The organism is Dactylosporangium sp. CA-139066, assembly GCF_050936175.1.
GTDB lineage: Bacteria > Actinomycetota > Actinomycetes > Mycobacteriales > Micromonosporaceae > Dactylosporangium.
Genome location: NZ_JBNJNH010000001.1, coordinates 8,062,798 through 8,287,041, shown reverse-complemented (window position 1 = coordinate 8,287,041; position 224,244 = coordinate 8,062,798). Strand labels below are relative to the sequence as shown.

Sequence of the window (224,244 nt, the reverse complement as noted above, 5' to 3'; positions counted from 1 at the left end):
GACGACATCACCGCGGCCGACCGGGACGTCGACGCGCAGATCGCGGCGTACCGGGCGACGATCCACGACATCCGCCAGCGCCAGCTGCTCGACCGGTTCACGATCTGGTGGGGCGCCTTCCGCAACATCCGCGACCACCGGCTGCTGCCGCTCATCGCGGCCGCGGACAACGCCGGGTTCCAGCAGGCGTACCTCGGCGACGGCGAGACCGTCGGGCGCAACGCGATGGACGCGCTGCAGAACCTGCTCAGCTACGAGCAGACCAGCGGCCAGCGCGGGGCGGAGCAGGCCGCGAGCGCCTACCGCACGGCGCGGATCGCGATGATCATCGCCCTGGTCGCCGGGCTGATCGCCGCGATGATCCTGAGCCGGTACCTCACCGGCCTGATCGTCCGGCCCATCCGCCGCGTGCAGGCGGTCCTGAACGCGGTGGCCGCCGGGGACCTGACGGTGGAGGCCGACGTGGCCCAGCGCGACGAGGTCGGCGAGATGGCCCGGGCGCTCGGCGCCGCCACGGCGAGTACCAGGGAAGCGGTCCGTTCTCTGGGAGACAACTCGGCGACGCTGGCGGCGGCGGCCGAGGAGCTCACGGCGATCAGCCGCCAGATCGACACCAGCGCCACCGAGGCCAACACCCGGGCCGGTGATGTGGCCCGGACCGCGGGCGCGGTCAGCGAGCACGTCGCCGCGGTGGCCGGCGGCGCCTCGGAGATGGGCGACGCGATCGAGGAGATCTCCCGCAGCACCGCCCACGCGGCCACCGTCACCGCGTCGGCGGTCTCGATCGCCGCCCAGACGAACGAGACCATCGGCAAGCTCGGCGCCTCCTCCAGCGAGATCGGCGACGTCGTCAAGGTGATCACGTCGATCGCCGGCCAGACGAACCTGCTCGCGCTGAACGCCACCATCGAGGCCGCCCGCGCCGGCGACTTCGGCAAGGGCTTCGCCGTCGTCGCCCAGGAGGTCAAGGACCTCGCCCGGGAGACGGCCAAGGCCACCGAGGACATCGGCCGGCGCGTGCTCGCCATCCAGGCCGACACCGAGGACGCCGTCTCCGCGATGGGCCAGATCGGGGAGGTCATCGCGCAGATGAGCGAGTACCAGAACTCGATCGCCGCCGCGGTCGAGGAGCAGGCGGCCACCGCCCGCTCGATGAGTCACAGCGTCGGCGAGGCCTCCAACGGCTCCACCGCGATCGCCGGCACCATCGCCGGCGTGGCCGACGCCACCAACGCCACGAACCAGGGCGTGTCCAGCACCGGCGAGGCGGTCGACCAGCTCGCCCGGATGGCCTCCGAGATGCGGGTCCTGGTCACCCGCTTCAAGTACTGAGGATGTCGCGATGCGCAAGGCTCTGGCCGTACTGCTGATGACGACCCTGCTGGCCGGCTGCACGCAGTCGCTGCAGTCCCCGTCCGACAACGGGCCGGCCGCCCGCGTGGCGCTGCTGCTGCCCGAGCGCAAGGCCAGCCGCTACGAGGCCGGCGACCAGCCGTACTTCGCCCAGAAGCTCTCCGAGCTCTGCCCCGGCTGCACGGTGGACTACCGCAACGCCGAGCAGAGCGCGGACACCCAGCTGCAGCAGGCCAAGGACGCCCTGGACCAGGGCGCGAAGGTCCTGGTGCTGACCCCGGTCGACAGCGTGGCGGCCGGCCGGATCGTCACGGAGGCCAAGTCCCGCAACGTCCCGGTCATCTCGTACGACCGCCTGGTCCTGAAGACCCCGGTCGACTACTACATCTCCTTCGACAACGCGAAGGTCGGCTCGCTGCAGGCCGCCGCGCTGCTGCAGGCCCTCGGCCCGAAGGCGGCGCAGGGCGAGATCCTGTGGATCAACGGCTCCCCGACCGACAACAACGCCACGCTGTTCAAGCAGGGCGCCCACGCCGGCCTCGACGGCAAGGTGCGGGTGGCCGCCGAGTCCGACACCGTCGAGTGGAACCCGGACAACGCCAAGGCCTGGACGGCCCGCGTCCTGCCGACGCTCAAGGGCCGCAACATCGTCGGGGTGTACGCGGCCAACGACGGCACGGCGGGCGCCGCGATCGCCGCGATGAAGGCGGCGGGCCTGCCGCCGGTCCCGGTGACGGGCCAGGACGCGGAGACGGCCGCGCTGCAGCGGATCCTGGTCGGCGACCAGTACATGACGGTGTACAAGGCGATCCGCTCCGAAGCCGAGACCGCCGCCATCCTGGCCGACGACCTGGTCCGCGGCAAGCACCCGGCGCAGACCGCCACGGTGGACAACGGCGCCGGTCAGATCCCGTCGATCCTGCTCGACCCGGTGACGGTCACGAAGGACACGATCGCCGCCACGGTGGTGAAGGACGGCTTCGTGACGCCGAGCGCGCTGTGCGCGGGCGCCTACGCCGACGCCTGCCGGGCCGCCGGCATCGCCTGACCCGCCCTGACCCGCGCATTGGGACTTCCGCCCGGCAACGGCCACGATCGGGTGGGCGTCCGGCCCGATCAAGCGACCGGTTCCGCCTCCGGCCGGGGCGCCGCGGGCAGCGCCGGGCCGGCGGGCGTTGCATGATGGGCGCATGACGGCGTGGCGGGACGTGGAGCAGGCGGAGCCGGAGTTCGCGGCGCGGGTGCGTGCCCTCTTTGACGCCCACCGGCACAAGACGATCGCAACCCTGCGCGCCGACGGCGGCCCGCGCATCTCCGGCATCGAGGCGGTCTTCGAGGGCGGCGAGCTCGTCTTCGGCTCGATGCCCGGCGCGCGCAAGGGTGCCGACCTGCGCCGGGACCCCCGCTTCGCGCTGCACAGCGCCACCGTCGACCCGATCGAGGGCGCCGAGGCGTCGTGGCCGGGCGAGGCGAAGATCTCGGGGACGGCGAGCGTCGCACCCGGCGAGGCGGCCGAGGGCGAGCGCTTCCGCGCCGACGTCCTCGAGGTGGTCCACACCCACCTCAACCCGGAGGCCACGCTCCTCGTCGTCGAGTGGTGGACCCCGGCCGCCGGCCTGCGCCGCGTCGAGCGCGAGTAGGCGGCGGGGTCACCGCGCGGCGACGAGGCGAGCATCGCCGAGCTGGTCCCCACGCAGCGCTACGACATGCGTATCGTGCGGGCCATGGCCGACACCGCGCCCGACGACGCGCAGCTGCCCGCGCGCGTGCTGCCGCACGCCGAGCGGATGACCCTCGACGGCCTCACGCACGAGGGTCCGGAGGACGACGGCAAGCCGCTCGTGGTCGCCCGGGTGCTCCGCGACTTCTGCACGGCGGCGTAGGCCGTGCACGTCGAGGCGGCGGTCGACGGCCTGGCGGAGAACCCGGCCCTGCCGGCCGGACTGGTGTGGCGGCTGATCCCGTACCGGCGCGGGCGGCGCCGTGTGGCCGCGCGGGCCGACCTCACCGGCGAGATGATCGACGCGATCATCGGCTCCGGCGACCACTGGCTGGTGCACGCCCTCGCGCTGAGCCCGCACCTGCCGGAGCCGGTGCAGCTGCGCCTGGCGGCGAGCCCGGACGGCGCCGTGCGGTGCGCGCTGGCCGGCCGGTCCGCGAGCCCGGACGTGCTCGCCGTCCTCGTCGACGACCGGGACAGGAGGGTGCGCGAGGCCGTGGCCGAGAACAGCCACTGCCCGGCGAACCTGCGCGCCCGGCTGGCCCGCGATCCCGACGCCGGGATCCGGGCCACGCTCGGCCGCTGGTGGGTCGGGGCACCCGAGGCGGTCCGGCGGGTGCTGCTCACCGACCCGGTCGACACGGTCCGCGAGTTCGCCTGCTCGACGTACTTCGCCCGCAGACCCCATCCGGTCCCGCCGGCCGATCTGGTGCCACAGCTCGTCGACGACCCGGTGACCCGGGCCGGTGCGGTGCGGCACGCGATCCTCACGCCCGAGCTCGCCGAGCGCCTGGCCGCCGATGCCGGCTACGAGGTGCGCGCGGAGCTGGCCCGGCATCCCGGCCTGCCCGCCGCCGTGCGGGACCGGCTCGCCGAGGACCGCAGCGCCACCGTGCGCGTCGCGATCTTCGGCCGCGCCGACACCCCGGAGCCGACCCGGCGGCGCATCCACGACGACGTGATGTCCGCGGAGTACGACATGCTCGAGGCGGAGACCGAAGAGGCGTTCGCCGACTGCTTCGCCCCCGGCGAGCTCGAGGACATGCACCTCGCGTGGGTCGCCGCCGATCCGCTGCCGCACCTCGGCTCGCCGTACGTCGCCTTCCGCGCCTCGGCCGGCCGCAGCCCGGGCCTGCCGCCCGAGGCCGTGGCGCGCCTGCTCGCCGACGAGAACAACCGGGTGCGGCTGGCCGCCGCCCGCACCGCGCCCCACCTCGTCGACCCGGCCACCGCCGAGCGCATCGACCGCGAGTTCCGCCCGCGCAGGCACACCCGGTGGCGGCCGGCCGACGTGCTGCCGCTGCCGCCCGAGGTCCTGCGCCGGCTGGCCACCGACCCCGCCGCCCGGATGCGGCGGCTCGCGCCGCGGGACCCCGGCCTGCCGGCCGAGCTCGCCGAGCGCCTCGCCGCCGACGAGAGCGCGGCCGTGCGCGGCGCCGTTGCCCAGCACCCGAACCTGCCCGTGCCCGCGCTGGCCGCCCTGCTCGACGACCGGGACGAGGGCGTGGTGCGCCGGGCCGCCGCCGCGCCGCGCGTGCCCGTCGCGCAGATGGAGCGGATCGTGGCCGCGGCCGGTCTTTGCACGGCCGGCTGCCGCGGCGGCGGGACCTGCAGCGCGGACACGAAGGCCAGCGACACCGACTCGGCCGGCTCGTAGCGGGCCTCCGGGCCGAGCGGCCCCAGCCCGTCGAGGCCGATGCTGATGCTCACCTATCGCCGGGCCTACGATGGGCGGTCATGGGTTACGGGGTGATGGCGTACCCGGTCGACATCGAGGCCCTCCGGGAGGTCTGCGGCGGCGGTGACGACCGGCGGCGCCGCGCGATCTGCGGGCGCTTCCGCCAGCAGATCGCGCGGTTCAACGACGACTTCGAGCTGTCCAACGAGCGCGGCGCCGGCAACCTGTTCGCCGCGATCGGGCACATCGTCATGGGCCAGGACATGCCGCTGCCGGGGTACCTCTACGGGTACGGGTTCAAGTACATCGTCGAGTTCCACGGCCGCTTCCTGGACAACTCGCCGTTCTACCCGTGCCCGTCGGCGTACCTCGACGCGCACGTCGACCCGACGATCAAGGCCACCGGCGCGACGCTGAGCATGTTCGAGCTCATCTCGGGCGGCGCGCCGGTGCCCCTGCCGCCCCCGGACGACTTCCCCGGCATCGGCCACTGGCCGGCCGCGGACGTGGCGGCCAACGTCGAGCCGCTGGGCGCCGGCACGACGGACGAGGTCCGCACGGTCGCCGCCTGGGCCCGCCAGGCCGCCGCCGCGGGCCACGGCATCGTCGGCTTCTACCACTGACGCAACGGGCCGGCCGGCCGCGATCAGGCCGGCCGGGCCCGCTGCTGCAGCGCCGTGAGGGCCTTGTCGGCGTGCACCGACATGCGGATCTCGGCCTTGATGACCGCGATGATCCGCCGGTCGGTGTCGATGACGAACGTCATCCGGCGCGGCAGCCCGAACGACCGGTTGACGCCGAACATCTCGCGCACCTTGCCGTCGGCGTCGGACAGCAGCGGGTAGCCGAGCGAGTGCTTCGCCGAGAACTCGGCCTGCCGCTCGATCGCGTCGCCGCTGACCCCGACCGGCTGCCCGCCGGCCGCGCGCAGCTCCGCCGTCATGTCCCGGAAGTGGCAGGCCTCCATGGTGCACCCGGGGCTGAGCGCCGCCGGGTAGAAGAACAGCACCACCGGGCCGCCCTCGAGCAGGCCGCTGAGCGACCGCTCGGTGCCCTCGTCGTCGGCCAGCACGAAGTCCTCAACGATGTCGCCGACATCCACGGCCGTCTCCTTCGCTCCCCGGTGCGCCGCCCGGGGTGAAGACTACGCGCCGCGGCCCGCGCCGCCGCCCCGCCCGCGGGCGGCTGTCCGCCATCGCCGCGGGCAACCCCGGCGGCGTCAGGAGCGGGCCGTGCCCAGGGCGGTCTGGATGGCCTTGACCAGGACGGCGACGACCAGGGCGACCGACGGGCGGATCGAGGACTCCTCCATGCTCACCGAGCCCGTGAAGCCGGCCGTGTCGCTGATCTGCTGCAGGCGCTGGTGGGCCGCCGCGACGTCCGCGCCCGCCAGGCCCAGGACCGGCTCCATGCGCACCGCGGCGACCAGCGTGGCCAGGGCGGCCGTGCGCTCGTCGGGGGCGTCGGTGCCGATGAGGGCGGCGCTCAGGCGCTCGCGGACCTCGCCCTCGACCGTCGGGTCGATGGTGGGGTACCGGTGCAGGTGGATGAAGCCGTCCATGGTGGTCTCGTCGACGTCGCAGATCACGTTGCGCGCGCACAGGTCGGCCAGGACGCGGTCGCGCAGGCCGTGGCGCAGGCGCTGGATCCAGGAGTCCGGCGTGTGCGGCGTGTCCGCGGCGACCCGGGACAGCACCTCGTCGGCGATCGGCTCGCCGATCGGCGCCGGGTTGGTGGCCATGATGGTGCCGCCGACGTACACGAGCCGGCCCGCGAGGGCCAGCTCGACGAGGACGGCGGCGGCCATGCCCAGATCGAGACCGATGGTGGAGCCGGTGGCGCGACCCGACTCGTCATCGTAGGCCAGCAGGAGCAGCTCCTCGGCCAGCGCAACGGAACCCATGGCCACGAACGTTAGCGCCTGATGGCCGGATCCCGTACCCCCGAGCAGCCACACCTGGGGGCCGCACCGCTACCAGCGGTAGGTGTCCGGCCCGGTGAGCGTCCGCTCGCGGGTCGTCGGCTCCTCGTCGTACGGGCGGCTCGGCGTTTCGTCGTACTGACGGTTGGCCGTCTCGTCGTACGGGCGGTAGGGCGTGAGACCGAGGCCCTCCGTGCCGAGAGGGCGGTCGGCGTCGAGCGGCTCGCCGGCCGCGGGCTCGTCGGCGCCGGGCCGCGGCCAGGCGCGCCAGCGCTGCCCGCTCGCCGCGGCGACCAGCAGCAGCACGCCGAGCACGGCGGCGGTGCCGGAGCGCAGCGGCGCCGAGAGGTTGAGCAGGTGGCCGGCCACGTACAGGTCGTCGGGCAGGACCCGCACCACCCGTCCCGGTGCGACGAGCAACAGGACATAGCTCAGGGTGTACAGCACCCCGATCGCGACGGCGCCGAGCGGTGACACCCGCAGGGTGGCGAGCAGGCCCAGCAGCAGCCCGGCCGCGCCCAGCAGCAGCAGGGGGCGGACGAAGCTGCCGGCGTGCAGGGTGGAGGACGCCGTGTGGCCGAAGGCGCCGTCCGAGCGGACCTCGCCGAGGGCCAGCAGGACCCAGGCGAGCGGGGCGACGAAGACCGCGACGATGAGGGTTCGAATGTGCCGCATGCCCGGCAACCTACTGACGTCACCCGCGGGTACCTAGCGATCTATACAACTCCTAAGAAAGCCGGCCGAACCTTCGCGCCGCGATGCGGTCGAGCGCGGTGCGCCCGGGCGTGACGAGCATGAGCTCGGCGAGCGACCGGCCGATCGTGACGTTGCGCCCGGCCCGGCGGGCCGCCCGGCCCGCGTCGAGCCGGGCCCGGACCAGCCGCCGGACTTCGGGCCGCACGGCGGGCTCGCGGTAGGCGGCGGTGACGAGCGCGAAGAGCGCGGCGTCGCTGACCCAGTCCTCGACGCCGAAGGCGAGGTCGACGAGCACCTCGCGGCGGGTCGAGGTGGCCCACGGCTCGTGCTCGGCGTGGCGCAGCAGGCCCAGGCACACCCACGGCTGCATGAGCCGGTACCAGTACGTCGGCCTCGACCTCGCCAGGTTCTGCCACCGCGGCGTCGCGGGCGGCTCGGGCAGGTGGCCGAGCAGCCCGAGCAGGTCGCCAAGTGAGAGGGCGCCGAGCGGGGCGGCCTGGAGGTACCCGGAAAGCATCGACGGCCACGTCTCCTCCGCGACCTCGTGCAGCACGCGGACGGCCGCCTCCGGCGGCGCGGGCGCCACGGGGACGGGCCACTCGCCGTCGTAGCGCCAGACCGCGTACCGGCCGCGGCGCAACGGCCGGCGCAGGTCGGGCTCGGGAAACGCGGCGATCTCCAGCTCGAACGGGCCGAGCAGGCGGCGGGCGGCGATCATCGCGGTGGCCGGCTCGGCCTGGGACAGCCGGCTGCGTGAGACGTGCACGGCCTCGCCCTTCGCCCGCCGCGAGGCGACCCGGTCGGCCGCCCCCGTGATCGCCTCGGCCGGCATCGGCACCCAGTTCAGCCACGGCCGCGCGGTGCCGGCCAGCGCGAACACGATCTCCGTCATGCCGCAGGGGTGCGGGTCGTCGGCGATGGCGACGAGGTCGGCCACGGAGCCCCGGGCCCGGAAGCGGATCGCCCGCCGGGCCGCGTCCCCGTGCGGGAACCGCGGATCGGCGGCCAGGCGGCGCAGGTCGGCGTCCGCGTCCTCGGTGATCATGGCGGGCACGATACATCCGGCCGCGTGATGATCGGTGACGTCGTCCGAACGGACGGTCCGGCGTGGTGGATGGTTGTGCAAGGCTCGGGTGAACACCGTTGACGCGCCGTTGCCGGCGGTCGCACACTGCGTAGGCAATCGATGTCCCGCGATGGCTTCGGGAATGAGGCTGCGTGTTCGAGCCGACCGTTACGTTGCACGGCGACGTCGAACGAGGAACCGTCGAGGTCGCCGTCGCCGGACCGTGGACCGCCCGCGTGCGCATCGACATCGCCGCCGCGGTGCGCAAGGGCCTCGCCGAGCAGCCGCGGGCGCTGCTGCTGGACCTGACCGCGGTCGTGGACCCGGACCCGGCGCTGCTCGGCGCGGTGCTGCTGGCCGAGCGGCGCAGCGGCGCGGCCGTGCCGCCCGTGCCGATCCTCGTCGCCGCCGCGGACCGGGTGCGCGAGCAGCTGGAGACGTCCGGGGTGGCGCTGCGCCTGCCGGTGTACGGCAGCCCGGCCGCGGCCCGCGCCGACCTCGAGCGCCGCTCCCCGCCGCTCGGCCGGGTGTCGCTGCGGCTGCAGCCCTGCATCCTCTCCCCGTCGGAGGCGCGCTCGTTCGTCGGCGACACCGTCCTGGCCTGGGACCTGGCCCCGTTGCTGCGCCCGGCCCGGCTGATCGTGTCGGAGCTCGCGACCAACGCGTTCGAGCACGCCGGCACCCCGTTCACGGTAACGGCGTCGCGCCGCGGCACGCTCCTCCATCTGGCGGTCGAGGACGGCGACCCGGCGCTGCCGGCCATCGTCGAGGCGCACAGCCGCTCCAGCGCGCCGCTGGAGATCCGCGGCAGCGGCCTGCGGATCGTCGACGGCACCGCGACCGCCTGGGGCGCCACGGCAACCGCCGGCGGCAAGGTCGTGTGGGCCACGCTGCGCACGGAGCGTCAAGGATCGAGGTGAGGGTCATGGAGCCGCGGGAGGCGTCCGCCGTGCTGCCCGCGAAGCTCGCCCGGCCCGACGTGGTGCCCCGTGCGCTGGCCCGCCCCGGCCTCGAGGACAGCCTGTGGAGCCTCACCGACCTGCCGGTCACGCTCGTCACCGGCCCGGCCGGCTCCGGCAAGACCCAGCTCGTGGCCGCGTGGGCCGGCGAGGCCGGCGACGGCGACCCGGTCGCCTGGCTCAGCCTCGACCGCGACGACGGCCGGCGGCCCGGGCGGCTGTGGCGGCACATCATCGCCGCGCTGCGCGGGGCCGGCGCGGTCCTGCCGCCGGGCCTGGTCGCCCGGGACCCGGACCACCGCACGGCGATGGAGCTCGCCGCGGCCCTCGCCCGCTGGGACCGCTCGCTGCTGCTGATCCTCGACAACGCCGGCTGGCTCGGCCGGGAGCAGTACGCCGAGATCGACTACCTCGTCCACCACGCCGAATGCCTGCGCCTGCTGCTCGTCGGCCGCCGCCGCCCCCGGTTCCCGCTGCACCGCTACCGCCTCACCGGCGAGCTCGGCGAGCTGCCCGACGACGCGCTGCTGCTCGGCGCCGACGAGACCCGCGCGCTGTTCGGGCGGCACGGCGTGGAGCTCACCGAGGACCAGTTCGACGCCGTTCGGGGCCAGACCCGCGGCTGGATCGCCGGGGTGCGGCTGTGCGCGATGGCGATGGAGGGCCATCCGGGCGCCGGGGTGCCGAACCTGATCGAGCACCCGCACGTCGCCGAGTACTTCACCGGCGAGATCGTCGACGCGCTCACCGAGCCGCAGCGGGCCCTCCTGGCCGGCGTCGCGCTGCTGGACACGTTCACGCCGCAGCTGGCCGCGACGGCCGGCGGGCGCGCACCCGGCCCCGACGTCCTGGACGAGCTCGCCGAGGCCGGCGCGTTCCTCGAGCGGATCGGCGCGGAGGGGCCGGCGGGGCCGCAGTACCGCCTCCATCCCCTCTTCGCGGCGATGCTGCGCGACCGCCTGGTGCCGCCGCCCCCGCAGGCCCGCGCAATGCGGCTGCGGGCCGCGCGCTACCTCGCCGACTCCGGCGACCTGCCCGGCGCGGTCGGGCAGGCGGCCGCGGCCGGGGCCTGGGACCAGGCCGCCCGGTTCGTCGTCGAGGACCTCGCGGCCGGCGAGATCATCATCGACGGCCCGCCCGGCCGGCTCGCCGCACTCCTGTCCGGCGCCCCCGCCGAGCCGGGCACGCCCGAGGGCATCGTCGTGGCCGCCGCCGTGGCGCTGGCCCGCCGCGACCCCGCCGCCGCCGAGCGGATGATGGCCCTCGCGAGCACCGGACCGGCCCCGCTGAGCCTGGCCGCGTTCGCCGACGTGGAGCACCCGGTCGCCCTCGCGCTGTGCGCGTGCCTGGTGCAGCAGACGATCGCGTACTTCGCCGGCGACGCGGAGCGCCTCGCCGCCGCGTCCGACGCCGGCGCCCGGCTGCTCGAGCGGGTCGACCGGCAGCGCCGCGCGGCCCGCCCGGAGCTTCGGGTGTACGTGACGGCCGGCCGGGCGACCGCCCGGCTGTGCACCGGCCGGCTGGCCGAGGCCGCCGAGCTGTTCGCCGAGGCCGCCCTCGCCGCGACGGGGCACCGGTGCGAGACCATGGTGGTGTACTGCGCCGAGCACCTCGCCTTCGCCGAGGCCCACCGCGGCCGGCTGCGCATCGCCTACGGCGCCGCCCGGCGGGCGCTCACCCTCGCCGACACCGCCGGCGGCGACCCGCCGCACCACCTCGCCGACGCGACCCTCGCGCTGGTGGCCGCCGAGTGGTACGACGTCCACGCCGCCTGGCGGTACCTGCGCTCGGCCGAGGAGGGCCTCGACGCGCTGGTCGGCCGGCCGCAGCGCGACGCCTACGCCGACACTCTCGCCCTCGTGCGGTCCCGCCTGCTGCGCGCCCGCGGCGAGCTGCCCGCCGCGCTGTCGGCGGTGCGCCGCGCCGGGCGGCACCCGCGCCCGTGGATCCGCCAGCAGCTGGCCCTGACCGAGCTGCGCCTGCTCATCGCGATGGGCCGCCACCAGGAGGTCCACGACGCCCTCGACCACCTCGACCCGGCCCACCCGGAGGTCGAGCTGCTGGCCGGCGTCGCCCAGCTCGCCGACGGCGACGCGGAGCGCGCGATCGACTGCGCCGACCGGGTCCTGGCCCGCTTCGACCTGCCCGTCGGCGTCGTCGTCGACGCCTGGCTGCTGCTCGCCGCCGGGGTGGCCCGCCAGGGCGAGGACGAGCGGGCCGCGGAGGCGCTGCGCACCGCCGTGGAGTTCATGGCCGAGGAGGGCGGGATCCGCGCGGTGTACGAGTCGGACGTCATCCTGCGCCGCCTGCTGCGCGAGCAGGACGTGCCGCTGCGGGTGGTGCTGCCCCCGCCGGAGCGCAACGAGCCGGCCCCCGTCCTCAGCGCCCGGGAGGCGGAGGTCCTGCGGCACCTGGCCGCGCTGACGCCCACCGCCGAGATCGCCGCCGACCTGCGGGTCGCGGTCAGCGTGGTCCGCAGCGAGATCCGCGCCGTCCTGCACAAGCTGCGGGCCGACCGCCGCTCGGAGGCCGTGCGCCGCGCCCGCGACCTCGGCCTGCTGTAACCGCCGGCCGCGGCCGCGGCGAGGTCTTTCGCGTCGCCGGCGTCGGTCTTGAGCTGGTGGTGTGGCCGCCTCGCCGCGGCCGTGGCGAGGTCTTTCGCGTCGCCGGCTTCGGTCTTGAGCTGGTGGTGTGGCCGCCGCGCCGCGGCCGCGGCGAGGTCTTTCGCGTCGCCGGCCTCCGTCTTGAGGCCGGTGGCGTGGCCGCCGCGCCGGTGTCCACGCGCAGCCCGAGCGGCCTGCCCTCGGGCGGTCCGGCAACCCGCTGCTCGCCGGGGCCAACGGCATTGGCGACGCGCATGTGATCGGTTGTCACCGCCGTAAAGGTGCACGATCGATCGTGACCCGCTAAATGATAATAAGTCCGAAAAATTCTGTCGCGGAGCGGCGGGATTTTTCGTATGGGCCACCGTGGCGATCGATCAATGAAGTGCTCGTTGCGATATTGTGTGACGCACACTATCGTATGACGCATGCCCGACGACGAACTCATCTCGGCCCATCTGCAGGAGCTGCGGCGAGGGACGGTCGTGCTGGCCTGCCTGCTCATCCTCGAGCGGCCGGACTACGGCTACGCGCTGCTCGACCGGCTCGAGCGCGGCGGGTTCGCCGTCGACGCCAACACGCTCTACCCGCTCCTGCGGCGCCTCGAGAAGCAGGGGCTGCTCACCAGCGACTGGAACACCGAGGAGTCCCGGCCGCGCAAGTTCTACCGGACAAGCGACGCGGGCCACGCCCTCGCCGATGCCCTGCGCCGCGACTGGCGCCAGCTCGACGCCTCGTTCAAGACCCTCGACGCCCACGCCATCGACTCCGAGTGAAGGCCGACGTGAAGGACTCCCCGGCAATGACGCTCACCCTGACCGATCGCTACGTCGACGCCACCCTGCGGCGCCTGCCCGGCCGGCAGCGCCCCGACATCGAGCAGGAGCTGCGCACCTCGATCGCCGACGCCATCGAGGACCGTGTCGAGGCCGGCGCCGCGCCCGGCGACGCCGAGCGCGCCGTGCTCACCGACCTCGGCGACCCCGCCCGGCTCGCCGCCGGCTACGCCGACCGGCCGCTGCACCTCGTCGGCCCCGCGATGTACCTCGACTACACCCGCCTGCTCACCACCCTGCTGGCCACCGTCGTGCCCGCCGTGGCCGGCTATGTCGGGCTCATGCGGGCCCTGTCCGGCGACGCCTCGGCCGCCGGCATCGCCGCCGCCACGGCCGGCGCGGCGATCACGACCGCGGTGCACGTCGCGTTCTGGACCACGCTCGCCTTCGTCCTGCTCGACCGGCTCCGGGGCGGCCGCGCTCGGCCCGCCCGCCCGTGGAGCCCCGAGTCGCTGCCGGAGCAGCCCGGCCGCCGCGCCCGCCACGCCGAGCTGGTGACCGAGACCCTGCTGCTGATCCTGATCTCGACGTTCATCCTGCTCTCGCCGTTCGTCAGCCCGCTGGCCGCCGGCGGCGACCCGATCCCGCTGTTCACGCCGTGGCTGTGGGACACCGGCCTGGTGTACCTCTTCATCACCCTCGCCGCCGCCAACCTCGCGGTGTCGTTCGCGAAGTACTACGTGCGCTGGAGCGTCGGCCGCGCCCTGGCCGGCGCCCTCGTCCAGGTCGCGGGCGCGCTGACGCTCGTCTGGCTCGCGGCCACCGACCACATCCTCAACCCGGCGTTCGCCGCCGCGGCCGGCTGGGACGCCGGGACCGTCCACTGGATCCGCATCGGCCTCGTTATCACCGGCTCGCTCACGCTCGTGAGCACGGTCCTCGAGGCCGTCACCCTCTCCCACCGGCGCTGACCGTCCAGAAGGGACAAACCCGCCATGAAAGCCATCGTCCAGGACCGCTACGGCCCGCCCGAGCTGCTGCGCTACGCCGACGTCGAGCACCCGGTGGCCGCGGGCGGCGAGGTCCTCGTGCGCGTCCGGGCCGCCGCCCTGAACCACGGCGACCGCGTCGACCTGCGCGGCACCCCGTCCATCGCCCGCCTCGTGCTCGGCGTGCGCCGCCCCCGCGTGCCGATCCTCGGCCGGGCCGTCGCCGGCACCGTCGAGGCGGTCGGCGCCGGCGTCACCGCCTGGCGGCCGGGCGACGAGGTGTTCGGCGAGACCGGCAAGCGCGGCTTCGCCGAGTACGTCACCGTCCCCGCCGGAGACCTCGCGGCCAAGCCCGCCGCCCTCACCTTCGAGCAGGCGGCCACCCTCCCGGTCGCGGCCACCACCGCGCTGCAGGCGCTGCGCCTGGCCGGTGCCGAGGGCGGCCCGGCCAGGCGCGTGCTCGTCAACGGCGCTTCGGGGGGCGTGGGCACCTTTGCGGTACAGCTGGCGCATGGGTTCGGGCATGCGGTCACGGCCGTGTGCAGCGCCCGCAACGCCGAGCGCGCGGCGGCGCTGGGCGCGACCCGGGTCGTGGTCTACGCGCGCGAGGACGTGACCGGCCTCGCGGAGCGCTTCGACGTCATCGTCGACCTCGCCGGCGGCCACCGGCTGTCCGCGATGCGCCGCCTGCTGGCGGCCGACGGCGTGTACATCGCCTCGACCGGCAACGGCGGCCCGGTCCTCGGCCCGGTCCCGCGGCTGCTCGCCGTCGCCGCGTCGTCCCCGCTGCGCGGCGGCCGCCTGCGGGTGCTGACCGCCCGCCGCAGCGCGAAGGACCTGGCGGAGCTGGCCGCGCTCGTCGAGGCCGGCCGGCTCACCCCGTTCGTGGAGCGGACCCGCCCGCTGAGCGAGACCGCGGACGCGCTGCGGATGCTGGAGACCGAGCACGCCCGCGGCAAGACGGTGCTGACCGTCGCCTGAGCCGCCTCAGAGGGGGTTGCCGCAGACCTTCCAGGTGCCGCCCTCCTTGAGCAGCGGAAACACGTGGCCGCTGGTGGAGCCGGTGTCCAGCCACAGGTTCACGCTCACCCTGGCCGTGACGCGGCCCATCTGGTTCATGACGGACGTGCCGGCCAGCTCGTGACGCTTGATGACCGGCTGTTTGCCCACGAACTGGGTGAAGGCGTCCGCGGTGAACTGACCCTTGGTCGCGTCGCACAGCATCCCGTAGGCCGCGTCGAGCTTGCTCTGCTCGAGATCGGTGACGAAGACGTCCGTGGTGTCCTGGGCCTGTTGGATGTCCTTTCCGCTGTTGCGGAACAGGAAGTAGCCGCCGACGACGGCGACGATGCAGCACAGCACAAGCAGCGAGCCGACGACGATCAGCACCGTGCGCAGGGTGTTGCTCTTCGGCGGTTGCGGGACCTGATATTGGTACGCCACGACGATCACGGTAGGACCCCGCGGCGAGCCCCGTTGTCCCGACGCATCGACCCCCGTGATCGTTTCCACGAGCTTCCACGCCCGGGTGCGCGGTGACCAGCGCAAAGGACCGCCGGCGCCCGGCCCGGCGTTGACACCCGTCACCGCGCCCCTCGACGCTGGGGCCCTTCCGGTTCCGGCCCGCCACCCGGGACCGCCAACTCCATATCCGAAGGAGACTCCGAAGTGAGTACCCGCCTGGCGGCCGCCGTCCTGGCCGTCGTGACCACGCTCGCGGGCGCCGCAGTGGCGACGGCCCTCGCGAGGTCCAGCACCGCCGAGGCGGCCGTCACGGCCGCGGTCGAGGACGAGGGCGCCGACTGCCCGGTCCCGGCCCTGCCCGACGCCGGTTCCCTGCCCGCCAACGCCAAGCTGCCGGACCCGTTCAAGCGGATCGACGGCTCCCGGATCACCGCGAAGTCCGACTGGCGCTGCCGGCGCGAGGAGGTCAAGCGGCTGGCCGAGAAGTTCGTGTACGGCGAGAAGCCCGGCAAGCCCCAGACCGTCACCGGCACCGTCTCGCGCACCGCGATCACGGTCAACGCGTCGGACAACGGCCGCAGCGCCGGCTTCTCGGCGACCGTCGACCTGCCCAGCGGCACCGGCCCGTTCCCGGCCGTCGTCGTCCTCGGCGGCTTCGGCGCCGACACCGCCTCGATCAAGGCCGCCGGCGCCGCCGTCATCAACTACGACCCGTACACCGTGGGCAAGGAGGGCACGCCCCGCAACAACAAGCAGGGCGCGTTCTACAGCATCTACGGCGCGCAGAGCAGCACCGGCCTGCTCGCCGCATGGGCGTGGGGCGTGAGCCGCATCATCGACGTCATCGCCCAGTCCGGCGGCGGCATCCTGCGCGCCGACGCGATGGGCGTCACCGGCTGCTCCCGCTTCGGCAAGGGCGCGTTCGTCGTCGGCGCGTTCGACCAGCGCATCGCGCTGACCATGCCGATCGAGTCCGGCAGCGCCGGGGTGCCCATCTTCCGCGGCATCCCGGGGGAGGGGGCGCAGAGCCTCAGCAGCGCCTACGGCGAGCAGCCGTGGCTCGGCGACGCGTTCGGCTCGTTCACCTCCAGCCCGGCCCGGCTGCCGGTCGACACCCACGAGATGGTCGCGATGGTGGCCCCGCGCGGGCTGTTCATCATGGACAACCCGCACATCGTCAACCTGGGCCCGAAGTCCGCGAGCGTCGCCGCGCTCGGCGGCGCCGAGGTGTACAAGGCGCTCGGCGCGGGCGACAACATCACGTACTGGTCGGACGTCCAGGACGGCACCCACTGCGCCAACCGCCCGGAGTGGCGCACCCCGCTGCAGCAGAACATCCGCAGGTTCCTGCTCGGCACCGGCAACGACCCCGGCGCGTTCCGCGTGTCGGGCAAGGCCTCGGGCAACCTCGCCGAGTGGCGCGACTGGACGACCCCGGCCCTGACCGACGGCGGCGGCTCGCCCCCGCCGTCCTCGGCCCCGCCGTCCACGCCTCCGGTGTCGTCCCCGCCGGTGTCCTCGCCGCCGCCGTCGAGCTCCGCGCCGCCGGTTCCGGGCGGGTGTACGGCCACTGTCTCCCTCAACCAGTGGACGGGCGGCTTCGTGGCCACGATCCGCGTGACCGCCGGCTCGTCGCCGATCACCGCGTGGACGGTCGCCGCGACGCTGCCCTCCGGCGCCGTCATCACCAACGCCTGGAACGCCAACCGCAGCGGCAACAGCGGCGCGGTGCAGTTCACCAACGTGGCGTACAACGGCGCCGTCGCCGCCGGGCAGTACACGGAGTTCGGCTTCCAGGCCACCGGCACCGGCACCGGCCTGGCACCCACGTGCACGTCCCGCTGATCCGGGTCAGCCGGGTCCGAGCACGTCCGCGACGGTGACGGGTTCGCCGGAGCGGTACAGCCGGACCCGGTCCAGGTTCCCCTACAACGCCGCGGCGTAGCCGGTCGCGTGCCCGGCGGCCCGCCGCGCGTCGGACGCCGCCGTGTCGGCCCGCCCGCCGCGGCGCTCGTGGTAGCGCGCCAGCGGCCCGCCGATCAGCCACAGCCCGCGCGCGTCGTCGGCCTTGCCCCGGCGCCGCTCGGACTCGGCGAGCATCCGCCGCTCCCGCTCGGCCAGGTCGTCGGCGGGCCAGAATGCCGGGAGCTGATCCGCCGGTACCGCCACGACCACCACGTCCGGCTTGGCCACCCCGGCGGCGGGCGGCCGCCGGGCCATGGCCGTGCGTATGAGGCCGTTCCGGCCTACAGCCGGGCGGCCACCGCGGCGCGCAGCTCGGGCAGGCGGTCGTGCAGCAGGCCCGGGCACTGCGTGCTGTTGAAGTCCTTGTGCCCGTAGATCTCCGTGGCCGGGATGGCGTACTGCTGGCAGGTGAAGGCGCAGAACGCCACCAGGCTGTTCCACAGGGCGGCGGGCGGCTGCTCGGTGAGGTACGTGCCCTCGTTCTCGATGCCGATCGCCTGGTCGTTCTGCCCGACGCAGTGCGCGCCCTGCACCATGGTCTGCCCGTGCAGCAGCGCGTAGAGGCTGCCGTTGCGCCCCTCGGTCAGCCAGCCGCCGCGGCTGTTGGTGAAGTGCTGTCCACTGTCGACCCAGCCGTTGGTGTCCATGTGCAGGTTCTGGATGTCGCGCGAGTTCTGGAACGCGTGCGCCTGCGAGTAGTCGGTCGAGTTGGCCATCGCCGTGTGGTGCACGATGATCTTGTTCGGCCGGTGCTGGTCGATGGTGAGCGCCCCGGACGGCGGCCGGGCGCCCCAGGCGCCGCAGCTGGCGATCGAGACCTGCTCGACGGCGGCGAGAGCGGGGGCGGACCCGCTGAGCGCGGCCGCCGCGCCGCCGAGCAGAACGGCGCCGCGCAGCACGCCGCGCCGGCTGAGACGGGCCATGGAAGCCTCCTGTTGCTGATTTACATCAACGGACGGATGTCGGCAACTTCCTTCAGCGGCGCACACTACACCTGGTCAACAAGCGGTGTCCATTGACTGTTCTCGCTGAGCTGGAATCTTGAAGGTTGCCTTAAACTTCGACGGACGCCTATTGAAAGTTTTCCACGACCATGAGCTAATCGGCGAAGCTCTTTGCCGAATCGGCGAGAGTCTCGTCCCCCCACAAAGGAGATGCACCGTGTCCACACGACGACTCGGCGCACTGGCGGCGCTGTCGGCGGCGGTCACCCTGGTGGCCGCGCTCCTCACCGGCAGCCCGGCCTCGGCGGCCACCGTGACCTACGGCCAGGACGTGTCCGGTTACCAGGGCAACGTCAACTGGTCGGCCCAGTGGAACGCCGGCTCGCGGTTCGCCTACATCAAGGCGACCGAGGGCACGTACTACACCAACCCCTACTTCGCCCAGCAGTACAACGGCTCCTACAACATCGGGATGATCCGCGGCTCGTACCACTTCGCGATCCCCAACGGCGGGGGCGGCGCGGCCCAGGCCGACTACTTCGTGGCCCACGGCGGCGGCTGGTCGAAGGACGGCAAGACCCTGCCGGGCGCCCTGGACATCGAGTACAACCCGTACGGCGCGACCTGCTACGGCCTGTCCCAGTCCGCGATGGTGAGCTGGATCCGCGCGTTCCTCAACCAGTACCAGGCCCGCACTGGCCGCTGGGCCGTCATCTACACCACCACCGACTGGTGGGTGACCTGCACCGGCAACTACTCCGGCTTCTGGGCCAACAGTCCACTGTGGATCGCCCGCTACAGCAGCGCCCCCGGCACCCTCCCGGCCGGCGCCCCGACCTGGTCGTTCTGGCAGTACTCCAGCAGCGGCCCCTTCGCCGGCGACTCCAACCAGTGGAACGGCGCCCTGGACCGCCTGAAGGTCCTGGCCTGCAACGGCGCCTGCTGACCCGCCCGCCCGCGCCTCACCCCGGCCCCACCGCCCGGGGTGAGGCGCCCGCGGCCGTTTCGACCCCCATGTTCGCGGGCACTCCACGGGAGACCGCAAGGCGTCGATGCCGCGGGTAGCACGGGAGGTCAACATGAGTTTCGAGGACAAGGTCGAGCACAAGGCCGAAGAGGTCGCGGGTGAGGCCAAGGAGCGCTACGGCCGGGCCACCGACAACGAGCGCCTGGAGGCCGAGGGCCAGGCCGACCAGGACGCCGCCAACGTCAAGCAGGCCGGGGACAAGCTCAAGGACGCCGCCCACGACGTGAAGGACGCCCTGAGCTGACCCACCGCGGCCGCCACCACGGCGAGGGCGAGCGCCGCCGGCGGCGCTCGCCCTCGCCGTGGTGGCGGCCGTCCACACTGGACTCCCGGCACCGGCCGCGATCCTGCGTAGTCTCGATTGGGTTCACGCCGGCGATTCCCGGGTAGACGAACCGCATGGCGGACATCGACTCCCGTACCTCCCGCGCCTACGCCCGCAATGCCCCCGACGAGCGGCCCCTGCGCGGGTACGCCACCGTGCTCGGCGTCTTCGCGGCGGCCGTCGCAGCGGTGGCCGGCGTGGCGCGCCTCACCGGCCGGCAGCTGCCGGTCCGCCCCGCGGCCGGCGACCTGGCGCTGCTCGCCGTGGCCACGCACAAGCTCTCCCGGCTGCTGACCAAGGACGCGATCACGAGCCCGATCCGGGCCCCGTTCACGCAGTTCGAGGAGCCGGCCGGCGAGGCCGAGCTCAACGAGAGCCCGCGCGGCCACGGCGCCCGCCACGCGATGGGGGAGCTGCTGACCTGCCCGTTCTGCACCGGCGTGTGGGTCGCGACCGGCCTGGGCGCGGGGCTGGTGTTCGCGCCGCGCATCACGCGCTTCGGCATGGGCGTGGCCGCGGCCGTGGCCGGCTCCGATTTCCTGCACCTGGCGTACGACGCGGCCAAGAAAACGGTGTCATAACCATATGCCGCCCGCCACGGTATAAATCCGGACATGTCGCGGCGCGCAGCGCCCGACATGTCAGGGACCCGGGCCCTTGACACGGTGAAGCTAACGGCATTAGCTTTTTAGCTATGACGATGAGCTTTGAGCACGAGAACGGCACGATCGCCTACGACGACACGCGCGGCGAAGGGGCGCTGGTGCTGTGCCTGCCCGGCCTGGGCGTGACCCGGCAGACCTACGCGGCGTTCGTCCCGCAGCTGGTCGCGGCCGGCTACCGGGTCGTCACCATGGACCTGCGCGGCGAGGGCGACAGCGACGCCGTCTGGGCCGACTACTCGCCCGAGGCGATCGCCCGCGACGCCATCGCGCTGCTGCGCCACCTCGGCGCCGGGCCGGCCGTGCTGTTCACCAACTCCTACACCGGCGCCAGCGCGATCTGGGCCGCCGCCGAGGCGCCCGAGCTGTTCGCCGCGATCGTGCTGTCCGACCCGTTCGCGCGGGTCATGCCGAAGCCCAACCCGGTCATGCGGGCCGCGGTGTGGGCGGTGCAGACGTTCCGGCCGCTCTGGGTGACGTACTGGGCGTCGCTGTACAAGTCGGGCAAGGCCGACCCGGCCGAGCGGGCCGCGCTGTCGGCGAACCTCGCCGAGCCGGGCCGGATGGACGCGCTGCGGGCGATGATGGCCGCCGACGTGTCGGTGTGTGAGGCGCGCAGCGGCGAGGTGCGCACGCCCGCGCTGGTGCTCATGGGGGCCGAGGACCCCGACTTCCCGGACCCGGCCGCGGAGGCGCGCCTGATCGCCGGGCGCATCGGCGGCACCGTCGCGATGATCGAGGGCGCCGGGCACTACCCGCACTCGGAACTGCCGGCCGAGACGGCCGCGGCGGTCCTCGCCTTCCTGCGCGAGACCGAGCCCGCCCGTGCCTAGGGCGGGGCTGACGCCGGCCGCCGTCGTCGACGCCGCGCTGCGGGTCCTGGACGACGGCGGGCCGGCGGCGCTCACCCTGGCCGCCGTCGCGGCGCAGTGCGGTGTGGCGACGCCGTCGCTGTACAAGCACGTGGCCGGCCTGCCCGAGCTGCGCGCCCTGCTGGCCGTCCGGCTGCTCGACGAGCTCACCACCGCCACGACGGCGGCCATGCTGGGCCGCAGCGGCGACGACGCCCTGGAGGCCCTCATGATCGCCTACCACGCCTACGCGACCGAACACCCGCACCGCTACGCGCTGATCCCGCAGCGGCCCGACCCGGACGAGGCGGTGTCGGCCGCCGCGGGGCGCCTGATCGCCGTCATCTTCGCCGTCTTCAAGGCCTACGACCTCGACGACGACCAGGTCGTGCACGCCACCCGCGTCCTGCGCGCCGCGATGCACGGCTTCGCGACGCTGCAGGTCGAGGGCAGCTTCCAGATGGCGCAGGACATCGCCACGACGCACCGGGTCCTCATCGAGACGATGAAGGCTATTCGTGTGGCAGCAGGTACCGCCAGTTGACCTGCACCCGCCGGTTGTCCGGCAGCCGGAACACGGGCCACTGCGCCTGATCCGGGTGCGGCATGGCGCGGATGACGGCCCGGGCCGCCCGGTCGCGCAGGTCCAGCTGCACCACGTACGAGTCCTTGCGGAACTGCGGCACCGGCACCCCGGCCGGCCACGCGGGCACCGGCGCCGACGTCGGCTGGGCGGCGTCGATGAGGTTCGCGATCAGCCGCACGGCGTCCGGCCGCCACGGCGACCCGCCGCGGTTCACCCGGTCCCGCAGCTGCGCGAGGTGGTCCAGCAGCGCGTACGCCGGCGTCGGGTACACGTGGTCGCGCCGCGTCTCCTCCAGCCCCTCGAACGACAGGCTGAACTTCCGCCCGTTCGTGCGCGCGGTGAACACCGTCGACGGGACGTCCGCGATGATCGGCGCGCCCGGGCGGCGGCGCCCATTCGCCGGGTCGCGCAGCACCGTCGTGGCGTGGTTGCGCAGCGACCGCAGCTCGCCCTGGCCGATGCGCAGGCGCCGGGCCGCGTCGGCGATGAGCACCCCGTCGTCGTACGCCACCAGCTTCGGCGCCCGCAGCATGGTCCAGCCGGCCGGCACGAACCCGCCGACGAGCTCCCACGTCAGCATCGGGCGCGGCGGGCGGCCCGCCTCCGGGTCGTCGGCGGCGATCGCGGCGGCGGCGCCCCCGACCGCGGCGGTGACACCGACGGCGCCGGCCGCCACCAGCAGGCTTCTGCGGTTCATGATCTCGAAGCTCCCGTCCGTCCGGGCCTCGTGCCCGGCCTTCCGGAGTTCAACGACAAATCGGTCATAAGGTCACAAGCCTCGCAGTGGTACCGCGGGCCGCCAGCGGATACAAATACCAGGACGACCGTCCGAAGGAGGCAGTGCGATGACCGACCACTGGCACGCTCCGCTGCGCCGCATCAGGGGCGGCGAGCTCACCGGCGACACCGGCCAGACCTCCGGCATGACCCGCCTCGAGGCCATCTCCGGCAAGACCGTCGGCGCCGAGCGGCTGTGGATGGGCCGCACCCACGTCGCTCCCGCGACCGGCTCCGGCGACCACCACCACGGCGACACCGAGACCGCCATCTACGTCGTCTCCGGCCATCCGGTGTTCGTCTTCGCCGAGGGCGAGCGCGAGGTGCGCCTGGAGACCGAGCCGGGCGACTACGTCTTCGTCCCGCCGTACACCCCGCACCGCGAGGAGAACCCCGGCGCCGAGGAGGCCGTGGTCGTCATCGCGCGCAGCAGCCAGGAGGCGGTCGTCGTCAACCTGCCGAGCCTCTGGGCGCCCGTCGACGGAGCCTGACGCCCCGGGCGTGGATGCGGATATGTGCGACGGAAACCTGCCGAGCCTGTGGGCGCCCGTCACCGAGGCCTGACACCCGGGCGTGGATGCGGATATGTCCGCCGCTGCGCGACGGACATATCCGATATTTCGGTTATGCGCGTTGAGGTGGCGGGTGGCGACCGGACGCCTGGTCGCCACCCGCCTCTTTCGGGGTTGGGTGTCGGTCCCGGACCCGTCGGCGTCGGGCCGGGCACTGTGCCCCATCCGCGCCCGGCCTTCGGCGGCGGCCGGGCGCGGACGTCTCAGCCGTTGTAGACGCGGAACTCCGAGACCTGGCCGGCCGGCCAGCCCGTGTTGGCGGTGAAGGTGAGGCGCAGGAAGCGGACCGTCGCCGCGGCCGGGAACGTGATGGTCGCGGTGTTGCCGGTGGCGGGATTGAAGGTGTACCCGGCCGAGCCCACGATCGTCGTGAACGACCCGCCGTCGGTGCTGCCGCTCACCGAGAGCGTCTGCGTGCGGGTCGCCCAGGAGGACTGCGGCGGCAGCGTGAGGACGATGCGGCGGGTGGCCATCGCGGAGCCGAGGTCGACCTGCAGCCACTGCGGCCACGCGTTGTTGGCGCTCTCCCAGTAGGTGCCGGTGTTGCCGTCGACGGCGTTGCCGCTGCCGTACACCTGCGTGTGGCTGCTCTCCGACGTCGGGCGGCCGGCGGCCAGGTTGGTGTTGTTGTTCGGCGGGGCCGAGGTCGTCGCGGTGACCGCGTTCGAGGCGCCGGAGGCGTTGCCGGCCGCGTCGAAGGCGGCGACCGTGAAGGTGTACGCGGTCGAGGCCGTCAGGCCGGTGGCGGTGAAGGCCAGCGTCGTGGTGGTACCGATAACCGTGCTTGTGGATCCTGAGACCCGCGAAACGCGGTAGCCCGCGACGCCGACGTTGTCCGTCGAGGCGTTCCACGCCAGGGCGACCGTCGTGTCCGTGGTGCCGGTGACGCGCAGGTTGCCGGGGACCGAGGGCGCGGTCTGGTCGGGCCCGGTCGGGAACGGGACCGTGAACCTCGTCTCGGTCAGCGCGACCTGCCCCTTGAGCATCCGGCCGCCGTCGTTGGTGAGGCGCAGGTAGTAGTCCGACGAGCAGGGCGTGCCGTCCTCGTCGAGGGCCCGCATGCCGGAGTTGGCCGGCTGCCAGGCGGCGCTCTCGGCGGTCTTGGCGATCTGGTTGCCCTCGTTAAACTCGTCGAACATCGAGATGTACACGCTCTGCACGCCGGCGCGGGTGTGGTTGTAGAACTGCCGCCACATGAGCTCGCCGTGGCGGCGGTGCCCGGCGGCGAGGTCGCCCGGGATGACGCACGGCTGGTAGTCGATGCCGCGGGAGTTGCAGTCGGCGAGGTCGGGCAGGACGCGGTTGGTGTAGAACCAGTCGGCGCCGGCGTTGTCGCTGATCCGGCCGACCATCCACGGCGAGATCATGTTGAAGGCGTGGTACACGTCGATGTACCCGGCCCGCGAGTCGTCCGTGCCGAGGCGCCAGTGGGTGGGCACGCCGCCGATGACGTAGCAGCCCTGCCCCTTGAACCAGTTGATGACGTCGAGGCAGGCCGCGGCCGAGAACGGGCGGCCCGGGTCGTTGAACCCGAAGCCCCAGATGCACACGACGGGCTTGCCGTTCTGCCGCGCGTACGCGGGCGAGGCCGTGTGGGCGGACATCTTGTTCGTCCAGTCGGTCTTGGTCTCCGACTGCATGTTCGTCCAGTTGGTGACGTCGTACATGATGTAGAACTTCCGCCCGAACGCCTCGGCGGACTGGCGCACCTTCTGCGCCATCGCGTCGCGGGTGGCCCCCTCGCCGCCGTTGGGGTTGAACCGCTGCAGCGCGGCGGTGTCGCAGCCGTTCTGCTGCATCCAGCGGAAGTGCGTGTCGACGGTCTGCTGGTCGTACGAGGAGAACAGGTTCGCCGGCTGGCCGTTGCCGAGGTTGGCGAAGTTGGTGCGGTACCCCTTCGTGAAATCGCGCATGTCGGGCCAGCAGGTGATCGAGCACGCGCCCGGCGCCGGGGCCTGGGACCAGTTCGGGCTGTAGTGCCACCATCCGTTGATGGGCGCGCCGTCGCCGATGCAGGCGAACCAGCCCTGGTAGCCGACGGTGACCTTGCCGACCACGTCGCCGGGCGGACTGGCGGCGAAGGCGGTGCCGGCGCCGGTCGCACCGAGCGGCAGCGCGCCGGCGGCGGCTCCGGCGAGCGAGGTGGCGATGACGGAGCGGCGGGAAACTCCCATGTGGACTCCTCGGGGTGTACGCCCCGTGCCCCGCCGGCGGGTTGGCGGCCCTGGTCCGGCGGCTTTCGGGGCATGCGGTTTTAGCGGGCCGGGCGGGACCCGCTGAACCGGCACTTGAGCAGCCCACGCGTTGCGGCACGCGCGGTTGGCGGCGCTGACCTTATGTCGGCTTCTGGCGTGGAATCCTGCCAGCATCCGCGCTCCCAGCGCAATACTTCGATGCTTGACTCGCAAGTTCTCGACGAACTTCTGTCGCAATGGCTGTGTGGATGTGCGGCTGTGCTTCCTGAGCCGGGGGAGCTCCGCTCCACCCGGACCCCCTCAAAACCTGCAGCGTCGTCTCCTGGCGGCAAGAGCGCGGGCTGTGCGGTGTCACGCGTGCGGTGCGTGCACGGGAAGCTTCGGCTCTGCCGGCGGCGGTTCCGGTGTGGTTTCCCCTGCGACGGCTGGTGCGCGGAGGTCTCGACACCTTCTGGCGCCTTGGCTGCGGCGTGGCACTCGCCGCAGCGCCGCCTCTCGTGGGCGGCCGCACGGCTCCCACTCGCACTGCCCGCCGCCTCTGGGCGCGCCGTTTGTCCGAATTAACCGCATAAATGGTGATAAATCATCTCTTATCGCGCCGGCGACCTCGGCGTCGCCGGGGGAACGCGCCCGCCCCGTACGCGGGCCCGATGGCCAGGGCGAGCAGCTCATGCGACGACGGCGAAGCCGGATTTTGACGAACGCCAGCGCCCCCGGCGGGGTTGAGATCACCGGCCCGCGTCGCGCCGCACGCGGGCCCGATGGCCAGGGCGAGCAGCTCATGCGACGACGGCGAAGCCGGATCTTGACGAACGCCAGCGCCCCCGGCGGGGTTGAGATCACCGGCCCGCGTCGCGCGGTTCGGGGGCCCGCGGCGAGGCCCGCCCGTGTAGGTGCAGCCAGCGACGCGCGCGATCCGTCCATGTTGGGCCGGCCGGCCGCATCCGTTGCGCCTTCGCCCACCGCCGTTCGTCGCGGCCGCAAAGCCGCTCCCGGGCGCTGACCGGCGGCCCACGGCGCTAGCGACGAACGTGCCCGCGTCGACGGCATCCACCGCAGCGGCCGAATCCAGTCCGAGCCCGGAACAGGCGGTCGTAGAACGTACGCCCGCGCGCGAGACAGGGCCGGCTCCGAAGCACCGCACCAAACCGGCGACACAAGCGAAAAGCCCGGAGCGGAACGCGCATCGACCGTCGCCCTTCCGCTGTCAACGACGCTACAGGACGCCGCCAAATCCGAGCGGAAACCGGCTACGCAGCGTCGGAGAGCGCTACGACGCGTGGTCGGTCCAGCGTATGACGGCCTCCGTGCGGGTGCGGACCTGCAGCTTCGCGAAGACGTGGTTCAAGTGGTTCTTCACCGTCTTCTCCGTCAGGCGCAGGCGGTGGGCGATCGACGCGTTCGTCAGGCCCTCGCACAGCAGCGTGACCACGTCCTCCTCGCGCTCCGTCAGGCCGAAGCCGTGCCGGGCGCGCCGACGGCGTTCGTGGACGTCGAGGCGGGCCCGCTCGCGGGCGGCCTGGTCGCGCGCCAGCGAGGCCGCGACCGATGCCGCCACGGGGGAGAGCCAGCCGCGGCCGCCGGCCACCTCGCGGACCGCGCGCAGCAGCTCCGGCGGGTCGAACTCGCCGTGGACGAGGTAGCCGCGCGCGCCCTGGTGCAGCATGCCGGCGATCAGCCGGGGGTCGTCGTCGGACGTCAGCACGAGGACGGCCGTGTGCTGGGCGATCGCGTTGAGGACCGACAGGCCGTCGGCGATCGGCATGCGGTGGTCCAGCAGCGTCACGTCGGGGCGCAGGCGGCGGGCCGACTGCAGGGCCTCGCGGCCGTTCGCGGCCTCGCCCAGGACGTGCACGGCCGGGGACGACGACAGGATGCCGAGCAGGGCCGAGCGGACGATCGGGTTGTCGTCCACGACGAGGACGCCGATGCTCATCGGGTCGGCACCAGGTCGAGGGCCCACGCGACGCGGGCCGTCACCGTCGTGCCGGCGCCGGGGATCGAGTCGATGGACAGCGCGCCGCCGGCCGTGCGGGCGCGCTCCGTCATGCCGACGATGCCGAAGTGGCCCGCCGACTGCAGGCCGTGCAGCTCGCGCGGCATCGCGAAGCCGACGCCGTCGTCGGCGACCGCGAGCAGAGCGCCGTCGCGGGTGGGGGCGAGGCGGACGTAGACGCGCGCGGCGTGGGCGTGGCGGGCCACGTTGGCCAGGGCCTCGCGGAGGATCCGGTTCAGCTCGTGGCACACGTACACCGGCGGGTCGAGCGGGGCGAGGGCCGTGCGGACCGGGATGCCGGTCGCGGCGCTCCAGGCCGCGCAGACCTCGGCGACCCCCGAGGCGAAGTCACGGTCGGCGACGTCCAGGCGCATCTCCTCGAGCAGCTCGCGGGCCTGCCGGGCCGCCGCCGTGGCGCCGGCCGCGACCGTGCCGGCCAGGTGCTCGGCCAGGGCGGGCTGGCGGCGCAGCGACGAGGGCAGCGCCAGGGCGGCCAGCGACACGCCGCGCAGGGTCTTGGAGACCGAGTCGTGCAGCTCGCGGGCCAGGCGGGCGCGCTCCGAGGCCGCGGCCGAGCGCTGGGCCGACGCGACCAGGCGGGCCGAGAGCTCGAGCTGGCGGGTGAGGGCCGTGCAGGCCACGGCCGCGCCCACGCCGGCCAGCGCGCCGGCCATCGGGAACGCCACGACGAACGCGGTGAGCTCCGGGGGCGGGTCGGTGCGGTGCAGGACCTCGGCGATCACCGTGTACCCGATCGCGGCCTGCGCCGCCCACACCGGCAGCGCGCGCAGGCCCAGCAGGACGCCGCCGAGCGCGCCGGCGCCGGCGGCGTAGCAGAAGTACGCGATGCTGCCGCGGCTCACGGCGAGTACCGCAAACAGGACCAGGAAGTCGGCGACCACCGCGACCACCGGCCGGCCGACCACGTGGGGCCACCGGGCGAGCACGCCGAGCTGGGCGGCGGTGGCCACGGCGATCAGGGCGAGGACGGCGACGACCCGCGCGGGGTCGTCGACGAGCAGCAGGCCGGCCGCGGCGGCGGCCATCGCGGCGACGGCGCGGCCGATCAGGACCGCCCGGGTCAGCGCCGCCGCGGCGACATCGCGGTCGGGACCGTTCACCGGGCAGAGGCTACTGCGCGCGCAACGCTGGCAAGGAGCGCTTAACCAGAACTTGAAGAAAACTCAAGCGATGGCGATCTCGTCGAGGTCCGGGGCGGGGGAGTCGTCGTTGTACAACCGCAGGCTCACCTGGCCGGCCGGGAGGTCGGCGGTGAAGTCGAAGGAGCGCGGGGTGGACCAGTCGGGTCCGTTGACGGGCCAGATGCGGGCGGCCGCGCCGTTGACGCTGACCTTCAGCGAGCGCGGACCGTCGACCTCGTACCACACCGTCACCTTGCGCGTTCCGGCCACCGGCAGCGCGAAGCGGACCTCGAGCGCGCACTCCGGGCAGAGGTAGCGCACCCGGTGGCCGCCGCGGCACGTCGCGCACGCCACCACCGACGCGCCGCCCGTCAGCCGGTTGGCCGGATCTTCGGCCTGCACCGAAAGAGCAGAGAACTGCGCGGGGACGGTGGCACTGCGAAAAGGGGCCCCCGAGGCCGCCGGCGCCGAGGGCGGGGTGGGAGCCGCCCGGCGCGGGGCGATCAGGGGCGGCACCACCACGGTGGCGGCGGCCATGCCGGCGGCGGCGAGCAGAAGTCCGATCCACTGCCGCCGCCGGCTCCGTTCAGTCACCGGCCGACAATAGCGTTACGGCAGGACGTAGTCGTTGTTCAGCACGTACGGTGCGGGCTGCTGGTCGTCGCGGCCGTCGTGGCCCTGCGCGTCGCACTGCCGGGCCGCCACGATGCAGCCGTTGATCATCGCGGTCAGGGTCCGGTCGTCCCACGCGTTGATGAAGTCGTAGTGGAACGTCGGGCCGGCGCCGCTTGCGAAGTGCACCTTCGACATGTCGCCGTTGACCGGCCACGCCATCTTGAACTCGAGCTTCGGCACGGCGACCGGGTGGTCGTCCGGGCACACCATGCCCGACGCCGAGTGGGAGTCGATGGGGTACGCCATGTGGCTCTGGTGATCCGGCGAGTCCAGGTGCAGCCCGTCCCAGCAACTGGGTGCCTGGTACCGGATGTTGAGCTTGACGCTGCGGTCGCTGGGGCAGGTCAGCGGGATGTTCTTGTTCTCGTAGCTGTCACCGCACTCGAAGCCCTTCTCCGTCGCCGCGAGGAACTTGTCGGCGTCGGTGTTCTTCGCGTTGCCCACGACGAACCGCAGGCCCTTCGGGAACGGCCGCACGCTGCGGTAGTCGGTCACGCCGGTCTTGTAGTAGATGACCTGCGGGCCCTCCGGGTTGACCGCGACGTCGCCGTTGAACAGCGTCGGCATCCAGTACGCCGACAGGTCCCCCTTGGCCTTGCACGTCGTGGCGCCCTTGGTCAGCGAGTCGACGGTGGTGGCGGCGTTCGTGGTCGTGTTGCCCATGAACGTGTGCAGGTGCGACGCGCCGGCCAGGCCCGGGAAGACGATCGGGTCGTCGCCGAGGTTGGTGCGGCTGACCGAGCAGTTGGCCTGGAACTCGTGGAACCCGCCCTTGTTCGGCGGCACCTCGTGCGAGGGCTTGACGTTGGTGACCGGGTTCGGCGCCATGATGTACCCCGCACTACCGCTCGGAGCCGGCGCCGCACTCGTGGACGTGGACGTGGGGGCGGGCCCGACGGTCGCGGTCGCGGGGGCCGAGGACTTGCCGAAGACCTGGAACTCCCACAGCGAGTAGCCGTAGCCGGTGGACCGGGCGGTGCCGTAGAGGCGCACGTAGCGGGCGGTGCCGCTCACCGTCAGCGTCTGGCGGCCGCCGGTGCCGGTCGTGGTGCTGTACACCGTGTTCCACGTGGCGGCGTCGAGCGACGTCTGGATCTGGAACGCCGTGCCGTAGGCCCGCTCCCAGTTGAGCACCACGCGGTCCAGCGCGGTGGGCGAGCCGAGGTCGACCTGCAGCCACTGCGGGTCGCTGAAGCCGCTCGACCAGCGGGTGCCGGCGTCGCCGTCGACCGCGGCGGAGGCGGGGAAGGCGCGCCCCTCGCTCGAGGAGGCGGTCGCCGGCTTGCCCTGGGACAGCGGCTTCTCGTCGGCGCCGGCCGGGCGCAGCAGCGGGCCGGTGGCGAACCAGCCGAGGAAGCCGGCGAGCGCCACCGCGATGCCGGCCAGCACGAACAGCCGCGAGCGCGGCCGGCGTCGAAGGGACAGGGTCATCGAGAGTCTCCCGTGGGTTGTGCGCCGCGTCGCGACGTCGGGGATGGCGTGCGAGCACGCCACCGGCGACGCTAACGACGCGGGCCGCCCCGGGCCTGGGCCCAAAGACCCAGAACAGGACCCAGCGGTGGTACTACTAGGACGCCGACGCCGACGGCGAAGCCGACCCGGACGCGGAGGCGGAGGGCGAGGCCGACGCCGACGGCGGCACGGCCGGCGCCGCGTACGGCACCGCGCTGCCCTTGACGTAGTCCTCGAAGGACACGTCCCAGTCGGTCCAGCCGTTGCCCCACTTCACGTGTTCCTCGGTGTTGCGGATGATGACCGGGTCGCCGATGAGCGTCTGGTGCCACAGCCACTCGGCGTTGGCGGGCGAGAGGTTGGTGCAGCCGTGCGAGACGTTGCGCTTGCCCTGGTCGCCCACGGACCACGGCGCCGAGTGCAGGTACTCGCCGTCCCAGGTGAGCCGCTGCGGCCAGTACACCTTGAGCCGATACCCCTCCTTGCTGTCCGACGGCACGCCGAACGTGGACGAGTCGAACCACTCCCACTCGTTCTTGATCATGATGACCATCTGGCCGCTGGCCGAGGGGTTGCCGGGCCGGCCGTTGCTCACCGGGCAGGTGCGCACGACCTGGCCGTCCTGCGTGACGGTCATCTGGTGCGTCTTGTTCTCGACCTCCATCACGAACTTGCGCCCGACGGTGGCGCTCGTGGTGAGGTCGCGCTCGGCGTACCACTTCCCGCCGATCGGCAGGCCGCCGATGGGCGCCTTCAGCGTGAGCTTGGTGCCCGCCTGCCAGTACTCCTTGGGCCGGAAGTGCAGCTCCTTGGCGTTGAACCAGTTCCAGGCGCCCTCCTGCGGCGGGTCGCTGACCACGCTGAGGCGCCGCTGCAGGGCGGCCCGCTGGTCCTTGGCGACGTCCACGCCGAAGTTGATGATGAACGGCATCGCGACCCCGACGGTCTGGCCGTCGTTGACGACGCCGGTCACCTTGGCCAGGCTGCCCGGCTTCTTCATCGTCGTGAACGCCGCCGTGGCGGTCGTGGTCTTGCCGTCGGCGCCGGTGACGGTGACGCGGGCCTCGTAGCCGGTGGCGTACTTCAGCTGCTTCGCCGGCATCCAGTTGCCCTCGGTCGAGTGCGGCACCCCGGCGATCTGCTCGCCGCCGGCGTCGACGAACACCACGTCGGTCTTCGTGGCGTTACCGACGGTGACCGCGATCTCCATCGAGGCGGGCACGTTGCCGGCGCCGTTGGCCGGCGCGGTGATCTGCACGGTCGCCGCCGGCACCGGCGAGGCGCTCGGCGATGCCGCCCCGGACGATGCGCCCGGCTTCCCGGCCTCGTCCTGGTCGGGCTGGCAGGCGGCGACCGCGGCGACGCTCGCCGCCATGAGCAGCGACCGGCGGCTGGCGCGGCCGAAGGACAGGATGGGCCGAGCGTCACGATGCATGGCGATCGCCTTTGACCTGAGGGATGGAAGACCCGGAAGTGTACTAGACAGTGTCACGTTGTACTGCCCCGGCACTGAGCGCGACCAGCAGCGCGAGGGCGGCCGGGATGGCCAGCGCGACCGGCAGCGGCACCGCCCGGGTGGCCGCCCCGATGAGCACCGGGCCGGCCAGGAAGCCGGCGTAGCCCATGCTCACCGCTACGGACAGTGCGCGCGCCGGGCGGGCCGGGTTGCGCGCGGTCGCCGCCGAGAACACCTGCGGGGCCACGCACGACAGACCGGCGCCGAGACACGCGAACCCGGCCACGCCGGCGTAGCGGGCGTTGAGCAGCAGCGCGGCGCCCAGGCCGGCGGCGGCCAGCAGCCCGCCGAGGCGCACGAGCCGGACCGGCCCGAGCCGCGCGGTGAGCCGGTCGCCGACGACCCGGCCGGCGGTCATCGCGATCGCGAACGCGGCGTAGCCCGCGGCGGCGAAGCCCGCGGTGCCGCCGAGGTTGTCGCGGAGGTACACCGCGCTCCAGTCGGCGGCGGCCCCCTCGCCCACCAGGGCGCAGAAGGCGAGCCCGCCCAGCACCAGCACCCCGTCGAGGCGGGCGCCGCGGGCGTCGGCGGCCTCGCCGGCGTCCTCGGACGGCGGCTCCGGCGCGAGCCACAGCAGCGCCCAGACCGCCATCGCGGTCGTCAGCGCGGCGACGACGAGGAACGTGCCGGGCACACCGAGCCCGAACTGCGCGCACAGCCCGCCCAGCGCCGCGCCGGCGAAGCCGCCGATGCTGTACACCGCGTGGAACGACGAGATGATGGGCCGCCCGTACGCCCGCTGGACCCCCAGCGCGTTGGCGTTCATGGCGACGTTGAGCACGCCGTGGCTGAACCCGAACACCAGCAGCGCGACGGTGAGCAGCTGCAGCGTCGGGGCGTAGGCGGCCGGCAGCAGCAGGGCGCCCTCGACCAGCGCAGTGGGCGCGGCGACCCGGACGCTGCCGAAGCGGTCGACGAGCCGCCCCGCCGTCATCTGCCCGGCGATCGCCCCGGCGGCCAGCCCGAGCAGCGCGACGCTGAGCCGGAAGTCGTCGACGCCGAGGTTGTGCTTGACCGCCGGCACGCGGGCCGTCCACGCCCCGAGCGCGGCGCCGAAGAGCAGGAACAGCAGGCACCCCGCGAACCGCGCACGCCGGAGGTCAAGTGGCACACCGCACCGTACCCCCGGCGGTGCCCGCCCGTCAGGCCCGCAATCCGCCGGCGGGCCCGTCAGTCGCCGCTGGTCGCCGGCCGGAAGAAGTTGACGAGGTTGCCGTCGGGGTCGCGCACCAGCAGCGACCGGTTCCCCCACGGCATCGTCGCCGGCTCCTGCACGACATCGTCGAGCCGGTCGCGCAGCCGCTCGTACAGCGCGTCCACGTCGTCGACGAGAAACTCGACGATGACGCTGCGGTTCTCCCCGGCCCGGGCCGCCTCCGGCCGCACGGTCCGCGTGCTGCCGATCGCGACGGTACCGGCGCCGGTCCTGAGCTGGGCGAAGTCCTCGGTCGCCCACTCGGCGGCGATCCCGGTCGCCCGCTCGTAGAAGGCGACGAGCCGGGCCACGTCGTGGCTGATGATGCGAATCGAAACGAAATCCATGCCGGGCACGCTAGAAGAAATACGGGACAGAACCGGTCCAGTATTCTGATGCCTGTGGCGCGCCCCACGGCCCAGGTCCTGACGCTGCTGGAACTGCTGCAGTCCGGCGGCGTCCGCACCATGTCCGAGCTCGCCGACCGCCTCGGCGTCGACCCCCGCACCGTGCGCCGCTACGTCGGCCACCTCATCGACCTGGACGTCCCGGTCGAGTCCGTCCGCGGCCGCTACGGCGGTTACCGGCTCGCCCCCGGCTACCGCCTGCCCCCGCTGATGCTCAGCGACGACGAGGCCCTGGCGGTCCTGCTGGGCCTGGTCACCGGCCGCCGCGCGGGCCCGTCCACGGCGACGGAGACGGCCACGGCGAAGATCCGCCGCGTGCTCCCCGCCCACCTGGCCCAACGCCTCGACGCCCTGCTCGAGTCGCTGGCGTTCACCACCGAACCCGGCGAGTCCCCGCCCCCGCCCCCGCCGACCGCGGTCCTGCTCACCGTCGCCGACGCCGTGCGCTACCACCGCCCGGTCCACGTCCGGTACACCGCCGCCGACGGCCGGCGCAGCGAGCGCACCTTGCACCCGTACGGCATCGTCGCCCACCGCGGCCGCTGGTACGTCACCAGCACCGCTCCCGACCGCACGTTCCGCCTGGACCGCATCGAGGATGCCCGCACGCTCCCCGGCTCGTTCGAGCCACCGGCCGGCGCCGACCCGGCGGAGCGCGTCCTGACGGGCCTGGCCACCGCGCCGCATCGTCATGAGGTGGTACTGCGGATCCAGGCCACGCCCTCCCACGTCCGCACCCGTTTCCCCGCCGGCCTCGCCCTCGTCACGGCCTCGGCGGACGACCCCTCGTGGCTGCGCGTCGAACTGCGCGCGGAACACCTCGACTGGCTCCCGCCGCTGCTGGCGTCCCTGGACCGCCCGTTCGTCATCGAACGCCCGGCCGCGCTGCGCGAGCTGGTCGCCGCCCTGGCCGAGCGCCTGTCCGCCGCCGCCCGGCGCCCGGCGTAGTCGTCGACGTCGGTGGCCGCGGGGCGCTATGTCGGTCCCGGCGAACTGAACCCGGCCCGGTAGGCGGCCGCCTCCACACGGGCGGCGGCCGCGTCCAGCCGGGCGGCCAGCTCCGGGTCCGCGGCCCGCAGCGCGCGCAGGTCCGGCCGCGTCTCGGCGAGCTGCGCCCACAGCACCGAGCGGGCCTGGTCGCCGGCGACGACCGCGCCCGCCGGGTCGCCCGCGGCGATCGCGCCCGCGGCCGCGTCGCCGGCCAGCCCGGCGAACAGGCCGAGCAGCCGCTCGCCGCCGGCGCGGCCGATGCCCCGCCAGGCCAGCAGCGGCAGCAGCCGGGCCGCCGTCGCGTACCCGGCCGCCGCGGACGGCCACACCCCCGCCGTGGCGGCGATGCCGGCCCATTGCCGGGCGGCCTGGATCCGGTCCCCGACCGGCGCCGTTGGCTCGTGGGCTGCCTGCCGCAGCAGTTCGACGCCCCACCCCAGATCCCCGGGGTGACGCCCGGGCTCCCTGAGATACCGGACGATGCATACCCGGGCGAGCGAGATCAGCGCGGCGGCGCGCGCCGGATGCCCCTGCGGCGTCCCGGCGACCCCGGCCCGCCCGGCCTCGACGGCGCGGGCCAGGTCTTCGGCGCTCCCGTCGCGCTGATACCGCAGCAGCAGCGCGTCGCACAGGCGCGTCCGCGGCGCCGTCCGCGCCCCGGCGGCGGGCGGGTCCGTGTCCTGCAGGGCGTCCAGCGCATCATCCAGGTCTGACGGCGGCCCGCCGTGCGCCAGGCGGGTCAGCAGCGTGATGGCGAGGGTGTCGCGGCAGCCGGCGTCGCGCGGGGCGGCGGCCACCGCGGCCCGGCCGAACGCCACGGCCTCGTCGAGGTCGGCGCGCCGCCGCGTGGCGAAGAACCGCAGGCTCAGCAGCGCGGCCAGGTTGCCGAGGTGCCCCGGCCGCCGCTCGTGCGCGACCGCCCGCCGGCCCAGGGCGATCGCCTCGTCCAGGTCGGCCGGCGCCCGCCGGCGTTCGTAGCGGCCGCGCAGCTTGCCGGCCAGGTTCGACAGGTAGGCGCCGTACTCGGCCGTCTCCGGCGCGACCAGGTCCACGGCCCGCCGGGCGAGCGTCACCGCCTCGTCGAGCTCGCGGGCGTCGCCGGTGGCCGCGGACCGGGTGGCGAGCGCGTTGCCGAGGGCGGTGAGCCGGTTGGCCGCGTCGATGCCGGTCCCGGCCGGCGCCGCCGCGATCGCCGCCCGCCCGTAGGCGACGGCACTGTCCAGATCGGACAGTGCGCCGGTGTGCGCGTACCGGCTCCGCAGCGTGGTGGCGAGGCCGGCCAGCGCCGAGGCCCGCTCCCCGGGCCCCGCGATGCCGTTCGCGGCGCGCTGGAGGCTCACCGCCTCGTCGAGGTCCTCCGGTTCGCCGCGCACCTGGAGCGCGTTGGCGAGCGTCATGATGGCGGTCGGCAGCATGGGGTGCCCGTCGCCGGCCGCCACCGCCGCCCGCGCGTGGATGACCGCCTCGTCGAGGTCGGCCGCGTCGTGGGCCGCACCGAAGCGCCGGTACAGCGCCGTGGCCAGGTTGGCCAGGTAGCCCAGCCGGTCCGGATCGTCGCCGCGCATGCCCCCGACGGCGCGCCGCCCGGCGTCGATCGCCTCGTCCAGGTCGGCCGCGGTCCGGCGGCGGGTGTACCGGACCACCAGCGCGGCGGCGAGGTTCGACCACAGGCCCACGCGCTCCGGATCGTCCCCGGGCAACAGCCTCACCGCGCGGCGCGACACGTCGACGGCCTCGTCGAGGTCGGCCGCCGAGTCCGTCACCTCGCCGCGCAGCCGCAGCGCGAGCCCCAGGTTGGTCAGCAGCCCCGCCTCAGGCTCGGCGTCGCGCATCAGCTCGCGATAGAGGCCGATCGCGGCGTGCAGCTCCTGGACGTCGCCCGTCCACTCGAACCGGGTCATCAGCGCCGTGGCCAGGTTCTCCCGCGCGCCCCGCCCGGCCCGCCCGCGCAGCGCCTCGATTGCCGCCGCCAGCACCGCCGGGTCGCCCGAAGCCCGCGCCCGCCGCAACAGTTCCGCGCCGCTGTCCTCCGGCACGGCATCATTGTCGCTCATGGCCGCCCGGGGAACGGTCACGCCCGCGCCTGCCGCAACAGTTCTGCGCCGCTGTCCTCCGGGCACGGCATCATCGTCGCTCATGGCCGCCCCGCGTGCCGCACGGCGAGACCGGCACGGTCATCGGCGTGCGCACGTGGACGGTCACGGGCGCCGCCCCGGCAGCGACCGTCACGGCGGCACGGCGGCCGGGAAAGCGCCGTGCCGCGCCGTAACGACGTCCGTCGGTTATGGGTACATGATGGCCTGGGGGAGGGTCACGTCCGGCCAGTCGCCGGCCTCGCGGCCCTCGATGTGGGCGAGCGCGTGCGCGCACACCGCCGCCCATCCTTCGTCCTGGGCCACGGTGTCTCCTTCGACGTAGAGGAAGCCGCCGCCGTAGCTGCGGTACGGCGCCTCGGCGTGGGCCCTCAGGAGCTCGATGGCGGCCGTGGCCGCTGGGCCGATGGCGGCCGTGGCCGCTGGGCCGATGGCGGCCGTGGCCGCTGGGCCGATGGCGGCCGTGGCCGCTGGGCCGATGGCGGCCGTGGCCGCTGGGCTGATCGCGGCCGTGGCCGCCGGGCCGATCTCGGCCAGGGTCCGCACCGCCAGGACGCCCCACGGGACGGGGCGGATGTGCCGCACCAGCACCGGCACGACCGGGCCGGGGTCGGCGGTGAGCCGCCAGTAGGCGACGGCGGCGTGGACCGCCCGCCACTCGCCGTCGCCGTCGCCGATCGGCGGCAGGCGGTCGGCGAGCTCGGCGGCGGCCGGGCCCAGCTCGGCGAGGAACTCCAGCGCGTGGTCGTCGTCCAGCCGGTCGCGCAGGAGGTCCACCAGGTCGGCCGGGTCGCCGTCGAGGCGCCACAGGGCGCGGGCGGCGATGCGGCGCCGGGTGGGGTCGTCGCTCGCGCGCAGGGCGGCCAGCTCCGGTCGCGCCGCGGCGGCGGCCGGGCCGAGATTGCCGAGGAGCGTGCCGGCCGAGTGCGGGTGCTCCGCGACCTGCCGGCGCAGCACCGGCACCAGCGCGGCCGGGTCGGCGCCGATCCGGCCGGCCGCGCGGATCAGCCGGGCGCGGTCGGGCCCGGCCGGCGCCGCCTCGATGGCGTCGACGATGACGGCGCGGCACGCCGCGGCCCACGGGCCGAGCGCCTCGACGGCGTTGACGAGCCCGCTCAGGCCGACCGGGCGCTCGCGGAGGCGTTGCGCGAGGCAGGCGTCGGCGCGCGGATCGCGGAGCCGGCTGAGCGTGATGAGTGCGGCGGCGCCCAGCGTCGGCTGCACCGGCCCCCACCCGCCGTCGGACGGGGCCGGCGCGGGGGAGCGGTCCGCGAACTCGCGCTCGACGGCGGCCCACAGCGCGTCGGCGCCGCCGGCGGCGGCCCGGCCCGCGCCGGTCAGGTGCCACAGCGCGCGCAGGCGCACCGCCTCGGAAGGGTCCTGCTGCGCGGCGACCAGGGCCGGCACCAGCGCGGCCGCGGCGGGTCGCCAGTCGCACAGCGGCACGGCGCCGGCGAGGGCGGCGTACTCGCGGATCGCCGGGTCCGGGTGCCGCAGCCACGCGTCCACCAGCCGGACCTGGGTCGGCCAGTGCGGCTCGATCGCCCGGAGCACCCAGGCCAGGGCGCTGCCCGAACTGGACGGCAGCCGGCCGATCAGCCGGACGCACTCGGGCGCGTCCCGCTCGATGCGCGCGGCCACCGACTCGGCGTCCCCGCGCGCGATGACGACCGCGGCGGCCAGCCTTGGCAGCGGCCGCGGGTCGTCGAGCGAGCCGGCGAACGGGGCGCCGGCAGCGCCCAGGGACAGCACGGCGGCCGCCCGGACCACCTCGTCGGCATCGCCGGCCGCGGCGCGGCGCAGCCCTTCGGCGCCGTCGGCGCTCAGGGACACGACGGCGGCCGCGGGGAGCACCTCGCCGGCCGCGGCGCGGCGCAGCCCTTCGGCGCCGTCGGCGCTCAGGGACACGACGGCGGCCGCCGGAAGCACCTCGCCGGCCGCGGCGCGGCGCAGCCCTTCGGCGCCGTCGGCGCTGAGGGACACGACGGCGGCCGCGGGGAGCACCTCGTCGTCGTCGGCGGCGCGGCGCCGCGCTTCGGAGCCGAGGACGCCGATCAGGTGGGCGGCGTCGGCGCGCACCTCCGGATCCGCGTGCGTGGCCAGCAGCCGCAGGTAGGCCGGCAGCCCGTCGGCGACCGCCCGCCCGGCGGCGGCGACCCAGCCGAGCTCGAGCTCCATCTGCGCGCGCACCTCGGCGGTGTCGCGCCGGCTGCGGGGCAGGTAGACGCGGTGGACGTCCATGTAGGAGGTGCCCTCGGCGATCGAGCCGAGCAGCCCGAGCACGTCCGCGGCCGGGGCGGCCGGGGCGTCGAGGATGCGGATCAGCAGCGGCACCGCGTGGGCCGTGGCCTCGTAGACCGTGCCCTGGTGCCAGATCGTGCCGTAGAGCTCCGACAGCGCCTGCCGGCTGCCGGCGGCCAGGTCGCGCAGCAGGCCGGGCACGTCGTCGGCCGGACCGTAGGCGTGCGTCAGAGCGGCCCAGTCCACCGTCGCCACATCATCGAACATGCCCGGAACATAACCGGGGGGTACGACAAAAACGTCAGCACCGAAGGTCGTGCCGGCGGTGGCGCAGCGGGAAGACGACGGCAGCGTTGCTGCCGACCCCGGGGGTACGACAAAAACGTCAGCGCCGAAGGTCGTGCCGGCGGTGGGCAGCAGGCGGCGCAGCGGGAAGACGACGGCGGCGTTGCTGCCGACCCCGTAGTGCGCGCGCGGGATAACCGGGGTACGACAGAAACATCAGCGCCGAAGGTCGTGGCGGCGGTGGGTGGCCCGCGCCACGAGGGCGGCCGGCAGCAGGCGGCGCAGCGGGAAGACGACGGCGGCGTTGCTGCCGACCGCGTAGTGCGCGCGCGGCCGGGCCGCCGAGATCGCCCGGACGATGGTCGCGGCGACGCGCTCGGCGGGCACGCCGGCCTTCTCGTTGCGGTTGAGCGCGCCCAGCATCCGCTCGAAGTCGGCGCGGTGGGGCGAGCCCTCCGCGACGTACGTCGTGCGCCGCTCGCTGATCCCGGTGCTGATCGCCCCGGGCTCGACGGTGGTCAGCCAGACGCCGAACGGGGAGTACTCGTGCCGGGCCCCGTCGCTGAAGCCCTTCAGCGCGGCCTTCGACGCGACGTACGAGGAGCGGTACGCCAGCGGAAACGACGCCAGCATCGACCCGACCATCACCACCCGGCCCCAGCGCCGCTCGCGCATGCCGGGCAGGAGCAGCTGGGTGAGGCGGACCGGGCCGAGGACGTTGACCTCGAACAGCCGGCGCAGCGCGTCGCCGGGCAGCTCCTCGAACGGGCCGGCCTGGCTCTCGCCGGCGTTGTTGACCAGCACGTCGACCGGGCCGACGGCCGCGGCGAGGGCCTCGACCGACGCCTCGTCGCCGAGGTCGAGCGGCAGGTAGGAGATCCCGTCGGCGGCGGCGAGCGAGTCCGGGTGCCGGCTGGTGCCCACGACCCGGAAGCCCCGCGCGGCCAGCGCGGCCGCGGTCGCCTTCCCGATCCCCGACGATGCCCCGGTGACCAGCGCGGTGCGTTGCATCGCTGCACCATACCGCCGGCCGTCGTGGCGTAGCGTGCAGGTGTGAACGATCTCGACGGCCTCCGCCGCCTCGCCGCCAGCGTCGACACCACGGCGATCTGCGACGCGGCCCGCGACGTGCGGGTGATGTCGCCGGAGCTGCGGTGCCGCTCGGCGAGCCCGGTGCTGTGCGGTCCGGCGGTGACCGTGCGGTGCCGCGACGACTTCCTCGGGGTGATCCAGGCGCTCGAGCGCGCCGGGGCCGGGGACGTGCTCGTGGTCGACGGCGGCGGGCGGGAGACGGCGCTGGCGGGTGAGCTGTTCGCGCGCGCCGCGATCGGCAGGGGGCTGGCCGGCATCGTCGTCGACGGCGGGTACCGCGACCTCCGCTTCGTCGCCGGCTGCCCCCTGCCCGTCTACAGCCGGCACGTCACCCCGCGGGCCGGCACGACCACCGCCCTCGCGACCGTGGGCGGGACGGTGTCGTGCGGCGGGGTTGCCGTACACCACGGGGACCTCGTCATCGCCGACCACGACGGCATCGTCGTGCTCGACCCGGCGCAGGCCGCCGCCCAGCTGGCCGCCGCGGCCGAGGTCATGGCGGCCGAGGCCCGGGTGGTCGAGCGCCTGGACGCCGGGGCGACGCTCGGCGAGTGCCTGAACCTCGCCGAGCACACCGACCGGCTGGCCCGCGGGGAGCCGTCGCGGCTGCGGTTCAGCTGACCGCCGTCGCTCGCAGGGCGGCGCAGTACGCCGCGGCGAACGCGTCCTCGCCGATGAGGTCGCGGGCCCGCGCGGCGGTCGCGGCGACGTCCGGGTCGCCGGCGACCGCGGTGCCGCGCAGCGCCACGGCCTCGCCCAGCCGCCGGGCGGCCGCGTGGCCGTCGCCGGTCAGCGCGGCGTGGCCGGCGAGGCCCTCGGTGGCGTCGGCGAGGCCGGCGGCGAGCGGGGCGGCGCGGGCGGCGGCGATGGCCCGCTCGTGCCAGCCGAGCGCCTCGCCGTAGTGGCCGCGGGCCTCGGCCAGGCGGGCGTGGGCGGTGAGGATCGCCGAGCGCGTGTAGAAGGAGCCGAGGTCGCCGTCGTCGATGGCGGCGAGGGCCGCGGCCAGGTGGCGGGCGGCGGCGTCGAGCTCGCCGCGGTGCCGGGCGAGCCCGGCGAGGCCCAGCTCGGCGGCGGCGGTGTTCGGGCGCCCGGCGCGGCGGCCGAGCTCGGCGGCGCGCCGGTAGTCCTCGCCGGCGCCGGCGAGGTCGCCCTGGCGGGCCCGGCACTCGCCGCGGCGGCACAGCACGTCGGCGGCCTCCTGCCCGGCGCCGAGCTCGTCGAGGGCGGTCAGGGCCTCGGCCCACCGCTCGTGCGCGCGGGCCCACTCGCCGCGCATGCCGGCCAGGTGGGCGAGCCAGTCGAGGGCCTGCGCGGTGCCCCACCGCTCGCCCAGGGCGCGGAACTCGGCCAGCACGGCGCTCAGCCCGGCGTCGTCGGGGTGGCCGCCGAGGACGGCGAGCAGCGCGTCGCCGAGGCGGCCCAGCGCCGCGGTCCAGGGGTCGGCGCCGAGGACCGCCGGCGACGGCTCCCGCCGGACGTCGCCGGCGCGGGACATGCCCCACACGGCGGCGCCGAACGGGTGGTGCAGCGGCCGGTCGAGGGCGATCATCGCGGCGTCGGCGCGGCGGCGGTGCCCCGCCGGCGCGAGGGACTCGGCGTGCACGACGCAGCTGACGTACTCCTCCTCGAGCCCCGCCGGCGGCCCGTCCGGCAGCGTCTCGAGCACGCGCGCGGCCAGGCCGGCCACCTCGCCGCGGCGCCCGCTGAGCCACCAGTAGGCGGCCAGCGCCGCGATGAGGCGCAGCGCGGTGTCCCGGTCGTGGGCGACCGACCAGCGCAGCGCGGCCATGAGGTTCTCGTGCTCGGCGGCGAGCGCGGCGAGCCACTCCAGCTGCTCGGCGCGGCGCAGGTGCGGGTCGGCCTCGCGGGCCCGCCGCAGGCACCAGGCCGCGTGGGCGGCGCGCAGCGCGGGCTCCTCGCCGGCCTCGGCCAGCCGTTCGCGGCAGAAGAGCAGAATCGTTTCCAGCATCCGGTACCGCCCGTCGGACACCGACAGCAACGACCGGTCGACGAGGTCGGCGAGCAGGTCCTCACCCGCGCCGCAGACCTCCTCGGCGGCGGCGCGGGTGGCCCCGCCGTCGAACACCGCGAGGCGCCGCGCCAGGGCGCGCTCGTCGTCCCCGAGCAGCTGCCAGCTCCAGTCGACGACGGCGCGCAGCGTGCGGTGCCGCCCGGCGGCGGTGCGGTCGCCGCGGGACAGCACGGCGAAGTGCTCGTGCCCGGCCAGGCGCTCGGCGAGCTCGTCGACGCCGAGCTGGCGCAGCCGGGCCGCGGCGAGCTCGATGGCCAGGGGCAGCCCGTCGAGCAGGCCGACGATGCGCCGCACCGCGGCGGCGTTGGCGTCGTCGACGGCGAACCCGGCCCGCACGGCCGCGGCCCGCTCGGCGAACAGCCGCACCGCGGTCTGCGGCGGCAGCGGCCCGACGGGCACGAGGACCTCGCCGGTCAGGCCGAGCGGCTCGCGGCTGGTGGCCAGCGCGGCCAGGCCCGGGCACCGGCCGAGCAGCTCGCGCAGCAACCCGGCGGCGGCGTCGAGGACCTGCTCGCAGTTGTCGACGACGAGCAGCAGGTCGCGCTCGGCGAGGGCGCCGGCGAGGGGCCGCACCGGGTCGCCGCCGCCCGCCGGGGCCAGGCCGCCCTCGCGCAGGCCGAGCGCGCCGGCGACCGCGTGCGGCACCAGCGCGCCGTCCTCGACCCGCGACAGGTCGACGAAGCACGCCTCCCGCCCGTCGCGGCGGGCCGCCTCCAGCGCGAGGCGGGTCTTGCCGGCCCCGCCCGCCCCGAGCAGGGTGACGAGCCGGGCGCCGCGCAGGCCGGCGAGCCGCTCGAGCTCCGCCTCCCGCCCGACGAGCCGGGTCAGCGGCGCCGGCAGGGCGCTGCGGGCCGGCGCCGGGGTTTCCGGCCGCAGCAGCCGCAGGTGTACCGCGGCAAGCTCCGCCGACGGGTCGGTGCCGAGCTCGTCGGCGAGCAGCCGGCGCGCGTCCTCGTACTCGGCGAGCGCCTCGGCGGTGCGCCCGGCCGCGTGCAGCGCCCGCATCAGCTGGGCCCGCGCCCGCTCCCGGAACGGGTGCTCGGCCACGAGCCGGCGCAGCGGCCCGATCGGGGCGCCCTCGGGCAGCGCCAGCTCCGCCTCGGCGAGATCCTCGGCCGCCGCGAGCCGGGCCTCCTCCAGCCGCACGAGCAGCGGGCCGGCGTCGGGCAGATCCGCCAGGGCGGGTCCGCGCCAGAGGTCGAGCGCCTCGTGCAGTACCGTTGCCGCGGTCTTGAAATCGCCCGCCGCGAGCAGCCGCCGCCCGTCGCGGGCCAGCGCGTCGAACCGGTGGGCGTCGACGTCCTGCGGGTCGACGGCGATGCGGTAGCCGCCGCCGGTGAACTCGATCGGCTCGTCCGGCAGCGCCCGCCGCAGCCGCGAAACCTGTGCCTGCAGCGCGTTGGCGCTGTCGCCGCCGAGCCGTTCGAGCGCGACGACCTGCCCGGCCTCCAGCAGCAGCCGGGTCAGCAGCGCCCGCGGCTTGGGCCCGCCGACGGCGACGGGCTCGCCCGCCGCGTCACGCACCTCGAGGGGCCCCAGGATCGCGAAGCGCATCCCGCCATTGTGCACAGCGGGCCACGCGGGCCGGCCCAGCGGTCAGGACGTAACCGTGCATCAATATTCACAGGCGTTACCATGATTCACATGGCACCGACGGCAGCGCAGACCTTCGCCCGCATCACCACCCCCGCGCCGCCGGGACCGCCGCGGATCCTCATGCGCCGCGCCGTCGTGCTCGGCGGCAGCATGGCGGGCCTCATGGCCGCCCGCGTCCTGAGCGACCACGCCGAGGAGGTGCTGATCGTCGAGCGCGACCCCACCGAGGGCGCCGGCCCGCGCCCCGGCGTCCCGCAGGGCACCCAGGTCCACGCGCTGCTGCCGGCCGGACAGACCCAGCTGGAGCGCTGGTTCCCGGGCTTCACCGACGAGGCGATCGACGCCGGCGCACCGGACTTCCGCCGCAACGACGGCCAGCTGTACATCAACGACGAGCTGCGCCAGGTCCCCGACCCGATGCCCACCCGCCCGATGCTCATCACGACCCGCCCGTTCCTGGAGGCCCAGGTCCGCCGCCGGGTGCTGGACCGCGAGAACGTCCGGATGGTGTACGGCCGGGCCGAGGGCCTGCTGTTCACCGAGACCCGCGTCCGGGGCGCGAGCTACGTCCCCGAGGGCGCCGAGTCCCCGGTCGAGGTCGAGGCGGACTTCGTCGTCGACGCCATGGGCCGCTCGAGCCGCCTCAACGACTGGCTGGAGGAGCACGGCTGGTCCCGCGCACCCATGCAGCGCATGCCGATCAAGCTCAACTACGCCTCCGCGCTGTACGAGCGCGACCCGTCGGTCAGCGACGCCTGGGCCTCCATCTCGCAGACCACCCCGGGCAAGGGCCGCGTCCCCCGCATCGGCGGCGTCCTCGGCGTCGAGGGCGACCGCTGGCTGATGCTCGTGGCCGGCTACGACGAGGACCGCCCGTCCCGCGACGCCGACGACTACGCCACCCGCTGCCGCGAACACTTCCCGCCGGTCTTCGGCGAGATCGCCGGGAACGCCCGGATGATCGGCGGCGTCATCACGTACCACCAGGCGGACAGCCGCCGCCGCGACTTCCACGCCGTGGAGCGCCTGCCGGCCGGCCTGATCGCCGCGGGCGACGCGGTGGCGTCGTTCAACCCGGTGTACGGCCAGGGCATGACCTCGGCCATGCTGCACGCGTCCTGCCTGTCGGCCTGGTTGCAGACCGCCCCCGACGTGACGCAGACCCCCGCCCGGGAGTACTTCGACAAGGTCCGCGTCATCGTCGACGCCGCCTGGCAGGTCTCGACCTTCGCCGACCTCGCGCTGCCCCACATCAAGGAGGGCCACCCGCCCGGCTACCGGGTGATCCGCTGGGCGAGCGAGCTGCTGCTGCGCGCGTCGATGACGGACGAGCCGACGTGCCGCCGCCTGAACAGCGTCACCGCGATGGAGTCCCACCCGTCGTCACTCGCCAGGCCCGGCGTCGTCCTCCGCGCGCTGCGCCTGCGCCTGCTGCGCAAGATCTAGCGGCAGGCTCGCGTCGGCGGCCGGCCTGGTGCAGGCCGCGGCGGTAGTGAACACCCTCACGAGGTTTCGTCTCATGCCCGTGCGGCGTTCCATCGCGTTGCACGCCGAGCCGTCGGGCGTGTCGCGCACAGCGGATCAACGGCGGGCGGGCGGCCGGCCGCGCGGGGATAGGCTCGCGGCATGGTTGCGATCGAGGACGGGCTGCGCCGGGTCGCCGAGCTGGCCGCCCGCGAGCACTGGCTGGCCGTCGTGGTCACCGTGCGGGGCGACGGGGAGCCGTCGACGTCCGTGGTGAACGCCGGGATCCTCGCGCATCCCGAGGACGGGGCGCCGGTGCTCGGGATCGTCTCGCGGGCCGACGCCCGGCGGCTGGCCAACCTGCGGCAGCGCGGCCGGGCGACGCTGGTGTTCCGGGCCGGGTGGGAGTGGATCTCGGTGAGCGGGGCGGCCGAGATCATCGGGCCCGGCGACGTCGAACCCGAGCGGCTGCGGCGGCTGCTGCGCGACATCTACCACGCGGCCGGCGGCCAGCACCCGGATCTCGAGGAGTACGACCGGGTGATGGCCGCCGAAGGGCGGGTCGCGGTGCTCGTGCGGCCCGAGCGGTTCGCCACGAACTAGGGATACACCTTCAGATCGATGCCCGTGGCGAGCTTGTCCGTCAGCTTGAGCAGCATGCGCAGCATCCACGGCGACCGGAACGTCCAGTTCCGCATCGCCATGCGGGGGCGGCTGCCCGGGGCCAGGAACGGGCCGGCGCTGCCCTGGCGGGCGACCTTCGCGTAGCCGCGGAAGGCCGACTCGTACGCGGCGAAGGCGGCCCGGTGGTCGCCGCCGGCCGCGCGGAGCTCGCCGGCCAGGACGTACGCGCCGACGACGGCCAGGCCGGTGCCGAAGCCGCCGAGGGTGTTGCCGTAGGCGGAGTCGCCGAGCAGGGCGACGCGGCCCTTGGCGTACGTGGGGACCTCCGAGCAGCTGATCGAGTCCAGGTAGACGTCGGAGGCGTCGTCGAGGCGGGCCAGCAGCTCCGGGATCCGCCAGCGGCCGCCCCGGTACGCCTCGCGCAGCACCGCCTTGGCCGACTCGGGGTCGTAGCGGTCGTGCGTGAGCTCCGGCGAGGCGAAGACGAAGAACGCGGGCGCCTTCGGGCCGCCGAGGGCGACCATCCGGCCGGGCTCGTTGTACATGACCGGCTCGCCGTCCGCGCCGAGCTCGACGAGCGCGTAGTAGTGGCCGAGGAACGTGACGTAGTCGCGCTCGGGGCCGTAGGCGAGGCGGCGCACGTTGGAGTGGATGCCGTCGGCGCCGACGACGATGTCGAAGGTGCGGGGGGCGGACCTGGCGAAGGTGACGTGCACGCCGCCGGGCGTGTCGGTCAGCGAGGTGATGGTGTCGCCGAAGATGTACTCGCAGTCGTCCGCGGTCCGGTCGTACAGCAGCCGGGACAGGTCGCCGCGGCGGATCTCGATCTCGCCGCCGGTGAACTCCCCGGGGATGACGGCGAGCGCGCGGCCCGCGGCGTCGATGATCGTCTGGTCGTGGCCGCCCGTCTGCAGGGCGCGCACGTCGTCGAGGATGCCCATCCGCTCGAGCACGGTGCGGTGGGTGTCGCCCTTGAAGTCGACCGCCTGGCCGCCGGTCCGCAGCGCGGGCGCCCGTTCGACGACGGTGACCGTGCACCCGGACCGGGCGAGCCAGAAGGCGAGGGCGGGACCGGCGATGCTGGCGCCGGAGATGAGGACCGTGGTCGTGTGCTTCATGCTTTGGACTCTCGGCGGTACCGCTGACAGCGGATGACCAATCCGCTGACAGCGCCGTCAGCCCGCGGCGCGATAGGCCTCGCCGGCCGGTGTCGGGGTGCTGCCATCGCGGTAGAGCCCGTAGGCCACCGAGTCGCCGACGGCGGGCAGGGAGAACCAGGCGTAGCGCTCGATGTACGACGTGGCCTGCATCTGCGTCGTCGTGCGGGTGATGAACGACGTGATCTGGGCCGTGTTCGGGTACTTCGGCGTGCCCGAGAAGTTGATCAGGCCGTACTCGGTGATCCAGATCGGCAGGTTGTACCGGGCGTGGACGCGCTGGACGTAGCCCAGGAACTGGTTCACCGCGGCGTCGCTGAAGTCGGAGCCGTACCAGTGCAGCGTGATGAAGTCGACCCGCCGCCCCTGCTGGCGCGCGCCGGTCATGAACCGGTCCAGCCAGCCGCCGGCGGTGTCGCCGCCGTAGGCGACCGCGGGGCTGCCCAGGCGCATCCCGGTCTGCTCCAGCCGCGGCCAGAGGCTCAGCGCCTGCTCGACCGTCATGTTGGCCTGTCCGGACATGTCCGGCTCGTTGAAGCCGAGCAGGACCGTGCCCTCGCCCTTCGCCTTGGCCAGGGTGGCGTCGGTGACCGAGGCGGCGCCCCAGATCATCGGCACGAACTCGGCCGGGGCGGGCATGCTGTCGTTGCTCGGGGACCAGTTGTAGTACCAGCCGGCGCCGACGTTGCGCACCGCGTCGGACAGGCCGGTGAACTGCCAGGTGCTGACGCCCTTCTTGGCCGCCGGGGCGGTCGTGCGCGACGCGGACGGCGAGGGCGCGGCGGAGCGGCTGGCCGAGGCGCTCGCCGTCGGGGTCGCGGTGGCGGCGGGGAGCGTCCAGCGCTGGTTGGCGCCGCCGTGGCAGGCCCAGATCTGCAGCCGGGTGCCGTCGGCGGAGCTGTTGCCGCTCGCGTCCAGGCACTTGCCCGATCCGGCGTTGACGAGCTGCCCGCCGCCGGCCGTCCAGCGCTGGGCGCCGGTGCCGTTGCAGTCGTACAGCTGCACCTTGGCCCCGTCCGCGGCGGACCCGCCGGTGACGTCGAGGCACTTGCCGAGCGCGCGGACGCTGCCGTCGGCCGCGCCGACGCTCCAGCGCTGGGCGGCGGTGCCGTTGCAGGTGTACAGCTGCACCGCCGTACCGTTGGCGGCATTGGCCCCGGCGACATCGACGCACTTGCCGGCGATGCCGGTGATGGGCCCGCCGGCGTCGGCCGAGGCGTTCGTCAGCCCGATCAGCCCGACGGCCGCCACGGCGGCGGCGATCAGGACCGCGAATATGGTCTTCCTGCGCGACATGCCCCCAAGCTCAGGCACGGCATACAAGCGCGTCAACCCGCCCGAACCGACTTAACCCGGGTCTAAGCGAAACTTGAGAGAGCGCTCTCCCGAAGCCGTGCACCGGACCCACTCCGGTGCGCAGGGCCCGGCGTTGATCCGGTAGAAAGACGTTCATGATCGAGCGCCTGACGATCGAGGCCCGGACCGTCCTGCGGCGCGCCGGCGGTGAACGGCCGTCGCCCGGCGCCCTGGCCGCCGCGCTGCGCGGCGCGGCCGGCAACACCGCGTCGGTCTGGACGGGGCCCGCGGGCGAGCCGCCGGCCCCCGGTGCCGCCGCGCCGGAGCTGCTGGAAGAGGCGATGGCGATCTCCGTGCAGGAGTCCGCCGGGCACGTCGGCACCGAGCACCTGCTGGCCGCCCTGGTCCGCACGGGGCCGGCCGACGTCGCCGCCTGGCTCGCCGAGCGCGGCGCCACGCCGGAGGTCGTCGACGCGCTGCTGCCGGCCCTGCACGGCTCGCTCGGCCGCGAGCACCGCCGCCGTGTCCCGCTCCCGGTGACGATCGCCGCGGTCGTCCTGCTCGTCGCGGCCGTGTTCGTCCTGTGCGTCTGGGGCCCGTGACCCGGTGCCGTACTGGGACCCGCTGCCGCACGTCGACGCCGTCTTCGCGACGCTGCCGCCGCGTATGCTGCGCCAGAGCCCGGAGGCGGTGTCCCGCGGCGACTGGGAGCAGCGCAACTGGCGCAACGTGCCCGGCCCGTTCTACGGCGCGATGACCGACAGCTGCGAGGTCGGCCGCATGAGCGCGCCCCGGCACGTCCTGTACGGGGGCGAGGAGGGCTGGGAGTGGCTGTACCGCCAGCCCGGCGACCTGGCCGAGCTCCGCGCGGTGCTCGAGGCCATGCGCGACGACCCGTGGTCGGGCTGGGCCCGCGACGGCGACGAGCACTGGACCCCGGCGCTGGTCCGCGGCTGGTGGCGGGACCGCCCCCGCCTGCGCGAGTGGATCGCCCGCCTCGGCCTTCAGCCGTGCGATGATCCCCGCATCAGCTCCGGGGCCAGCTCGGCCGGCAGCGCGCCCCGCTCGATGCTCGCCAACGCCACAGGAAACCGGGCTTCGTCGGATCCGCCGACGGTGTGGTACGAGGTGCACCGCCCACCTACCCACCCAGTGCGGTATAAATCCGACAAGTCGTAGCGCGGAGCGCCCGACTTGTCGTGCGCAGCACCGGCTTTGTCCCGCCGCCGAGAAAAAGGAAGGCCCCGCGGCGACGAATTTCCGGGTGCCGCGGGGTCTGTATGCGGGTGACCGTTGTCGACCGGGCCGAGCGCCTGGTAACCGATGAGGACGAGTTCGCCCGGCTCACCGAGCCGTTCCGGCGCGAGCTCACCGTGCACTGCTACCGCATGTCCGGCTCCGCGCAGGACGCCGAGGACCTCGTGCAGGAGGTCTACCTGCGAGCCTGGCGCGGGTTCGGCGACTTTGCCGGGCGCTCGTCGGTGCGCGTCTGGCTGTACCGCATCGCCACCAACGTGTGCCTCTCCGCGATGAGCCGGCGGCGGGACCTGCCGGCGGGGCTCGGGGCGCCGGGCGGGGACACGGGCAGGCCGCCGCCGCTGGCGGGGCCCGAGGTCGCGTGGGTGACGCCGTTCGCCGGGGGAGCCGGCGGGGACGAGGAGGACCCGGCCGCGGTGGTCGCCGGGCGGGGCAGCGTGCGGCTGGCGCTGGTGGCCGCGCTGCAGCACCTGCCGGCCACGCAACGGGCGGTACTGCTGCTGCGCGACGTCCTGCGGTGGCGCGCGAACGAGGTCGCCGACCTGCTGGACACCTCGCCGGACGCGGTGCACAGCCTGCTCGCCCGGGCGCGGGAGCGGCTGCGGCGCGCCGAACCCGACGAGGAGCGGCTCCGGGAGCCGCCGGCCGGGCAGGCGCAGCGGCGGCTGCTGGACGGGTACGCGCGGGCCTTCGCCGAGGCCGACGTCGACGGGCTGCTCGAAGTCCTGCGCGCCGACGTCGCGCTGGAGATGCCGCCGCACCTGGGGTGGTTCGCGGGGCGGGACACGGTGGGGGAGTTCCTTGGGCGGGTCGTGTTCCCCGCGCTCGGCCGGACCCGCCTCGAGCCCGTGGTCGTCAACGGAGGGCCGGGCTTCCTGGTGTACACCGGCGAGACCCCGCACGCCGTCCAGGCCCTGACCGTCCGGCAGGACGGCATCGCCCGGATCGTGTCGTTCAACGATCCGGCACTGTTCACCACCTTCGACCTCGACAGGGGGAGTCATGTCTGAAGCCACCGCCATCGTCACCGGGGGGACCCGCGGGTTCGGGCGCGGGATCGCCGAGGCGCTCGGCCACCAGGGGTACCGCGTCGTCACCGTCGCCCGCGGCGGCGGGGCCGACGTCGTCGCCGACGTGCGCGAGGCCGGGCTCGCCGAGCGGCTCATCGCCGAGCACGACCCGGCCGTCGTGGTGCTCAACGCGGGCGCGGTACCGCACACCGCCGCCCTGCCCGACCAGACCTGGGAGACGTTCGCGCTGCCGTGGGAGGTCGACGCGCGGCAGGCGTTCGAGTGGTGCCGGGCGGCGCTGCGCCGGCCGCTGAGGCCCGGCAGCCTCGTCGTCGCGGTGTCCAGCGGCGCGGCGCTCGGCGGGTCGCCGCTGAGCGGGGGCTACGCGGGGGCGAAGGCGATGGTGCGCTTCGTCGCGCGGTACGCCGACGAGGAGGCCGCCCGCGCCGGCCTCGGCATCCGCTTCACCGCCCTGCTGCCGGGCCTGTCGCCGGGCAGCGCGGTCGGCGACGCGGGCGCCGGGGCGTACGCGCGCCGGCAGGGCATTGACGTGGCGGAGTTCCGGCGGCGGCTCGGGCCGGTGGTGACGCCCGAGGTGATCGGCGACGCCGTCGCCGGCCTCGCGAAGGACCCGGCCGCCGCCGGGCTCGCCTACACGGTCTCCGCCGACGGGCTCACCGCGCTCACCTGACGGGCCCCCGGGGCCGCCGGGACGAGCGGCTCGGGGCGCGGCCGGCCCGGCCGCGTCAGGACCGCCGCGGCGCTCGCCACCAGCGCGAGCGCCGCGGCCACGAGCATCGCGGCCCGGAACCCGCCGTCGAACGAGCCGCCGGCCGCGGCGAAGACGGCGCCGAGGACCGCCACGCCGAACGCCCCGCCGAGCTGGCGCAGCGTGCTGAACGTCCCGCCGGCCTTCGCCATCTCCGGCGGCGCGACCCGGCTCACGACCGCGCGGGTGGCGGCCGGGATGGTCAGCGCGATGCCGAGCCCGCCGAGGGTCAGCGGCGCGACGAGCGCCACGTACGAGCCGCCGCCGTCGGCCGCCAGGGCCGTCCACGCCAGGCCGGCCGTCAGGCTCAGCGCGCCGGCCACGATGAGCGAGCGCTCGCCGAAGCGGTCCGCCAGGGCGCCCGCCCGCGGCCCGACCAGCAGCGGGGCCACCCCGAAGGGCAGCAGCCAGAGTCCGGCGACGAAGGCGCCGTGGTGGTACCACATCTGGAAACCCTGCGCCGTGAAGAACACGGCGCCGGTGAGGGCCGCGTTCGCGAAGAAGATGACCAGGTTGCCGCCCGCGAACGGGCGCGAACGGAACAGCCGCAGCGGCAGCATCGGCGCGGCGGCGGCCCGCTCCCGGGCGACGAACCCGGCCGCGGCGACGAGCCCGGCCGCCAGCGGCACGAGCGTCCTCGCCGAGCCCCAGCCGTCGGCGTTGCCGCGGACCAGCGCCCACACGACGCCGAGCGCGGCGACGCCGGACAGCGCCAGCGCGGGCAGGTCCAGCGGCGCCCGGGCGCCCCGGCTCTCCGGGGTGCGGGCCAGCAGCGGCGGGATCGCCACCAGCCCGATCGGCACGTTGATCCAGAAGATCCACTGCCACGCGAGGCCCTGCGTCATCGCCCCGCCGACCACCGGCCCGACCGTCGCGGCCAGGCCGGTCACCCCGCCGTACACGCCGAGGGCCCATCCGCGCCGCTCGGGCGGGAACGCGGCGTTGAGCAGCGCCAGGGCGAGCGGCATGACGAGCGCCGCGCCGGCGCCCTGCACGGTGCGGGCGGCGATCAGCGCGCCCACCGACGGCGCCAGGGCGCACGCCACGGAGGCGAGGCTGAACAGCGCCAGCCCCGCGGCGAACACGGCCCGCCGTCCGAGCCGGTCGCCGAGCGCGGCGCCGGTGAGGATCAGGCAGGCGAAGCTCAGGGTGTACGCGTTGACGGTCCACTCGAGGTCCTCGAGCGACGCCCCGAGGTCGCGCTGGATCGTGCTCAGCGCCGTGGCCACGACCAGCATGTCCAGGATCACCATGAACGACGCCGCCGCGGACAGGCCGAGCACCCAGCGCTGGGTTGCGGTACTCACACTCATGCCCGGATGGACACCGGCCCGACCGGTTTCTGGTCGCGCCGGTGTCACCATGGTCGTGATGACCGCACTGTCCCGGGCCCGGGCCGGCGACGACGCCGCGTTCGGCGAGCTCGTCGAGCCGTTCCGGCGCGAGTTGTACGTCCACTGCTACCGCATGCTGGGCTCCGTCCAGGACGCCGAGGACGTCCTGCAGGAGACCCTGACCGCCGCCTGGCGCGGCCTCGACGGCTTCGGCGAGCGGGCCTCGGTGCGCACGTGGCTGTACAAGATCGCGACCAACCGGTGCCTGAACTGGCTGCGCGACGGCGAGCGACGCCCGCGTACCGTCCCCGGCTTCGCACCGGGCGTCGTCCCGCCCGAGCCGACCCGGATGCTCGAGCCGATCTGGCTGCAGCCGATCCCCGACACGCTGCTGTCCGGCCTGCCCGACGACACCCCCGGCCCCGAGGCCCGCTACGAGCGGCGCGAGGCCGTGTCGCTCGCCTTCGTCACCGCCGTGCAGTCCCTGCCGCCGCGCCAGCGGGCGGTGCTGCTGCTGCGCGACGTGCTCGGCTACCGCGCCGCCGAGGCCGCCGAGCTGCTCGACATGACCGAGGACGCCGCCAACGCCCTGCTGCGCCGGGCCCGCGCCGTGCGGTTCGACGCGACCGCGCCGCTGCCCTCGCCCCCGTCGCCGCGCCAGCGCCAGGCCGCCGCCGCGTTCGCCTCGGCGATCGAGGCCGGGGACGTGGACGCGATGGTGGCGCTGCTGACCGACGACGCCTGGCTGACGATGCCGCCGGCGCCGCTGGCGTACCAGGGCCACGCGGCGATCGCCGGCTTCATGCGCCGCGTCGGCCTGCGCGGGGGCCGCCGCCACTACCGCCTCGTGCCGGCGCACGCCAACTTCCAGCCGGCGTACGGCTGCTACGTCAGCGACGACGACGACCCGGTCGGCCACGCCCACGGCGTCCTGGTCCTGACCATGACCGACGAGCGGGTGAGCGCCTTCACCCGCTTCATCGACAACGCCCTTCTCCCGTTTTTCGGGCTCCCGCGCCGCCTGTGACCACGGGGTAGCGCCCTTTCCCACCTGCCCCGCATAAAGGCGCCGGTCGATCACGACCCGTGCCCGGCGCCCGCCCAGGTGAGGACGAAACCATGGTCGCAACCGCCCGACGGGTTCTGGCCGGGATCTGCCTGCTCATCCTCATCCCGCTGCTCACCGTCCGCGGCGGCCTCGGCGAATACGCCCGCGGCGCATCGCTCACGACCGCACACCTGGACAGTGCATCGAGGACGTCGACAACATGGAGAACGGATCCCCAGGTCGCGGGCGCGTCCTTCGCTACCTCGGCGACCGAACCGTCAAGACCGGGGGCGCGGTCCAGCCAGGTCGGGGAGCGAACCGCCGAGGCTGTGGGGCGGTCGAGGCGGGTCGGGGGAGGAAGTCGTCACGGCTGGGCGGTGCGGGCCAGCCAGTCGGTCATCAGGGCGTCGAACAGGGCCGGCTGCTCGATCTGCAGGTTGTGGCCCGCCATGTCCAGCACCGCGTACGTCGCGCGCGGGTAGTGCGGCAGCAGCTCGTACTGGTCCTGGTAGCCGGTGACCTGGTCCTGGCGGCCCGCGAGGATCAGGGTCGGGCGGTCGAACGCGGGGCCCGACTCCGGGGGCGTCGACAGGGTCCAGCGCTTGCGGATGCGGGCCATCGCGTCCAGGTCGGCGGCCTGCACGCCGGGCTGGATCTCCGCCTCGTAGCGGCGGCGGGTCTCGTGGGTGCGCACGACCGCCATCTCCAGGAAGTCGGGGTCCGCGCCGGTCTCGGCGCCGGGCTCGGCGTGCAGGATCGCGTGGGGCGGGACCGTGCGCTCGGCGTGCTCGACGGCGACGCCGATGGGGCAGATCAGCGCGAGGCCGCGGACCTGGGGGCGGCGGAGGCGGGCCAGGGCGCGCGCCATGTAGCCGCCGTAGGACTCGCCGACGACCAGGAACGGCTCGGTGCCGATGTGCTCGGTGACGAAGGCGTCGAGGGCGGCCAGGATGTCGTCCGACGACGCGATGTCCTCGCCGGCGGGGGTGCGGCCCATGCCGGGCAGGTCGGGATACAGGCGGCGGTATGGATCCGGCAGGCGGGAGAACAGCGGCTCCAGGCAGCCGAGCATCAGCCGGTGGTCGGGGGTCCAGCCGTGGATGGCGAGGACCGGGGTGCCGCTGCCGCGCGTCTCGAAGAACATGGGGGCATCTTCTCAGCGGGGTACGACAAAAAGAGCGATCAGAGACCCGCGTGCACCACGCGGTCGCGCAGTGTCGCCAGGGCGCGGGCCGACTGGCTCTTCACCGTGCCGGTGCTGCAGCCCAGCGCGCGGGCGGTCTGTTCGATCGACATGTCGCAGCAGTACCGCAGCACCAGCACGGCCCGGCGGCGCGGGGGCAGCTGGTTGAGCAGGTCCAGGATCGGCAGGCGGTCGACGATCTCATCCGGCAGAGGTCCCATGCCGGTCACGATGATGATCGCCGCTGACGCGGGGCTGAAACGAGGCTGAGACCGCCGCCCGCCGCGCCTCCAGGTGCGCGCGGCGCGGCTCGCTGAGCTCCAGGGACAGGGCCGCCGAGTACGCCGCGCCGGCCTCGACCGGGCGGGACAGACGGGCCAGGAGCTCGGCCCGGGTCGCGTGCCAGTACGGGTACGACTCCAGGCCCGAAAGCCCGTCGACCAGCGCCAGCCCGGCCGACGGCCCGTCGCGCTCGGCGACGGCGGCGGCCCGGTTGAGCCGCACGACGGGCGTGTCCTGGACGGTGAGCAGCACGTCGTACCACGAGATCACCGCGTCCCAGGCGGTCTGCGCGTAGCTGGGGGCGAGGGCGTGGCAGGCCGCGATCGCCGCCTGCACGGCGTAGCGGTCGGGCCGGTCGGGGCTGCGGCGCAGCGCGGTGCCGAGGACGGTGACGCCCTCCCGGATCGCGGCCCGGTCCCAGCCCGAGCGGTCCTGGTCGGCCAGCAGGACCGGCCGGCCGGCGGCGTCGAGGCGGGCCGCGCGCCGCGAGTCGTGCAACAGCAGCAGCGCGAGCAGGCCGAGCGCGGTCGGTTCGTCGGGCATGAGGCCGGCCAGCATCCGGGCGAGCCGGATCGCCTCGCCGGTGAGGTCGGCCCGGCGCAGGTCGTCGTAGCCCTCGTTGAAGATCAGGTACACCGTCGCCGCCACCCCGGTCAGGCGGGACGGCAGCTCGGCGTCGGGCGGGACGCGGTACGGTATCCGCGCATTCTGGATCTTCTGCCGCGCCCGGGTCAGGCGTTTGGCCATCGTCGCCTCCGGCACGAGCAGCGCCTTGGCGACCTCGGGCGTCGTGAGCCCGCCGAGGGTGCGCAGCGAGAGCGCCACCTGCGCGTCCACCGACAGGGCCGGGTGGCAGCAGGTGAAGATCAGGCTCAGCAGGTCGGTCTCCGGCGTCTGGTCGTCGGGCAGCACGGCGAGGGCCTCCTTCTGCGGGCGCAGGGCCTCGCGCCGGATCAGGTCGACGGCGCGGCGGCGCGCGGTGACGATCAGCCACGCGCGCGGGTTGTCCGGCACGCCGTCGCGGGGCCACGTGACGAGGGCGCGCTCGATCGCGTCCTGGGTGGCGTCCTCGGCCAGCTCGAGGCTCCCGGTGACGCGGACGAGGGTGGCGAGGACCCGCGCACCCTCGTCGCGCACCAGACGGGCCAGCGCATCCACTAACGGTCGAACACGATCACCGGGCGGATCTCGACCGCGCCGTTCCACGCGGCCGGGATGCGGGCGGCCAGCGCGACCGCCTCGTCCAGGTCGGCGCAGTCCAGCAGGTAGAAGCCGGTCAGCGCCTCCTTGGTCTCCGCGTACGGCCCGTCGCTGGTCAGCACCTCGCCGCCCTTGCCGCCGCTGACGCGCACGGTGGTGGCGGTGGCGGTCGGGTACAGCGCGTGGCCGCCCTTGATGACGGCCGCCGCGGCCTGGCCGAACGCCACGTACTCGCGCATCTCCGCGGCCTGCTCGGCCTGCGGCTGGGACCAGTCGACGTCGTCGGTGTAGGTGAGTGCGATGTACAGCGCCATGGTGTTCCTCCTGAAGGGAAGTACGACTTCACCCTAAGGACGAACGGGCGGGGTGCGCGAAGGACACCGCGAGCGACTCCATGTTCCACAGGATCCGCTCGGCGTCGCGCGGGGCGATGGCCGCCGTGTCGGTGTGGGCGGTGCAGCGCACGGCGCCGGGCCCGCCGGGCAGGTCCTCGACGTCGAGGATGAACGGCTCGAAGCCCGGGTGGTCGCGGCGCACGACCCACGCGAGCCGGGACGCGGGCAGCGCGGCCTCGACGTCCTCGGCGCTCGGGGCGTCCATCGGCACCGGGCCGCGCCGGTCGTTGAGGAAGCAGCCGATCTCGAGGTGCTCGCCGCGCTCGGCCGCGACCCGGTCGCGCAGGGCCCACAGGTCGCGCTGGTCGAAGTACCCGTGCTTGAACGCCACCAGCGCCGCCCGCCGCGACCCCTCGACGACCTCGGCGAAGTCCGCCTCGCAGTCGATGAGGCACAGCGAGGCCTGCACCGCGGTGCACACGACGTCGGCCAGCCCGGCGCGGAACCGGTTGCCGACGAGGGGCCGCACGGCGACCGGGTTGAGCCCGAACGTCTCGTGCACCGCCGCGGCGAACACCGCCAGCAGCGTCACCGCCGGGTCGACGTCGAGGCGCGCGGTGATCGCCCGCAGGGCGAGGGGCAGCGCGGCCGAGTCGAACTGCGCCCGCCAGTACCGCGGGGAGCGCGGCACCACCGGCGTCGCGAAGCGCCGGGCCGGCATCGCCCGCAGCACGGCCTCGAAGTGGCGCATCGCCCCGGCGTTCTGCCGCTGCCCGGCCGGCGAGGCCTGCCAGGCCGCCTGCTCCAGCGGGGCGAGGCCGGACACCGGCCCGGACGGGCGCTCGGCGACCTCGCGCAGCATCGTCCGCGCGCCGGCGCCGTCCGTGGCGAAGTGCGAGATGAGCACCACCAGGTGGGTGGGGGCGCCGTCGCAGGTCACCACCGCGGCCCGGATCGGCCATTCGGTGGCGAAATCCAGTTCCCGGCTTCGGTACTCCTCGGCCAGCGCCTCCGGATCAACGCCCTCGAGGACCTCGACCGTGAGCTCGCCGGAGGCGAAGACCTCCTGCTCGGGTGTCGCGTCGCCGCCGGGTACGTGCAGGCGGGTGCGCAGCGTGACGTACCGTTGCAGATGAAATCGCAGCTCGTCGACGAGATCGTCGATCGTGGTGCCCGCCGGCACCGGCAGCGCACCGCCCAGCGGCATCCAGTGCCCGAGCGCCCGCACGGCGTGCCAGCTCTCGATCTGGCCCCACGACAGCGGCCCGCGGCCCGCCCCCGGGCCCTCGAACGGGATGACGATCATGCAAGCTCCTCGATCCGGCGCGCATCCGCCGGAATCTAACCATGCAGGCGGGCCCCCTTGAGGATCTTGTCCACAGCGTTCTTCGGCCCGTGTACCGCCATTCCCGCGAGGTTCAGTTCGGCGCTGGCCACGGCGCGTACCGCGGCCCGGTTGTCCTCGTCGTTGCCCGTCTTGAACAGCTCCTCGGTGAAAACTGCACAGGCCAGGCCGCGCTGCACGGCGCGGGCGTGCGCGGCCGCGAGCACCGCCGGGCCGCCCTCGAAGACCAGCACCGGCTGCCCGAACATCGGCAGGTACGGCGTGCCGTCCGCGTCGGCGTAGTCCGCCCCGAGCAGCTCCGGCTGGGTGCCGGCGATCCCGCTGACGACGAACGCGGTCACGTTGAGCCGCTGCCAGACGGCCAGGTCGTCGCGGAGCAGGACGGCGATCTTGGTGGGGAAGGTCATGCCTTCATGGGACGGTGCCGCGGCGCCGTTGGCTTGTACGTTGTGAACATGGCGTCGGAGGCGGTCACGGCGTGGCGCCCGCGGGTGCCGGGCGTCGCCGAGGTCTTCCACGCGCACTTCGTCGACCACGCGTACCCGCTGCACGTGCACGACGCCTGGACGCTGCTCATCGTCGACGACGGCGCGATCCGCTTCGACCTGGACCGCCATCACCGCGGCGCGGCCGGCGCGGCCAGCGTGACGATCCTGCCGCCCGGCGTCCCGCACGACGGCCGCGCCGCGACGCACCACGGGTTTCGCAAGCGCGTGGTGTACCTCGACGCGGCCGTCCTGCCCCCGTCCCTGGCCGGCGCGGCGGTCGACCATCCGGGTTTCGACGACCCCGTGCTGCGGCTGCGCATCCACCAGCTGCACCAGGCGCTGGACCGCCCGGGCGACGAGCTCGAGGCGGAGGGCAGGCTGGCGCTGATCCGGGGCCGCCTGCGCGAACACCTGGACCGTCACGTCGTGGATGTTGTGGTACCGCACCCGCGGCGGCTCGCCGACGGGCTGCGCGACCTGCTGGATGCGCGCACCGCCTCGGGCATCACGCTGAAGGAGGCCGGCGCCATCCTGGGCAGCCACCCGGGGCATCTCGTGCGGGCGTTCACGGCGGCCTTCGGGCTACCGCCGCACCGGTACCTCATGAGCCGGCGCATCGAGCAGGCCCGCCGCCTGCTGCTGGCGGGCCGGCGGCCGGCCGACGTGGCCGCCGACGTGGGCTTTCACGACCAGGCCCACCTGCACCGCCATTTCCGGCGGCACGTGGGCGCGACGCCGGGCGCCTACGCGGCCCAGGGCGGCGTACCGAACAGGCTGCCGTCCATGTGATAGGCGCTGAACCCGGCCTGGACGGCCACCTGCACCTCGGCCGGCTCGTCGGCCGGGTTGCCCAGCTCGATCCGGCCGCCCGCCGGCACGACGGCCGAGTCGCCGCTGGTGAGCCGGTCGCCGTCGGGCGTGATGCGGATGGCGCCGGAGAGCACGACGAACACCTCGTCGCGGTCGAGCGTGTGCGGCATCGACTGGCTGCCGCCCGGCACGGTGAGCCGCCAGGTGCAGATCTCCTTGGACCCGTTGCTGGGCCCCGCGTACACGGTGAACTGCGCCCCGTTGAGCTCGAATCGCGGCGCGTCGGCCGCGCGGACGATACTCATGTCCTGCTGTTCCCTTCGCTGGCTTGTTCCGTCCCTTTCCGTCTCTAGAAACTAAACCAGGTTTCGTACATTGTAAACGGGGTTTCGTATGTCCGATCTCACCGACGCCGAACTGCGCGCGCTCCCGCTGGGCCGCCTGCTGCTGCAGGCCCACCGCCGCGCCCAGGCCGCGTCGCTGGCGAAGCTGCAGGCGAGCGGCCACGCCGAGATCCGCCTGGGCCACGTCCCGGTGATCACGAACCTCGACCCGGAGGGCACCCGCATCACGGACCTGGCCGCGCGGGCCGGGATCACCCGTCAGATGACCGGGCGCCTGGTGAAGGAGCTCGAGGCCCTGGACTACGTCCGTTCGCGCCCGCACGAGACGGACCAGCGCGCGGTGGTGGTGTCGCTGACCGAGCGCGGCGAGCGCTTCCTGGTCGAGGCCCCGTCGGCGATGGCGGCGGTGGACCGCGACTTCGCCGCCCTGCTGGGCCCGTCGGACCTGACGCATCTGCGCGAGATGCTGCTGCGCATCGCGGCGTCGTAGGCCGTCGGGTCGGCGAGCCGGGTGCGCCGGCGCGCCCGGCTGCGCATCGCGGCGTCGTAGGCTCCCGGGCCGGCGCGCCACGACTGCTGCGCACCGCGGCGGCAGGCCGGGTGCGCTGCTGGCGCGCCGCGACCGATGCCCATCGCGGAGTCGTCGGCCCTCCAGCCGATAAGTCGGGCGCTGGCGCGCCACGACTTATCGGATTTATGCGGCGTCGGGCGATATGTCGGTTTCTACGCCGCCGCTTCGGTGGCGGCGCGCGGGCCGCGGAGCCGGCGTTCGGCGGCGGCGGCGTTGCGGTGCAGGCGCTCGGTCTCCTTGGCGAGCAGGTCCCGCCCGACCTCGGTGAGCCGGTAGTACCGCCGCAGCCGCGAGGCGACGACCTCCTCGCGATCGACCTCGATCAGCCCGTCGGCCCGCAGCCGGTCGAGGATGCCGTACAGCGTCCCCGCCTGCAGCCGCACGCGCCCTTCCGAGATGCGCCGGACGTCATCCAGGACGCTGTACCCGTGCTGCGGTTCGGCCGCGAGGGCCGTGAGCACCAGAAACGTCGGTTCGCGTAACGGTAAGCCAGTCATGTTCGTCACTATATTAAGCCGGTCGATATATGGAATCACCCGATCGGCTGGGCACCCCATTGCCCAAATAGTTAACAGTCTTTACAGCAGTCGGGTCAAGCCGGCCCGCTCGCTCAAGGCGAAAAGCCAGGTGATGCACAGCAACTTGGCAGCAATCGCCCCTGGCGCCGCGGCGCCCGACGCCTCCACGACGGCCGACCCGAAGGGCCTGTTCGCCGGCGACTACCTCGCGGCGGCGTCCGTGGTGGCCAGGTGCAGCAGCGTCTCGGCGCAGGCATGGACCTGGGACAGGCCCACCCGCTCGTCGGGGCAGTGGCCGTAGCCGACGCCGGGACCGTACTGCACCGCCGGGATGCCGGCGGCGGTCAGCAGCCGCAGGTCCGAGCCGTACGGGGCGCCGACGACCGCGGGGGTCGTGGAGGACAGCGACGCATGGGTCGTGACCACGCGCTCGACCAGGTCCGTGCCCGAGGGGCAGCGGCCCGAGGCGAACTGGCCGCCCCACCACTCGACGACGACGGGGTGCTCCTTCAGCCACGGGTCGGCCGCGCACGCCGCCGCGACCGTGGCCTCGAACTCGGCGCGCGCGGCGTCGACCGGCTCGTCGAGCGCCACGCCGAAGCGGCCCTCGGCGATGAGCAGGTCGGGGACGGTCGAGGCCCAGTCGCCGGAGCGGACCGTGCCGATCTCCAGCGGGTACGCGATGTCCCAGCGGCGCATCATCGGGTCGACCGCGCGGTTGCGTGACGCCTCGAGGGCGCGCAGGACCGGGAAGATCAGCTGGAACTTCTCGACGGCGCTGACGCCGGACGTGCGGGCGCAGGCGTGGGCGGCCAGGCCGGGCACGCGCAGGCGGAAGGTGAGGGCGCCGCCGTTCGCGGCCAGGACGTCCAGGGCGGTGGGCTCGGTGATGACGCAGGCGTCGGCGCGCCAGCCGCGGGCCAGCGTGGCGTACGTTCCCAGGCCGCCGTCCTCCTCGCCGACGACCGCCGCCAGGAGCAGGTCGCCGCGGGGGCGGGTGCCGGTGCGGTGCAGGGCCAGGAACGCCGACAGCGCGGAGACGAAGCCGCCCTTCATGTCGCAGGCGCCGCGGCCGTAGGCGTGGCCGTCGCGGACCTCGCCCGACCACGGGTCGACCGTCCAGGTGGCGGGGTCGCCGGGGGGTACCACGTCGAGATGACCGTTGAACATCAGCGACGGGCCGCCGTCGCCGGGCAGCCGGGCGACCAGGCCCCACGCCTCCTCGCGGGCGACCTCCATGCCGGGGAAGCCGGGGCGGGCGGCCAGCTCGGCGACCGGGATCGGCCAGAGGTCGAGCTCGACGCCCTCGGCCCGCAGCCGGTCGGCCACGTGGTGGACGATCTCGCTTTCCGCGGCGGTGCCGCCCACACTGGGAATCCGGATCAGGTCGGTCAGCGTGGCGGTGGCCTCGGCGCGGGCGCCGCGCAGGGCGTCGAGGGCGGGCTGCAGATCATGGGTCACGAGGGCACGATATGTCGCTGACGCTCATGACGTACAACATCAAGAACGGCGGCGGCGGGCGCCTCGGCGGGATCGGGGACGTGATCGCCGGCGCCGCGCCGGACGTGGTGGCGGTGCAGGAGCTGCGCGGCGAGCCGGACGTCGGGGCGGCGACCGGGCTGCGACAGCTCGTCGCGCGCTCGTGGCGCGGGCAGCCGGTCGGCCTGCTGATCAGGCCTGAGCTGCCGGTGCTGGCCGCGGGACGCATCGCCCGGCCGTTCTTCCACGCCGCCGCGTGGGCGCGCATCGCGACGCCGCTGGGGCCGCTGACGGTCGTCTCGGCGCACCTGTTTCCCTACTGGGGATGGGTGCGCCGGGTCGAGGCGGGCTGGCTGGCGGCGTTCGTGCGGCGCCAGGGCGAGACGGTGCTGCTCGGTGACCTCAACACCCGCGACGAACGGGACGGGCGCGTCCTGGCGCGGCTGGCCCGGTGCGGGCTCGTGGACGTGTTCCGGCGCTGCGGCGCCGGGCCGGGGTGGACCGTGCCGACGACGCGCGGCGGGGGAGCGGGGTTCCCCGCACCGCTGCGCCTGGACTACGTGCTGGCCACGCCGGGCGTGGCCGGGCGGTTCAGCGAGTGCCGCGTCGTGACCGGCGGGGCGGCGGAAGCCGCGTCGGACCACTACCCGCTGGTGGCCCGGGCAGCGTAGAGACCTGCGCGGCGGCGGCCTGGGCGGCGCTGCCCGACGTGCGCGGGTCGATCTGCTCGCGCGGCGGCGGCTGGCGGCGCTGGCCGCCGAGCGGCGGGTTCGCCACCCAGCGGATGATCGGGCCCTGGCCCGGGTGCGGCAGCCAGCCGAGGAAGCGGTTCCACAGCTGCTCGGCGCCGAACTGCCGCAGGTCCTCCGCGGCGTCGGCGACCCGCAGCGCCATGAGGGTGCGCAGCTCGGCCGGGTTGTCGGCGTACTCGTCGACGAGCTGCGCCCGCTTCGCGGCACACGGCCACGGCTCGGCACATCCCGTGCACCGCCACTCGGGCCGGGCCGGGATGTGCGCCTCGCTCACCCAAGGCTCCCCGGTCGGGCGACCTCGAGGCGTCGCAGGGCGTAGACGAGCACCGAGTTGCGGGCCGTCACGTACTGGTCGCACGGCCAGGGGCGGCCGCAGTCGCGGCACTGCTCACCGCGCTTGAGCTTCGCGGACAGCCAGGACCGGGGCCGCGGCTGGTGGCGGCGGCGCTGGCGGACGAGGTCGGGCAGCTCCATAGCGCGGTTCCTTAGGTCGCCGTGGTCGGACGGGGGAGGGTCTCCGGCCGGGGCTTGCCGAGCCGGAGCGAGGCGTGCACGACGTGCTGGTGCGAGGTGTACGCCGCCAGGTGCGGCCGGCGCCGGGCGCCCTTGTTGCGGTACATGGCCGCGTCGGCCCGGTGCACTGCGTCGGCGAGGTGTGCGTCGGGCTCGACGGGGACGAGCCCGACGGACACGCTCACGGTGACGACCTGGCCGCCCAGCCGCATCGGGGCGGCGAGCGCCTCCGCGAGCCGGTCGGCCTGCTCCTGCGGGCTCGCGTGGAGGCGGGCGACGAGTCCGGCGAACTCGTCTCCCCCGAGCCGGGCCACGAGCCCCGATCCGGCGTAGTCGGCCAGCCGGCGAGCGGTCGTCACGAGCACCTCGTCGCCGGCCGTGTGGCCGAACATGTCGTTGATCTGCTTGAACCCGTCGACGTCGAGCACGACGGCGACGAGCGGGTGGGCCGCACGGTCGGCGACGAGCGCCGCGCCGCGCTGGTAGAAGGCCCGCCGGTTCGGCAGGCCGGTGAGCGGGTCGTGGCAGGCCGCGTGCCGCTCGACGGCGAGCTCCGCGGCGAGGGTCTCGGCCCGTCGCTCCGCGCGGCGCGCGCGCCAGTAGAGAGGAATACCCGCGCACGCCCCGGCCGCCGCGGCCGCACCGGCCAGGAGGGCGTGGGGATCCATGCGCGCGTCCTTCCATAGATCGCAGCTGGGGAAGCCGCCCGATCATTTGGCAGCGATCGTCCGGTTTTGATCACGAACTGTGAGCAACCCCTGACATCCGCACATGCGCTAGCATGCGCTTTATCGGCTGCAGAAGCAAGAGCCGATGCACGTGCAGATGCCGCTCGCTTGGTGAACTTTCAACCAAGGTCCTCAGAGAGATGTCGATGGAGCAGACGTACAACGGGATGCCGGCCGGCCACCTCACCGGTGTGGCCTGGCAGAAGAGCCGCCGCAGCAACCCAAGCGGCAACTGTGTCGAGCTGACCCGCCTGCCCGACGGGACCGGCTTCGCCATCCGCAACTCGCGTGACCCCGAGGGGCCCGCGCTCATCTACACGTACGAGGAGATCGCGGCCTTCGTGGGCGGCGCCCGCGACGGCGACTTCGACAATCTGTTAGCTGAGTAATCAGGCCGTAAGAACGAGCAGGTTCGCCCCCCGCCCGCAGACGCGAGCCCACTCCCGCTTACTGTCCGGTCATGGCATGCTTACTCCGGCGTCGCGCGGGAAGGCACGCGGCGCGGCTGTTCGTTCATGACAGTCCGGAGGCATCACGGTGACAGCCGGTCTAACTGAAGGAGGAGCGTCCGGAGGCCCAACGGTCCTCCGGATGCTGCTGGGCGCGCATTTACGGCGCCTGCGTGAGGCACAGGGCGTCACCCGCGAGGACGCCGGCTGGGAGATCCGCTCGTCGGAGTCCAAGATCAGTCGGATGGAGCTCGGCCGCGTCGGCTTCAAGGAGCGCGACGTCGCCGACCTGCTCACGCTCTACGGCGTCGACGACGGCGAGGAGCGCACGCGCCTGCTGGCCCTGGCCCGCGACGCGAACAACCCCGGCTGGTGGCACCGCTTCGGCGACGTGCTGCCCAACTGGTTCCAGTCCTACCTCGGCCTCGAGGCCGCCGCCGCGCTCATCCGCACCTACGAGGTGCAGTTCGTGCCGGGCCTGCTGCAGACCCGCGAGTACGCGCGCTCCGTCGTCCTGCTCGGCCACGGCCGGGCCAAGGAGGAGGAGATCGAGCGCCGGGTCGAGCTGCGCATGCAGCGCCAGCAGATCCTGTCCCGCGCCGACGCGCCCCGCCTGTGGGTGGTCGTCGACGAGGCCGCGCTGCGCCGCCCGATCGGCGGCCTGGAGGTCATGCGCGGCCAGGTCGAGGCCCTGCTGGAGATCAACAGCACGCTGCCCAACGTGCGCCTGCAGGTCATCCCGTTCAACTTCGGCGGCCACGCCGCGGCCGGCGGCGCCTTCACCATCCTGCGCTTCCCCGACGAGGACCTCCCCGACGTCGTCTACATCGAGCAGCTCACCTCGGCGCTGTACCTGGACAAGCGCGACGACGTCGATCACTACGCGGAGGCGATGGAGCGGCTGTGCGTCGAGGCCCGCCCGCCGACGGAGACCGCGAAGATCCTCGAGGAGATCCGCAAGGACTTCAATTAGCCGATTTTGGCTCGGGTCCGTGCAACGCACGACCGTTCCTCCCGCGAGGAATCCCGGCGTCCGTCGCGGCCAAGGACGAAAACCCCACGCGTCCTCGCACGCCGCGGTGACCTGCCGGCTGTGATCCGGCCGCAGCGCCGCCCCGCCCGGCTCGGCGGACCCGTCAGCGACGGGCCCTCGCGCGTAGGACCCCCGGCGCGTCCCGCGCCGCCAGCCCGACGAGGAGCAGCCCCCGCCGGGGTGCGCGCTCGTCGGGCGCCCGTTGTGCCCGTTCGATTATGCCCGTTCGATCCGGTCCAGCGCCGCGTTGCGCGGCACGTGCCGATGGAGCAGGTTGGCCTGACCGGCGGCCAGGATCGCCGCCACCACCGGCGTCTCCGCCCGCCGGATCTCGAGGTCGGCGTCCTCGGTCGCGGCCAGCACCAGCCGCGCCGCCTCGCCCCCGCCGAGCGCCTGCCAGGTCGGCAGCAGCGTCTGGTTGATGGCATCGTCGTACCATTCGGGCACCGTCGGCGGCGGCAGCTGCCCCGACCGCCACCGGTGCACGAGCGTCTGGGCCCACCGGTCCCAGAACGCGAGCTGAGCCAGCACGGTGGCCACGGTCCACCCGTCCCCGACGGGCCTGTCCAGTCCCTCGTCACCGAGGTCCTCAATGATTGCGATCAGCCGCTGCCGCGCGGCGGCGTTCTCATCCACGGGTACGCGCTCCACCCCTTCCACGGTAAGGCGATCCCCGCACCCACGCATGATCCACGAGCGCCCCGCGCCGATCGTCGTGCCGGCGGGCCGCGCCGCGGGGTGGATCCGGGGTGAAACCGCGGTTCACCCGTTTCATGGCGGGACCCAGCGCCTGGTCAACGGCACGATCATCGGCATGTTGCACCTCGATCCGGACAGCGTCCTCGTCACCACCGCCGCGGAGCTTCAGACGCGGCACCTCGAGCGGGATCCCGACGATCCCAGCCGCTGCGGCGCCTGCGGGGCGCTGCTGCCCTGCCCCGTCGAAGCCGCCGCCGCGCTCGTGTGCCGGGCCGGGGGGCTGTGGCTGGAGGGGGACACGATCGTCGACGCGCTCGAGCCGCCCACGCAGCTCATCGCCATCATTCCGGCGGAGGTCTGAGCCGGGCGCGGCGCTGGAGGTGCTCCTGCTCGTAGCCGGTCAGGTGCAGGGATGACAGGCCACGGGCCTGCTTGAACGCTATGCCGGCCTCGATCAGCGGCCACGCCGACGGGGTGTCCAGCGCGTCCTTGCCGAGCATCTCCCACACGACCCGGGCGGCGCCGAACGTGGCGAAGCCGCCCTGGTCGCCGGCCACCTCGGCGGCCAGGGCGGCGAGGAAGGCCTCGCGGTCGCGGACCGAGTAGTCGTACAACGCAGAGACGCGCTCGCCCCAGAGCGTCGCCGCGTCGATGCCGCTGTTGACCGGGTCCAGCTCGAAGCGGCCGAACCGGTCGAGGAACCGGCGCATGTCCGGGGGGAACGGGGACCGCCTTCCGCGGCCGAGCCATCGCATGCCGATCTCTGACGGACGGGGCTGTCCGTCAGAGAGAGGCGACGGTGGGTCGAGCCAGGGAGGTACACCGTGCGCAGCCGACGCCCGCCCCGGACGTCCTACGGCTACCTCGCGCCCGACCGGGCCCGGGTGCGCGGGTGGGAGTGCAACCACCCCGGCTGCGGGCGGGTCAGCGAGCCGGACGATCCGCCGCCCGCCCGGTGGCCGCACCCGTGCCCCGACTGCGGCGCGGACACCGACCCGACCTTCCCGGAGCCGTGGGCGCACGAGGCCCGCGGGTACCGCATCCGGCACGATCGCGCCTCGGCCGACCACCTCAGGCGCAGCCTTGCGGAGGTCGAGCTGCACGTCTGGGAGTACAAGGACGGCTGGCTGCGCGGCGACGAGACGGCCGTGGGGAAGGCCTGGCGCGGCTTCCGGGCCGCTCAGCGGCGCACCGGACTACCGCGGGGCTGGCTGTTCCACGAGCTGGTGCAGCTGGCGGCGGCCGCCGACGACCTCGACCGGGCCGCGCCGGAGCTGATGGAGTGGTACGCCGAGCTCCACCTCGGCCCGGGCCTGGACGACGACAACGAGCGGCGCACCGCGGTCCGCAACTTCGTGTCGCTGTCGGCCATCGTGCTCGAGCGCACCGCCTCCATCGGGCACCGGGACGAGGAGCGGCTGATGGCCGCGATGCGCGACGTCGTCCGGCGCGGGGACGAGGTGCTGACCGAGTCGCTGCACCGGCAGGTCCGGGCCGCGTACGAGCGGCGCGCCCGGCACCTGTCGAAGCGGCAGCTCGAGCGGGCGGTCCCACCGCCGGCGGCCGACCGCCGGCGCCGGACGGCCGTCGAGGACCACATCGCGCGCGTGGAGGCCCGCGCCGGACGCCGGGCCGCCGAGCGGACGCAGCGGGCCTGGCGTCAGGCGCTGCAGCGGCCCTGGACCGTCGACGAGAAGGTGCGCCTCGCCACCGCCTGGACCGGCTGGGCCGTCGGCACCGACGACCCCGAGCTGGCCGCCGAGGCCTACCGCCACCTCGTTGCGCTCGTGCCGCAGCAGGTCGCCGCGCGCCGCGACGCGCAGGACCGGCGGCGCGTGCTCGCCGCCGCGCAGGAGCACATCGAGGAGGCCGGGTACTGGCTGGCCCGCGACCACCGGTATCAGGAGGCGATCGTCACCCTGGAGACGGGGCGGGCGATCGGGCTCAGCGACGGCGCCGCGGTGTCCTACGCCGACATCAGCGCGACGACCGGCGACGGCGCCGTCGTGTACATCGCCGCGGCCAAGGCCGGCGGGTACGCGCTCATCGCGGCCGCCCGCCACGACCCGCAGTACGTGCAGTTGCGCCGGCTCAACCGGGCCGCCGTCGCCCGGCTCGCGGCCGACCTGCTGCCCGGCGGCGAGGCGGGACTGCGCGGCGCGCGGGAGGTCGACGCGCACGCGCCGGCCGCGCTCGACGCGACCGCCGCGGCGCTCAAGCGGCTGTGGGACGACGGCGTGCGGGACCTGGTGCTGCACTCGGCGCGGGGCGCGGTCGTCACCTGGGTGCCGATCGGGCTGCTGAGCCTGCTCCCGCTGCACGCCGCCGGGGAACCGGGGCCGCCCGGCGACCCGGCCACCGCGTGGCGCCACGCCGGGAACTTCTCCGCCGTGCGGTACGCGCCCAACGCCCGCACGCTGCGCCGGTGCCTCGACGCCGCGGCGGCCGCCCGGGGTGTACCGCAGACGCTCCTGGCCGTCGATGTGCCGTCGGGCCCGGGCGCGCCGGTGCTGCACCACGTGGCCCGGGAGACCGCGGAGGTGGCGAAGCGCTGGCCCGGGCCGGTCCGCCTGGCCCACGGCTGCACCTGGGAGCAGTTCCGCGCCGCCGCCGGCGAGCCGGGCGTGTGGCACCTCGCCTGCCACGGCGAGGCCCGGCCGCACGCCATCCTCGACAGCCGGCTCCTGTTCGCCGACCGCGACGTCACCCTCGGGGAGCTGCAGGCCGAGCTGCGGCCCGCGCCGCGGCGCCTCGCGGTGCTCTCGGCCTGCGAGTCCAACCTGACCGGCACGGACCTGCCCAACGAGGTCGTCGGGCTGCCGTCGGCGCTGCTGCGGGCCGGCTTCGCCGGGGTGATCGCCAGCGCCTGGAAGGTCGACGACCTCGCCACCGCGTACCTCATGACGGCGTTCTACGACCGCTGGTGCCACGCCGGGCACGAGCCGGCGGTGGCGCTCCACCTGGCCCAGCAGTGGCTGCGCACCGCCACCCGGGCCGACCTGCACAACCTGCTGCCCTGCCTCGAGCCGGGCGGCGGCGGGGAACATCCGTACGGCGCGCCGCGGTTCTGGTCGGCGTTCGCGTACACGGGGGCTTGAGACGATGTATGACGGCGGCGCACGAGAGGGTGTGGCGATGGACCACAGGGCGGAGCCGGCGTTCGTCGGCCGCGGCGAGGAGCTGGACCGGTTGCGGCGCCGCCTCGCCGACGTCCGCGACGGCGAGGCGCGCACGGTGCTGGTCAGCGGCGAGGCCGGGGTCGGCAAGAGCCGGCTGCTGCGGGAGTTCAGCGCGATCGCGCGCCAGGCGGGGGCGCACGTGCTGCACGGCTCGTGCGACGAGTCGCTCGACGGCGAGGTGCCGTACCTGCCGCTGACCGAGGCCCTCGAGGGCTTCGGGCGCGAGCACGGGCGCGCCGCGGCCGAGCTCGGCGGGCCCTCGTACACGATGCTGGCCGGCCTCTTCGACGGCACCGGGCAGGCGGGCGCCCTCGGCACCCAGCACCAGGTGTTCCTCGCCGTGCGCAAGATGCTCGACCACATCGGCGAACGCGCGCCGGCCGTGCTCATCCTCGAGGACCTGCACTGGGCCGACCCGTCCACGCTCGGCCTCGTCGGCGCCCTCGCCCGCGCCGTGCCCGAGGACCGCCGGGTGCTGCTGGTCTGCAGCCACCGGCCCGTCGCCGCGATGCTCGACACGCCGCTGTGGAAGCTGCTGGGCAACGCCGACTTCCTGCGCCGGGTCGAGCAGTTCCCGCTGCCGGTGTTCACCAAGGCCGAGCTGCGCCGGTTCATGACCGACATCGCCGGCCGGCCCGTGCCGCCCGAGCTCGTCGAGCGCTGCCAGGACTGGTCCGACGGCATCGCCTTCCACGCCGAGCTGCTCATGACCTCCGAGCTGCTCGACCGGCCCGGCACGGACCTGCCGCACGCGATCACCGACGTCATGATGGCCCAGGTCGTCTCGGCGGCACCGGCCGCGAAGAAGGTCCTGCGGGTGGCCGCGGTCGCCGGGCGGCGGATGAGCCACGGGCTGCTGCGCACGGTCAGCGGCCTGCCGGGCGGCGACCTCGACGACGCCCTGCAGGACTGCCTGGACCGGCGCATGCTCGCGGAGGACCACACCAGCGGGGTGTACCGGTTCCGCCACGCCCTGCTGCGCGAGGCCGTGTACCGCAGCATCGCCACCGGCAGCACCCCCGAGCTGCACGCGCAGATGGCGCTGGCCCTGGCCGCCGACCCGCGGCTCAGCCTCGGCGACGAGCGCACCGCCGACGCCGAGCTCGCCTACCACTGGCACCAGGCCGGCCGCCTGCCCGAGGCCCTCGCCGCGGCCGTGCGGGCCGGCCAGGCGGCCCGGCAGACCCTCGCCTTCCCGTCCGCGGAGCAGCAGTTCGCCCGCGCGCTGGAGCTGTGGGACGACGTCGTCGACGCCGAGGCCCGGGCCGGGCTGCCCCGGGTGGAGCTGCTCGCCGCCGCGGCCGACGCGGCCCGCTGGTCGGGCCACATCGGCCGGGCCGTCGAGCACGCCCGCGCCGCGATCGCGCTGGTCGACCCGGTCGCCGACCCCGACCGAGCCGGGCTGCTGCAGGAGCGGATGGGCAACTACCTGTGGGAGGCTGGGCAGCGCGCCGATTCGCCGAAGGCGTACGACGAGGCCGCCCGCCTGCTGCGGGGGCGGCCCCCGTCGGCGGTCAAGGCGCGGGTGCTGAGCGCCCGGGCGCTGCACGACCTGCGCCGCGGGCGGATCGCCGACGGGCAGGTCAAGGCCGAACAGGCCCTGGAGATGGCCCGGGCCGTGGGCGCCCGCGCCGAGGAGGGCCGCGCGCTCAACGTCAGCGGCGCCGCGCTCGGCCTGCGCGACGACCCCGGGACCGGCGTCGCCCGGCTCCGCGCGGCGATCGACATCGCGCGGCAGGTGCAGAACCTGGAGGACCTCTTCCGGGCGTACAGCAACCTCGGCTTCGTCCTGGAACACTCGGGCCGGCTGGGCGAGGCCGCCGACACCAACCTGGAGGGGCTCGCCGAGGCGCGCCAGCTCGACCTGCAGGACAGCCGGCAGGCCACCGTCCTGGCCAACAACGCCAGCACCGCCCTGGCCCAGCTCGGCCGGTGGGACGAGGCCGAGGCCGTCATCACCGAGACCACGCTGAGCCGGCAGGTCGGCGAGAGCCTCTACCCGCGGCTCACCCTCGCCGAGATCCTCGTCGCCCGCGGCCGCTTCGACCGGGCCCGCGACCTGCTCGACTCGGTCGCCGCGGTGGCGGGGGAGACCGATGACGTCCTGCTGCAGGGGCCGCTGCACGCGTACCAGGCCGAGCTGGCGCTGTGGCAGGGCCGCACGGCCGACGCCGAGCGGCACGTGCTCGACGGCATCGAGCGGGTCAGGGGCGGCGAGAACGCCGTGGAGCAGCTGCGGCTGTGCGCGCTGGGGCAGCGCTGCGCCGCCGACCGGGCCGACCCGGCGGCCGGCGACCGGTTCGCGCTGCTGGCCAGCGAGGCGGTCACCGGTGACTCGCCGACCGCCGAGATCGCGCTGCTGATCCAGCTCTGTGCCGCCGAGCGGCGCCGGATCCGCGGCGAGGACGCCGCGGCGCTGTGGGAGCAGGTCGCCCGCGGCTGGACGGGGCTGCAGCGGCGCTACCCGGCGGCGTACGCGCGCTGGCGCAAGGCCGAGGCCGCCCACCGCGACGGCGACGAGGCCGGCGCCCGGGAGGCCGCCCGGGTGGCGCACGCCGCCGCCCGCGACCTCGGCGCCGAGCCGCTCGGCCGGAGCATCGAGGCGCTCGCCGAGCGGGCCGGCTTCGCGCTGGCGACCGCGCCCGAGCCGGACAAGCCGCCGTTCGACCTGACGCCGACCGAGTACACCGTCTTCAAGATGATCAAGCAGGGCCTGGAGCCGAAGGTCATCGCCCAGCGGCGCAACGTGTCCGTGCGCACCGTCGAGACGCAGCTGCAGCGCATCTACAGCAAGACCGGGGTACACGACCGGCCCGCGCTCATCCTGCTGGCGGAGCCGTCCGTCAGAGAAGAGCATGATGCGAAGAGCGCTCCTGATCGGCGCGCAGACCGGTGAGCTCGAGGGTGTCGACAACGACGTCGCGGCGATGGCCGACGCGCTTGGGCCCCGCGGGTTCGGCATCCGGACGCTGACCGGGGCGTCGGCCACCCGCAAGGGCATCATCGAGGCGTACCGCGAACTCGTCGACGACACCGCACCGGGCGACGCCTGCGTCGTGTACTACAGCGGCCACGGCGGCCTGCTGCGCCCGCCGGACGACGCGCCGCCGCCGGCCGACGACCCGCTCGGGGCGGGCCGGCCGGACCTGCAGTTCATCGTCCCGGCCGACTACCACGACTCGACCGCCGAGGACTTCCGCGGCATCACCGGGCTGGAGCTGTCGTCGCTGCTGGCCACGCTCACCGACGTCACCGCCAACGCCACCGTCGTGCTCGACTGCTGCCACGCGGCGCACGTGTCGCGGCGGCCCGACCGGCGGGTCAAGGCCCTGCTGCGCCCGGCGGAGACGGGGACGCAGGTGACGTACGACAGCGTCCGCCGGCACGACGAGCGCTGGACGCCGCGGCTGCGCGGCCTGCACAGCAACCCTCGGGCCGTGCGGGTCGTGGCGTGCGCGCCGCACGAGTCGGCGTGGGAGGCCGCCAACCGCCACCGCGTCACCATGGGCGTGTTCACCGACGCCCTGGCCCGGATCCTCGACGCGACGCGGGACCTGCGGATCAACTGGCTGACGCTGCTCGACGCCGTGCGCCGCGAGGTCCAGGACCTCTCGCCCACCCAGCGGCCCGAGGCCGAGGGGCCCTCCGGGCGGCTGCCGTTCGAGACCGAGGAGCTGTACCCCACCGCCACCCTCCCCGTCGTGGTCACCGACCCGGGCCGCATCCGGCTGCTCGGCGCGCCGCTCATCGGCGTCCGGCCCGGCGACGAGTTCGCGATCATGCCGGCCGCCGCCGCCGACCCGGACGACGGCGAGCCGGTCGGCACCGCCCGGGTCACCGGCCTGCTGCCGATGGCCGCCGCGGCCGACCTGGCGCTCGCCCCGGGCCGGGCCGAGGTGCCCGCGGACGCGCGCGCCCATCAGACCCTGGCCGCCGAGCCCCGGATGCCGGTGCGCCTGCCCGACCACCCGGCGGCCGCCGACCTGGCCGCCCGGATGGCGGTGCGGCCCCTGCTGCGGCCCGCGGAGCCCGGCGAGCGCGCGAGCATCGCCGTCGCGGCCGGCGTCGCGGGGCTCGTCGTGCACGACGGCGTCGGGCCGCTGCACGCGCCGCATCCGGCGACCCCGGCCGGTCTCGACGAGATCGTGGCCAACCTGCTGCGCATCGCCCAGGCGACCGCGGTGCGCCGGCTCGCGGCCGACCCGGCCGCGGGGCTGGACCACGTGCGCGTCGAGTGGGGGCGGGCCGGCAATGGGCGGCCCGAGCCGCTGCCGGCGACCGGCGGGCTGCTCTACGGCCAGGGCGGCGACCACCTCTACGTGGCCGTGCACAACGACGGCGACGGCGACGTGTACTGCTCGCTGATCGACATCGGGGTCTCGTACCGCATCCAGTTGCTCACCGCCGCGGACCCCGGCGGCCGCCGCATCCGGCGCCGCTCCGCCTTCGTCTACGGCCGCAGCGAGGACACCGGCCGGCTCGACGGCGCCGCCGTGCGCTGGCCCGCCGGCATCGACGCGTCGCAGCCGCGGCCGGAGACCATCCTGGCCGTCATCAGCGACGCCCCGGTCGACGTGAGCGTGCTGCAGCAGGCGGGGGTGCGCGGGGCGACGCCGCTCTCGCCGCTGGCCCGGCTGCTGACCCAGGCCGTCTTCGGCGGTACGCGGGAGGTCGGGCCGATGCCGGGGCGCATGCCGCGGTACACCGTCGTGCCCGTCGACTTCTCCCTCAGCCCGTCGGCGGCGCCGGCCCGGGAGGCGGCCGCCTTCGCCGTCGACGACCGCCCGTCGGAGGCGGTGCGCGAGCTGGCGCCGCGCGGCGAGCCGCCCGTGCCGGTCGCCGTGCGGCTCGACGACGTCGCCGTGCCCGCGCCGTACCGGCTCGACGCGCTCGTGGTCACGGACGGGCCGGGCGGGCGGCCGGTGTACCGGGCGGCGACGGTGCGGCCCGGCGGCGACCCGCTGCTCTACGAGGGGCCCGCGGCCGACCGGCTCGACGTCGCCGTGTGGGCCACCCCCGACGCGCCCGGCCGGCCCGGACTCGCCGACGAGCTGCCGGAGGGCCTCGCGGACGTCGCCGCGGCCGTGGACGCCGCCGAGCGCGTCCTGGGCGACGGCGAGGGGCTGTACCGCACCACGTTGCTGGCCCGGGAAGACTTCGGCGCGGGTGCGCACCGCCGCCGCTGCGGCGATTTCGCATTCACGCTGGAAATTGCGGCCGGCGCCTGAGAAAGGGCGCGCGAGCCGTCCGTCAGAGAACACCAGGAGAAACAAGACCGAAGGAGAAGCACCATGGCGAAGAAGCTGATCGTCGGGCAGTCCGAGTGGAGCATCAGCGACGAGGAGGCGCCCGGCGTGGCCAAGCTGGTCCGCGAGGCGATGCAGAGCCGCACGCTGGTCGAGCTGCCGCTGCTGGACGGCGCGGGCCGCCCGGTCACGGTCTTCCTCAACGGCGCCGTCGCCCCGACCGTCGTGCTCGACCTGGACGGCAACCCCCGCCCGAGCGAGCTGGCCTGAGCGCGCGGGGCCGGGTCCCGCCCGGGTCCCGGCCCCGTACGTAGATCGACCGGGCATACGTAAGCGACGGTATCTCGCCATGGTGGCCCTAGGCTCGAAATCACCATCAAGGCCAATATCGAAATCAGCCTACGGCGCAGTTCTTCGGACCCCCGAGACGTTGAGACGCGGCTTCTTCGCCGCGCGTTGACGCCTGCCTTCCGAACGAGCCGCGCGACGGATTTCGATACGGAGGCCAGGGCCTGTGGTCAATAGCGAGGAACTCCCCGAGGCATCTGCATTCGTCCGAACCAAAGCCCGGGAAGGAACGCTCAAGGAATACGTGCGGTCCGTCGACGCCGAGCGGCGGCGGTGGCTGCGCGCCGGCGCCTGCGAGATCGCCTGGCCGATCGTGTTCGGCCGGCTGACCTCGAAGGTCGAGCACCGCAAGGGCCACTTCCTGTGCGCCACTGCGGTACAGCGCCTGGAGCCCGAATGCCTGGATTCCTTTCACAACGACGTCGACAGCCTGATCGACCACCTCTTCGCCCACGCCGACGTGCCGATCCTCAATCTCGAGGGTTGGCTGACGATGTGCCTGCAGCGGGCCGTCGTCAACGGGCACCGTCTGCGGCGTTACGCGAAGGGCGCCCAGCAGCGGCCGCGCACCCCGCTGTGGCTGCAGAAGGCCCTCGGCCACGACCCGTGGCTGATCGAACTGGCCACGGCGGTCCTGGAATGGGCCGGGATCGACGCCACCGCGGGCGCCGGGCCGTGGCCGATCATGGCGTGGGCCGAGCGGCGGGCCGCGAAGACCGGCGACCACCTCGGCGGCGAGGCGGCCGTCAACCGCGACCTCGCGGTGGTGCTCGCGGCGATGCGCCGGCGGCCGAAGTACTACCAGCAGGCGGTGGAAATTCCGCTGGGGACCAAGCCGGCGCCCGTGTTCGCCGCCCGGCGCACCGAGAACGGGTCGTTCGTGGAGCCGGAGCCGCTGCTGCTGACCGAGCGGTACGAACACGACGACTCGGTGATGCAGGAGCTCGCCGCGACGGCGCTGGACGCGATCCGGCGCCGGGTGCGGCGGGGCGAGGACACCAGGGCGGTCGTCGCGGAGGTGCTCGGGGCCGTGTTCGGCGCGGCCCCGGCCGGCGGCGAGATGGATGCCGGCCCGTGCGCCGGCGTGGGGGGACCGGAGCAGGCGGTCGCGCTGATCGCCGATCCGGTGCGGTTCGACCGCATTCTCGCCGCCGTGCATGACCTGCTCGAGGAGGAGGCCGGCGCCTGAACGGCGCCGGCCGCCTTCCCGGCGGGAGGAGGGGGGCGGACGGTTCGCGGCCGGGGGAAAGGTCGCGGACCGTCCGTCGAACGGCCGCTCGGGGCGCGAACCGTCCGTCAGGTAAGCGAAAGCAGCCAGAAGGTTCCATCGAACTCGAGGAGCGCGAAGTGTCCGAAGAGCCCGCCGACGTCGTCGCGCGGTGTGCGGTCGCGGTCATCCACGCGCGCACCAGCCGCGGCGCCGCCCGCGCGGCCGCCGTCGACAACGCGGTCCGCGAGCTGGCGGGCCTCCCGCCGGGCGGCCCGGCCGGCGCCGTCCTGGCCGCCGACATCATCCGGCTGCTGCTGCGCCCCGAAGGGCCGGACCTGCCGCGGCTGCGCGCGCTCGAACCGCTGCTGGCCCGGGCCGACCGGCACCCGCCGGACGAGCCGGACTGGCCGCGGATGCACGCGGCGGCGCGACTGACCGCGCTCGCCCGGGCCGCCGCCGAGATGGAGATCGACGACCCGCGAGCCGCGCTGCGGCGGGCCGACGACATCGCCGGCGAGCTGCCCCACGACGCCCTCGTGCAGACGCTGCACCGCAGCACCCGGATGTGCCTGGAGCTGCTCGCCGGCCTGCAGTTCGGCGACGAGGCCCTGATCCGCGACCTGCCCGGGCAGGTCGAGCACCTGCGCGGCGTTGCCCGCGGCAACGAGGAGATGCTTCGGCTGGTCGACACCCTCGGCACGCTGTCGGCGACGCTGTCGGCCTCCCACCGCGGCGACACCGGCGCGGTCGCCGAGGGCATCGCGCGGCTGGACGGCGCGGGACCGGTCCCCGGCCTGCCCGACTTCTACGACATGGACGCCGTGCGCGCGATGCTCGGCGCGTTCACCTCCACGACGGACCCGGTACCGGCGCCTGGAGCGCCAGCGGCCGGCCGACGGGCCGTCGCGCCGGAGGTGCTGCGGCGCATGGCCGAGCTCCCGGGCGCCTCTGCCGGTGACCGGGCGTTGCACCTGGCGGTGCTCGGCGGGCTGACCCTGCGCGGCGGCGAGGAGACCGACCCCGACCGCATCGACGCCGCCGTCGCCGACCTGCGCCGCAGCCTCGCGCTGGCCGAACCGGCCGACCCCCGGCGGCCCTTCTACAAGGCATCGGTGGCATTCGGGCTGTGGCTGAAGGCCCGCGCCGACGGCTACGCCTCCGGCCTCGACGAGGCCGTCGAGCTGCTCGAGCAGGCGCGGGCCGAGGCCGGCGGGCCCGAGGACCCGGCGTGGAGCATCATCAACGGGGCGCTGTCCGAGGTACACCGCGAGCACGGCAGCGACCGGGCCGCCGCCCGCCGGGCCGGGCTCGACGGCCTGCGCGCGTACGCCTCGCGGGTGCTGCTGCAGGCCGACCCGCTCGCGGCCCGGATCGCGGCCCGCGACGCCGCTCGCGACGCCATGGACGTCGCCGTGCGCTGCCTCATGGACCACGCCCCGGCCGATGCGCTGCGGGCGCTCGACGCCGGCCGGGGCCTGATGCTGTTCGCCGCCACCGAGCTGCGCGACCCGACCCGCCGGCTCGCCGAGGCCGGGCATCACGCGCTGGCCGAACGATGGCGGGCCGCCCAGGCCGGGGAGCCGCCGCCGGACCTGCGGCGCGAGGTGATCGAGGTCCTCGCCCGCGACGCGGCCGTCCTCGAGTCCCCGGGGCTCGAGGAGATCCAGGCGGCGCTGCGCCGGCTGGGGGCGGACGCGCTGGTGTACCTCGTCCCGGGCGATTCGGGGACGGCCCGCCCCGGCTGGGCGGTCATCGCGCCCGCCGACGACCGGCCCAGCTACCTGGCACTGGCGAACCTGGCCGTGGACGACAGCGTCGACGTCGAGCGGTACCTGCACGCGCTCACCGCCCGCGACGTCGAACCCGAGATGCCCGAGCTGCACGACAGCCTCGACGGGCTGTGCGCATGGGCGTGGAAGGCGGCGATCGGGCCGTTGCTGCGGGCGCTGCCGTCGGCCGCCGGCCGGGTGCAGCGGCTCGTGCTGGTGCCGATGGGCGACCTCGCCCGCATACCGTGGCAGGCGGCCCGCGACCCCGAGGGCGGCTACGCCGTCGAGCGGGTCGCGATCTCCCAGACCGCGTCGGCCCGGATGCTGTGCGACTCGGCCGCCGCCGGCCCGGTCCGCCTGACCTCCGCCGGGCTCGTCGTCGCCGACCCCGACACCGGCGGCCACGCCGCCGACCTGCCCGCCGCGCGGCTCGAGGCGCATGCGGTACACCGGGCGTTCTACCGCGGCGCGCGCTACGTGGGCCGGCTTCCCGACGGCACGGTGAGCCGCTCCGGCCCCGGCTCCCCCGACGACGTGCGCGAGTGGCTGCGGGCCGACGACGCCGAGGCCGGCGCCGTGCTGCACCTGGCCTCGCACGGCGTCATGCAGGCCGGCCGGACGGTCGCGTCCTCGCACCTGCTGCTGGCCGGCGGCGAGCGCCTGACCGCGGACGAGCTGGTCGGGCTGCTGGCCGCGAACCGCCGCACGGTCGGGCTCGTGGTGCTGGCCGCCTGCCACACGGGCCGGTCGGTGCACGGGTACGACGAGGCGTACAGCCTGGGCACGATGTTCCTCGCGGCCGGCGCCCGCACGGTGCTGTCGACGCAGTGGAGCGTGCCGGACCGGGCGACGTCGCTGCTGATGTACATGTTCCACCACCACCTGATGGCCGAGCGCCGCCCCGCCTGGGACGCGCTGCGCCGGGCCCAGCTGTGGATGCTCGACCCCGCCCGGCGCGCGCCCGCCGGCATGCCCGAACCGCTGCGCGCGATGCTCCGCGGCCCGACCGACCCGGCCCGGGTCACGGCCTGGGCCGGCTTCATCCACTGGGGACAATGATCAACCGGAAGGCGAGTCCGATGGACGACCGACTCACCGCGCTGCGCGACCGGCTCACCGGTCTGTCGGGCGCGGCGCGGATCCAACCGCTGCTGGAGCTGGGCCAGGCGCTGGCCGACCGGTACTGGCGCACCGGACCGGGCCGCCCGGCCGGCCGCCCCGACCTGGACGCGGCGATCGAGGCCTGCCGGGAGGCGCACCGGCTGCTCGACCCCGCCGCCGCCGTGCGCGGCAACGTCGCGGCGAACACCGGCTGGCTGCTGGGCATCCGCTACACCGTGCACGGCTCCGCCCAGCCGGACCGCGAGGCCGCGATCACGCTGCTCGAGGAGGCCCTCTCGAGCGCGACCGTGGCGCCCGTGCTGGCCGCGATGGCGCGGGTCGTCGTCGCGCAGCTGTACCTCGGCCGCGTCGTCGAGGAGCTGCGCACCCTGGACGCCGGCCGCCTGATGAACGGCGCCCGCCCGACCACGGGCGCCGACGCCGACCGGGCCGCCGCCCGCCTGCGCGAGGTGCTGGCCGGCCCGGCGATGAACGCCGAGATCACCACGGCCGCCGAGGGCATGCTGCCGATGGCCGAGGCGCTGGAGACGATGCTCGCCGGCCTGGGCGGCGGCGGCCTGCCGACGTTCGACCTGGACCGCCTGGCCAAGGCGATGGCGGCGGCCGAGAAGCTGCGCCGGGGCATGGGCGGGGTGCCGCCGGCGGCGAGCTCCACGACGTCGCCGGCCCCGTTCCTGTCGGCGGCGATCGCGGCGGCCGACCCGCTCGACTACCCCGTCGCCGTGGTCCGAGACGCCTCCCCGCCGAAGACGGCAACGGTGCCACGCCCCCGCCCGGCCCCACCACCATCGGCCACACCATCACCGGCCACACCACCACCGGCCGCACCGGCGCCGGCGGACGCCGCCCGGGCCGCGGCCCGCCGGCGGCTGTCGAGCCTGGCCGGGGCCGCCGGCGCGCAGCCGTGGGAGCAGGCGCTGTCGGTGCTGCTGGCCGGGCCCGGCGAGCATCCGCGGGCGGTCGTCGACGCGTTCGCCGGCGCCGCGGCCAACGCGGTCGACCTGGCCGGCGAGCCGGACGGCGTCGACCACCTGGTCCTGGCGACCGCGCTGTACCTGCGCGACGACGACGACCGCGACGCCGCCGCGGAGCACCTGCAACGGGCCGCCGAGCTGATCCCGGACGGGCATCCGGCCGCCGCGGCCGTGACCGAGGCGTTCGGGGCGTTCGCCGACGCCGATCGGCCGTTCGCGGGCCCGGCGGCGGCCGCGGTCCCCGCCCTGCGCCGGGGCCGGGCCGCACTGCGCGCCAACACATCGATCGATGTCGGCGAGATGGTCCGGGCGGCCGACGCGCTGCCGGCCGGGCATCGGCTGCGGGCGGCGCTGGCCCGCGCGGCCGGCCAGGCCCGGCTCGCCGCGGCCGTGCGGACGGGCGATCCGGCGGCCATACGGGCCGCCGCCGCCGAGGTGCCCTCGCCCTTCGCACGCGCGATCGTGGCGCTCGCCGACCGCGACGACGCCGGGCTGCGGGCGGCGGCCGCCGCGATCGCGCCCGAGGCCGGCTCGCCGGCCGTCGGCGCCGTGCTCGGGGCCCTGCGGCTGCACCCGGAGGCGGATGCGGACCTGGACGCCGTGATCGCCGAGCTGCAGGCGGCCGCGGTCGCGCTCGACGCCGCGGACGAGGCGGCCGAATCCGGGCTGCGGACCCGCACGTGGCGGCGGCTCGCCGCGGCATACCGGCGCCGGGGCGCGGCCGGTGACGCCGGGCGGGCCCGGGCCGCGGCGATCGCGGCCCTGCGCGGCGCCGACCAGGATCCCGCGTGGGCGGCCCGGTTCGCCGGCTGGCTGCTCGCCGACGGCCGGGCCGAGGACGCCTTCGCCGCGCTCGAGGTGGCCGCCGGGGCGCGGGCCCGGCCGGGCGCGGGGCTGGGGGAGGACGTGGTGGCCGCGATGACCGGGGTGGCCGTCGCCGGGGCGCCGCGGCCGGAGACGCCGTCCGCCGGCGAGGTGGCGGGGGCGCTGCGGGCGATGGGGGCGGCGGCGCTGGTGTACGTACATCCGACCGACGAGGCGGGGCGCACCGTCGGGGTGCTGTGCCTGGACGCGACGACCGAGCAGCTCGACGTGGCCGCCAACGTGCCGGTCACCGATCCGCTGGTGGCCGACGACCCGACCTGGCCGGCGATCGTCGAGCGGTGGCGGGAGCAGGGGCGGCGGGCGCGGATCCTCGTGGCCGCCGGCGACGGGCCGGCCGGCATCCCGCTGGCCGCGGCGCGCATCGCCGGCGGGCGGCGGGTGGCCGAGGAGTTCGACGTCTCGCGGGTGGCGGGGGGCGCCGAGGCCGTCCGGCTCAGCCGGCGGGAGCTGCGCCCGATCGCCGTCGAGCCGGTCTTCGTGGTCAACCCGCGCGGCGACCGGGAGGCGGACATGATCGACGTCATGGTGCTGCGGCGGATGTTCTACCCGCGCTCGGTCTGCCTCGGGCTGGCGCTGGAGCCCGTCGACGGCGCCGGGCGCCCCGCCGACCTGACCGCCCGGCTGCCGAAGGCGTCGCTGGTCCACCTCGCGTGCGGGGTGCGCGGCGCGGCGCTGGAGCTCGCCGGCGACCAGGAGCTGCCGGCCGCGGCCATCGGGGCCGCGAGCGGGCTGGCGATCCTGCCGGCGACGGCGCACGCGGGCTTCACCGCCATCGCCGACGCGCTGCTCGCCGCGGGGTGCACCGGGGTGGCCGGGTGGCTGCGGCCCGTCGACCCGCCGGTGGCCGCGCTCGCGCAGTTCATGCTGCACCTGGCGCTCGTCGTCGAGGGTTCCGCGCCGGCGACCGCGGTGGGCGCGGTGCAACGCTGGATGATCAATCCGGACCGCACCGTGCCGCCGGATCTGCCGGCCCCGCTCGCGGCGGTGGCCCGCGGGACGGACCTGACCGTGCCGGCGCTGTGGGCGTCGCTGACCTACCGGGGGCGGTGAGCGTGGCCGGCGACGAGATCGAGAACGCCGACGTCATCGGCGAGCTGCTGCTGCGCGAGCTGCGCGGTGCGGTCGAGGACCGGCGGCGGGCGGGCGACGACCCGGCCGAGATCACCGCGGACCTCACCGGGAGGCTGTGCCGGGTGCGCAAGCTGTGCCCCGATCCCTCCGACCAGGACTAGGTGGCTGGTGTTAAACGGTGGTTGGCCGGTGCTGCCGGTCGGCCACCGTTGGTCCTTGGGGCTTGGTCTGTCGATGGTGTAACGGGCGGTTCTTGGCGTGGTTCCGTTGGCGCGTAGGCGTTTGTGGCGGTTGGCCGGCATCAGTGAGTTGCTGTTGTGGTGTCGGTGGTGGTTCAGGCGGGTTTGAGGGTCCAGCCGCTGCGGGTGGTGTGGGTGAGGCTGAGGGTGGCGAGTCTGGCGAGGTTGGTTGCGGCGGCGAGGAGGTTGAAGTCGGCGGCGGTGCGTAGCAGGCCGCGCATGCGGGCGCGACGTCCGCCGTGGCGGTGGCGCATGAGGTGGGCGATCTTGCGTTCGACCTTGGGGCGGGTCGCGCGGTAATCGGCCTGCCAGTCGGGGTCCTGCTGGCGGGTGCGGGCGGCGGTGAGCCGGGCTTCGTGGTGGCCGATCGTGATGCTGCGGCCGGTTTTGGAGTCCGTGCATCCGGGCTGCAGGGGGCAGGTGGTGCAGGCCCGGCCGAAGTCGGCCCGGCCTGCGTGGCGGCCTTGGCCGCGGGCCGGCCGGATCCGGATGGTGGTGCCGTTGGGGCAGGTCACCGTGTTCGCGTTGAGATCGATGTCGAAGCGGTCTTTCGGGTACTTCCCAGCGGGTGCGCTCGGTGGCTGCACCTTCGTCATCGCGGTGATCGCGGCGGTGTCGAGGTGGTGCAGGACCTCACCGGCGCCGTAGGCGGCATCGCCGTAAACCGCTGCGGTGCCCTCGGCCGGGCTGGTGCCGGCCGGGCTGGTGAGGTCGGTGATGAGGCCGGCGACGGGTTCGGCGTCACCGGTGTTGCCGGGGGTGACCGCGGTCGCGGTGATGACCTCACTGTCGGGGTCGACGGCGATGTGGCCTTTGTAGCCGTCGAAGCCGCGGTGGTTGGTCTTGTGCCCGTGCCGGGCCTGCGGGTCGACGGTGGAGATGACCCGGTCCGGGGCGACCTTCCGAGCGATCCGCAGGGTGCCGTCGGGGCCGGTCTCCAGGTCCTGGCCCAGCACGGTGGCCAGCAGCCGGGTCGCCTCGCCGACCGGCGCCGGCAGGTCCTTGACCCCGTCGAGCGCGGCGAGCAGGGCGTAGCCGTCGCGGGCCCGGGAGTCCACGAGCGCCTCACGGGCGGCCGGGTCGTCCCAGTCGATGACCGGCTTGCCCGCCGCGGCGTACTCGTCGCCGCTGCCCAGCACCGCCCGCAGCCGGCCCGCCAGGCCGTTACCGGCCACGGTGAGCAGCCCGCGGATCGCCGAGCGGATCAGCGTGATCGTGTCCATCGTGGCGACCGCGTCATACAGGGGTGTGGAGTCCAGGACCCGCCGCCGGCCGACCAGACCAGCGGCCCGAGCGGCGGCCAACGCCACCTCGAAGATCCGGTCCGGCTGCCGGGAGCGGCGCAGCCGCTCGCGCATGTCGACCAGCACGGTGTGGGCGAACCCGGCCCGGCCGCCGTCCCAGCCACCGACCCCGGCGGCGTAGCGCCACCGGGCATCGAACGTGAACCGGTCCACCGCCTCGCGGTCGGACAGTCCTTCCAGGCGTTGCAGCACCATCACCGTGGCCACCACCGAGGGCGGTACCGACCGGCGGCCGACCGCGGCGAACAGGTCGGTGAACATGCTGTCCGGAAACAGCGTCTCGCGATGCTCGTGCAGGAACCCGAAGATCGAGTTGCCCGGGAGGGTCTCGCCGCAGAACCGGGTAACCGGGTCCAGCAAATCCAACTGCTGTGACGCCCTGCCTAACGCCATCCCAGCAAACTAGCCGAAATACATCGAAAACGATGGCCGCCACGCCGGTGCCGGCCATCGTTTAACACCAGTCACCTAGCGCCTGTGTCATGACTGAGGCGGGGCTGCGGCCGGCCCAGATTCCGCCCCAGTCATGAAACAGGCGCTAGCCCGGGGGATCGTTGGGGTCGCGGGCGGAGTCGGCGGCGTTGAGGCGGCGCAGGCGGGCCAGGCGCTCCGTGAGGTCGGCGGTGATCTCCTCGGGGTCGGTGCCGGACTCGCGCGCCGCGCGGCCGGCGGCCTGTAACTCCTGGCGGAGTACGGCGGCCACCCGTTCGGCCTGCTCGTCGGCGCCTGTGCCGGCGGCCGATCCGTCCCCCGCGGACGGGCCGTCCGTCCGGCCGGGCGTGTCGGTCATCACCCAATAGTGGCAGACAGGGCCGCGGACGGCCGGAGAAGCGATCCGTTCTACGCACGGTCATGGGTCAGTTCCGGAATGGCCTCGCCCGTTCGCGCCGGCGGGCCGGTCGATCTGCGTCCGCGACCGGCCCGAAGACCGCGCAGTGCACCAGTTCGCCCCGTTCCATTCTGCAGGTGGGCTGACAAGACTCCAGGTGACCGTTTCCGTACCGCCGCCGACACCGTCGAGGGGGAACAGCCATGACCGCCGTCTCCGCCCCGCGCCGCCGCGCCGACGAGGTGCGAACGCTGGCGCGCCGTGGGGTGCTGGCCGCCACGGTCGCCAGGGCCGACCGCGCCGACCGCGCCCGGCTCACCGGCGGCGCGTACGACATCGCCTGGCCGGTGGTCTTCAACGGGCTCACCCAGGGCCTCGAGCGGCGCCGCGGGCACCTTGCCTGCGCCACGTCGGTACGCCACCTCGCCGACGACTGCCTGGACCGCTTCGAGGACGACGTGGAGGCGGTGGTACACGACGTGGTCCGCTCCGCGCGCAAGCCCATCAGCAACCTCGAGGCGTGGATCGCCTCCCGCCTCAACGCCGCCACCGTCGACGGGCACCGGCGCCGCCGCGGCGACCTCGGCGCCCTGCAGCGGCCCCGCCCGCCGAAGTGGCTCGCCACCGCGCTCGGCGACGACCCGTGGCTGGTCCACCTCGCCGTGCAGATGCTCGTCTGGGTCGGCCAGAGCGCGACCGCCGGCCTCGAGCTGTGGCCGGTGGAGAGCTGGACCGCCGAGCGGGCCGAGCGCACCGGCGACTGGGCGGCCGGGCGGGCCATGGTCCGCCGCGACATCGAGCGCGTGCTCGCCGCGATGCGCCGCCGCCCCGACTGGTACGCCGCGTACGTCGAGCGGCCCCTGGGACGCAAGGAGGCGCCCGTGTCCCGCGGTACCGTCGTCGCCGTCGCCGGGGCGGACGACCCGATGCTCGCGCTGGTCGACCCGGCCGACAACGACGACGCGTACATGCGGGCCCTGGCCTACGAGGCCGTCGTCGCGATCCGCGGCCGGATCGCGAAGGGCGTGCCGGCCGCGCAGGCCGTCACCGACGTCATCCAGCTCGTGTTCGGCGACGACGGCGACATCGCGATCGGCCGGGCCCCGCGCGGCGACGCCGGCGACGAGCGCGTCGGGCGCCTGCTGCGCGACGCCGGGGAGCGCACCCGGATCGTCGCCGCCGTCCTGGCGATCATCGGCGAGCCCGACCTGTAAGGGCATAGGCACCCCAAAGTGCCTTCTCAACAACGCCCGCGGCGCCGCCTAGCGTCGCCGGCATGGGCGACTACCGCATCCACACGTACACCGCCGCCGAGTCCGGCCTGCTCGTCAACAGCTACCTCGTCGAGGCGGCCGACGGGGTCGTGCTCGTCGACGCCAACCTGCTGCTGTCCGACATCCGCGCGCTACAGGCCCGCATCGCGGCGCTGCGCAAGCCGCTGCTCGGCGCGTTCGTCACGCACGCGCACCCGGACCACTTCAACGGCCTGCCGCTGCTCGCCGGGGACGACGTGCCCGTGTTCGCCACCGCCGGGGTCGCCGGCACGATCGCCGAGATCGCCGAGGCCAAGCGGGCGCAGTGGGCGCCGGTGTACGGCGACGAGTGGCCCGACCGCCACCGCGTCCCCGACCGGCGGCTGGCCGGCGGCGACGCCGTCGAGCTCGGCGGCCTGCGCTTCACCGTGCACGCTGTCGGCGCGGCCGAGAGCCACGCCGACTCCTACGTCACGGTCGACGACCGCGCGTTCATCGGCGACCTGGCGTTCCACGGCACCCACCCGTACACCGCCGACGGCCACACCGGCGCCTGGCTCGACGCTCTCGACGCGCTCGCCGGCGACCTCGGCGGCGCCACGCTCTACCCGGGCCACGGCGCGCCGGGCGACGCCGGGATGCTGGCCGAGCAGCGGCGGTACCTCATGATGTACCGCGAAACGGTCCACCGCCTCGCCGCCGGCGCGCCCGCGCTCACCGACGCGCAGCGCGAGGAGCTCACCGCCGTGATGACCCGCTTCCTGCCCGGCGCCCCACTGACCTGGATGATCGGCCTGGGCGCGGACGCGGTCGCCGCGGAGCTGGCCGATACCCGCCGCGAGGACTCATAGGGACGGTGCACCACGATGCACACCGGCCGGTCGGCCCGAGCTCGCGGGGGCGCCCGTGTGAGACTGGGCCGGTGGATGCCAAGCGGATGCCGGGAATCGGGTTCTCGGCGCTGATGGGAGCGGCCGCCGGGGCGGCCCTTGCCGCGCACCGCGGACCGCGCAGTGTCGTCAAGACGGCGCTGCTCGGCGCGGCGGCGATGGCGGCCGTCGACGCGACCGCCCGGTCCCTGCAGAAACCGAACGAGATCCCCGCCGTGTGGGCGCGGATCGCGGCCAGCGGGGCGCTCGCCGCGCCGATCGGCTGGGTGGCCGGCAAGGCCGGGGCGAGCCCGCTCGCGGTCGGCGTGGCCAGCGGGGCGGTCGCCGGGGCGATGGGCATCCGGCCGCACAAGGTGGCGCTCGGGCCCGTCGTGGGGCTGGCCGTCGGCGCCGCCATGCGGGACCGGCCGCCGGCCCAGGTCGCCGCGGCCGGGGTGGTCGCGTTCCGGACCGTGTCGCAGCTGGTGTTCCGCGAGCCGCAGGTGGCGCTCGTCGCCGGCAGCGCGCCCGCCGAGCAGTTGCCGTTCGTGGTACCGCTGGAGGCCCGCACCCGCTACGTCGGCACCGGCTACGTGAAGGCCCTGGCCGAGACGATCGGCGGGACGTACGAGGAGGCGGCCGCCGACGTCGGCATCGTGGCGAGCCTGGACGCGCTGGCCGGGCCGGACTTCGACCCGGCCGGCGTCGACCCCCGCGTGCGGGAGTTCTACGAGCACACGACCCGGTTCACGCTCGACATCGTGCCGCGGTGGCGGGCCTGGGTGCGGCCGGGTTATCTGCTGTACCGCACCCTGGTCGCCCGCCCGCTGGGCCAGGCCAATGTGCCCATGAACCAGCGCGAGGCGCTCAAGGGCATGCACAGCCGCATCGACACGATCAGCGGCGCCGACGGCGCGATCTCCACGCGCGGCTGGATCCGCAGCTTCGCGCACAGCGGTGAGCCCATCTACGTCGGCATCTACACGACCTACCGGCGCGCGGGGCGCGGCTACGTCAGCGTCGGCTTCCCGCTGCCGCAGGCCAACTTCACCGCCACCCTCGCGCCGTACGAGCGGCCCGGCGGGGGGCTGCGGCTGACCAGCCGCGGCGGCGACGACCAGACCGGGCACTACCTGAGCTACATCGACGTGGACAGCCGCAACCTGTCGACGCTCGCGGTGCACGGCTTCGCCGAGGAGCTCGACGTCTACGTCGAGGACGGCGAGCTGCGCGCCGATCACGCGTTCTCGGTCTTCGGGCTGCCGTTCCTGACGCTGGAGTACCGCATCAGGCGCAAAGCCTGACCCGGCTCGCCAAGCGCAACGCAATGTCGCTACGCCCACCGCAGCAGCCGGTGCAGCACCGCCGCGGCCGTCGGGCTCAGGTTCATGCCGGGCAATTCCGCGATCTGCACGAACCTCGCTGCTTCGCCCTCGCCGAGCACGATCGTCGTCTCTGCCGCCATGCCCTCGAAGGCGTGCAGATCCACAGCCGGGGCCGAACCGGTCAGGTCCGGGCGCAGATCCCGCCACACGGGACGCAGCTCGGCCGCCAGACCGGTCTCCTCGAGCAGCTCCCGGGCGGCGGCCTCGGCCGGGGTCTCACCGGCCTCGACGTGCCCGCCGGGCAGCGCCCACTGGCCGGGCTCGGCCGCCTTGTTCCGGCTGCGAAGCTGCAGCAGCACAGCGCCGGTCGAGTCGGTCAGCGCGACCACGGCAATGCGGACCGGCGGCCCGGCCGGCGACGCGGGGCGGGCGTCGCTGAGCACGCCGTGCGGTCCTTGGCCCGCGAACTCTGGGTGTTCGCCGGCCAGGGTGCCGAGTACCCGGTGCCGTAGCAGCTCATACTGGCCACGGCAGCGCCTGGGCGCGTCTGGCGGGCGGTGACGGATCTGGCCGCCGATCACCGTCTCGCCGGGGTGGAACTGGTCGGCGGTCAGGTCAATCGTGGTGCCGTCGGGGAGGCGGTTCCACCAATGATGGCCGATCTTCACGCCATCGACGTGCACCTCACCGAGCAGCAGCTCGCCGCCCAGCAGGTCCTGAACCACCAGCGCGGTCGTCCCGCACTGGCCCCGAGCCGGATTGTCAGGCCGCCAGTTCGCCAGGTCGTGCGGATCGCAGGTGTCCGGCCCCCAGGCAGCCCGCAACGCCGGCCGCAGCAGCTCCACGTTCAGCATGCCGGGATCGTGACACGAAGGGACGACCGGCGTCTGGCCGGTCAGGCGCGGTCGTGGAGCGTGATCCGGTAGCCGTCGGGGTCGGCGACGGACCCTGATGGTCCATTCCCTGCGCGATGGCAACGACGGCACATAGATGCCTGAGAACGTCTCGTGGTGCGGAGCGAAGCTCCCCCGGCGCGAGCGCAGCGAGCCGGAAACACAGCGTGGAAATTTCACAGGGCGCCCGAGCACAGGCGGGACAAACCACTCGAAGCGCTTGACGGACCCGGGACTCAGCGAAGGATGGGAGCGCTTCCAACGCTTCCCGCCATCGAAGGAGCCCCATGCGGTACCGCACAACCACCCTCGCGGTGGCCGGCGGCCTGCTGCTCGCCGCGGCCGGGGCGGTCCTGTTGCCGACCTCGGCACAGGCCGCCGCGGGCTGTCAGGTCACCTACACCACCAACGACTGGACCGTCGGGCAGACTGGTGGTTCAAGCCAGGGCGGCTTCACCGCCAACGTCACGATCAAGAACCTCGGCGACGCGCTGTCGTCGTGGAACCTCGGCTTCGCCTTCCCGGGCGGCCAGCAGCTCCAGCAGGGCTGGTCGGCCACCTGGTCGCAGAGCGGCGCCAACGTGACGGCCGCCAGCATGTCGTACAACGGCGCGCTCGGCACCGGCGCCAGCACCACGATCGGCTTCAACGGCACCTGGAACGGCAGCAACCCGAAGCCGGCGACGTTCACGCTCAACGGCGTGTCCTGCAACGGCACCACCACCTCGCCCAGCCCGTCGAAGTCGGCGTCCGCCTCGCCGTCCGTCTCGACCTCGCCGTCGACCTCGCAGCCGCCGCCGTCGGGCGCGCCGAAGCTCAAGGTCAGCGGGAACAAGCTCGTGACGAGCACGGGGGCGGCGTACCGGCTGCTCGGCGTGAACCGCTCCGGCGGCGAGTTCGCCTGCATCCAGGGCAACGGCATCTGGGACGGCCCGATGGACCAGGCCGCCGTCACCGCGATGCGCACCTGGAAGATCCGCACCGTCCGCGTACCGCTGAACGAGGAGTGCTGGCTCGGCACCGCCGACGTCCAGGCGGCCTACGGCGGCACGAACTACCAGAACGCCGTGAAGACCTACGTGAACCTGCTGGTCTCCAACGGCATCACGCCCATCGTCGAGATGCACTGGAACTACGGGCAGTACACCGGCCCGTCCGCGGGCTGCTCGGACGTCAAGGCGACGTGCCAGAAGCCGATGCCCGACGCACAGTACGCCCCGTCGTTCTGGACCGGCGTCGCGAACGCGTTCAAGGGCAACGACGCGGTCGTGTTCGACCTGTTCAACGAGCCCTACCCGGAGCGGGCCACCGGCAGCGCGAGCACCGGCTGGGCCTGCTGGCGCGACGGCGGCACCTGCAACGGCATCTCGTACCAGGTGGCCGGCTTCCAGTCGCTGGTCAACGCCGTGCGGGCGACCGGCGCCACGAACGTCATCATGATCGGCGGCCTGGCGTACTCCAACGACCTCACGCAGTGGCTGCAGTACAAGCCGACCGACCCGCAGAACAACCTGGCGGCGTTCGCGCACATCTACAACTTCAACAGCTGCTCCAGCACCTCGTGCTTCGACAGCCAGATGGCGCCGGTCGCGGCGCAGGTGCCGCTGTCGCTGACCGAGATCGGCGAGAACGACTGCGCGCACGGCTTCGTCGACACGGTCATGAACTGGGCCGACGCGCACTCGGTCGGCTACCTCGGCTGGACCTGGAACACCTGGGACTGCTCGAGCGGCCCGTCGCTGATCAGCAACTACAACGGCACCGCGACCGCGTTCGGCCAGGGCATCAAGGACCACCTCGCGGCGGTGTCGTCATGAGGCGCGCGCTCATCGCCGGCGCCGCGGCGCTCGTCGCCGCGGTCTCCACCGCCGTGGTCGTGGTCAACGCCGAGGCGGCCACGCAGACGCTGCAGGGGCTGGCCGCGGCCCACGGGCGGTACTTCGGCTCCGCCACCGACAACCCGGAGCTGTCCGACACCGCCTACACCGCGATCCTCGGCGGCGGCGAGTTCGGCCAGACCACGCCGGGCAACTCGATGAAGTGGGACACGATCGAGCCCACCCAGGGCACGTTCAACTACACCAAGGGCGACGCGGTCGTGACGTTCGCCCAGCAGCACAACATGAAGGTCCGCGGCCACACGCTGGTCTGGCACAACCAGCTGCCCGGCTGGGTCTCGTCGCTGCCGGCGGCCCAGCTGCAGGCGGCGATGGAGAACCACATCACCAACGAGGCCACCCACTACAAGGGCAAGGTCTTCGCCTGGGACGTCGTCAACGAGCCCTTCAACGACGACGGCACCTTCCGCACGTCGCCGTTCTACAACGCGATGGGCTCGGCGTACATCGCCGACGCGCTGCGCACGGCCCGCGCCGCCGATCCCGGCGCGAAGCTGTACATCAACGACTACAACACCGACGGCATGGGCGCGAAGGCCGATGCCATGTACAACCTGGTGAAGTCGCTGCAGTCGCAGGGCGTGCCGATCGACGGGGTGGGCTTCCAGGGCCACCTCGCCATCCAGTACGGCTTCCCGTCGCAGATGCAGCAGAACCTGCAGCGCTTCGCCGACCTCGGGCTGGACGTGGCGATCACCGAGCTGGACGTGCGGATGGTCCTGCCGCGCGACTCCACCAAGGACGCCACGCAGGCGACGTACTACAACAACGTGGTCAAGGCGTGCGTCGCGGTGACCCGCTGCGTCGGCATCACGATCTGGGACTACACGGACAAGTACTCGTGGGTCCCGAACACGTTCTCGGGCGAGGGCGCGGCGCTGCCGTGGGACGAGAACCTGCAGAAGAAGCCGGCGGCGTACAACGCGATCGTCACCGGCCTCGGCGGTACCGTCGAGTCGCCTTCGGCCAGCGCGTCGGCCTCCCCGAGCGTGTCGGTCTCCCCGAGCGCCAGCGCGTCGTCCAGCCCGCCGCCGGGCGGGTGCACGGCGGCGTACCGGATCGTGAACCAGTGGCCCGGCGGCTTCCAGGGCGAGGTGAGCGTGTCGGCTCCGGCCGGCAAGAACGGCTGGAAGGTCAGCTGGAGCTTCGCCAACGGACAGAAGATCACCCAGCTGTGGAGCGGCACGTACACCCAGTCCGGGGCCGCGGTGACGGTGACGAACGTGTCGTACAACGCGGCCCCGCCGGCGACGTTCGGCTTCCTGGCCGACTGGAACGGCACCAACGCGGTACCGTCCGTCAGCTGCGCGTAGCGACACCTGGTTCGAGTGCCCGCGGCGACCGGCAGCAGCCGGTCGCCGCGGCCGTACCCGGCGGGTCAGGCGCGGGTGACCGTGAACATGAAGCAGCCGTAGGCGATGTTGCGGCTGTCGACCCGGGTCACCGCCGGGTCCGAGAGGATGTCGGCCAGCTCGGTCTCCGGGGCCGTGCCGTCGTGGGTTCTCGTGGCAGGGTGGATGCGGCCGTTCGCGTCGTAGGCGCGCAGCACCTGCGGGCGGCCGCGCCAGGCCGCCGGGTAGGCCGTCGAGCCCGGGCCGTCGCACGGCTCGGCGTGGGTGAAGACGGCGCCGATCTCGCGGTACGGGCTCGGCGGGAGCTTCGGCTCGTAGCCGAACAGGATCAGCTGCTCGCCCGCGGCCGCGTCGCGCAGGCAGCAGCGCAGGGGCTCGCCGCCCTCCGCGGTCAGGCGCTCGACCGGGAGACCGGAGACGTCCGTGCCGGCCGCACGGACGCCGGCGAGGTGGGCGGGGTCGATGGCGTGAACGGTGAACATGGCTCCAGCCTGACCCGGCCGGCGCGCGGATGCTGGCGGGAATCGGTCGTCGCGTTGCGGGCGGCCACGAGCCGGAGCGCCCCGCGTCTGCGGCGCCCGGGAGTCGAAACCTAGGTTCCTAGGACGCCGACTGCGAGCCGCCGGCAGCACGGTCGCGAGGAGTGGGGCGGCGGGCAGGCGGAAGGGGCGCAAGACTGGCGGCATGGATGGGGATCGACAGCGGGTGCGGGCAGTGCGGGAGCGGCTCAGCCGGGGAGGGCCGCCGCGGATCCCGCGCGACGCACCCGACTTCCGGACCGTCACGCTGCCGCCGCGGGAGTGCGACCTCGTGCGGGACCTCTTCGTCGAGGAAGGGGTGCGGTCCGTGGTCGAGGTCGGGCTGGCCTACGCCAGTTCGGCGCTCGCGATCGGGGAGGCCCTCGTCGTCACCGGGGGAGAGCGGCACTACGTCGTCGATCCGTTTCAACGTAGCGCGTACGGCGACGTCGGGTGGGAGCTGCTCGTCGAGAGCGGCGCCGACCGGGTCGTCGAGCTGCTGCGGGCCGGGTCGTCCGTCGCGCTGCCGGGGCTGGTCGAGCGCGGGGTCGTGGTCGATGCGGCGTTCGTCGACGGGAGCCATCGGTTCCACGAGGTGTTTCTCGATCTGTACTACCTGCGCAAACTGGTGCGGGCGCACGGGATCGTCGTGGTCGACGACTACTGGGCCGGCTCCGTGCGGGCCGCCGTGCGGTACTACGAGCACAATCTCGGGTGGGCCCCGCTCGAACGGCTCGAGGACAGCCGCTGCCGGGCGTACCGGCTGCCCGAGCCGTTCGAGCCGGCGTTCGAGAACTTCGTCTGGCCCGGCTGGGAGAGCCGCGGGTAATCAGCGGGAGGGCTGGCCGCTGCCCGAGCACTGCGTCCCGCCGGGGGCGCCGCCGTCGGGCTGGTGCGCCGGGGTGGCGGAGCCGGCGTTGACGTGGACGCGGGCGCCGCAGACGGGGCAGCGGCTGATGGCCTCGGAAGAGGTGCTGTTCATTGGTTGTACCTCCTTGATGTGAGCCGAACGCGACCGGATCGAGGACAGTGATGCCCCGGATCCGGCCGGTCGGAACATGTCAGGCGCCGGCTCGGCGGGGAGGATACGTAGCCGTGTGCCGACGCCGGGTCGGCTAACCTCGGTCTTTCGCCACCAGTCGATCATGGTGGTTGAGGGCGTTTGTTGATCGTTGTGCGGGCCGGTCGGGGGGATGGGCGTGCTGGTGGCCCGGCGCGTAGGCCGGGTTCCTCCGTGCGGTGTGGGCGGGTTGTGGTGCCGGTGTCAGCCGATCGGGCGGGGTAGCGCGGTGAGACGGGTGAACGCGGTGGCCAGATCTGTTGCCCAGGGCCAGGTTTCGGCGATCCGGAGTCGGGTCTGCCGGGCGGTGCGGGTGAGCCGGGCGGCGGTGTGCAGGAGCCGGTAGCGCAGTTTCTTGGGTTCCGCGGTGGCGAGTTCGCCGTCCAGGAGGAGGTGCTGGGTCCAGGCGAGCAGGTCGATGCCGGTGAGGGCGAGTTCGAGCCAGACCTGGTTGATCGCGAAGACGCGGGACGGGAACCGGCCGAAGCCGGTGTCCTTGCCGGTGCGGATCCGGTCCTCGACGCGGGCGTGGGCGCGGTGGCGGGCTTCGAGGAACTGGATGCTGCCGTCGCCGGCGGGGGTGTCGGTGGCCATGACCTGGTGGCGGAGGCCTTCGATGGTGTCGAACAGCGACAGTTGGGCGCCGGGGTGCGGCCGTTCCCGGCGCACGATGAACCGGGTCCCGGCCGGGTAGCCATCGGCGGGGACCAGGCCGGTGAGCTCGCAGATCTCGGCGCCTTCACGCAGGTCGCCGTCGGTGTCGATCGCGGGGACCCAGCCGGTTGCCTGGCGGATCGCGGCCCGGATCGGTTCGGTGATCGCCACGCCAACGGAGAACCGGGTGTCGATCCCGTGCTCGCGCAGGGCGCGGATGTGGGTCAGGAACCCCTGGGTGCAGCCGGCTGAGTCCGACCGGATCAGGATCGGGGTGCCGTGCCGGTGCGCGTCCGGGATCTGCTGCAGGGCCCGGTCCACAACGATGATGTGATCGGCGGTGGTGTTCGACCCGGCCCGGCCTTCCCGTAACAGGCCCGACAGCGCCTCCCGGGTCCCGTCCAGGAAGCAGAGCAAGGGATGGAACCCGAACGTCTTCTTCCACGTCCGGGTCGCGGATTCCTTCTCCGAGTGGCAGATCACGATCGTGGCGTCCACGTCGAGGATCAGACCGCGCACCGGCTGTCCCGCAGCCGTGGAGGCCGGTAGCCCCGTGCGGGTCTCGGATGCCTGCGCCCAGGCCAGTTCCCGCGCCCGGGCCCGGGCGTCGCGCAGCCGGGCCAACGCCGCCTCGTCCACATCGGACAGCACCCGCCACGCGGTCGGATCCGACGCCACGGCCCCGAACAGCGCGGGCTCGTTGCGCAGCACCGCAAGATCGGCGATCGTCGCGCCGCCGTCGGCAAGGAGCACCGCGAGGTCGACCGCGACCCGACCCGGGTCATGCCCGGACTCCCGCACCCGCAACGAGGCAAGCGCATCACTGAACCCGGCGGCCAACCCGGTCGCGTCGGCCAGGTCGGCCAGCAACCGGGCCCCGGCATGCCCGACAACACCCCGACCGTCGGCACTGACCACGATCTTCGGACGTAACCCGGTAACCTTCACCCTGACAGTGCCCCCTGCAGCGGGATTGGATAGACCCTAGACAAGTCCTATCTTCCCAGATCAGAGGGCACTTTCGCGTTCCCCCTCACCATCTCGCGGCACCCCTTAATGAAGGCGCGAGGCTAACACCGGCGTGCCGGCGGCCGCACCGAGGGCGACCAGCGGATAAAGCGCCGTTCTGCGCATTCTCTGTCACCATTTCTCTCGGGTTCGGAAAACGTATTTGAACGGCGCTTCACGAGCCCTATTGTGATTTGCAAATCCGGCCTGACGCGTTTTTATGGGGGCGTTAAGCCGTGGCATGATCGCGGGCATGTCGGTCACCGCAGTGCTGCGCGTCGCGCAGGTCGCCCGCGTGCTCGCCGCCAGTACCGTCGGGCGGCTGCCGCTGGGCGCCGCGCCGGTGGCCCTGCTGATGTACGCGCGGGAGACCCTCTCGATCGGCGCCGCGGGCCTGCTCGTGGGCGTGTACACGGCGGGCCTCGCGGTGGGCGGCCCGGTCCTGGCCCGCATCGCCGACCGCCTGCGCCAGCCGCCGGTGCTGCTGGGCGGCGCCGCCGTGTCGACGACGGGTTTCGTGGTGCTGGCCCAGGGTGTACCCCTCTGGGCCGCCCTGCTCGCCTCGCTGCTGGCCGGCCTGGGCGCGCCCCCGTTCGAGGCGGGCCTGCGGGTGCTGTGGCGGGACCTGCTGGACGAGGAGCAGGTCCCGACGGCGTACACGCTGGACATCGCGGTGCAGGAGCTGATCTTCATCTTCGGCCCGCTGGTCGCCGGGGCCGCGGTGACGCTCGGCGGCGGGGTCGCCGGCGTGTACGCGACGGCGGGGCTGCAGCTGCTCGGCACCGTGTGGTTCGTCACGACCCCGGTGGTGCGCAAGTGGCGGGGCGAGCACGCTGAACGCCACTGGGCCGGCCCGCTGCGCTCCGGCTCGCTGCGGCTGCTGCTGGCCGCGGTGGTGCTGGTCGGCGCCGGCGTCGGGAGCCTGCCGGTGGCGCTGCTCGACTACGCCGAGTCGGTCGGGCACCGCTCGTGGTCGAGCTGGCTGCTGGCCGCGCAGGCGGTCGGGGCGCTCATCGGCGGCCTGGTCAACACGCGGCTGAAGGTCGACGGCCGGCGCCTGCCGCTGCTGGGCCTGCTGCTCGGCCTCGGGTACGTCCCGCTGCTGCTGACGCCGTCCTCGGCCCTGCTGATGATCCCGCTGGCGATCCTGTGCGGGTTCATGCTGCCGCCGCTGCTCGCGGCCGCGTTCCTGACCGTGGACCGGATCGCGCCGGCCGGCACGGCGGCGGAGGCGTTCGCGTGGGTGGCGACGGCGTTCTCGGTCGGGGCGGCCGCGGGCGCGGCGGTCGACGGCGCGATCCTGGACGCCGTCGACGCGACCCGTGCGGGGTTCGTCCTGCCGCCGATGGTGATCCTGCTCGCAGTGCCGTGGCTGCGCCCCGTAGCCCGCCGGGTACGCGAGCTCTGAAGGTCTTGGCCCCACGGACGTCGGGATTCCTCGTGGGAAGAACGGTCGTGCGTTGCACGGACCCGAGCCATGGCCTGGTTTCGCTCTTTTTGGCTCTTTCGGCGGAACGCCGACCCAACTTATACGGATATGTCGTTTTTGCCGGGCGTGGTGCGCTTTACTGAGTCGGTCGCGAGAACGACGCGGCCCCGCCGAGGTGCAACGGGGGACGGCGAGGGGCGCGCAGCGGCGGGTCCGGGCGGCAACGGCGCCGTCCGGACCCGTTTTCCGTTTGGTGCGGTGGCGGGGGCGTTGCGTACAGTTCCTGCGTGACCCCGCACGACCTCCCCACCGGCCTTGAACCTGGCATCGATGAACCCGGCATCGATGAACCCGGCATCGATCCCGAGCGCCTGGCGATCTGCCTCGCCGTGATCGACGAGCTGACCCAGCTGCCGCCCGACCACCCCGACGTGCAGGCGATGCGGCGGGCGACGTCGCACCTGTACAAGAGCGTGAAGCGGCAGCGGCGCAGCGAGCGGCGGGCGGCGATCACCGAGGCGGACCGCCAGGTGACGGCGGCGACCGCGACCGGCGCGCCCGGCCGCATCGACGACGAGACGCAGGGCATCGCGCTGGTGTCGCCGACGATCGGGGCGAGCGCCGGGCGGCTGCTGCGGGCGCGGTCGTGCTACACGTGCAAGACGCGCTACGTCGACGTGGACGCCTTCTACCACCAGCTCTGCCCGCCGTGCGCGAAGCTCAACCGCGAGCGGCGCGACCAGCGCACCGACCTGACGGGGCGGCGGGCGCTGCTGACCGGCGGGCGGGCCAAGATCGGCATGTACATCGCGCTGCGCCTCCTGCGCGACGGCGCGCACACCACGATCACCACGCGGTTCCCGAACGACGCCGTGCGGCGCTTCGCGGCCATGCCCGACAGCGGCGACTGGCTGCACCGGCTGCGCATCGTCGGCATCGACCTGCGCGACCCGGCCCAGGTGGCCGCGCTCGCCGACGACGTGGCCGCGCAGGGGCCGCTCGACATCCTCATCAACAACGCGGCGCAGACCGTGAAGCGCACCGCCGGGTCGTACTCGCACCTGGTCGCGGCCGAGTCGGCCCCGCTGATGCTCGACGGGCCGATGCCGGACGTGGTCACGTTCCACAAGGCGGACCCGCACGCGGAGCTGACCCTGGAGGCGGGCGTCGCGCCGACGCTCATCCCGCCGGACGCGCTCACCGCGCTCGCGCTCACCAGCCGCAACACGACCCCGGAGAAGATCGCCGCGCTGAGCGCGATCGACGCCGGCGGGCTCGTGCCGGACCTCGCCGACTCCAACAGCTGGGTGCAGACCGTCGAGGAGGTCAACCCGCTGGAGCTGCTCGAGGTGCAGCTGTGCAACGTGACCGCGCCGTTCATCCTCGTGAGCCGGCTGCGCGCGGCGATGGCGGCCGCCCGCGCCCGGCGCAAGTACGTCGTGAACGTCTCGGCGATGGAGGGCCAGTTCAGCCGGCGGTACAAGGGGCCCGGCCACCCGCACACCAACATGGCCAAGGCGGCGCTGAACATGCTGACCCGCACCAGCGCCGAGGAGATGCTCTCCGACGGAATCCTCATGACCGCCGTCGACACCGGCTGGATCACCGACGAACGGCCGCACCCGACGAAGATGCGGCTGCACGAGGAGGGCTTCCACGCGCCCCTGGACCTCGTCGACGGGGCCGCGCGGGTGTACGACCCGATCGTGCGCGGCGAGCGCGGCGAGGACCTCTACGGCTGCTTCCTGAAGGACTTCGAGCCGTCGAACTGGTGAGCGCTACCGCAGCTTGTACTGCAGCATGAACTTGCCGACCTGGACCTCGTCGCCGTCGTTGAGGTTGGCGCTCTTGACGCGCTCGCCGTTGACGTAGGTGCCGTTGAGGCTGCCCATGTCGAGCATCGAGTAGCCGAGGCCGCCGCTGTTGCGGTGGAACTCGACGTGCTTGCGCGACACCGTATTGTCGTCCAGGACGATCTGGTTGGCCGAGTCGCGGCCGCAGCGCACGACGTCGCCGTCGAGGGCGAACTCGGCGCCGGCCTCCGCGCCCTTGCGGATGAGCAGGGTGGCGCGCCCCGACGGGAGCTTCTCCATGTGGGCGGTCAGGTCCAGCGGCTGCGTCGGCCCCTCGGGCGCGGCGACCGCGGCCGAGTTGAGCAGCTCGTCGGTCGTCACGATCGGCACGCCCCAGTGCCGGGCCAGCCCGATCGCCTCCAGCGGCGCGGCCGGCACCCGGATGCCCTCGCCGAGCACCAGCTGGAACGGCCCGTGGGCGGCGACCACCTCGACGGCCCGCAGCGGCGCCCGCAGCGCGGTCAGCGCGCGCTGGAACAGCTCGGCGCTGATCGGTTCGTCCAGGCTGCGCGGCCCGCCCTCGACGGGCAGCTGGATGTGCCGGCCGGACGCCGCCTCTTTGAGCAGGACCACGGGACGGCTCTGCCAGGTCTGCGCTCGCACACCCACCACGACGAGCTCTCGCATGCGCCGCCTCCCGCGTCGTTGTGAACCGCTGTCAACCCCTCTGCCGCTAACGGTACCGTGTCGACCGATCGACGCCCTGGCCCGGTCAGGTGGACATCGTTCGCCGGTTGTGCCCGATCTGTCGCATCAGGCGGTCGATCTCGGCCGTCCAGTCGACCCGTTCGCGCCGCTCACGGCGGGTCCGGACAGTGTCGTCCAGGACCAGCTCCACATGGTCCACGCCGGTCGTGAAGCCGACAACAACCTCGGTGGCGATGTGCTGGTACTGCGGCGCCACCCAGAACTCGAACGCCTGCGACACGTCGGCCGACTTGAACCGGAACCCGAGCTCACGCAGCGCTTCCAGGGCGGCCGCCTCGGCCGGCAGGGGGTGCACGGCCACCGGGTCGAGGTCCTCCGGGTCGGCCGCGAACGCGACCTCCAGGTCCGTGCGCACGCCGACCGCCAGCCCGGGGACCCGCTCGCCGTACAGATGCGTGATCGGCGTCCGCAGCGGGATGTCCAGCCGCAGCGGTACCTCCTGCCGCGCCTCGGCGGCCAGCCGGAACCGGATTTCGATTTTTTCCTGCGCGAGCGCCGCGGTGCTCGCGCCGGCCCTGGTCACGAGCGTCAGGACGATCCGTTCGATCTCGACGTCGCGCTCGCCGCCGGTGAGACACACCGCTCCCGTCAACGCCTCCCCGGGGCGGGTCACAGGATTGTCTAGTACCGTGTCGACGGCCGGCCCGCCCGCGCCCACGCGGCGGCGCAGGCTCCTGAAAACCATGGCGGGCACACTAGCACGCGGCACTGTAGGGTTGGGACGTGTCAAGACTGCTGCGGATCGGGGAGCTCGCCAATCTATCCGGCGTGTCGACCCGCACCGTCGACTTCTACACAGGCCTCGGCCTCATCGAGTCGGCACAGCGCACGGCCGGCAACTTCCGGCTGTACGACGCCTCGTGTATCGAGCGCATCGCCGCCATCAAGGTCCTCGAGGCCAACGGCGTGAGCCTGGCCGACATGGCCGAGGCCCTGGAGCGCGGCGCCGGCGACCTGCCCGGCCAGCTGAGCCAGGTCCAGGGCGACCTCGAGACACTGCGCGAGGCCGCGGTCCACGCGGGCCCCGCCGCCCACCAGCTGCTGCTGGCGCTGACGGCGCGCCTGCAGTCGCTCATCCACACGGCGATCGAGCTGACCAACAACCTGCCCCCACTGGGCGGCTGACTGTTCGTCCGCGGGCGACGTGGAGCGCAACGCTCGGCTCGTCAGCGCGGCGACGGGCTTCGCCTGGCGGGGATGGCTGCCGCAGTCGAGAGCGCACGTGCGGACGGCGCGCCCGGCCCGGGTACTGCGGCGCAGGTCGGCAGCGCGGCGACGGGCTTCGCCTGGCGGTGGCCCGGGTGTTGCGGCGGCGTCCGGAGTGGGTCGGCTGCGTGGCGGCGGGGTTGGCCGCCGCGGACGAGAGCGTACGCGCGGACGGCGCGCCCGGCCCCAGCGTTGCGGCGCGGGATCGGCGGCGGACGTGAACGGTCTGGGCTGACGGCGCGGGATGGATGGCGAGCGCTCGCAAGCCGAGAGTCCACCGGCGAACGGCGCGTCCGTCTGGGCGGCGCGGCGCGGCGCGCGCCGGCGGTGGACGTGAGCCGTCGGGCTGGCGGCGCCGGGATGGCGGGCGCTCGCCGCCGGGAGCCCGATATGTCGGGCGCTCCGCGCCACGACATATCGGATTTATCCCCCGACAGGGCATAAGTCCGAAATATCCGGACGCGCGAGCGTCTGGATATTTCGTGCTGAAAGCCCGCTCAAAGCCCGGCCCGGCGTGCTCGCTCCACGACATGCAGAACCGTGGTCGCGAATCGGACATCGCCATGAGCCGGGAGTGAAAAGGCGCACAGGGCAACAGGGCGATGTCCGATTTATCCGCGCCAATTGGTGCGCTCAGGCGGCGGCGTGGGTCAGTGCGGCCACCCGGCGGCCGTGGGCCGCGGCGTGCTCGTGGCCGGTCCGGAGCAGGTCGGCCGCCAGGCCGCGCAGCGGGGCCATCGCCGGCGTCACGTCCGCGAGCGTCAGCTCCGCCTCCGCAACATGCAGCTCGAGGCCGAACACGTCGCCGAAGACCCGGCGCAGGTACGGCGACGCGTGGTCCCAGCCCTCCCGGGGGGTGCCCGGGCCGTACCCGCCGCCGCGGCTCAGCGCCAGCACCGCCGGGCGGCCGGAGATCGGCTGGTCGCCGCCGGCCCCGAAGTGCGGGTTCAGCATCAGCAGGTCGAGCCAGGATTTCACGTGGGCGGGGACGCCCCAGTTGTACAGCGGGATCGCGAACACGTACGCGTCGGCCTCGATCAGCTCGGCGGCCAGCTGCGCGACCACGGCATCGGTGTCGGGGGCCGGCGGCGCCGTCGGGTCGACCCTGGAGCGGGCGGCGTTCGCCCAGAGGTCGGCGGGCAGCGGTGACAGGCCGAGGTCCCGGCGGGTCACGGTGGCGCCGGGGTGCTCGGCGAGCCACGCCTGCTCGGCGGTGTCGGCCAGCGCCCGGCTGACCGACCCGGCGACCCGGATGCTCGCGTCGAGACGGAAGAGATGCATGTCGCGGTACCTCCACGATGTCCAGTGGTAACGCAGAAAGTCTGCATCACAGAACATCTGGCGGCAAGCGGGAGTGGGATGTTTATCATTGCTGCATGACCCAGGCGCCGGAGAGCCCGGCTCACACCCACGTCGACCTCCAGTCGGACCTGGGCTGGGCGCTGGGCGTGCTCCTGCGCGGATACGCAAAAGGCGCTCAATCGGCCATCGCCGACGTCCCCGGCGGCCCGCGCGGCTACCAGGTGCTGACCTCCGCCGTCGACGGCACCCCGTGCACCCAGCTCGCCCTGGCCAACAAGCTGGGCATCGACCGGACCGTGATGACGTACCTCCTCGACGACCTCGAGAAGGCCGGCGTCATCGAGCGCCAGCCCGACCCCGCCGACCGCCGCGCCCGCCGCATCATCGCCACCGAGGCCGGCCGCGCCACCCTCTGCCAGCTGCAGCGCAAGCTGCGCCACGTCGAGGAGATGGTGCTCGGCGCGCTGCCCGAGGAGCAGCGCGCCGTGTTCCGCTCCCTGCTGCGCACCGTCGCCGTCAGCCTCGACGAGCGCGACCCCCTCGACAACGACAACGCCTGCACCGCGATCGAGGCGCTCGGCGTCGAGCCGGCCACCCGCACCCGGCGCCGCCGCCCCTGATCAGCCGGTCCCCCGCTAACCGCAGGCCGGCACGGGGACCTTCAAGCGCGCTGGGCGCCGCGCCCGCGCCGGCCGGCCACGGGACCTCGGCGCCGTGGTCACGCGCTCCACTGCGGATCGCGCCCGCTGAGCGCCGCGTGTGCGCCGGGCGGCACGGGACCTCGGCGCCGTGGTCACGCGCTCCACTGCGGATCGCGCCCGCTGAGCGCCGCGTGTGCGCCGGGCGGCACGGGACTTCGGCCCCGTGGTCAGGCGCTCCACTGGGGATCGCGCCCGCTGAGCGCCAGCGTCCGCGCCAGCAGGGGTGCGTCGGGCGGCACGGGGACCTCCGCGCCGTACACCCCCATCGAGCGGCCCTGGTCGGCCGAGCGGGCGACCTCGGCGTACATCAGGCGCAGCACGTCCTCGCCGAACTCCACCGGCACCCCGAGCGCGCGCCCGAGATCCCACCCGTGCAGCACGAACTCGCCCAGTACCATCCCCCCGACCAGATCGGCCGGCAGCTCGGCGCCGCCCATCCGCGTCATGCCGTCCCACGCCGCCGGCTCGCCCCACGCCTCGGCCAGCCGCGTCACCTGCTCGCGCAGCGACGAGTACGCCGCGCCCGGCCCGACGGCCTCCTTGCGCGCCGCCCCTTCCAGCGCCGGCCCCCACTCCAGCAGGTGGTCCCGCAACGCCGCCACGTCCCACTCCGCGCACGGCGTGGCCGTCCCCAGGTCCTGCGCCCCGATCCGGTCCACGACCGCGAGCATCCCGGCCGCCGCTTCCCCCAACAACACGTGCTTCTGCATGCCTTCGAAGATCCCGCAGCGGTACCCCACGAGTCTTGAACAAACGCGACACCCCGCCCCGCTGGCATGATTGGCGGCGATGCGCGACAGCCGCGAACTGGCCGGGGCGTGGTCGCGCTTCCAGAGCCACGGCTTCGTCCCGCCACCGCCGGACCTGGCCGACCTCGTATCGCGATACTGGTGGGCCCGCTGGAACCTGCGCGGCGAGCCCGACTACGTGCAGCTGATCGTCCCGTACCCGAGCGTGCAGCTCACCCTCTCCACCGACGCCCCGCCCCTGGTCCGCGGCGTCTGCCGGGGCCGCATCCGCCGCACGCTGTCGGGCCGCGCCGCGGTCTTCGGCGTGACGTTCCGCCCCGGCGTCTTCCGCCGCTTCCTGAACGCCCCGGTGGACTCGATCACCGACCGCGCCGTCCCGGCCACCACGGTCTTCGGCGAGGACCTGCCGGCGCCCGACCCGGCCGCGCTGCTGGACACGGACCCGCCCGCCGCGGCGGAGACGATGGCCACCGAGCTCGGCCGCCTCCTGCGCGCCCGGCGCCCGCCCGACGACCCCGTCGGCGACGAGGTGGCCGGCTGGGTGTCGGACATCGCCGCCACCCCCGACCTGCGCCGCGTCGACCACCTGACGTCCCGCTACGGCGTCGGCGCCCGGCGGCTCCAGCGCCTCTTCGCAGAGCACGTCGGAATCAGCCCGAAATGGGTGATCCGCCGCTTCCGCCTGCACGAGGTGACCCAGCGGATGGCCACCCGCGCCGCCGCCGAGCCGATCGACTGGGCCGCCCTGGCGTTCGAACTGGGCTACGCCGACCAGGCCCACCTGGTCCGCGACTTCACGAACATGTTCGGCGAACCCCCGACGAGCTACGCCGCCCGCTACTGACACCGAGGGCGGCCCGACGTGAGATGCGAGAGCGCCACGACGGCAGGCTCGGCGCGGGTGTGACGCCGCCTGCCGCGTGCGACGCGAGGCGGCTGCGGCGCAGGGCAGGAGATCGCCGCGACGCGGGCCGGACCGGGCCGGACGCGGCGGTTCGGCGCCGGAAGGCGGGGGCCGGGCGGGACGCGGCGGTTCGGCGCCGGAAGGCGGGGGCCGGGCGGGACGCGGCGGTTCGGCGCCGGAAGGCGGGGGCCGGGCGGGACGCGGCGGTTCGGCGCCGGAAGGCGGGGGCCGGGCGGGACGCGGCGGTTCGGCGCCGGAAGGCGGGGGCCGGGCGGGACGCGGCGGTTCGGCGGCGCGAGGCGGGAGCGGGGCCGAACGCGGCGGCGCAGGGCTGCGGTGGCGCGGCGGTGAGGCGAAGGAGCGGCGCGGAGGCGAGGCGCTCAGCAGCGTGCGTGCGACGGCCGGCGCTGGTGCGACATGCGGGGCTGGCGCGACTCCGGGCGCGGCTGCAACCGGCGGGGCCGGCGCGACTCCAGGCGCGGCTGCAACCGGCGGGGCCGGCGCGACTCCAGGCGCGGCTGCAACCAGCGGGGCCGGCGCGACTCCAGGCGCGGCTGCGACCGGCGGGGCCGGCGCGACGGCGGAGCGGCGAGTGAACCGCAGGGCCAGAGGTGGCGGCGACGCGGAGCAGGGGCGTCGATCGGTCAGGATGTGGCGCCGACCGGATGGGGCGGGTGACCGCGGCTTGGGCGGCGCGGCGGCGGGCGCGTAGGGTGGCGGGCGATGTCTGCGCTGCGTGTGAGTCTGGCCGGGGTTGCGCTCGTGGTCGCCTTCGGCGTGAGCGGCTGCGGCGGCGGGAGCGATCCCGCCGGTCAGGCGCCCGTCGCCCAGCAGTCGCAGGGGCGGCAGGTCGGCGACGGCGGGTCGGCGGCGGCGGCCGGCAACGGGAACGGCGGCGCGGCGGGGCTGGCGCCCTCGGCCGGGGCCAACGCGGCCAGCGGGGCGCCCGCGGGCACGACCAGGCACGTGTTCCCGCTGCAGGGCAAGGGGTCGTACTCGCACGACCACCACGACTACCCGGCCAGCGACATCATCGCCAACTGCGGGCTCAACGCGCTCTCGCCCGTCGACGGGACGGTGCTCGAGGTCACCAAGGTCGACACGTGGACGGCCAAGGTGAACGAAGGGTCGTCGCGCGGGGGGCTGTCGGTGTCGATCCTCGGCAACGACGGCGCGCGGTACTACATGTCGCACTTCTCCGCGATCGACGACGGCATCGAGGCGGGGACGAAGGTGCAGGCCGGGCAGCCGGTCGCCAAGGTCGGGCGGACCGGGGACGCCAGCGCCTGCCACATCCACTTCGGGCTGTCGCCGGTGTGTGCGAAGACGGGGGACTGGTGGACGCGGCGCGGGGTCATCTGGCCGTGGTCGTACCTCGACGCGTGGAAGGCCGGTAAGGAGAAGTCGCCCGTCGCCGAGCTCGACGCGTGGCAGAAGAAGAACGGCTGCCCCTCGAAGGCCACGGTCGACCCGTAACCAAGGCGCGGGGGACCCGCCGGCCGAGCGCGGCCGGCCCGCCGGCCAGGCGCGATCCGACCCGGCGGCACGGGGCGGCACGGCGTCACTCGTACTCGAGGCAGAACGGGTGCCCGGAGGGGTCGCTATACACCCGGAAGCCCGACTCCTTCGTCGACAGCAGCTGCGCCCCCATCCGCAGCACCTTCGCCTCGGCGGCGTCGATGTCGTCGACCCAGATGTCCAGGTGCAGCTGCTGCGGATAGTTCGGGTCGGGCCACTGGGGCGGGATGTGGTTGGGCGCGTGCTGGAAGCTGATGCGCGCCGCCCCGTCGCCGATGTCGATCCAGTCGCCGTCGACCTTGGTTATCGGCAGGTCGAGCAGCTCCGAGTAGAAGCGCGCCAGCCCGTGCGGGTCCGACGTGTCCAGCACCACCGTGGAGACTCTCGCAATCATGCCTCCATCGTGCCCCAGGGGTACGACAAAAAACGCTACGAACTTTGGGCCTGAATGGCCGTAATCGCCACCGTGTTGACGATGTCCTTGACCGTGGCGCCGCGCGACAGGTCGTTGACCGGCTTGTTCAGGCCCTGCATCACCGGGCCGACGGCGACGGCGCCGGCCGAGCGCTGTACCGCCTTGTAGGTGTTGTTGCCCGTGTTCAGGTCCGGGAAGACGAACACCGTCGCCTGGCCGGCGACGGCGCTGCCGGGCAGCTTCGTGGCCGCCACCGCCGGGTCGATCGCCGCGTCGTACTGGATCGGGCCCTCGACCGGCAGGTCCGGGCGCCGGGAACGCACGATCGCGGTCGCCTCGGCCACCTTCGTGACGTCGGCGCCGGAGCCGGAGGTGCCGGTGGAGTACGACAGCATCGCCACCCGCGGCGTCACGCCGAAGCGGGCCGCGGTGTCCGCCGACGACAGCGCGATGTCGGCCAGCTCGGCGGCGTCGGGGTCGGGGTTGACGGCGCAGTCGCCGTAGACGAGCACCCGGTCGGGCAGCAGCATGAAGAACACGCTGGAGGCCACGCTCAGGCCGGGTACCGTCTTGATGATCTCGAAGGCGGGGCGGATCGTCGCCGCCGTCGTGTGGGTCGCCCCGGACACCATGCCGTCGGCGTGGCCCAGCTGCACCATGAGCGTGCCGAAGTACGACACGTCGCGCACCACGTCGTACGCCAGGTCCAGCGTCACGCCCTTGTGCGCGCGCAGGTCCCGGTAGGTGGCCGCGAACCGCTCGCGCAGCGGGCTGGTCACCGGGTCGACGAGCTCGGCGGCGCCCATTTCGACGCTCAGGTCGCGGGCCTTGGCCCGGATGACGGCCGGGTCGCCGAGCAGGGTCAGGTCGGCCACGCCCCGGCGGATCAGGATGTCCGCGGCGCGGATGATCCTTTCCTCGGTACCCTCGGGCAGCACCAGCCGCCGACGGTCCGCCCGGGCGCGGTCGATGAGGTCGTACTCGAACATCAGCGGCGTCACCCGCGCCGAGGCGGTCAGCTCGAGCACGTCGGCCAGCTCCGAGGTGTCCACATTGGACTCGAACGCGCCCAGCGCGGCCTCGACCTTGCGCGGGTTGGCCGGGCCGAGCCGGTGCTGCATCCGCGTCGAGGACTCGATGGTGTCATAGCTTGCCGTCGGTACCGAGAGCACGGCCAGCCCCGGGTTGAGGCGCTCGAACAGCTCCAGGGCCGCCGGGTCGGGCGCGATGCCCAGCGTCAGCACGATCCCGGCCAGCGGCACCAGGCCCGACGCGTGCGCCGCGCCCGCGGCCACGAGCAGGTCGTTGCGGTCGCCGGGCGTGATGAGCAGGCAGCCGGGGGTCAGATGGGTGAGCAGCGCCGGCACGTGCGCCGCCCCGACGACGTAGTCGAGCACGTCGCGGCCGAGCGCCGTGCCCGGGTCGGTGCCGGCGGTGACGACGTTCGCGCCGAGCTGCGCGGCGACCTCGGCCACCGTTGGGGCGCCCACGGTCGGCACCTCGGGGATGACGAAGCACGGCACGGGCAGCTTCGGCGCCGGCCCCGGCCCGGGCGCGCGGTTGAGCACCACGGCGGCGACGGTCGCGTCGAGGTCGGTCAGCGCGTGGTACGCCTGCCGCGCCATCGAATCCAGAGTGGACTCATCGGCGCCCGAGCCGTTGACGACCGCCACGACGACGGCGCCGAACTCGTTGGCCAGCCGCACGTTGAACGCCAGGTCGTCGTCGATGTCGGTGCCGATGACCACGACCGCGTCGTGCTGGTGCGCCACCGGCCGGAACCGCTCGACGAGCTGCCCGACGAGCTCCTCGGCCCGGCCCTGCGCCAGCATCGCCGACGCCTCGGCCTGACTCACGCCGAACAGGCGTTCGTCGGCGATGCTGTACCGCGAGCGCAGCAACTCCAGCAGAACATCGTCGGAAGCGGGGTTTACCGGCCGGAAGACGCCGATGCCGGGAACCTTGCGCGACAGCAGCTCGGACAGGCCGAGGGCCACCGCCGACTTGCCGGAGTCCGGTCCGAGCTCGACGAGGTACACGATACGGGCCACGGCAGTAGTCTGCCTGGCATGATCCTCGTGCTCAACAGCGGCTCCTCGTCCGTGAAGTTCCGCGTCGTGGACCTTGACGACCCGGAGGCCGGCGAGCGAGGCATCGTCGAGCGGATCGGCGAGCCCGGCGGCGTCGCCGACCATGCCGCCGCGCTCAAGGAGGTGCTCGACGGGCTCGGCAACGCCCGGATCGAGGCCGTCGGCCACCGCATCGTGCACGGCGGCGCCCGGTTCACCCGCCCGGCGCTCGTCGACGACGCCGTGCTCGCCGCGCTGCGCGAGCTCGTGCCCCTGGCCCCGCTGCACAACCCCGGCGGGATCTTGGGCATCGAGGCGGCCCGGGAGAAGCTGCCGTCGGTGCCGCACGTGGCCGTGTTCGACACCGCGTTCCACGCCACCATTCCGCCCGCCGCGGCGACGTATGCCATCGATCGGGGGCTGGCTTTGCGGTACGACATCCGGCGTTTCGGTTTTCACGGCACCTCGTGCGCCTATGTCTCCGGCCGCGCCGCCGCCCTGCTGGGCCGCCCGCTCGAGGACCTCAACCTGATCGTGCTGCACCTGGGCAACGGCGCGAGCGCCACGGCCGTGCGCGGCGGCCGCAGCGTCGACACCTCCATGGGCATGACCCCGCTCGAGGGCCTGGTCATGGGCACCCGGTCGGGTGACATCGACCCGGCCGTCGGCGCGTACCTCAACCGGGTCGCCGGAATGGACTTCGCCGCCGTCGACGACCAGCTGCAGCGCCACGCCGGCCTGCTCGGCCTGGCCGGCGTCAACGACATGCGCAGCCTCCTGGAGCGCCGCGCCGCCGGCGACGAGGCGGCCGCCCTGGCCTTCGACGTGTACTGCCACCGCATCCGCAAGTACATCGGCGCCTACCACGCCGTGCTGGGCCGCCTCGACGCGATCGTGTTCACCGCCGGCGTCGGCGAGCACGCCCCCGCCGTCCGCGCCGCGTCGCTGGCCGGCCTCGAGTCGTGGGGCATCGAGGTCGACGCCGCCCGCAACGCCGCCAACGAGCGCATCGTCAGCGCCGACGGCGCCCGGGTCGCGGTGTGCGTGGTGCCGACGGACGAGGAGTACTCGATCGCCGAGCAGACCGCCGCCCTGACTACGTCACACTGACCCGCGCCCCGCGGCCCCCAGCCAGGTCGCGACGAGCCCTCGTGCGCCGGTGCTGTGGGCGGCCTGTGTGACCGTGAGAACAGCCCGCCCGGGCGCGGCTGGCTTAGGGTTACCGGGTGCGTTACGTGGCTATCGGCGACAGCTTCACCGAGGGAATGGGCGACGAACGGCCGGACGGCTCCCCGCGCGGCTGGGCCGACCTGGTCGCCGCGGGCCTGGCCGCGGCCAACGGCGGCGACGTGCAGTACGCGAACTTCGCCATCCGCGGCCGCCTCCTCGAGCCGATCGTCACCACCCAGCTCGACGCCGCCCTGGCGCTGTCGCCCGCCCCGACGCTCATGACGCTCAACGGCGGCGGCAACGACATGATGCGCCGCAGCTCAGACCTGCAGCACCTGCTGGACCTGACCGAGCGCGCCATACTGCGCTGCGCCGAGGCCGGGGTACGCCTCGTCGTGCTCAGCGGCGCCGACCCGTCCGAGCACCTGCCGTTCGGCAAGGTGCTGCGGGAGCGGGCGGCCGCCCTGACCGACGCGGTGCGCGAGCTGACCATGCGCCACGACGTGCTGTTCGTGAACTGCTTCGGCGACGTGGAGCTGCGCCGGGCCCCGTACTGGTCGGCCGACCGCCTGCACCTCAACGCCGACGGCCACCGCCGGGTCGCGGGCCTGGTGCTGACGGCGCTCGGCACGGCCGGCGAGGAGCACCGGCTGCCGCTGACGCCCGCGGCGTCGCGCCGCCTGCTGGCCGAGGCCCGCTACTACCGCCAGCACGTGCTGCCGTGGGTCGGCCGCCGGCTGCGCGGCACGTCATCGGGCGACGGCCGGGCCGCGAAGTACCCGGACTGGACCGCTGCCCCGGCGTGACTCACCGAGGGTCTATCGTCGACCACGCAACGCGATCGGATTGAAGATCGGTTTGGTGGCGGAGGGTAGGCTGGGTCTGAATTCGGCGCACCGACCGGCCCGTGTCGCCTGGTGCCGGCACCCACGCATGGCGACGTGTGACGGACGGAAACCCGAGCGACGGCGGCGAACCTTTGGCCACTAATTCAGACCGAGATCCACAATTTCGAGACACCGCGGCGAGACCCGGACCGGGCCGCGCCTCGGCTTCAGCGATCGACCGGCCTCGGCGTGACCGCTGTGCCCGCCGGTGTGTGTTCGGTGCGTCGGCGCGAGTGCGGACGCCGCCGCCGGGCGCGACGGACGTCGCGGGCGGGCGCGGCGGTCAGGCGGCCGAGCGGGCGGGCGCGGCGGTCAGGCGGTCAGGCGGCCGAGCGGGCGGGCGCGGCGGTCAGGCGGCCGAGCGGGCGGGCGCGGCGGTCAGGCGGCCGAGCGGGCGGGCGCGGCGGTCAGGCGGCCGACCGGGCGGGCGCGGCCGTCAGGCGGCAGGGCAGGCGGGCGACGGAAGCGCGCGATGGGGCGGACGGCGCAGGCCTGCTCGCGCCGGCCGCCGACCAGCCCGGCCGGAAGCCCGGTGCGCGATGGCGGTAGCCGTTCGTGGGCCGGCCTGTCGAGCGGCGCGCCGCCGCCGGGCCGCTGATCGCGGTCGCGCGGGTGTTGGCGATTTCTGAGGCTTGCGAGGCGTTCGGCGGCATCTCCGTGGCTCAGTGAAGCCGCCGTCGCGGGAACTGCCGGCTTGGCTTGCGGCGCTGCTAGGGCCGGGCTTTGCCCGCTGCGCGGAACCGCCGCGGCGCGCGCTCCACGACCGAGGCCGCCCGGTAGAGCCAGGGCCCGCGAGAGTGCCCCGGCGAGGCGAGGTGGAGAAACTACCGCCAGCCGCGAGGGTGGTTCGCCGTGCGGGGGCCGCTGCCGCGCAAAGGCGCGCCGGCGGCCTCGGCCAGGATGTCGGCCAGAGCGTCGAAATCCTCGCGCACCAGGCCGGCCGTGATGCGGACGTGGTCCGAGTCCAGGGGGCTGACCTCGAACGGGGCGCCCGGCGCGACCGCGATCCCGTGCGCCGCCAGCGTCAGCATCGCGACCTGCTGGCTCGCGACCGACATCCAGATGTTGATGCCGTCCGCGCCCGTGGCCGTCACGCCCCGGGCCTCCAGGGCGTCCAGCAGCAGCGTCCGGCGGCGGGCGTACTCGTCGCGGGCGGCGGCGACCTGGCGTACCGTCGCCGGGTCCGTGAGGAGCTCGACCAGCACCGCCTGCAGCAGGCGGCTCGACCAGCCGGGGCCGAGCAGGCGGCGGTCCGCGACCGCGGTGATCACCGACGCCGGGCCGCCGATCGCGGCCAGGCGCAGGTCGGGGCCGTGGCTCTTCGAGAATGAGACCACGTGCACGGTGCGCTCGGGGAGGCGGCGGCCCAGGCTGACCGGCGGGGCCGTCGCGATGCCGCCGGCGTGGTCGTCCTCGATCACCGTGACGCCGGGGTGCTTGGCCAGGACGCGGGCGAGCTTGTCGGCGCGGGCCTGGGTCATGCTCGCGCCGGTCGGGTTGTGGGCGCGCGGCTGCAGGTACACCGCGACCGGCTCGCAACTCGACAGCGCCGCGGCCAGGGCGTCGGGGCGCAGGCCGTGCTCGTCGATGGGCACGCCGACGACCGTGGCGCCGACGGTCTCCAGCAGGTCCAGCGTCGGCGGGAAGGCGGGGTCCTCGACGAGCACGTGGTCGCCGAAGCGCACGACGACGCCGGTGACCCGGTCGAGGGCGTCCATGGCGCCGTCGACGACCGTGAGCTGCTCCGGCGGGTACGGCCACCGCGACCGCAGCACCTCCTCCAGCGTCGGCAGGACCGCGTCGTCGAGGTAGGAGGTGGTGAGGCGGGCGTCGCCGATGCGCCGCAGGGCGTCCGTGAGGCTCGGGAGCAGGTCGTAGTCGGGCACGCCGGTCGAGTAGTCGCGCGAGAGAACCCGGCCGCCGAGCTGGGCGTAACGCATACGCTGGCGGGGTACCGAGGGGCCGGCGACGAACGTGCCGGAGCGGCCGCGGGTCTGGATCGCGCCGGCGCGGGCCAGGCTGCGCCAGGCCTCGCTCACCGTCGTCGGGCTGATGCCGAGCTCGCGGGCGACGTCCCGGACGGTGGGCAGGCGGGTGCCGGCCGGCAGCGTCCCGGCGGTCACCAGGCGGCTCACGGCGGCGGCGATCCCTCGGGCGCTGCGGTCGTCGACGGCCCCGGCGATCAGCGCTAGCAAATTACATCTCCGAAACATTCTGTAACGGTCGGACCATTGTCCGCCTAGATTTGTGTCGTTAGTGTCCTACGGCATCCGACCCGAATTCAAGGTCACACCCCGCACCGGAGAGGGGCAGCCATGACGGTCATCCGGGCCGCCATCGTCCAGACCAGCTGGACGGGCGACAAGGAATCGATGATCAAGGCTCACGAGGACTATGCCCGACAGGCCGCCGCCCAGGGCGCCCGGGTCATCTGCTTCCAGGAGCTGTTCTACGGCCCGTACTTCTGCCAGGTCCAGGACTCCGCCTACTACGAGTACGCCGAGTCGATCCCCGGCCCGACCACCGAGCGCTTCCAGGCCCTCGCCGCCGAGCTCGGCATGGTCATGATCCTGCCGATGTACGAGCAGGAGCAGCCGGGCGTGCTCTACAACACCGCCGCCGTGGTCGATGCGGACGGCAAGTACCTCGGCAAGTACCGCAAGAACCACATCCCGCAGGTGAAGGGATTCTGGGAGAAGTTCTACTTCCGGCCCGGCAACCTCGGCTATCCCGTCTTCGACACGGCCGTGGGCAAGGTCGGCGTCTACATCTGCTACGACCGGCACTTCCCCGAGGGGTGGCGGGCGCTGGGGCTCAACGGCGCGCAGATCGTGTTCAACCCGTCGGCGACCAGCCGGGGGCTCAGCGCGTACCTGTGGCAGCTGGAGCAGCCGGCCAGCGCGGTGGCCAACGAGTACTTCATCGGCGCCATCAACCGCACCGGCATCGAGCCCCTCGGCGACAACGACTTCTACGGCACCAGCTACTTCGTCGACCCGGAGGGCAAGTTCGTCGGCGAGGTCGGCGACGCGCACGACCCCGAGCTCATCGTCCGCGACCTCGACCTGGACCTGCTCGCCACGGTCCGCGACCGCTGGCAGTTCTACCGCGACCGCCGTCCCGACGCCTACGGGGAGCTGGTGCAGCCGTGACGGGTCCGGAGCGAAGCGGAGGGGCCCGTCACCATGGGCACAGTTTTCAGTCGCGGCGGCGCCGGAGCGAAGCGGAGGTGACGTCGTGACCGGACTGCTGATCAAGGGGGGCACCGTCGTCGGGCCGCACGGCGCCATCCCGGGCGACGTCCTCGTCATCGGCGAGAAGATCTCCGCGATCTTCATGCCGGGCGACGGGCCGGTCGAGGGCGACTTCGAGGTCCTCGACGCCACCGGCAAGTACGTCATCCCGGGTGGCGTCGACGCGCACACCCACATGGAGCTGCCGTTCGGCGGCACCTTCGCCAGCGACACGTTCGACACCGGCACCCGTGCCGCCGCGTGGGGCGGCACCACGACCATCATCGACTTCGCGGTCCAGCGCACCGGCGAGGTCGTCCAGGACGGCCTCGCCGCGTGGCACGCCAAGGCGGCCGGGAACTGCCACGTCGACTACGCCTTCCACCAGATCCTCGGCGGCGTCGACGACGACGCACTCAAGGCCATGGACCAGCTCGTCACGGACGAGGGGATCACGAGCTTCAAGCTGTTCATGGCGTACCCCGGAGTCTTCTACAGCGACGACGGCCAGATCCTGCGTGCGATGCAGAAGGCCCGCGACAACGGCGCGATGATCATGATGCACGCGGAGAACGGCCCCGCCATCGACGTGCTCGTGAAGCAGGCCCTCGAGCGCGGCGAGACGGACCCGATCCACCACGGCCTCACCCGCCCCGAGGCCCTGGAGGCGGAGGCGACCAGCCGCGCCATCTGGCTCGCCAGCGTCGCCGCCGACTGCCCGCTCTACATCGTCCACCTCTCGGCGTCCAAGGCGCTGGAGCAGGTCGCCGCCGCTCGCGACCTCGGGCGCAACGTGTTCGCCGAGACGTGCCCGCAGTACCTGTACCTCACCCTCGAGGACCAGCTCGGCGCGCCCGGGTTCGAGGGCGCCAAGTGGGTCTGCTCCACCCCGCTGCGCAGCAAGCACGAGAGCCACCGCGCCGACCTGTGGCGGGGCCTGCGCAGCAACGACCTGTCCGTGGTCTCCACCGACCACTGCCCCTTCTGCTTCAAGGACCAGAAGGAGCTCGGCATCGGCGACTTCTCCAAGATCCCCAACGGGATCGGCTCGGTCGAGCACCGCGTCGACCTGCTGTACCAGGGCGTCGTCGACGGCCACATCTCGCTGGCCCGCTGGGTGGAGACGATCGCCACCACGCCGGCGCGGATGTTCGGGCTGTACCCCCGCAAGGGCGTCATCGCGCCCGGCTCCGACGCCGACATCGTCCTCTACGACCCCTCGGCCCACACCCGCATCGGCGTCGAGACGCACCACATGAACATGGACCACTCGGCCTGGGAGGGCTACGAGATCGCCGGCAAGGTCGACACGGTCATCTCCCGCGGGACCGTGATCGTCTCCGGCGACGCCTACCACGGCCGCAAGGGCCACGGGCAGTTCCTCCGCCGAGGACTGTCGGACTACTTGCTTTAGGGGCAACGGAATATGCGTGAGATCAAGCACTGGCTCGACGGGCAGGCCGTCTCCGGCACCAGCGGAAGGCGGCTGCCGGTCTGGGACCCGGCGACCGGCGAGCAGCAGGCGTACGTCGTGGCGGCCACCGCCGCCGAGACCGACGCCGCCGTCGCGAGCGCCCTCGCCGCCTACCCGGCGTGGCGGGCCGCGTCGCTGTCGCGCCGCGCGGAGGTGATGTTCCGCTTCCGCGAGCTCGTCGACGCCAACCGCAAGGAGATCGCCGCCCTGGTGAGCGCCGAGCACGGCAAGACCGTCGCCGACGCCGGCGGCGAGCTCGCCCGGGGCCTGGAGAACATCGAGTTCGCCACCGGGGCGCCGCACCTGCTCAAGGGCGGCTACAGCGAGCAGGCCTCGACCGGCGTCGACGTGTACTCCATCCGCCAGCCGCTCGGCGTCGTCGCCGGCATCACGCCGTTCAACTTCCCGGCGATGGTGCCCATGTGGATGTTCTGCAACGCGCTCGTGTGCGGCAACACGTTCGTGCTCAAGCCCAGCGAGAAGGACCCGTCCGCCTCGCTGCTGCTGGCCGACCTGCTGCGCCAGGCCGGGCTGCCCGACGGCGCGTTCAACGTCGTGCAGGGCGACCGGGAGGCCGTCGAGCGGCTCATTGCCCACCCCGACGTGCAGGCGCTGAGCTTCGTCGGCTCGACCCCGATCGCGAAGGCCGTCTACGAGGCCGGCACCCGCGCCGGCAAACGGGTCCAGGCGCTCGGCGGGGCCAAGAACCACATGGTGGTACTCCCGGACGCCGACGTCGACGCGGCCGCCGACGCCGCCGTCTCGGCCGGCTACGGCTCGGCGGGGGAGCGGTGCATGGCCGTCTCCGTCGTCGTCGCCGTCGGCGCGGTCGCCGACCCGCTGGTCGCCGCGATCAGCGAGCGGATCGGGCGCATCGCCGTCGGGCCGGCCACCGACCCGTCGGCCGAGATGGGCCCGCTCATCACCCGCGAGCACCGCGACCGGGTGGCCGGCTACCTCGCCGAGCCCGGCGCCGCCGAGGTCGTCGTCGACGGCCGCGACGCGCCGGTCAGCCAGGGGCCGGGCTTCTTCCTCGGGGCGTCCCTCGTGGACAAGGTGACGCCGGATTCCGCGCTGTACAAGGACGAGATCTTCGGGCCCGTCCTGTCGGTCGTGCGGGCCGGCACCTACGACGAGGCCGTGCGGCTCGTCAACGACAACGAGTACGGCAACGGCACCGCCATCTTCACCCGCGACGGCGGCGCCGCCCGGCAGTTCCAGTACGACGTCATCTGCGGCATGGTCGGCGTCAACGTCCCCGTGCCGGTGCCGGTCGCCTACTACAGCTTCGGCGGCTGGAAGTCCTCGCTCTTCGGCGACCTGCACATGTACGGCCCCGAAGGCATCCAGTTCTACACGCGCAGCAAGGTCGTCACCTCGCGCTGGCCCGATCCGGCCACCTCCGAGGTCGACCTCGGCTTCCCGAAGGTGCGGTGACAGATGGACATAGGGGTGGTGCTGCAGTGCGACCCGCCCGCCATGGGCGTGGTGGAGCTCGCCAAGCAGGCGGAGGCGGCCGGCTTCAGCCACGTGTGGACGTTCGACTCCCACGTGCTGTGGCAGGAGCCGTTCGTCATCTACAGCAAGATTCTCGCCGACACCGAACGGGTCGTCGTCGGGCCCATGGTGACCAACCCCGGCACCCGGGACTGGACGGTCACCGCCTCGCTGTTCGCCACCCTCAACGAGATGTACGGCAACCGCACGATCTGCGGCATCGGGCGCGGCGACTCGGCGGTGCGGGTGCTCGGCGCCCGCCCGACGACGCTCGCCGAGCTGCGCGAGTGCGTGCAGGTGATCCGGGAGCTCGGCAACGGCCGTTCGGTGCACCTGCGCGAGCGTGACCTGCAGTTCGCGTGGGCGCCCGACAGCCGGCTCGAGGTGTGGGTGGCCGCCTACGGTCCCAAGGCGCTCGCGCTGACCGGCGAGGTCGGCGACGGGTACATCCTGCAGCTGGCCGACCCGGACATCGCCGCCTGGATGATCAAGGCGGTCCGCGAGGCGGCGGAGAAGGCGGGACGCGACCCGGCGGCCATCAAGTTCTGCGTCGCCGCGCCGGCCTATGTGGGCACCGACTCGGCTGAATCTCTTGCGCACCAGCGGGAGCAGACCCGGTGGTTCGGCGGCATGGTCGGCAACCACGTCGCCGACATCGTGGCCCGCTACGGCGGCGCCGGGGGCGCGGTCCCGGCCGTGCTGACCGACTACATCAAGGGCCGCACCGGCTACGACTACGCCCAGCACGGCCGGGCCGGCAACGTCCACACCGAGTTCGTGCCCGACGAGGTCGTCGACCGGTTCTGCATCCTCGGCCCGATCGAGCACCACCTCGAGCGCCTCGCCGAGCTGCGCCGGCTCGGCGTGGACCAGTTCGCCCTGTACCTGCAGCACGACGCGAAGGAGTCCACGCTCGCCGCCTACGGCGAGCATGTCATCCCGGCCGTCTCATGAGCGGTTCGGAGCGAAGCGGAGAGGCCGCGAACAATAGGCACAGCTTTGTCTCAGGCCGTCGCCGCAGCGAAGCGGAGGCGTCGGCATGAGACGAGTCATCGGTGCCCTCGCGGGGGTCGCCGCCTTTGTGGGCCTGTGGGAGGGCTACAAGGCGGTCGGCGACCCCGAGGGCACCGCCCTCTTCGGGGTGCGGATCCTGCCCCGCGCCGACGACCTTTCCATGCCGCACCTGTACACCGTGGTGCAGCGCCTCGCCCGCCCGGAGCTCGCCGGCGGCCGCCCGATCTGGCGCGTCGTGCTCGACGCGTGCCTGTTCACCCTCGGCGTGACCGCGGCCGGCTTCGCCGCCGGCGTCCTCGTCGGCTTCCTGCTGGCCGCGCTCATGCAGCGCTTCGGCGTCCTCGAGCGCGGCCTGCTGCCCTATGTCGTGCTGTCCCAGACGGTACCGCTGGTCGCCCTCGCCCCGCTCGTCGCCGGCTGGTCCGGCGCCCTGTCGTTCGGCCCCTACGCGTGGCAGGACTGGATGACCGTGTCGACGATCGCCGCGTACCTGGCGTTCTTCCCGGTCGCCGTCGGGCTGCTGCGCGGCCTGCAGTCGCCGTCGCCGGCCGGCGTGGAGCTGATGCGCAGCTACGCCGCCGGCTGGTGGCGCACGTTCGTGAAGCTGCGCCTGCCGGCCGCGCTGCCGTTCCTGTTCCCGGCGCTGCGCCTGGCCGGCGCCGCCGCGGTCGTCGGCGCCGTCGTCGGGGAGATCTCGACGGGCACGCGCGGCGGCATCGGCCGGCTCGTCATCGAGTACGCCCGCGAGGCGACCTCCGACCCGGCCAAGGTGTACACCGCGATGCTCGGCGCCGCGCTGCTCGGCCTCGCCGTCGCCGCCTTCGTGAGCCTGCTCGAGCTGCCCCTCATGCGCCATCGACGTCGGGTGGAGGTGAACGTCATATGACGGCCGTGGTGATTTCCGGCGTCAGCAAGGTGTTCAACGCGGGGCGGGCCGACGAGGTGACCGCGCTGTCCGAAGTGGACCTGACCGTCGGCAGTGGACAGTTCGTGTCGCTCATCGGGCCGTCCGGGTGCGGCAAGTCCACGCTGCTGCGGCTCATCGCCGACCTCATCGAGCCCACCGCCGGCGCCGTGACCGTCGCCGGGAAGCCGGCCGGGCAGGCGCGGCGGGACCAGGAGTACGGCATCGCCTTCCAGCAGGCCGGCCTCTTCGAGTGGCGCACCGTGCGGCGCAACGTCGAGCTGCCGCTGGAGCTGCGCAGGATCCCGCGGCAGCAGCGCCGCTCCCGGGCCGAGGAGATGCTCGCCCTCGTCGGGCTCGGGGAGTTCGGCGGGCACTATCCGGCCCAGCTCTCCGGCGGCATGCAGCAGCGGGTCGCGATCGCGCGGGCCCTGGCGGTACACCCGCCGCTGCTGCTCATGGACGAGCCGTTCGGGGCGCTGGACGAGATGACGCGCGAGCGGCTGCAGACGGAGCTGCTGCAGATCTGCGCGGCGACCCGGACCTCGACCGTGTTCGTGACGCACTCCATCTCCGAGGCGGTGTTCCTGTCGGACAAGGTCGTGGTGATGTCGGCCCGCCCGGGGCGGATCACGGCGTCGATCGACATCGACCTGCCGTCGCGGGACGAGGCCGCCCGGCAGTCTCCCGACTACTTCGAGTACGTCACCGCCGTGCGCAAGGCGCTGCGGTCATGACCTGGGTGAGGTCCGTCCTGCCGCCGGTCGCCGTCGGGGTGCTCGGCCTGGCCGGCTGGGAGGTCGTCGTCAAGGCCGGGCGCATCGCGCCGTTCATCCTGCCGGCCCCGTCGGCGATCTGGGCCGAGCTGGTCGAGCAGCGCGGCAACGTCCTCGACGCGGCGCTGGCCAGCGGCGCCAACGCCCTCGTGGGGCTGGTCGGCGGGGCCGTCGTGGCGGTGCTCGCGGCCATGGCCACCAGCCGCGTGCGGCTGCTCAGCGAGGTGTCGGTGCCGTTCGCGGCCGTGCTCAACGCGCTGCCGATCATCGCGCTGGCGCCGATCCTCAACAACATGTTCGAGTCCACCAGCAGCGTGCCGCGCCGGCTGGTCGCCGGGATCATCGTGTTCTTCCCGGTCTTCGTCAACACGCTGCGCGGCCTGCGGGAGGTCGACCCGACCCACCGCGAGCTCATGGACAGCTACGCCGCGGGCGGCTGGACGTTCGCCCGGCTGGTGCGGCTGCCGGGAGCGCTGCCGCACCTGTTCACCGGCCTGCGGCAGGCGTCGTCGCTGGCCGTCATCGCCGCGGTCGTCGCGGAGTACTTCGGCGGGCTGCAGGACGGGCTCGGGGCGCGGATCACGTCCGCGGCCGCGTTCACCGCGTATCCGCGCGCGTGGGCGTTCGTCGTGGGCGCCTGCGCCCTCGGGCTCGTCTTCTACCTGACCACGCTCCTGCTGGAGCGCCTCGCGATGCCTTGGAAAGCCCGTTCATAAAGACCGGCTTGGAGGATCCCCCATGAAACGCGTCCCCCTGATCGGGGTCGTCGTCGCGGCAGGGCTTGCCCTGTCCGGCTGCGGCACCGCCGACAGCGCCTCGCCCACGACCACCACCACCGGTGGGCTGAGCACCGTGAAGCTGCAGCTGCAGTGGTTCTACCAGGCCCAGTTCGCCGGCTACATCGCCGCCGTGGACAAGGGCTTCTACAAGGAGCAGGGCCTCGACGTGCAGCTGCTGGAGGGCGGCGTCGACATCGTGCCGCAGACCGTCCTCGCGCAGGGCAAGGCCGACTACGCGGTCGCGTGGGTGCCCAAGGCCCTGGCGTCGCGCGAGCAGGGCGCCGGCATCACCGACGTGGGCCAGATCTTCGCGCGCTCCGGGACGTACCAGGTCGCGTTCGCCTCCTCGAACATCAAGTCCCCGGCCGACTTCAAGGGCAAGAAGGTCGGCAACTGGGGCTTCGGCAACGAGTTCGAGCTCTTCGCCGGCATGACGAAGGCCGGGCTGAACCCCGGCAAGGACGTCACCCTCGTGCAGCAGCAGTTCGACATGCAGGCACTGCTCAAGAAGGAGATCGACGTCGCGCAGGCCATGTCGTACAACGAGTACGCGCAGCTGCTGGAGGCCACCAACCCGGCCACCGGGGCGCTGTACAAGCCGGAGGACTTCGCCATCATCGACTGGAAGGACGTCGGCACCTCGATGCTGCAGGACGCCGTCTGGGCCAACACCGAGAAGCTCAAGGACAAGGCGTACCAGGACCAGACCGTGAAGTTCCTGACGGCGACGATCAAGGGCTGGGCGTACTGCCGGGACAACGCCGAGTCGTGCCGCGACATGGTGGTGGCGAAGGGCTCCAAGCTCGGCAAGACCCACCAGCTGTGGCAGATGAACGAGGTCAACAAGCTCATCTGGCCCTCTTCGCAGGGCATCGGCGTGGTGAACGACGCCGACTGGTCGCGCACGGTCGACATCTCGCTCAACACCAAGAACCAGACCGGCGACACGGTACTGAAGAAGAAGCCCGAGGGCCTCGACCACACCAACGACTACATCAACAAGGCCCTGGAGGCCGCCAAGGCCGCCGGCGTCGACGTGAACGGCTCCGCGTACAAGCCCACGACGGTGACGCTCACGGCCGGCGGCGCCTAGCTTCCGGATCTCCTGCTGCGCCCCGGTGCCGCCCCGCGGCGGCACCGGGGTCCTCGTCGGCGCCGGGGCCCGGCATATGGTTGGCGAGAAACTTGCGGTACGTGGCATTCTCGCCACTGTCGGGCCCGAACGGCGGGTGCGAGGCTGCACGCCGGGAGGGAGGCGCCGGATGGGCATCCACCGCGTGGTCGTGCTGGTGCTCGACGGGGCGAAGCCGCTCGACGTCGGCATTCCGGCGCAGGTGTTCACGAACCGGCCGAGCATGCCGTACGAGGTGCGGGTGTGCGGTGCGGCGCCGGGGCTCGTCGCCGGCGGGGACGGGCTGGCCTACCACGTGGCGGAGGGGCTCGGCGCGTTCGCGGCGGCCGACACGATCTTCATTCCCGGGTACCGGCATCCCGACCGGGAGGACCCGCCGGCCGGGGTCGTCGCCGCGCTGCGCGGCGCGCACGCGCGCGGGGTGCGGCTCGCCGCGATCTCGACCGGGGCGTTCGCGCTCGCCGCGACCGGGCTGCTCGACGGCAAGCGCGCGACGACGCACTGGCACTACACGCACGAGCTGGCCCGCCGGCATCCCGGGATCCGCGTCGACGAGGACGTGCTCTTCGTCGACGAGGGGGAGGTGCTCACCTCGGCCGGTGCGGCCAGCGGCATCGACCTGTGCCTGCACCTCGTGCGCCGCGACCACGGCGTCGCGCTGGCCAACGGCGTCGCCCGGCGGCTCGTCGCCGCGCCCTACCGCAGCGGCGGGCAGGTGCAGTACATCCCGCACAGCGTCCCGGAGGCCGGCGGCGAGCACTTCGCGGCCACCCGCCAGTGGGCCCTCGAGCGGCTCGGCGAGCCCCTGGCGCTGGGCGACCTCGCCCGCAACGCGAACGTCTCGGCCCGCACGTTCTCCCGGCGCTTCGTCGAGGAGACGGGGTACACGCCGACGCAGTGGATCCTGCGGGCCCGCGTCGACCGGGCCCGGGAGCTGCTGGAGCGCAGCGAGCTCGGCGTCGAGCAGATCGCCGCGCACGTCGGGCTCGGCACGGGCGCCAACCTGCGGCTGCACTTCCAGCGCATCCTGGGCACGTCGCCGAGCGAGTACCGGCGCACGTTCGCCCGCCCGGCACGGTGAGGCCGGCACGGTAAGGCCGGCACGGTAAGGCCGGCACGGTAAGGCCGGCACGGTAAGGCCGGCACGGTAAGGCCGGCACGGTAAGGCCGGCACGGTAAGGCCGGCACGGTAAGGCCGGCACGGTAAGGCCGGCACGGTGCAACCTGGCGCGATCCTTGCGCGGGGTGGCGCGGCGGCCGCTGTCGGGCGGCGCGGGCGGGCCGCACGATCGAGGGCGTGACCACACGCATCGCCGTCAACGGATTCGGCCGCATCGGCCGCAACGTGCTGCGCGCGCTCCTGGAGCGCCGCAGCCCGCTCGAGGTCGTCGCCGTCAACGACCTCGCCGACGTGGAGACCCTCGCCCATCTGCTGCGCTACGACAGCACCCTCGGCCGGCTCGGCCGCCCGGTCCGGGTCGACGGCGACGAGATCGTCGTCGACGACCGGCGCATCCGGGTGCTCAGCGAGCGCGAGCCGGGGAAGCTGCCGTGGGCCGAGCTCGGCGTACACCTGGTGCTGGAGTCCACCGGCCGGCACACCGCCGCCGGCGCCGCCCGCGCGCACCTGGACGCCGGCGCCCGCCGCGTGCTCGTGAGCGCCCCGTCGGCCGGCGCCGACGTCACCCTCGCCTACGGCGTCAACACCGGCGCGTACGACCCGGCCGCGCACACGGTCGTGTCGAACGCCTCCTGCACCACCAACGCGCTGGCCCCGCTCGCCTCGGTGCTGCACGAGCTCGCCGGCGTCGAGCACGGCTTCATGACCACCGTGCACGCGTACACCCAGGAGCAGAACCTGCAGGACGGCCCGCACCGCGACCTGCGCCGCGCCCGGGCCGCCGCCGTCAACATCGCCCCGACGACGACCGGCGCGGCCAAGGCGATCGGCTTGGTCCTGCCGGCGCTGGCCGGCCGGCTCTCCGGCGACTCGATCCGCGTGCCGGTGCCGGTCGGCTCGCTCGTCGAGCTGAACACGGTCGTGCAGCGCGAGGTGACCCGCGACGACGTGCTCGCCGCCTACCGCGCCGCGGCCGGCGGCCCGCTGGCCGGCATCCTCGAGTACGCGACCGACCCGCTCGTGTCCAGCGATATCGCCGGCAACCCGGCCTCGGCGGTGTTCGACGCCGCGCTCACCCGCGTCGACGGCCGCCACGTCAAGGTCGTCGCCTGGTACGACAACGAGTGGGGCTTCTCCAACCGCGTCGTCGACACCCTGGAGCTCCTGGCGGCCGCCGACCGCTAGGCGCCGGCGAGCACCGCCCGGCGACGGCGTCGTGGCCCGCGTTCTGCCCGACGACCGTGGGTGTCCAGCCCCGGTAGGTACCGCTGAAGGCATGGCCGCCGCCGGCGGCGCAGCGGCGACGCCGTTGCAGTACAGGAATGTTCATGATCCGGCAGACCCGTCGTCGGTGAGCCTTGACCGCGAACCGCGCGGGTGTCCCGGCGTCTGGCCGGCCGCCGTACGACGGCAATCCGTCAGGTAAACAGACGCCCCGCCCGGTGCACGACGCGGTCGGGGCGCAGGACCACCGTGCGGCCCCGCAGCCAGCGGCGCAGCCGGCCCGACGGGTCGAGCTCCGGCGTCACCCGCAGCGTGCGGGCGCCCGGCCGGGACGGCAGGGGGCGGCCGGCGGGAACCAGCACCGACCAGCCGGGGCCCAGGGCCTCGTCCAGGCGGACCTCGCGGCCGTCCACCATCACCCAGGGCTGGGGAGCCAGCGGGCCGGCGCCGCGCAGCGCGGGGCTGGTCGAGCGCAGCGCCAGGCCCTTCAGGCCCGGCAGGCGCCACACGGCGCCGAGCACGACGCGGCGCACGGCGGCGGCGCGGTCCTGGCCGCCGGTCATCGCCCAGCCCGCCACCTTCGCGAGGCGGATCTGGGCGCGGGCGTGCGGGGAGCGTTCGCGCTCGTACGAGTCGAGCAGGGACTCCGCGCCGCCCGGCGTCGTCAGGTCGGTGGCGAGCTTCCAGGCCAGGTTGTAGGCGTCGCGCAGGCCCGCGCCCAGGCCCTGCCCGATGAACGGCGGCGTCTCGTGGGCGGCGTCGCCGAGGAGGAAGACGCGCCCGGCGCGCCAGTGGTCGGCGACCGCGGCGCGGAAGGTGTACTCCGCGCGGCGCACGATCCGCACGCCCGTCCCGCGCAGCCACGGCTCCAGCAGCGGCGCGACGTCGGCGAGCGTCTCACCCTCGAAGAGGCGGAACTCCCAGCGGTACCGCAGCGGCCCGAGCTGCATGAAGGTCGCCGCGCGGCGGGGGTCGCAGACCTGGTGCACGCCGCCCCAGGCGTCCAGGTCGGTGTCGCAGACGCCGTCGACGACGAGCCAGCGCTCGGCGAAGCGCAGGTCCACGCGGCGGGCGCCGATCAGGTCCCGGACCGTGCTGTTGGCGCCGTCGCAGCCGAGCACGGCCGAGGCCCGCGTGAACGCTTCCCTGCCGTCGGCGATCATGCGGTACCGCACGCCGGACGAACCGACCGCGAAGACCTCGGCGCCGCCGACGAACTCGATCAGGGGCAGCCGCGACATGCGGGCCCGCAGCAGGCGCTCCAGGTCCGGCTGGTCGAACATGTTCGCCTGCGGGTAGCCGTGGGGGCCGCGGTCGAGGTCGCGGCGGAACTCGGCCATCACCCGGTGGCGGGCGTCGAGCAGCCGCAGGCCCAGGCCGGGGCGGCTCACCGCGGCGAAGTCGTCGGCCACGCCGAGCTCCTGCAGGATGCGCATCACCTCGTCGTCGACGTGGACCGCCCGGGGCAGCGGATACGGGTCGGGGTAGCGGTCCAGCACCAGGCAGGGGATGCCGCGCTGGGCGAGCAGGATGGCGACGGCCATGCCAACGGGTCCGGCTCCGGCCACCACGACGCGATCCACGCGCCAAATCTAGTGAGAACCCGGGGACGGCGGGTAGAGCCCGCAGATCCCAACCCAGACAGGAGAAGCGGATGGCACTCGACAACCCGGCCGACCTGTTCCTCTACGAGCTGTCGGGCATGTACGACGCCGAGCGCAAGAGCAACCAGATGGTGGGCGAGATCCTCAGCCAGACGGAGCAGAGCCCGCTGGCCCAGATCCTGCGCGCCCAGCAGCAGCAGGGCCAGCAGAAGATCCAGAACCTCGAGACCTGCTTCGCCATGATGGAGACCGAGCCCGTGGAGGTGCCCTGCATGTCGGTCGACGGCATGCGGGCCGAGTTCCAGGCGTTCGTCGGGCAGCGGCCGTCGATGGAGGCGATGGAGATCTACACGGTCGACGCCGAGACGCGCCTGGCCCACTACGGCATCGCGGCCTACCAGAACCTCATCGACAAGGCCCTGCTCATGGGTGAGATGCAGTGCGCCCAGATCCTGCGCACCAACCTGGTGCAGAAGCAGGAGAACGCGGGGACGTTCGAGCGGATCAGCCACGAGCTCGGCCAGCGCGTGGCCATGAGCGTCTGACGGACCGGGCCGCCGCGACGACCGCGGCGGCCCGGCACCGGCTCAGCGCAGGCGGCCGACGACGACGTGGGTCTCCGTCTCCTCGTCGGTCACCGTCGCCGGGTGCAGGCCGGCCGCGCGCAGCGCCGCGTGCGCCGCCTCCAGCTGGGCGTCGCCGGCCTCGCACAGCAGCGCGCCGCCCGGGGCCAGCCAGGCCGGCGCCCCGGCGGCCACCCGGCGCAAGACGTCGAGGCCGTCGGCGCCGCCGTCCAGGGCGGCCCGGGCCTCGTGGACCCGGAACTCCTCCGGCAGGAACGCGATCTCGGCGGTCGGCACGTACGGCACGTTGGCGAGCAGGATGTCGACCCGCCCGCGCAGCCCGGCCGGCAGCGGCTCGAACAGGTCGCCGGCGAACACCTCCGCGGTGACGCCGGCCAGGTTGCGCCGGGCGCAGCCGACGGCGACCGGGTCGATGTCGGCGGCGACCAGGCGGGCGCCCGGCACGCCGCGCACCACGACGAGGCCGAGCGCCCCGGTGCCGCAGCACAGGTCCAGGACCGTGGCGCCGTTGCGGATCAGGGCGCGGGCGGTCATCGTCAGCAGCTCCGTGCGGTGCCGGGGCACGAAGACGCCGTCGGCGATCTCCAGGCGTACCCCCGCGAAGTCGGCCACACCGAGGACGTGCTCCAGCGGGGTGCCGGCGACCCGGCGCACCACCATCGCCTCCAGGGCCGCGGCGTCCGGCGCGGCGGCCAGCAGCCGGGCGGCCTCCTCCTCGGCGAAGACGCAGCCGGCGGCGCGCAGCCGGGCGGTGAGGGTCCCGTCGTCGGCGCTCATGCGTTCAGGTACGCCAATACGGCCAGGACCCGGCGGTTGTCGTCCTCGGACGGCGGCAGGCCGAGCTTCGCGAAGATGTTGTTGATGTGCTTGCCGACCGCCTTCTCGGTCACGAACATCCGGCCCGCGATCGCCGCGTTGGAGCGGCCCTCCGCCATCAGGCCGAGCACCTCGCGCTCCCGCGGGGTCAGCGCCCGCGTCGGCGTGCCGGCGTTGCGGGCCAGCAGCTGCGAGACGACCTCGGGGTCCATGGCGGTGCCGCCGCCCGCGACCCGGCGCACCGCGTCGACGAACTCGCCGACCGTGGACACCCGGTCCTTGAGCAGGTAGCCGACGCCGCCGCCCGAGTCGGAGAGCAGCTCCCGGGCGTACAGCTGCTCCACGTGCTGCGACAGCACCAGCACCGGCAGCCCGGGCGCCTCGGCCCGGGCGGCGATCGCGGCGCGCAGTCCCTCGTCCGTGAACGTCGGCGGCAGCCGCACGTCGACGACGGCGACGTCGGGCCGGTGTTCCAGCAGCGCGGCACGCAGGTCGGCGCCGTTGTCCACGGCCGCGACGACCTCGAACCCGTAGGCGTGCAACAGCCGGATCAGCCCGTCGCGGAGGAGGGCGAGATCCTCGGCGATGACAACGCGCACGGCAGCTCCATGGTCAGCACGGTCGGTCCGCCCCGCGGGCTGTCGATGCGCAGGCTCCCGTCGAACGCGGCCAGCCGCCGCTCGACGCCGGCCAGCCCCGAGCCGGCGCGGGCCGCCGCCCCGCCCCCGCCGTCGTCACCGACGACGACGTAGAGGGCACCCCCGAGGTAGGACAACGATACCCACGCGGCCGTGGCGCCGCTGTGCTTGACGACGTTGGCGAGCGCCTCGGCCGCGGCGAAGTACGCCGCCGACTCGACCGGCGCCGGCGGCCGCCCCGGCAGCTCCCCGTCGACCGCCACCGGCAGCGGCAGGGTCAGGGCGAGCGCCCGCAGCCCGCCGGCCAGCCCGCGCTCGGCGAGCACCGGCGGGTGGATGCCCCGCACGAGCAGCCGCAGCTCGGCGAGGGCCTTCGTGCTGGCCTCACGGGCCTCGGCGATGAGCGCCTGCGCGGCGTCCGGGTCGTGCTTGACGAGGTCCTCGGCCATGCCGAGGCTCATGCCCAGCGCCACGATCCGGGCCTGCGCGCCGTCGTGCAGGTCGCGCTCGATGCGGCGCAGCTCCGCGGCCTGCGCGTCGACCACCTGGGTCCGGGTCCGGGTGAGCCGGTCGACGCGGACCGACAGCACGGCGCTGCGGGTGGGCCCGAGGAGGCTGTGGTCGTACCGCGCCAGCGCCCACAGCAGCCAGGGCCCGCAGTACAGGGCGCCGGCCGTGATCAGGGCGCCCTGCGGCGGCACCAGCAGGAAGTCGGCCGGGTCGTCGATGGGCCAGGTGACGCCGTAGCCGTACCAGCCGGTGGTCGCGGCGGCGAGGACCGGGAGCAGCACGAGGCCCTGCACGCCGTACAGCAGCGCGATGAGCGGCACCGTCCCCGCGACGAGGCCGATCGGCGCGCCGCCCACGAGCCACAGCAGGTCGCGCCACGTCGCCGGGTCGCGCACCAGCCACATCCACCGCCGCGGCGAGCCGATGAAGGCCCCCGCCGGCCGCGGGCGGTAGGGCCGGGGGATGTCCACCGCCGCCCAGTCCCGCGCGAGGCGCCGCCGCCGGTCGGCGTAGGCGCGCACCAGCAGCTGCACGAGCGGCGTGAGTACCAGCCCCACCCCGGCCACCGTGGTCAGCAGCGACAGCACGGTCAGGATGACGAGCACGAGGTGGATCGGGAACGTCACGATCCCCACCAGCGCCACCCGGCCGATGCTGATCAGCCCCCGCCGCGTGAACGGCCACCAGTTCATGCAGCCATTCTGTCCGCGGCGGGCGGCCGTGACAGTGGGTCTAACCCCCTTATGCGTAGAGGCCCTGGCGGTAGTTGGCCTCGGCGTAGTACTCCTCGAGCTGCTCGACGGTCTCGGGGGTGTCCTGGACGCTCTTGACCAGCCGGGCGTGCGTGGGCAGCCGGTCGGGGGTCCACGTCTCGGGCTTCCACAGCTGCGAGCGCATGAACGCCTTCTGGCAGTGGAAGAAGATCGTGTCGATGTCGACGACGAGCGCGAGCACCGGCCGGTGCCCCTCGACGACGAGCTCGTCGAACCACGGCGCGCCGGTGAGCAGCCGCGCGCGGCCGTTGATCCGCAGGGTCTCGCGCCGGCCCGGGATCATGAAGATCAGCCCGACGTGCGGGTTGGCCAGGATGTTGTGGAAGCCGTCGGCGCGCCGGTTGCCGGGCCGCTCGGGCAGGGCGATCGTGCGCTCGTCGATGACGTACGTGAAGCCGGGCGGGTCGCCCTTGGGCGAGACGTCGCAGTTGCCCTCGGCGTCGCTGGTGCCCACGAGCACGAACGGCGACAGCGCCAGCCAGTCGCGGTCGGTCGCGCAGAGCCGGTCGCGTTCCTTGCTCACGGCCCGGGGCTTCGGCGTCCCGAGCAGCGCCTCGAGCTCCTGCACCGACGTGATCTGATCGCGACCTGTAACAGAGTGGGTATTGTTCGGCTGGACGTGTGCCATTAGCTTCTCCTCATGACGGACCAACGCACCGACGCGTGGCGCGACGACCGAGCGCACGTCTTCCATTCTTGGTCGGCCCAGCGGACGCTCGACCCGGTCGTCGTGGCCGGCGGCGAGGGCGCGACGTTCTGGGACGAGTCCGGCCGGCGGTATCTCGACTTCGCCTCCCAGCTGGTGAACCTCAACCTCGGCCACCAGCACCCGCGGGTCGTGGCCGCGATCCAGGAGCAGGCCGCGACGCTGTGCACGATCGCGCCCACGTTCGGCAACGCCGCCCGCAGCACGGCCGCCCGGCTCATCGCCGAGGTCGCGCCGGGCGACCTCGGCCACGTGTTCTTCACCAACGGCGGCACCGAGGCCAACGAGCACGCGATCCGCATGGCCCGCGGCACGACCGGCCGCCACAAGATCCTGGCCGCGTACCGGTCCTACCACGGCGCGACCACGGGCTCGATCACGCTCACCGGCGACCCGCGCCGCTGGGCCAACGAGCCCGCGATGCCCGGCGTGGTGCGGTTCTTCGGGCCGTACGTGTACCGCTCCCCGTTCCACGCCCTGAGCGAGGAGCAGGAGACGCAGCGCGCGCTGGCCCACCTCGAGGAGGTCTTCACGCTCGAGGGCCCCCAGACGATCGCGGCCGTGATCCTGGAGTCGGTGGTCGGCACCAACGGCATCCTGGTCCCCCCGCCCGGCTACCTGGCCGGCGTCCGGTCCCTGTGCGACCGCCACGGCGTGCTGCTGATCGCCGACGAGGTCATGAGCGGCTTCGGCCGCTGCGGCGAGTGGTTCGCGGTCGACCACTGGTCGGTCGTCCCCGACCTGATCACGTTCGCGAAGGGCGTCAACTCGGGTTACGTACCGCTGGGCGGCGTCATCCTCGGCCCCCGCGTCTACGAGACGTTCGCCGAGCGCCCGTTCCCCGGCGGCCTCACCTACTCCGGACACCCCCTGGCCTGCGCCGCGGCGGTGGCCACGATCGAGGTGATGCGCGACGAGCAGATCCCGGCCCGCGTCCGCGACCTCGGCGAGCGCGTCGTGCGCCCCCGCCTGGAGAAGCTGCGCGAGCGCCACCCGTCCGTCGGCGACGTGCGGGGCCTGGGCCTGTTCTGGGCGATCGAGCTGGTCCGCGACCGCGAGACCCGCGAGATGCTCGTGCCCTACAACGCGTCGGGCCCGGCCGCGGCCCCGATGGCCGAGGTGATCGCCGGCTGCAAGGCGCGCGGCGTGTGGCCGTTCACGCACTTCAACCGCGTCCATGTCGTACCGCCACTGGTCATCTCGGAGGACGAGCTGCTCGAGGGCATCGACGCGATCGACGACGCTCTGGACGCCGCGGACGCTCACGTCACGCGGTAGGCACCGCCGCCCTCGTCGCCGCGCCACCTCCGCGGCGACGAGGGCCGCGGTCCGGGACGGCCGGCTCCTCACGCCCTCGATCGTGCGGGCCGCCCGCCCGGCCCGACAAGCGGCCGCCGCGCCAGGTCGCGCAAGGATCGCGCCAGGTCTAGCTGGGCCGGGTGCGCTTGCCCCACGGGTTCGCGGCGCGCCACGTGCGGGCGTGGATGAGGCCGACGACGAGGACCCCGGCGGCGGTCGCGAGCCAGCCCGCCAGCGGGTGGGCGCCGACGCCGGCGAACGCCCAGGCCGTGCCGGCGATGAGGAAGCAGGCCACGCCGCTGGCCACGGCCACCGCCGGGCGGTCCGGGAACGGCGACGGGTTGCGGCCCTCGCCGATGCTGCCCCGCAGGTAGTACGGCAGGCCGTTGCCGGCGAAGAGCCCGGCGACCAGCGCCAGGAGGACGGTGAGCGGCATGGGAACCCCCGAGGTTGAATCGGACTGAACACTCCGGTTCTGACGAGGTCCCGAAGATACGGAGTGCTCGCTCCGTATGTCAACATAGGCGCGTGAACGAGACGGACAAGCCGCTGCGCGCCGATGCGCGGCGCAACCGGGCCCGGGTGCTCGAGGCGGCCGAGGAGGTCTTCGCCGCCGAGGGCGTCGGGGCGCCGACCGAGGCGGTGGCGCGGCGGGCCGGGGTCGGCATCGGCACCGTGTTCCGGCACTTCCCGACGAAGGAGGCGCTGCTGGAGGCGGTGCTCGTCGAGCGGATGCGCGGCCTGGTCGAGCACGCCCGGCGCGCGGCCGGCGACGCCGATGCGGGCGGGGCGCTGTTCGGGTTCCTCGAGCACATCGTCGAGCAGAGCGCGTCCAAGAACGCGTACGCCGACGCGCTGGCCGGGGCCGGGGTCGACGTGTCCGGCGTCTTCGCCGGGGTGCGGGACGAGCTGTTCGCGGCGGTCGAGGCGCTGGTGCTGCGGGCCCGCGACGCCGGCGCGGTGCGCCCCGACGTGGGCCCCGTCGAGGTCATCGCGGTCGTCGTCGGGGCCTCGCACGCGGCGCGCTGGGCGCCGCAGCCCGCCCGGGCGCTCGCGGTCGCCGTCGTGCTGGACGGCCTCAGGAAGAAATGCTGAGACGCCGCGGACATCGAAGCGCACAATTGAGGCCGCTATGGAGTACGCACAGTTAGTCAAGATCAGTAAGCGGATGTCGAAGGCGCTGCGCCACGACCCCGCGCGCGTCGGCCTCACCCTCGACGCCGCCGGCTGGGTGCCCGTCGCCGAGCTGCTCGCCGCCCTCGGCATCGACCGCCCGGCGCTCGACGAGGTCGTCGCGGGCAACGACAAGCAGCGCTTCGCCGTCGCCGTCGGCGACGACGGGGTGGAGCGCATCCGGGCCAGCCAGGGGCACTCGGTCCCGGTCGAGCTCGGCCTGGCCCCGGCCGACCCGCCGGAGCTGCTCTTCCACGGCACGAGCGCCGGCGTGCTCGACTCGATCCGGGCGACCGGCCTGAACCGCGGCGGCCGCCACCACGTCCACCTCTCGCCCGACACCGGCACCGCCCGGCGGGTCGGCGCACGCCGCGGCGGCGCGATCGTCATCCTCACCGTGCTCGCCGGCGAGATGGGCCGGGCCGGGCACGCCTTCTACCGCTCGGACAACGGCGTGTGGCTGACGGACGAGGTACCGCCGGAGTTCATCCGGACGTGAGCAGCCGCTCCAGCAGGGTGGCCAGCGGCATCGACTCGCCGTCGCGGCCGCCCTCGCCCACGACCAGCCGCGGCGGCTGGGGCTGCGGGTCGGCGCCGGTCAGCCAGGCCCTCGCCGACGGCGGGACCAGCAGGGAGTAGTACTGCCCGGCCTCGCTGATCGCGATGGTCCGCTCGGGGTTGAGGTACCAGCCCCGCAGTGACGTCCGATAGGAACGGCCCGCGTACGATCGGGCGCGCAGCACCTGCGGTGGCGGGCCGGCCCGCCGCGCGGCCTGCACAAACTCGGCGATCAGGGCCGCGGCCTGCGCCGCCTCCGCCCCGCGGCGCCGCTCGAGCTCCGCGCCGTGGTGCGCGACCGCCCGGGCCCGCTGCTCCCGCCAGCCCACGTCGGCGCCATCGGCGGGGTTCGGATCGTCCGGCATCGGGAAACCCTAACCGGTCGCAGATCACACCCGGCCACCGCGCCACCGGGGGCCGATCGCGCGTTTGGGATGCTGGAAGCGTATGTCATGCCCGAGTGAGGAGCAGATCCCGTGATCGACGAAGAGGACACCACCGGCTTCGCCGAGCTGGGGCTGCGGGACGAGCTGCTCAAGGCGCTGACCGGCCTCGGCTACGAGGAGCCGACCCCGATCCAGCGCGAGGCCATCCCGCCGATGCTCGCCGGGCGTGACCTGCTCGGGCAGGCCGCCACCGGCACCGGCAAGACCGCCGCGTTCGCGCTGCCCCTGCTGCAGCGGCTGCCCCATCCGGGTGGCGAAAACCCGGCGGCGCTGGTGCTGGTGCCGACCCGCGAGCTCGCGGTGCAGGTGTCGGAGGCCATCCATCGGTACGGCCGCGACCTGGGCGTGCGCGTCCTGCCGATCTACGGCGGGCAGCCCATCGGCCGTCAGCTGCGCTCCCTGGAGCTTGGCGTCGACGTGGTCGTCGCCACGCCCGGCCGCGCGCTGGACCACCTCGGGCGGGGGACGCTGCGCCTGCACGACCTGCACGTCGTCGTGCTCGACGAGGCCGACGAGATGCTCGACATGGGCTTCGCCGAGGACATCGAGGCGATCCTGGCCGAGACGCCGGAGGACCGCCAGACGGTGCTGTTCTCGGCGACGATGCCGCCGCGCATCGACGGGCTGGCCCGCAGCCACCTCAACGACCCGGTGCGCATCCAGATCGGCCGCGAGCCGACCCCGGCCGGCGAGGCCCCGCTGGTGCGCCAGGTCGCCTACGTCGTGCCCCGGGCCCACAAGCCGGCGGCGCTGGGCCGCGTCCTGGACGTCGAGGCGCCCGGCGCCGCGATCGTGTTCTGCCGCACCCGCGACGAGGTCGACCAGCTCACCGAGACGCTCAACGGCCGGGGGTACCGCGCCGAGGCCCTCCACGGCGGCATGGGCCAGGAGCAGCGCGACCGGGTGATGGCGCGGCTGCGCAACGGCACGGCCGACCTGCTCGTGGCGACCGACGTCGCCGCCCGCGGCCTCGACGTGGAGCACCTCACCCACGTGGTGAACTACGACGTGCCGTCGGCCCCGGAGTCGTACGTGCACCGCATCGGCCGCGTCGGCCGGGCCGGCCGCGAGGGCGTCGCGATCACCCTCGCCGAGCCGCGCGAGCACCGCATGCTCAAGACCATCGAGCGGATCACGAAGCAGCGCATCGCCGTCGAGAAGGTGCCCTCCGTCGCCGACCTGCGGGCCCGCCGGCTCGAGCTGACCCGCGCGGCGCTGCAGGAGAGCCTCATCGCCGACTCCGGCCTCGAGCGGTTCCGGGTGGTGGTCGAGTCGCTCGCCGATGAGTTCGACCCGATGGAGATCGCGCTCGCCGCCGTCAAGCTCGCGCACGAGGCGACCGGCGTCGGCGAGGGCGACCAGGAGGAGATTCCCGACGTACCGGTGCGCCAGCCCCGGGACCGCGAGGAGCGCCCGGGCCGCCGGGTGAGCGTGCGCGACGACGGCCGTCCCCGCGGCCGCGACGCGGGCGGCCGGCGCACCCCGGCCGGCGGCATGACGCGCCTGTTCGTCGGCGCCGGCCGCGCGGCCGGCATCCGCCCGCAGGACCTCGTCGGCGCGATCACCGGCGAGTCGAGCCTGTCCGGCCGCGACATCGGCGCGATCGAGATCACCGACCGCTTCTCGCTGGTCGAGGTCCCCGACGGCGCCGTCGACGAGGTCATCGACACGCTGCGGCGCACCACGCTCAAGGGCCGCCGCCCGGTGGTCCGCCGCGAGCGCCCGCGCCCGGCCTAACTCAGCGGCAACGTCTCGCCGCCGGGCAGGCGCAGTTCGAGCGTGGCGGCGGGGGAGGGGGCGGCGAAGGCGACGGTCTCCTCGCCGGTCGCCCCCGGGTGCAGGTCGACGACGGCGGTGCGCGGGTCGCTCAGGTGCGCAAGTTCGGCGCCGTCCGCGGTGACCGTGAGCCCGGCCGGGTCGATGTACTCGACCGCGCGGCCGGTGTTCACGAACCGCAGCGTCACCTCGAGCCGCCGCCCGGCCAGCAGGTCCACGCTCGTGACGGTGACCGGTCGCACCGCCGCCACGGGCCGGGCCGGCGCCGCGCCGGCCTCGGCGAACCCGGGCGCGAGGATCCCGATCCCGCCCCCGGCGGCGAGCCCGGCGGCCGCCGCCAGCGTGACGGCCCGGATTGCGTCGTGCGCCAGTCCCATGCCGGCCAGCATCGCATCGCCCGCTGAGGTCCCGGTGTGGTGCGACTGAGGTGCGGTTTCAGGCCGGCTTCTTGTCCTGCGCCGTCGGCCCCCACGACTCGATGACGACGGGCGCGCCGAGCGCCTCCTCGACGGCGGGCACCCAGTCGGTGACCCGCTCGTACTGCGGCTCGACGGCGGCCAGGGCCCGCGTCATCGCCGCCTGCCACTCGAGGTCGCCCGGCGGCCCGACCCGCAGCGGGTTGTCGCGGTAGGAGCGGCACATCCGGTGCACCCGCAGGTCGAGGTGCGTCAGCGCGAGCCCGTCGACGCCGCCGGCGGCCTCGATGGCGTACCGGTGCAGGGGCGCGTCGAAATGCCCCACCCGGAACGGCCCCTGCCAGTCGTTGGCCGGATTGTTGGGGTCGGTGATGCCCAGCCCCGGGTCCTCGGTCGGCAGCGGCCCCGCCCCGTGCCGGGTGGTCACGGTCCGCAGGACGCCGAGCCGGTACGCGGGCTCGCCGTCCAGCAGCGCCTCGGCGTTGGCGAACGTCGTCGTGCTCCACGTCGTGTGCGGGTGGAACCCGTGCCATTCATCCAGCAGTACCCCCTGTGCCCCCTCGAACACGCAGGGCCCCTCGGCCCGGAAGCCGTCGACCAGGCGCACCGTCGCCGCGAACCCCTGGTAGGCGGCCAGGCACGCCTCCACCGGCGGTCCGCCGCTGCCCAGCCGCTGCTTGAGGGTGGCGAGCTTGCGCCGCAGGACCGCCGGCTCGGCGCAGTCGCCGGCGCGCGGGGCGTCGTCGGGGTGCTCCAGCGCGTACGCCATCGCCTCCCCGACCCCCATCCCGCACGACCCGTGCCGCCGCGCCCCGCGGGCGATCTCCTTGGCCCGGTTGGCCTCGCGGTGGTACGGCGTGGAGATCAGCGCCGCCCGGTCCACGCTCAGCCGCCGCCAGACGTCGCCGGCCCCGAGCGCGACGAGGTGCTCGGCCTCGGTGACCAGCGACAGGGGGTCGACGACCATGTACCGCGAGAGGTGGGTCCGCACGCCGTCGCGCAGCGAACCGGCCCCGAACTGCGCGAACGTGTGCTTGCGCCCGTCGGCCATGACGACGGTGTGCGCCGCCTGGGCGCCCCCGTTGAACCGCACGACGGTGTCGACCTCGCGCGTGGCGCAGAGGTAGTCGACCACGGTCCCTTTGCCGCAGTCCCCGAACCCGAGATCGACCACGATGGTGTGCATTGCCGCCTTCTCTTCTTCGGTCTTCGGTCTTCGGCCGCGTCCGCCGTGGCCGGGTGCCGCCCCCTCGACGGCACCCGGCCTTGCGGTGCTGTGCGGCCGTTCGGAGTGTGGTTTGAGTGGAGATATCGGACGCTGCCGCAGCGCCCCTTGGCGGCCTCGGCCCTCAGCCGCGGCGGTCGCTCGTCCGCGGCCTCGGCCTCAGCGGCGGGCGGGGGCCCCTGTTGGCGGCGGCCCCGGCTGCGGCGGCCCCCGTTGGCGGCGGCGTCCCCCTGGCGGCATCGGCCGCTTGATGACTGCGGCCCCTCAGCTGACCGCAGCGGTCCTCTCGGTGGGGAGCCTTGTTGCGGTGTGTTGCGCCGCGCCGGCCCGAGGGACGATTTAGGCCGATATGTCGGGCGCTGGCGCGCCACGACATATCGGATTTATCCCCCGGCAGGCGAAAAGTCCGAAAAGTCGTGGCGCGCCAGCGCCCGACTTTTCGTGCCCTTACAGGCGTTCGACCGAGGCCGGGCCGGCCAGGTCGGCCGGGACGGAGCCGGTGGCCACCGGCACCCGGCCGCTGCCGATGCGGGCGAGCGCCTTGCCCACCGTGCCCGCCGCGCCCGACCCGACGTCCTGCAGGTCGGCCAGGCCCTCGTCGAGGTCGATGCTGTCCTCGCCGAGCCCGACGGTCAGCGCGATCGTCTCGCACACCGCGTCGAGGTCGTCGAGGGCGATCACGTTCTGGCCGAGCAGGTCGTGCCAGAAGTCGAGGATCGCGGTGTTGCCCGCGTACGAGGAGCCGGCCGGCAGGATGTAGTACGTGTCGTAGGTCCGCCGCACCTCGTCGACGATCGCGCGCAGGCCGATCGGCTCGGCGAGGCGGTCGCCGATGACCTTCGCCACCTCGGCCGGCTTCACGCGCTGGTACGCCTGCTCGTCGCCGATGATGAACAGGTACCCGCGCCGGCCCCGCTTCTCGAAGCAGTCGATCGAGGTGTGGCGGGCCATGAAGTACATGGCGAGCTCGTACGACTCGGTCATCTGCCCGCCCCCGCCGCCCTCGAGCACGAACCGCCCGAGGTCGTCGTCCAGGCGGTTGTCGGACTCGAACTGCCCGACCTGCAGCGGCGCGCGGTCGCACGTCGCGTCGCCGATGGCGCCGAACAGGATCTGCGGGTCCTTGACGTACCCCTTGCGCAGCAGCAGGCCGAGCAGCTGTGGCAGCTTCTGCTGGAGCACGCGCGGTACCGAGCCCATCGAGCCGGTCACGTCGAAGAGCACGGCGATGGCCACGGAGTTGGGGTGCTCGTCCGAGTCGCGGCTCTCCCGGGCGGCGACGCCCTTCGGATCGAGGGCGTCGTGCACGGTACGAGCGCCCGAGTCGCTGTAGGCGAAGGCGCTCGTGCCGGTGGCCCGCCGGTAGCGATCGGCGGCGTCATAGACATCGGTCGACCAGGATCCACTGCCCATGATGGTGTACCTCCTGTGCTGGGTCAGAGGGCGAACGGTCGGAACTTGCGGGGGCCGTACAGCCGGTGCAGCAGCTCGTCGAGTTCCGCGAGCAGCCGCCACGCGTCGTCGGGCCGCTGGCGGGGCGAGGCGAGCCGGCAGCCGTCGGCGAAGCGGCGCAGCGCCTTCGGTGCGCGCTCGCCCATCAGCCCGGCCATGAGCCCCGCGGCCATGGCCAGGTCGGTGTACGGCCCGGGGGTGCCGCGGTCGAGGACCTCGGCGGGATACTGGTCGCGGTGGCCGGGGACGATCGCGGCGATGCGCTCGCCCGGTCCGCTCGCGCTGTAGCACCAGTCGACGATCACGACGCCGTGGTCGTCGGGCTCGATGAGGACGTGCCCGGGCAGGATCGCGCCGTGGACGACCCCGGCGCGGTGCGCGGTGCCGAGCCCGACGAGCAGCCGCCGCCACATCCACGCGGCGTCGCGCGGGTCGAGCCCGTGCGGGCGCTTCTCGGCGACCTCGCGCAGGCTGTGCAGCCGCCGCGCGGAGACGGCGATGACGTTGCCGCGCCGCGTCGACTCCGCCTTGTGCCGGAACGTGTCGACCAGGCGGGGCAGGTACGGCAGGTACCGCGGGTCGCCGTACTCGGCCATCCGGCGCAGCGCCGCCGCCTCCCGCGCCATGAGGTCGTTGCAGGCCGGATCGCGCACCAGCTTGAGATGCCCCTCGGGCACCTTGTAGAGGTTGGCGAGGTCACCGCGGAACTCGAGCGTCTCGGTGGAGTACACCCCGCGCGAACTGCGAATCGTCCCGCGGTTGCGCCACAGCTCCGACAGCCGCGCGAACGCCTTGGTGCCCTTCGGCCCGACGGCGTCGGGGTGGATGAGCTTGGCCAGGGTCCGGTACCTCTGGTGGGCGTCGCCGCCGCCGAACAGCTCCTCGGCGGAGGCCCGCTCGACCAGCGCGATCGCCTCGTCGGTGTTCACCGCACGCTCTCCTCCCGGCTCGGCATGAGCAGCGCCGGGTGCAGCAGCTGGGCGTCGCCGGCGCGGTACAACTTGGCCCGCGGCCCGCCGCGCGCGCCCCCGCGTTCGGTGGTGGCCCCGGTACTGTCGACGAACCCGGGAACGGACAGCACCTTGCGGTGGAAGTTCCCCGCGTGCAGCGGCTCCCCCCACACCGTCTCGTACACGGCCCGCAGCTCCGCGATCGTGAACTCCTCGCCGACGAACCGCGTGGCCAGCGGCGAGTACTCCAGCTTCGAGCGCGCCCGCTCCAGCCCGTCGGACAGGATCGTCGCGTGGTCGAAGGCCAGCGGCGCCGGCAGGTCGTCCATCGGCATCCAGGCCGCGACCCGCGCGTCGGTGCCCGGCACCGGGTCGGGCAGGTGCGGCGCGAACGCCAGGTACGCGACCGAGAACACCCGCATGCGCGGATCCCGGTCCGGCGCGCCGTACGTCCCCAGCTGCTCCAGGTGCAGCCGCCGGTTGGCGGTGGCGACGCCGGTCTCCTCGGCCAGCTCCCGCGCCGCGGCCGTCGGCAGGTCCTCCCACTCGCCGACGAACCCGCCGGGCAGCGCCCAGGCGTCCTTCATCGGCGGGCACGCGCGCTGCACCAGCAGCACGTGCAGCCCACCGTCGCGGATGGTGAACGCGACGACGTCCACGGTGACGGCAACCGGCGGGTAGGCGCGCGGGTCGTAGTTGGCGAGGAAGTCCGCGTCTTCGTTCGTCACGGGCGGCCAGTCCTTCTCAGGCAGAGTCTTTCTCGCTCCGAGTCTTTCTCGGTTCGAGTATTTCTCGATCTGAGAACAACATAGGACAGGCCGCCCGCGGGCGCAACGCTCTATTGCTGTCGCCGATGCGTCAGGCTCGCCCCGGGCGGCGCTAACTCTCAGTCGCCGCGGATCTCTGCGGCCCGGAGCGCCTTCACCCGGGATCGCTTCGCCGGGACTGCGTCGGCTCCGGATCCCCGAAATGTCGGGCGCTGGCGCGCCCGACATTTCGGATTTATACCCTGGCCACGGATAAGTCGGATATGCGGCGTCTATGCCAGTTTGGCCCGCAAATGGTGGCTCCGGGCCGCGGAGACCTGAGCCGCGACGGCACCCCGAACCAGCTCACTGCGATGCCGCACGTGCCCGCCCGGCCCCTCCACCAGCAGGTGCGCGTGCACCAGCTGGTCCACCGCCCCGAGTACGTCGTCCAGCTCCAGCCCGCCGGCCGCCGCGAGCTGCTCGACCCGCAGCGAGCCGAGCGCCGCGGTCAGCCGGAGGATCTCCCAGGCCGCCGGGGGCATCCACCGCGTACGCTGCCGGGCCAGGTGCATAGCCACCTGCGCACCGAGCTCCGGCGTGAGATCGCGCGCCGCCGCCACCAGCGCCGGCACGCCACCGCTGGCCGCCAGCAGGTCGGGCCCGAGGTCGGCGTCGGTGAGCGGAGCCAGCCGTAGCACGAGATCCGCGTCGAGCGCCCCGAGCGGCCGCCCGGCGATCCCGGACGGGTACCGGTACGACACCACGACCCGCACCCCGCGCTCCTGCAGCCACCGCAGCTCGGCCACGGAGTCGGCGTCGAGATGTTCGGCGTCGTCGATGGCGACGATGGAGGGGTGCTTTCCGCGGTACCGCAGAGCCTGCACGATCTCGTCCAACTCCGACGGCCGCAGGTGCCGCCGCTCGGACATGGCGGCGTCCAGCACGGCGTCGGCGGGCGCCCCGAGCTGGTGCAGCACGGTCCGCAGCCACCCGAGCCGCAGCGCGCCGCCCGGCCCCGGCCCCCGCCCGAGCCCGACCCTCTCCGGATGCCGCTCGCGGAGGCGCCCCAGCAGCGCCGACTTCCCCGCCCCGGCCGGCCCGACCACGTGTACGACATCGGGCCCCTCGGCCAGCGCCTCAAGCTCGGCGTGCCGCCCGACGAACCCGCTCGCCGCCCGCGCCGTCGCCCCCGCGCCCGGCTCGAGCGCCGGCAGCGCCCGCACCACCGCAAGGTGCGTCCGCGGCGCGTCATCGTCCCGGTCAACGCCGTCGTCCGCGCCCCTTGCGCCGGCGTCCCCCGCGCTCGCGGCGCCGGTCGCGGCGTTCGTGACGTCCACGCCCTGCGCGCCGGCGTCCGCCGCACTCGTGGCGCGGGCCGTGGCGTTCGTGACGCCCGCGCCCTCGGTGCTGGCGTCCGTGGCGCTCGTGGCGCGGGTCGTGGCGTTGGTAATGTGCGCGGCCTGTGCGCCGGTGTCCGTCGCGCTCGTGGTGCCGGTCGTGGCGTTGGTGATGTGCGCGGCCTGTGCGCCGGTGTCCGTCGCGCTCGTGGTGCCGGTCGTGGCGTTGGTGACGTTCGCGGCCTTGCGCCGGTCGCCGCGCCGCCGCTCGAACGCCGGCGGCCCGCCCGCCGCGCCCGCCAGCCCCGCGAGCAGCGACTCCCGCAGCCCCGCGGTCTCGGACGAGGGCGCGATGCCGAGCCCGTCGGCGAGCGATTGGCGGCACTGGTCGTACCAGCGGATGACCTCATCGGCGCGCCCCTGCCCGGCCCCGGCGCGCATGGCGATGCGGTAGGCCCGCTCGGCGTACGGCTCAAGCTCGATCGCCTCGCGCGCCAGCCGCTGCGCCCGCCCCGGGTCGCCGGCCGCCCCGTCGGCCAGGTCCAGCAACGCCCCGACCAGGACGGCCCGCACCTCGGTACGCGCCGGAGCGGCCCAGTCGGCGTACTCGTCCTCGGCGAACGGCAGATCCCTCGCCAGCCGCACGATCTGCTCGCGCACGTCGGCCCGCCCCGGCTCCGCGTCCGCGATCCGCGCCGCGGCCCGCAGGTCGGCGAGGTCGAGGCGCGCGCGATCGGTGGCGAAGACGTACCCGCCGGCCCGCGTCACGATGAACGACCGCGACGTCGGTACCCCCGGCTGCAGCACGCGCCGCAGCACCGACACGTAGTGCTCCAGCGCCGCCGCATGGTTGCCCGGCAGCTCCTCGCCCCACACCGCGTCGGCCAGGGCATCCTTGGACTGCACCTTGTCGTGCCGCGCCGCGAGCACGCCGAGCACCTGCCTCGCCCGGCGGGGCAGGTCGTCGCCGGTCAGCCGCCGCCCGCCCGCATCGGCGGGGTCCATGATCTCGATGCGCCCGAGCACCCGAACGTCCACGCCCGCCGCGATCGGCAGCCACCCCCGTGACCTGAGACCTCCCCGCGGTGCACTTCAGGTGAACCACAGCTCGCCGTCAGTCCATCATGCTTCCCTTCACCGATGAAGAACCCAGCCGCCCACGCCGGCCAGGCGATCCGCCTCACGTGGCGTATCGTCCTCGCGGCCGTGCTCGCCGCCGCTCTCGCCGGCGGCCTGATCACCACCATCCTGTCCATCGCCCGCTGAGCCGAGGCGCTCGCACTTCCTTCGCCCGGCTGCTGCCCCGGGCGCCGTTTCGTGCCCGGCCGCGCGCGACCGTGCCTTGCTGTGCTCGGCCGCCTTCGCCGCGCGCTGTTCTCGCCCCGGCTGTGCGCGTCCGCGCCCTCCTCTGCTCGGCCGCCTTCGCGGCGCCTTGTTCGTGCCCAGACCTACACGACCGCCCCGTCCTGCGCCCGGCTGCTGCCCCGGGCACCGTTCCGCCGTTCCCTCGTCGCCGACCGTGCAACGCCCCGTGCCGGTACCGCCCTGAACAAGCCCCCGCGACTGCCCAGGACGAACGCGATCCGCTCCACAACGAGCGCCGGCCGTCAAGCGCGGCGACGCCCCGGACCGCTCAGCACAACGGCAGCTCGGCCCGCGCCACGATCAACCTCGGTGCCGTCATCCGCCACGCCTCCGTGATCAGGTCGGCGAGCTCGTCCTCGTGCGCCTTGCGCAGCCGCACCTGGACCCAGCCGATCCGCCCGGAGGTGTGTGCCTTCTTGTACGCCCGCGGGTCGTCCTCGACCAGCGCCGCCTGATCCTCCCTCGATGCCTTGACGAGCATGGTCCAGTCGTCCGCGCACAGGTACGCAAACCCCTTGTCCCGCACCCGGAAGCCGATGTGGTTGCCGTGTTGGCGCTGGTCGACCTCGGGCAGCATGAGAACCATCCGGAGCGCCTCTTCGACGCTCACCCCGCGTACGGTCCGCAATCCCATGACTCTGGTGTAACAGGACGGTACGACACTTTTCCGAGGATCCGATTTTCCCCATTTGGCAACTTTTCTCACCCCGCCCGGTCCGATCTCCATCGCCGCAGCTCAAAGCGGCCGCCGCCAAAAACTGTCGGTGGGGCTCGCTATGGTGTCGCCCGTCGGGACCCACCCGGCAGACACCCGGACCACGGACGACCACGCGGCCGCAGTGGCTGGTCCGGCTCAAGTCGGTCCGGCCGGCCGCGAGGGCGTGGCTGCGGCGGCATCCCACGCCGGGCGCGGCGCGCCGCAACGCGGCGCGGGCGCTGCATTGCATCGCGGCGGCCGATCGTGAGGCGGTCGAAGCGGCCGCGCGCGGCTACGGCGAGCCGGCCGCGGCCGCGATCGCCGTGCTGCTGGACGCCGACCCGGCGTTCGTGCTGCCGGCGCGCCTTCTATCGATACCCGACTGGGCCGACCCCGTCCTCCTCGCCCCCGTCGAGCTCGCCGGCGGCCCCGGAAGCCTGCCGCCGCAAGCCGTCCGGCACCTGCTGACGATGCTGGCGATGTCGCGGATGCAGGCCGCGGTGAAACGGGCCGTCGGCCTCCTGGCCGAGGTGGCGCATCGCGGGCTGCGGCACCTGCTGACGATGCTGGCGATGTCGCGGATGCAGGCCGCGGTGAAACGGGCCGTAGGCCTCCTGGCCGAGGTGGCGCATCGCGGGCTGCGGCACCTGCCGCCGGGGTTCGGCGACCGGCTGCGTGCTGTCGGTGACGAACTGCTCAAGGTGAGGCTGCGCCGGGGCGCCGAGCGGTGGGTGGACGCGTACCTGGCGGCTGACCGTCACCGCCGAACTCGTCTGCGTGACGAGCCGGAAGCGGCGGATCCGGAATGTCGCCTTGCCGTGTGCCAAGGCTCAGCGATCCCGCCCACACGCGGGTGTCGTTGGGTGTGTCGGGGCGGCTTCGTGACTAGGCTGATCCGCCGGACCCGTCAGACCGAGCCTCAGGGGGTTGAGCATGGGCGACTCGTTCGTGCATCTCCACGTGCACACCGAGTACTCCATGCTTGACGGAGCGGCGCGCCTGAAAGACATGTTCGCCGAGGCCAGCCGGCTCGGGATGCCCGCCGTGGCGATCACCGACCACGGGAACATGCACGGGGCGTACGACTTCTACAAGCAGGCCAAGGCGGCCGGGGTCACGCCGATTCTCGGGGTCGAGGCGTATGTCGCGCCCGAGTCGCGGCTCACGAAACAGCGCGTCCGGTGGGGGCGGCCGGACCAGAAGGACGACGACGTGTCCGGCTCCGGCGGGTACACGCACAAGACGATCTGGGCGCGCAACAAGACCGGTCTGCACAACCTGTTCCGGCTGAACTCGCGGGCCTCGATCGAGGGGCACTTCGTGAAGTGGCCGCGGATGGACGCCGAGATCATCGCCGAGCACGCCGAGGGGCTCATGGCCACGACCGGGTGCCCGTCCGGCGAGGTGCAGACCCGGCTGCGGCTCGACCACTTCGACGAGGCCCTGAAGGCCGCGGCGAAGTACCAGGAGATCTTCGGCAAGGACAACTACTTCCTCGAGGTCATGGACCACGGGCTGGACATCGAGAAGCGGGTCCGCGAAGGGCTCACCGAGATCTCCAAGCGCCTCAACATCCCGCCCGTGGTGACCAACGACTCGCACTACACGCACCAGGCGCAGGCCGAGGCGCACGACGTGCTGCTGTGCGTGCAGACCGCGGCCAACATCAACGACCCCAACCGGTTCCGGTTCGGGGGGTCGGGCTACTACCTGAAGTCCGCCGACGAGATGCGCGCGGTCGACTCCTCCGACCTGTGGCAGGCCGGCTGCCGCAACACGCTGGTGGTGGCGGAGAAGGTCGACATCGACGGGATGTTCGAGTTCCACAACCTGATGCCGCGCTTCCCCGTGCCCGAAGGCGAGACCGAGGAGTCCTTCTTCCGGGCCGAGGTGGCCCGCGGCATGGCCCGCCGTTTCCCGGGCGGCATCGACGAGGAGCACCAGAAGCAGGCCGACTACGAGGCCGACATGATCGTCAAGATGGGCTTCCCGGCGTACTTCCTCGTGGTCTCGGACTTCATCCTCTGGGCCAAGAACGAGGGCATCGCCGTCGGGCCCGGGCGTGGGTCGGCCGCCGGGTCGCTGGTCGCCTACGCGATGGGGATCACCGACCTCGACCCGCTGCCGCACGGGCTGATCTTCGAGCGGTTCCTCAACCCCGACCGTATCTCGATGCCCGACATCGACATCGACTTCGACGAGCGACGTCGGGGCGATGTGATCAGATATGTCACCGAGAAGTGGGGCGAGGACCGGGTCGCCCAGATCGCCACCTTCGGCACGATCAAGGCCAAGGCCGCCATCAAGGACTCCGCGCGGGTGCTGGGCTACCCGTTCGCGGTCGGCGACCGGATCACCAAGGCGATGCCGCCCGCCGTGATGGGCAAGGACATCCCGCTGTCGGGGATCTTCGACGCCAACCACCCGCGCTACTCCGAGGCGGTCGAGTTCCGGGCGCTGTACGACAGCGACCCCGACGTCAAGAAGGTCGTCGACACCGCCAAGGGCATCGAGGGGCTGATCCGCCAGACCGGCGTGCACGCCGCCGGCGTGATCATGTCCGCCGAACCGCTGATCGACCACGTGCCGCTCATGCGCCGCGACGCCGACGGGGCGATCATCACGCAGTTCGACTACCCGACCTGCGAGACGCTCGGCCTGCTGAAGATGGACTTCCTCGGGCTGCGCAACCTGACGATCATCGACGACGCGGTGAAGAACATCAAACGCCGCGGGATCGAGCTCGACCTGCTCTCGCTGGAGCTGGACGACAAGCCGGCCTACGAGCTGCTGGCCCGCGGCGACACGCTCGGCGTGTTCCAGCTCGACGGCGGGCCCATGCGCTCGCTGCTGCGGCTCATGAAGCCCGACAACTTCGAGGACATCTCCGCCGTGCTGGCGCTGTACCGGCCCGGCCCGATGGGTGCCAACTCGCACACCAACTACGCGCTGCGCAAGAACGGGCAGCAGGAGATGACCCCGATCCACCCGGAGCTGGAGGAGCCCCTCAAGGAGATCCTCGGCCCGACCTACGGCCTGATCGTCTACCAGGAGCAGGTCCAGCGCGCCGCGCAGAAGCTGGCCGGATACACCCTCGGCCAGGCCGACCTGCTGCGCCGGGCCATGGGCAAGAAGAAGAAAGAGGTCCTGGAGAAGGAGTTCGGCCCGTTCCAGGCGGGCATGCGCGCCAACGGGTACAGCGACGAGGCCATCCAGAAGCTGTGGGACGTGCTCGTGCCGTTCGCCGACTACGCCTTCAACAAGGCGCACACGGCCGGCTACGGGCTGGTGTCGTACTGGACGGCGTACCTCAAGGCGAACTACCCGGCCGAGTACATGGCGGCCCTGCTGACCAGCGTCGGCGACGACAAGGACAAGATGGCCATGTACCTGTCGGAGTGCCGGCGCATGGGCATCGAGGTGCTGCCGCCCGACGTTAACGAGTCCGCCGGCCCCTTCACCCCGGTCGGCAAGGACATCCGCTTCGGCCTGGCCGCCGTGCGCAACGTCGGGCACAACGTCGTCGACGCGATCGTGCGGTGCCGGCAGACGCAGAACGGGCCGTACAAGGACTTCGACGACTTCCTGTCCAAGGTCGACGCGGTGGTCTGCAACAAGAAGACCATCGAATCCCTGATCAAGGCGGGCGCGTTCGACTCGATGGGGCACCCCCGCCGGGGCCTGCTGGCCATCCACGCCGACGCGATCGACAACTACGCCGACCTCAAGAAGAACGAGGCCATCGGCCAGTTCGACCTCTTCGGCGACGCGTTCGGGTCCGACGACTCCTCGGCCGGCGGCACGGCGATGACGGTGCAGATCCCGCAGATCGAGTGGGACAAGCGCGAGCTGCTCACCTTCGAGCGGGAGATGCTCGGGCTGTACGTGTCCGATCACCCGCTGTTCGGCCTCGAGCCGGTGCTGGCCAAGGCGGCCGACACCGCGATCAGCACCCTGTCCGAGGAGGGCGCGATCTCCGACGGCGCCGTGGTCACCCTCGCCGGCATGCTCACCGGCGTCCAGCGGCGCATCACCAAGCAGGGCAAACCGTGGGCGTCGGCCACGCTGGAGGACCTCGGCGGCGCGGTCGAGGCGCTGTTCTTCCCCAACACCTACGAGCTCGTCGGGCAGTACATCGCCGAGGACGCGATCGTGGTCGTGAAGGGCCGCGTCGACCGGCGCGACGAGACGCCGCGGCTCATGGCGATGGACCTGTCCATCCCGGACGTGAGCGCCGCCGAGGAGAACCGGCCGGTGGTGCTGTCGCTGCCGGCCACCCGCTGCACCCCGCCGCTGGTCGACCGGCTCAAGGAGATCCTGGTCAACCACCCCGGCAAGGCCGAGGTGCACGTGAAGCTCAGCCACGGCTCGCGCACGACGCTGCTGCGCCTCGGGCCGTACCACGTCAACCCGACGACCGCCCTGAAGGGTGATTTGAAGGCCCTGCTGGGCCCCAACAGCTTCTCGTGAGCGCCTGAGAGCGGCAGACCCGATCACGAGGTAGTGTCGCTGCGTGCACACGCACGCCCTCGCCGACGACCTGCGCCCGCGTCGGTCGCTCTGGCTCTCGCGGCGTGCGCGGTGGTCGGCGACCGCGATCGTCCTGCTGACCGTCGCCCTGCTGGTGTTCGCGGTGGTGTACCGCGTGAGTCAGCGCCCCTACGGGTTCGACCGCCTCGATCGGATCGGCGGCGTCGGCCTGCCGCCCGGCAGCGAGCGGGCGCTCGCCGTCCTCGACGGCGGCCGGGCGTTCCTCGGCCGGGGCACGCCCGACGGGCACTACGAGCTGCGCGCCGTCGACGCCGACAAGCCCTCGGCCGCCGTGTGGACCAACGCCTCGCTCACCGACGTCGAGACGTTCCGCTCCTCCCGCGGCATGGTCGAGGTGACCGGCCGGCCGAACGACACCGGCCAGCGCACGATCACGCTGCTCAACGCCAACAACGGCGTGGCGTTCGCGTCGTTCGACGTGCGGAGCGGCGACCGGTGGGCGCTCATCGGCAAATATTTCGTCCGGTACGCCGACGCCGAGCACCGCCTGACCGTGACCGACGTCGGCAACGGCCGCCAGACCGCGGCGTGGGACCAGCCGACCGGCGGCTGGTGGCCGACTGACAACTGGAGCGGCCAGCAGGTGCCGACCGCGATCAGCGGCGAGCCGCTCGACGAGGCGCTGACCGTCGACCCGCACATCGTGCGCGAGACCCCCGGCCGCGGCCTCGAGGTCGTCGGGCTCGCCGGCGGCCACGCCCTCGGCAGCGGCACCGGCGTGGCCGACCCGGGCGACCTGGTGTACGCCTACGAGGACCAGATCTTCGTCACGCCCCGCGCCGCCGGTGCTCAGCTGCGGGCGTACGACCGCACGCACCTCAACAAGCCGCAGTGGACCTGGACGTCACCCGACGCGCAGGCCACGCCGCTGTTCGTGAGCGCCTGCGGCGAACGGCGCGTCTGCGTCGGCGAGGACCATCACGTCACCCAGCTCAACGCCGACACGGGCGAGGTCGTGTTCCGGGTGAGCGCCGAGCGCCCGTCGCTGGCCGTGCCGGTCGGCGACCGGGTCATGGTGCGCACCGCCACCCAGGCCATCGGCGTCACCGAGACGCTGCTGGACGCCGGCGGCCGGACCGTGAACAGCTGGCCCGGCAAGCGCGCCGCCCGCCTCGACGAGGGCAGCTACCTGCTGCTGCCGGCCGTCCCGCCGCCTGGGCAGTACCCGTGGACGGGCGTGGACGCCTCCCGCGGCGCGGCCCGCGAGCTCGGCACGATCGACGCCCGGCCGGACGCGTGCACGTGGAGCCACACCTACCTGGCGTGCGCGACGACCGGCGAGTTCGTCTTCTACCGCATCCGAGCGCCCTGGTACTCCCTCTGAGCTGACAAACGCAACTGGCGCTCGCTTCGCTCGGGCGCGCCGGGGGGTTCCCACCCCGGACCCCCCATGCTCGCTTCGCTCACACTCGCAAACGCAACTGGCGCTCGCTTCGCTCGGGCGCGCCGGGGGGTTCCCACCCCGGACCCCCCATGCTCGCTTCGCTCACACTCGCAAACGCAACTGGCGCTCGCTTCGCTCGGGCGCGCCGGGGGGTTCCCACCCCGGACCCCCCATGCTCGCTTCGCTCACACTCGCAAACGCAACTGGCGCTCGCTTCGCTCGGGCGCGCCGGGGGGTTCCCACCCCGGACCCCCCATGCTCGCTTCGCTCACACTCGCAAACGCAACTGGCGCTCGCTTCGCTCGGGCGCGCCGGGGGTTCCCACCCCGGACCCCCCATGCTCGCTTCGCTCACACTCGCAAACGCAACTGGCGCTCGCTTCGCTCGGGCGCGCCGGGGGGTTCCCACCCCGGACCCCCCATGCTCGCTTCGCTCACACTCGCAAACGCAACTGGCGCTCGCTCACCCTGGCAAACGCGAGTCCGTGCGGGTGCGGCGGGCCAGGCGGAACATCGCCAGGGCGCCGATGGCCACCCAGGCCACGTTGATGGCGACCGACGGCCACGCGTGGCTGACCGCGGAGTTCCAGGCGAGCCCGAAGGCGCCGACGATGTTCATGATCTGGAAGACGGCGCTGTCGCCGGCCAGCCGCTTGGTGGAGACCAGGGCGTAGGCGACGAGCACGAGCGCGGCACCGGCCCAGCCTAAGAACGCGATCACGACAGCGGCGCGAACGCGCGCAAGGTGCAGGTGCTCATGCCCTTGATCTTCGGCGGTACGGCGCTGAAGCGAAACCCCGAGCGGGCTCCCTTCTGGCCCGGAACATTCCTCAAGTCGGCCCCAACGCGGCCGATGCGACATTCGGTATGTCCAGATTCTCCTGGATTGCGGCGCTGCTCTGTGCGCTGACGATCCTGCTGACGCCGGCCGCCGCGCCGGCCGCGCCGTCGTCCCCGGGTTCCTCCGAGGGCGGCACCGTGGACCTCGAACAGCGGCTGGAGGCGGCCAACCGGGCCTACATCGACGCGCAGAACAAGATCAACGCCTCCCGGCAGCGCCAGGCCGAGCTCGCCGCCCAGCAGGCCGCGCTCGAGCCGCAGTACGAGAAGCTGCTCGACGAGACCACCGCGGTCTCGGTCGCGGCCTACCAGCGCGGCGGCGGCCTGCGCTCGCTGTCCAGCGTGCTCGACAGCCCCACACCGGGCGTCTTCGCCGACCGGGTCAGCATGCTGGAGCTCGTCGCCCGCCGCGAGGGCGAGCACCTCAAGCGGCTGGCCGACGTGCGCGCCGAGCTCGGCGCGACCAAGGCGGCGGTCGACGACGAGGTCGCCACCCAGCAGGCGCAGCTGGCGGTCATGGCCAAGCAGAAGGCCGACGTCGAGGCGGCGCTGGACGCGGCGCAGAACGCGGAGGCCCAGCGCGGCCTGGACGTGGCCAAGACGACGAGCGCGAAGGCGCCGAAGGTCGTCGCCGAGCCGGCCCCGCGCCGGCCGGACGGCTCGTGGGCGGACGAGACCTGCAGCGTCCCCGACCCGACGACGGCCGGCTGCCTGACCCCGCGGACCCTGCACGCCCTGCAGCAGGTGCAGAAGGCGGGCTTCAAGCACTTCGTGTCGTGCTGGCGGCCGCCGGGCGAGCCGTTCGAGCACCCGAAGGGCCGCGCCTGCGACTTCGCCGCCGACGCCAAGGGCTTCGGGGGGATCGCCGAGGGGGCGTCGCTGGAGTACGGCACGTCCCTGGCGACGTGGCTCGTGCGCAACGCCGAGCGGCTCGGCGTGATGTACGTGATCTGGTTCCGCCAGATCTGGACCCCCGCCGCGGGCTGGCACGTCTACGGCAGCGGCAAGGGCGACCCGAGCAGCGACCACACCAACCACGTGCACATGTCGATCTACTGACCCTTCCGTAAGCACCGAAACTGTGCGTGGTCACAGCGAAATTGCGCGTCTGTTGCGCCTCGGCCGGTACCAAGGACCCGCCAGGGAGCGAATCCGATCGATTCGAGGTCGTGGACGTGGACGTGACCAAATTTGCCGCACAGATTTCCGAGCCGCTCCAGCCGGCGCTCGGGCCGGTCGAGCAGGTTTCCGTCGACCGGCTCGTGGCCGGGCCCGCGCTGCGCTCCGGGGGCCCGTGCCCCGAGCACGTGCAGGAGCTCGCCGCGGCCGGGGTGCCGCTGCCGCCGATCGTGGTGCAGCGCGACACCTACCAGGTCGTGGACGGCATGCACCGGCTGCTCGCGGCCCGCGCGCGGGGCGCCGCCACGATTGCCGTGCAGTTCGTCGACGCCGGCGGCGACGAGGCGTTCGTGCTGGCCGTGCAGCTCAACGCCGCGCACGGGCTGCCGCTGTCGCTGGCCGACCGCAAGGCCGCCGCGAACCGCATCGTCGCCTCCCACCCGGCCTGGTCGGACCGGCGCATCGCCGCCGTGACCGGCCTGTCCGCGGACACCGTCGGCGAGATCCGCCGCAACGGGCCGTACGCCGGGCCGGCCGCGCGCATCGGCCGCGACGGGCGGCTGCGCCCGGTCGACCGGATGGCCAAGCGGCGCGTCGCGGCCGAGCTCATCAGCAACCAGCCCGAGCTGTCGCTGCGGCAGGTCGCGCGGGCGGTCGGCATCTCGCCCGAGACGGTCCGCTCGGTGCGGGCCGAGCTGCGCTCCGTCGGCGACTGCGACGGGGGGCGGCCGCGGGCCGTGGCGGCCCGGGCGGTACCGCCGCCGTCACCGCACCCCGAGGACTGGGCCGTGACCGTGCAGCGCCTGCGCACCGACCCGACCCTGCGCTTCACCGACAACGGCCGCGTGCTGCTGCGCCTGCTCGACATGCACTCGCTGACGCCCGCGCACTGGGCGGCGATCCTGCGCAGCGTGCCGGCGCACAACCGGCCGACCGTGGCGCGGCTCGCCGAGCGCTCGGCCCGCGTCTGGCAGAGCATCGCCGAGCATCTCAGCCAGGGCCAGCAGGAAGCGCGGCCGCGGCGCCGGAAGGCCGCGGCATGAGCCGCCCCAGCGGCATTCCGCCGATCTGGGAGTATGCGCTGCCGGGCCCGGGCGACCTGCCGCGCAACGTCGCGAACTGGCGCGTGGACCAGCAGCGCGTCGTGCTGCTGCTGCATGATTTTCAGCGGTACTTCCTGAGGCCGTTCCCGCCGCCGCTGCGCGACAAGATCGTCGGCAATGCCGCGATGATCCGGCGGCGGTGCCGGGCGCTCGGCGTGCCGGTCGCCTACACGGCGCAGCCCGGCGACATGAGCGACGCGGAGCGCGGGCTGCTGAAGGACATCTGGGGCCCCGGGATGCGCGCGGAGCCGCAGGATCGGGCCGTCGTCGACGAGCTGGCGCCGGAGGCGGACGACCTGGTGCTCACGAAGTGGCGGTACAGCGCCTTCTTCCGCTCCCCGCTGCTGTCCTGGATGCGCGAGCGCGGCCGCGACCAGATCATCCTGTGCGGCGTCTACGCGCACGTGGGCGTGCTGTCCACCGCCCTCGAGGCGTTCACCAACGACATCCAGCCGTTCCTGGTCGCCGACGCCGTCGGCGACTTCTCCGCGCAGTTCCACGATCTCGCGGTGCAGTATGCCGCCACCCGCTGCGCGATGGTGGTCACCGCCAAGGAGATGCTGCTGTGAATGCGATCGCGCTGAACAAGTCGTTTGTGCTCGATCGCGTGCTGCGCAAGGACCCGCCGCCGTTCGCCCTGGTGCACCGGCCGGGCCGCGGCGTGCAGGTCCTCGCCGGCGAGGTGGAGGAGGTCGCGCGGCTGGCCGACGTGCCGCTGTCGGCCGGCGAGCGCGCCCGCGGGCCGCAGGTGCTGGTCCTGGTGCCGTTCCGCCAGGTCGCCGAGCGCGGCTTCACCGCCGTGCCCGACGACGCGCCCCTGCTCGCGCTGCGCGTGCGCGCGCACGACGAGCTGCCGCTGGGCGAGGTGCTGCGGCGCCTGCCGGACGGGCGGGTCGACGTCGACGGCGGCCGGTTCGACCTCGACGACGAGCAGTACGCGGCCACCGTCCGGGCGGTCATCGACGACGAGATCGGCCGGGGCGAGGGCGCCAACTTCGTCATCCGCCGCACCTGGTCGGCCGAGATCGTCGGCTACACGCCGCGGGCCGCGCTGACCCTGTTCCGCCGGCTGTGCGAGCGGGAGAGCGGCGCCTACTGGACGTTCGTGGTGCACACCGGCGGCCGCACGTTCGTCGGCGCCAGCCCCGAGCGGCACGTGAGCCTCGAGGCCGGCACCGCGGTGATGAACCCGATCAGCGGCACCTACCGCTACCCGCCGGGCGGCGCGACGCTCGACGGGCTGCTGGACTTCCTGGCCGACGGCAAGGAGCGCGACGAGCTGTACATGGTCGTCGACGAGGAGCTCAAGATGATGGCGCGGGTCTGCACCGGCCGGGTCCGGATGATCGGCCCGCGGCTGCGCGAGATGGCCCGGCTCGCCCACACCGAGTACCTCATCGAGGGCGAGTGCGAGCTCGACCCGCGCGAGGTGCTGCGCGAGACGCTGTTCGCCCCGACCGTCACCGGCAGCCCGCTGGAGAGCGCGTGCCGGGTCATCGCCCGGCACGAGCCCCGGGGCCGGGGCTACTACTCCGGGGTGGCCGCGATCATCGGGCGCGACGACAAGGGGCGCTGGGCGATGGACTCGGCGATCCTCATCCGTACCGCGGAGATCACCGCCGCCGGGCGGCTTTCCATCGGCGTCGGCGCGACGGTGGTCCGCCACTCCGACCCGGCCTCCGAGGCCGCCGAGACCACGGCCAAGGTCGCCGGCCTGCTCGGCGCGCTCAACGCCGCGCCGGCCGCCCCGCTCGCCGAGCACCCGCAGGTGCTGGCCGCGCTGGCCGGGCGCAACGCCGGCCTGGCCCCGTTCTGGCTCGCCGGCGGCGCCACCGAGCGCGAGCCGCGGCTGGCCGGGCGGACCGTGCTGGTGCTGGACGCGCAGGACACGTTCACCGCGATGATCGACCACCAGCTGCGCGCGCTCGGGCTGGACGTGACCGTCCGGCATTGCGAGGCGCCGCCGCCGGCCGGCGGGTTCGACGCCTACGACCTCGTCGTCGCCGGGCCCGGGCCGGGCGACCCGCTGGACCGCGCCGACCCGCGCATCGCCCGCCTGCACGAGGTGGTCGCGCAGCTGCTGGCCGGCCGGCACCGCTTCGTCGCGGTGTGCCTGAGCCACCAGGTGCTCAGCCACGCGCTGGGGCTGCCGCTGGCCCGCTGCAAGCACTCGAACCAGGGCCGGCAGCGCACCATCGACCTGTTCGGCGAGGCGGAGACGGTCGGGCTGTACAACTCCTTCGCGGCCCGCTGCGAGCACGACAAGATCGACCCGCCGGGCAGCGGGCCGGTCGAGGTGAGCCGGGACCCGGGCACCGGCGAGGTCTTCGCGCTGCGCGGCCCGCATTTCGCCTCGATGCAGTTCCACGCCGAGTCGGTGCTCACCGTCGCCGGGCCGCGGATCCTCGCCGCCCGCATCAAGGAGGTACTCAACGTATGAAGGTGTCCATCTCCTGGTGGGATCTCACCGATTCCGACCAGACCATCGACTCATTGCGCGAGTACCTGCACAGCGAGGCCGTCGCCGCGTGGCAGACCGTGCCCGGGCTGCGGTTCAAGTGCTGGATCGCCGACCCGGCCGGCAACCGCTGGGGCGCGGTCATGCTCTGGGACCGCGACGACATCGACCCGGCCGTCCTGCCGCCGCACCGGGCCCAGGAGCTCATCGGCTACCCGCCGCAGCAGCGGGTGCGCTTCGACGTGGAGGCGAGCATCGGCCTCGCGACGCTGGGGGCCGTCGATGGCTGACGTGTTCGCGGCCGCCCCGCCGGAGCCGATGTCCGCGCTGCGCGAGTGGCTCGCCGCCGCCGGTGCCGACGGCGTTCGCGAGCCCGGCGCGCTGGCCCTGGCCACGGCGGGGCGGGACGGCCGCAGCGAGAGCCGGATCGTGCAGACGCTCGCGATCGACGTGGACGGGCTGGTGTTCACCACGCACACGAGCTCGGTGAAGGGCCGGCACATCGCGGAGACCGGCTGGGCCTCCGGGGTGCTGTACTGGCGCGAGGCCGGCCGGCAGGTGACGCTGGCCGGGCCGGTGACCCGGCTGCCGGACGCCGACAGCGACGCGCTGTGGGCGGCCCGCCCGGCCGGCACGCACCCGATGACGGTGGCGTCCTACCAGAGCGAGCCGCTGCTGGACGAGGAGGCGCTGCGGGCCGAGGCCCTCCGGCTGGCCGGCTCCGGCGAGCCGCTGCCGCGCCCGGAGCGCTTCTGCGGCTACCGGCTGTCTCCGTCCACTGTGGAGTTCTGGCAGGCCGGGCCGGACCGGCTGCACCGGCGGCTGCGCTTCGACCGGAGCGGTGAGGCGTGGACCAGCCGCCGGCTGCAGCCCTGAGCTCAGATCTCCAGCGTTCCGCGGGCCACCACCACGGCGGCGCCGGCGACCTCGATCCGCTCGATGTCGTCGGGGCCGCCGTCGACCCTGGCGTACATCGTGGACGGTCGCCCCATCTCGACGCCCTGCCGGATGGTGACGGTCGCGCCGAACTTGGTGGCGCCGTAGCGGCCGAGATGCAGCGCGAGCGGGCCGGCGGCCGAGCCGGTGGCGGCGTCCTCGGCGACCCCGTAGGCGGGCGAGAACATGCGGCTGCGCCACGTGGTGCCGCCGCCGGCGAAGCAGTTGACGGCCAGGTCCTCGTGGCCGGCCAGCGCGTTGAGGTCGGGGCGGACCGCGGAGAGGGCCTCGATGTCCGGCAGGCCGACGAAGACGTGCCGCGGGCCGTTGCGGTAGATGTCGACCGGCAGCGTCGAGCGCTCCAGGCCCAGCGCGGCCAGCAGCTCGCCGGCCCGGGCGTAGGGCTGCCACGTCGGCACCGGCTGCAGCATCCGGGCGATCCGGGCCCGGCTCGACGCCGGCGGGCCGCCGTCGAAGCGGAACGGGACCATGCCCATCGCGGTCTCCATGTTCAGCTCCGGGCGGCGGTCGCGCTCGGTCAGCGCGATCGCGGTGCCGAGCGTCGGGTGCCCGGCGAACGGCAGCTCGTTGACCGGGGTGAAGATGCGCACCCGCACGTCGCCGCCGCGTGACGGCGGCAGCACGAACGTCGTCTCCGAGAGGTTCATCTCCCGGGCGATGCGCTGCATGCGCTGCGCGGTGAGCCCTTCGGCGTCGAGGAAGACGGCGACCGGATTGCCTTCCAGTGCCGTATCGGTGAACACGTCGGCGACCACATAGTCCAGCATGCAGCGCACCGTATCGGTCCCTTTCTATGAACGTCCAATTGTCGCCTTCCCGCAATTGGACGGGCGTCACTAACATTGGCGTTCATCAATTATATGAAAGGAGCTGACATGCTGGCCTCCGACGACGAGATCCGCAAGCAGAACCGGGCGGTGGTCGAGGACTACATGAGCCGTCGCGGCGCCGGGCGGCTCACCCGCTACCAGCTGTTCACCGAGGACGGCACCGGCGGGCTCTACACCGCCGACACGAAGGAGCCGGTCATCACCGGCGGCCACGCCGGGCTCAAGGCGCACGGCGAATGGTCGCTGAAGATGTTCCCCGACTGGGTCTGGTTCAACGTCGAGATCTACGAGACGCAGGACCCGAACCGTTTCTGGGTCGAGTGCGACGGCGCCGGGCAGATCCTGTTCCCCGACTATCCGCCCGGCCGCTACGAGAACCACTTCATTCACGCCTTCAAGTTCCGCGACGGCCGGATCGCCGAGCAGCGGGAATTCATGAACCCGTTTCAGCAGCTGCGCGCGCTCGGCATCGAGGTGCCGGTCGTGCGGCGCGGCGGCATTCCCCGCTGACGCGAACTTCATCTTTCGAGAGGAACTGTCGTGACACGAGCTGATCTGGCCGCCACCTCCCGCATGGTCGAGCTGATCACCGGCGGCTGGCGGGCCCAGGTGATCTACACCGCGGCGAAGATGGGCCTGCCCGACCACATCGCGGCCGGGCGCACCACCGCCGCCGAGCTCGCCGCGGCGACGGACGCCGACGTCGAGGGCATCCGCCGGATGATGCGGCTGCTCGTCGCGCTCGAGGTCTTCGAGGGCGACGAGCACGGCTACCGCAACACGCCCGCGAGCCTCACCCTGGTCGACGCGCCCGATTCGCTGCGGGACATGTGCCTGCTGTACGGCGAGGAGTTCTACACCGCCTGGAGCCACGCGTACGAGTCGCTGCGCACCGTCACCGCCGGCTTCGAGCTGGCCTACGGCGAGGCCCTCTACCCGTACCTCGGCACCCACCCCGACCTCGCCGAGCGGTTCCAGGCCGCGATGCGCTCGGGCAACATCTTCTTCGACTACGTGCCCGACGTCTTCGACTTCGCCGGCAAGACGATCGCCGACCTCGGCGGCGGCCCCGGCCACCTGCTGACCGCGGTTCTCGGGCAGGTCCCCGACGCCCGCGGCATCCTGCTGGACCGCGAGCACATCGTGCCGATCGCCAAGGCCGCGCTCTCGGCCACCGTCGGGCTCGACCGGGTCGAGCTGGTCGCCGGCGACATGTTCGAGGCCGTCCCGCCCGGCGCCGACGTGTACGTGCTCTGCCGGGTCCTGGCCGGGCACAGCGACGACGCCGTGGCCGGGCTCTTCGCCGCCTGCCGGGAGGGCATGGCGTCGCCCGAGGGCCGGCTGATGATCCTGGAGCGGGTCGTGACCGACGAGGGCAGCACCGTCCTGCCGGCGCTGTGGGACCTGCATCTGCTGATGACCAACGGCGGCCGGCACCGCAGCCTGGAGACGTTCACGGCGCTGCTGGACCGGGCCGGCTTCGACATCGAGCGGATCGCCGACCTGCCGATGGAGACCACCGCCGTCATCGCCCGGCCGCGGGTGTAGCGGCATGTGCGGCATCACCGGCTGGGTCGCCTACGACGACGACCTCACCCACCACCGCGACATCGCCGAGCGGATGACGGCGACCATGGCCCTGCGCGGCCCCGACGACGGCGGCGTGTGGATCGAGCGGCACGCCGCCCTCGGCCACCGCCGCCTCGCCGTCATCGACCTCGAGGGCGGCCGTCAGCCGATGACCGAGCGCACCCCGGCGGGCACGGTCGCCATCGTGTACAGCGGCGAGGCGTACAACTTCAAGGAACTGCGCACCGAGCTGGCGGGCCTCGGCCACCGGTTCCGCACCGGCAGCGACACCGAGGTCGTGCTGCGCGCCTACCTGCAGTGGGGCGACCGGCTGGCCGAGCGGCTCAACGGCATGTTCGCCTTCGCCGTCTGGGACGGGCGGACCGAGACCCTGCACCTGGTCCGCGACCGGCTCGGCGTGAAGCCGCTGTACTACCGGCCCACGCCGGGCGGCCTGCTGTTCGGGTCCGAACCGAAGGCGATCCTGGCCAACCCGCTGGCCCCGCCGGTCGTCGACGCCGACGGCCTGCGCGAGCTCGCGGCCAACACGATGGCGCCGGGCTGGGCGTTCTGGCGCGGCATGACGGAGGTGCTGCCCGGCACCGTGGTCACCGTCGACCGCCTCGGCATCCGGTCGCGCACCTACTGGCGGCTGGAGCCGGCCGAGCACCCGCACGACCTCGGCGCCACCGTGGACCACGTCCGGGAGCTGCTCACCGACGCCGTCGCCCGGCAGCTGGTCGCCGACGTGCCCCGCTGCGTGCTGCTCTCCGGCGGCCTGGACTCCAGCGCCGTCACCGGGCTGGCCGCCCGGGAGCTGGCCCGGCAGGGCGAGCGGCTGCGGACCTTCTCGGTCGACTTCACCGGCCGCGAGGAGACGTTCCGGGCCGACGAGGTCCGCGACACCCCGGACACGCCGTTCATCCGCGACGTCGTGGCCCGGGTCGGCTCCGAGCACCGCAACGTCACCCTCGACCCGGCCGAGCTGGCCGACCCGGCCGTGCGCCGGGCGGTCATCGCGGCCCGGGACATGCCGGTCGGCTTCGGCGAGATGGACACCTCGCTGCTGCAGCTGTTCACGGCGGTCCGGGCCGGCTCGACCGTCGCGCTGTCGGGGGAGTCGGCCGACGAGGTCTTCGGCGGGTACCGCTGGATGCACGAGCGGTCGGCGGCGTACGCCGGCACGTTCCCCTGGCTGGCCTACCGCAGCGCCACCAGCGGCGACCGCGGCGCCATCCTGCACCCGGCGCTGCGCGAGCGGCTGGACCTCGACGGATACGTGGCCGACCAGTACGCCACCGCCGTCGCCCAGGTCGAGCACCGCCCCGGCGACGACCCGCACGAGCGGCGCATGCGCGAGGTCACCCACCTGCACCTGACCCGGTTCGTGCGGATGCTGCTGGACCGCAAGGACCGGGTGTCGATGGCGGTCGGGCTGGAGGTGCGGGTGCCGTTCTGCGACCACCGGCTCGTCGGCTACGCCTACAACGCCCCCTGGGCGCTGAAGACCTTCGACGGGCGGGAGAAGAGCCTGCTGCGCCACGCGGCCGCGCACGTGCTGCCGCCGTCGGCGCGGGACCGGGTCAAGGCGTCGTATCCGTCCACACAGGACCCGGCGTACCTCATGAGCCTGCAGCAGCAGGCGAAGGAGGTTCTCGCCGCCGACGACCACCCGGTCTTCGCCGTCGTCGACCGCGACTGGCTGACCGCGGCGACCGCCGTGGACCCGCTCAATGTCCCCAGCGACGCACGCCGTGGCGTGGACCGGATCCTCGACCTGTACCACTGGTTCGAGATGTACCGGCCCACGCTCGCGCTGTGAGGCCGGATCAGGGTTTCGTACCCCAGGCGGCGACGGTCATCCACGTGTAGTCCACATAGGACGGGTCGTCGTACACCGCGGCGGCCCGTTCCAGGTCCTCGCGGCCGAGCAGGCCGGCGGCGGCGACGGCGTCGTCGACCATCCGGAACGTGTCACGCAGCCAGCGCGCCAGCGGCCGGCCACCGCGCACCACCGGCGCCTCGGCGTACACGCCGCAGCCGACCAGCCCGGCCGCCTCCAGCGGCTGCGGCAGGCGCCGGGCCCAGTTCGGGTCGGTGCCCAGATCCCGCTCCAGCACGGCGTTCGCGGCCGCCATCGCCTGCGCCACGGCCGGCGCCGAGGACAGCGCCGGGGCGGTGCCGCCGGCCTCGACGAGCAGGATGCCGCCGGGCCGCAGCCAGCTCACCATCCGCTCGATCGCGTACTGCCGCTGCAGCAGGTGGTCGACGACGAACCGGCAGTGGATCAGGTCGAACTCGCCCGGCGCCGGGTCGCGCAGCACGTCGTGGCGCAGCACCCGAACGCCCAGCTCCTCGATCGGGCCGAGCAGGCGCGTGCTGAGGTCGGTGGCGGTGACGTTCGCCGCGCCGGCCCGGGCGGCCAGCTCGCGGGCCACGGAGCCGCGCCCGGCGCCGATCTCCAGGCAGCGCCACCCCGGCCAGATGCCGATGCGGTCGAGGCTGGCCCGGCTGAACGGGTCGAAGACCTCCTCGAGCAGCGCCAGCCGCGCGTGCTCGGCGGCGTCGGCGGTGTCGACGAACTCGTCCCAGAGGACCGTTTCCGGCTTGGTCGTCATGCTCGCAAATCTGCGTTTCGCGCGCGCGGGTGTCAATGTGCCTCGATGGACGACACCCCGCCCCGCTTCCTAGCATCGACGCGACCCGCCAACCACGCCTGAATCCCTTACGGGACAACCTTTTTTCGGGAGTCACCATGTCGAACCGGCGTACAGTCCTGGGGCTCGGCGCCGTCGCGGGCGGCATGCTCGTGACCGCCAAGCTCTCCACCGAGCTGCTCGAGCGCTGGCCCGGCGGCGCCCGCCCCGGCGACCCGCGGTTCCGGCCGGCCGCCGCCGCGGTCGACGTGCCGCCGCCCTTCACGGTCCCCATGCCCGTGCCCAAGGAGCTGCGCCCGGTCATCGCCTCCGCCGGCGTCGACGTCTTCCGCGTCGACATGACCCCGGCCACGGTGGAGATCCTGCCCGGCGTGCGCACGCCGGCGCTCACCTTCGGCGGGCAGTTCGTCGGCCCGACCATCCGCGCCCGCGCCGGGCGCACCGCGCTGGTGCAGTTCACCAACCGGATCGACATGGAGGCCAACGTCCATCTGCACGGCGGCCACGTGCCGGCGTCCAGCGACGGCTTCCCGACCGACGTCATCGCACCGGGCCGCTCCCGGACGTACACCTACCCGAACACCCAGCCCGGGGCGACGCTGTGGTACCACGACCACGCCCACGGCATGGAGGCCGAGGACGTGTACCGCGGCCTGCACGGCTTCTACCTCATCGACGACGACGCCGAGCGCGGCCTGCAGCTGCCCCAGGGCGAGTACGACGTGCCGATCATGCTGCGCGACGCCGCGTTCGCCGCCGACGGCACCCTCGACTTCGCCTCCTTCGCCCGCCCGGTGGTGCTGGCCAACGGCCGCCCCCAGCCCTACTTCAAGGTGGCCGCCCGCAAGTACCGCCTGCGGCTGCTCAACGCGGCCAACACCCGGGTCTTCACCCTCACCCTCGGCGAGGGCGCCACGATGACCCAGGTCGGCTCCGACGGCGGCCTGCTGCCCGCGCCGGTGCCCCGCACCGAGCTGACCCTGGCCTCCGCCGAGCGCCAGGACGTCATCGTGGACTTCTCCAAGTTCCCGCTCGGCAGCCAGGTCGTCCTGCGCGACGCGACGAGCGGCCCGGTGCTGCGCTTCGACGTGGTACGCCGCGCCGCCGACGCCAGCCGGGTGCCCGCCGCGCTGCGGCCGCTGCCCCCGATCCCGGCGGCCACCGCCGAGCGTGACGTGACGATGAGCTTCGACCTGAGCCGGCCGATGCCGGTCGGAATGCTCAACGGCCACGCGTTCGACGCGAACCGGGTCGACATTGCCGTCCGGCGCGGCAGCACGGAGATCTGGCGGATCGGCAACGGCGACCCGCCGGGCTTCGACCACACCTTCCACATGCACGCGACGCACTTCCGGGTGCTCGACCGCGACGGCAAGGCACCGACGCCCGACGACGCCGGCTGGAAGGACACCATCTACGTCCCGGCCGGCGCGCGCAACATCCGGGTGGCGGTCACCTTCCCGCAGACGACCGGGAAGTACGTCTACCACTGCCACTTCCTGGAGCACTCCGCCGCCGGCATGATGGGCGTGATGGAGATCCAGTAGCCGCCCGCCGGCGCCGCCACGTCTGCGGCCACAGCGCGGCCATCCCGGCGACCGTGGGCGCGAGCGGCCGTCCGGGCCGCCCGCCTCGCCAGGGCCGACATGGGCAGCGGCAGGCGCGATACCGACGGCACCGCCATCACCCTCACGGCGCGAGCGGCACCGGCCGGCGGCCGTGCCGCGTGCGGCGTGCCGCGTCGCTGCGCGTGATGGAGACCCAGTAGCGGCCTGCCGGCGCTGGTGCTTCTGCGAGCGCAGCGGCCGTCCCGGCGATCGTGAGCGCGTGCGCGGCCGCCCGGGACGCCAGGGCCGACGTGGGCAGTGGCAACCGCGACACCGACGGCACCGCCATCACCCTCAGCGCGTGACCGGCACCGGCCAGCGGCCGTGTGCCGTGCGGCGTGGGCGTGCCGTGTGCCGGTTGGTGCGGGCCGCGAGCTGCCCAGGCAGCTCGCGGCCCGTGCGGTTTCAGGACCAGGCGCCCGCCTCCGCGGTACCGCGGGCGAACACGCCGAAGTCGCGCGGTTCGCGGCCGAGGGCCGCGCGCACGCCGTCCGTGACGTAGGCGTTGCGGCCGTCCAGGGTCGTGGTGAACAGGTCGGTCAGCGTCGTGGCGGCGTCCTCGGGCAGGCCGTCGGCGAGCAGCTGGTCGCGGTACACCTGCGGCGTCACCGGAACGTAGCGCACCTCCCGGCCGGTCGCCGCGGCGATCTCCGCGGCGGCGTCGGCGAACGTCAGCAGGCGTGGGCCGGTCACCTCGTGGACCTTGCCGGCGTGGCCGTCCTCCGTGAGCGCGGCCACGGCCACGTCGGCGATGTCCTCGGCGTCGACGAACGGCTCGGGGGTGTCGCCGGCCGGGAAGACGATCTCCCCGGCCCGCACCCCGTCGGCGAACGCCGCCTCGCTGAAATTCTGCATGAAGTAGCTCGCCCGGACGACCGACCAGTCGAGACCGGCGGCCGCGACGGCCTCCTCGGCGTGCAGGGCCTCCCGCTCGCCGCGGCCGGAGAGCAGGACCAGCTTCCCGACGCCGGCGCCGGCGGCCTGGCGGGCGAAGGCGCCCACCGCGTCGACGGCGCCGGGGAAGGTGAGATCCGGTTGGTACGTCACGTAGGCCGCACCGACGCCGCGCAGGGCCGGGCCCCACGTGGTGCGGTCGTCCCAGTCGAAGGGCGGGGAGCCGGCCCGTGAGCCGGGGCGCACGTCGTGGTTCGCGCGGCGGAGCCGCTCGACGACTCGGCGTCCGGTCTTGCCATTGCCCCCGAGGACCAGAATGCAGTTCGTCATGAGTCCGAGTACATCACGGGCAATTCGGACAAACCATGGCCGAGACGCTCGACTGCATGCGGGATCGTCTCGACGCCACCCGCCGTTCATCCACAGTGGACCAGGGGCGCGGCCCAGGGGGAAGGGGGAGACCGCGCCGCCTGGTCCCTTGCGGAGCGGATCGGCCCGGGGGAGCTGATCCGCGTATTGGGTGTGTGTGATCGACAATGTACAGTGCCACTAGCTGGTTTTGAACCCGTCCGAGACCCTCTGACCAGGTCGAGACGAGTGCGCATGCAACTGAGCTTCCTGGCTATGGAACGTCGCGCCCGCTCTGGCTTCACTGGTACGTGCAAACAGCGCGCGATCGCGCGGTCACGTAGGTCGGGGAGGCGAGTCGGATGGCGCAGATCTCGATGTCCAGTGAGCACGGTGTGCTGGACCTGCCCGAGCACGTGCGCGGGTTCGCGCTCATGCACGTCGCCATGCGGCGCGACGCTGGACGGTTGAGCGAGGCCGCGGGGGCGGTCACCGCGAAGGCCGTGCCGGCGCTGGCGTCGTGGTGGCAGATGGTCCGCGGGGCCATCGACTGGCACCACCACAGCGAGGACGAGGTGTTGTGGCCGGAGCTGCGGCGCCGCGTGCGGGGGTTCACCGTGCGCGAGGCCGCGATCCACGGCGACCACGAGATCCTTGATGCGGCGATGGACGCGGTGTCGGCGGCGCTGACCCCGCGTGGAGTGACGGACCTGCCGGGAGCGGCGTCCCGGTTTGCGACCGTCCTCACCGAACACCTCCGTGCGGAGGAGCGACTGGTTTTCCCGGTGTTCGCCGAGGAGATCACCCCGCAGGAGTATCTGGCGATCGAACGGCGAGTCGTCGCCACGGCACCCGCTCGGGTCATGGCCTACCTCCAGCCATGGATGTTCGACGGTGCCGACCGGCGGGCGGTGGCCAGCGTTTCGGCCACGATCCCGCCTCCCGTCCGGCTCGTGGGCGGCACGGTGCTGCGCTGGCGCTACGAGCGCGCCGTCGCACCGGTCCTGTCGCTGATGTGAGCACGGGCGCAGTGCCGCGCACGGGGCCGGAACCGGGCCCGCGGGCGGTCGCCCTCGTCTGATCGCATCTGAGGAGAGTTGATGGAATCCATCAATGTCGTCGGGTCCGGCTGCGCCTGCCGGGGTAGCGGAGGTGGTGGTCCGCAGCGCCGGGAACCCCGGCCGGACCACGGGACCCGAAAGCCCACCAACCCGTTCATCGACGGGCCGCGGCGGACCGCCGGGGCACCGGCACGCAGCGCGCCGCTGCTGTCGGCGCACGGCCTGCGGCACCGGCTCGCCGGCGAGGCGGTGCTCGACAACGTCGGCTTCGACCTGCGGCCGGGGGAGGCGCTCGGGCTGACCGGGCCGGGCGCGCCGTCGGACACCCTCGGCCGCACCGCGCTCGTGCGGATGGTCAGCGGGCTGATGCCGGCGGACCCGGGCGTGGTGCTGCTCGACAACCGGCCGCTCGCCGGCCCCGAGGCCGACCCGCTGCATGACCCCGTCTCGTATGTGGCCCACAGCGCGGTGGTCACCCCGACGTTCACCGTCGCCGAGACGCTGCGGCTGTGGGCGCGGATGCGGGGCCTGCCGGGATCCTTCAGATCCGAACGACACCCGTACGCCGAGCGCTCCTCGCCGGCGGAACGGCGCGCGGACCTGCGCGAGCTGGTCGCCGAGGCGCTGACCGGCGCGGGCATCGAGCAGTACGCCGGCACCCCGGTGAACCGCTGCTCGCCGACCGTCCTGCGCGAGCTGAGCCTTGCCGTCGCGATGCTGCGCCGGCCCCGGCTGCTCGTGTTCGACGAGCCGACCCGCGGGCTCGACGCGCGGGGGCGCGACCGGCTGCTCGAGACCGTCGGCCGGGTGCGTGAGGGCGGCGTCGCCGTCCTCTACGCCGGGCGCGACGAGTCCGAGGTCAGGCAGGTGTGCCGGCGCGTCGGCGTGCTGGACCGCGGCCGCCTCGAGGTCGAGGGCCGGGCCGAGGAGCGGCCGCAGCTGGTCAACGCGGCGGCCTGACCGGAACACAAGCAACGCAAAACCATATCGATCCAGGGGGAAAGCGCACCATGGCAACTCTCGGCAACAGCACGGCCCGGCCATCGGCCACCGGCGGGCAGCCGGCGGGCGGCGGACAGGGTTTCGCCGGCGTCCTGCTCATCCTGGCCGTCGTGTGCATGGGCCTCATGGCCGGCCTGTTCTGGGGATTCGACATCTCCGTCATGCCCGGGCTCGGCGACTCGGACGACCGCACCTTCATCACCGCGATGCAGCACATCAACGCGGACATCGAGAACGGCCTCTTCGGGCTGGTCTTCGCCGGCGGCCTGCTGGTGCCGGGGGCCGCCGCGGTGGTCCTGCTGGTCCAGAAGCGCCGCGGCGCGGCGCTGTGGACGGCGGTGGCGACGGTCGCGTACTTCATCGTCCTGATCCTCACGATGGGCGTCGAGGTCCCGCTGAACAACCAGCTGGCCAACGCCGGACCGGTGGACAAGATCGCCGACCTGCACAAGGTGCGCGCCGACTTCGAGGGCGTCTGGGTCACGGTCAACCACTTCCGCACGCTGCTGTGCACGATCGCCGTGGCCGCCCTCGGGCGGGCGCTCTCCCTGCACGCGCGGGCGCAGCGACCGGCGGCCCCGGTCGCCCCGCCCTACCCGCCCGGGCCCGGGGCGCCCTACCCGGGTGTCCGGTGACCCTCCCGGTCCAGCACGGGGCTGCTGCTCGTCGCCACCGCGGCGAGCAGCAGCCCGTCGTGCGCCAGCCATCGCCCGGCAAAGGTGAGGCTGCCGGCGACGACCGTGAACGCACCGCGCCGATCCAGTCCCTGGTCGGCGCGGTCCGTCGTCAGGTCGGCGTCGGCGTCGAGGAAGCCCAGCCAGCGGCCGCCGATCGGGTACCACGCCTTGTACGCGGCCTCCTTGGCGCAGCACAGCAGCCGGTCCCAGGCGACCGCGGGGTCGGCCTCGGCCAGCCGGGCCAGGCGGGCCCGCTCGGCCGGGCCGGCGACGAGCTCCAGCACGCCCGCGCGCAGCGGCGCGTGCCGCTCGGCGTCGATGCCGATCGAGGCGAAGGCGCTCGCCCGGGCCACGGCCGCGCCCCGGTAGCCGGTGCAGTGGGTGAGGCTGCCGAGCACGCCGTCCGGCCAGCGCGGCGCCCGGCTGGGGTCGCGGGGCACCGGGCCCGGGGGCAGGCCCAGCTCGCCGAGGGCGCGCCGGGCACAGGCGCGGGCCGTGGCGAACTCGCGCCGCCGGCCCGGATCGGCGCCGGCCACGGCGGCCTCCTCCTCGGGGTACAGCGGCGCCGGCTCGTCGTCGTGGAACGCCTCGGCAACGCACACGCCCCCCGGCACCAGCGTGCCGAGGAGCGTGCGGGGCGTGCGGGGTTCGGTTGGGAGGTTGTTCACAGTACCGATGCGACGCAGAGGGCGGCGAACGCTCCGATCGAGAAGAGCGTCCGGGCCAGGTGCATCCGGACCCAGGGGCGCTCGAACCACGCCCGGGTCGCGGCCGGGTCGCCGATGCGCTGCGCCGCACCGGCGGCGTCGAGGCGCGCGTTGAGCGGGATGTTCCCGCGCACCGTGATGACGAACGAGATCAGGTACAGCACGAGAGCGGCGATGATCAGCGCGAGCTTCACGGGCTCACCCGCCCCGAGGTGTACGACAAGGGTGGCAATGGTGAACAGCACCGCCCCCATGAAACTCAGCGCGAACCACCCGTTCTGGATCGACGAATTGATGCGCTGCATCACATCGATGAAAACCCGGTCCTCGGTGCGGCCCAGGGCCAGCATGACCGAGCAGGCATACGCGTAGAAAAGGCCCGCGATGAGACCCATGGTCAGGGTGGCAAACACCAGCGTCACTACACGAACCAGTTCCATGCCCATCGTCCTTTCAGGAATGCCGTGCGTCAATCTCAGTGAAGAGCCTCGGAGGCGTAGCCGCCATGGTTCTTCTACTCACTTTCATGCGCCGGCGTCTACAATTCGGCCCATGGACGCGCTGACGGGACTGCTGGACCAACCGCGGGCCCGTGGGGCGTTTCTGTTGCGGTCCATGCTCACGCCGCCCTGGTCCCTGCGGATCGAGGACGAGGCGCCGCTGTCCGTGGTGACCATGGCCCGGGGTGAGGCGCTCGTGGTGCCCGACAACGGCGAGGCGACCTGGCTGCGGCCGGGTGAGGTCGCCATCATGCGGGGCCCCGAGCCCTACACCATCTGCGACGCGCCCGGCACCGAGGTGCAGATCGTCATCCACCCCGGCCAGCGCTGCACCTCCCTCGACGGCACCGACATGGGCGGGACCCTGCTGCCCGGCGTGCGCACCTGGGGCAGCGACTCCGGCCGCGAGGACATCATGCTCAGCGGCACCTACCAGATGCACAGCGAGGTCAGCCAGCGCCTGCTGGGCGTGCTGCCGACGATGATGGTGCACCCGATCGGGGCGGGGGAGCGGCCGCTGGTCGACCTGCTCTCGGTGGAGATCGTGCGCGACCAGCCGGGCCAGGAGCTCGTCCTGGATCGCCTGCTGGACCTGCTGGTCGTCACCGTGCTGCGCTCCTGGCTGGCCAGCCCCGAGGCGCCGACCCCGGCGTGGTACCGCGCCCAGCGCGACCCGGTCATCGGCGTGGCCCTGCAGCTGCTGCACGGCGACCCGGCCTACCAGTGGACGGTGGCCAACCTGGCGGCCAAGGCGGGCGTCTCGCGGGCCGCGCTGGCCCGGCGCTTCACCGAGCTGGTGGGGGAGTCGCCGATGAAGTACCTGGCCAACTGGCGTCTCACCCTCGCCGCCGACCTGCTCGCCGAGCCCGGTGCGACCGTCGGGAACGTGGCCCGGACGGTCGGCTACGGCAGCGCGTTCGCGTTGAGCACGGCATTCAAGCGGGTCCGCGGGGTGAGCCCGCTGGAGCACCGCAAGGTGACCCTGGGGCAGATCAGTGCCTGACACGCGCGATGGCCCCGAGGCCGAAAGGCCGCGGGGCCGCCGTCGCGAAGATTTAACGGTGCGCAAAAATTAACGATGCTCAGCGAGTGATCGCCGACCACTCGCCGAGGTCGCCGGCCAGCAGCAGCGAGGTGCCGACGAGCAGCCCCGCGTAGCCCGCGTCCAGCAGCTTGCGGGCGTCCGCCGGGCCCTCGATCCCCGACGCGCTGACCGGGCACACCGTGCCCGTCTCCAGCACCGCCGGCAGCAGGTCCAGGCTGCGGGCGATCCCGCCGCCGCTGCGCTCGCGCGTGTTGATGTCCTTGTTGTTGACCGCCACCACGCACGCCTCGGCGTGCGGCAGCCCGGCCACCTCGTCCGCGGTGACCACCTCGACGAACGGGGTCAGCCCGGCCTCCAGGGCCGCGCCGACCAGCCGGTGCAGCGCCGTGCGCGGCAGCAGCGCGGCGGTGAGCAGCACCGCCGACGCGCCCAGCGTGCGCGCGGCCGACAGCTGCGAGGAGCGGGTGATGAAGTCCTTCTGCAGCAGCGGCAGCGAGGTCAGCGCGGCCACCTCCGCCAGCAGGTCCGGCGAGCCGCCGAACCAGCGGCCGGTGACCACCGACAGGCACGGCGCCCCCGCCGCCGTGTAGGCGGCCACGACCTCGGCGACGGGCCGGTCGCCGAGCAGCGGCCGGCCGTCGCCGTCGGTCCGCTTGAGCTCCATGACGACCGGCCGCGCCGCGGCCAGCAGGGCATCGATGAACACGGCCGGGCCCGTCAGACCGCGACCGGGGCCAGCACGCGGGCCGGTGCGCGCCAGCACTGGGCGATCGAGGTGACCTGGGCGGGGGCGAAGGCGCCGCCGGCGTCCCGGGCCGCGGTGTCCACGTCGATGCCGTGGAACAGCGGGTGGGCGGCGATCTCCTCCTGCTCCTCGCTGCGCCGGTCGGTCAGGCCGCCGGCGAGCAGGAACGGCCGCTCCAGGCGGTCCGCCAGCGCCAGCGCCGCGGCCGGGTCGAGCGCGTGGCCGGTGCTGCCGACCTTGCCGTCGGCGGCGACGGTGTCCAGCAGGAACAGGTCGGTCCCGGCCTTCTCGTACGCCGGGATGAACCGCGCCTCCGCGCAGGCGTCGCCCTGCAGGTGCAGCACCTTCACCACGACGACGTCGGCCGCCGCCTTCAGCGCCCGCACGACCGCCGGGGGCTGGTAGGCGTGCAGCTGCACGATCGGCACGCCGGTGCGCACCGCCAGGCCGGCCAGCTTCCGGGCGTCGCCGAGGAACGTCACCAGCACCGCCTCCGGGCCGCCGATGGCCCGGCAGTAGTCCGCGAGATCGGCGAAGAGCGCCGGGGGCAGCTCGGCCCCGCCGCCCGGCACGCCGTGCCACAGGCCGACCCAGTCGGCCCCCGCTCCGGCCAGGAGCCGGACATCGGCTCGGCTCCTGGCCCCACACACCTTGATTCGCACGTCACAACCCCAGCATGGTGGCGATCCGGTTGTACTGGATCTCGTTGCTGCCCGAGTAGATGCGCCCGCCGACGGCGTCGCGGACGTCCTGTTCGATCCCGTGCTCGGCGAGGAATCCCTTGCCGCCGAACACCTGCATCGCGGCCAGGCTGCTGGCCAGGTTGGCCTCGCTCGTGACGAGCTTGGCCATCGCGATGTCCGCGGTCGCGTTGCCGCCGCGCTGCAGCAGCTCCGCGGCGTCGTAGAGCCACTTGCGGGCCGTCTCGGTGCGCAGCTTCATGTCGACGATCGCGTTGGCGATCGACTGGAACTGCCCGATCGGCTTGCCGAACTGCACGCGCTGCTTGGCGTAGGCGATGCACCGCTCCAGGCGGTGCTGCATGCGGCCCAGGTCGAGCACGAAGGCGAGCAGGATCTCGCGCTTCATGACGTGGTCGAGGACGAGGAAGCCGCCGCCGACGCGCCCGACGACCTGCGACGCCGGCACCCGGCAGTCCCGCAGGGTGATCGTGCCGATCGGCGAGGTACGCAGGCCCATGGTGCGCATCGGCTCGCCGCAGTGCAGCCCCGGCGTGCCCCGCTCGACCAGGAACGGGGTCACGCCCAGCGGCCCGGCGTCCGGGCGCGTGCGGGCGTAGATCGTGATCACGTCGGCGATCGGGCCGTTGGTGATGAAGGTCTTCTCGCCGTTGAGGACGTAGTCGTCGCCGTCGCGCTCGGCCGTCGTGTGCATGGTGAGCGCGTCGGAGCCGCCCTGCGGCTCGGTGATGGCGTGCGCGCCGATCAGCTCGCCCGAGCAGACGCGCGGCAGGTACTTCGCGCGCTGCTCGGGCGAGCCGAACCGCTCGAGTGGGACGCCGACGCTCGCCACGCTGGTCGTGGCCGAGAAGGTCAGGCCCGCGTCGCGGCAGCCGTGCCCCATGCCCTCGAACACGTGCATCGTGGTGAGCAGGCTCTGCCCGAGCCCGCCGTACTCTCGCGGGAACGGCAGGGCGAGCAGCCCGGACTGCTGGATCACCTTCCACTTGTCCCAAGCGAAGGCGCCCTTCTCGTCCAGCTCGACATGGTCGGCGTTGAGCATGTCGAACCAGCGCGCCAGGCCCGCGCGCAGCGCCCGCTGATCGGCGTCCCACTCGATCATGACGCTGACCCGTACGCGGACGACCCCGACTCGTCGAGCCGGTGGACCTCGTCGCCGTTCAGCGCCGGGGTGAACACGCACACGAGGCGCAGGTCCTCGTGCGGCGACGCGACCAGCCAGTGGTCGTCGTGCTTGTCGAGGGCGTACAGGGTGCCCGGGGTGATCGGGTGCGACGTGCCGTCCAGCTCGACGACCTCGCCCGAGCCCTCGATGCAGTAGCAGGCCTCGAGGTGGTTGCGGTACTGCAGGTTCGACTTCGTGCCCGCCCGCACCGTCGTGTCGGTGACGGTGTAGCCCATGCCGTCGGAGGCAAGCAGGAAGCGCCGGCTGAGGCCGTTGCCCCAGTCCACCGTCTTCACGTTCGCCAGTTCACGGATGATCATTTCTGCCTCCCGAGGGACGCGGCGCCTGATCTGCAGACGCCGGCTGGATGGACCGGACGAAGTCGTGCAGTGCCACGACGACGTCCTCGTTGTCGGCCAGGGCGCGCTCGATCCGAGCCACCCCCGCGGTGCCGACGATTGCCGCGTCGGCGCCGCAGTCATGGACGGCCGACACATCCGATCCGGTACGAACCCCGAACCCGACGGCGATGGGTGCGGTGGTCATGGCGCGCAGGCGCGCCACGGTCCCGGACAGGTCGGCGAAGCCGGCGGCGGGCGGGGTGCCGCTGCGGCCGTAGTGCGCAACCAGGTACAGGTAGGCCGAGGCGTGCTCGGCGGCGGCCGCGACGGAGGCCGCCGAGCCGCTGGCGTAGCAGGTGGTGACGATCGGCAGGGCCGCGGTGGCGGCCGCGGCCCGGTACGGTTCGGCCAGCCGCGGCGGCAGCGCGTGCAGCAGCAGCCCGTCGGCGCCGCTGGCGGCCACCTCGCCGACCACTGTGGACAGCGGGTGCGGCTTGACCGAGTGGCTCCAGTCGGCCAGCAGCGCGATGCGCAGCCGGCGCAGGGACGGCCGGTGCTCGGCGATGAACGCCAGCACCGCCCGCAGGTCCACGCCCGCGTCCAGGGCGCGCCGCGCGGAGCGGCGCACCACCGGGCCGTCGGTGACGGAGTCCGGGAAGGGTACGGCGAGCTCCAGGCAGTCCACGCCGGCCTCGTCGAGCATGTGCACGACGTCGCCGAGCACGTCCAGCGGAGGGTCGCCGGCGTTGAGGAACAGGGCCACTCCCGGCCGGCCGTGGCGGCGGCCCGGGAAGAACTCGTCAGGCATGAGCGACCGCCGGCGTCCGCAGCCCGGCCCGCATCTGGTTGAGCAGGTTGGCCGCGGCTCCACTGTGGACGGCGTCCTCCGCGCGGGCGACGGCGCCGGCCCAGTCCGGCTCCGTCCCGGCCGCGACGGCCAGGGCCGCGGCGTTGAGGCACACCGTGCGCAGCGCCACCGGCCCGGCCCGCCCGGCGAGCACCGCGGCGAAGTGCGCGGGCGCGTCCTGCGGGGCGACCGGGGCGAGGTCGTCGAGCGAGCCGTCGCCGCCGACGAGGGAGCCGCGCGCCAGCTCGACGGGGCCGTCGGGCGTGTGCACGGTGTTGTCGGTGAACGGGAGCAGCTCGTCGGCGCCGAGGCCGTTCGTGCACAGCCAGATCCGCCGGTCGGTGACGGTCGCGGCGAGGCGGCGCAGCCGCTCCTGCGGCATCTTGGCCGACACGCCGGTCACCTGGGCGGCCACCGGCAGCGCGGCCATGAACGGGCCGAGCGCGTTGAGGAAGCGGCCGAAGCTCTTCATGCCCATCGGCATGACCGAGCGGGCCAGGCGGGCCAGGACCGGCGGGTAGACGTACCCGCCGGCGAAGGCGATGCCGAAGCGCTCGAGCGTCTGCTCGGTGCGGGCCGGCGTGGCGCTGGGGCGGACCCCGAGGCGCTCCAGCAGATCGACGGATCCGAGGCTGCTGGTGTACGCCCGCGAGCCCGTCTTCACCACCCGGACCCCGGCGGCGGCGGCCACGAACGCCGACGCGGTCGAGACGTTGAACGTTTTCGGGCCGCCGCCGGTGCCGACCACGTTCACCGTGTCCGGCCACGTGGGCTCGGCCGGCCGGCGCTCCCGGAGCGAGCCGAGCAGGGCGGCGAGGGTCTCGTCGCCGGGCAGCTCGGTGGCGAGGGAGGCGAGCAGGGCGGAGCTGTGCGGCCCGTCCAGCCCGCCCGCCTCGACGGTGTCCCAGAGCGCCCGCCAGTGCTCGACCGGGATCGGGGCGCCCCGGTCGAGCAGCGCGGTCACGGCGTCGGGCACGGCGATCAGCCCCCCGCGACCTGCGGCACGCCGGGCCGGGAACCGGTCACGAACGCGTCGATGGCCTGCACACTGCGGAAGTTCTCGGGGTCCATGGCCTCGTCGCCGACCGGCAGGCCGAAGCGGTCCTCGATCCAGGCGATGAGCTTGAGCAGCCCCAGGCTGTCGATGACGCCGTCGGCCAGCAGGTCGTGCTCGACCGGCAGGTCCTCGGGGGCCATGTCGGGCAGGAACTCCTCGACGATGTACTGCTTGATGACGGCAATGTGCTCGCTCATGCTGCGGTTGCCTTTCCGGAGTTGGTGAGTGCGATCCGATCGACCTTTCCGGTCGACGTCCGGGGCAGCGGTGCGTCGACGATCCGCAGGACGGACGGCACGGCCGCGCGAGGGAGCCGCCGCGCGCAGTGCTCGCGCAGCGTGAGGCTGTTGACGGGGGCGGCGCCGTCGCCGGCCGCGGCGCGGCGGACGTGGGCGACGAGCTTCCGCCCGGCGACCGGGTCCGGCTCGGCGATGACCGCGGCCTCGATCACGCTCGGGTGGCGCAGCAGCACGTGCTCCACCTCGGCGGTGTTGATCGCCACCCCGCGGATCTTGACCTGGTGGTCGCGGCGGCCCACGAGGTGGACGCGGCCGTCGGCCTCCCGGCGGACGAGGTCCCCGGTGCGGAAGTAGCGACGGTTGTCGGCGCCGGTGGGGTGGGCCGTGAACCGGTCGGCGAAGCGCTGCCGGTCGAGGTACCCCGCGGTTTGGAACGGAGTGGACACCAGGAGTTCGCCGGTGCCCACCCCGGTCAGGGGAAGGCCGTTGTCGTCGATGACGAGGGCGGAGACGCCGGGCAGCGGCAGGCCGATGGAGGCGCCGTCCGCCGGCTCGCGGACCTCGCAGACGAAGCTGTCGTTGGTCTCGGTGCAGCCGTAGACGTTGTACAGCCGGGCCTTCGGGAACATCGCCGGCAGCTCGCCGAGCAGCTGCTGCGGCATCGCGTCGCCGGTGAAGAGCGCGTGCGTGACCACTGTGGACAGCGGCCGCTCGTCCCGGGCGGCGTCGTGCACCAGCCGGTAGAACATCGGCACGGCCTGGATCACGTCGACGTCGTAGCGCACGACGAGCTCGAGCAGGTGCGCGCCGTTGGTCGCCCGGTCGGGGTCGACGAGCACCACCCGGCCGCTGTGCGCCAGCGTCGACCAGACGTCGAGCAGGCACAGGTCGAAGCTCAGCGGCGCGAAGTTCAGCACCGTGGCGCCCGGGCGCAGGTCGAACGCCTCGCCGGCCCAGGCCACGAACCGGTCGATCGCGCCGCGCTCCAGCGGCACGACCTTCGGCAGCCCGGTCGAGCCGGAGGTGGTCAGCATGAACGTGGTGCCGACCGGGACGGTGAACGCGCCGGTGGTGTCCGGCGTCCCGTCCGGCCGGGCGCTGCCCAGCACGTGCCGGCAGCCGGCCTGGCCGAGCAGCCGGGTGAGCACCTCGTCGGGCAGGGCGGGCGACGGCAGCAGGAACGGCCGGCCGGCCAGCAGGCAGCCGAGGATCAGCGCGACCGCCTCCGGCGACTTCGCCGCGACGATCCCGACCGGGTCGGCCGGCGGCAGGTGCAGCGCGGCCAGTTCGGCGCGGTGCGCCTCGGCCCTGGCGAGCAGCTCGCCGTAGGTGGTGACCTCGTCGTGCCACACCAGGGCCGGCGCGTCGGGGCTGGTCCGGGCGTGCGCCGTGATGGCGTCGGTGAGCTCACTCATCGGGGTCCCCCAGCCGAATCCAGCCGCTCTTGAGCGCGGGGCCGCGCGGCGTGCGCACGGTGAAGGTGACGACGTCGGTGGTGCCGGCGTAGGCGACCTCGATCGGCTCGTCCGGTTGCACCGGGGCCGAGAACCGGCAGGCCAGCGCCCGGACCCGGTCCGGGTCGCCGCCGGCGAAGCGGTCCACGGCGTCCTCGCAGACCAGGGCGAGCACGCTCATGCCGTGCGCGATCACGCCGGGGAAGCCGGCCGCGGCCGCCGCCTCGTCCTCGAGGTGGATCGGGTTGTCGTCGAGCGAGACGCGGGCGTACTCGCGAATGGCCTCCCGCGAGATCGTGTGCACGCTGACCGTGGGCGGCAGGGCCGGGCCGAGGGCGGCCGGCGCCGCGGACTGCGGGATGTCGCCGAACGGCTCCGGGACCTGGGCGCCGCCGAAGAGCACGTGCGTGACCAGGTCGGCCAGCGGCGTGCCGCCGTCGTCGAGGGTGCAGCGGATCGCCAGGCGCACGCCGCGCGGCTCGCGGCGCGCACCGAGGACCTCCAGGCCGGTGGTGACGGTGTCGCCGGGGCGGATCAGGCGGTACACCGTGATCTCCTGCCCCAGGTGGACCATCGCCCCGTCGCCGGAGCGCTCCCGCATCCCGGCGGTCATGCGCTCGAAGGCGGGGGAGGCCAGCACGAACGGGTGGACCGGGCTGGCCGATCCGTCGCCCGGCCCGGCGCCGAGGATGCCGCGCACCACCGCGCGGTAGTCCGCGACGTCGATCGCGGTTGCGGTCACGGTGCTCATACGGGGGTCACCACCAGACAGGCGTTGTGGCCGCCGAACCCGAACGAGTTCGACAGGGCGGGGCCGACCGGCACCGCGCGCGGGGCGCCGTGTACGACGTCGATCTCCATCGCCGGGTCGGTCCGCTCGTGGTTGGCGGTCGGCGGCACCTGGCCGGCCCGCATGGCGTGCACGGTGGCGATGAGCTCGACGGCGCCGGCGGCGCCGATGAGGTGGCCGATCACGCCCTTGGTCGAGGTCACCGGCGGGCCGCCGGCGCCGAAGACCTTGCGCAGCGCCACGGCCTCGGCCCGGTCGTTCTGGACCGTCGAGGTGCCGTGTGCGTTGACGTGGACGATGTCGGCCGGGGTCAGCCCGGCGTCGGCGATGGCGCCGGTCATGGTGGCGACCGCGCCCGAGCCGTTGTCCAGCGGCATGGCGAGGTGGTGGGCGTCGGCGCCGGCCGCGTAGCCGGCCACCACCGCGTAGGTGCGCGCGCCCCGGGCGCGGGCGTCGGCGAGGCGCTCCAGCACCACGAAGCCGGCGCCCTCGCCCATCACGAACCCGTCCCGGTCCGCGTCGAACGGGCGGGAGGCCCGCTCGGGGGCGTCGTTGCGGTAGGAGACCGCGTTGAGGTTGGCGAAGGCGGCCATGGTGACCGGGGTCAGGATCGACTCGCAGCCGCCGGCCAGCACCACGTCGGCCCGGCCGGCGCGCAGCAGCGCCATCCCGTGGCCGATCGCGTCGGCGCCGCTGGCGCACGTGGTGGCGATGGTCAGCGCCGGGCCGAGCCACCCCAGCCGCATGGTGATGAGCGCCGCCGCCGCGTTGGGCATCGACAGCAGGGGCATCAGCGGGCTCACCCCGCGGGGGCCGGAGCGGGCGAAGTTGCGGCTCTCGTCGTCGCTGGTCCGCCGCCCGCCGACGGCGTTGCCGACGACGATGGCGGTGCGGGCCGGGTCGGGCGTCGGCGAGCCGGCGTCGCGGTAGGCGCGGGTGGCGGCGGCGACGCCGAAGCGGGCGAACGGGTCGAGCCGTCGCGCCTCCTTGGGCGTCAGCCCCTCGTCGGTGAGGCCCTGCACCCGGCAGCCGATCCGCACCGGGTGGTCGGCCAGCTCCGGGTCGGTGAGCGCGGCCGCCGTCGAGCGGCCGGCACGCACCGTGGCCCAGAACTCCTCGAGCGTGCACCCGGCGGGCGACACGACGCCCATCCCGGTGATCGCGATCTCCTCGTGGCCGGACATGGTGCTAGTCCGCGATGAGCCGGCACTCGCGCGCCGCCTTGAGGAAGGCTTCGGCGGCGACGTCGATGTCGGTGGTGTCGTGCCGGGCGGTGATGGCGATCCGCAGGCGGGCCAGGTCGTTCGGCACCGCGGGGGAGACCACCGGCAGGCCGATGACGCCGGCCCGGCGGCACGCGGTCGCGTAGTCGTAGGCGGCCTCGTCCGAGCCGGCGATCAGCGGGATGACCGCGGTCTGGCTGTCCAGCGTGCGCATGCCGGCCGCGTTGAGGATGCGGCGCAGCCGCTCGGCCTCGCGCTGCGTGTGCTCGACCCGCCAGGGCTCGGCCTGCAGGATGCGCAGCGACTCCAGCGCGGCGCCGACCTGGGCCGGGGCGAGGGCGGCCGAGAAGAGGAACGGGCGGGCGTTGTACCGCATGTGCGTGATCAGCTCGCGGGTGCCCACCACGTAGCCGCCGTTGGACGGGATCGCCTTCGACAGGGTGCCGAGCTTGATGTCGACCTTCACCTGGTTGTCGAAGTGCTCCTCGATGCCCCGGCCGGTGCGGCCGATGACGCCGAGCGCGTGCGCCTCGTCGACCATGAGCAGCGCCTCGTGCGCGTCGCAGACGGCGCGCAGCTCGGGCAGCGGCGCGATGTCGCCGTCCATCGAGTAGACGCTGTCGACGATGACCAGGCGGACGCCGTCACCGCCGACGTCGCGCAGGCGGCGGTCGAGGTGGTCGGGGTCGTTGTGGCGGAAGCGGGTCACCGTCGCGCCGCTGAGCTTGCAGCCGTCGACGATGCTGGCGTGGTCGTACTTGTCGATGAACACGGCGTCGCCGGGGCCCACGATGGCGCCGATCGTGCCGACGTTGGCGGCGTAGCCGGAGCCGAACACCATCGCCGCCTCGCGGCCGGTGAACTGGGCGACCTCGGCCTCGAGCTCCTCGTGCAGCGGCGTGGAGCCGGCCAGGGCGCGCACGCCGTGGGTGCCGGTGCCGTAGACGTCCAGCGCCGCCTTGGCCGCCGCGACGATGCGCTCGTCGCCGCCCAGGCCGAGGTAGCTGTAGCCCGACATCATCAGGTAGCGCTCGCCCGAGATCTCGCCGTAGGCGCTGTGGCGGTCGTGCTTGTAGGGCACGAAGCTGTTCTTGCGGCTCGGGTCCGACTCGAGCGCCGCGACCCGGCGGTTGGTCGCGGCAACCCGGGATTCGAGACGCCGCCAGCCATCGGAAGTATTCACGCCTGTCTCCTCGTCACGATCGTCCGGTGAACGCATTTCTACGGAGCGGGCCGCAACGGCGGCGCAACACGGCCGCCGCGCCCCCCGGCACCGGCGCAAACGGTTGGGAGGCAAGGGATCGCGTCACGGTTGCGCCCGGCGCCGGGCCCGGGGTCACCCGGCCGGGGCCGTCCGGCCGGTCGGCCGCGGGGCCGGGGCGATGCGCATCTGTTGCGCTCCGTCGATAGAACGGCAAACGGCGGCACCCGCCGCGAATTGGACGCCCGGAATCCATCTGCGCTTTCTTGACGAAACGCGGCGATGAACGCTTATAGTCGAGCTTCAATACGTGACGGATGCGGGGTGGCCGGACGTTGTTGATCAAGCTGTGCGGACTGATCACGATCGAGGAGTCCGACCGGCCGACCCGGTCCCTGTCCAGCGCGCAGGCCCAGGTCGCGTTCGCCCGGCTCACCCTGGAGCGGGTCAACGGCACCAGCCGCGACCAGCTCGCCGACACGGTGTGGCCGGACGGCCCGCCGGACACCTGGGCCTCCGCGCTGCGCAGCGTCGTGAGCCGGGTCCGCGCGTTCGCGGCCGGCGCCGAGGACGGCGGCAGCGCCGGGCTCGTCTCCCAGGGCGGCCGCTACCTGCTGCGCCTGCCCGACGACGTGGTCGTCGACGTGGAGCGGGCCGAGGCCGACGTGCACGGCGCCGCCCAGGCGTTCGCGGGCGGCGGCTACGCCGAGGCCCAGCGGCGGGCCGCCGCGGCGATCGAGTGCCTGCGCGGGCAGTTCCTGCCCGAGCACGAGGGCGAGTGGGTGGCCGGCGTCCGCGAGCGCCTCGACGGCCTGCTGGTCCAGGCGCTGGAGACCGCAAGCCTGGCCGGCTCGGCCCTCGGCGACGCCCGCACCGCGCTCTACTGCGCCGAGGAGGCGGTCCGGCTGGCGCCGCTGCGCGAGAGCGCGCACCGCTGCCGGATGGCCGCCCACGTCGCCGGCGGCAACCGGGCCGAGGCGCTGCGCTCCTACAACCACCTGCGCCAGGCGCTCGCCGACGAGCTCGGCGTCGACCCGGCGCCGGAGACCCAGGCGGCCTACCTCGAGCTGCTCAGCGGCCCCGAGCCCCGCCCGGCCGCCCGCTCCGGCGGCTCGCCGGCGGCGGCCCGCGGCCCGGCCGTGCCGTTCGTCGGCCGCGGCGCCGAGCTGGAGGCGATCGAGGACGCGTGGAGCCGGGCCGAGCGCGGCGAAAGCGCGCTGGTGCTCGTCGCCGGCCCGGCCGGGGTCGGCAAGACCCGCCTGGTCACCGTCGCCGCCCGGCAGATCAGCCTGGACGGCGGCGTCGTGCTCTACGGCCGCTGCGACCGCGACAGCCCGGTGCTCTTCCAGCCGGTCGCCGCCGCGCTCACCGACCTGCTGGCCGACGTCCCGGCCGAGCTGGCCGCGGCCGCCCGGCGCGTGCTGGACCGGCTCGCCCCGCCGGCCGAGGGGCCCGGGCGCCGGGCCGAGCTGCTCGCCGCGCTCGGCGACGTGCTGGCCGGGCTGGCCGCCCAGCGCCCGGTGCTGCTCATCACCGACGACCTCGACGCCGCCGGCGACGACACGCTCCTGCTGCTGCGGCACCTGCTGCGGTACCGCCGCGACTCCCGCCTGCTCGTGCTCGGCACGTTCGACCCGGGTGCCGACTGCGCCGGCGCCGTGGCCGCGGCCCTGCGCGACCTGGAGCACGACGACCGCCGGGTCCGCCGGCTGGCGCTCGGCGGCCTCGACGAGGACGCCGCCCTGGCGCTGGTGCGCCGCCTCGCCCCCGACCGCTCGGCGGCCCGGCTGCCGGCCCCGCACCGGCTCATGGCCGACACCGCGGGCAACCCCTACCTGATGCTGGAGCTGCTGCGCTGGCACCGCGACCGGGACGGCGACAAGCTGCCGCCGGCGATCCACGACTACGTCTCGGCCCGCCTGGCCAGGCTGGACCCGGCGCCGATGCAGCTGCTGCGCACGGCCGCGGTCGCGGGCCGCTCGTTCGAGCTGGAGCTGGTCGCCGAGGCGGCCGAGCTCGACGCGGGCCGGTCCATGGACTCCCTCGACGTCCTCATGGGCCTGGGCATGATCGTCGAGGCGCACGCGCGCACCGGCGACGGCGGGCGGGCCGGCCGCTACCGCTTCGCCTACGACCTGCTGCGCCGCTCGGTCTACGAGCGGCTCAACGACGCGCGCCGGCGCTGGCTGCACACCCGCCTGGCCGACGCGATCGAGACGCACCGGGCCGGGCAGCTCGGGCGGTACAGCCGCATCCTGGCCCACCACCGCGCGGCCGGCGCCACGCCCCACGGCGACCAGCGCGCGGTGCGCTGGAGCTGGCGGGCGGCGGCCCGGGCCACCGCCGAGGGCGCGGCCACCGACGCGGTCCGGCTGCACCGGCTGGCGCTGGAGCACGTGCCGCCCGGCGACGAGGAGGTGCGTGCCGAGGCGCTGACCAACCTGGGCCTGGCCCAGCTCGCGGCCGGCGAGGCCGGCTGCGAGGAGACGCTGCTGGACGGCGCGCTGCGGGCCATGCACCACGGCCGGTTCACCGTGGCCGCGCAGGCCGCGCTCGGCCTGGCCGACGCGGTGCAGCTGCGCCCGGCGCTGCGCGGCGAGGCCGAGGCGCTGATCGGCACCCTGGTCCGCCGGGTCGTGCACCGCTGGGACGGGCCGGCGTCCGGCGCCGAGTTCGCCCCGGCCCTGGACGAGCGCGGCGACGGGGACTGGGCCGGGCGCCGCGATCGGTCCCGGCCGCTGGCCGCGGTCGACGACGCCACCATCGGCCGGCTGCTGGCCCGGCAGGCCCGCCTCGGCGCCCCGGTCGCGCGCGGCCCGGCGGCGAGCGCCGGCCTGGACGCGCTCGGCCGGCAGCTGCGGGCGCTGGAGAGCCCCGAGGAGGTACGCCGGCGGCTGGCCCTCTCCGGCGACGTGCTCGCGCTGGCGGGCGTGGTCGGCGACCACCGCTGGCAGCTGCTGGCCGCGCACCACCGGGCGATGGCCGCGCAGACGCTCGGCGACCTGCCGGTGCGCGGCGAGGCGCTGCAGAGCCTGGCCAGCGCGGGCGAGGCCGGCGGGGCGCAGGACGAGCGCCTCGCCGACATGCTGCTGACCGAGCACGCCGTGGCGGTCGCGCTGACCCAGGGCCGGCTCTCCGACGCCATGCTCACCGCGACGCTGGTCGCCCGGGCCGCCGGGCCCGTGTACGGCCCGCTGCCGCTGGGCATCTCGCCGACGCCGGGCGTGCTGGCCGGCCGGCAGCTGTTCGCGGCGCAGTGGCTCGTGCTGCCGCCGGAGGGGCGGAGCATGCGCGTGCTCGCGCTGGACTCGCCCGCCCGGCCGCCGGCGTTCGACCCCTACGGCGAAGTGGCGTACGGGCAGTACGGCCCGCTCGGGGCGCTCGGCGAGGCCGACGGCGGCGGGGACGACCCGGTCGAGGAGGCGCTGGCGGCGCTGGCCCGCGGCGAGCGCGGCGCGGCCGCCCTGCGGCTGCGCTCCCTTGCCACGGGCGTCGAGCCCCTCGCGGCCGGGGACATGTTCCTGCACCAGGCCGGCGTGCTGGCGATGGCCGTGCACGAGCTCGGCGACGCCAACACCGCCGAGGCGACCCGGGCGCTGCTGCTGCCCTACGCCGACCTCTACTGCGGCGTCGGGTACCGCAGCTTCGCCGGCCCGGTCGCGTTCCACCTGGGGCGGCTCTCGGTCACCCTCGGGGACTGGCCGGCCGCCGAGCGCTACCTCACCGCGGCCCTGTCGCAGCTCGGCGAGTTCCGGGCCCGGCCGTGGATCGCGCTGGCCCAGCAGTCGCTGGCCGAGGCCCTGCAGGGGCGGGCCCGGGCCGGGGACAACCGGTGGGCGGCGGCATTGCGGGCCGAGGCGAGCCGCGTCCTCACCAGCCTCGGAACCCCCCGTGCGGCCCTGGCGTAGCGCACGGAATTCGGCAATTCGCCCCAATGGCGCCGATAACGGCAAACCGGCAATCCGTGCAACTCGGCAATTCGCCCCGCAGCGGCGAATCGGCGTGCGGCGGAACTCGACCTACACGCTGTAGGTAATCGCTTTTACAGTTGAATGCGGTCGATCGCCGTGCTGCCGGCGGAGGTCGCGGAGCCGGCCAGCCGCTCGGCGATCGCGCCGGAGGCGTCGCCCTCGCCGGACGTGGTCATGAGCACGGTCACCGGCCGCTGCACGCAGGCGTGCCAGAGGTGGGCGAGCACCTGCACCGATGCCGGGTCGGCCCATTGCAGCTCGTCGAGGACCAGCAGCGTGGGGCGGCGGGCGGCGATGCGGGACAGCCAGGTGCCCAGGGCCTCGTCGGTGCGGCTGGCGGCGGAGTCCCAGGGCCAGGCCACCTCGACCGGGGGCCCGGAGCGGGCCACGCCGATGCGGGCGCCGACCTCGGGCAGCAGCCGGACGATCTCCTCGACGTGACCGTCCAGATAGGACCGTAATCGCTCGACCGCGCATCCGCCGGCGTAGGAGCCGAACGCCTCGCGCAGCGCGCCGTACTCGTCCGGGTGCTGGCGGTCCCAGCGGCCGTACAGCACCAGCGCCCCGGCGGCGTGCGCCCGCAGCGCCAGGTCCGCCCCGATGGCCGTGCGGGCGGCCCCGCTGCCCCCGCCGACGAGGACCATCCGCAGGTGCCCGGCGGCGCTGTGCCGCCAGATGCGCAGCAGGTCGCGGCGGTGCGGCGCGGTGCCGGCCGAGTCGGCCTCGACGGCCTCGGCGGCGCGGCGGGCCCACTGCAGGTTCGACGGCGCGTCGCTGTCGTCGTCCTCGCGGGCCAGGCAGAGCTCGTAGACTCGCTCGGGCGGCTTGTCCCGGTCGGGCGTCCACACGCCGTGGTAGAGCAGGTCGGCGTCGCGGGGGAGGGTGGCGCCGACGAGGATCGCGGTGGCCGCGGCCATCAGGATCTGCCCGCGCGCGGCGCGGGCCAGCAGCTGCGCGGCCCGGGCCGGGCCGGCCGGTCCTTCGCCGGCCGTGCACAGCACGATCCGCATGCCCCAGCGCCGGGCGTCGTCGCCCTCGGCGCGCGGTGCGGCGGCGCCATCGGTGCCGTCGTCCAGGGCGACGACCATGTCGATCGCGGCGCGGGCGGCGTCGAAGCCGCCGTCGAACAGTGCACGCAGCGTCCGCACACCGCCCCGCTCCTCGAGGTGGACGTCGAAGCCGTCGGCACCGAGCGCGATGTCGCGAGCCAGGTCGGTTTCCGTAATTTGGAATCGGTCGTCGAACTCGGCGAGCAGAAGCGTTGCCAATGCAGAGGTCATTTGGCGCCAAACGGGCGGCCGGAGGCGTCCGGGCGATCTTATCGGGGTCACCCGCGAAGCTATCACGCCATCGCTATTTGCGCGCGAGCAAAATCTTTCGGCACTCTTGGATTCAGGTGACGGTTTGAAAACGGCATGGGGCGATCGGCCGACTCTTGCGCCAATCGCCCCGCATCTGCAGCCCCTGATGCCGATGAAAACATCGTGAATCAAATTCAGGTAATGGAAACGCCGCCGTCAATGCTCAGCACCTGGCCGGTAATGAAGTCGCCGTCCAGGAACAGGCCCATCGCCCGGGCGACCTCCTCGGTCCGGCCGAACCGCGGGATCGGCGTCTTGGACCGGATCCCCTCGGTGACGGCGTCCGACAGGTCCTGCGTCATCCCCGTGATCATGAAGCCGGGGGACAGTGCGTTGACGGTCACGCCGCGCCGGCCGCACTCGGCCGCCAGCGTCCGGGTCAGCCCGATCACCCCGGCCTTGGAGGCCGAGTACGCGGTCTGCCCGGCCGTGGCGATGAGCCCGGACGGCGAGACGATGTTGACGATCCGGCCCCAGCGGCGGCGCAGCATGCCGGGCACGGCGGCCCGGCTCGTGTGGAACGTGCCGATGAGGTTGGTCTCGATGACCGCCCGCCAGTCCGCCGGGGACTGCATGGCCATCAGCGAGTCGCGCCGGATCGCGCCGTTGTTCACCAGGACGTCGACCGGGCCGAGCCGGGACTCGATCTCGGCGTTCATCGCCTGGACCGCCTCCCAGGACGCGACGTCGCCGGTGACGACGATCGCGTCGTTGTGCAGCTTGGCCCGCACGGCCTCGGCGCCCTCGGCCGAGCTGTTGTAGTGCACCGCGACGCGGCACCCGAGGGCGTCGAGCTCGATCGCCAGGGCCTGGCCGAGCCCGCCCGACGCGCCGGTGACCAGCGCGACGGGCGAGGCCGGCCGGGGGCGGCCAACGGTGTCGGTCATCGGTCGGCCCCCCACTCGATCAGCATCGAGCCCCACGTCATGCCGGCGCCGAAGCCGGCCAGCAGCACGAGGTCGCCCTGCTTGATGCGGCCCGCGTCCAGCGCCTCGGACAGCGCCAGCGGGATGGACGCGGAGGCGGTGTTGCCGTATCGATCCAGGTTGGTGACCAGCCGCTCCGGGTCGATCCCGGCGTGGTTGAGCACCGAGTTGATGATCCGGATGTTGGCCTGGTGCGGCACGACGTGGTCCACGTCGCCGACCTTCACCCCGGCCTTCTCCAGCGTCGCCCGCACGGTCCGCACGGTGAAGCGCACGGCGTTGAGGTAGATCTCGTTGCCGTTGATCCGCGCGTAGTGCAGGCCCTGCTCGGCCGTCTCCACGGTGGTCGGCATCCGGCTGCCGCCGGCGAGCACCTTGAGGCTGCCGGTGCACGCGCCGTCCGCGCCGAGGTCGAAGGCGAGCAGCTTGTCGCGCGGCTCCGGCGTCAGCACGACCGCGGCCGCGCCGTCGCCGACGAGGATCCGCAGGTCCCGGTCGGCAGGGTCGACCGAGAGGCTGTGCGTGTCGGAGCCCACGACCAGCATCGGCCGCGGGTCGAGCTGCATCAGCGCCACCGCGTGCAGCAGCGCGTAGACGAAGCCCGAGCACTCGGCGTTCACGTCGTGCGCGCTGGCCTTGAGGCCCAGGTCGTGGGCCACGAACGCGGAGGTCGCCGGCGACGGCTGCTCCGGCGTCGCGGTCGCCACGACCAGGTGCGCGATGTCGGCCGGGGTCAGCCCGGCCCGCGCGATCGCCGCCCGCCCGGCGTCCACCGCGAGGCTCGCCGTGGTCTGCCCGGGCGACACGATGCGCCGCTCGCGGATGCCGCACCGGCTGACGATCCAGTCCTCGTCCACGCCCAGGAGGCCGGCCAGCTCGGAGCTGGCCAGCACCTGTTCCGGGACGGCGGTTCCCCAGCCGGTGATGCCGAAGGCGCTCACGACGCCGCCGGCTCGCTCACCAGCGCCGCGATGCGACCGTGCACGACCCGCATGGTGGTGGTGTCGTCGATGTCCTTGAACAGCGACTCGTCCGCCGGGATGTGCGGGTACTTGTTCTGGAACCCGTACAGCCACTCCATGAGGTCCAGCGAGTCGACGTCGGCGATGTGCTGGATCGGGGCGTCGGGGTCGACGGCGGCGGCACCCGAAACCTCGCGCAGCTGGTCGGCGAGCTCTTCGACGGTGGGCATGTCCATCTGCTTGGCTCCTGTCATCTCCACGGTTCTGCCTGGCTCGTAGCAAACGGTGTGCGGCGCAACGGGGCCGCAACGTCCGTCGATATGGCGTTGACCTGGGCCGCCGCCGTGTTGCGGGAGAACGGGCCGCAGGCCGGGGGCCGTGTGCCGCCGGCGCGGGGCGCGCCGCGGCCTCGTCGCCGTTGCGCGGCTGTTGCGGCGAACCGGTTACCTCACACCTCGCAGCCATAGAAGTGCCGCCATGCAATCAGCCGCAGAAAGCGACAAGGGAGGTCCGCGATGACGACGGTCCTGGCCGGTCCGGTGAACCCCGAGGTCGGGGCGATCCGCCACCACTACGAAGTGAGCAACGCGTTCTACCGGATCGTGCTCGGCCCGACGATGATGTACTCGGGCGGGTACTGGAGCGACGGCGAGGACCGCTACGCCGCGCACGACGAGGGGCAGTACCGCAAGCTCGACGCCTTCATCGAGCTGGCCCGGGTCAAGGGCGCCGACCGCGTGCTGGACATCGGCTGCGGCTGGGGCACGATGCTCGACCGGGCCACCCGCGTGCACGGCGCCAAGGCGGGCGTCGGTCTCACCCTCAGCCGCACGCAGGTCGACTGGATCGAGACGCTGAACAACCCGGCGATCGAGGCGCGGGTCGAGTCGTGGGAGGACCACACCACCGACCAGCCCTACGACGGCGCGTTCTGCATCAACGCGCTCGAGCACTTCGTGCTCTCCAGCCTGCCGCCGAAGGAGCGCACCAAGCGCTACCAGTTCTTCTTCGAGCGGGTGCACTCGCTGCTCAAGCCCGGCGCCGGCTTCGTGCTGCACACGATGACCGCCGAGCGCCTGCCGCTGAACCGCCAGCTGCTGGACGACCTGAAGTTCCTGCAGCGCGAGGAGTTCGCCGGCTGCCACATCCCGCACCTGTCGGAGCTCACCGCCGGCGCCGAGGGCCTGTTCGAGGTCAACGAGATCAAGAACGAGCAGCTGTCGTTCGCCGACGCCTGCCGGGTGTGGCTGCAGTACCTGGCCGAGCGCCGGGACGAGGCCGTGGCCCTGGAGGGCGAGACCGTGGTCGCCCGCTTCGAGCGCTACCTCGACATCTTCGCCTACACGCTCGAGGACAAGTACTTCAACAACTTCCGCGTCGTGCTCACCCGGCGCTAGAGGGGAACCCGCAATGACCAGCACTGTTGAGACTCCGGCCGAGGTCGGTTCCGGCGGTCCGGGCGGCAGCGGCGGCCCCGGACGCCACGTGAAGGTCGCCATCATCGGGACCGGCTTCTCCGGCCTCGGCCTGGCCATCCGCCTGCGCCAGCAGGGCTCCGACGACTTCCTGCTCTTCGAGCGCGCCGGCGAGATCGGCGGCACCTGGCGGGACAACACCTACCCGGGCTGCGCCTGCGATGTCATGGCGCTGCTGTACTCCTACTCGTTCGCCCCGCGCGCCGAGTGGAAGACCACCTTCGCCAAGCGCGACGAGGTCCTCGAGTACCTCAAGTGGTGCACCGAGCGGTACGGCATCCGCCCGTTCATCCGCTTCCACCACGAACTGCTCGGGGCCCGCTGGGACGAGGCCGCCAAGGTGTGGCGCCTGCACACCAGCCAGGGCGACTACACCGCGAACGTCCTGGTGACCGGCACCGGCTACCTCAGCGACCCGTCCATCCCGGACATCGAGGGCCTGTCGTCGTTCGAGGGCGCGATGTTCCACTCGGCCAACTGGGACCACGACTTCGAGCTCAAGGGCAAGCGGGTCGCGGTCATCGGCTCGGGCGCCTCGGCGATCCAGTTCGTCCCGGCGATCCAGCCCGAGGTCGGCCACCTGGACCTCTACCAGCGCACGCCCCCGTGGGTCGGGCCGAAGCCGAACAAGAACATCGGCGCCTCGCACATCTGGGTGCGCAAGCACGTGCCGGGCTACCAGAAGTTCCGGCGCAACTTCAACATGTGGGGCCGCGAGATCGTCGCGTTCTTCATGAGCGACCCGAAGAAGGCCAGCCAGAGCATCCAGGGCATGGCCGCCAAGCACCTGAAGAAGAGCGTCGCCGACGAGCAGCTGCGCGCCCGGCTGACCCCGGACTACGCCGTCGGGTGCAAGCGGCTGCTGTTCAGCAACACGTGGTACCCGGCCATCACCTCGGCCAACGTGGACATCGTCAGCGACGGCATCAGCCGCGTCACCCCGACCGGCGTCGTCGACAGCAACGGCCGGGAGCGCCCGGTCGACGCCATCATCCTGGGCACCGGCTTCCGGGCCACCTCGCGCCCGATCGCCGAGCGCGTCTACGGCCGCGGCGGCGTGAGCCTGGCCGACGCGTGGAGCGACGGCATGGCCGGGCACCGCGGTACCACCATCGCCGGCTTCCCGAACCTGTTCATGATGCTCGGCCCGAACACCACGCTCGGCCACTCGTCGCAGACCGTCATGATCGAGGCCCAGCTGGCCTACATCATCGACGCGGTGCGCCAGATGGACAAGCGCGGACTGACCAGCGTCGAGGTGCGGCCGGAGGCCCAGGCGGCGTACAACGAGCGGCTGGCCGGCCTGCTGCACGGCACGGTCTGGAACGCCGGCAGCTGCGCCAGCTGGTACCTCGACGCCAACGGCCGCAACTCGTCGATCTGGCCGACGTACACCTGGCGCTTCCGCGGCCTGACCAAGAAGTTCGACCTCGAGTCCTACCAGGTCACGGTGGCCACCGGCGCCGGCGTGCCGGCCCGGGCAGCGTGAGCGCGATGACGACGTCGCGTCGCGCACTGTTCAAGGGCGCGGCCGCGTCCGCGGTCGTCGTCGGGTTCAGCCAGGCCGGCGGCTGGGTCACCGCGGCGGCCGCCGCCCCGGCCGGCACCGTCCCGGTCCCGGCCCTCGACGGCACGCTGGAGACGGCGCCGTCGGTGCTGGCCGGCTTCTCGCACGACTTCGGCGAGCTGGCCGGCGGCGCCCCGCGCGCCGTGCTCCGGCCCGGCTCGGACGCCGACATCGTGAAGATCATCCGCTACGCCCGGCGGCTGAAGCTGCCGGTGGCCGTGAACGGCCAGAGCGGCACCGGCACCGACCTGGAGTCGCACTCGAACTACGGCCAGGCCCTCGTGCCCGGCGGCATCGCGATCGACTCGCGCTCGCGGCACACCATCCACCGCATCGACACCGGATCCGCGGTCGTCGACGCCGGCGTCACCTGGGCCCAGCTGGCCGACGCGGCCCTGGCGACCGGGCAGACGCCGGCGGCGCTGACCGACTACCTCAACCTCTCCATCGGCGGCGTGATCTCGGTCGGCGGCGCGGGCGGCACGGTGCAGCGCTACGGCCTGCTCTGCGACACCGTCCTCGAGGTCGACGTGATCCTGGGCACCGGCGAGCTGGTCACCGCCTCGGCGACCAGCCGCTCCGACGTGTTCAACGCGGTGCTGGCCGGCGGCGGGCAGTACGGCATCATCACCCGCGCCAAGATCAAGCTGGTGCCGGCCAAGGCCCGCGCGCTCAACCTGAACCTGTACTACGACGATCTGGCCACCTACATGGCCGACGCCGAGCGGGTCATGCGCGAAGCCCGGTTCGAGCACCAGGAGGGCGGCATCGTCCCCACGGCCGACGGCAGCGGGTGGCGGTACAAGATCGAGGCCGTCTCCTACTACGACGGCCCGGCGGCGCCCGACCAGGCCCGGCTGCTGGCCGGCCTGCGCGACGACCGCGCCTCCCTCGAGGTCGCCGACTCCACCTACCGGGAGTGGATCTTCCGGGCCGACGGGTGGGAGGCGTTCCTCAAGGACGGCGGCTACTGGCCCCAGGCCAAGCCGTGGCTCAGCATGGTGTTCCCGGCCGCGTCGGTGCGCCCGTTCGTGCGCGCCGTCATCGCCGAGCTCACCGCGGCCGACCTCGGCGGCGGCTTCACGGGTCTCTACCCGTTCCCGACCCGGCGGCTGACCCGGCCCATGTTCATGCTGCCGGGCAGCGGCGACCCGGTCACCTACCTGTTCGACCTGCTGCGCTTCCCCGGCCCGGACCAGACCGGCGACATCCCGCGGATGCTCAGCCAGAACCGGCGCCTGTACGACCTCGGCGTCTCGCTCGGCGCCAAGCGCTACCTGGTCGGCGCCGTGCCGAACATGACCGGGGCCGACTGGCGCCGGCACTTCGGCCCGCAGTGGCCGATCGTCCGGCTGGCCAAGCAGCGCTTCGACCCGGACGGGATCCTCACCCCCGGTCAGGGCTTCTTCGCCTGACACGGCGCTCGGCGCCGCTCGCGGTTTCTTCTCCCTGAGGAGTTGTCATGCATCGCTACGACATCGTCAACGACGCGGTCATCGGCGCGTCGCCCGAGCGGGTCTGGGACGCGCTCATCGCCGAGTTCCAGGGTGCCCGGAAGTGGTGGGTGCCGGCCAACACGTTCCGGACCACGGCCGGCTCGCCGGACCGCCGGGGCGGCACGGTCGAGGTGACCGTGCACCCGAAGGGCGTCGACAAGGGCGGCCCGAAGCTGCAGTTCATCGCCCGCACCCGCATCGTGGAGCCGGGCCGGCTGCTCGTCGCCGACTACGTCGGCGGCGCCTTCAGCGGCGTCAGCACCTACCGGCTGGAGCCGTTGGACGGCGGCCGGACCCGGCTGCAGATGCACTTCCTGGCCGACCCGCAGGGCCCGGCCAAGATCCTCTCCAAGCTGGCCGACATCGCCAAGGAGCACACCAACGCGACCAAGGCCGCGTTCGAGCGCCTCGACGAGCAGCTGCGCGGCGGCGCGCCGGCCACCCCGGCGCCGGTCGAGCTGCAGGTGCGCACCGACGACGGCGCCCGGCTGGCCGTCACCGCGCACACCCCGGCCGCGGTCGCCCCCGGCACCCCGACCGTCGTGCTCGCGCACGGCTGGGGCGCCGGCCGCCCGACCTGGGACGCCGTCGTCACCCGGCTCGTCGCCGACGGCTTCCCGGTCCTCACCTACGACCAGCGCGGCCACCAGGGCTCCACGATCGGCTCGGACCCGTTCACCGTCGAGCGGGTCGGCCGCGACCTGGCCGCGGTCGCCGGCACGGCCGACGGGCCGGTCATCGTCGTCGGGCACTCCGGCGGCGGCTTCGCCGCGCTGGCCTTCGCCATCGCCGACGCGGCCGACCCGGCCGGCCGGCTGTGCGGGCTGGTCCTGCTCGGCACCGCCGCCCACGGCCAGTACGTCGGCGACGGCGAGGCCAGGATGATGGGCAACCCGGTGTTCAGCTGGGCCCTGGGCCGCGGCCCGGTCGGCCGGGGCATGCTGCGGCACACCCTGGGACCGGCCGTCCCGGCGCAGGAGCAGGAGACCAACCGGCGCCTGTTCGCGACCGTGCCGCGGAAGGTCCGCGAGGCCGCCTTCCGGGCCAGCAAGGACATGGACCTGCGCGAGGGCCTGGCCGCGGTGACCGTGCCGGCCGTCGTGCTCTCGGGCGCCGGCGACAAGGTCGTCGACCCGGCGCTCGGCGAGGCGATCGCGGCGGCCATGCCGCGCGCCCGCTACGAGCGGCTCCCCGCCGCCGGGCACATGCTGCCCATCGAGGTGCCGACCGTCGTCGCCCGCGCGGTCGCCGAGCTGCACGCCCCGGCGTACCAGGCAGGGTGAGCCGGGCATGACCTCGCCCTGGTTCAGCGGCCTGTCGGCCGACCAGTCCGACGGCGTGGGGGAGCGGCCCTTGCGGCTGTTCTGCTTCCCCCACGCCGGCGGCGGGAGCCGGTTCTACAACCTGTGGCGCCAGCGCCTGGCGCCCGGCGTGGTCGAGGTGTGCGCGATCGTGCTGCCCGGCCGCGACGGGCGGCTGCTGGAGCCGCCGTACAACCGGATGGAGCCGCTGGTCGACGACCTGACCGGCGCCCTGGCGCCGATGCTGGACCGCCCGTTCGCCTTCTTCGGGCACAGCCTCGGCGCCGCCGTCGCGTTCGAGACCGCGCACCGGCTGCGCAGCCTCGGCCTGCCCCAGCCGCGATGCCTGGTCGTCTCCGGGCGCCGGGCGCCGCACTCGCCGGTGCCGCCGCCGTTCTCCCACCTGCTCAGCGACGACGAGATGCTGGCCGAGGTGTCGAGCCTCGGCGGGCTGCCGGCGAAGTCGCTGCGGCACACCCGCGCGCTCGAGGCGCTGCTGCCCAGCCTGCGGGCCGACTACCGGATCAACGACACGTACCTGCCCACCGGCGGGCGGCCGTTGGACCACCCGATCTACGCCTACGCCGGCGACCGCGACCCGATCGCGGCGCCGGACGACGTCGCCGGCTGGCAGCTCGCCACCACCGGCGCGTTCCGGCTGCGGGTGTTCCGCGGCGACCACTTCTACCTCCGCGACGCGCCGCCGGACTTCGCCGCCGCCGTCGTGGCCGACCTGCGCGAGGCGGCTCCCTCGGCGGTACCGCAATGACGGCGGTACCGGGATGAACGCGCTGCGCCCGCTGCGGGTGCTGCTCGCCGTGGTCCTCGGCCTCGTCGCCGGGGGACTCGGCTACGGCGGCTGGCTCGTCCTGCGCCCGTCCGTCGACACCATCGGGCGGGTCGGCTTCGAGCACCCGCTGCGTGTACCGCCGCTCGCCGAGTCCACTGTCGATGGCGGCGGGGTGCGCCGGTTCGCCCTCGACGCCCGGCCCGGGGTCAGCGACTTCGGGCACGGGCGGACGGCCACGTGGGGGTACAACGGCGCCTACCTGGGCCCGACGCTGCGCGTCAAGCAGGGCGAGAAGGTCCGGGTCGACGTGCACAACGGCCTGCCCGACGCGACCACCGTGCACTGGCACGGCATGCACCTGCCGGCCGGCGCCGACGGCGGGCCGGCCAACCCGATCAGGCCCGGCGGCACCGGCACGGCGGCGTGGACGGTGAACCAGCCGGCGGCGACGCTGTGGTACCACCCCCACCCCGACGGCCGCACGGAGGAGCAGGTCTACAAGGGACTGGCCGGCATGGTCATCGTCGACGGCAGCGGCCCGGCGGCCGATCTGCCGTCGCAGTACGGCGTCGACGACCTCCCGGTCATCGTGCAGGACAAGGGGTTCGAGGACAACGGGAACTTCGGCGTGCCCAACCCGCTCGGCGGCACGCTCGGCATCCTCGGCGACACGCTGCTCGTCAACGGCACCGAGGGCCCGTTCCTCGACGTGACCTCGTCGCTGGTGCGGCTGCGGCTGCTCAACGCGTCCACGGCGCGCAGCTACCTCTTCGCCTTCTCCGACGGGCGCTCCTTCGACCTCGTCGGCACCGACGGGGGGCTGCTGGCCGCGCCGTACCGCACCGACCGCATCGAGGTGTCGACCGGCGAGCGGGCCGAGATCATCGTGGCGATGAAGCCCGGCGAGCGCGTCGTGCTGCGCAGCCTGCCCCCGAACCCGGACGGCGGCACCGTCGTGCGGCAGTTCCAGGGCGGCGGCGACCGCTTCGACGTGCTGCAGCTGCGCGCGGCCGCGGCGCTGAGCCCGTCCCGTCCCGTCCCGGCCCACCTCGCCGACGTCGCCCGGCTGGACCCCGCCGGCGCGGTCCCGCGCACGTTCGAGCTCGCCAACCGGGCCATCAACGGCCAGAAGATGGCCATGGACCGCGTCGACGTCGTGGCCACCCGAGACGTCACCGAGCGCTGGACGATCCACAACGACGACTTCATGCAGCACAACTTCCACCTGCACGGCACGCGGTTCCAGGTGGCGGCGCTCAACGGCCGCGCCCCGCCGCCGCCGTTGTCGGGCTGGAAGGACACCGTGAACCTGCGCCCCGGTGACCGGATCGAGCTGCTGGTGCGCTTCACCGACTATGCCGATCCGACCACGGCGTACATGTACCACTGCCACCTGTTCAAGCACGAGGACAACGGCATGATGGGCCAGGTCGTCGTGATCGACCCGGGCCAGCAGGTCAGCCTCACCCACCACCACCATCCGTAGAGGGGACACCCGCCGTGCCACGCCGACTGTTCACATCCGAGTCCGTCACCGAGGGGCACCCGGACAAGATCGCCGACCAGATCAGCGACTCCGTGCTCGACGCGCTGCTGGAGCAGGACCCGCGCAGCCGGGTCGCCGTCGAGACCCTCATCACCACCGGCCAGGTCCACATCGCCGGCGAGGTGACCACCGCCGCCTACGCCGACATCCCCGGGCTGGTCCGCGAGACCGTGCTCGGCATCGGCTACGACTCCTCGCACAAGGGCTTCGACGGCGCGTCCTGCGGCGTCAGCGTCTCCATCGACGCGCAGTCGCCCGACATCGCCCAGGGCGTCGACTCCGCGATCGAGGTGCGCGAGGGCGCCCAGGTCGACGAGCTGGACCTGCAGGGCGCCGGCGACCAGGGCATGATGTTCGGCTTCGCGTGCAGCGAGACCCCGGAGCTCATGCCGCTGCCGATCGCGCTGGCCCACCGGCTGGCCCGCCGGCTCGCCGCGGTGCGCAAGGACGGCACGGTGCCGTACCTGCGCCCGGACGGCAAGACGCAGATCACCATCGAGTACGACGGGCTGCGCCCGGCCCGCCTGGACACCGTCGTCATCTCGTCCCAGCACGCGGCCGGCATCTCGCTGGAGTCGCTGCTCGTCCCCGACCTGCGCGAGCACGTCGTCGGCCCGGAGCTGGAGGCGCTGGAGCTCGACACGAAGGACTTCCGGCTGCTGGTCAACCCGACCGGGCGCTTCGAGGTCGGCGGCCCGATGGGCGACGCCGGCCTCACCGGCCGCAAGATCATCGTTGACACCTACGGCGGCTACGCCCGCCACGGCGGCGGTGCCTTCTCCGGCAAGGACCCGTCGAAGGTCGACCGCTCGGCCGCCTACGCGATGCGCTGGGTCGCCAAGAACGTCGTGGCCGCCGGCCTGGCCGAGCGCTGCGAGGTCCAGGTCGCCTACGCCATCGGCAAGGCCCACCCGGTCTCGCTGTTCGTGGAGACGTTCGGCACCGAGACGGTGCCGGTCGAGCGCATCGAGAAGGCCGTCAACGAGGTCTTCGACCTGCGCCCGGCCGCGATTATCCGGGATCTGGAGCTGCTGAAGCCGGTGTACCGGCAGACTGCGGCCTATGGGCACTTCGGCCGGGAGCTGCCGGGCATCACGTGGGAGCGCACCGACCGCGTCAACGACCTGAAGTCACTCGTCTAGGTTTCGCCGATTCTGGAGGTACACCCGTGTCCGCTGCATCATCGTCCCCCTCCGGCGCGGCGGGCGCGGCGCTCGGTCTGGCCGGTGCCGGCACCGGCGTGATGGCCGGACTGTTCTTCGCCTTCGACGCCGCGGTGATGCCGGCGCTGGCCGGCAAAGACGACCGCACGTTCACCGAGTCGATGCGCTCGATCAACCGTTCGATCGAGAACCCGCTGTTCGGCCTGGTGTTCACCGGCGCCCTGGCCGCCCCGGCCACCGCGGCCGTGCTGCTGCACCGCAACGGCGAGCGCCGGGCGGCCCGCTGGGCGGCGGCCGGCGCGGCGCTCTACGGTGCCGCGGTGGTCGTGACCGGCGCGGTCAACCTGCCGCTGAACGCGGGGCTGGCCCGTACCGCCGACGTCTCGGCGGCGCGGGCCCGCTTCGAGCGGCGCTGGCGGACGGCGAACGCGGTGCGCACCGTGCTCACGACGGCGGCCGCGGTCTGCGTGGGCCGCGCCGCCGCCCTGCACGGCCGCAGGTCCTGAGCGTGGCGTGACCGGCGGGCGGGCCCGAGGGGCTCGCCCGCCGCGCCGTGCCCGGCCGGCACCGCGAGCCGCGGTGCCAGCGCGCGGGGCGCGATCGCCGCCTCATCGCGGCGGGCGACGATGCGGGCATCGCGCCGTGCCCGGCCGGCACCGCGAGCCGCGGTGCCAGCGCGCGGGGCGCGTCAGCGCACGGCGGCGTAGAGGCTGCCCGTTGTCGCGGATTCGTTCAGGGCGGCGCGGACGATCAGCCGCTCCAGGTCGGACAGGAAGCCCAGCGGGCCGCGGCGGCCGAAGAAGCCGTGCTCCACGCACAGCATGATCTCGGCCGTCTCCCCCAGGTCCATCAGGAACATGAAGAAGTTCGCGTGCTTCGGGAGGCGGTCGATGACCGGGGAGCGCAGCTTCGTGGCCGGCTGCAGTTCGGCGATGCGGGCGGCGAGGTCCTCCTGCGGTACCGCCGCCGGAGCCTCGGCGTCGAGCAGCGCGAACCGGGTGTCGTTGAAGAAGCAGTACCCGTCGGTGGTGATGCCGCGGCGCTCGGCCACCTCGGCGATCAGGGTGTCCAGGGCGCGCGGGGCGTACTCGCAGTGCGCGTACGCGGCGAGGGCGGCGTCGGCGCTGCGGCGCAGGAAGGCGTCGAGCGTCTCGGTGCGGCGCAGGTCCGGCGGGCACGGCAGGCGGAAGAGGGCGTTCTCGTTGAACGCGGCGACCACGCCCCGGCTGGCCGGGCGGAAGCGGGTCGACACGATCATGCGCAGCGCGGCGTCGTCCTCGCCGGTGTAGGCCGCCAGCTGCAGCGTCGTGCCGCCCAGCAGGGCCGTCGCCGCGGGCACGCCGTGACGGGCGGCGAGGGCGTTCGCGGCCAGGGCCAGGGCGGGGGACTGGATGAGGCCCCAGTCGAGGTTGGGCGGGTCGTCGCTGACGCGCTCGAGCATGCTCGACGGGAGCGTCTCGAGGTGGCGGGCCCAGAAGGCCAGGGCCTTGGCCTCGCGGCGGCGGCCGATGTCCGAGCGCTCGTACTCCCCGCGGGCGAGCGGCTGCTGCCCGGGCTCCGTCACCAGCGGCGGGTCGGCGAGCAGGTTGGCCAGGTCCGCGCGGACGATGTTGAGGCTCCAGCCGTCGACGGCCATGTGGCTCGCGGCGAGCAGCACCGTCAGCGGCTCGCCGCCGCGTAACAGCACGGCGGCGCGCAGCGGCAGGTCGGCGCCGATGTCGAACCACGGCCGGCGCAGCGCCTCGCCGAACTCGGCCACGGCCTCGTCCAGCCCGACGTCGCCGAGGTCGTCCAGCTCGTACACCCACAGCGGGATCTCGCCCTCGGGCACGACGCGCTGGCGCGGGCCGTCGGGCGTGTCGGCGTACACCGTGTGGAGCGAGTCGTGCCGCTCGACCAGGCGCCGCAGGGCGTCGCGCGTGCCCGCCAGGTCGCGGCCGGGCGGCACGGGGCACGTGACGAGCAGGTTGAGGCTGGTGTCGCCCGGCGGCAGCCAGCGGAACACGTCCCAGATCGCCACCTGTGCCCAGATGAGCGGCCCCTCGGCGGCGTGTCCGGTGCTGAACGGGATGACCTGTCTGTCCACGGCTCACCGATCCTCTGGATCACACCCGACGTGGAGCGACCACCAGGCTACGGTGGGCATCCAGAACTTTCAACGATCGCTGTCAAAATCTCGGTCTCTTGCCGATTTCTTGACCCAGCCCGCCCGCACCCGGCACACAGCGGGCTCACAGCATCCCGGCGCACAGTTGCCCATGTGGGTCTTCTTCTCGGCATCATCAGCCTGGCGCTGCTCGTCTTCCAGCTGCTGCTCGTCCTGCGGGCCGTCCTCGACTGGAGCGCCGTGCTCGCCGGCCCGTCGTCCACGGGCTCGGTCCGCTCCCGCCTGACCGCCGGCGTCTGGCGGATCACCGAGCCGGTGCTCGCCCCGGTGCGGCGGGCGCTCCCGCCGCTGCGCCTGGGCGGCGTCTCGCTCGACCTCGCGTTCATCGTGGTCTTCCTGGCGATCATCCTGCTCCGCGCGCTGATTTAGAAACCATACAGTTCCACGTGCTAGATTCCCGGCCATGGTGTTCAAGAGGATGCTGGCCGCCCTCGGCGTGGGCGGCCCGAGCGTCGACACGGTGCTCGACCACCCGGTCGCCCGTCCCGGCGGCTTCGTCGAGGGTCAGGTCCACATCCGCGGCGGCGACCGCGAGGCGCAGATCGACCGCGTGCTGGTCTCCCTGATCACCCGGGTCAAGTCGGCCGGCGACCAGCAGCTCGTGACCTTCCCGGCGGCCGAGCGCCTCCGCGTCGCCGCCGGCGAGGACCTCGCCGTGCCGTTGCGCCTGCCGGTCCCGTGGGAGACCCCGATCACCACCGTCTACGGCCGCCCGCTGACAGGCATGGTGATGGGCGTGCGCACCGAGCTCGAGGTGACGGGCGGGCGCGACAGGGGCGACCTGGACCCGGTCGGGATCGAGCCGCTGCCGGCGCAGCAGAGGATCCTCGACGCGCTCTCCGAGCTGGGCTTCCGGTTCAAGTCGGCCGACGTCGAGCCGGGCGTGATCCACGGCCTGCCGCAGCAGCTGCCCGTGTTCCAGGAGATCGAGTTCTGGCCGGCCCCGCAGTATGCGGGCCGCGTCAACGAGGTCGAGCTCACGTTCGTCGCCGACCCGCGCGGCGTCGAGGTCGTCCTGGAGCTCGACAAGCGCCGCGGCCACGATGCGTACAGCCGCTTCGCCATCGCCCACGACGACGCCGGGCGCCCCGACTGGACCCGCGTGGTGGACGGCTGGATTCGCGAGGCCACGGATCGCCACGTCGCCGTCTACGGCGCCCCCGGCCCCGAATACGGCTACCCGGGCCACCGCCGCGGCCCCGGCATCGGCACCGCCGTGGCGGCGGGCGCCGCGGGTGTCGTCGGCGGCATGGTCGCCGGCGAGCTGATCGAGGAGGCGTTCTTCGACGAGGGCGACGAGGACTTCTTCGGGTAGGCGCCTTTCGATAGGTTGGACGCCATGTGGCGGATCACCGTGAACGACAGGTGCATCAGCTCGGGCAGCTGCGTGGGCCTCGCCCCCGAGCGCTTCGAGATCGACGACTTCGAGGGCCGCTCACACCCGACCCCGTCGGACATCGAGCCGGACGACGCCGTCCTGGATGCGGTCGCGTCGTGCCCGATGGAGGCCATCTCGGTGGTCGACCTGGACACGGGCGAGCCGGTCCAGGTCTGACCCCGTCCAGGTCTGACCCGGCCGCGGTCGGTCGACCACGGCCGGGTTTCGGGGCGTGCGTCAGCTGGAGGCGACGCCGAGGTGGGCCTCGCCGCCGTTGTCCTCGCCGCCGAGGCCGCTCAGGCGGGCGTGCAGGTCGTCGATGTCCCCACCCGTGAACGACGGCTGCTCGCCCTCGTCGTAGCCGGCGCTGTACTCGACGTGCTGCCCGTGCTCGAGCGCGCTCGTCTCGGCCTGCGCGTGGTCGTGCTCGAAGACGCCGAACTGCTGGCCGAAGTCCGACTCCGAGCCGTGGTCCGCGTGCACCTGGTCCAGCGCGCTGTGCTCCTGGCCCGCCTCGAAGTGACCGAAGTCGTGGCCGCCGAAGACGTCGGGCTGGTCGTTGCCGGTGTAACCCGGGTCGAGCTGGTCGGGCTGGTCGTTGCCCGTGTAGCCGGGGTCGAGGTGGCCGCCGTCGTCGTAGTCGCTCATCGTGTCCGTCCCTCGGAATGTCGCGGTGGGTGTTCGTGCTGAACAATAGGCGGCCGCCTGCGGCCGCGTATCCCCAAACCGCGCCACCCCCCGCCCTCAGTCCACGAGGGCGCCGGCGGACAGGTTGACCACCGTTGCCGTGATGGCGGCGGCGCGGTCCGAGGCCAGGAACGCGGCCGTCTCGGCGATCTCGGCGAGCGTGGGCAGTCGCTTCAGCAGCGTTCCCTGGGCCAGGCCGCCCTCGAGGAACTCCTGGACCGACTGCCCGCCCGCCTGCGCGACCGGCCGGAAGAGCTCGCCGGTGTAGGAGCCCGCGGCCGGCCCGTCCAGCACGGCGTGCGGGCGGATGCCGACGACCCGGACGTTGCCGGGCGCCAGCTCCGCGGCCAGCAGCCGCGAGAAGGCCTCCTTGCCGGCCGCGCTCACCCCGTGCCCCAGGATGCCGCCGACGGCCAGCCGGGCGCCCGGCTCGGACAGGTTGAGGATGACGCCGGGGCGCTCCCGGCCCATGTGCCGGGCTACGGCCTTGCTCGTGATGAACAGGGTCCGCAGAAACCCGTCGATCGGCCGCATGAACTCCTCGAGCGAGAGGTCCGCCAGCAGCGTCCCCTGGTCGTGCATGACGCTCACGGCGTTGAGGGCGACGTCGATGCGCCCGGTCGTCGCCGCCACTGCGTCGGCGTGCCGTTCGACCGCCTCCTGATCGAAGGCGTCGACCTGCGCGGTCTCGACCTTGCCGCCCGCGGCGGCGATGTCGCGGGCCACGGCGTCGAGCCTCGCCTGTGTCCGCCCGGCGATGAAGACGCGCGCCCCTTCGCGGGCGAACACCCGGGCGACGGCACCACCGATGGCGCCCCCGCCCCCATAGATCACCGCGGTCCTGTCCTCAAGCAGCAGTCCACTCATGGGGATATGCAACCACGTATAGTTGTGAAAAACAATCATCTGCCATAAGGGTTTAGGATCGCCACATGCCGACCAGCCGTAGCTATCGGGACTCGTGCGGGATCGCCCGGGCCCTCGACGTCGTCGGGGAGCGGTGGGCCCTGCTGGTCGCCCGCGAGCTGCTCTTCGCGCCGCAGCGCTTCTCGGAGCTGCGCCACGCGCTGCCCCACATCAGCTCCAACCTGCTGGCCGACCGGCTCCGGGAGCTCGAGCACAACGGGGTGATCCGCCGCGGGGCCGCGCCGGCGCCGGGCCCGCAGGCCTACGAGCTGACCGAATGGGGCCGGAAGCTGGAACCGATCCTGCTGGCCCTGGGCGACTGGGGCATCGACGCGCCGCAGCCCCCGCCGCCGGCCGCGCTCAGCGCCACCTCCGTGCTGATCTTCCTGCAGGGCGCCGCGCGCCCCGACCCCGCGGCGCCGCCGATGACGTGCCGGCTCGAGCTCGACGGCCGGGCCTGGACGGTCCACCTGGCCGACGGACGGGCTCAGGTGCGGGCCGGCGAACCGGCGGCGGCGGACGTCTCGCTGCGCACGGACCCCGCGACGCTCAGCGGCCTGCTCACCGACCCGGCCGCGCTCCCCGCCGCGGCCGCCGACGGCGCCGTCGCGGTCGTCGGCGATCCGGCGGCCATCGCCCGCCTGCTGCACGCGGTCACCGACCCGTGGCCCGGGGACGCCGATATCGTGGCGCGGTGAACCTCGAAGATCCGCAGACCCCGTTCCTGGCCCTGGACCCCGCGATCGTCGCCGCCAACGCCGCCCGGCTGCGCCACCGGCTCGGGGCGACCACGCTGCGGCTGCACGTCAAGACGGCCAAGTCGGTCGAGGTCGCGCGGCTGGTGCAGGGGCGCGAGCCCGGGCCGGTCACCGTCTCCACGCTCGCCGAGGCCGAGGCGTTCGCCGGCGCCGGGTACCGCGACATCGTCTACGCCGTCGGCATCGCGCCCGGCAAGCTGGCCCGGGTCGCCGCGCTGCGCGAGCGCGGGGTCGACCTCGTCGTGCTCCTCGACAGCGTCGAGCAGGCCGCCGCCGTGGCCGAGCGCGGCATTCCGGCGCTCATCGAGGTCGACTGCGACGGCCACCGCGGCGGCGTCGCGCCCGACGGCCCCGAACTGCTCGCCGTCGCCGGCGCGTTGCGGGACGTCCGCGGGGTGCTCGTGCACGCCGGGGAGTCGTACTTCGCCGACGGCGACGACGCGCTGCGCGCCGCGGCCGAGCGGGAGCGGCTGGCGGCCGTCGGGGCCGCCGGGGCGCTGCGGGCCGCGGGCTTCGCGGCGCCGGTCGTCAGCGTCGGGTCGACGCCGACCGCGCACTTCGCCGCGGACCTCACCGGCGTCACCGAGGTCCGCGCCGGCAACTACGTCTTCTTCGACCTCGTCATGGCCGGCATCGGGGTGTGCGGCGTCGGCGACCTCGCGCTCAGCGTCGTCGTGACGGTCATCGGGCACCGGCCCGACAAGGGCTGGATCCTCACCGACGGCGGCTGGATGGCGACCTCGCGGGACCGGGGCACGGCCCGCCAGCGCGTCGACCAGGGCTACGGCCTGGTCACCGACCTGTCCGGGGCGCCGCACGAGGACCTGCTCATGACCGACGCGAGCCAGGAGCACGGGATCCTGTCGATGCGGCCGGGCAGCGACCGGCCGCTGCCGGGCCTCCCCGTCGGCACGCGCCTGCGGGTCCTTCCGAACCACGCGTGCGCGACCGCGGCCCAGCACGACCGGTACCACCTCATCGCGCCCGACGGCCGCGGCGTTGCCGCGGTGTGGGAGCGGATCAGGGGCTGGTAGGCGGCGGCAGGCAGGCCGGCTGCACGAGCGGCGGCTCGTGCAGCCGGCCTGCGAGATCACCCAGGCGCGCCCCGCAGGCATCTGCGCCGCACGCATGGTGCCGAGCAGCGGCCCCTCCGCCGGGCTCGTGGCGTTGGCCGGCCCAGCGCATCCGGGCCCGGCTAGGCGGTGGTGATGCTGCCGTCCGGCTGCCGCGAGCACGTGACGGCCCGGGCCGCCGTGGTGGCGGCGGCCGCGAGGCAGCGGGCCAGCACCGCCTGGCCGGCGGCGGTGGGGTGCCACGACTCCTGGCAGGTCTGGAAGTACGAGGCGCAGGTGTTCGCGATCCGCTGGATGTCGATCTTGTCCTTGCCCGACAGGCTCGTCACGAAGGTGCCGCTCGGGCCGTCCTGCAGGCGGATCGGCGTGGCCAGGGCGTTGGCGGGGCTGCCCGGGTGCTCGCACAGGCGGGCGCCGTCGAAGGCGTGCTGGACGTCGAGGAACACCAGGTCGTCGTTCGGGAACTCGGCGGCGACGGTGTTGCGGACGTTCTGCACGAGGGTGCCGAGGCCCTGCGAGAACAGCTGGCCGGCGGCCAGGCTGGCGCGGTGGATGGGGCATCCGGCGGCGTAGCGGACGGCGCCGAGTTCGCGGAACTTGTCGCGGTCGTCCTGGCGGCCGTCGGCCTCCCAGTAGGACGGGTCGAGGTCGGCCGGCAGCGGGTTGGTGTAGTCCTGGAACACCACGCGGTGCTGGTGGTCGGCGTCGACCTGGTCGAGGGTGGTGAGCAGCTGGCGTACCGCGGCGACCGTCTCGGCCGTCGCCGCCTGGAACTGGGCCGCGGTGGCGAGGTCGGCGGCCGCGCACGGGGACTGCGGGACGGGGCCGTTGAGGTATGCCCAGAATTCCCACCACCCGGTCCACGCATCGGCGATGAAGCGGTTGGCGCACTTCTCCGCGACGTCGCCGAACGTGAACGAGCTGTTGTTCGAGCCCAGGCCGACCAGCACGAGGTCGATGTCGTGGGTCTGGGCCACGGCGCGGAGCTGGTCGAGCTGGGCGGCGACCGTGCGGCCCTTGGCACGGGCGGACGACGGACTGGCGAAGTCGGCCGGGCGCCCGCCCGAGCAGGCCAGGTTGTAGCGGTCCTGGATGCCGGGCAGCGACGCCTGCAGCAGCGAGGCGCTGGCGGAGCGGTGGCAGAAGAACGCGTTGCTGTTCGGCGCCGACCAGCCGGGGAAGGACTGTGCCACCCCGTTGGCGTCGACGACGGGCTGGTAGTTCCCGGCCCCCTCGCCGCTGATGAAGCTGTCGCCCAGGGCGACGGCGGCGGTGGGGAGGGCGGCGGCAGCGGGCGGGGCGGGCGCCACGAGTGCGCTGGTGGCGACCATGGTGACGACCAGCGCGGCACGGCGGATCACGGACACTGGCGGGCTCCCCAATCCATCGAGAAACATGAAGAGTTCTCGGATGAGATCACGAGGGAGCCACGAACGTCAATCAGTCGGTTCGCTGGTGGAAGGCGGCGAGCAGCGACTCGGCCGCCTGGACCGGGGTGAGCGTGCCGTCCAGCACCTGGCGCTCGACCTGCGGGGCCAGGGACCGCACCGCCGGGTTGGTGCGCAGGCCGTCCAGCAGGGCGTCGCGGGTCATCGACCACACCCAGCGCAGCTGCTGGCGGTCGCGGCGGGCCCGCAGCTCGCCCGAGGACTCCAGGGTCTCGTGGTGGCGGGTCAGGTGCGACCACAGCTCCGGCAGGCCGGCGCCCGTCAGGCCGCTGCACGTCACCACCGGGGCGTGCGAGGACTGGCGCAGCAGGCGCAGGGCCGAGGACAGCTCGCGGGCCGCCGAGCGGGCGTCCGCCTCGTGGGGGCCGTCGGCCTTGTTCACCGCGATGACGTCGGCGAGCTCGAGGACGCCCTTCTTGATGCCCTGCAGCTGGTCGCCCGTCCGGGCCAGGGCCAGCAGCAGGAACGTGTCGACCATGTCCGCCACCGCGGTCTCCGACTGGCCGACGCCGACCGTCTCCACCAGGACCACGTCGTAGCCGGCGGCCTCGACGACCACCATCGCCTCGCGGGTCGCGCGGGCGACGCCGCCCAGCGTGCCGGACGTCGGCGAGGGGCGGATGAAGGCCGACGGGTCGGTGGACAGGCGGGCCATGCGGGTCTTGTCGCCCAGGATGCTGCCGCCGGTGCGGGTCGAGGACGGGTCGACGGCCAGCACCGCCACCCGGTGGCCCGCCGACGTGAGCTGAGTGCCCAGCGCGTCGATGAACGTGGACTTGCCGACCCCGGGTACGCCGGTGACGCCGATGCGGCGGGAGCTCCCGGCATGCGGGGTCAGCGCGGCCAGCAGCTCCTGGGCGCGCGAACGGTGGTCCGGGCGGGTCGACTCGACCAGCGTGATGGCGCGGGCGATCCACGCCCGGTCGCCCGACAGCACGCCCGAGACCAGGTCGCTCAGTGCTGCAACCGCGATCGCAGCACCTCCAGCAGGTCCAGGGCCGCCTCGGCGATGACCGTGCCGGGGCCGAAGATGGCGGCCGCGCCGGCCGCCCGCAGCTCGTCGTGGTCCTGGGGCGGGATGACGCCGCCGACCACGACGAGGATGTCGTCGCGGCCCAGCGACGCGAGCTCGTCGCGCAGCGCCGGCACGAGCGTCAGGTGGCCGGCGGCCAGGGAGTTGACGCCGACGATGTGCACGTCGGCCTCGACCGCCTGGCGGGCCACCTCGGCCGGCGTGGAGAACAGCGGGCCGACGTCGACGTCGAAGCCCAGGTCGGCGAAGGCGGTCGCGATCACCTTCTGGCCGCGGTCGTGGCCGTCCTGGCCCATCTTCGCGACCAGGATGCGCGGGCGGCGCCCCTCGGCCTCGGCGAACGCGTCCGTCAGGGCCCGGACCCGTTCGACGGGCTCGCTGCCGGCGGCCTCGTCGCGGTACACCCCGGAAATGGTACGGATCTGCGCCGTGTGCCGCCCGAAGACCTTCTCCAGCGCGTCGGAGATCTCGCCGACGGTCGCGTGGGCGCGGGCCGCGGCGACGGACAGCTCCAGCAGGTTGCCGCCGTTCGAGGCGCCCTCGGTCAGGGCGTCCAGGGCCGCGGCGCACGCCCCGGCGTCACGCGACGCGCGCAGCGAACGCAGGCGGGCGATCTGGGCCGCGCGCACCGCCGAGTTGTCGACCTTCAGCACGTCGATCGGCTCGTCCGACAGCGGGCGGTACTTGTTGACGCCGATCACCGGCTGGCGGCCCGAGTCGATGCGGGCCTGGGTGCGGGCCGCGGCCTCCTCGATGCGCAGCTTCGGGATGCCCTCGTCGATCGCCCGGGCCATGCCGCCGGCCCGCTCGACCTCCTCGATGTGGGCCCAGGCGCGGGCGGCCAGGTCGTGGGTGAGGCGCTCGACGTACGCGCTGCCGCCCCACGGGTCGATCACCCTCGTGGTGCCCGACTCCTGCTGCAGCAGCAGCTGCGTGTTGCGGGCGATGCGGGCCGAGAAGTCGGTCGGCAGGGCCAGGGCCTCGTCGAGGGCGTTGGTGTGCAGCGACTGGGTGTGGCCCTGCGTCGCCGCCATCGCCTCGACGCACGTGCGCACCACGTTGTTGAAGACGTCCTGGGCCGTGAGCGACCAGCCCGACGTCTGGCAGTGCGTGCGCAGCGACAGCGACTTCGGGTTCTTCGCGCCGAACTCGCGCACCAGGCGCGACCACAGCAGCCGGCCGGCGCGCAGCTTCGCGACCTCCATGAAGAAGTTCATGCCGATCGCCCAGAAGAACGACAGCCGCGGCGCGAACGCGTCGACGTCGAGGCCGGCGTCGCGGCCCGCCCGCAGGTACTCGACCCCGTCGGCCAGGGTGTAGGCCAGCTCCAGGTCGGCGGTCGCCCCGGCCTCCTGGATGTGGTAGCCGGAGATCGAGATGGAGTTGAACTTCGGCATGTGCTTCGAGGTGTACCCGAAGATGTCCCCGATGATCCGCATCGACGGCGCCGGGGGATAGATGTAGGTGTTGCGGACCATGAACTCCTTGAGGATGTCGTTCTGGATGGTGCCGGACAGCTGCTCCGGCGCCACCCCCTGCTCCTCGGCGGCGACGATGTACAGCGCCAGAACGGGCAGCACCGCCCCGTTCATGGTCATCGACACGCTCATGCGGTCCAGCGGGATGCCCTCGAACAGCCGGCGCATGTCGAGGATCGAGTCGATCGCCACGCCGGCCATGCCGACGTCGCCGGCCACGCGCGGGTGGTCGGAGTCGTAGCCGCGGTGGGTGGCGAGGTCGAACGCCACCGACAGGCCCTTCTGGCCGCCGGCGAGGTTGCGCCGGTAGAAGGCGTTGGACTCCTCGGCGGTGGAGAAGCCCGCGTACTGCCGGACCGTCCACGGCTGCGTGGTGTACATCGTCGGATAGGGGCCGCGGTGGTACGGCGCGATGCCCGGCAGCCCGTGCAGGAACTCGACGCCGTCGAGGTCCTCGGGCCCGTACAGGCCCTTGACGGCGATGCCCTCCGGGGTGAGCCACGGCTCGCCCGTATCGGGCACGTCGTCGTCGCCCCGCGGGGTGCCGAGCGCGATCTCGGAGAAGTCGGGGATCACGGCGCCACCACTCCCAGGTCCTCGTGCGTCTGGCGGAGCACGGCGAGCGCGTCGCAGCCGGTGTACAGGTACGCGTCCACGCCCGCGTAGCCGCCGGGCTTCCCGGCCAGCCAGATCCTCGTCACGCCCTCGGCGCGCAGCCGCTCGGCGGTGGCGGCGGCCTCGTCGGCGTACGAGCGGTCGGAGCCGCAGATGCACGCCACCGGCGACGGGCCGTCGGCGAGGCGGACCCCGCCCGCGGCGAACAGGTTGGTGGCGAAGGAGACCCGGGCGGAGTGCGCGGCCGGCGGGCCGAGCGCCACCAGGCGCACCGCCGGGGGTTCGACGGCGGCGTCGGCGGCGTCGCGCAGCGCTTCGAAGCCCTGGGAGTACCACATCCGGGGGAGCCCGCCGGAGGGCGGAGGCGGCGCGGGGGCGCGGGCCGGGCGGCGCTCGGACAGGTCCGGGAACTCCGACACGCCGGTGATCGGCTGGCGCCGGTGCGCGATGTCGTCGAGGCGCCGCTGCCGGGTCGCCGCGATCCGGTCGGAAACCTGCCCGGACCGCAGCGCGGCGGCCATCCCGCCGGCCCGCTCGACCTCGGTGAACACGTCCCAGGCGGCGTGCGCGAGCGCGTCGGTGAGCGACTCGGCGTACCACGAGCCGCCGGCCGGGTCGAGCACCCGCGCGACCGAGGACTCCTCGATGAGCAGCGACTGGGTGTTGCGGGCGATGCGCCGCGCGAAGCCGTCGGGCAGGCCGAGCCGCGCGTCGAACGGCTGCACGGTGACCGCGTCCGCGCCGCCGACCCCGGAGGCGAAGCAGGCGACGGTGGTGCGCAGCAGGTTGGACCACGGGTCGCGGGCCGTCATCATCGCGTCGCTGGTCACCGCGTGCTGGCGCTGGGCGCCGAGGTGCGGCACGTCGCAGACCTGCGCGACCCGGGACCACAGCCGCCGCGCCGCGCGCAGCTTCGCGATCGTCGCCCACTGGTCGGCGGTCGCGGCGAAGCGGAACTCGAGCTGCCGCAGCGCCATGCCGGGGCTCAGGCCGGCCGCGGTGAGCTCGCGCAGGTACGCGACCCCGGTCGCGGTGGCGTAGCCGAGCTCCTCGGCGTCGGCCGCCCCCGCGTCGTGGTACACGGTCGCGTCCACGGTCGCCACCGGCACTTCGGACAGCTTCGACAACTGCCCCAGGAGCGCCATGTCCGGTACGTCACCGGTGCGGGCCGCCAGCCCCAGCGGGTCGGCGCCGAGGTTGCCGGCGGCGCCGGGCAGCGCCAGGAACGCGCGGGCCGCCTCGAGGGTGTCGGCGCCGTTGTCCAGCACGACGTCGGCCAGGTTCAGGTGCACGCCGTCGAGCGCCTCGGCCAGGTCGGCCGGCGCGATCCCGGCCAGCCACAGCGAGGTCGCCCCGTTCTCGAGGTCGTCGAGGATCGCCGCGCGGGTCGCCTTCGCGTCCGGGTCGGCGTGGCGCTGCCGCACGTCCCACGGCCGGGGCGCCGTGGCCCCGCCGCGCACGAACGGCGCGCGGCCCGGCTGCCCGGCCGGCGGGGCGGGGTCGGCGGCGGTGTAGAGCGGGGCGATGCGCAGTCCGTCGTACGTCTGCGTCGACAGCAGCTCGTCGACGGCCTCGGGCGGGGTGTCCTCGCCGGCCCGCCCGGACTTCCGCAGCACGCCCAGCGCGAGCCGCCGCCATTCCTGCAGCTGCGTCATGGGAGCGCTCATACCGGCGATGCTAGGCGCCGGTTCAGGCCCGACGGCAACCCTTGTGACAACCTCCACCCCCTTGCACTCCACCCGGCGAATCACGACCGGTGCAGCACCTGGAACCCGACGGCGACGCCGAGTGGGGAGTCCGACACCAGCGTGACCGCGCGCCGCCCGTCGGCCCGGGCGGTGAGCAGCAGCTGGGTGACGAGGACGTGCTCGTCGTGGCAGTCGATGTCGACGTACGTCTCGTCGTCGCCGACCCGGAACAGCGCCCACACCTGCCCCTCACCCAGGCAGATCACCTGCAGGCGGTAGTCGCCGCGCGGGTAGGAGCGGTCGCCGTCGAGGCGGACCAGGTTGTCCCGCACGGCGGTCATCACCCGCACACCGGCCGACTCGACGGTGTCGGGCTCGGCCGCGTTGTACTGCTGCACGCGCGCGACCATCCGGTCGCGCAGCGCCGCCGGCAGCCCCGGCGCCTCGCTGCCGGCCGCCGACGGGCGCGGCACCGTCACGGCCGCGACGGTCGGCGCCGCGGGCCGGGCCTGCGCGACCGCGAACCCGAACGCGGCCCCGACGACCAGCGCCACGACCACGTAGAGCGGCCCGCGCCGCCGCGGCGGGGAGGCCGGCCGGGCGCCCGTCACCTCGATGTCCATCGAATCCGATGCTAGGCCGGTTGGCGCGTCGTGGCACGCTGGCCGGTATGGAGCTCGGCGTTCCACCCCTCTTCGAGGCCCTGCGCGGCCGCCGCAGCGTCCTGGTCGCCGGGGCCGGCGGAGGCTTCGACGTGTACGCCGGGCTGCCCCTCGCCCTGGCCCTGCACGCCGACGGCGTCGCGGTACACCTGGCCAACCTGTCCTTCACCCCGCTCGAGCTGCTCGACGCCGACGCGTGGGCCGCACCGGACCTGGCCGTCATCACCCCGTCGACGGCGGGGCCCGACGACTACTTCCCGGAGCGCACCCTGGCGCGCTGGCTGGCCGCCAACCACCTGCCGCCCACGGTCCACGCGTTCCCGCTGGTCGGCGTCGCCCCGCTGCGCGCCGCCTACCGCGAGCTGGTCGGCCGCCTCGCCGTCGACGCGATCGTGCTCGTCGACGGCGGCACCGACATCCTCATGCGCGGCGACGAGTCGGGCCTGGGCACCCCGGTCGAGGACATGACGAGCCTGGCCGCGGTCGCCGGCCTGCCCGAGGTCGAGACGCGCCTGGTCGCCTGCCTGGGCTTCGGCATCGACGCGTACCACGGCGTCAACCACGCGCAGGTCCTGGAGAACATCGCCGCACTCGACCGCGCCGGGGCCTACCTGGGCGCGCTGTCGATCCCGTCGGCGAGCGCTGAGGCCCTGCTCTACCGCGACGCGGTGCTGACCGCCCAGCGCCTCACCCCGCTGCGCCCGAGCATCGTGAACGGCCAGATCGCCGCGGCGCTGGCCGGCGAGTCGGGCGACGTGCGCTTCACCCACCGCACGGCGTCCTCGACGCTCTTCGTCAACCCGCTCATGGCGGTGTACTTCGCGTTCACGGTCGAGGGCCTGGCTGGGCAGTCGCTGTATCTGGACCGCCTCGAGGACACCCTGACCGTCCGCCAGGTGGCCGCCCGTATCGAGGCGTTCCGCGCCGGGGTCACGCCCCGCCCGGCCCGCCCGTACCCGCACTGACGCCGCCGCCCTCGGCGAGCGGGTGGGCGCGGACGGCGGCGACGCGGTGGTGGCCGCGCAGCGCCGGGTCCGCCTGGGTCGTCACCGCAACGACACGACCGGCCGGACCTCGATCGTGACGTGCTCGGCCTCGGGCACCCGGGCGGCGAGCTCGACGGCCCGCTCGATCGAGTCGCACTCGACCAGGTAGTAACCGGCCAGGTGCTCCTTGACCTCGGCGAACGGCCCGTCGGTGACGTGCGCCCGGCCGCCGCGCACCGCGACGATCCGCGCCGTCTCCGGCGCCTGCAGCGCCTCGGAGGTGACGAGCTCGCCGGCCGCGGCCAGGTCGGCCCGCAGCGCCTCGTGCGCCGCATAGCCGGCCCGCCGCTGCTCCTCGTCGAACCCGTCCCAGGCCGCGCGGCTGGCCGGGTTGCTGTAGATCATGATGAGGTACTTCATCGCTTGACGATCTCGGAGATCAGGCCGTATTCGATCGCGTCGGGAGCGGTCAGGAAGCGGCCGGCCTGCAGGTCGTCCTCGACGCGGGAGCGGGGCTGGCCGGTGGCGGCGCAGATGCGCAGGATGAGGTCCTCGAGGTCGCGCAGGTAGCGGCCGGCCTCGGCGACGACCTGGTCGGCGGTGCCGCCGGGCGAGGACACCTTCGGCTCGGACAGGCGGAACCGGGCGTGCGCGAAGGCGCTGCGGCGGGCCGCCGCGCAGAAGACGCCGAGCGCGGCCGCGCTGACCTCGCCGACCGCCGTGACGTGCACCGGGGCCCGCAGCGCGTCGATGGCGTCGACGAGCGTCCAGACCGCGGCGAGCGTGCCCTGCTCGGCGCTCATATGCATGGTGATCGGCTCCTCGCCGCCGGCATCGAGGGCCAGCAGCGTCGCCGCCGTGCGGGAGGCCATCTCCGGCTCGATCGGCCCGCGCACGAACACCATGCGCCGCCCGAACAGCTGCTCGTCCAGCCACGGCACGGGCATCGCGGGTGGCATCGGGCTCTCGTCGTCCGGCCGCCGGTCGTATCGCGCGCGCATCAGCCGAACATAGGCGACAACGCCCCGGCCGGCCGCCCCCGAGGGCCCGCTTCCGCTACGGGCTGAACCGCCGTCCATCTGGTGCAAAGCCGGTAAACCGGTCGCGTTGAAACCTTCGGATGGCACCATTCCGAAAAGGGGGCACCGGTCGGCGGTGCCGTGCACAGCGTGTCGGGAGCCGCCATGGCGGACGAGTCCACCGAAGAGTCGGGCCTGGTCGACCGGGACCTCATCGAGATCGTCAACGAGGTCTGGGACGCCTATCTGCAGCAACCGGCGGCGGCCCCGCTCGACGACCCCGGCAGCGCGGACCCGAAGGCGATCACCGCCGCCGTGTCGATCACCGGCGCCTGGGAGGGCCACGTGCGCGTCCTGGTCCCACCGGCCGCGGCCGGCGACATCACCGCGCTGATGCTGGCCATGGACGCCGGCGAGGTCACGGACCAGGACGTGACCGACGCGATGGGCGAGCTCATCAACGTGGTCGGCGGCAACATCAAGAACCGCGGCACCCAGCCCGCCAAGCTCGGCCTGCCGGTGGTGGCGACGGGCCGGATGCTGTTCCCGGCCACCCGCGAGACCCACCGCCTGGCCGTCCGCTGGCAGGACGGCGAGCCGATCACGTTCAGCGTCCTGCACGTCAACCCGGACCGGGCCGCCATCCCGGTGGTCGCGAAGAACCGGTAGGGGTGCCCGGCGCGTGGCGCCGGACACCCCGGGAGATGTCAGTTCAGCACGGGCCGGCCCAGGACTTCATGCGCGGGCACCCGTCAGCTCCGGGCGGGCGGCGAGGATCGCGCCCAGGGCGGCGTAGCCGATGAGCAGGTGCGAGCCGCCCACGTAGTCGGCGATCGGGGAGCCGAAGATCGCGAACGTCGGGACGGTGACCACGGCCCAGCTCTCCGCGACCATCGGCCAGAAGCGGGCCGCGCCCCGCCAGCGGCGGGCGAACAGGATCTTCAGGCCGATCACGAACATGCCGAGCATGGACAGGGGCCAGAAGACGTCCATCGGGACCAGGAAGGCGCTGTCGCGCAGCGACGGGACGGCGTGCAGGAAGCTCCACACCGTGGCGATCGTCAGCAGGACGTGCTCCACGTACAGCATGCCCCGCGACACCCGGCTCGTGCCCGTCGCCGACGTGCGCAGCTGGATCGCCAGCAGGGCGAACAGGCCGAGCTGGAACAGGCCGCCGCCGATGTCGGTGATGGTGAGGCCGAGGGAGTCGGTCGGGTTGTTGCCGACGGTGAAGATCGCGCCGGCCCAGCACAGGGTGCCGGCGGTCAGCGCCAGGCCGAGGGCGCGGGTCGAGCGGGCCGAGATCCGGGCGGTCACGACCGGGGCTTCGTCGGTACGGGCGGGGATCGGTTCGGTGCGGATCGTCATCTCTGGGTCCTTTATGTCGAGCGCCGGTTCAGTGCGGCGCGGTATGCCGGGAACTTTGCGGGAACCGCCGACCCGGGCGGCAGGGTCCGGCGACCCCGATGCGGTCCCGCGCGCTGTCCCGGCGGCCGCGGGACGCGCGTCCCAGAGCCACCGGGACGCCCGGCCTGGCACCATGTCCGGGTGTCCAAGCCCCGCGTGTCCACCCTGGTCGGCGGCGCGTTCGTCGCGCTGACGCTCGCCGCCACCGTCGCCTCCGTCGGCCTCGAGTCCTCCATCGGGGCGTCGCGCCGCGCGCACGACGGGCTGGAGGCCGGGTGGGTCTCGGGGCTGGCCGGGCTGGCGCTGGCGGTGCCCGGCGGCCTGATGATGCGGCGCGTACCGCGCAACGCCGTCGCCTGGATCCTCTGCCTCAGCGGCCTGCACTGGGCCCTCGACGGCACCGCGGTGGCGTGGGTCGCCTACGCCACCGCGCAGGCCCGGATGCCGGCCGGCGCGGCGGAGGCCTACTGGGTGTACCAGCGCGTCGGGGCCGGCCTGCTGCTCTGGCTGCCGCTGCTGCTGCTGTGCTACCCCGACGGGCGGCTGCCCCGCGGCCGCTGGCGGTGGGCGGCGCTGGCCAGCCTCGGCGCCACCGCGGTGCTGCCGCTGACGCTGCTGTTCGTGCCGGCGCGCATCGCCGAGGCCATGAACGACGGGCCCGAGCCCGCCGCCGTGCGCGGCCTGTCCATCGACCTGCTGAGCCTGCCGCTGCCCGACGGCGCCTGGCAGGTCCTGCTGCGGGTCGGCTACGCCGCGCTCCCGCTGAGCATGCTCATCCCGTTCGCCGTGGTCTTCCGGCGGTACCGCAGGGCCGAGGGCCTGGCCCGCACCCGCATGCGATGGCTGCTGTGGGCCGGCGTCGTCGACGTGCTCGTGATGCTCTCCTCGCTCGTGCTGCCGCAGTCGTGGCTCAGCGCCGGGCTGTTCGCCGCCATCGCCGTCACCGCGTTCGCGGTCACCGCCGGCGTGCTGTGGCCGCAGCTGCTCGACATCGACCGGCTGCTCGGCGGGACGGTGCTGTACGGCACCCTCGCCACGATCGTCGTCATCGTCGACGCGGTCATCCTCGCCCTCGTCACCACGCTGCTCGGCGACCGCGGGGCGGCGCTGGTCGGGCTGCTGGTCGTGCTCCTGGTGTACGGCCCGCTGCGCAACCGGCTGTGGCTGCTCGTCCAGCGGGTCGTCCTCGGCCGGCGCCACGACCCGTACCGCATCATCTCCGGCCTCGCCGAACAGCTCGAGCGCTCCGACAGCCCCGAGCACCAGCTGCTGGCCGTCGCGCGCAGCGTCGCCGAGGCGTTCCGCTCGCCCTACGTCGCCGTCGAGGTGCACCGCACCGGCGGGCAGGCGCTGCTGGCCGAGTTCGGCACGGCGCCCGCCGCCACGCAGACGCTGCCCATCACGTACCGCGCCGAGACCGTCGGCCGGCTCATCCTCGCCACCGGCGGATTCCGGGCCGCGCTGTCCCCGCGCGACGAGCGCCTGCTGGCCGACGTCGTGCGGCAGGCGGCCGCCGCCGCGCGCTCCAGCTACCTCGCCGCCGAGCTGCAGGTCAGCCGCGAGCGCCTGGTCGGGGCGCGGGAGGAGGAGCGCCGCCGGGTCCGCCGCGACCTGCACGACGGCCTCGGCCCCGCCCTCGGCGGCGTCGCGCTGCGCATCGACACGGCCCGCAACCTGCTGCGCGCGGACGCCGGCCGCAACGTGCTGCCCGCCGATGCGGCCCCGGCGGACGCGATGCTCAAGCAGGCCCGCGACGACGTCGCCGCCGCCCTCGCCGACGTGCGCCGGCTCGTCCACGACCTGCGCCCGCCGGCGCTCGACGACGTCGGCCTGGCCGGCGCGGTCGGGCAGCTCGCCGAGCGCCTCCGCGGGCCCCGGCTGGCCGTCCAGGTCACCGCCGACCTGCCCGCGGACCTGCCGGCGGCGGTGGAGGTGGCGGCGTACCGGATCGCCTCGGAGGCCCTGACGAACGTGACGAAGCACGCGAACGCCGCGTCCTGCGTCGTCCGGCTCACCGCCGACGGTCAGGCGCTCGTCGTCGAGGTCACCGACGACGGCGCCGGCATCGCGCCCGGCACCCCGTCCGGCGTCGGGCTGGTGTCGCTGCGGGAGCGGGCGGCCGAGCTCGGCGGGCGCTGCGAGATCGAGTGCCCGGCGTCCGGCGGTACCGTCGTGCGCGCCCGCCTGCCGCTGGCCGGCGCGGCGGTATCGTCATGACCCCCAGCGCGAACCCACGAGGAGCCGAGGCATGACCGACGACGCGATCCGGGTGCTCGTCGCCGACGACCACCCGATCTTCCGGGACGGGCTGGCCGTCCTGCTCGGCTCGGTCGGCGGCATCGACGTGGTCGGCACGGCGGCGACGGGCGTCGAGGCGGTCGAGCTGGCCGTGCGGCTGCGGCCGGCGGTCGTCGTCATGGATGTACAGATGCCGGAGCTGAACGGCATCGAGGCCACCCGGCGGCTGGCGGCCGAGGCCCCGGAGGTCGGCGTCGTCGTGCTCACGATGTCGGAGGACGACGGCACGGTGTTCAGCGCGGTGCGGGCGGGCGCGCGCGGGTACCTCGTGAAGGGCGCCGAGCAGGAGGAGATCGTGCGGGCGATCAACACGGTCGCCTCGGGCGGCGCCGTGTTCGGCGCGACCCTGGCCCGGCGCATCGCCGAGTTCTTCGCCGCCGGGCCGCCGGCCGCGACCGAGGCCTTCCCCGAGCTGACCGCCCGCGAGCGGGAGATCCTCGAGCTGCTCGCCGCCGGCCGCTCCAACGCCCAGATCGCCCAGGCGCTGTTCCTGTCGCAGAAGACGGTCCGCAACAACGTGTCGAACGTGTTCGCGAAGCTGCAGGTCGCCGACCGCGCCGAGGCGATCGTCCGGGCCCGCGAGGCCGGCCTCGGCCGGTAGGGCCGTGCTCGCGCGCCCCGGGGGAGCTCCGCCTGGTGGCCATAAGGTACGCCGGGCGGGTGACCTATGTTTCGACGCGCGTCACCCGTGTGGGGTGATTCGTTACCGGGTCAGCTAGGCACCCCCTGACCCAGCGACGGACGGACCCGAGGATGAAACCCGGAGTCGGAGGCGCGCACCGCTCGCGCAAACGGTGGCTCATGGCATCCGCGCCCCTCACCCTGACCGTCGCCGCGGCGGTCCTGCTCGGCGGGCCCCCGCTCGGGCTGGCCGGGCCGACCGCCGTGCTGCTCGCCGCCGCCGCGCCCGGGATGCTGCACGCCGTCTGGCTCGGGCGCCTCGCCGTGGGGCTGTTGCGCGACGGCGCCCGCGCCAACGCGGTCAGCGTCGGGCTGCTCGGCGCCGGGCTGGCCGCCGCGGGCGTCTGCGCCGCGGCGCCGTCCGCCGCCGCCTATGCGGGGCCGGCCGCCGGCGCCGCGCTCGTCGCGGGGCTGCTCGGGCTGCCCGGCGTGACCCGCGGGCCGGCCGCCGCCGCCCGCCGGGCGCTGGACGGGCTGTGCGTCGCGCTGTGGAAGTTCCTGACGCTGCTCGTGCTCATCCTGCGGCTCCACGGGGAACCGAGCCCGGCCGTGTTCACGACGTGCCTGCTGGCGACCGTCGGCATCACGATCGCGGTCGTCAGCGGCGTGCGGGCGCCGTTCCCGCGGTGGACCGCCGTCACCGCGGCCGGCGGCGTCGCGCTGCTCGTGCTGGGGCTGGCGATCGTGCCGCTGCTGCCGGCCGCGCCGGCCCCGCACGACGAGTGGCTGCTGTCGGCCGGCGGGCTGCTCGCGCTCGGCTCGGTCCTCGTGTGGGCCGGCGCCTGCCGCGCCGTCTTCGCCAAGGTCCCCGGGCCGAGGGTCACCGACGGGACCCTCATCGGCGACCCGCTGCTCGTCGCGCCGGTCCTCGCCGGCGCGGGCGCGGTGCTCTACACGCTCGTGAGCCGGGGCACGATCGGGACGGCGGCCATGGTGGTCGGGGCCGCGGCCGTCCTCACCGTGGTCCTCCGCGAGATCATCGAGGCCTTGACGGTACGCCGGTTCAGCGGCGAGATCGACGCCCGTCAGACGGCGTTCACCTCGCTGGTCGCCGGCTCGGCCGACGTGATCCTGGTCCTCGACCCGGACCTGTCGGTGCGCTGGCAGTCGCCGGCCGCCGCCCGCCAGTTCGGCCTGTCCGACCAGGAGGTCCTCGGCCGCCCGTTCGCCCGGCTGGTCCACCCCGGCGACGTGGCCGAGGTCCGGGCCGCCCTCGCGGCGCCCGGCCGGGACGCCGCCGAGCCGGTGCGGGCCCGCATCTGCGACGGCTTCGGCGTCTGGCGCCACGTGGAGTTCACCGCCGGCGAGACCCCGGGGATCGACGGCGTCGTGGTGTACCTGCGCGACGCCGGCGAGCGCCGGGAGCTGGAGCGCAGCCTGCAGCGCACCGCGCGCACCGACCCGCTGACCGGCCTGGCCAACCGCGGCGCCCTGCTGGGGGAGCTGAGCGGGGGCGCGGGCTTCCTCGTCACCGTCGGGCTGGACGGCTTCGCCGGCGTCAACGACCTGCACGGCCCGGACGTCGGCGATGCGATGCTCGTCGAGGTCGCCGCCCGCATCCGCGCCTCGATCACGCCCGGCGACGTGGCCGCGCGGCTCAACGGCGACGAGTTCGCGGTGTTCACCCGGGTCGACAGGGTCCACGCCTACACGCTGGCCACCCGGCTGCTGGGCGAGCTCGGCGAGCCGTACCCCATGCCGGGAACCGTCCTGCAGCTCTCCGCCGGCATCGGCCTGGCCCCCGTCGGCGGCGGGCCCGAGGAGACCCTGCGCCGGGCCGGGCTGGCCCTGCGGCGGGCCAAGCGCACCGGTCGCGGCCGCGTCGAGTGGCACGACGAGGCGAGCGAGGAGGCGTACGTGCGCCGCGCCTCGCTCGAGCAGGACCTGCCGGCGGCGATCGAGCGCGGGGAGCTCGACCTGGCGTACCACCCGGTCTACGACCTCGTCGAGGGCCACCCGATCGGCGTGGAGGCGCTGCTGCGCTGGCGGCATCCGCGCCTCGGCACCGTGGCGCCGCGCGAGGCCCTGACCGTCGCCCGCGAGCTGGGGCTCACCGCCGAGGTGCACGACTGGGTCCTCGCGCGGGCGTGCCGCCAGCTGTCGTCGTGGCAGCACGAGGGGTACCGCGTGTGGATGTCCGTCAACGTCGGCTTCGACGACTTCGCCACCACCGGCTTCCCGGGGCGGCTGAGCCTGGCCCTGGACAGCCACCAGATCGACCCGGCCGACTTCGTGATCGAGCTGGCCGAGTGCGACCTCGGCGCCGACCTCGACCGCGTCGCCGAGCCCCTGGCCACGGTCCGCGCGATCGGCGTCCGCACGGCGCTGGACGGCTTCGGCACCGGCGCGACCTCCCTGGCCCACCTGCGCCGGCTGCCGGCCGACCTGCTGAAGGTCGACCAGTCGCTGTTCAACGCGCCGCCGGTGACGGGCGGCGCGGTCGCCCCGATCATCGACGTGGTGGTGAAGCTCGGCCGCCGCCTGAACGTCACCGTCGTCGCGCACGGCCTGGAGGCCGAGGAGCACCTGCAGCTGGTCCGGGCCGCGGGCTGCCGCTACGGCCAGGGGCACTTCTACGGCCGGCCGGCCCCCGCCGAGCGCGTCGAGGCCGCCCTGATCCGCCAGCGCACCTGGTGAGGCACGCACACAGCCGCTCCCGTCCACCCGGCGGCGATATTCTTCGCGAAATTCGGCGGAGCGCTGTCGGATCGCGGCAGCGGCGTTCGTAGGTCGGGTGAGAGCCGGCCCGAGCGGCGGCCGCCCGGGCGACAGGAGATGCAGGCATGCAACCGGAAGGTCGAGATCCGGCCGTTCCTCGGCTGATGACCGGCGTCGACGAGGCGATCACCCGGGCCCACCGCCAGGAGTGGGCCCAGGTGGTCGCGACCCTGGCCCGGCGGCTCGGCGACCTCGACATCGCCGAGGAGATGGCGGCCGAGGCGTTCGCGACCGCCGTCGAGCGCTGGCCGGTCGACGGCGTCCCGCCGAAGCCGGGCGCGTGGCTCACCACCACCGCGTACCGCAAGGCCGTCGACCGGCTGCGGCGCGAGGCCAGACGGGAGGAGAAGCACAAGGAGGCGCTGATGCTGTCCGACCCGCCGGAGCCGGTGGGCGCCATCGACGACGACCGGCTCCGCCTCGTCTTCACCTGCTGCCACCCGGCGCTGGCCATGGAGGCCCGGGTCGCGCTGACGCTGCGGATGGTCGGCGGGCTCACCGTGGCCGAGATCGCCCAGGCGTTCCTGGTCCAGGAGACCGCCATGGGGCAGCGGATCACCCGCGCGAAGGCGAAGATCAAGGCGGCCCGGATCCCCTATCGCGTGCCGTCCCGCGAGGACCTCCCGGCCCGGGTCACCGCGGTGCTCGCCGTGCTCTACCTGATCTTCAACGAGGGGTACCTCACCTCCCAGGCCGGGCCGGCGGCGGTCCGCGGCGACCTGACCGCCGAGGCCATCCGGCTGACCCGGCTGGTCCGCGAGCTGATGCCGGCCGACGGCGAGGTCGCCGGGCTGCTGGCGCTGATGCTGCTGACGGAGGCCCGCCGGACCGCCCGGGTGTCGGCCGCCGGCGAGCTCGTCCCCCTCGACGAGCAGGACCGCGGCGCCTGGGACCGCGAGCTGATCGCCGAGGGCCACGCCCTGGTCCGCGCGCGGCTGGCGGCCGGCGAGGCGCCCGGGCGCTACCAGATCCTGGCCGCCGTCAACGCCGTGCACACCGACGCCCCCGACGCCCGCGACACCGACTGGTCGCAGGTCCTCGCGCTCTACGACCAGCTGGCCCGCCTCGACCCCTCGCCGATCGTGCGGCTCAACCGGGCGATCGCGGTCGCCGAGCTCGACGGCCCACAGGCCGCGCTGGCGCAGGTCGACGCGCTGCCGCTCGAGGGCTACCACCCCTTCCACGCCACCCGCGCCTACCTGCTGCGCCGGCTCGGCCGCAGCGGGGAGTCGCGGGCGGCGTACGACCGGGCCATCGCGCTGGCCGGCAACGCCGCCGAGCGGGCGTACCTCATCCGTCGCCGGGACCAGCTGGCCGCGGCCTGACGCCGTTCAGCTCGGCAGGGCGAGCGGGCCGCCGTGGCCGGGCAGGCCGCGGTCGGGCGGGATCGGCGGCTCGGGGGTGCGGTCGTCGGTGATGCCGTTGACGCGGGTCAGCTCGGCCAGGCGCTTGTGGTACGCCGCGACCGCACCCAGCGCGTCCCGCACCGCGGTCAGCAGGGTGGCGCCGGCGCGCTCGACGACGTCCGCCTCGTGGGTCTCGAAGGCGCGCACGCCGGCCAGCATCGCGGTCTTGACGGTGTGCAGCAGGCGGAGGTCGGCGTCGGCGTACCCGCGGCACAGGGCGGCGACGCGGGCCGGTTCGTCGCCGGCCAGCACGGCGTCGCGGACCGCGGGGACGCTGTGGCGGACCAGGGAGGCGTCCGGGCGGGCCCACATGGCGGCGACGTCGGCGTCGTAGGAGCGGATGTCCTGGTCCGGGTCGCAGAAGCCGACCGTGCGCTGCCACAGGATGCGCAGGTCCTCGTGCACCAGGCCGTCGAGGTAGCTGACGGTGAACCGGCGGTGGGCCTCCACGACGTACTGCGCCTTGAACGGGGTCAGCTCCCGCGGGTCCTCGCCGAAGGTGGCGGTCGTGGCCGTGAACCCGTAGTCGGCGCTCAGCGCGTTCTGCATGCCGACGACGAGGTACACGAACCGGACCCAGGTCTTGAACAGCTCCTCCAGCGGCAGGGAGTGCAGGCCGTCCTCGCTCAGCACGACGCCCCACCGGGCGCCGAAGCGCAGCCGGCGCAGGTGGCCGATCTGGTACATCGCCAGCTGCGCGTCGATCTCGGCGTGGGCGTGGTGCAGTACCGTCCGGTAGGCCACGGTGGCGTCGAGCCCGGCGTGGTTGCGCACGATGTGCGGGCCGCCCACGTGCAGGTGCACGAACTCGCCGACGTCGAAGACGGCGCCGCCGATCGCCATCCAGTAGCCCGCCTCCGGGGTGTTGCGCAGCGCCAGGTCCGACACCTCGAAGCGGGGCCCCTGCTGGGCGTGGCCGAGGTACGTCGTGAAGACGTCCTCGCCGAGCCGCCCGTCGGCGACCAGCCGGCGCAGGAACTCGCGGCCGTCGCCGGGCACCACGTCGGTGAGCGCCTCGATGACGGCGACGGCGAAGCGGGCGCTGCCGCAGACGTAGACGTGGGCGCCGCGGCCGCCCTCCTCGACCGGGCGCAGCAGGTCCCACAGCGCGTCGGCGTCCTCGCGGATCGCGTCGTCGACCCGGCGGCGCGGGCCGGGCCCGGCCGCGTGGCGGCGGCCGTCGAAGGCGACGGCGGCGTCGGCGCGGGAGAACGCGACGGTGAAGGCGAGCCGGCCGGCGGCCGCGGCGTCGTCCAGGGCCGCGTGGTTGATCAGCTCCTCCGGCGTGCGCAGGCCGAGGTACAGGCGGTCGGCGGCGGGGCCGGTGCGCGCGGCGACGAAGCTCAGGAACGGGGCGATGCCGGAGCCGGCGGCGAACATGATGACCGGCCGCGCCGGGTCGGCCGGGAGCCGGAAGCGGGGCGTGGGGACGATCTGCAGCGACAGCCGCTGCCGGCCCTCGGCACCGGCCCGGCGCAGGAAGTGCGACGCGGCGCCGCGCCGCTGCCGCGGGTACGACCACGGGGTCCGCGCGGACGTGTACTCCAGGCCGGCGACCACCAGCCGCAGCGTCGTGGCCGGCTCGCCCGGCGGCGGCGCGGAGGCGATCGAGTACAGGCGGAAGGGCTCGGGCGGGACGATCGCGCAGAACGCGTCGTCGTCGCCGGGGTCGGCCCGCCAGAGCCGGGTGACGTCGTACCCGCCCGCGTACAGCAGGTTGAGCACGTCCCACAGCTCCCACTGGTCCTCCATGCGGGCGTCCACCACCCGCTGCCAGGCCCCGACGGCGCTGAGCCGGGCCAGCCGCTTCGCGACGTCGCGGCCCATCGGGCGGAGCCGGGCGAAGCGGACCAGGGTGCGCAGCGGCAGGACGTCGGCGTCGGCGTACCCGGCCCGGCAGGCCACCGCCCGCTGCCACTGCGGGGTGAGCCGGACCAGCTCGTCCCCGCTCGCCTGCAGCGCCGCGACGGTGCGCCGGACCAGCTCCTCGTCGTGCTCGGCGAGGATGCCGACCCGGTCGCCGGGCAGGTGGTGCACGCCCTGGCCGGCGACGTCGACGTCGAGGTAGCAGGTCCAGTTGCCGGACGCGCTGGTGACGACGCGGCCGCGCCGGGCGGTGCCGAAGACGACCGGCGGCCCCACCGGCGGGCGGCGCTCCTCCCGCACGATCGCCAGCTCGTGGTCGACCTTGTCCCAGGTGCGGTCCTTGAACAGGCCGGTGAACCGGGCCCCCGTCGTCACCTGCCGGCCGACCTTGAAGGAGACCTCCAGGAAGCCGTACGCCTTGATGCGGTGCAGCCCCATCCAGCCCCGGTCGCCGAGGTAGGCATCCAGCATGGCGTTGTAGATGCCGCGCAGGGCGCCGTTGCGGGTGCGCTCGATGTACTCGCGCACCGACACCTCGCGCAGCGCGGCCACCAGCTCCTGCCAGTGCCGCGGGAAGAACCCGGCCAGGTAGGTGCTCTGCCGCCCGACCAGCGTGTCGTAGTCGCGGCGCTCGAGGAACGCGTCCAGCGCGTGGATCTGCGGCTGCGCGGTGCCGCTCGGGCTCGGCGCCCCGTCGAAGATCGGCACGCCCGCGGTGCCCACCGTCTTGGCCCACAGCACCTGGTCGAGGGGTTGCCGGCCGCGCGGGTTGGGGTCGATCTGCGGGTAGACGGCCTGGGTGACGTACTGCAGCCGCTCCAGGATCACCAGCAGCGCCCGCTCCAGGGCCGCCGGGTCGTCGGCGACGACGGCCTCCTGCGCCTCCAGCATCGCCCCGAGCATGGGCGTGAGCGCCATCGCGAACTCGGTCGTCACCAGGTAGAAGACCCGCTCGGCCGCGTTGTTCCAGGTCGGCACGAGCAGGTCCATGTTGTCCAGCACGCGCGGGCCCGACGGGTCGCGCAGGCGCCAGTTGTAGAAGAACAGGTCGATGTACGACACCGCCGGAATCTGCTTGCCCAGCCGGCGCGAGACGAGCGTCCACGGCCGCAGCAGCGACGGCGGCAGGGCGGCCGGCGGGTCGACGGCCATGTACTGGTACGCGTGGGCGAAGACGCCGAGCATCGTCGAGGCGCGCAGCAGGTACCGGTCGGGCAGCGCCTCCGGCCGCGCGTCGAGCACCGGCAGGGCGTCGAACGCGCGGCGCAGCTCCAGCCGCCGGAACAGCTCCGGCAGCCGCCCGGTCATCTCGTCCCAGGCCCGGTGCGACTCGGGGAACTCGGTCAGCGGCGCCTCGACCGGCAGGAACCCGTGCGCGAGCGACAGGAACCCGTCCAGCTCGTGCCCGGCCGCCCGGTTCTGCGCCTCGGCCGCCTCGACCACGCGCCGCGCGGCCACGGCGGGCGGCGCCAGCGGCCGCAGCGAGGTCAGCTCGCCCGGGTCCATGAACGCCGTCGCGTCCGGGTCGATCAGCGCCCAGCCCAGCTCGAACCGCCCGATCCGCAGCCGGTCCCCGAGCGCGAGCACCCGCCGCGTCACGCGCTCGTCGTTGACGAAGGTCCCGTTGGTACTGCCGAGGTCGCTGAGCACCAGCTCGCCGTCCACGAGCTCGAGCCGCGCGTGCCGGCGCGACACGTCGCGGTCGTCGAGCACGACGGCCGCCGCCCCGCTGCCCCGCCCGAGGGTGGCCGGCAGCGCACACACCCGCTCGGCTCGCTCGCGGGTGTGCCGATCCGTGATGACCAGCCGCAGCTCAGGAATGGTAGATCACCGCGCGGCACAGGTCGGCCCGGGACAGCGTGCCCACGAGCGCTCCGTCGTCGACCACCGGCAGCCGCCGGATCCCGCGGTCGATCATCACGATCGCCGCCCGCGCGAGCTCGTCGGTGGAGCGGACCGTGGCGGCGTCGCGCACCACCAGCGGGTCGACCACCCGGTCGGCGAGGGCCCGCCCCCGCTCGAGAAACAGCGCGAACGCGTCGGCGAGCGTGCCGCCCGCCTCGGTGACGTCGTCGAAGCCGGGCAGCATGGCCCGGACCAGGTCCTCCTCGGCCAGCGACCCCACGAACCGCCCGTCGTGGTCGAGCACCATGAGCTGCCCGACCTCGGACACGCTGACCACCTCGGCGGCGCGGCGGATGGTGGCGCCGAGCCGGATGTAGGCGGGGAACGCCGTCATGACGTCGCTGACGAGCATGCCACCTCCCGGGGTCCGGCCCGATCATCATCGCACCGCCGCGCCACCCGCGGTCATTGCACGAGCGGCCGATGATCCCCCGCCAATGGGACGGCCGCAGCCTCCCGAACCGCCCGGGCGGCGGCGTAGGGTCCGAGGGCGTGTGGGCCGAGATCCATGTGTTCCGGGGGCGGATGTACGTGACCGGGACCTGGGGCACGTCGACGGGTGAGTTCGTGCGCGATCGCGCCTCGGATCGGCGGCTGGGCAAGACGATCATGCGGCTGGCCGGGCAGCAGGCGCAGTGCCGGCCGCCGGGGCGGCGCACGCCCTGGCACGACTTCTGCGAGCGCGAGGCCGGCGTGCCGGTGCGGCAGTTCCGGCCCGAGAAGCGGCTGCGGGCGCTCAGGACGGCCGGCGGCTGGCAGGTGGACCGGCGGCCGGGCCACCACCCCGAGTCGGTCTGGACGGTGCCGGACAGCGCCGGGCCGGCGGGGCTCGCGGCCGTCGTGCGGCGCGAGCTGGCCGCGATGGAGCCGCAGTGGCCGGCCGTGCGGCGGGTCATGATCATGACGATGGCGACCGGGCAGCTCGTCGTCGTGCCGAACATCGACGGGTACGACGTGGGCCCCGCTCGCATCCTCGCGCCGGACGGCGGGACCGACGCGGTCCGGGCGGCGCTGGGCGACGCCGGCGGCGAGCGCGCCGAAGCGGCGGACCTGGGCGTGGACCCGCAGCTGCTCAAGGGGCGCGCGCGGGTGATCTTCGACGAGCGCTCCGACGGCAGTGTCGAGCTGACCGGCGACGACCACCGGAAGTGGCACGGGCGCATCGACGCGCTCGACGAGGCGTGCGCGGCGGCCGTGCGGATGATCTCGCAGCTGCCCACGCGGCACCTGCCGCCGGGGACGCCCGGCGGTGCCGGCTTCGGCTTCAAGTGCTGCTGGCTTGCCGTCAAGGGTGCGACGCTCGACGAGGTCGCCGCGGCGGTCGGGCTCGTGGACCGGCGGGCCGTCACGTGGGACGAGGGTGTCGATCTCGCCTATCGGCAGCAGGTGTTCGTGTCGCCGCCGACCGGCGGGTGGGTGTTCGTGGTCGGCAACCGGCTGCCGTTCGACGGGCGGGCGGTGGCCGGTCTCAGCGACCGGCTCAAGACCGAGGTGCAGTTCTTCGGTACGCACCGCGTCTCGGACTACCACGAATGGGCCCTCGCCCGGGACGGGCGGCTGCGGCGGCGCGTGCACGGCGAAGGCATCGACTTCGAGGAGGAGGGCGCGCGCACGCCCGTCGAGGCCGGCCTCGACCTCGAGTCGATCTACGAGGGCGACGTGATGGAGGTCGCGGGCGCCTGGAGCATCGACCCGCAGACCCTCGACGTGGTCGAGGCGAGCGCCCCCACCGGACTGGCCGGGCGGATTCCGGAGCGTTAGAA

Annotated in this window: 208 protein-coding genes (2 of these 208 cut by a window edge); 109 read left to right on the top strand and 99 right to left on the bottom strand. The window is 74.0% G+C overall.

The window, feature by feature from the left end; genetic code table 11:
- From ACQEVU_RS37865 to ACQEVU_RS37840, 6 genes are all read left to right on the top strand, one after another.
- Positions 1 to 1,332, top strand: the 3' portion of a protein-coding gene (locus ACQEVU_RS37865) for a methyl-accepting chemotaxis protein (protein WP_433332325.1). It extends 273 nt beyond the left edge of the window; 1,332 of the gene's 1,605 nt are visible here — the last part of the coding sequence; its start codon lies beyond the left edge, outside the window; it ends in the stop codon at positions 1,330 to 1,332.
- Positions 1,333 to 1,342: 10 nt separating this feature from the next.
- Positions 1,343 to 2,401, top strand: a complete 1,059-nt coding sequence (locus ACQEVU_RS37860; protein ID WP_433332323.1) for a sugar ABC transporter substrate-binding protein — start codon at positions 1,343 to 1,345, stop codon at positions 2,399 to 2,401.
- Positions 2,402 to 2,543: 142 nt separating this feature from the next.
- A complete protein-coding gene (locus tag ACQEVU_RS37855) occupies positions 2,544 to 2,993 on the top strand; it encodes a pyridoxamine 5'-phosphate oxidase family protein (protein ID WP_433332321.1) in 450 nt (149 codons plus the stop codon).
- An 84-nt stretch (positions 2,994 to 3,077) separates the two neighbouring features.
- The gene (locus ACQEVU_RS37850; RefSeq protein ID WP_433332319.1) at positions 3,078 to 3,236 is read left to right on the top strand and encodes a hypothetical protein; all 159 of its coding nucleotides are present in this window, start codon (positions 3,078 to 3,080) and stop codon (positions 3,234 to 3,236) included.
- Between the two features lie 3 nt (positions 3,237 to 3,239).
- Entirely contained in the window at positions 3,240 to 4,730 is a 1,491-nt protein-coding gene (locus ACQEVU_RS37845) for a hypothetical protein (RefSeq protein ID WP_433332317.1), read from the top strand.
- 80 nt (positions 4,731 to 4,810) lie between these two features.
- Complete coding sequence (locus ACQEVU_RS37840) at positions 4,811 to 5,374, top strand: DUF7691 family protein (protein WP_433332315.1); 564 nt, start codon at positions 4,811 to 4,813, stop codon at positions 5,372 to 5,374.
- Between the two features lie 23 nt (positions 5,375 to 5,397).
- Here the strand turns inward: ACQEVU_RS37840 and ACQEVU_RS37835 are convergent, their stop codons facing one another.
- The 4 genes from ACQEVU_RS37835 to ACQEVU_RS37820 all read right to left on the bottom strand — a co-directional run bounded on the left by ACQEVU_RS37835 (position 5,398) and on the right by ACQEVU_RS37820 (position 8,413).
- The gene (locus ACQEVU_RS37835; protein WP_433332313.1) at positions 5,398 to 5,853 is read right to left on the bottom strand and encodes a peroxiredoxin; all 456 of its coding nucleotides are present in this window, start codon (positions 5,851 to 5,853) and stop codon (positions 5,398 to 5,400) included.
- Between the two features lie 117 nt (positions 5,854 to 5,970).
- Positions 5,971 to 6,654: a GOLPH3/VPS74 family protein gene (locus tag ACQEVU_RS37830; protein WP_433332311.1), complete on the bottom strand. Its 684-nt coding sequence runs from the start codon at positions 6,652 to 6,654 to the stop codon at positions 5,971 to 5,973.
- A 69-nt stretch (positions 6,655 to 6,723) separates the two neighbouring features.
- The gene (locus ACQEVU_RS37825) at positions 6,724 to 7,347 is read right to left on the bottom strand and encodes a hypothetical protein (RefSeq protein ID WP_433332309.1); all 624 of its coding nucleotides are present in this window, start codon (positions 7,345 to 7,347) and stop codon (positions 6,724 to 6,726) included.
- Between the two features lie 52 nt (positions 7,348 to 7,399).
- Positions 7,400 to 8,413, bottom strand: a complete 1,014-nt coding sequence (locus tag ACQEVU_RS37820) for a hypothetical protein (protein ID WP_433332307.1) — start codon at positions 8,411 to 8,413, stop codon at positions 7,400 to 7,402.
- Positions 8,414 to 8,586: 173 nt separating this feature from the next.
- Here ACQEVU_RS37820 and ACQEVU_RS37815 point away from each other — a divergent pair, with 173 nt between their 5' ends.
- The 5 genes from ACQEVU_RS37815 to ACQEVU_RS37795 all read left to right on the top strand — a co-directional run bounded on the left by ACQEVU_RS37815 (position 8,587) and on the right by ACQEVU_RS37795 (position 14,742).
- Positions 8,587 to 9,354 carry an ATP-binding protein gene (locus ACQEVU_RS37815; protein WP_433332305.1) on the top strand — a complete coding sequence of 256 codons (768 nt, stop codon included), beginning with the start codon at positions 8,587 to 8,589 and terminating at the stop codon, positions 9,352 to 9,354.
- 5 nt (positions 9,355 to 9,359) lie between these two features.
- Entirely contained in the window at positions 9,360 to 11,957 is a 2,598-nt protein-coding gene (locus tag ACQEVU_RS37810; protein WP_433332303.1) for a LuxR C-terminal-related transcriptional regulator, read from the top strand.
- A 467-nt stretch (positions 11,958 to 12,424) separates the two neighbouring features.
- Positions 12,425 to 12,772, top strand: a complete 348-nt coding sequence (locus ACQEVU_RS37805) for a PadR family transcriptional regulator (protein ID WP_433332301.1) — start codon at positions 12,425 to 12,427, stop codon at positions 12,770 to 12,772.
- Between the two features lie 26 nt (positions 12,773 to 12,798).
- A complete protein-coding gene (locus ACQEVU_RS37800) occupies positions 12,799 to 13,743 on the top strand; it encodes a permease prefix domain 1-containing protein (RefSeq protein ID WP_433332299.1) in 945 nt (314 codons plus the stop codon).
- Between the two features lie 24 nt (positions 13,744 to 13,767).
- Positions 13,768 to 14,742 carry an NAD(P)-dependent alcohol dehydrogenase gene (locus tag ACQEVU_RS37795; RefSeq protein ID WP_433332297.1) on the top strand — a complete coding sequence of 325 codons (975 nt, stop codon included), beginning with the start codon at positions 13,768 to 13,770 and terminating at the stop codon, positions 14,740 to 14,742.
- Between the two features lie 6 nt (positions 14,743 to 14,748).
- On the opposite strand, the gene ACQEVU_RS37790 is transcribed toward ACQEVU_RS37795, so the two are convergent.
- Complete coding sequence (locus tag ACQEVU_RS37790) at positions 14,749 to 15,204, bottom strand: Rv0361 family membrane protein (protein ID WP_433332295.1); 456 nt, start codon at positions 15,202 to 15,204, stop codon at positions 14,749 to 14,751.
- Positions 15,205 to 15,429: 225 nt separating this feature from the next.
- On the opposite strand from ACQEVU_RS37790, the gene ACQEVU_RS37785 reads away from it, so the two are divergent.
- Positions 15,430 to 17,070, top strand: a complete 1,641-nt coding sequence (locus ACQEVU_RS37785; RefSeq protein ID WP_433332293.1) for a glucuronyl esterase domain-containing protein — start codon at positions 15,430 to 15,432, stop codon at positions 17,068 to 17,070.
- An 81-nt stretch (positions 17,071 to 17,151) separates the two neighbouring features.
- On the opposite strand, the gene ACQEVU_RS37780 is transcribed toward ACQEVU_RS37785, so the two are convergent.
- Together ACQEVU_RS37780 and ACQEVU_RS37775 are read right to left on the bottom strand one after the other, a co-directional pair.
- Positions 17,152 to 17,445 (bottom strand): hypothetical protein, encoded by a 294-nt coding sequence (locus ACQEVU_RS37780; protein WP_433332291.1) that lies wholly within the window; start codon positions 17,443 to 17,445, stop codon positions 17,152 to 17,154.
- A gap of 26 nt (positions 17,446 to 17,471) precedes the next feature.
- Positions 17,472 to 18,113 carry a peptidoglycan recognition protein family protein gene (locus ACQEVU_RS37775; protein WP_433332289.1) on the bottom strand — a complete coding sequence of 214 codons (642 nt, stop codon included), beginning with the start codon at positions 18,111 to 18,113 and terminating at the stop codon, positions 17,472 to 17,474.
- 238 nt (positions 18,114 to 18,351) lie between these two features.
- Here ACQEVU_RS37775 and ACQEVU_RS37770 point away from each other — a divergent pair, with 238 nt between their 5' ends.
- The 5 genes from ACQEVU_RS37770 (at position 18,352) to ACQEVU_RS37750 (ending at position 21,543) form a co-directional block, all read left to right on the top strand.
- Complete coding sequence (locus tag ACQEVU_RS37770) at positions 18,352 to 19,080, top strand: lysozyme (RefSeq protein ID WP_433332287.1); 729 nt, start codon at positions 18,352 to 18,354, stop codon at positions 19,078 to 19,080.
- Positions 19,081 to 19,213: 133 nt separating this feature from the next.
- Entirely contained in the window at positions 19,214 to 19,405 is a 192-nt protein-coding gene (locus tag ACQEVU_RS37765) for a CsbD family protein (protein WP_433332285.1), read from the top strand.
- Between the two features lie 155 nt (positions 19,406 to 19,560).
- Positions 19,561 to 20,067 (top strand): DUF1360 domain-containing protein, encoded by a 507-nt coding sequence (locus tag ACQEVU_RS37760; RefSeq protein WP_433332283.1) that lies wholly within the window; start codon positions 19,561 to 19,563, stop codon positions 20,065 to 20,067.
- A 113-nt stretch (positions 20,068 to 20,180) separates the two neighbouring features.
- Positions 20,181 to 20,981 carry an alpha/beta fold hydrolase gene (locus ACQEVU_RS37755; protein ID WP_433332281.1) on the top strand — a complete coding sequence of 267 codons (801 nt, stop codon included), beginning with the start codon at positions 20,181 to 20,183 and terminating at the stop codon, positions 20,979 to 20,981.
- Positions 20,974 to 21,543: a TetR/AcrR family transcriptional regulator gene (locus tag ACQEVU_RS37750; RefSeq protein WP_433332279.1), complete on the top strand. Its 570-nt coding sequence runs from the start codon at positions 20,974 to 20,976 to the stop codon at positions 21,541 to 21,543. Before ACQEVU_RS37755 ends, ACQEVU_RS37750 begins: the two co-directional genes overlap by 8 nt.
- Here the strand turns inward: ACQEVU_RS37750 and ACQEVU_RS37745 are convergent.
- On the bottom strand, positions 21,512 to 22,282 hold the full coding sequence (locus ACQEVU_RS37745; protein WP_433332277.1) for a hypothetical protein: 771 nt from the start codon (positions 22,280 to 22,282) through the stop codon (positions 21,512 to 21,514). The genes ACQEVU_RS37750 and ACQEVU_RS37745 overlap by 32 nt on opposite strands.
- 148 nt (positions 22,283 to 22,430) lie before the next feature.
- Between ACQEVU_RS37745 and ACQEVU_RS37740 the strand changes: the two genes are divergently transcribed.
- Positions 22,431 to 22,853, top strand: a complete 423-nt coding sequence (locus ACQEVU_RS37740; RefSeq protein ID WP_433332275.1) for a cupin domain-containing protein — start codon at positions 22,431 to 22,433, stop codon at positions 22,851 to 22,853.
- Positions 22,854 to 23,137: 284 nt separating this feature from the next.
- On the opposite strand, the gene ACQEVU_RS37735 is transcribed toward ACQEVU_RS37740, so the two are convergent.
- From ACQEVU_RS37735 to ACQEVU_RS37700, 8 genes are all read right to left on the bottom strand, one after another.
- On the bottom strand, positions 23,138 to 25,108 hold the full coding sequence (locus ACQEVU_RS37735) for a discoidin domain-containing protein (protein WP_433332273.1): 1,971 nt from the start codon (positions 25,106 to 25,108) through the stop codon (positions 23,138 to 23,140).
- 1,291 nt (positions 25,109 to 26,399) lie between these two features.
- Positions 26,400 to 27,065: a response regulator gene (locus tag ACQEVU_RS37730; protein WP_433332271.1), complete on the bottom strand. Its 666-nt coding sequence runs from the start codon at positions 27,063 to 27,065 to the stop codon at positions 26,400 to 26,402.
- The gene (locus ACQEVU_RS37725; RefSeq protein ID WP_433332269.1) at positions 27,062 to 28,246 is read right to left on the bottom strand and encodes a sensor histidine kinase; all 1,185 of its coding nucleotides are present in this window, start codon (positions 28,244 to 28,246) and stop codon (positions 27,062 to 27,064) included. The genes ACQEVU_RS37730 and ACQEVU_RS37725 overlap by 4 nt, the downstream gene beginning before the upstream one ends.
- Before the next feature lie 63 nt (positions 28,247 to 28,309).
- Entirely contained in the window at positions 28,310 to 28,861 is a 552-nt protein-coding gene (locus ACQEVU_RS37720) for a hypothetical protein (RefSeq protein WP_433332267.1), read from the bottom strand.
- Positions 28,862 to 28,876: 15 nt separating this feature from the next.
- Positions 28,877 to 30,373, bottom strand: a complete 1,497-nt coding sequence (locus ACQEVU_RS37715; protein WP_433332265.1) for a DUF1996 domain-containing protein — start codon at positions 30,371 to 30,373, stop codon at positions 28,877 to 28,879.
- A gap of 136 nt (positions 30,374 to 30,509) precedes the next feature.
- Complete coding sequence (locus tag ACQEVU_RS37710) at positions 30,510 to 31,829, bottom strand: Ig-like domain-containing protein (RefSeq protein WP_433332263.1); 1,320 nt, start codon at positions 31,827 to 31,829, stop codon at positions 30,510 to 30,512.
- Positions 31,830 to 31,872: 43 nt separating this feature from the next.
- Positions 31,873 to 33,021 (bottom strand): MFS transporter, encoded by a 1,149-nt coding sequence (locus ACQEVU_RS37705; RefSeq protein WP_433332261.1) that lies wholly within the window; start codon positions 33,019 to 33,021, stop codon positions 31,873 to 31,875.
- Between the two features lie 59 nt (positions 33,022 to 33,080).
- Positions 33,081 to 33,452, bottom strand: coding sequence for a VOC family protein (locus ACQEVU_RS37700; RefSeq protein WP_433332259.1), 372 nt, complete (start codon positions 33,450 to 33,452; stop codon positions 33,081 to 33,083).
- A 48-nt stretch (positions 33,453 to 33,500) separates the two neighbouring features.
- On the opposite strand from ACQEVU_RS37700, the gene ACQEVU_RS37695 reads away from it, so the two are divergent.
- Positions 33,501 to 34,460: a helix-turn-helix transcriptional regulator gene (locus ACQEVU_RS37695; protein WP_433332257.1), complete on the top strand. Its 960-nt coding sequence runs from the start codon at positions 33,501 to 33,503 to the stop codon at positions 34,458 to 34,460.
- A gap of 26 nt (positions 34,461 to 34,486) precedes the next feature.
- Here the strand turns inward: ACQEVU_RS37695 and ACQEVU_RS37690 are convergent, their stop codons facing one another.
- The 3 genes from ACQEVU_RS37690 to ACQEVU_RS37680 form a co-directional block, all read right to left on the bottom strand.
- Positions 34,487 to 36,556, bottom strand: coding sequence for a tetratricopeptide repeat protein (locus ACQEVU_RS37690; RefSeq protein WP_433332255.1), 2,070 nt, complete (start codon positions 36,554 to 36,556; stop codon positions 34,487 to 34,489).
- A gap of 228 nt (positions 36,557 to 36,784) precedes the next feature.
- Entirely contained in the window at positions 36,785 to 39,103 is a 2,319-nt protein-coding gene (locus tag ACQEVU_RS37685) for a hypothetical protein (RefSeq protein ID WP_433332253.1), read from the bottom strand.
- A gap of 234 nt (positions 39,104 to 39,337) precedes the next feature.
- The gene (locus tag ACQEVU_RS37680) at positions 39,338 to 40,132 is read right to left on the bottom strand and encodes an SDR family oxidoreductase (RefSeq protein ID WP_433332251.1); all 795 of its coding nucleotides are present in this window, start codon (positions 40,130 to 40,132) and stop codon (positions 39,338 to 39,340) included.
- A 42-nt stretch (positions 40,133 to 40,174) separates the two neighbouring features.
- Here ACQEVU_RS37680 and ACQEVU_RS37675 point away from each other — a divergent pair, with 42 nt between their 5' ends.
- On the top strand, positions 40,175 to 40,834 hold the full coding sequence (locus ACQEVU_RS37675) for an RraA family protein (protein ID WP_433332249.1): 660 nt from the start codon (positions 40,175 to 40,177) through the stop codon (positions 40,832 to 40,834).
- On the opposite strand, the gene ACQEVU_RS37670 is transcribed toward ACQEVU_RS37675, so the two are convergent.
- Positions 40,827 to 43,799 (bottom strand): BTAD domain-containing putative transcriptional regulator, encoded by a 2,973-nt coding sequence (locus tag ACQEVU_RS37670; RefSeq protein WP_433332247.1) that lies wholly within the window; start codon positions 43,797 to 43,799, stop codon positions 40,827 to 40,829. The genes ACQEVU_RS37675 and ACQEVU_RS37670 overlap by 8 nt on opposite strands.
- A gap of 90 nt (positions 43,800 to 43,889) precedes the next feature.
- Between ACQEVU_RS37670 and ACQEVU_RS37665 the strand changes: the two genes are divergently transcribed.
- Both ACQEVU_RS37665 and ACQEVU_RS37660 read left to right on the top strand, forming a co-directional pair.
- A complete protein-coding gene (locus ACQEVU_RS37665) occupies positions 43,890 to 45,287 on the top strand; it encodes an FAD-dependent oxidoreductase (RefSeq protein ID WP_433332245.1) in 1,398 nt (465 codons plus the stop codon).
- Between the two features lie 180 nt (positions 45,288 to 45,467).
- Positions 45,468 to 45,908: a pyridoxamine 5'-phosphate oxidase family protein gene (locus ACQEVU_RS37660; protein WP_433332243.1), complete on the top strand. Its 441-nt coding sequence runs from the start codon at positions 45,468 to 45,470 to the stop codon at positions 45,906 to 45,908.
- Here the strand turns inward: ACQEVU_RS37660 and ACQEVU_RS37655 are convergent.
- The gene (locus ACQEVU_RS37655; protein ID WP_433332241.1) at positions 45,905 to 47,047 is read right to left on the bottom strand and encodes an FAD-dependent monooxygenase; all 1,143 of its coding nucleotides are present in this window, start codon (positions 47,045 to 47,047) and stop codon (positions 45,905 to 45,907) included. The genes ACQEVU_RS37660 and ACQEVU_RS37655 overlap by 4 nt on opposite strands.
- A 57-nt stretch (positions 47,048 to 47,104) precedes the next feature.
- Positions 47,105 to 48,382, bottom strand: a complete 1,278-nt coding sequence (locus ACQEVU_RS37650; protein WP_433332239.1) for a glycoside hydrolase family protein — start codon at positions 48,380 to 48,382, stop codon at positions 47,105 to 47,107.
- Between the two features lie 155 nt (positions 48,383 to 48,537).
- Here ACQEVU_RS37650 and ACQEVU_RS37645 point away from each other — a divergent pair, with 155 nt between their 5' ends.
- The 4 genes from ACQEVU_RS37645 to ACQEVU_RS37630 all read left to right on the top strand — a co-directional run bounded on the left by ACQEVU_RS37645 (position 48,538) and on the right by ACQEVU_RS37630 (position 51,340).
- Positions 48,538 to 48,984 carry a hypothetical protein gene (locus ACQEVU_RS37645; protein ID WP_433332237.1) on the top strand — a complete coding sequence of 149 codons (447 nt, stop codon included), beginning with the start codon at positions 48,538 to 48,540 and terminating at the stop codon, positions 48,982 to 48,984.
- Positions 48,985 to 48,988: 4 nt separating this feature from the next.
- Positions 48,989 to 49,561, top strand: coding sequence for a hypothetical protein (locus ACQEVU_RS37640; protein ID WP_433332235.1), 573 nt, complete (start codon positions 48,989 to 48,991; stop codon positions 49,559 to 49,561).
- 101 nt (positions 49,562 to 49,662) lie between these two features.
- Positions 49,663 to 50,649, top strand: a complete 987-nt coding sequence (locus ACQEVU_RS37635) for an RNA polymerase subunit sigma-70 (protein ID WP_433332233.1) — start codon at positions 49,663 to 49,665, stop codon at positions 50,647 to 50,649.
- A complete protein-coding gene (locus ACQEVU_RS37630) occupies positions 50,642 to 51,340 on the top strand; it encodes an SDR family oxidoreductase (RefSeq protein WP_433332231.1) in 699 nt (232 codons plus the stop codon). Before ACQEVU_RS37635 ends, ACQEVU_RS37630 begins: the two co-directional genes overlap by 8 nt.
- Here the strand turns inward: ACQEVU_RS37630 and ACQEVU_RS37625 are convergent.
- Positions 51,301 to 52,731 (bottom strand): DHA2 family efflux MFS transporter permease subunit, encoded by a 1,431-nt coding sequence (locus ACQEVU_RS37625; protein ID WP_433332229.1) that lies wholly within the window; start codon positions 52,729 to 52,731, stop codon positions 51,301 to 51,303. The two genes, ACQEVU_RS37630 and ACQEVU_RS37625, sit on opposite strands and share 40 nt — an antisense overlap.
- A 58-nt stretch (positions 52,732 to 52,789) precedes the next feature.
- Between ACQEVU_RS37625 and ACQEVU_RS37620 the strand changes: the two genes are divergently transcribed.
- Positions 52,790 to 53,779: an RNA polymerase subunit sigma-70 gene (locus tag ACQEVU_RS37620; RefSeq protein ID WP_433332227.1), complete on the top strand. Its 990-nt coding sequence runs from the start codon at positions 52,790 to 52,792 to the stop codon at positions 53,777 to 53,779.
- Between the two features lie 385 nt (positions 53,780 to 54,164).
- On the opposite strand, the gene ACQEVU_RS37615 is transcribed toward ACQEVU_RS37620, so the two are convergent.
- From ACQEVU_RS37615 to ACQEVU_RS37590, 6 genes are read right to left on the bottom strand one after another with little or no spacing between them, the layout of a single operon-like run.
- Positions 54,165 to 54,944, bottom strand: a complete 780-nt coding sequence (locus ACQEVU_RS37615) for an alpha/beta fold hydrolase (RefSeq protein WP_433332225.1) — start codon at positions 54,942 to 54,944, stop codon at positions 54,165 to 54,167.
- A 38-nt stretch (positions 54,945 to 54,982) separates the two neighbouring features.
- On the bottom strand, positions 54,983 to 55,204 hold the full coding sequence (locus tag ACQEVU_RS37610; protein WP_433332223.1) for a sigma-70 family RNA polymerase sigma factor: 222 nt from the start codon (positions 55,202 to 55,204) through the stop codon (positions 54,983 to 54,985).
- Positions 55,185 to 56,423: an RNA polymerase sigma factor gene (locus ACQEVU_RS37605; protein WP_433332221.1), complete on the bottom strand. Its 1,239-nt coding sequence runs from the start codon at positions 56,421 to 56,423 to the stop codon at positions 55,185 to 55,187. Before ACQEVU_RS37605 ends, ACQEVU_RS37610 begins: the two co-directional genes overlap by 20 nt.
- Entirely contained in the window at positions 56,423 to 56,779 is a 357-nt protein-coding gene (locus ACQEVU_RS37600) for a YciI family protein (protein WP_433332219.1), read from the bottom strand. Before ACQEVU_RS37600 ends, ACQEVU_RS37605 begins: the two co-directional genes overlap by 1 nt.
- Positions 56,780 to 56,807: 28 nt before the next feature.
- On the bottom strand, positions 56,808 to 58,106 hold the full coding sequence (locus ACQEVU_RS37595; protein ID WP_433332217.1) for a condensation domain-containing protein: 1,299 nt from the start codon (positions 58,104 to 58,106) through the stop codon (positions 56,808 to 56,810).
- 35 nt (positions 58,107 to 58,141) lie between these two features.
- On the bottom strand, positions 58,142 to 58,552 hold the full coding sequence (locus ACQEVU_RS37590) for a DUF2000 family protein (RefSeq protein WP_433332215.1): 411 nt from the start codon (positions 58,550 to 58,552) through the stop codon (positions 58,142 to 58,144).
- A gap of 48 nt (positions 58,553 to 58,600) precedes the next feature.
- Here ACQEVU_RS37590 and ACQEVU_RS37585 point away from each other — a divergent pair, with 48 nt between their 5' ends.
- Positions 58,601 to 59,422: an AraC family transcriptional regulator gene (locus tag ACQEVU_RS37585; RefSeq protein ID WP_433332213.1), complete on the top strand. Its 822-nt coding sequence runs from the start codon at positions 58,601 to 58,603 to the stop codon at positions 59,420 to 59,422.
- Here ACQEVU_RS37585 and ACQEVU_RS37580 read toward each other — a convergent pair.
- Positions 59,377 to 59,748, bottom strand: a complete 372-nt coding sequence (locus ACQEVU_RS37580; RefSeq protein WP_433332211.1) for a cupin domain-containing protein — start codon at positions 59,746 to 59,748, stop codon at positions 59,377 to 59,379. The genes ACQEVU_RS37585 and ACQEVU_RS37580 overlap by 46 nt on opposite strands.
- 88 nt (positions 59,749 to 59,836) lie before the next feature.
- On the opposite strand from ACQEVU_RS37580, the gene ACQEVU_RS37575 reads away from it, so the two are divergent.
- Positions 59,837 to 60,277 (top strand): MarR family winged helix-turn-helix transcriptional regulator, encoded by a 441-nt coding sequence (locus tag ACQEVU_RS37575; RefSeq protein WP_433332209.1) that lies wholly within the window; start codon positions 59,837 to 59,839, stop codon positions 60,275 to 60,277.
- A gap of 233 nt (positions 60,278 to 60,510) precedes the next feature.
- Here the strand turns inward: ACQEVU_RS37575 and ACQEVU_RS37570 are convergent, their stop codons facing one another.
- Both ACQEVU_RS37570 and ACQEVU_RS37565 read right to left on the bottom strand, forming a co-directional pair.
- The gene (locus ACQEVU_RS37570) at positions 60,511 to 60,855 is read right to left on the bottom strand and encodes a PadR family transcriptional regulator (RefSeq protein WP_433332207.1); all 345 of its coding nucleotides are present in this window, start codon (positions 60,853 to 60,855) and stop codon (positions 60,511 to 60,513) included.
- Between the two features lie 222 nt (positions 60,856 to 61,077).
- Entirely contained in the window at positions 61,078 to 62,337 is a 1,260-nt protein-coding gene (locus ACQEVU_RS37565; protein WP_433332205.1) for an ArgE/DapE family deacylase, read from the bottom strand.
- A gap of 11 nt (positions 62,338 to 62,348) precedes the next feature.
- Here ACQEVU_RS37565 and ACQEVU_RS37560 point away from each other — a divergent pair, with 11 nt between their 5' ends.
- The gene (locus ACQEVU_RS37560; RefSeq protein WP_433332203.1) at positions 62,349 to 63,026 is read left to right on the top strand and encodes an endonuclease/exonuclease/phosphatase family protein; all 678 of its coding nucleotides are present in this window, start codon (positions 62,349 to 62,351) and stop codon (positions 63,024 to 63,026) included.
- Here the strand turns inward: ACQEVU_RS37560 and ACQEVU_RS37555 are convergent.
- From ACQEVU_RS37555 to ACQEVU_RS37545, 3 genes are read right to left on the bottom strand one after another with little or no spacing between them, the layout of a single operon-like run.
- Positions 62,947 to 63,381 (bottom strand): hypothetical protein, encoded by a 435-nt coding sequence (locus tag ACQEVU_RS37555; RefSeq protein WP_433332201.1) that lies wholly within the window; start codon positions 63,379 to 63,381, stop codon positions 62,947 to 62,949. The genes ACQEVU_RS37560 and ACQEVU_RS37555 overlap by 80 nt on opposite strands.
- Positions 63,378 to 63,581, bottom strand: coding sequence for a hypothetical protein (locus ACQEVU_RS37550; RefSeq protein WP_345139728.1), 204 nt, complete (start codon positions 63,579 to 63,581; stop codon positions 63,378 to 63,380). Before ACQEVU_RS37550 ends, ACQEVU_RS37555 begins: the two co-directional genes overlap by 4 nt.
- Positions 63,582 to 63,592: 11 nt before the next feature.
- Positions 63,593 to 64,288, bottom strand: coding sequence for a GGDEF domain-containing protein (locus tag ACQEVU_RS37545; protein WP_433332199.1), 696 nt, complete (start codon positions 64,286 to 64,288; stop codon positions 63,593 to 63,595).
- Positions 64,289 to 64,494: 206 nt separating this feature from the next.
- Here ACQEVU_RS37545 and ACQEVU_RS37540 point away from each other — a divergent pair, with 206 nt between their 5' ends.
- Positions 64,495 to 64,737 carry a DUF397 domain-containing protein gene (locus tag ACQEVU_RS37540; RefSeq protein ID WP_433332197.1) on the top strand — a complete coding sequence of 81 codons (243 nt, stop codon included), beginning with the start codon at positions 64,495 to 64,497 and terminating at the stop codon, positions 64,735 to 64,737.
- 202 nt (positions 64,738 to 64,939) lie between these two features.
- On the top strand, positions 64,940 to 65,770 hold the full coding sequence (locus tag ACQEVU_RS37535; RefSeq protein ID WP_433332195.1) for a helix-turn-helix domain-containing protein: 831 nt from the start codon (positions 64,940 to 64,942) through the stop codon (positions 65,768 to 65,770).
- A 276-nt stretch (positions 65,771 to 66,046) separates the two neighbouring features.
- On the opposite strand, the gene ACQEVU_RS37530 is transcribed toward ACQEVU_RS37535, so the two are convergent.
- The gene (locus ACQEVU_RS37530) at positions 66,047 to 66,481 is read right to left on the bottom strand and encodes a hypothetical protein (protein WP_433332193.1); all 435 of its coding nucleotides are present in this window, start codon (positions 66,479 to 66,481) and stop codon (positions 66,047 to 66,049) included.
- Between the two features lie 34 nt (positions 66,482 to 66,515).
- Here ACQEVU_RS37530 and ACQEVU_RS37525 point away from each other — a divergent pair, with 34 nt between their 5' ends.
- Positions 66,516 to 66,890, top strand: a complete 375-nt coding sequence (locus ACQEVU_RS37525) for a hypothetical protein (protein WP_433332191.1) — start codon at positions 66,516 to 66,518, stop codon at positions 66,888 to 66,890.
- Here ACQEVU_RS37525 and ACQEVU_RS37520 read toward each other — a convergent pair.
- Entirely contained in the window at positions 66,871 to 67,239 is a 369-nt protein-coding gene (locus ACQEVU_RS37520) for a hypothetical protein (RefSeq protein ID WP_433332189.1), read from the bottom strand. The two genes, ACQEVU_RS37525 and ACQEVU_RS37520, sit on opposite strands and share 20 nt — an antisense overlap.
- Positions 67,240 to 67,353: 114 nt before the next feature.
- On the opposite strand from ACQEVU_RS37520, the gene ACQEVU_RS37515 reads away from it, so the two are divergent.
- The 8 genes from ACQEVU_RS37515 (at position 67,354) to ACQEVU_RS37480 (ending at position 82,494) form a co-directional block, all read left to right on the top strand.
- Complete coding sequence (locus ACQEVU_RS37515) at positions 67,354 to 69,627, top strand: CHAT domain-containing protein (protein WP_433332187.1); 2,274 nt, start codon at positions 67,354 to 67,356, stop codon at positions 69,625 to 69,627.
- A gap of 37 nt (positions 69,628 to 69,664) precedes the next feature.
- The gene (locus ACQEVU_RS37510) at positions 69,665 to 72,604 is read left to right on the top strand and encodes a helix-turn-helix transcriptional regulator (RefSeq protein ID WP_433332185.1); all 2,940 of its coding nucleotides are present in this window, start codon (positions 69,665 to 69,667) and stop codon (positions 72,602 to 72,604) included.
- Positions 72,567 to 74,936, top strand: a complete 2,370-nt coding sequence (locus ACQEVU_RS37505) for a caspase family protein (RefSeq protein WP_433332183.1) — start codon at positions 72,567 to 72,569, stop codon at positions 74,934 to 74,936. The genes ACQEVU_RS37510 and ACQEVU_RS37505 overlap by 38 nt, the downstream gene beginning before the upstream one ends.
- A gap of 63 nt (positions 74,937 to 74,999) precedes the next feature.
- Complete coding sequence (locus tag ACQEVU_RS37500) at positions 75,000 to 75,224, top strand: hypothetical protein (protein WP_433332181.1); 225 nt, start codon at positions 75,000 to 75,002, stop codon at positions 75,222 to 75,224.
- A 322-nt stretch (positions 75,225 to 75,546) separates the two neighbouring features.
- Positions 75,547 to 76,491, top strand: coding sequence for a hypothetical protein (locus tag ACQEVU_RS37495; protein ID WP_433332179.1), 945 nt, complete (start codon positions 75,547 to 75,549; stop codon positions 76,489 to 76,491).
- A gap of 158 nt (positions 76,492 to 76,649) precedes the next feature.
- Positions 76,650 to 79,340, top strand: coding sequence for a CHAT domain-containing protein (locus tag ACQEVU_RS37490; protein ID WP_433332177.1), 2,691 nt, complete (start codon positions 76,650 to 76,652; stop codon positions 79,338 to 79,340).
- Positions 79,341 to 79,360: 20 nt separating this feature from the next.
- Positions 79,361 to 82,312: a hypothetical protein gene (locus ACQEVU_RS37485; protein ID WP_433332175.1), complete on the top strand. Its 2,952-nt coding sequence runs from the start codon at positions 79,361 to 79,363 to the stop codon at positions 82,310 to 82,312.
- A gap of 2 nt (positions 82,313 to 82,314) precedes the next feature.
- Positions 82,315 to 82,494 carry a hypothetical protein gene (locus ACQEVU_RS37480; RefSeq protein ID WP_433332173.1) on the top strand — a complete coding sequence of 60 codons (180 nt, stop codon included), beginning with the start codon at positions 82,315 to 82,317 and terminating at the stop codon, positions 82,492 to 82,494.
- Between the two features lie 173 nt (positions 82,495 to 82,667).
- Here the strand turns inward: ACQEVU_RS37480 and ACQEVU_RS37475 are convergent, their stop codons facing one another.
- Positions 82,668 to 84,236 carry an IS1182 family transposase gene (locus ACQEVU_RS37475; RefSeq protein WP_433325354.1) on the bottom strand — a complete coding sequence of 523 codons (1,569 nt, stop codon included), beginning with the start codon at positions 84,234 to 84,236 and terminating at the stop codon, positions 82,668 to 82,670.
- 178 nt (positions 84,237 to 84,414) lie between these two features.
- On the bottom strand, positions 84,415 to 84,666 hold the full coding sequence (locus tag ACQEVU_RS37470) for a hypothetical protein (RefSeq protein WP_433332171.1): 252 nt from the start codon (positions 84,664 to 84,666) through the stop codon (positions 84,415 to 84,417).
- 242 nt (positions 84,667 to 84,908) lie between these two features.
- On the opposite strand from ACQEVU_RS37470, the gene ACQEVU_RS37465 reads away from it, so the two are divergent.
- From ACQEVU_RS37465 to ACQEVU_RS37455, 3 genes are all read left to right on the top strand, one after another.
- Positions 84,909 to 85,919 carry a hypothetical protein gene (locus ACQEVU_RS37465; protein WP_433332169.1) on the top strand — a complete coding sequence of 337 codons (1,011 nt, stop codon included), beginning with the start codon at positions 84,909 to 84,911 and terminating at the stop codon, positions 85,917 to 85,919.
- A 62-nt stretch (positions 85,920 to 85,981) separates the two neighbouring features.
- Positions 85,982 to 86,809 (top strand): MBL fold metallo-hydrolase, encoded by an 828-nt coding sequence (locus tag ACQEVU_RS37460; protein ID WP_433332167.1) that lies wholly within the window; start codon positions 85,982 to 85,984, stop codon positions 86,807 to 86,809.
- 71 nt (positions 86,810 to 86,880) lie between these two features.
- Positions 86,881 to 88,131: a hypothetical protein gene (locus ACQEVU_RS37455; protein WP_433332165.1), complete on the top strand. Its 1,251-nt coding sequence runs from the start codon at positions 86,881 to 86,883 to the stop codon at positions 88,129 to 88,131.
- 29 nt (positions 88,132 to 88,160) lie between these two features.
- Here the strand turns inward: ACQEVU_RS37455 and ACQEVU_RS37450 are convergent, their stop codons facing one another.
- Positions 88,161 to 89,006, bottom strand: coding sequence for a YunG family protein (locus tag ACQEVU_RS37450; protein ID WP_433332163.1), 846 nt, complete (start codon positions 89,004 to 89,006; stop codon positions 88,161 to 88,163).
- 326 nt (positions 89,007 to 89,332) lie between these two features.
- Between ACQEVU_RS37450 and ACQEVU_RS37445 the strand changes: the two genes are divergently transcribed.
- Together ACQEVU_RS37445 and ACQEVU_RS37440 are read left to right on the top strand one after the other, a co-directional pair.
- The gene (locus tag ACQEVU_RS37445; protein ID WP_433332161.1) at positions 89,333 to 90,862 is read left to right on the top strand and encodes a cellulase family glycosylhydrolase; all 1,530 of its coding nucleotides are present in this window, start codon (positions 89,333 to 89,335) and stop codon (positions 90,860 to 90,862) included.
- Positions 90,859 to 92,256, top strand: a complete 1,398-nt coding sequence (locus tag ACQEVU_RS37440; protein WP_433332159.1) for an endo-1,4-beta-xylanase — start codon at positions 90,859 to 90,861, stop codon at positions 92,254 to 92,256. The genes ACQEVU_RS37445 and ACQEVU_RS37440 overlap by 4 nt, the downstream gene beginning before the upstream one ends.
- 65 nt (positions 92,257 to 92,321) lie before the next feature.
- Here the strand turns inward: ACQEVU_RS37440 and ACQEVU_RS37435 are convergent, their stop codons facing one another.
- Positions 92,322 to 92,777 (bottom strand): DUF1203 domain-containing protein, encoded by a 456-nt coding sequence (locus ACQEVU_RS37435; RefSeq protein WP_433332157.1) that lies wholly within the window; start codon positions 92,775 to 92,777, stop codon positions 92,322 to 92,324.
- 202 nt (positions 92,778 to 92,979) lie between these two features.
- Here ACQEVU_RS37435 and ACQEVU_RS37430 point away from each other — a divergent pair, with 202 nt between their 5' ends.
- Positions 92,980 to 93,642 carry a class I SAM-dependent methyltransferase gene (locus ACQEVU_RS37430; protein WP_433332155.1) on the top strand — a complete coding sequence of 221 codons (663 nt, stop codon included), beginning with the start codon at positions 92,980 to 92,982 and terminating at the stop codon, positions 93,640 to 93,642.
- On the opposite strand, the gene ACQEVU_RS37425 is transcribed toward ACQEVU_RS37430, so the two are convergent.
- Together ACQEVU_RS37425 and ACQEVU_RS37420 are read right to left on the bottom strand one after the other, a co-directional pair.
- Positions 93,643 to 93,795, bottom strand: a complete 153-nt coding sequence (locus tag ACQEVU_RS37425; RefSeq protein WP_433332153.1) for a hypothetical protein — start codon at positions 93,793 to 93,795, stop codon at positions 93,643 to 93,645.
- A gap of 282 nt (positions 93,796 to 94,077) precedes the next feature.
- Complete coding sequence (locus tag ACQEVU_RS37420; RefSeq protein ID WP_433332151.1) at positions 94,078 to 95,475, bottom strand: IS1380 family transposase; 1,398 nt, start codon at positions 95,473 to 95,475, stop codon at positions 94,078 to 94,080.
- Positions 95,476 to 95,788: 313 nt separating this feature from the next.
- On the opposite strand from ACQEVU_RS37420, the gene ACQEVU_RS37415 reads away from it, so the two are divergent.
- Positions 95,789 to 96,943 (top strand): MFS transporter, encoded by a 1,155-nt coding sequence (locus ACQEVU_RS37415; RefSeq protein WP_433332149.1) that lies wholly within the window; start codon positions 95,789 to 95,791, stop codon positions 96,941 to 96,943.
- 347 nt (positions 96,944 to 97,290) lie between these two features.
- Positions 97,291 to 98,739: an SDR family NAD(P)-dependent oxidoreductase gene (locus ACQEVU_RS37410; RefSeq protein ID WP_433335226.1), complete on the top strand. Its 1,449-nt coding sequence runs from the start codon at positions 97,291 to 97,293 to the stop codon at positions 98,737 to 98,739.
- Positions 98,740 to 98,742: 3 nt separating this feature from the next.
- Here ACQEVU_RS37410 and ACQEVU_RS37405 read toward each other — a convergent pair whose 3' ends face one another.
- Positions 98,743 to 99,444, bottom strand: a complete 702-nt coding sequence (locus tag ACQEVU_RS37405) for an FHA domain-containing protein (protein ID WP_433332147.1) — start codon at positions 99,442 to 99,444, stop codon at positions 98,743 to 98,745.
- An 85-nt stretch (positions 99,445 to 99,529) separates the two neighbouring features.
- On the bottom strand, positions 99,530 to 100,210 hold the full coding sequence (locus tag ACQEVU_RS37400; RefSeq protein WP_433332145.1) for a sporulation protein: 681 nt from the start codon (positions 100,208 to 100,210) through the stop codon (positions 99,530 to 99,532).
- Positions 100,211 to 100,248: 38 nt separating this feature from the next.
- Here ACQEVU_RS37400 and ACQEVU_RS37395 point away from each other — a divergent pair, with 38 nt between their 5' ends.
- Positions 100,249 to 100,650, top strand: a complete 402-nt coding sequence (locus ACQEVU_RS37395) for a MerR family transcriptional regulator (protein ID WP_433332143.1) — start codon at positions 100,249 to 100,251, stop codon at positions 100,648 to 100,650.
- A 714-nt stretch (positions 100,651 to 101,364) separates the two neighbouring features.
- Here the strand turns inward: ACQEVU_RS37395 and ACQEVU_RS37390 are convergent.
- The gene (locus tag ACQEVU_RS37390; protein ID WP_433332141.1) at positions 101,365 to 102,012 is read right to left on the bottom strand and encodes an FMN-dependent NADH-azoreductase; all 648 of its coding nucleotides are present in this window, start codon (positions 102,010 to 102,012) and stop codon (positions 101,365 to 101,367) included.
- A 95-nt stretch (positions 102,013 to 102,107) separates the two neighbouring features.
- On the opposite strand from ACQEVU_RS37390, the gene ACQEVU_RS37385 reads away from it, so the two are divergent.
- A complete protein-coding gene (locus tag ACQEVU_RS37385) occupies positions 102,108 to 102,653 on the top strand; it encodes a MarR family winged helix-turn-helix transcriptional regulator (RefSeq protein WP_433332139.1) in 546 nt (181 codons plus the stop codon).
- 248 nt (positions 102,654 to 102,901) lie between these two features.
- Here the strand turns inward: ACQEVU_RS37385 and ACQEVU_RS37380 are convergent, their stop codons facing one another.
- Positions 102,902 to 103,444, bottom strand: a complete 543-nt coding sequence (locus ACQEVU_RS37380; RefSeq protein WP_433332137.1) for a TIGR03086 family metal-binding protein — start codon at positions 103,442 to 103,444, stop codon at positions 102,902 to 102,904.
- Between the two features lie 79 nt (positions 103,445 to 103,523).
- Between ACQEVU_RS37380 and ACQEVU_RS37375 the strand changes: the two genes are divergently transcribed.
- Entirely contained in the window at positions 103,524 to 104,327 is an 804-nt protein-coding gene (locus ACQEVU_RS37375; RefSeq protein ID WP_433332135.1) for an AraC family transcriptional regulator, read from the top strand.
- Between the two features lie 783 nt (positions 104,328 to 105,110).
- Positions 105,111 to 105,863: a M23 family metallopeptidase gene (locus ACQEVU_RS37370; RefSeq protein ID WP_433332133.1), complete on the top strand. Its 753-nt coding sequence runs from the start codon at positions 105,111 to 105,113 to the stop codon at positions 105,861 to 105,863.
- 85 nt (positions 105,864 to 105,948) lie between these two features.
- Here the strand turns inward: ACQEVU_RS37370 and ACQEVU_RS37365 are convergent, their stop codons facing one another.
- Positions 105,949 to 106,299: a VOC family protein gene (locus tag ACQEVU_RS37365; protein WP_433332131.1), complete on the bottom strand. Its 351-nt coding sequence runs from the start codon at positions 106,297 to 106,299 to the stop codon at positions 105,949 to 105,951.
- A 35-nt stretch (positions 106,300 to 106,334) separates the two neighbouring features.
- Complete coding sequence (pta, locus tag ACQEVU_RS37360; protein ID WP_433332129.1) at positions 106,335 to 108,371, bottom strand: phosphate acetyltransferase; 2,037 nt, start codon at positions 108,369 to 108,371, stop codon at positions 106,335 to 106,337.
- Between the two features lie 18 nt (positions 108,372 to 108,389).
- Between pta and ACQEVU_RS37355 the strand changes: the two genes are divergently transcribed.
- Entirely contained in the window at positions 108,390 to 109,499 is a 1,110-nt protein-coding gene (locus ACQEVU_RS37355) for an acetate/propionate family kinase (protein WP_433332127.1), read from the top strand.
- Positions 109,500 to 109,615: 116 nt separating this feature from the next.
- The gene (locus ACQEVU_RS37350) at positions 109,616 to 110,365 is read left to right on the top strand and encodes an SGNH/GDSL hydrolase family protein (RefSeq protein WP_433332125.1); all 750 of its coding nucleotides are present in this window, start codon (positions 109,616 to 109,618) and stop codon (positions 110,363 to 110,365) included.
- A 905-nt stretch (positions 110,366 to 111,270) separates the two neighbouring features.
- On the opposite strand, the gene ACQEVU_RS37345 is transcribed toward ACQEVU_RS37350, so the two are convergent.
- Complete coding sequence (locus tag ACQEVU_RS37345) at positions 111,271 to 112,641, bottom strand: PLP-dependent aminotransferase family protein (RefSeq protein ID WP_433332123.1); 1,371 nt, start codon at positions 112,639 to 112,641, stop codon at positions 111,271 to 111,273.
- A 120-nt stretch (positions 112,642 to 112,761) separates the two neighbouring features.
- Here ACQEVU_RS37345 and ACQEVU_RS37340 point away from each other — a divergent pair, with 120 nt between their 5' ends.
- The 10 genes from ACQEVU_RS37340 to gap all read left to right on the top strand — a co-directional run bounded on the left by ACQEVU_RS37340 (position 112,762) and on the right by gap (position 123,560).
- Positions 112,762 to 113,598, top strand: a complete 837-nt coding sequence (locus ACQEVU_RS37340; RefSeq protein WP_433332121.1) for a nitrilase-related carbon-nitrogen hydrolase — start codon at positions 112,762 to 112,764, stop codon at positions 113,596 to 113,598.
- An 85-nt stretch (positions 113,599 to 113,683) separates the two neighbouring features.
- Positions 113,684 to 115,093, top strand: coding sequence for a dihydropyrimidinase (gene hydA / locus ACQEVU_RS37335; protein ID WP_433332119.1), 1,410 nt, complete (start codon positions 113,684 to 113,686; stop codon positions 115,091 to 115,093).
- A gap of 12 nt (positions 115,094 to 115,105) precedes the next feature.
- Entirely contained in the window at positions 115,106 to 116,590 is a 1,485-nt protein-coding gene (mmsA, locus tag ACQEVU_RS37330) for a CoA-acylating methylmalonate-semialdehyde dehydrogenase (RefSeq protein ID WP_433332116.1), read from the top strand.
- A gap of 3 nt (positions 116,591 to 116,593) precedes the next feature.
- On the top strand, positions 116,594 to 117,604 hold the full coding sequence (locus ACQEVU_RS37325; RefSeq protein WP_433332114.1) for a TIGR03842 family LLM class F420-dependent oxidoreductase: 1,011 nt from the start codon (positions 116,594 to 116,596) through the stop codon (positions 117,602 to 117,604).
- Positions 117,605 to 117,689: 85 nt separating this feature from the next.
- Positions 117,690 to 118,550 (top strand): ABC transporter permease, encoded by an 861-nt coding sequence (locus ACQEVU_RS37320; protein ID WP_433332112.1) that lies wholly within the window; start codon positions 117,690 to 117,692, stop codon positions 118,548 to 118,550.
- Positions 118,547 to 119,305, top strand: a complete 759-nt coding sequence (locus ACQEVU_RS37315; protein WP_433332110.1) for an ABC transporter ATP-binding protein — start codon at positions 118,547 to 118,549, stop codon at positions 119,303 to 119,305. The genes ACQEVU_RS37320 and ACQEVU_RS37315 overlap by 4 nt, the downstream gene beginning before the upstream one ends.
- On the top strand, positions 119,302 to 120,060 hold the full coding sequence (locus ACQEVU_RS37310; RefSeq protein WP_433332108.1) for an ABC transporter permease: 759 nt from the start codon (positions 119,302 to 119,304) through the stop codon (positions 120,058 to 120,060). Before ACQEVU_RS37315 ends, ACQEVU_RS37310 begins: the two co-directional genes overlap by 4 nt.
- Positions 120,061 to 120,082: 22 nt before the next feature.
- Positions 120,083 to 121,216 (top strand): ABC transporter substrate-binding protein, encoded by a 1,134-nt coding sequence (locus ACQEVU_RS37305; RefSeq protein WP_433332106.1) that lies wholly within the window; start codon positions 120,083 to 120,085, stop codon positions 121,214 to 121,216.
- Between the two features lie 169 nt (positions 121,217 to 121,385).
- Positions 121,386 to 122,336, top strand: a complete 951-nt coding sequence (locus ACQEVU_RS37300) for a GlxA family transcriptional regulator (RefSeq protein ID WP_433332104.1) — start codon at positions 121,386 to 121,388, stop codon at positions 122,334 to 122,336.
- A 216-nt stretch (positions 122,337 to 122,552) separates the two neighbouring features.
- Positions 122,553 to 123,560 (top strand): type I glyceraldehyde-3-phosphate dehydrogenase, encoded by a 1,008-nt coding sequence (gap, locus tag ACQEVU_RS37295; RefSeq protein ID WP_433332102.1) that lies wholly within the window; start codon positions 122,553 to 122,555, stop codon positions 123,558 to 123,560.
- A gap of 233 nt (positions 123,561 to 123,793) precedes the next feature.
- Here the strand turns inward: gap and ACQEVU_RS37290 are convergent, their stop codons facing one another.
- Positions 123,794 to 125,182 (bottom strand): bifunctional 3-(3-hydroxy-phenyl)propionate/3-hydroxycinnamic acid hydroxylase, encoded by a 1,389-nt coding sequence (locus ACQEVU_RS37290; RefSeq protein ID WP_433332100.1) that lies wholly within the window; start codon positions 125,180 to 125,182, stop codon positions 123,794 to 123,796.
- 71 nt (positions 125,183 to 125,253) lie between these two features.
- Here ACQEVU_RS37290 and ACQEVU_RS37285 point away from each other — a divergent pair, with 71 nt between their 5' ends.
- Positions 125,254 to 125,748, top strand: coding sequence for a ferritin-like domain-containing protein (locus tag ACQEVU_RS37285; protein WP_433332098.1), 495 nt, complete (start codon positions 125,254 to 125,256; stop codon positions 125,746 to 125,748).
- Positions 125,749 to 125,790: 42 nt separating this feature from the next.
- On the opposite strand, the gene ACQEVU_RS37280 is transcribed toward ACQEVU_RS37285, so the two are convergent.
- From ACQEVU_RS37280 to ACQEVU_RS37265, 4 genes are read right to left on the bottom strand one after another with little or no spacing between them, the layout of a single operon-like run.
- Positions 125,791 to 126,564, bottom strand: a complete 774-nt coding sequence (locus ACQEVU_RS37280; RefSeq protein WP_433332096.1) for a putative protein N(5)-glutamine methyltransferase — start codon at positions 126,562 to 126,564, stop codon at positions 125,791 to 125,793.
- A complete protein-coding gene (locus ACQEVU_RS37275) occupies positions 126,561 to 127,202 on the bottom strand; it encodes a LuxR C-terminal-related transcriptional regulator (protein WP_433332094.1) in 642 nt (213 codons plus the stop codon). Before ACQEVU_RS37275 ends, ACQEVU_RS37280 begins: the two co-directional genes overlap by 4 nt.
- Complete coding sequence (locus ACQEVU_RS37270) at positions 127,154 to 128,443, bottom strand: sensor histidine kinase (RefSeq protein ID WP_433332092.1); 1,290 nt, start codon at positions 128,441 to 128,443, stop codon at positions 127,154 to 127,156. The genes ACQEVU_RS37275 and ACQEVU_RS37270 overlap by 49 nt, the downstream gene beginning before the upstream one ends.
- A gap of 49 nt (positions 128,444 to 128,492) precedes the next feature.
- The gene (locus ACQEVU_RS37265; protein WP_433332090.1) at positions 128,493 to 129,152 is read right to left on the bottom strand and encodes a pyridoxamine 5'-phosphate oxidase family protein; all 660 of its coding nucleotides are present in this window, start codon (positions 129,150 to 129,152) and stop codon (positions 128,493 to 128,495) included.
- Between the two features lie 12 nt (positions 129,153 to 129,164).
- On the opposite strand from ACQEVU_RS37265, the gene ACQEVU_RS37260 reads away from it, so the two are divergent.
- Positions 129,165 to 130,508 (top strand): aspartate aminotransferase family protein, encoded by a 1,344-nt coding sequence (locus tag ACQEVU_RS37260; RefSeq protein WP_433332088.1) that lies wholly within the window; start codon positions 129,165 to 129,167, stop codon positions 130,506 to 130,508.
- Positions 130,509 to 130,656: 148 nt separating this feature from the next.
- Here the strand turns inward: ACQEVU_RS37260 and ACQEVU_RS37255 are convergent, their stop codons facing one another.
- Positions 130,657 to 130,965 carry a hypothetical protein gene (locus ACQEVU_RS37255; RefSeq protein ID WP_433332086.1) on the bottom strand — a complete coding sequence of 103 codons (309 nt, stop codon included), beginning with the start codon at positions 130,963 to 130,965 and terminating at the stop codon, positions 130,657 to 130,659.
- A gap of 92 nt (positions 130,966 to 131,057) precedes the next feature.
- Here ACQEVU_RS37255 and ACQEVU_RS37250 point away from each other — a divergent pair, with 92 nt between their 5' ends.
- Together ACQEVU_RS37250 and ACQEVU_RS37245 are read left to right on the top strand one after the other, a co-directional pair.
- Positions 131,058 to 131,624 (top strand): TetR/AcrR family transcriptional regulator, encoded by a 567-nt coding sequence (locus tag ACQEVU_RS37250; RefSeq protein WP_433332084.1) that lies wholly within the window; start codon positions 131,058 to 131,060, stop codon positions 131,622 to 131,624.
- Between the two features lie 37 nt (positions 131,625 to 131,661).
- Complete coding sequence (locus ACQEVU_RS37245; RefSeq protein ID WP_433332082.1) at positions 131,662 to 132,201, top strand: RNA 2'-phosphotransferase; 540 nt, start codon at positions 131,662 to 131,664, stop codon at positions 132,199 to 132,201.
- On the opposite strand, the gene ACQEVU_RS37240 is transcribed toward ACQEVU_RS37245, so the two are convergent.
- Positions 132,188 to 132,625 carry a hypothetical protein gene (locus ACQEVU_RS37240; RefSeq protein ID WP_433332080.1) on the bottom strand — a complete coding sequence of 146 codons (438 nt, stop codon included), beginning with the start codon at positions 132,623 to 132,625 and terminating at the stop codon, positions 132,188 to 132,190. The genes ACQEVU_RS37245 and ACQEVU_RS37240 overlap by 14 nt on opposite strands.
- Before the next feature lie 111 nt (positions 132,626 to 132,736).
- Between ACQEVU_RS37240 and ACQEVU_RS37235 the strand changes: the two genes are divergently transcribed.
- Positions 132,737 to 134,443: a DEAD/DEAH box helicase gene (locus tag ACQEVU_RS37235; RefSeq protein WP_433332078.1), complete on the top strand. Its 1,707-nt coding sequence runs from the start codon at positions 132,737 to 132,739 to the stop codon at positions 134,441 to 134,443.
- On the opposite strand, the gene ACQEVU_RS37230 is transcribed toward ACQEVU_RS37235, so the two are convergent.
- The 6 genes from ACQEVU_RS37230 to ACQEVU_RS37205 all read right to left on the bottom strand — a co-directional run bounded on the left by ACQEVU_RS37230 (position 134,440) and on the right by ACQEVU_RS37205 (position 141,649).
- Complete coding sequence (locus tag ACQEVU_RS37230) at positions 134,440 to 134,859, bottom strand: hypothetical protein (RefSeq protein WP_433332076.1); 420 nt, start codon at positions 134,857 to 134,859, stop codon at positions 134,440 to 134,442. The two genes, ACQEVU_RS37235 and ACQEVU_RS37230, sit on opposite strands and share 4 nt — an antisense overlap.
- A gap of 58 nt (positions 134,860 to 134,917) precedes the next feature.
- Positions 134,918 to 136,084: an adenylosuccinate synthetase gene (locus ACQEVU_RS37225; RefSeq protein WP_433332074.1), complete on the bottom strand. Its 1,167-nt coding sequence runs from the start codon at positions 136,082 to 136,084 to the stop codon at positions 134,918 to 134,920.
- A 486-nt stretch (positions 136,085 to 136,570) separates the two neighbouring features.
- The gene (locus ACQEVU_RS37220; RefSeq protein ID WP_433332072.1) at positions 136,571 to 137,536 is read right to left on the bottom strand and encodes a hypothetical protein; all 966 of its coding nucleotides are present in this window, start codon (positions 137,534 to 137,536) and stop codon (positions 136,571 to 136,573) included.
- 23 nt (positions 137,537 to 137,559) lie between these two features.
- Positions 137,560 to 138,504, bottom strand: coding sequence for a serine/threonine protein kinase (locus ACQEVU_RS37215; protein ID WP_433332070.1), 945 nt, complete (start codon positions 138,502 to 138,504; stop codon positions 137,560 to 137,562).
- Entirely contained in the window at positions 138,501 to 139,253 is a 753-nt protein-coding gene (locus ACQEVU_RS37210) for an NUDIX hydrolase (RefSeq protein ID WP_433332068.1), read from the bottom strand. Before ACQEVU_RS37210 ends, ACQEVU_RS37215 begins: the two co-directional genes overlap by 4 nt.
- A gap of 311 nt (positions 139,254 to 139,564) precedes the next feature.
- Positions 139,565 to 141,649: an AAA family ATPase gene (locus ACQEVU_RS37205; protein WP_433332066.1), complete on the bottom strand. Its 2,085-nt coding sequence runs from the start codon at positions 141,647 to 141,649 to the stop codon at positions 139,565 to 139,567.
- A 102-nt stretch (positions 141,650 to 141,751) separates the two neighbouring features.
- On the opposite strand from ACQEVU_RS37205, the gene ACQEVU_RS37200 reads away from it, so the two are divergent.
- Positions 141,752 to 141,877 (top strand): hypothetical protein, encoded by a 126-nt coding sequence (locus tag ACQEVU_RS37200; RefSeq protein WP_433332064.1) that lies wholly within the window; start codon positions 141,752 to 141,754, stop codon positions 141,875 to 141,877.
- Positions 141,878 to 142,244: 367 nt separating this feature from the next.
- On the opposite strand, the gene ACQEVU_RS37195 is transcribed toward ACQEVU_RS37200, so the two are convergent.
- The gene (locus tag ACQEVU_RS37195; protein ID WP_433332062.1) at positions 142,245 to 142,610 is read right to left on the bottom strand and encodes an MmcQ/YjbR family DNA-binding protein; all 366 of its coding nucleotides are present in this window, start codon (positions 142,608 to 142,610) and stop codon (positions 142,245 to 142,247) included.
- 386 nt (positions 142,611 to 142,996) lie between these two features.
- Here ACQEVU_RS37195 and ACQEVU_RS37190 point away from each other — a divergent pair, with 386 nt between their 5' ends.
- From ACQEVU_RS37190 to ACQEVU_RS37180, 3 genes are read left to right on the top strand one after another with little or no spacing between them, the layout of a single operon-like run.
- Positions 142,997 to 143,659 carry a hypothetical protein gene (locus ACQEVU_RS37190; RefSeq protein ID WP_433332060.1) on the top strand — a complete coding sequence of 221 codons (663 nt, stop codon included), beginning with the start codon at positions 142,997 to 142,999 and terminating at the stop codon, positions 143,657 to 143,659.
- The gene (dnaE, locus tag ACQEVU_RS37185) at positions 143,607 to 147,143 is read left to right on the top strand and encodes a DNA polymerase III subunit alpha (RefSeq protein ID WP_433332058.1); all 3,537 of its coding nucleotides are present in this window, start codon (positions 143,607 to 143,609) and stop codon (positions 147,141 to 147,143) included. The genes ACQEVU_RS37190 and dnaE overlap by 53 nt, the downstream gene beginning before the upstream one ends.
- 43 nt (positions 147,144 to 147,186) lie before the next feature.
- The gene (locus ACQEVU_RS37180; protein WP_433332056.1) at positions 147,187 to 148,548 is read left to right on the top strand and encodes a hypothetical protein; all 1,362 of its coding nucleotides are present in this window, start codon (positions 147,187 to 147,189) and stop codon (positions 148,546 to 148,548) included.
- Between the two features lie 522 nt (positions 148,549 to 149,070).
- Here the strand turns inward: ACQEVU_RS37180 and ACQEVU_RS37175 are convergent.
- Entirely contained in the window at positions 149,071 to 149,328 is a 258-nt protein-coding gene (locus ACQEVU_RS37175) for a CBU_0592 family membrane protein (RefSeq protein WP_433332054.1), read from the bottom strand.
- A gap of 146 nt (positions 149,329 to 149,474) precedes the next feature.
- On the opposite strand from ACQEVU_RS37175, the gene ACQEVU_RS37170 reads away from it, so the two are divergent.
- The 6 genes from ACQEVU_RS37170 (at position 149,475) to phzG (ending at position 155,003) form a co-directional block, all read left to right on the top strand.
- Positions 149,475 to 150,506 carry a coiled-coil domain-containing protein gene (locus tag ACQEVU_RS37170; RefSeq protein ID WP_433332052.1) on the top strand — a complete coding sequence of 344 codons (1,032 nt, stop codon included), beginning with the start codon at positions 149,475 to 149,477 and terminating at the stop codon, positions 150,504 to 150,506.
- A 116-nt stretch (positions 150,507 to 150,622) separates the two neighbouring features.
- Positions 150,623 to 151,609: a ParB N-terminal domain-containing protein gene (locus tag ACQEVU_RS37165; protein ID WP_433332050.1), complete on the top strand. Its 987-nt coding sequence runs from the start codon at positions 150,623 to 150,625 to the stop codon at positions 151,607 to 151,609.
- Positions 151,606 to 152,238 (top strand): isochorismatase family protein, encoded by a 633-nt coding sequence (locus ACQEVU_RS37160; protein WP_433332048.1) that lies wholly within the window; start codon positions 151,606 to 151,608, stop codon positions 152,236 to 152,238. Before ACQEVU_RS37165 ends, ACQEVU_RS37160 begins: the two co-directional genes overlap by 4 nt.
- Positions 152,235 to 154,109: an anthranilate synthase family protein gene (locus ACQEVU_RS37155; protein WP_433332046.1), complete on the top strand. Its 1,875-nt coding sequence runs from the start codon at positions 152,235 to 152,237 to the stop codon at positions 154,107 to 154,109. The genes ACQEVU_RS37160 and ACQEVU_RS37155 overlap by 4 nt, the downstream gene beginning before the upstream one ends.
- Positions 154,106 to 154,417 (top strand): hypothetical protein, encoded by a 312-nt coding sequence (locus ACQEVU_RS37150; RefSeq protein WP_433332044.1) that lies wholly within the window; start codon positions 154,106 to 154,108, stop codon positions 154,415 to 154,417. Before ACQEVU_RS37155 ends, ACQEVU_RS37150 begins: the two co-directional genes overlap by 4 nt.
- Positions 154,410 to 155,003, top strand: a complete 594-nt coding sequence (phzG, locus tag ACQEVU_RS37145) for a phenazine biosynthesis FMN-dependent oxidase PhzG (protein ID WP_433332042.1) — start codon at positions 154,410 to 154,412, stop codon at positions 155,001 to 155,003. Before ACQEVU_RS37150 ends, phzG begins: the two co-directional genes overlap by 8 nt.
- A 2-nt stretch (positions 155,004 to 155,005) precedes the next feature.
- Here the strand turns inward: phzG and ACQEVU_RS37140 are convergent, their stop codons facing one another.
- Positions 155,006 to 155,851, bottom strand: a complete 846-nt coding sequence (locus ACQEVU_RS37140) for a PhzF family phenazine biosynthesis protein (RefSeq protein ID WP_433332040.1) — start codon at positions 155,849 to 155,851, stop codon at positions 155,006 to 155,008.
- A 108-nt stretch (positions 155,852 to 155,959) separates the two neighbouring features.
- Between ACQEVU_RS37140 and ACQEVU_RS37135 the strand changes: the two genes are divergently transcribed.
- Genes ACQEVU_RS37135 through asnB form a run of 3 tightly spaced genes read left to right on the top strand, consistent with a single transcriptional unit; the run spans position 155,960 to position 159,305 of the window.
- Positions 155,960 to 156,424 carry a PhzA/PhzB family protein gene (locus ACQEVU_RS37135; RefSeq protein ID WP_433332038.1) on the top strand — a complete coding sequence of 155 codons (465 nt, stop codon included), beginning with the start codon at positions 155,960 to 155,962 and terminating at the stop codon, positions 156,422 to 156,424.
- 30 nt (positions 156,425 to 156,454) lie between these two features.
- Positions 156,455 to 157,462 (top strand): methyltransferase, encoded by a 1,008-nt coding sequence (locus ACQEVU_RS37130; protein ID WP_433332036.1) that lies wholly within the window; start codon positions 156,455 to 156,457, stop codon positions 157,460 to 157,462.
- 4 nt (positions 157,463 to 157,466) lie between these two features.
- Positions 157,467 to 159,305 (top strand): asparagine synthase (glutamine-hydrolyzing), encoded by a 1,839-nt coding sequence (gene asnB, locus ACQEVU_RS37125; RefSeq protein ID WP_433332034.1) that lies wholly within the window; start codon positions 157,467 to 157,469, stop codon positions 159,303 to 159,305.
- A gap of 7 nt (positions 159,306 to 159,312) precedes the next feature.
- Here the strand turns inward: asnB and ACQEVU_RS37120 are convergent, their stop codons facing one another.
- Positions 159,313 to 160,101 carry a class I SAM-dependent methyltransferase gene (locus ACQEVU_RS37120; RefSeq protein WP_433332032.1) on the bottom strand — a complete coding sequence of 263 codons (789 nt, stop codon included), beginning with the start codon at positions 160,099 to 160,101 and terminating at the stop codon, positions 159,313 to 159,315.
- Between the two features lie 137 nt (positions 160,102 to 160,238).
- Here ACQEVU_RS37120 and ACQEVU_RS37115 point away from each other — a divergent pair, with 137 nt between their 5' ends.
- On the top strand, positions 160,239 to 161,687 hold the full coding sequence (locus ACQEVU_RS37115; protein WP_433332030.1) for a multicopper oxidase family protein: 1,449 nt from the start codon (positions 160,239 to 160,241) through the stop codon (positions 161,685 to 161,687).
- A 465-nt stretch (positions 161,688 to 162,152) separates the two neighbouring features.
- Here the strand turns inward: ACQEVU_RS37115 and ACQEVU_RS37110 are convergent, their stop codons facing one another.
- The gene (locus ACQEVU_RS37110; protein WP_433332028.1) at positions 162,153 to 162,971 is read right to left on the bottom strand and encodes an NmrA family NAD(P)-binding protein; all 819 of its coding nucleotides are present in this window, start codon (positions 162,969 to 162,971) and stop codon (positions 162,153 to 162,155) included.
- Between the two features lie 380 nt (positions 162,972 to 163,351).
- Here ACQEVU_RS37110 and ACQEVU_RS37105 point away from each other — a divergent pair, with 380 nt between their 5' ends.
- The 3 genes from ACQEVU_RS37105 (at position 163,352) to ACQEVU_RS37095 (ending at position 165,687) form a co-directional block, all read left to right on the top strand.
- Positions 163,352 to 164,008: a hemerythrin domain-containing protein gene (locus tag ACQEVU_RS37105; RefSeq protein ID WP_433332026.1), complete on the top strand. Its 657-nt coding sequence runs from the start codon at positions 163,352 to 163,354 to the stop codon at positions 164,006 to 164,008.
- An 81-nt stretch (positions 164,009 to 164,089) separates the two neighbouring features.
- Entirely contained in the window at positions 164,090 to 165,010 is a 921-nt protein-coding gene (locus ACQEVU_RS37100; RefSeq protein ID WP_433332024.1) for an ATP-binding cassette domain-containing protein, read from the top strand.
- A gap of 50 nt (positions 165,011 to 165,060) precedes the next feature.
- Positions 165,061 to 165,687 (top strand): DUF1772 domain-containing protein, encoded by a 627-nt coding sequence (locus ACQEVU_RS37095; RefSeq protein ID WP_433332022.1) that lies wholly within the window; start codon positions 165,061 to 165,063, stop codon positions 165,685 to 165,687.
- Here the strand turns inward: ACQEVU_RS37095 and ACQEVU_RS37090 are convergent.
- Together ACQEVU_RS37090 and ACQEVU_RS37085 are read right to left on the bottom strand one after the other, a co-directional pair.
- Positions 165,669 to 166,397, bottom strand: a complete 729-nt coding sequence (locus ACQEVU_RS37090) for a 4'-phosphopantetheinyl transferase family protein (RefSeq protein WP_433332020.1) — start codon at positions 166,395 to 166,397, stop codon at positions 165,669 to 165,671. The two genes, ACQEVU_RS37095 and ACQEVU_RS37090, sit on opposite strands and share 19 nt — an antisense overlap.
- On the bottom strand, positions 166,394 to 166,876 hold the full coding sequence (locus ACQEVU_RS37085) for a DUF1772 domain-containing protein (RefSeq protein ID WP_433332018.1): 483 nt from the start codon (positions 166,874 to 166,876) through the stop codon (positions 166,394 to 166,396). Before ACQEVU_RS37085 ends, ACQEVU_RS37090 begins: the two co-directional genes overlap by 4 nt.
- Before the next feature lie 112 nt (positions 166,877 to 166,988).
- Between ACQEVU_RS37085 and ACQEVU_RS37080 the strand changes: the two genes are divergently transcribed.
- On the top strand, positions 166,989 to 167,939 hold the full coding sequence (locus ACQEVU_RS37080; protein WP_433332016.1) for an AraC family transcriptional regulator: 951 nt from the start codon (positions 166,989 to 166,991) through the stop codon (positions 167,937 to 167,939).
- Positions 167,940 to 168,018: 79 nt separating this feature from the next.
- Here ACQEVU_RS37080 and ACQEVU_RS37075 read toward each other — a convergent pair whose 3' ends face one another.
- From ACQEVU_RS37075 to ACQEVU_RS37025, 11 genes are read right to left on the bottom strand one after another with little or no spacing between them, the layout of a single operon-like run.
- On the bottom strand, positions 168,019 to 168,687 hold the full coding sequence (locus ACQEVU_RS37075) for a hypothetical protein (protein ID WP_433332014.1): 669 nt from the start codon (positions 168,685 to 168,687) through the stop codon (positions 168,019 to 168,021).
- 11 nt (positions 168,688 to 168,698) lie between these two features.
- On the bottom strand, positions 168,699 to 169,388 hold the full coding sequence (locus ACQEVU_RS37070; RefSeq protein WP_433332012.1) for a hypothetical protein: 690 nt from the start codon (positions 169,386 to 169,388) through the stop codon (positions 168,699 to 168,701).
- A 1-nt stretch (position 169,389) separates the two neighbouring features.
- The gene (locus ACQEVU_RS37065) at positions 169,390 to 170,529 is read right to left on the bottom strand and encodes an acyl-CoA dehydrogenase family protein (RefSeq protein ID WP_433332010.1); all 1,140 of its coding nucleotides are present in this window, start codon (positions 170,527 to 170,529) and stop codon (positions 169,390 to 169,392) included.
- Complete coding sequence (locus tag ACQEVU_RS37060) at positions 170,526 to 170,912, bottom strand: ectoine synthase (RefSeq protein WP_433332008.1); 387 nt, start codon at positions 170,910 to 170,912, stop codon at positions 170,526 to 170,528. The genes ACQEVU_RS37065 and ACQEVU_RS37060 overlap by 4 nt, the downstream gene beginning before the upstream one ends.
- Complete coding sequence (gene trpA / locus ACQEVU_RS37055) at positions 170,899 to 171,741, bottom strand: tryptophan synthase subunit alpha (RefSeq protein ID WP_433332006.1); 843 nt, start codon at positions 171,739 to 171,741, stop codon at positions 170,899 to 170,901. Before trpA ends, ACQEVU_RS37060 begins: the two co-directional genes overlap by 14 nt.
- Positions 171,734 to 172,756, bottom strand: a complete 1,023-nt coding sequence (locus ACQEVU_RS37050; RefSeq protein ID WP_433332004.1) for a hypothetical protein — start codon at positions 172,754 to 172,756, stop codon at positions 171,734 to 171,736. The genes trpA and ACQEVU_RS37050 overlap by 8 nt, the downstream gene beginning before the upstream one ends.
- Before the next feature lie 5 nt (positions 172,757 to 172,761).
- Positions 172,762 to 173,034 carry an acyl carrier protein gene (locus ACQEVU_RS37045; protein ID WP_433332002.1) on the bottom strand — a complete coding sequence of 91 codons (273 nt, stop codon included), beginning with the start codon at positions 173,032 to 173,034 and terminating at the stop codon, positions 172,762 to 172,764.
- On the bottom strand, positions 173,031 to 174,491 hold the full coding sequence (locus ACQEVU_RS37040; protein ID WP_433332000.1) for an amino acid adenylation domain-containing protein: 1,461 nt from the start codon (positions 174,489 to 174,491) through the stop codon (positions 173,031 to 173,033). The genes ACQEVU_RS37045 and ACQEVU_RS37040 overlap by 4 nt, the downstream gene beginning before the upstream one ends.
- Positions 174,484 to 175,281: a MaoC family dehydratase gene (locus tag ACQEVU_RS37035; RefSeq protein ID WP_433331998.1), complete on the bottom strand. Its 798-nt coding sequence runs from the start codon at positions 175,279 to 175,281 to the stop codon at positions 174,484 to 174,486. Before ACQEVU_RS37035 ends, ACQEVU_RS37040 begins: the two co-directional genes overlap by 8 nt.
- Positions 175,278 to 176,504, bottom strand: a complete 1,227-nt coding sequence (locus ACQEVU_RS37030) for a beta-ketoacyl-[acyl-carrier-protein] synthase family protein (protein WP_433331996.1) — start codon at positions 176,502 to 176,504, stop codon at positions 175,278 to 175,280. The genes ACQEVU_RS37035 and ACQEVU_RS37030 overlap by 4 nt, the downstream gene beginning before the upstream one ends.
- 4 nt (positions 176,505 to 176,508) lie before the next feature.
- Positions 176,509 to 177,726: an aminotransferase class I/II-fold pyridoxal phosphate-dependent enzyme gene (locus tag ACQEVU_RS37025; RefSeq protein ID WP_433331994.1), complete on the bottom strand. Its 1,218-nt coding sequence runs from the start codon at positions 177,724 to 177,726 to the stop codon at positions 176,509 to 176,511.
- A 353-nt stretch (positions 177,727 to 178,079) separates the two neighbouring features.
- Here ACQEVU_RS37025 and ACQEVU_RS37020 point away from each other — a divergent pair, with 353 nt between their 5' ends.
- Positions 178,080 to 181,652 carry an ATP-binding protein gene (locus ACQEVU_RS37020; RefSeq protein WP_433331992.1) on the top strand — a complete coding sequence of 1,191 codons (3,573 nt, stop codon included), beginning with the start codon at positions 178,080 to 178,082 and terminating at the stop codon, positions 181,650 to 181,652.
- A gap of 134 nt (positions 181,653 to 181,786) precedes the next feature.
- Here the strand turns inward: ACQEVU_RS37020 and ACQEVU_RS37015 are convergent, their stop codons facing one another.
- The 4 genes from ACQEVU_RS37015 to ACQEVU_RS37000 form a co-directional block, all read right to left on the bottom strand.
- On the bottom strand, positions 181,787 to 182,983 hold the full coding sequence (locus ACQEVU_RS37015) for an AAA family ATPase (protein WP_433331990.1): 1,197 nt from the start codon (positions 182,981 to 182,983) through the stop codon (positions 181,787 to 181,789).
- 227 nt (positions 182,984 to 183,210) lie between these two features.
- Positions 183,211 to 183,963 carry a 3-oxoacyl-ACP reductase family protein gene (locus ACQEVU_RS37010; protein WP_433331988.1) on the bottom strand — a complete coding sequence of 251 codons (753 nt, stop codon included), beginning with the start codon at positions 183,961 to 183,963 and terminating at the stop codon, positions 183,211 to 183,213.
- The gene (locus ACQEVU_RS37005) at positions 183,960 to 184,943 is read right to left on the bottom strand and encodes a 3-oxoacyl-ACP synthase III family protein (RefSeq protein ID WP_433331986.1); all 984 of its coding nucleotides are present in this window, start codon (positions 184,941 to 184,943) and stop codon (positions 183,960 to 183,962) included. Before ACQEVU_RS37005 ends, ACQEVU_RS37010 begins: the two co-directional genes overlap by 4 nt.
- Positions 184,940 to 185,194 carry a hypothetical protein gene (locus ACQEVU_RS37000; protein WP_433087364.1) on the bottom strand — a complete coding sequence of 85 codons (255 nt, stop codon included), beginning with the start codon at positions 185,192 to 185,194 and terminating at the stop codon, positions 184,940 to 184,942. Before ACQEVU_RS37000 ends, ACQEVU_RS37005 begins: the two co-directional genes overlap by 4 nt.
- A gap of 285 nt (positions 185,195 to 185,479) precedes the next feature.
- Between ACQEVU_RS37000 and ACQEVU_RS36995 the strand changes: the two genes are divergently transcribed.
- The 8 genes from ACQEVU_RS36995 to ACQEVU_RS36960 are packed head-to-tail and all read left to right on the top strand — an operon-like array spanning position 185,480 to position 194,808.
- Complete coding sequence (locus ACQEVU_RS36995; RefSeq protein WP_433331984.1) at positions 185,480 to 186,361, top strand: class I SAM-dependent methyltransferase; 882 nt, start codon at positions 185,480 to 185,482, stop codon at positions 186,359 to 186,361.
- 13 nt (positions 186,362 to 186,374) lie between these two features.
- Positions 186,375 to 187,928, top strand: a complete 1,554-nt coding sequence (locus ACQEVU_RS36990) for a flavin-containing monooxygenase (RefSeq protein ID WP_433331982.1) — start codon at positions 186,375 to 186,377, stop codon at positions 187,926 to 187,928.
- 5 nt (positions 187,929 to 187,933) lie between these two features.
- Positions 187,934 to 189,421 (top strand): FAD-binding protein, encoded by a 1,488-nt coding sequence (locus ACQEVU_RS36985; RefSeq protein WP_433331980.1) that lies wholly within the window; start codon positions 187,934 to 187,936, stop codon positions 189,419 to 189,421.
- 47 nt (positions 189,422 to 189,468) lie between these two features.
- Positions 189,469 to 190,785, top strand: a complete 1,317-nt coding sequence (locus ACQEVU_RS36980; protein ID WP_433331978.1) for an alpha/beta fold hydrolase — start codon at positions 189,469 to 189,471, stop codon at positions 190,783 to 190,785.
- 7 nt (positions 190,786 to 190,792) lie between these two features.
- Positions 190,793 to 191,572, top strand: coding sequence for a thioesterase II family protein (locus tag ACQEVU_RS36975; protein WP_433331976.1), 780 nt, complete (start codon positions 190,793 to 190,795; stop codon positions 191,570 to 191,572).
- Between the two features lie 13 nt (positions 191,573 to 191,585).
- Positions 191,586 to 193,079, top strand: coding sequence for a multicopper oxidase family protein (locus ACQEVU_RS36970; RefSeq protein WP_433331974.1), 1,494 nt, complete (start codon positions 191,586 to 191,588; stop codon positions 193,077 to 193,079).
- Between the two features lie 14 nt (positions 193,080 to 193,093).
- Positions 193,094 to 194,281 (top strand): methionine adenosyltransferase, encoded by a 1,188-nt coding sequence (metK, locus tag ACQEVU_RS36965; protein ID WP_433331972.1) that lies wholly within the window; start codon positions 193,094 to 193,096, stop codon positions 194,279 to 194,281.
- Between the two features lie 26 nt (positions 194,282 to 194,307).
- A complete protein-coding gene (locus ACQEVU_RS36960; protein WP_433331970.1) occupies positions 194,308 to 194,808 on the top strand; it encodes a DUF1772 domain-containing protein in 501 nt (166 codons plus the stop codon).
- 182 nt (positions 194,809 to 194,990) lie between these two features.
- Here the strand turns inward: ACQEVU_RS36960 and ACQEVU_RS36955 are convergent, their stop codons facing one another.
- A complete protein-coding gene (locus ACQEVU_RS36955) occupies positions 194,991 to 196,388 on the bottom strand; it encodes a condensation domain-containing protein (RefSeq protein ID WP_433331968.1) in 1,398 nt (465 codons plus the stop codon).
- Between the two features lie 174 nt (positions 196,389 to 196,562).
- Between ACQEVU_RS36955 and ACQEVU_RS36950 the strand changes: the two genes are divergently transcribed.
- Genes ACQEVU_RS36950 through ACQEVU_RS36940 form a run of 3 tightly spaced genes read left to right on the top strand, consistent with a single transcriptional unit; the run spans position 196,563 to position 198,024 of the window.
- Entirely contained in the window at positions 196,563 to 196,838 is a 276-nt protein-coding gene (locus ACQEVU_RS36950; RefSeq protein ID WP_433331966.1) for a YggT family protein, read from the top strand.
- A 34-nt stretch (positions 196,839 to 196,872) separates the two neighbouring features.
- Positions 196,873 to 197,784, top strand: a complete 912-nt coding sequence (locus tag ACQEVU_RS36945) for a sporulation protein (RefSeq protein ID WP_433331964.1) — start codon at positions 196,873 to 196,875, stop codon at positions 197,782 to 197,784.
- A gap of 24 nt (positions 197,785 to 197,808) precedes the next feature.
- Complete coding sequence (locus tag ACQEVU_RS36940) at positions 197,809 to 198,024, top strand: ferredoxin (RefSeq protein WP_433331962.1); 216 nt, start codon at positions 197,809 to 197,811, stop codon at positions 198,022 to 198,024.
- A gap of 60 nt (positions 198,025 to 198,084) precedes the next feature.
- Here the strand turns inward: ACQEVU_RS36940 and ACQEVU_RS36935 are convergent, their stop codons facing one another.
- Positions 198,085 to 198,495 (bottom strand): hypothetical protein, encoded by a 411-nt coding sequence (locus ACQEVU_RS36935; RefSeq protein WP_433331960.1) that lies wholly within the window; start codon positions 198,493 to 198,495, stop codon positions 198,085 to 198,087.
- A gap of 96 nt (positions 198,496 to 198,591) precedes the next feature.
- Complete coding sequence (locus ACQEVU_RS36930) at positions 198,592 to 199,401, bottom strand: SDR family NAD(P)-dependent oxidoreductase (protein WP_433331958.1); 810 nt, start codon at positions 199,399 to 199,401, stop codon at positions 198,592 to 198,594.
- Between the two features lie 65 nt (positions 199,402 to 199,466).
- On the opposite strand from ACQEVU_RS36930, the gene ACQEVU_RS36925 reads away from it, so the two are divergent.
- Together ACQEVU_RS36925 and ACQEVU_RS36920 are read left to right on the top strand one after the other, a co-directional pair.
- Positions 199,467 to 200,138 carry a winged helix-turn-helix transcriptional regulator gene (locus ACQEVU_RS36925; RefSeq protein WP_433331956.1) on the top strand — a complete coding sequence of 224 codons (672 nt, stop codon included), beginning with the start codon at positions 199,467 to 199,469 and terminating at the stop codon, positions 200,136 to 200,138.
- Positions 200,135 to 201,232: an alanine racemase gene (locus tag ACQEVU_RS36920; RefSeq protein WP_433331954.1), complete on the top strand. Its 1,098-nt coding sequence runs from the start codon at positions 200,135 to 200,137 to the stop codon at positions 201,230 to 201,232. The genes ACQEVU_RS36925 and ACQEVU_RS36920 overlap by 4 nt, the downstream gene beginning before the upstream one ends.
- A gap of 161 nt (positions 201,233 to 201,393) precedes the next feature.
- Here ACQEVU_RS36920 and ACQEVU_RS36915 read toward each other — a convergent pair whose 3' ends face one another.
- From ACQEVU_RS36915 to ACQEVU_RS36895, 5 genes are all read right to left on the bottom strand, one after another.
- Positions 201,394 to 202,602 (bottom strand): SGNH/GDSL hydrolase family protein, encoded by a 1,209-nt coding sequence (locus tag ACQEVU_RS36915; RefSeq protein ID WP_433335224.1) that lies wholly within the window; start codon positions 202,600 to 202,602, stop codon positions 201,394 to 201,396.
- Positions 202,603 to 202,711: 109 nt separating this feature from the next.
- Positions 202,712 to 203,656, bottom strand: coding sequence for a methylmalonyl Co-A mutase-associated GTPase MeaB (gene meaB, locus ACQEVU_RS36910; RefSeq protein ID WP_433331952.1), 945 nt, complete (start codon positions 203,654 to 203,656; stop codon positions 202,712 to 202,714).
- A gap of 17 nt (positions 203,657 to 203,673) precedes the next feature.
- Complete coding sequence (gene scpA, locus ACQEVU_RS36905; protein WP_433335222.1) at positions 203,674 to 205,752, bottom strand: methylmalonyl-CoA mutase; 2,079 nt, start codon at positions 205,750 to 205,752, stop codon at positions 203,674 to 203,676.
- A 50-nt stretch (positions 205,753 to 205,802) separates the two neighbouring features.
- Entirely contained in the window at positions 205,803 to 207,512 is a 1,710-nt protein-coding gene (locus ACQEVU_RS36900; RefSeq protein WP_433331950.1) for a methylmalonyl-CoA mutase subunit beta, read from the bottom strand.
- Between the two features lie 80 nt (positions 207,513 to 207,592).
- A complete protein-coding gene (locus tag ACQEVU_RS36895) occupies positions 207,593 to 208,156 on the bottom strand; it encodes a hypothetical protein (RefSeq protein ID WP_433331948.1) in 564 nt (187 codons plus the stop codon).
- Between the two features lie 47 nt (positions 208,157 to 208,203).
- Here ACQEVU_RS36895 and ACQEVU_RS36890 point away from each other — a divergent pair, with 47 nt between their 5' ends.
- Entirely contained in the window at positions 208,204 to 209,160 is a 957-nt protein-coding gene (locus ACQEVU_RS36890; RefSeq protein ID WP_433331946.1) for a DUF1152 domain-containing protein, read from the top strand.
- Between the two features lie 81 nt (positions 209,161 to 209,241).
- Here the strand turns inward: ACQEVU_RS36890 and ACQEVU_RS36885 are convergent, their stop codons facing one another.
- Positions 209,242 to 209,601, bottom strand: coding sequence for a YciI family protein (locus ACQEVU_RS36885; protein ID WP_433331944.1), 360 nt, complete (start codon positions 209,599 to 209,601; stop codon positions 209,242 to 209,244).
- On the bottom strand, positions 209,598 to 210,182 hold the full coding sequence (locus tag ACQEVU_RS36880; protein WP_433331942.1) for an ATP-dependent Clp protease proteolytic subunit: 585 nt from the start codon (positions 210,180 to 210,182) through the stop codon (positions 209,598 to 209,600). The genes ACQEVU_RS36885 and ACQEVU_RS36880 overlap by 4 nt, the downstream gene beginning before the upstream one ends.
- 183 nt (positions 210,183 to 210,365) lie before the next feature.
- Between ACQEVU_RS36880 and ACQEVU_RS36875 the strand changes: the two genes are divergently transcribed.
- Positions 210,366 to 210,869 carry a chemotaxis protein CheX gene (locus ACQEVU_RS36875; protein ID WP_433331940.1) on the top strand — a complete coding sequence of 168 codons (504 nt, stop codon included), beginning with the start codon at positions 210,366 to 210,368 and terminating at the stop codon, positions 210,867 to 210,869.
- A gap of 66 nt (positions 210,870 to 210,935) precedes the next feature.
- Here ACQEVU_RS36875 and ACQEVU_RS36870 read toward each other — a convergent pair whose 3' ends face one another.
- Positions 210,936 to 211,568: a hypothetical protein gene (locus tag ACQEVU_RS36870; RefSeq protein WP_433331938.1), complete on the bottom strand. Its 633-nt coding sequence runs from the start codon at positions 211,566 to 211,568 to the stop codon at positions 210,936 to 210,938.
- A 180-nt stretch (positions 211,569 to 211,748) separates the two neighbouring features.
- Between ACQEVU_RS36870 and ACQEVU_RS36865 the strand changes: the two genes are divergently transcribed.
- The 4 genes from ACQEVU_RS36865 to ACQEVU_RS36850 all read left to right on the top strand — a co-directional run bounded on the left by ACQEVU_RS36865 (position 211,749) and on the right by ACQEVU_RS36850 (position 218,629).
- Positions 211,749 to 213,824, top strand: a complete 2,076-nt coding sequence (locus ACQEVU_RS36865; protein WP_433331936.1) for a sensor histidine kinase — start codon at positions 211,749 to 211,751, stop codon at positions 213,822 to 213,824.
- A 31-nt stretch (positions 213,825 to 213,855) separates the two neighbouring features.
- The gene (locus tag ACQEVU_RS36860; RefSeq protein WP_433331934.1) at positions 213,856 to 214,506 is read left to right on the top strand and encodes a response regulator; all 651 of its coding nucleotides are present in this window, start codon (positions 213,856 to 213,858) and stop codon (positions 214,504 to 214,506) included.
- 200 nt (positions 214,507 to 214,706) lie between these two features.
- On the top strand, positions 214,707 to 217,223 hold the full coding sequence (locus ACQEVU_RS36855; protein ID WP_433331932.1) for a putative bifunctional diguanylate cyclase/phosphodiesterase: 2,517 nt from the start codon (positions 214,707 to 214,709) through the stop codon (positions 217,221 to 217,223).
- Between the two features lie 185 nt (positions 217,224 to 217,408).
- Positions 217,409 to 218,629 carry an RNA polymerase sigma factor gene (locus tag ACQEVU_RS36850; protein ID WP_433331930.1) on the top strand — a complete coding sequence of 407 codons (1,221 nt, stop codon included), beginning with the start codon at positions 217,409 to 217,411 and terminating at the stop codon, positions 218,627 to 218,629.
- A 6-nt stretch (positions 218,630 to 218,635) separates the two neighbouring features.
- Here ACQEVU_RS36850 and ACQEVU_RS36845 read toward each other — a convergent pair whose 3' ends face one another.
- Together ACQEVU_RS36845 and ACQEVU_RS36840 are read right to left on the bottom strand one after the other, a co-directional pair.
- Positions 218,636 to 222,340 (bottom strand): FHA domain-containing protein, encoded by a 3,705-nt coding sequence (locus tag ACQEVU_RS36845; RefSeq protein ID WP_433331928.1) that lies wholly within the window; start codon positions 222,338 to 222,340, stop codon positions 218,636 to 218,638.
- A 49-nt stretch (positions 222,341 to 222,389) separates the two neighbouring features.
- Positions 222,390 to 222,833 (bottom strand): CBS domain-containing protein, encoded by a 444-nt coding sequence (locus ACQEVU_RS36840; protein WP_433331926.1) that lies wholly within the window; start codon positions 222,831 to 222,833, stop codon positions 222,390 to 222,392.
- Between the two features lie 71 nt (positions 222,834 to 222,904).
- Here ACQEVU_RS36840 and ACQEVU_RS36835 point away from each other — a divergent pair, with 71 nt between their 5' ends.
- On the top strand, positions 222,905 to 224,242 hold the full coding sequence (locus ACQEVU_RS36835) for a hypothetical protein (protein ID WP_433331924.1): 1,338 nt from the start codon (positions 222,905 to 222,907) through the stop codon (positions 224,240 to 224,242).
- On the opposite strand, the gene ACQEVU_RS36830 is transcribed toward ACQEVU_RS36835, so the two are convergent.
- Positions 224,239 to 224,244: the final stretch of a TetR/AcrR family transcriptional regulator gene (locus ACQEVU_RS36830; RefSeq protein WP_433331922.1), read on the bottom strand. Its footprint extends 567 nt past the window's final position; only the last 6 of its 573 coding nucleotides appear in the window; its start codon lies off the right edge, out of view — the gene reads right to left on this strand; its stop codon occupies positions 224,239 to 224,241. The two genes, ACQEVU_RS36835 and ACQEVU_RS36830, sit on opposite strands and share 4 nt — an antisense overlap.

Coding starts and splice junctions, on each gene's coding strand:
- ACQEVU_RS37595 (WP_433332217.1), bottom strand. CDS start 58,106: ATGATCGTCATCCCGTTCGAGGGCCCGGGGGCGGGCCGCGGGCCGCTG.
- ACQEVU_RS37240 (WP_433332080.1), bottom strand. CDS start 132,625: ATGCCGGACGATCCGAACCCCGCCGATGGCGCCGACGTGGGCTGGCGG.
- ACQEVU_RS37375 (WP_433332135.1), top strand. CDS start 103,524: ATGCGCGACAGCCGCGAACTGGCCGGGGCGTGGTCGCGCTTCCAGAGC.
- ACQEVU_RS37545 (WP_433332199.1), bottom strand. CDS start 64,288: ATGGATCCCCACGCCCTCCTGGCCGGTGCGGCCGCGGCGGCCGGGGCG.
- ACQEVU_RS37550 (WP_345139728.1), bottom strand. CDS start 63,581: ATGGAGCTGCCCGACCTCGTCCGCCAGCGCCGCCGCCACCAGCCGCGG.
- ACQEVU_RS36855 (WP_433331932.1), top strand. CDS start 214,707: ATGGCATCCGCGCCCCTCACCCTGACCGTCGCCGCGGCGGTCCTGCTC.
- ACQEVU_RS37415 (WP_433332149.1), top strand. CDS start 95,789: ATGTCGGTCACCGCAGTGCTGCGCGTCGCGCAGGTCGCCCGCGTGCTC.
- ACQEVU_RS37370 (WP_433332133.1), top strand. CDS start 105,111: ATGTCTGCGCTGCGTGTGAGTCTGGCCGGGGTTGCGCTCGTGGTCGCC.
- ACQEVU_RS37445 (WP_433332161.1), top strand. CDS start 89,333: ATGCGGTACCGCACAACCACCCTCGCGGTGGCCGGCGGCCTGCTGCTC.
- ACQEVU_RS36985 (WP_433331980.1), top strand. CDS start 187,934: ATGACGACGTCGCGTCGCGCACTGTTCAAGGGCGCGGCCGCGTCCGCG.
- ACQEVU_RS37135 (WP_433332038.1), top strand. CDS start 155,960: ATGCTGGCCTCCGACGACGAGATCCGCAAGCAGAACCGGGCGGTGGTC.
- ACQEVU_RS36850 (WP_433331930.1), top strand. CDS start 217,409: ATGACCGGCGTCGACGAGGCGATCACCCGGGCCCACCGCCAGGAGTGG.
- ACQEVU_RS37470 (WP_433332171.1), bottom strand. CDS start 84,666: ATGACCGACACGCCCGGCCGGACGGACGGCCCGTCCGCGGGGGACGGA.
- ACQEVU_RS37195 (WP_433332062.1), bottom strand. CDS start 142,610: ATGGGATTGCGGACCGTACGCGGGGTGAGCGTCGAAGAGGCGCTCCGG.
- ACQEVU_RS37715 (WP_433332265.1), bottom strand. CDS start 30,373: ATGACCCTGTCCCTTCGACGCCGGCCGCGCTCGCGGCTGTTCGTGCTG.
- ACQEVU_RS37485 (WP_433332175.1), top strand. CDS start 79,361: ATGGACGACCGACTCACCGCGCTGCGCGACCGGCTCACCGGTCTGTCG.
- ACQEVU_RS37080 (WP_433332016.1), top strand. CDS start 166,989: ATGGACGCGCTGACGGGACTGCTGGACCAACCGCGGGCCCGTGGGGCG.
- ACQEVU_RS37405 (WP_433332147.1), bottom strand. CDS start 99,444: ATGCGAGAGCTCGTCGTGGTGGGTGTGCGAGCGCAGACCTGGCAGAGC.
- ACQEVU_RS37805 (WP_433332301.1), top strand. CDS start 12,425: ATGCCCGACGACGAACTCATCTCGGCCCATCTGCAGGAGCTGCGGCGA.
- ACQEVU_RS37140 (WP_433332040.1), bottom strand. CDS start 155,851: ATGCTGGACTATGTGGTCGCCGACGTGTTCACCGATACGGCACTGGAA.
- ACQEVU_RS37690 (WP_433332255.1), bottom strand. CDS start 36,556: ATGAGCGACAATGATGCCGTGCCGGAGGACAGCGGCGCGGAACTGTTG.
- ACQEVU_RS37680 (WP_433332251.1), bottom strand. CDS start 40,132: ATGCAACGCACCGCGCTGGTCACCGGGGCATCGTCGGGGATCGGGAAG.
- ACQEVU_RS37745 (WP_433332277.1), bottom strand. CDS start 22,282: ATGAACCGCAGAAGCCTGCTGGTGGCGGCCGGCGCCGTCGGTGTCACC.
- ACQEVU_RS37285 (WP_433332098.1), top strand. CDS start 125,254: ATGGCACTCGACAACCCGGCCGACCTGTTCCTCTACGAGCTGTCGGGC.
- ACQEVU_RS37630 (WP_433332231.1), top strand. CDS start 50,642: ATGTCTGAAGCCACCGCCATCGTCACCGGGGGGACCCGCGGGTTCGGG.
- ACQEVU_RS37650 (WP_433332239.1), bottom strand. CDS start 48,382: ATGTCGCGCAGGAAGACCATATTCGCGGTCCTGATCGCCGCCGCCGTG.
- ACQEVU_RS37510 (WP_433332185.1), top strand. CDS start 69,665: ATGGACCACAGGGCGGAGCCGGCGTTCGTCGGCCGCGGCGAGGAGCTG.
- ACQEVU_RS37525 (WP_433332191.1), top strand. CDS start 66,516: ATGATCCACGAGCGCCCCGCGCCGATCGTCGTGCCGGCGGGCCGCGCC.
- ACQEVU_RS37780 (WP_433332291.1), bottom strand. CDS start 17,445: ATGGCCCGGCGGCCGCCCGCCGCCGGGGTGGCCAAGCCGGACGTGGTG.
- ACQEVU_RS37830 (WP_433332311.1), bottom strand. CDS start 6,654: ATGGGTTCCGTTGCGCTGGCCGAGGAGCTGCTCCTGCTGGCCTACGAT.
- ACQEVU_RS37635 (WP_433332233.1), top strand. CDS start 49,663: ATGCGGGTGACCGTTGTCGACCGGGCCGAGCGCCTGGTAACCGATGAG.
- ACQEVU_RS36970 (WP_433331974.1), top strand. CDS start 191,586: ATGAACGCGCTGCGCCCGCTGCGGGTGCTGCTCGCCGTGGTCCTCGGC.
- ACQEVU_RS36935 (WP_433331960.1), bottom strand. CDS start 198,495: ATGAGCGACTACGACGACGGCGGCCACCTCGACCCCGGCTACACGGGC.
- ACQEVU_RS37665 (WP_433332245.1), top strand. CDS start 43,890: ATGGCACCGACGGCAGCGCAGACCTTCGCCCGCATCACCACCCCCGCG.
- phzG (WP_433332042.1), top strand. CDS start 154,410: ATGGCTGACGTGTTCGCGGCCGCCCCGCCGGAGCCGATGTCCGCGCTG.
- ACQEVU_RS37760 (WP_433332283.1), top strand. CDS start 19,561: ATGGCGGACATCGACTCCCGTACCTCCCGCGCCTACGCCCGCAATGCC.
- ACQEVU_RS37320 (WP_433332112.1), top strand. CDS start 117,690: ATGAGACGAGTCATCGGTGCCCTCGCGGGGGTCGCCGCCTTTGTGGGC.
- ACQEVU_RS37430 (WP_433332155.1), top strand. CDS start 92,980: ATGGATGGGGATCGACAGCGGGTGCGGGCAGTGCGGGAGCGGCTCAGC.
- ACQEVU_RS37120 (WP_433332032.1), bottom strand. CDS start 160,101: ATGACGACCAAGCCGGAAACGGTCCTCTGGGACGAGTTCGTCGACACC.
- ACQEVU_RS36915 (WP_433335224.1), bottom strand. CDS start 202,602: ATGGTCGCCACCAGCGCACTCGTGGCGCCCGCCCCGCCCGCTGCCGCC.
- ACQEVU_RS37660 (WP_433332243.1), top strand. CDS start 45,468: ATGGTTGCGATCGAGGACGGGCTGCGCCGGGTCGCCGAGCTGGCCGCC.
- ACQEVU_RS37695 (WP_433332257.1), top strand. CDS start 33,501: ATGCCTGTGGCGCGCCCCACGGCCCAGGTCCTGACGCTGCTGGAACTG.
- ACQEVU_RS37735 (WP_433332273.1), bottom strand. CDS start 25,108: ATGGGAGTTTCCCGCCGCTCCGTCATCGCCACCTCGCTCGCCGGAGCC.
- ACQEVU_RS37645 (WP_433332237.1), top strand. CDS start 48,538: ATGATCGAGCGCCTGACGATCGAGGCCCGGACCGTCCTGCGGCGCGCC.
- ACQEVU_RS37535 (WP_433332195.1), top strand. CDS start 64,940: ATGCTGCTGGGCGCGCATTTACGGCGCCTGCGTGAGGCACAGGGCGTC.
- ACQEVU_RS37115 (WP_433332030.1), top strand. CDS start 160,239: ATGTCGAACCGGCGTACAGTCCTGGGGCTCGGCGCCGTCGCGGGCGGC.
- ACQEVU_RS37315 (WP_433332110.1), top strand. CDS start 118,547: ATGACGGCCGTGGTGATTTCCGGCGTCAGCAAGGTGTTCAACGCGGGG.
- ACQEVU_RS37800 (WP_433332299.1), top strand. CDS start 12,799: ATGACGCTCACCCTGACCGATCGCTACGTCGACGCCACCCTGCGGCGC.
- ACQEVU_RS37765 (WP_433332285.1), top strand. CDS start 19,214: ATGAGTTTCGAGGACAAGGTCGAGCACAAGGCCGAAGAGGTCGCGGGT.
- ACQEVU_RS37200 (WP_433332064.1), top strand. CDS start 141,752: ATGAAGAACCCAGCCGCCCACGCCGGCCAGGCGATCCGCCTCACGTGG.
- ACQEVU_RS37265 (WP_433332090.1), bottom strand. CDS start 129,152: ATGGCACACGTCCAGCCGAACAATACCCACTCTGTTACAGGTCGCGAT.
- ACQEVU_RS36835 (WP_433331924.1), top strand. CDS start 222,905: ATGATCCCCCGCCAATGGGACGGCCGCAGCCTCCCGAACCGCCCGGGC.
- ACQEVU_RS37305 (WP_433332106.1), top strand. CDS start 120,083: ATGAAACGCGTCCCCCTGATCGGGGTCGTCGTCGCGGCAGGGCTTGCC.
- ACQEVU_RS36885 (WP_433331944.1), bottom strand. CDS start 209,601: ATGAAGTACCTCATCATGATCTACAGCAACCCGGCCAGCCGCGCGGCC.
- ACQEVU_RS37575 (WP_433332209.1), top strand. CDS start 59,837: ATGTCCGATCTCACCGACGCCGAACTGCGCGCGCTCCCGCTGGGCCGC.
- ACQEVU_RS37670 (WP_433332247.1), bottom strand. CDS start 43,799: ATGCGCTTCGCGATCCTGGGGCCCCTCGAGGTGCGTGACGCGGCGGGC.
- ACQEVU_RS37260 (WP_433332088.1), top strand. CDS start 129,165: ATGACGGACCAACGCACCGACGCGTGGCGCGACGACCGAGCGCACGTC.
- ACQEVU_RS37450 (WP_433332163.1), bottom strand. CDS start 89,006: ATGCTGAACGTGGAGCTGCTGCGGCCGGCGTTGCGGGCTGCCTGGGGG.
- ACQEVU_RS36900 (WP_433331950.1), bottom strand. CDS start 207,512: ATGAGCGCTCCCATGACGCAGCTGCAGGAATGGCGGCGGCTCGCGCTG.
- ACQEVU_RS36840 (WP_433331926.1), bottom strand. CDS start 222,833: ATGCTCGTCAGCGACGTCATGACGGCGTTCCCCGCCTACATCCGGCTC.
- ACQEVU_RS37730 (WP_433332271.1), bottom strand. CDS start 27,065: ATGAGCATCGGCGTCCTCGTCGTGGACGACAACCCGATCGTCCGCTCG.
- ACQEVU_RS37570 (WP_433332207.1), bottom strand. CDS start 60,855: ATGACTGGCTTACCGTTACGCGAACCGACGTTTCTGGTGCTCACGGCC.
- ACQEVU_RS37505 (WP_433332183.1), top strand. CDS start 72,567: ATGCGAAGAGCGCTCCTGATCGGCGCGCAGACCGGTGAGCTCGAGGGT.
- ACQEVU_RS36860 (WP_433331934.1), top strand. CDS start 213,856: ATGACCGACGACGCGATCCGGGTGCTCGTCGCCGACGACCACCCGATC.
- ACQEVU_RS36990 (WP_433331982.1), top strand. CDS start 186,375: ATGACCAGCACTGTTGAGACTCCGGCCGAGGTCGGTTCCGGCGGTCCG.
- ACQEVU_RS37105 (WP_433332026.1), top strand. CDS start 163,352: ATGGCGCAGATCTCGATGTCCAGTGAGCACGGTGTGCTGGACCTGCCC.
- ACQEVU_RS37045 (WP_433332002.1), bottom strand. CDS start 173,034: ATGAGCGAGCACATTGCCGTCATCAAGCAGTACATCGTCGAGGAGTTC.
- ACQEVU_RS36975 (WP_433331976.1), top strand. CDS start 190,793: ATGACCTCGCCCTGGTTCAGCGGCCTGTCGGCCGACCAGTCCGACGGC.
- ACQEVU_RS37110 (WP_433332028.1), bottom strand. CDS start 162,971: ATGACGAACTGCATTCTGGTCCTCGGGGGCAATGGCAAGACCGGACGC.
- ACQEVU_RS37590 (WP_433332215.1), bottom strand. CDS start 58,552: ATGACCTTCCCCACCAAGATCGCCGTCCTGCTCCGCGACGACCTGGCC.
- ACQEVU_RS37060 (WP_433332008.1), bottom strand. CDS start 170,912: ATGATCATCCGTGAACTGGCGAACGTGAAGACGGTGGACTGGGGCAAC.
- ACQEVU_RS36940 (WP_433331962.1), top strand. CDS start 197,809: ATGTGGCGGATCACCGTGAACGACAGGTGCATCAGCTCGGGCAGCTGC.
- ACQEVU_RS37085 (WP_433332018.1), bottom strand. CDS start 166,876: ATGGAACTGGTTCGTGTAGTGACGCTGGTGTTTGCCACCCTGACCATG.
- ACQEVU_RS36870 (WP_433331938.1), bottom strand. CDS start 211,568: ATGACGATCCGCACCGAACCGATCCCCGCCCGTACCGACGAAGCCCCG.
- ACQEVU_RS37685 (WP_433332253.1), bottom strand. CDS start 39,103: ATGTTCGATGATGTGGCGACGGTGGACTGGGCCGCTCTGACGCACGCC.
- ACQEVU_RS37795 (WP_433332297.1), top strand. CDS start 13,768: ATGAAAGCCATCGTCCAGGACCGCTACGGCCCGCCCGAGCTGCTGCGC.
- ACQEVU_RS37620 (WP_433332227.1), top strand. CDS start 52,790: ATGACCGCACTGTCCCGGGCCCGGGCCGGCGACGACGCCGCGTTCGGC.
- ACQEVU_RS36945 (WP_433331964.1), top strand. CDS start 196,873: ATGGTGTTCAAGAGGATGCTGGCCGCCCTCGGCGTGGGCGGCCCGAGC.
- ACQEVU_RS36925 (WP_433331956.1), top strand. CDS start 199,467: ATGCCGACCAGCCGTAGCTATCGGGACTCGTGCGGGATCGCCCGGGCC.
- ACQEVU_RS37365 (WP_433332131.1), bottom strand. CDS start 106,299: ATGATTGCGAGAGTCTCCACGGTGGTGCTGGACACGTCGGACCCGCAC.
- ACQEVU_RS37625 (WP_433332229.1), bottom strand. CDS start 52,731: ATGAGTGTGAGTACCGCAACCCAGCGCTGGGTGCTCGGCCTGTCCGCG.
- ACQEVU_RS37810 (WP_433332303.1), top strand. CDS start 9,360: ATGGAGCCGCGGGAGGCGTCCGCCGTGCTGCCCGCGAAGCTCGCCCGG.
- ACQEVU_RS37825 (WP_433332309.1), bottom strand. CDS start 7,347: ATGCGGCACATTCGAACCCTCATCGTCGCGGTCTTCGTCGCCCCGCTC.
- ACQEVU_RS37655 (WP_433332241.1), bottom strand. CDS start 47,047: ATGAAGCACACGACCACGGTCCTCATCTCCGGCGCCAGCATCGCCGGT.
- ACQEVU_RS36995 (WP_433331984.1), top strand. CDS start 185,480: ATGACGACGGTCCTGGCCGGTCCGGTGAACCCCGAGGTCGGGGCGATC.
- ACQEVU_RS37755 (WP_433332281.1), top strand. CDS start 20,181: ATGACGATGAGCTTTGAGCACGAGAACGGCACGATCGCCTACGACGAC.
- ACQEVU_RS36980 (WP_433331978.1), top strand. CDS start 189,469: ATGCATCGCTACGACATCGTCAACGACGCGGTCATCGGCGCGTCGCCC.
- ACQEVU_RS37820 (WP_433332307.1), bottom strand. CDS start 8,413: ATGATCACCGAGGACGCGGACGCCGACCTGCGCCGCCTGGCCGCCGAT.
- ACQEVU_RS37065 (WP_433332010.1), bottom strand. CDS start 170,529: ATGATCGAGTGGGACGCCGATCAGCGGGCGCTGCGCGCGGGCCTGGCG.
- ACQEVU_RS37585 (WP_433332213.1), top strand. CDS start 58,601: ATGGCGTCGGAGGCGGTCACGGCGTGGCGCCCGCGGGTGCCGGGCGTC.
- ACQEVU_RS37280 (WP_433332096.1), bottom strand. CDS start 126,564: ATGAGCGCCGACGACGGGACCCTCACCGCCCGGCTGCGCGCCGCCGGC.
- ACQEVU_RS37355 (WP_433332127.1), top strand. CDS start 108,390: ATGATCCTCGTGCTCAACAGCGGCTCCTCGTCCGTGAAGTTCCGCGTC.
- ACQEVU_RS37740 (WP_433332275.1), top strand. CDS start 22,431: ATGACCGACCACTGGCACGCTCCGCTGCGCCGCATCAGGGGCGGCGAG.
- ACQEVU_RS37615 (WP_433332225.1), bottom strand. CDS start 54,944: ATGTTCTTCGAGACGCGCGGCAGCGGCACCCCGGTCCTCGCCATCCAC.
- ACQEVU_RS37840 (WP_433332315.1), top strand. CDS start 4,811: ATGGGTTACGGGGTGATGGCGTACCCGGTCGACATCGAGGCCCTCCGG.
- ACQEVU_RS37500 (WP_433332181.1), top strand. CDS start 75,000: ATGGCGAAGAAGCTGATCGTCGGGCAGTCCGAGTGGAGCATCAGCGAC.
- ACQEVU_RS37095 (WP_433332022.1), top strand. CDS start 165,061: ATGGCAACTCTCGGCAACAGCACGGCCCGGCCATCGGCCACCGGCGGG.
- ACQEVU_RS37465 (WP_433332169.1), top strand. CDS start 84,909: ATGACCGCCGTCTCCGCCCCGCGCCGCCGCGCCGACGAGGTGCGAACG.
- ACQEVU_RS37860 (WP_433332323.1), top strand. CDS start 1,343: ATGCGCAAGGCTCTGGCCGTACTGCTGATGACGACCCTGCTGGCCGGC.
- ACQEVU_RS37230 (WP_433332076.1), bottom strand. CDS start 134,859: ATGGGACTGGCGCACGACGCAATCCGGGCCGTCACGCTGGCGGCGGCC.
- ACQEVU_RS37340 (WP_433332121.1), top strand. CDS start 112,762: ATGACGGTCATCCGGGCCGCCATCGTCCAGACCAGCTGGACGGGCGAC.
- ACQEVU_RS37435 (WP_433332157.1), bottom strand. CDS start 92,777: ATGTTCACCGTTCACGCCATCGACCCCGCCCACCTCGCCGGCGTCCGT.
- ACQEVU_RS36875 (WP_433331940.1), top strand. CDS start 210,366: ATGGCGGACGAGTCCACCGAAGAGTCGGGCCTGGTCGACCGGGACCTC.
- asnB (WP_433332034.1), top strand. CDS start 157,467: ATGTGCGGCATCACCGGCTGGGTCGCCTACGACGACGACCTCACCCAC.
- ACQEVU_RS37850 (WP_433332319.1), top strand. CDS start 3,078: ATGGCCGACACCGCGCCCGACGACGCGCAGCTGCCCGCGCGCGTGCTG.
- ACQEVU_RS37540 (WP_433332197.1), top strand. CDS start 64,495: ATGGAGCAGACGTACAACGGGATGCCGGCCGGCCACCTCACCGGTGTG.
- ACQEVU_RS37400 (WP_433332145.1), bottom strand. CDS start 100,210: ATGGTTTTCAGGAGCCTGCGCCGCCGCGTGGGCGCGGGCGGGCCGGCC.
- ACQEVU_RS37010 (WP_433331988.1), bottom strand. CDS start 183,963: ATGACCGACACCGTTGGCCGCCCCCGGCCGGCCTCGCCCGTCGCGCTG.
- ACQEVU_RS37300 (WP_433332104.1), top strand. CDS start 121,386: ATGGGCATCCACCGCGTGGTCGTGCTGGTGCTCGACGGGGCGAAGCCG.
- ACQEVU_RS37030 (WP_433331996.1), bottom strand. CDS start 176,504: ATGTCCGGCCACGAGGAGATCGCGATCACCGGGATGGGCGTCGTGTCG.
- ACQEVU_RS37520 (WP_433332189.1), bottom strand. CDS start 67,239: ATGCGCCGGTTCCTCGACCGGTTCGGCCGCTTCGAGCTGGACCCGGTC.
- ACQEVU_RS37700 (WP_433332259.1), bottom strand. CDS start 33,452: ATGGATTTCGTTTCGATTCGCATCATCAGCCACGACGTGGCCCGGCTC.
- ACQEVU_RS37225 (WP_433332074.1), bottom strand. CDS start 136,084: ATGCACACCATCGTGGTCGATCTCGGGTTCGGGGACTGCGGCAAAGGG.
- ACQEVU_RS37385 (WP_433332139.1), top strand. CDS start 102,108: ATGACCCAGGCGCCGGAGAGCCCGGCTCACACCCACGTCGACCTCCAG.
- ACQEVU_RS37170 (WP_433332052.1), top strand. CDS start 149,475: ATGTCCAGATTCTCCTGGATTGCGGCGCTGCTCTGTGCGCTGACGATC.
- trpA (WP_433332006.1), bottom strand. CDS start 171,741: ATGCCTGACGAGTTCTTCCCGGGCCGCCGCCACGGCCGGCCGGGAGTG.
- ACQEVU_RS37310 (WP_433332108.1), top strand. CDS start 119,302: ATGACCTGGGTGAGGTCCGTCCTGCCGCCGGTCGCCGTCGGGGTGCTC.
- ACQEVU_RS37270 (WP_433332092.1), bottom strand. CDS start 128,443: ATGAACTGGTGGCCGTTCACGCGGCGGGGGCTGATCAGCATCGGCCGG.
- ACQEVU_RS36880 (WP_433331942.1), bottom strand. CDS start 210,182: ATGCGCGCGCGATACGACCGGCGGCCGGACGACGAGAGCCCGATGCCA.
- ACQEVU_RS37580 (WP_433332211.1), bottom strand. CDS start 59,748: ATGAGTATCGTCCGCGCGGCCGACGCGCCGCGATTCGAGCTCAACGGG.
- ACQEVU_RS37560 (WP_433332203.1), top strand. CDS start 62,349: ATGTCGCTGACGCTCATGACGTACAACATCAAGAACGGCGGCGGCGGG.
- ACQEVU_RS37775 (WP_433332289.1), bottom strand. CDS start 18,113: ATGGCCCGTCTCAGCCGGCGCGGCGTGCTGCGCGGCGCCGTTCTGCTC.
- ACQEVU_RS37325 (WP_433332114.1), top strand. CDS start 116,594: ATGGACATAGGGGTGGTGCTGCAGTGCGACCCGCCCGCCATGGGCGTG.
- ACQEVU_RS37855 (WP_433332321.1), top strand. CDS start 2,544: ATGACGGCGTGGCGGGACGTGGAGCAGGCGGAGCCGGAGTTCGCGGCG.
- ACQEVU_RS37255 (WP_433332086.1), bottom strand. CDS start 130,965: ATGCCGCTCACCGTCCTCCTGGCGCTGGTCGCCGGGCTCTTCGCCGGC.
- ACQEVU_RS37460 (WP_433332167.1), top strand. CDS start 85,982: ATGGGCGACTACCGCATCCACACGTACACCGCCGCCGAGTCCGGCCTG.
- ACQEVU_RS37035 (WP_433331998.1), bottom strand. CDS start 175,281: ATGAGCACCGTGACCGCAACCGCGATCGACGTCGCGGACTACCGCGCG.
- ACQEVU_RS37160 (WP_433332048.1), top strand. CDS start 151,606: ATGAGCCGCCCCAGCGGCATTCCGCCGATCTGGGAGTATGCGCTGCCG.
- ACQEVU_RS37220 (WP_433332072.1), bottom strand. CDS start 137,536: ATGGGCAGTGGATCCTGGTCGACCGATGTCTATGACGCCGCCGATCGC.
- ACQEVU_RS36890 (WP_433331946.1), top strand. CDS start 208,204: ATGGAGCTCGGCGTTCCACCCCTCTTCGAGGCCCTGCGCGGCCGCCGC.
- ACQEVU_RS37610 (WP_433332223.1), bottom strand. CDS start 55,204: ATGGGACCTCTGCCGGATGAGATCGTCGACCGCCTGCCGATCCTGGAC.
- ACQEVU_RS37600 (WP_433332219.1), bottom strand. CDS start 56,779: ATGGCGCTGTACATCGCACTCACCTACACCGACGACGTCGACTGGTCC.
- ACQEVU_RS36895 (WP_433331948.1), bottom strand. CDS start 208,156: ATGGACATCGAGGTGACGGGCGCCCGGCCGGCCTCCCCGCCGCGGCGG.
- ACQEVU_RS37150 (WP_433332044.1), top strand. CDS start 154,106: ATGAAGGTGTCCATCTCCTGGTGGGATCTCACCGATTCCGACCAGACC.
- mmsA (WP_433332116.1), top strand. CDS start 115,106: ATGCGTGAGATCAAGCACTGGCTCGACGGGCAGGCCGTCTCCGGCACC.
- ACQEVU_RS37440 (WP_433332159.1), top strand. CDS start 90,859: ATGAGGCGCGCGCTCATCGCCGGCGCCGCGGCGCTCGTCGCCGCGGTC.
- ACQEVU_RS37380 (WP_433332137.1), bottom strand. CDS start 103,444: ATGCAGAAGCACGTGTTGTTGGGGGAAGCGGCGGCCGGGATGCTCGCG.
- ACQEVU_RS36930 (WP_433331958.1), bottom strand. CDS start 199,401: ATGAGTGGACTGCTGCTTGAGGACAGGACCGCGGTGATCTATGGGGGC.
- ACQEVU_RS37245 (WP_433332082.1), top strand. CDS start 131,662: ATGGAGTACGCACAGTTAGTCAAGATCAGTAAGCGGATGTCGAAGGCG.
- ACQEVU_RS37390 (WP_433332141.1), bottom strand. CDS start 102,012: ATGCATCTCTTCCGTCTCGACGCGAGCATCCGGGTCGCCGGGTCGGTC.
- ACQEVU_RS37710 (WP_433332263.1), bottom strand. CDS start 31,829: ATGCATCGTGACGCTCGGCCCATCCTGTCCTTCGGCCGCGCCAGCCGC.
- ACQEVU_RS37100 (WP_433332024.1), top strand. CDS start 164,090: ATGGAATCCATCAATGTCGTCGGGTCCGGCTGCGCCTGCCGGGGTAGC.
- ACQEVU_RS37000 (WP_433087364.1), bottom strand. CDS start 185,194: ATGCCCACCGTCGAAGAGCTCGCCGACCAGCTGCGCGAGGTTTCGGGT.
- ACQEVU_RS37040 (WP_433332000.1), bottom strand. CDS start 174,491: ATGAGTGAGCTCACCGACGCCATCACGGCGCACGCCCGGACCAGCCCC.
- dnaE (WP_433332058.1), top strand. CDS start 143,607: ATGGGCGACTCGTTCGTGCATCTCCACGTGCACACCGAGTACTCCATG.
- ACQEVU_RS37425 (WP_433332153.1), bottom strand. CDS start 93,795: ATGAACAGCACCTCTTCCGAGGCCATCAGCCGCTGCCCCGTCTGCGGC.